Source organism: Pseudomonas putida (genome assembly GCF_003228315.1).
GTDB lineage: Bacteria > Pseudomonadota > Gammaproteobacteria > Pseudomonadales > Pseudomonadaceae > Aquipseudomonas > Aquipseudomonas putida_S.
The window spans coordinates 342,857-573,542 of sequence record NZ_CP029693.1; the positions used below are offsets into that span (position 1 = coordinate 342,857).

At 61.4% G+C, this 230,686-nt stretch carries 196 protein-coding genes (2 of these 196 cut by a window edge); 88 read left to right on the plus strand and 108 right to left on the minus strand.

The window, feature by feature from the left end:
* Positions 1-696, minus strand: partial view of a cytochrome P450 gene (locus DKY63_RS01610; RefSeq protein WP_110962487.1) — the 5' portion only. 432 nt of this gene lie to the left of the window's left edge; the window shows 696 of its 1,128 coding nt (coding positions 1-696); the start codon lies at positions 694-696; its stop codon lies off the left edge, out of view.
* Between the two features lie 78 nt (positions 697-774).
* Here DKY63_RS01610 and DKY63_RS01615 point away from each other — a divergent pair, with 78 nt between their 5' ends.
* The gene (locus DKY63_RS01615; protein ID WP_110962488.1) at positions 775-1,521 is read left to right on the plus strand and encodes an ArsR/SmtB family transcription factor; all 747 of its coding nucleotides are present in this window, start codon (positions 775-777) and stop codon (positions 1,519-1,521) included.
* 98 nt (positions 1,522-1,619) lie between these two features.
* On the opposite strand, the gene DKY63_RS01620 is transcribed toward DKY63_RS01615, so the two are convergent.
* The 6 genes from DKY63_RS01620 to DKY63_RS01650 form a co-directional block, all read right to left on the minus strand.
* On the minus strand, positions 1,620-2,363 hold the full coding sequence (locus tag DKY63_RS01620; protein WP_110962489.1) for an SDR family NAD(P)-dependent oxidoreductase: 744 nt from the start codon (positions 2,361-2,363) through the stop codon (positions 1,620-1,622).
* A 317-nt stretch (positions 2,364-2,680) separates the two neighbouring features.
* Positions 2,681-3,700, minus strand: a complete 1,020-nt coding sequence (locus DKY63_RS01625; protein ID WP_110962490.1) for a branched-chain amino acid aminotransferase — start codon at positions 3,698-3,700, stop codon at positions 2,681-2,683.
* Between the two features lie 213 nt (positions 3,701-3,913).
* Positions 3,914-5,296: a dihydrolipoyl dehydrogenase gene (gene lpdA, locus DKY63_RS01635; RefSeq protein ID WP_110962492.1), complete on the minus strand. Its 1,383-nt coding sequence runs from the start codon at positions 5,294-5,296 to the stop codon at positions 3,914-3,916.
* 3 nt (positions 5,297-5,299) lie between these two features.
* Complete coding sequence (locus DKY63_RS01640; protein WP_110962493.1) at positions 5,300-6,577, minus strand: dihydrolipoamide acetyltransferase family protein; 1,278 nt, start codon at positions 6,575-6,577, stop codon at positions 5,300-5,302.
* Positions 6,578-7,636 (minus strand): alpha-ketoacid dehydrogenase subunit beta, encoded by a 1,059-nt coding sequence (locus DKY63_RS01645; RefSeq protein WP_110962494.1) that lies wholly within the window; start codon positions 7,634-7,636, stop codon positions 6,578-6,580.
* A gap of 1 nt (position 7,637) precedes the next feature.
* A complete protein-coding gene (locus tag DKY63_RS01650) occupies positions 7,638-8,873 on the minus strand; it encodes a 3-methyl-2-oxobutanoate dehydrogenase (2-methylpropanoyl-transferring) subunit alpha (RefSeq protein ID WP_110962495.1) in 1,236 nt (411 codons plus the stop codon).
* Between the two features lie 185 nt (positions 8,874-9,058).
* Between DKY63_RS01650 and bkdR the strand changes: the two genes are divergently transcribed.
* Positions 9,059-9,547, plus strand: coding sequence for a Bkd operon transcriptional regulator BkdR (gene bkdR / locus DKY63_RS01655; RefSeq protein ID WP_110962496.1), 489 nt, complete (start codon positions 9,059-9,061; stop codon positions 9,545-9,547).
* 122 nt (positions 9,548-9,669) lie between these two features.
* Here bkdR and DKY63_RS01660 read toward each other — a convergent pair whose 3' ends face one another.
* Positions 9,670-10,533, minus strand: coding sequence for an MBL fold metallo-hydrolase (locus tag DKY63_RS01660; protein WP_110962497.1), 864 nt, complete (start codon positions 10,531-10,533; stop codon positions 9,670-9,672).
* A 163-nt stretch (positions 10,534-10,696) separates the two neighbouring features.
* Here DKY63_RS01660 and DKY63_RS01665 point away from each other — a divergent pair, with 163 nt between their 5' ends.
* The 4 genes from DKY63_RS01665 (at position 10,697) to nahK (ending at position 16,963) form a co-directional block, all read left to right on the plus strand.
* Positions 10,697-11,503: a sulfite exporter TauE/SafE family protein gene (locus tag DKY63_RS01665; protein ID WP_110962498.1), complete on the plus strand. Its 807-nt coding sequence runs from the start codon at positions 10,697-10,699 to the stop codon at positions 11,501-11,503.
* 306 nt (positions 11,504-11,809) lie between these two features.
* Complete coding sequence (locus DKY63_RS01670; protein ID WP_110962499.1) at positions 11,810-12,994, plus strand: porin; 1,185 nt, start codon at positions 11,810-11,812, stop codon at positions 12,992-12,994.
* A 248-nt stretch (positions 12,995-13,242) separates the two neighbouring features.
* On the plus strand, positions 13,243-14,406 hold the full coding sequence (gene nosP / locus DKY63_RS01680) for a nitric oxide-sensing protein NosP (RefSeq protein ID WP_110962501.1): 1,164 nt from the start codon (positions 13,243-13,245) through the stop codon (positions 14,404-14,406).
* Positions 14,375-16,963, plus strand: coding sequence for a hybrid sensor histidine kinase/response regulator NahK/ErcS' (nahK, locus tag DKY63_RS01685; protein WP_110962502.1), 2,589 nt, complete (start codon positions 14,375-14,377; stop codon positions 16,961-16,963). The genes nosP and nahK overlap by 32 nt, the downstream gene beginning before the upstream one ends.
* 141 nt (positions 16,964-17,104) lie before the next feature.
* Here the strand turns inward: nahK and DKY63_RS01690 are convergent, their stop codons facing one another.
* The 6 genes from DKY63_RS01690 to DKY63_RS01715 all read right to left on the minus strand — a co-directional run bounded on the left by DKY63_RS01690 (position 17,105) and on the right by DKY63_RS01715 (position 22,298).
* Positions 17,105-17,770 (minus strand): response regulator transcription factor, encoded by a 666-nt coding sequence (locus DKY63_RS01690; RefSeq protein WP_110962503.1) that lies wholly within the window; start codon positions 17,768-17,770, stop codon positions 17,105-17,107.
* 56 nt (positions 17,771-17,826) lie between these two features.
* The gene (locus DKY63_RS01695; RefSeq protein WP_110962504.1) at positions 17,827-18,384 is read right to left on the minus strand and encodes a PQQ-dependent catabolism-associated CXXCW motif protein; all 558 of its coding nucleotides are present in this window, start codon (positions 18,382-18,384) and stop codon (positions 17,827-17,829) included.
* A 225-nt stretch (positions 18,385-18,609) separates the two neighbouring features.
* Entirely contained in the window at positions 18,610-19,401 is a 792-nt protein-coding gene (locus DKY63_RS01700; RefSeq protein ID WP_110962505.1) for an ABC transporter permease, read from the minus strand.
* A complete protein-coding gene (locus DKY63_RS01705; RefSeq protein WP_110962506.1) occupies positions 19,398-20,129 on the minus strand; it encodes an ABC transporter ATP-binding protein in 732 nt (243 codons plus the stop codon). Before DKY63_RS01705 ends, DKY63_RS01700 begins: the two co-directional genes overlap by 4 nt.
* Complete coding sequence (locus DKY63_RS01710) at positions 20,126-21,085, minus strand: YVTN family beta-propeller repeat protein (RefSeq protein WP_110962507.1); 960 nt, start codon at positions 21,083-21,085, stop codon at positions 20,126-20,128. The genes DKY63_RS01705 and DKY63_RS01710 overlap by 4 nt, the downstream gene beginning before the upstream one ends.
* A gap of 28 nt (positions 21,086-21,113) precedes the next feature.
* Positions 21,114-22,298 (minus strand): ABC transporter substrate-binding protein, encoded by a 1,185-nt coding sequence (locus DKY63_RS01715; RefSeq protein WP_110962508.1) that lies wholly within the window; start codon positions 22,296-22,298, stop codon positions 21,114-21,116.
* 134 nt (positions 22,299-22,432) lie between these two features.
* On the opposite strand from DKY63_RS01715, the gene DKY63_RS32065 reads away from it, so the two are divergent.
* From DKY63_RS32065 to DKY63_RS01785, 14 genes are all read left to right on the plus strand, one after another.
* A complete protein-coding gene (locus DKY63_RS32065) occupies positions 22,433-22,576 on the plus strand; it encodes a hypothetical protein (protein WP_162634802.1) in 144 nt (47 codons plus the stop codon).
* A gap of 149 nt (positions 22,577-22,725) precedes the next feature.
* On the plus strand, positions 22,726-23,187 hold the full coding sequence (gene pedF / locus DKY63_RS01720; protein WP_110962509.1) for a cytochrome c-550 PedF: 462 nt from the start codon (positions 22,726-22,728) through the stop codon (positions 23,185-23,187).
* Positions 23,188-23,191: 4 nt separating this feature from the next.
* Positions 23,192-24,067: a substrate-binding periplasmic protein gene (locus DKY63_RS01725; RefSeq protein ID WP_110962510.1), complete on the plus strand. Its 876-nt coding sequence runs from the start codon at positions 23,192-23,194 to the stop codon at positions 24,065-24,067.
* A gap of 9 nt (positions 24,068-24,076) precedes the next feature.
* Positions 24,077-24,838: a quinoprotein dehydrogenase-associated SoxYZ-like carrier gene (locus tag DKY63_RS01730; RefSeq protein WP_110962511.1), complete on the plus strand. Its 762-nt coding sequence runs from the start codon at positions 24,077-24,079 to the stop codon at positions 24,836-24,838.
* A gap of 29 nt (positions 24,839-24,867) precedes the next feature.
* Positions 24,868-25,806, plus strand: coding sequence for a quinoprotein relay system zinc metallohydrolase 1 (locus DKY63_RS01735; protein ID WP_110962512.1), 939 nt, complete (start codon positions 24,868-24,870; stop codon positions 25,804-25,806).
* Between the two features lie 270 nt (positions 25,807-26,076).
* The gene (locus DKY63_RS01745) at positions 26,077-27,852 is read left to right on the plus strand and encodes a PQQ-dependent methanol/ethanol family dehydrogenase (RefSeq protein ID WP_110962514.1); all 1,776 of its coding nucleotides are present in this window, start codon (positions 26,077-26,079) and stop codon (positions 27,850-27,852) included.
* 183 nt (positions 27,853-28,035) lie between these two features.
* Entirely contained in the window at positions 28,036-29,556 is a 1,521-nt protein-coding gene (gene exaC, locus DKY63_RS01750) for an acetaldehyde dehydrogenase ExaC (RefSeq protein WP_110962515.1), read from the plus strand.
* Between the two features lie 248 nt (positions 29,557-29,804).
* A complete protein-coding gene (gene pqqA / locus DKY63_RS01755; RefSeq protein ID WP_003253598.1) occupies positions 29,805-29,876 on the plus strand; it encodes a pyrroloquinoline quinone precursor peptide PqqA in 72 nt (23 codons plus the stop codon).
* A gap of 54 nt (positions 29,877-29,930) precedes the next feature.
* Complete coding sequence (gene pqqB / locus DKY63_RS01760; protein ID WP_110962516.1) at positions 29,931-30,845, plus strand: pyrroloquinoline quinone biosynthesis protein PqqB; 915 nt, start codon at positions 29,931-29,933, stop codon at positions 30,843-30,845.
* 125 nt (positions 30,846-30,970) lie between these two features.
* Entirely contained in the window at positions 30,971-31,723 is a 753-nt protein-coding gene (gene pqqC, locus DKY63_RS01765; RefSeq protein WP_110962517.1) for a pyrroloquinoline-quinone synthase PqqC, read from the plus strand.
* The gene (gene pqqD, locus DKY63_RS01770) at positions 31,720-31,992 is read left to right on the plus strand and encodes a pyrroloquinoline quinone biosynthesis peptide chaperone PqqD (protein ID WP_110962518.1); all 273 of its coding nucleotides are present in this window, start codon (positions 31,720-31,722) and stop codon (positions 31,990-31,992) included. Before pqqC ends, pqqD begins: the two co-directional genes overlap by 4 nt.
* Entirely contained in the window at positions 31,970-33,112 is a 1,143-nt protein-coding gene (gene pqqE / locus DKY63_RS01775) for a pyrroloquinoline quinone biosynthesis protein PqqE (protein WP_110962519.1), read from the plus strand. The genes pqqD and pqqE overlap by 23 nt, the downstream gene beginning before the upstream one ends.
* A 216-nt stretch (positions 33,113-33,328) precedes the next feature.
* Complete coding sequence (gene ercA / locus DKY63_RS01780) at positions 33,329-34,492, plus strand: alcohol dehydrogenase-like regulatory protein ErcA (protein WP_110962520.1); 1,164 nt, start codon at positions 33,329-33,331, stop codon at positions 34,490-34,492.
* On the plus strand, positions 34,476-36,215 hold the full coding sequence (locus DKY63_RS01785) for a PAS domain-containing hybrid sensor histidine kinase/response regulator (RefSeq protein ID WP_110962521.1): 1,740 nt from the start codon (positions 34,476-34,478) through the stop codon (positions 36,213-36,215). The genes ercA and DKY63_RS01785 overlap by 17 nt, the downstream gene beginning before the upstream one ends.
* Here DKY63_RS01785 and DKY63_RS01790 read toward each other — a convergent pair.
* From DKY63_RS01790 to copC, 3 genes are all read right to left on the minus strand, one after another.
* Complete coding sequence (locus DKY63_RS01790; RefSeq protein WP_110962522.1) at positions 36,191-37,075, minus strand: aldose 1-epimerase; 885 nt, start codon at positions 37,073-37,075, stop codon at positions 36,191-36,193. The genes DKY63_RS01785 and DKY63_RS01790 overlap by 25 nt on opposite strands.
* 140 nt (positions 37,076-37,215) lie before the next feature.
* Complete coding sequence (gene copD / locus DKY63_RS01795; RefSeq protein WP_110962523.1) at positions 37,216-38,073, minus strand: copper homeostasis membrane protein CopD; 858 nt, start codon at positions 38,071-38,073, stop codon at positions 37,216-37,218.
* 3 nt (positions 38,074-38,076) lie between these two features.
* The gene (gene copC / locus DKY63_RS01800; protein ID WP_110962524.1) at positions 38,077-38,439 is read right to left on the minus strand and encodes a copper homeostasis periplasmic binding protein CopC; all 363 of its coding nucleotides are present in this window, start codon (positions 38,437-38,439) and stop codon (positions 38,077-38,079) included.
* Positions 38,440-38,578: 139 nt separating this feature from the next.
* Between copC and DKY63_RS01805 the strand changes: the two genes are divergently transcribed.
* Entirely contained in the window at positions 38,579-39,199 is a 621-nt protein-coding gene (locus tag DKY63_RS01805) for a TetR/AcrR family transcriptional regulator (RefSeq protein WP_110962525.1), read from the plus strand.
* Positions 39,200-39,338: 139 nt separating this feature from the next.
* Here DKY63_RS01805 and preA read toward each other — a convergent pair whose 3' ends face one another.
* From preA to hydA, 3 genes are all read right to left on the minus strand, one after another.
* Complete coding sequence (gene preA, locus DKY63_RS01810; RefSeq protein WP_110962526.1) at positions 39,339-40,613, minus strand: NAD-dependent dihydropyrimidine dehydrogenase subunit PreA; 1,275 nt, start codon at positions 40,611-40,613, stop codon at positions 39,339-39,341.
* Positions 40,614-41,981 carry an NAD(P)-dependent oxidoreductase gene (locus tag DKY63_RS01815; RefSeq protein WP_110962527.1) on the minus strand — a complete coding sequence of 456 codons (1,368 nt, stop codon included), beginning with the start codon at positions 41,979-41,981 and terminating at the stop codon, positions 40,614-40,616.
* 154 nt (positions 41,982-42,135) lie between these two features.
* Positions 42,136-43,575 (minus strand): dihydropyrimidinase, encoded by a 1,440-nt coding sequence (gene hydA, locus DKY63_RS01820; RefSeq protein ID WP_110962528.1) that lies wholly within the window; start codon positions 43,573-43,575, stop codon positions 42,136-42,138.
* A 542-nt stretch (positions 43,576-44,117) separates the two neighbouring features.
* Here hydA and DKY63_RS01825 point away from each other — a divergent pair.
* The 4 genes from DKY63_RS01825 to DKY63_RS01840 all read left to right on the plus strand — a co-directional run bounded on the left by DKY63_RS01825 (position 44,118) and on the right by DKY63_RS01840 (position 49,131).
* Positions 44,118-45,602: an NCS1 family nucleobase:cation symporter-1 gene (locus tag DKY63_RS01825; RefSeq protein ID WP_110962529.1), complete on the plus strand. Its 1,485-nt coding sequence runs from the start codon at positions 44,118-44,120 to the stop codon at positions 45,600-45,602.
* Positions 45,603-45,742: 140 nt separating this feature from the next.
* Positions 45,743-47,026, plus strand: coding sequence for a Zn-dependent hydrolase (locus tag DKY63_RS01830; protein WP_110962530.1), 1,284 nt, complete (start codon positions 45,743-45,745; stop codon positions 47,024-47,026).
* 181 nt (positions 47,027-47,207) lie between these two features.
* Positions 47,208-48,698, plus strand: coding sequence for a helix-turn-helix transcriptional regulator (locus DKY63_RS01835; RefSeq protein ID WP_110962531.1), 1,491 nt, complete (start codon positions 47,208-47,210; stop codon positions 48,696-48,698).
* A gap of 181 nt (positions 48,699-48,879) precedes the next feature.
* Positions 48,880-49,131, plus strand: coding sequence for a DUF1652 domain-containing protein (locus tag DKY63_RS01840; protein ID WP_110967817.1), 252 nt, complete (start codon positions 48,880-48,882; stop codon positions 49,129-49,131).
* Positions 49,132-49,570: 439 nt separating this feature from the next.
* Here the strand turns inward: DKY63_RS01840 and DKY63_RS01845 are convergent, their stop codons facing one another.
* The 5 genes from DKY63_RS01845 to DKY63_RS01865 form a co-directional block, all read right to left on the minus strand.
* Complete coding sequence (locus DKY63_RS01845) at positions 49,571-50,338, minus strand: SDR family oxidoreductase (RefSeq protein ID WP_110962532.1); 768 nt, start codon at positions 50,336-50,338, stop codon at positions 49,571-49,573.
* Between the two features lie 158 nt (positions 50,339-50,496).
* On the minus strand, positions 50,497-51,564 hold the full coding sequence (locus DKY63_RS01850) for a phosphotransferase family protein (RefSeq protein ID WP_110962533.1): 1,068 nt from the start codon (positions 51,562-51,564) through the stop codon (positions 50,497-50,499).
* 143 nt (positions 51,565-51,707) lie between these two features.
* Positions 51,708-52,673: a 2-hydroxyacid dehydrogenase gene (locus DKY63_RS01855; RefSeq protein WP_110962534.1), complete on the minus strand. Its 966-nt coding sequence runs from the start codon at positions 52,671-52,673 to the stop codon at positions 51,708-51,710.
* Positions 52,674-52,877: 204 nt separating this feature from the next.
* The gene (locus tag DKY63_RS01860) at positions 52,878-53,468 is read right to left on the minus strand and encodes a TetR/AcrR family transcriptional regulator (protein ID WP_110962535.1); all 591 of its coding nucleotides are present in this window, start codon (positions 53,466-53,468) and stop codon (positions 52,878-52,880) included.
* A 29-nt stretch (positions 53,469-53,497) separates the two neighbouring features.
* On the minus strand, positions 53,498-53,881 hold the full coding sequence (locus tag DKY63_RS01865; protein ID WP_110962536.1) for a tautomerase family protein: 384 nt from the start codon (positions 53,879-53,881) through the stop codon (positions 53,498-53,500).
* Between the two features lie 365 nt (positions 53,882-54,246).
* Between DKY63_RS01865 and DKY63_RS01875 the strand changes: the two genes are divergently transcribed.
* Both DKY63_RS01875 and DKY63_RS01880 read left to right on the plus strand, forming a co-directional pair.
* The gene (locus DKY63_RS01875; protein WP_110962538.1) at positions 54,247-55,527 is read left to right on the plus strand and encodes a serine/threonine transporter; all 1,281 of its coding nucleotides are present in this window, start codon (positions 54,247-54,249) and stop codon (positions 55,525-55,527) included.
* A 93-nt stretch (positions 55,528-55,620) separates the two neighbouring features.
* Positions 55,621-57,273: a SulP family inorganic anion transporter gene (locus DKY63_RS01880; RefSeq protein ID WP_110962539.1), complete on the plus strand. Its 1,653-nt coding sequence runs from the start codon at positions 55,621-55,623 to the stop codon at positions 57,271-57,273.
* Positions 57,274-57,446: 173 nt separating this feature from the next.
* On the opposite strand, the gene acnB is transcribed toward DKY63_RS01880, so the two are convergent.
* Positions 57,447-60,047: a bifunctional aconitate hydratase 2/2-methylisocitrate dehydratase gene (gene acnB, locus DKY63_RS01885; protein WP_110962540.1), complete on the minus strand. Its 2,601-nt coding sequence runs from the start codon at positions 60,045-60,047 to the stop codon at positions 57,447-57,449.
* A 455-nt stretch (positions 60,048-60,502) separates the two neighbouring features.
* Between acnB and DKY63_RS01890 the strand changes: the two genes are divergently transcribed.
* A complete protein-coding gene (locus DKY63_RS01890; RefSeq protein WP_110962541.1) occupies positions 60,503-60,973 on the plus strand; it encodes a DUF1289 domain-containing protein in 471 nt (156 codons plus the stop codon).
* Positions 60,974-61,074: 101 nt separating this feature from the next.
* Here DKY63_RS01890 and DKY63_RS01895 read toward each other — a convergent pair whose 3' ends face one another.
* The gene (locus tag DKY63_RS01895; protein WP_110962542.1) at positions 61,075-61,938 is read right to left on the minus strand and encodes a universal stress protein; all 864 of its coding nucleotides are present in this window, start codon (positions 61,936-61,938) and stop codon (positions 61,075-61,077) included.
* Positions 61,939-62,098: 160 nt separating this feature from the next.
* Between DKY63_RS01895 and DKY63_RS01900 the strand changes: the two genes are divergently transcribed.
* Positions 62,099-62,707, plus strand: a complete 609-nt coding sequence (locus tag DKY63_RS01900; protein ID WP_110962543.1) for a tRNA-(ms[2]io[6]A)-hydroxylase — start codon at positions 62,099-62,101, stop codon at positions 62,705-62,707.
* 99 nt (positions 62,708-62,806) lie between these two features.
* On the opposite strand, the gene DKY63_RS01905 is transcribed toward DKY63_RS01900, so the two are convergent.
* Positions 62,807-63,295 carry a GFA family protein gene (locus DKY63_RS01905; RefSeq protein WP_110962544.1) on the minus strand — a complete coding sequence of 163 codons (489 nt, stop codon included), beginning with the start codon at positions 63,293-63,295 and terminating at the stop codon, positions 62,807-62,809.
* A gap of 207 nt (positions 63,296-63,502) precedes the next feature.
* On the opposite strand from DKY63_RS01905, the gene DKY63_RS01910 reads away from it, so the two are divergent.
* From DKY63_RS01910 to DKY63_RS01920, 3 genes are all read left to right on the plus strand, one after another.
* Positions 63,503-64,387 (plus strand): LysR substrate-binding domain-containing protein, encoded by an 885-nt coding sequence (locus tag DKY63_RS01910; protein WP_110962545.1) that lies wholly within the window; start codon positions 63,503-63,505, stop codon positions 64,385-64,387.
* 100 nt (positions 64,388-64,487) lie between these two features.
* On the plus strand, positions 64,488-65,612 hold the full coding sequence (gene aguA, locus DKY63_RS01915; protein ID WP_110962546.1) for an agmatine deiminase: 1,125 nt from the start codon (positions 64,488-64,490) through the stop codon (positions 65,610-65,612).
* Positions 65,613-65,614: 2 nt separating this feature from the next.
* Positions 65,615-66,712: an extracellular solute-binding protein gene (locus DKY63_RS01920; protein ID WP_110962547.1), complete on the plus strand. Its 1,098-nt coding sequence runs from the start codon at positions 65,615-65,617 to the stop codon at positions 66,710-66,712.
* 133 nt (positions 66,713-66,845) lie between these two features.
* Here DKY63_RS01920 and DKY63_RS01925 read toward each other — a convergent pair whose 3' ends face one another.
* The 4 genes from DKY63_RS01925 to DKY63_RS01940 form a co-directional block, all read right to left on the minus strand.
* Entirely contained in the window at positions 66,846-67,463 is a 618-nt protein-coding gene (locus DKY63_RS01925; RefSeq protein WP_110962548.1) for a DNA-3-methyladenine glycosylase family protein, read from the minus strand.
* Between the two features lie 35 nt (positions 67,464-67,498).
* Entirely contained in the window at positions 67,499-68,581 is a 1,083-nt protein-coding gene (locus DKY63_RS01930; RefSeq protein WP_110962549.1) for a bifunctional transcriptional activator/DNA repair enzyme AdaA, read from the minus strand.
* 192 nt (positions 68,582-68,773) lie between these two features.
* Positions 68,774-69,394, minus strand: coding sequence for a LysE family translocator (locus tag DKY63_RS01935; protein ID WP_110962550.1), 621 nt, complete (start codon positions 69,392-69,394; stop codon positions 68,774-68,776).
* A 90-nt stretch (positions 69,395-69,484) separates the two neighbouring features.
* Positions 69,485-70,381, minus strand: a complete 897-nt coding sequence (locus tag DKY63_RS01940; protein ID WP_110962551.1) for a DMT family transporter — start codon at positions 70,379-70,381, stop codon at positions 69,485-69,487.
* Between the two features lie 89 nt (positions 70,382-70,470).
* Here DKY63_RS01940 and DKY63_RS01945 point away from each other — a divergent pair, with 89 nt between their 5' ends.
* Both DKY63_RS01945 and DKY63_RS01950 read left to right on the plus strand, forming a co-directional pair.
* A complete protein-coding gene (locus DKY63_RS01945; RefSeq protein WP_110962552.1) occupies positions 70,471-71,802 on the plus strand; it encodes a PLP-dependent aminotransferase family protein in 1,332 nt (443 codons plus the stop codon).
* An 89-nt stretch (positions 71,803-71,891) separates the two neighbouring features.
* Positions 71,892-72,476 (plus strand): LysE family translocator, encoded by a 585-nt coding sequence (locus DKY63_RS01950; RefSeq protein ID WP_110962553.1) that lies wholly within the window; start codon positions 71,892-71,894, stop codon positions 72,474-72,476.
* A gap of 106 nt (positions 72,477-72,582) precedes the next feature.
* On the opposite strand, the gene DKY63_RS01955 is transcribed toward DKY63_RS01950, so the two are convergent.
* On the minus strand, positions 72,583-73,416 hold the full coding sequence (locus DKY63_RS01955) for a helix-turn-helix transcriptional regulator (RefSeq protein ID WP_110962554.1): 834 nt from the start codon (positions 73,414-73,416) through the stop codon (positions 72,583-72,585).
* Positions 73,417-73,449: 33 nt separating this feature from the next.
* Complete coding sequence (locus DKY63_RS01960; protein ID WP_110962555.1) at positions 73,450-73,953, minus strand: VOC family protein; 504 nt, start codon at positions 73,951-73,953, stop codon at positions 73,450-73,452.
* Positions 73,954-74,319: 366 nt separating this feature from the next.
* On the opposite strand from DKY63_RS01960, the gene DKY63_RS01970 reads away from it, so the two are divergent.
* The 6 genes from DKY63_RS01970 to DKY63_RS01995 all read left to right on the plus strand — a co-directional run bounded on the left by DKY63_RS01970 (position 74,320) and on the right by DKY63_RS01995 (position 79,901).
* Positions 74,320-74,568, plus strand: a complete 249-nt coding sequence (locus DKY63_RS01970) for a transmembrane sensor/regulator PpyR (protein ID WP_110962557.1) — start codon at positions 74,320-74,322, stop codon at positions 74,566-74,568.
* Positions 74,568-75,722 carry an NnrS family protein gene (locus DKY63_RS01975; protein WP_110962558.1) on the plus strand — a complete coding sequence of 385 codons (1,155 nt, stop codon included), beginning with the start codon at positions 74,568-74,570 and terminating at the stop codon, positions 75,720-75,722. Before DKY63_RS01970 ends, DKY63_RS01975 begins: the two co-directional genes overlap by 1 nt.
* Before the next feature lie 320 nt (positions 75,723-76,042).
* Positions 76,043-76,498 (plus strand): (2Fe-2S)-binding protein, encoded by a 456-nt coding sequence (locus DKY63_RS01980; protein ID WP_110962559.1) that lies wholly within the window; start codon positions 76,043-76,045, stop codon positions 76,496-76,498.
* A 5-nt stretch (positions 76,499-76,503) separates the two neighbouring features.
* Positions 76,504-78,672, plus strand: coding sequence for a xanthine dehydrogenase family protein molybdopterin-binding subunit (locus DKY63_RS01985; protein ID WP_110967818.1), 2,169 nt, complete (start codon positions 76,504-76,506; stop codon positions 78,670-78,672).
* A gap of 1 nt (position 78,673) precedes the next feature.
* A complete protein-coding gene (locus DKY63_RS01990; RefSeq protein ID WP_110962560.1) occupies positions 78,674-79,255 on the plus strand; it encodes a hypothetical protein in 582 nt (193 codons plus the stop codon).
* Between the two features lie 73 nt (positions 79,256-79,328).
* Positions 79,329-79,901 carry a GGDEF domain-containing protein gene (locus tag DKY63_RS01995; RefSeq protein WP_110962561.1) on the plus strand — a complete coding sequence of 191 codons (573 nt, stop codon included), beginning with the start codon at positions 79,329-79,331 and terminating at the stop codon, positions 79,899-79,901.
* A 118-nt stretch (positions 79,902-80,019) separates the two neighbouring features.
* On the opposite strand, the gene DKY63_RS02000 is transcribed toward DKY63_RS01995, so the two are convergent.
* Entirely contained in the window at positions 80,020-80,445 is a 426-nt protein-coding gene (locus DKY63_RS02000; protein ID WP_110962562.1) for a VOC family protein, read from the minus strand.
* A 113-nt stretch (positions 80,446-80,558) separates the two neighbouring features.
* On the opposite strand from DKY63_RS02000, the gene DKY63_RS02005 reads away from it, so the two are divergent.
* A complete protein-coding gene (locus tag DKY63_RS02005; RefSeq protein WP_110962563.1) occupies positions 80,559-81,419 on the plus strand; it encodes a LysR family transcriptional regulator in 861 nt (286 codons plus the stop codon).
* A gap of 179 nt (positions 81,420-81,598) precedes the next feature.
* Here DKY63_RS02005 and fabI read toward each other — a convergent pair whose 3' ends face one another.
* The 8 genes from fabI to gloB form a co-directional block, all read right to left on the minus strand.
* Positions 81,599-82,393, minus strand: coding sequence for an enoyl-ACP reductase FabI (gene fabI, locus DKY63_RS02010; RefSeq protein ID WP_110962564.1), 795 nt, complete (start codon positions 82,391-82,393; stop codon positions 81,599-81,601).
* 19 nt (positions 82,394-82,412) lie between these two features.
* The gene (locus DKY63_RS02015; RefSeq protein ID WP_110962565.1) at positions 82,413-84,023 is read right to left on the minus strand and encodes an ABC transporter ATP-binding protein; all 1,611 of its coding nucleotides are present in this window, start codon (positions 84,021-84,023) and stop codon (positions 82,413-82,415) included.
* A gap of 1 nt (position 84,024) precedes the next feature.
* The gene (locus tag DKY63_RS02020) at positions 84,025-85,044 is read right to left on the minus strand and encodes an ABC transporter permease (protein ID WP_110962566.1); all 1,020 of its coding nucleotides are present in this window, start codon (positions 85,042-85,044) and stop codon (positions 84,025-84,027) included.
* A 1-nt stretch (position 85,045) separates the two neighbouring features.
* Entirely contained in the window at positions 85,046-86,119 is a 1,074-nt protein-coding gene (locus DKY63_RS02025) for a microcin C ABC transporter permease YejB (RefSeq protein WP_110962567.1), read from the minus strand.
* A 4-nt stretch (positions 86,120-86,123) separates the two neighbouring features.
* On the minus strand, positions 86,124-87,965 hold the full coding sequence (locus tag DKY63_RS02030; RefSeq protein ID WP_110962568.1) for an extracellular solute-binding protein: 1,842 nt from the start codon (positions 87,963-87,965) through the stop codon (positions 86,124-86,126).
* Complete coding sequence (locus tag DKY63_RS02035; protein ID WP_110962569.1) at positions 87,962-89,794, minus strand: extracellular solute-binding protein; 1,833 nt, start codon at positions 89,792-89,794, stop codon at positions 87,962-87,964. The genes DKY63_RS02030 and DKY63_RS02035 overlap by 4 nt, the downstream gene beginning before the upstream one ends.
* 277 nt (positions 89,795-90,071) lie before the next feature.
* The gene (locus DKY63_RS02040) at positions 90,072-91,523 is read right to left on the minus strand and encodes a transglycosylase SLT domain-containing protein (protein WP_110962570.1); all 1,452 of its coding nucleotides are present in this window, start codon (positions 91,521-91,523) and stop codon (positions 90,072-90,074) included.
* Positions 91,524-91,622: 99 nt separating this feature from the next.
* The gene (gene gloB / locus DKY63_RS02045) at positions 91,623-92,390 is read right to left on the minus strand and encodes a hydroxyacylglutathione hydrolase (RefSeq protein ID WP_110962571.1); all 768 of its coding nucleotides are present in this window, start codon (positions 92,388-92,390) and stop codon (positions 91,623-91,625) included.
* Positions 92,391-92,455: 65 nt separating this feature from the next.
* Here gloB and DKY63_RS02050 point away from each other — a divergent pair, with 65 nt between their 5' ends.
* The 5 genes from DKY63_RS02050 (at position 92,456) to DKY63_RS02070 (ending at position 97,584) form a co-directional block, all read left to right on the plus strand.
* Positions 92,456-93,214 (plus strand): methyltransferase domain-containing protein, encoded by a 759-nt coding sequence (locus DKY63_RS02050; protein ID WP_110962572.1) that lies wholly within the window; start codon positions 92,456-92,458, stop codon positions 93,212-93,214.
* Between the two features lie 95 nt (positions 93,215-93,309).
* Complete coding sequence (gene rnhA, locus DKY63_RS02055) at positions 93,310-93,753, plus strand: ribonuclease HI (protein WP_110962573.1); 444 nt, start codon at positions 93,310-93,312, stop codon at positions 93,751-93,753.
* 57 nt (positions 93,754-93,810) lie between these two features.
* Positions 93,811-94,569: a DNA polymerase III subunit epsilon gene (dnaQ, locus tag DKY63_RS02060; protein WP_110962574.1), complete on the plus strand. Its 759-nt coding sequence runs from the start codon at positions 93,811-93,813 to the stop codon at positions 94,567-94,569.
* A gap of 130 nt (positions 94,570-94,699) precedes the next feature.
* Entirely contained in the window at positions 94,700-96,955 is a 2,256-nt protein-coding gene (locus DKY63_RS02065; protein WP_110962575.1) for an Orn/Lys/Arg decarboxylase N-terminal domain-containing protein, read from the plus strand.
* A 14-nt stretch (positions 96,956-96,969) separates the two neighbouring features.
* Entirely contained in the window at positions 96,970-97,584 is a 615-nt protein-coding gene (locus tag DKY63_RS02070) for a GNAT family N-acetyltransferase (protein ID WP_110962576.1), read from the plus strand.
* On the opposite strand, the gene DKY63_RS02075 is transcribed toward DKY63_RS02070, so the two are convergent.
* A complete protein-coding gene (locus tag DKY63_RS02075; protein ID WP_110962577.1) occupies positions 97,550-98,443 on the minus strand; it encodes a LysR substrate-binding domain-containing protein in 894 nt (297 codons plus the stop codon). The genes DKY63_RS02070 and DKY63_RS02075 overlap by 35 nt on opposite strands.
* A gap of 98 nt (positions 98,444-98,541) precedes the next feature.
* A complete protein-coding gene (locus DKY63_RS02080; RefSeq protein WP_110967819.1) occupies positions 98,542-98,766 on the minus strand; it encodes a hypothetical protein in 225 nt (74 codons plus the stop codon).
* A 182-nt stretch (positions 98,767-98,948) separates the two neighbouring features.
* Between DKY63_RS02080 and DKY63_RS02085 the strand changes: the two genes are divergently transcribed.
* Positions 98,949-99,509, plus strand: coding sequence for an NADPH-dependent FMN reductase (locus DKY63_RS02085; protein WP_110962578.1), 561 nt, complete (start codon positions 98,949-98,951; stop codon positions 99,507-99,509).
* Between the two features lie 108 nt (positions 99,510-99,617).
* Here the strand turns inward: DKY63_RS02085 and DKY63_RS02090 are convergent, their stop codons facing one another.
* Positions 99,618-100,268 (minus strand): TetR/AcrR family transcriptional regulator, encoded by a 651-nt coding sequence (locus DKY63_RS02090; protein WP_110962579.1) that lies wholly within the window; start codon positions 100,266-100,268, stop codon positions 99,618-99,620.
* A 56-nt stretch (positions 100,269-100,324) separates the two neighbouring features.
* Here DKY63_RS02090 and DKY63_RS02095 point away from each other — a divergent pair, with 56 nt between their 5' ends.
* Complete coding sequence (locus DKY63_RS02095; protein WP_110962580.1) at positions 100,325-101,428, plus strand: DUF2855 family protein; 1,104 nt, start codon at positions 100,325-100,327, stop codon at positions 101,426-101,428.
* Between the two features lie 69 nt (positions 101,429-101,497).
* A complete protein-coding gene (locus tag DKY63_RS02100) occupies positions 101,498-102,781 on the plus strand; it encodes an arsenic transporter (RefSeq protein WP_110962581.1) in 1,284 nt (427 codons plus the stop codon).
* 104 nt (positions 102,782-102,885) lie between these two features.
* Here DKY63_RS02100 and DKY63_RS02105 read toward each other — a convergent pair whose 3' ends face one another.
* On the minus strand, positions 102,886-103,836 hold the full coding sequence (locus DKY63_RS02105) for a DUF1853 family protein (RefSeq protein WP_110962582.1): 951 nt from the start codon (positions 103,834-103,836) through the stop codon (positions 102,886-102,888).
* A gap of 135 nt (positions 103,837-103,971) precedes the next feature.
* Here DKY63_RS02105 and DKY63_RS02110 point away from each other — a divergent pair, with 135 nt between their 5' ends.
* From DKY63_RS02110 to DKY63_RS02145, 8 genes are all read left to right on the plus strand, one after another.
* A complete protein-coding gene (locus DKY63_RS02110) occupies positions 103,972-104,862 on the plus strand; it encodes an NAD(+) kinase (protein WP_011333623.1) in 891 nt (296 codons plus the stop codon).
* Positions 104,862-105,833, plus strand: coding sequence for a metallophosphoesterase (locus DKY63_RS02115; protein ID WP_110962583.1), 972 nt, complete (start codon positions 104,862-104,864; stop codon positions 105,831-105,833). Before DKY63_RS02110 ends, DKY63_RS02115 begins: the two co-directional genes overlap by 1 nt.
* Positions 105,830-106,699, plus strand: coding sequence for a rhomboid family intramembrane serine protease (locus DKY63_RS02120; protein WP_110962584.1), 870 nt, complete (start codon positions 105,830-105,832; stop codon positions 106,697-106,699). Before DKY63_RS02115 ends, DKY63_RS02120 begins: the two co-directional genes overlap by 4 nt.
* 34 nt (positions 106,700-106,733) lie before the next feature.
* Positions 106,734-106,994: a YeaC family protein gene (locus tag DKY63_RS02125; protein WP_110962585.1), complete on the plus strand. Its 261-nt coding sequence runs from the start codon at positions 106,734-106,736 to the stop codon at positions 106,992-106,994.
* Positions 106,991-107,821 carry a DUF2797 domain-containing protein gene (locus DKY63_RS02130; RefSeq protein ID WP_110962586.1) on the plus strand — a complete coding sequence of 277 codons (831 nt, stop codon included), beginning with the start codon at positions 106,991-106,993 and terminating at the stop codon, positions 107,819-107,821. Before DKY63_RS02125 ends, DKY63_RS02130 begins: the two co-directional genes overlap by 4 nt.
* A gap of 10 nt (positions 107,822-107,831) precedes the next feature.
* Positions 107,832-110,489, plus strand: coding sequence for an aminopeptidase N (pepN, locus tag DKY63_RS02135; RefSeq protein WP_110962587.1), 2,658 nt, complete (start codon positions 107,832-107,834; stop codon positions 110,487-110,489).
* Between the two features lie 299 nt (positions 110,490-110,788).
* Entirely contained in the window at positions 110,789-111,841 is a 1,053-nt protein-coding gene (locus DKY63_RS02140) for a WD40/YVTN/BNR-like repeat-containing protein (RefSeq protein WP_110962588.1), read from the plus strand.
* 28 nt (positions 111,842-111,869) lie between these two features.
* Complete coding sequence (locus DKY63_RS02145) at positions 111,870-114,254, plus strand: efflux RND transporter permease subunit (RefSeq protein WP_110962589.1); 2,385 nt, start codon at positions 111,870-111,872, stop codon at positions 114,252-114,254.
* Positions 114,255-114,431: 177 nt separating this feature from the next.
* Here the strand turns inward: DKY63_RS02145 and DKY63_RS02150 are convergent, their stop codons facing one another.
* A complete protein-coding gene (locus tag DKY63_RS02150; protein WP_110962590.1) occupies positions 114,432-115,151 on the minus strand; it encodes a FadR/GntR family transcriptional regulator in 720 nt (239 codons plus the stop codon).
* Positions 115,152-115,337: 186 nt separating this feature from the next.
* Entirely contained in the window at positions 115,338-117,074 is a 1,737-nt protein-coding gene (locus DKY63_RS02155) for an IlvD/Edd family dehydratase (protein WP_110962591.1), read from the minus strand.
* A gap of 192 nt (positions 117,075-117,266) precedes the next feature.
* Between DKY63_RS02155 and DKY63_RS02160 the strand changes: the two genes are divergently transcribed.
* From DKY63_RS02160 to DKY63_RS02190, 8 genes are all read left to right on the plus strand, one after another.
* Positions 117,267-118,589: an MFS transporter gene (locus tag DKY63_RS02160; protein ID WP_110962592.1), complete on the plus strand. Its 1,323-nt coding sequence runs from the start codon at positions 117,267-117,269 to the stop codon at positions 118,587-118,589.
* Positions 118,590-118,735: 146 nt separating this feature from the next.
* On the plus strand, positions 118,736-119,728 hold the full coding sequence (araD1, locus tag DKY63_RS02165) for an AraD1 family protein (protein ID WP_110962593.1): 993 nt from the start codon (positions 118,736-118,738) through the stop codon (positions 119,726-119,728).
* A 10-nt stretch (positions 119,729-119,738) separates the two neighbouring features.
* Positions 119,739-121,319 carry an aldehyde dehydrogenase (NADP(+)) gene (locus DKY63_RS02170; protein WP_110962594.1) on the plus strand — a complete coding sequence of 527 codons (1,581 nt, stop codon included), beginning with the start codon at positions 119,739-119,741 and terminating at the stop codon, positions 121,317-121,319.
* A 151-nt stretch (positions 121,320-121,470) separates the two neighbouring features.
* The gene (locus DKY63_RS02175) at positions 121,471-121,809 is read left to right on the plus strand and encodes a DUF5629 family protein (protein WP_110962595.1); all 339 of its coding nucleotides are present in this window, start codon (positions 121,471-121,473) and stop codon (positions 121,807-121,809) included.
* Positions 121,810-122,024: 215 nt separating this feature from the next.
* Positions 122,025-122,204: a hypothetical protein gene (locus DKY63_RS02180; RefSeq protein ID WP_110962596.1), complete on the plus strand. Its 180-nt coding sequence runs from the start codon at positions 122,025-122,027 to the stop codon at positions 122,202-122,204.
* A gap of 276 nt (positions 122,205-122,480) precedes the next feature.
* Positions 122,481-122,606, plus strand: a complete 126-nt coding sequence (locus tag DKY63_RS32850) for a hypothetical protein (RefSeq protein ID WP_275428077.1) — start codon at positions 122,481-122,483, stop codon at positions 122,604-122,606.
* Between the two features lie 115 nt (positions 122,607-122,721).
* The gene (locus DKY63_RS02185) at positions 122,722-122,934 is read left to right on the plus strand and encodes a hypothetical protein (protein ID WP_110962597.1); all 213 of its coding nucleotides are present in this window, start codon (positions 122,722-122,724) and stop codon (positions 122,932-122,934) included.
* Positions 122,931-123,188, plus strand: a complete 258-nt coding sequence (locus tag DKY63_RS02190) for a hypothetical protein (RefSeq protein WP_110962598.1) — start codon at positions 122,931-122,933, stop codon at positions 123,186-123,188. Before DKY63_RS02185 ends, DKY63_RS02190 begins: the two co-directional genes overlap by 4 nt.
* Positions 123,189-123,296: 108 nt before the next feature.
* On the opposite strand, the gene DKY63_RS02195 is transcribed toward DKY63_RS02190, so the two are convergent.
* The 10 genes from DKY63_RS02195 to DKY63_RS02240 form a co-directional block, all read right to left on the minus strand.
* Entirely contained in the window at positions 123,297-123,893 is a 597-nt protein-coding gene (locus tag DKY63_RS02195; protein ID WP_110962599.1) for a glutathione S-transferase, read from the minus strand.
* The gene (locus tag DKY63_RS02200; protein WP_110962600.1) at positions 123,890-127,531 is read right to left on the minus strand and encodes an AAA family ATPase; all 3,642 of its coding nucleotides are present in this window, start codon (positions 127,529-127,531) and stop codon (positions 123,890-123,892) included. The genes DKY63_RS02195 and DKY63_RS02200 overlap by 4 nt, the downstream gene beginning before the upstream one ends.
* Positions 127,528-128,772 carry an exonuclease SbcCD subunit D C-terminal domain-containing protein gene (locus DKY63_RS02205; protein ID WP_110962601.1) on the minus strand — a complete coding sequence of 415 codons (1,245 nt, stop codon included), beginning with the start codon at positions 128,770-128,772 and terminating at the stop codon, positions 127,528-127,530. The genes DKY63_RS02200 and DKY63_RS02205 overlap by 4 nt, the downstream gene beginning before the upstream one ends.
* A gap of 214 nt (positions 128,773-128,986) precedes the next feature.
* Entirely contained in the window at positions 128,987-130,627 is a 1,641-nt protein-coding gene (locus tag DKY63_RS02210; RefSeq protein WP_110962602.1) for a BatD family protein, read from the minus strand.
* Complete coding sequence (locus DKY63_RS02215) at positions 130,624-132,363, minus strand: tetratricopeptide repeat protein (protein WP_110962603.1); 1,740 nt, start codon at positions 132,361-132,363, stop codon at positions 130,624-130,626. Before DKY63_RS02215 ends, DKY63_RS02210 begins: the two co-directional genes overlap by 4 nt.
* On the minus strand, positions 132,360-133,439 hold the full coding sequence (locus tag DKY63_RS02220; RefSeq protein ID WP_110962604.1) for a vWA domain-containing protein: 1,080 nt from the start codon (positions 133,437-133,439) through the stop codon (positions 132,360-132,362). The genes DKY63_RS02215 and DKY63_RS02220 overlap by 4 nt, the downstream gene beginning before the upstream one ends.
* Entirely contained in the window at positions 133,432-133,926 is a 495-nt protein-coding gene (locus tag DKY63_RS02225; protein WP_110962605.1) for a DUF4381 domain-containing protein, read from the minus strand. The genes DKY63_RS02220 and DKY63_RS02225 overlap by 8 nt, the downstream gene beginning before the upstream one ends.
* Positions 133,923-134,867 (minus strand): DUF58 domain-containing protein, encoded by a 945-nt coding sequence (locus DKY63_RS02230; RefSeq protein WP_110962606.1) that lies wholly within the window; start codon positions 134,865-134,867, stop codon positions 133,923-133,925. Before DKY63_RS02230 ends, DKY63_RS02225 begins: the two co-directional genes overlap by 4 nt.
* A 5-nt stretch (positions 134,868-134,872) precedes the next feature.
* Positions 134,873-135,832, minus strand: coding sequence for an AAA family ATPase (locus tag DKY63_RS02235; RefSeq protein WP_110962607.1), 960 nt, complete (start codon positions 135,830-135,832; stop codon positions 134,873-134,875).
* Between the two features lie 268 nt (positions 135,833-136,100).
* The gene (locus tag DKY63_RS02240; RefSeq protein WP_110962608.1) at positions 136,101-136,454 is read right to left on the minus strand and encodes a hypothetical protein; all 354 of its coding nucleotides are present in this window, start codon (positions 136,452-136,454) and stop codon (positions 136,101-136,103) included.
* A 503-nt stretch (positions 136,455-136,957) separates the two neighbouring features.
* Here DKY63_RS02240 and DKY63_RS02245 point away from each other — a divergent pair.
* On the plus strand, positions 136,958-141,847 hold the full coding sequence (locus DKY63_RS02245; RefSeq protein WP_110962609.1) for an NAD-glutamate dehydrogenase: 4,890 nt from the start codon (positions 136,958-136,960) through the stop codon (positions 141,845-141,847).
* A gap of 82 nt (positions 141,848-141,929) precedes the next feature.
* Here the strand turns inward: DKY63_RS02245 and DKY63_RS02250 are convergent, their stop codons facing one another.
* The 5 genes from DKY63_RS02250 to DKY63_RS02270 form a co-directional block, all read right to left on the minus strand.
* A complete protein-coding gene (locus tag DKY63_RS02250; RefSeq protein ID WP_110962610.1) occupies positions 141,930-142,532 on the minus strand; it encodes a hypothetical protein in 603 nt (200 codons plus the stop codon).
* Positions 142,533-142,733: 201 nt separating this feature from the next.
* Positions 142,734-143,444 carry an ATPase gene (locus DKY63_RS02255; protein ID WP_110962611.1) on the minus strand — a complete coding sequence of 237 codons (711 nt, stop codon included), beginning with the start codon at positions 143,442-143,444 and terminating at the stop codon, positions 142,734-142,736.
* A gap of 227 nt (positions 143,445-143,671) precedes the next feature.
* Positions 143,672-144,082, minus strand: coding sequence for a cupin domain-containing protein (locus DKY63_RS02260; protein WP_110962612.1), 411 nt, complete (start codon positions 144,080-144,082; stop codon positions 143,672-143,674).
* A 216-nt stretch (positions 144,083-144,298) separates the two neighbouring features.
* The gene (locus tag DKY63_RS02265) at positions 144,299-144,592 is read right to left on the minus strand and encodes an antibiotic biosynthesis monooxygenase family protein (protein ID WP_110962613.1); all 294 of its coding nucleotides are present in this window, start codon (positions 144,590-144,592) and stop codon (positions 144,299-144,301) included.
* Between the two features lie 124 nt (positions 144,593-144,716).
* Positions 144,717-146,150, minus strand: coding sequence for a PLP-dependent aminotransferase family protein (locus DKY63_RS02270; RefSeq protein WP_110962614.1), 1,434 nt, complete (start codon positions 146,148-146,150; stop codon positions 144,717-144,719).
* A 167-nt stretch (positions 146,151-146,317) separates the two neighbouring features.
* Here DKY63_RS02270 and DKY63_RS02275 point away from each other — a divergent pair, with 167 nt between their 5' ends.
* From DKY63_RS02275 to DKY63_RS02305, 6 genes are all read left to right on the plus strand, one after another.
* The gene (locus tag DKY63_RS02275) at positions 146,318-146,758 is read left to right on the plus strand and encodes a carboxymuconolactone decarboxylase family protein (RefSeq protein ID WP_110962615.1); all 441 of its coding nucleotides are present in this window, start codon (positions 146,318-146,320) and stop codon (positions 146,756-146,758) included.
* A gap of 73 nt (positions 146,759-146,831) precedes the next feature.
* Positions 146,832-147,815 (plus strand): LysR family transcriptional regulator, encoded by a 984-nt coding sequence (locus tag DKY63_RS02280; RefSeq protein WP_110962616.1) that lies wholly within the window; start codon positions 146,832-146,834, stop codon positions 147,813-147,815.
* Between the two features lie 178 nt (positions 147,816-147,993).
* A complete protein-coding gene (locus tag DKY63_RS02290) occupies positions 147,994-148,515 on the plus strand; it encodes a GNAT family N-acetyltransferase (protein WP_110962617.1) in 522 nt (173 codons plus the stop codon).
* Between the two features lie 89 nt (positions 148,516-148,604).
* Positions 148,605-149,099 carry a hypothetical protein gene (locus DKY63_RS02295; protein WP_110962618.1) on the plus strand — a complete coding sequence of 165 codons (495 nt, stop codon included), beginning with the start codon at positions 148,605-148,607 and terminating at the stop codon, positions 149,097-149,099.
* A gap of 297 nt (positions 149,100-149,396) precedes the next feature.
* Entirely contained in the window at positions 149,397-151,070 is a 1,674-nt protein-coding gene (locus tag DKY63_RS02300) for a nitrite/sulfite reductase (RefSeq protein WP_110962619.1), read from the plus strand.
* Positions 151,067-151,546, plus strand: coding sequence for a DUF934 domain-containing protein (locus DKY63_RS02305; RefSeq protein ID WP_110962620.1), 480 nt, complete (start codon positions 151,067-151,069; stop codon positions 151,544-151,546). The genes DKY63_RS02300 and DKY63_RS02305 overlap by 4 nt, the downstream gene beginning before the upstream one ends.
* A gap of 144 nt (positions 151,547-151,690) precedes the next feature.
* Here the strand turns inward: DKY63_RS02305 and DKY63_RS02310 are convergent, their stop codons facing one another.
* The 13 genes from DKY63_RS02310 to DKY63_RS02375 form a co-directional block, all read right to left on the minus strand.
* Positions 151,691-154,063 (minus strand): tetratricopeptide repeat protein, encoded by a 2,373-nt coding sequence (locus DKY63_RS02310; RefSeq protein ID WP_110962621.1) that lies wholly within the window; start codon positions 154,061-154,063, stop codon positions 151,691-151,693.
* 206 nt (positions 154,064-154,269) lie between these two features.
* Positions 154,270-156,783, minus strand: coding sequence for a fused MFS/spermidine synthase (locus DKY63_RS02315; protein ID WP_110962622.1), 2,514 nt, complete (start codon positions 156,781-156,783; stop codon positions 154,270-154,272).
* A 193-nt stretch (positions 156,784-156,976) separates the two neighbouring features.
* Positions 156,977-158,551 carry an arylsulfatase gene (locus DKY63_RS02320; protein WP_110962623.1) on the minus strand — a complete coding sequence of 525 codons (1,575 nt, stop codon included), beginning with the start codon at positions 158,549-158,551 and terminating at the stop codon, positions 156,977-156,979.
* 72 nt (positions 158,552-158,623) lie between these two features.
* Positions 158,624-159,649 (minus strand): HAD family hydrolase, encoded by a 1,026-nt coding sequence (locus DKY63_RS02325; protein ID WP_110962624.1) that lies wholly within the window; start codon positions 159,647-159,649, stop codon positions 158,624-158,626.
* Positions 159,646-161,073: a BatD family protein gene (locus DKY63_RS02330; protein ID WP_110962625.1), complete on the minus strand. Its 1,428-nt coding sequence runs from the start codon at positions 161,071-161,073 to the stop codon at positions 159,646-159,648. Before DKY63_RS02330 ends, DKY63_RS02325 begins: the two co-directional genes overlap by 4 nt.
* Complete coding sequence (locus tag DKY63_RS02335) at positions 161,070-162,650, minus strand: VWA domain-containing protein (protein WP_110962626.1); 1,581 nt, start codon at positions 162,648-162,650, stop codon at positions 161,070-161,072. The genes DKY63_RS02330 and DKY63_RS02335 overlap by 4 nt, the downstream gene beginning before the upstream one ends.
* Before the next feature lies 1 nt (position 162,651).
* Positions 162,652-163,644: a vWA domain-containing protein gene (locus DKY63_RS02340; RefSeq protein WP_110962627.1), complete on the minus strand. Its 993-nt coding sequence runs from the start codon at positions 163,642-163,644 to the stop codon at positions 162,652-162,654.
* Positions 163,631-164,212 carry a DUF4381 domain-containing protein gene (locus DKY63_RS02345; protein WP_110962628.1) on the minus strand — a complete coding sequence of 194 codons (582 nt, stop codon included), beginning with the start codon at positions 164,210-164,212 and terminating at the stop codon, positions 163,631-163,633. Before DKY63_RS02345 ends, DKY63_RS02340 begins: the two co-directional genes overlap by 14 nt.
* Positions 164,209-165,144: a DUF58 domain-containing protein gene (locus tag DKY63_RS02350; protein ID WP_110962629.1), complete on the minus strand. Its 936-nt coding sequence runs from the start codon at positions 165,142-165,144 to the stop codon at positions 164,209-164,211. The genes DKY63_RS02345 and DKY63_RS02350 overlap by 4 nt, the downstream gene beginning before the upstream one ends.
* On the minus strand, positions 165,141-166,121 hold the full coding sequence (locus DKY63_RS02355) for an AAA family ATPase (RefSeq protein ID WP_110962630.1): 981 nt from the start codon (positions 166,119-166,121) through the stop codon (positions 165,141-165,143). The genes DKY63_RS02350 and DKY63_RS02355 overlap by 4 nt, the downstream gene beginning before the upstream one ends.
* 8 nt (positions 166,122-166,129) lie before the next feature.
* On the minus strand, positions 166,130-167,077 hold the full coding sequence (locus DKY63_RS02360) for a SphA family protein (protein ID WP_110962631.1): 948 nt from the start codon (positions 167,075-167,077) through the stop codon (positions 166,130-166,132).
* Positions 167,078-167,089: 12 nt separating this feature from the next.
* Positions 167,090-167,269, minus strand: a complete 180-nt coding sequence (locus DKY63_RS02365) for a hypothetical protein (RefSeq protein ID WP_110962632.1) — start codon at positions 167,267-167,269, stop codon at positions 167,090-167,092.
* Between the two features lie 676 nt (positions 167,270-167,945).
* Entirely contained in the window at positions 167,946-168,371 is a 426-nt protein-coding gene (locus tag DKY63_RS02375) for a YciI family protein (RefSeq protein WP_110962634.1), read from the minus strand.
* 314 nt (positions 168,372-168,685) lie between these two features.
* Here DKY63_RS02375 and tpx point away from each other — a divergent pair, with 314 nt between their 5' ends.
* The 7 genes from tpx (at position 168,686) to DKY63_RS02410 (ending at position 181,815) form a co-directional block, all read left to right on the plus strand.
* Complete coding sequence (gene tpx / locus DKY63_RS02380) at positions 168,686-169,186, plus strand: thiol peroxidase (protein ID WP_110962635.1); 501 nt, start codon at positions 168,686-168,688, stop codon at positions 169,184-169,186.
* A gap of 178 nt (positions 169,187-169,364) precedes the next feature.
* Positions 169,365-170,681: an MdtA/MuxA family multidrug efflux RND transporter periplasmic adaptor subunit gene (locus DKY63_RS02385; protein ID WP_110962636.1), complete on the plus strand. Its 1,317-nt coding sequence runs from the start codon at positions 169,365-169,367 to the stop codon at positions 170,679-170,681.
* Positions 170,678-173,773 carry an MdtB/MuxB family multidrug efflux RND transporter permease subunit gene (locus DKY63_RS02390; RefSeq protein ID WP_110962637.1) on the plus strand — a complete coding sequence of 1,032 codons (3,096 nt, stop codon included), beginning with the start codon at positions 170,678-170,680 and terminating at the stop codon, positions 173,771-173,773. Before DKY63_RS02385 ends, DKY63_RS02390 begins: the two co-directional genes overlap by 4 nt.
* A gap of 136 nt (positions 173,774-173,909) precedes the next feature.
* Complete coding sequence (locus DKY63_RS02395) at positions 173,910-177,017, plus strand: efflux RND transporter permease subunit (RefSeq protein WP_110962638.1); 3,108 nt, start codon at positions 173,910-173,912, stop codon at positions 177,015-177,017.
* Positions 177,014-178,501 (plus strand): efflux transporter outer membrane subunit, encoded by a 1,488-nt coding sequence (locus DKY63_RS02400; protein ID WP_110962639.1) that lies wholly within the window; start codon positions 177,014-177,016, stop codon positions 178,499-178,501. Before DKY63_RS02395 ends, DKY63_RS02400 begins: the two co-directional genes overlap by 4 nt.
* A gap of 267 nt (positions 178,502-178,768) precedes the next feature.
* The gene (locus tag DKY63_RS02405; RefSeq protein ID WP_110962640.1) at positions 178,769-180,847 is read left to right on the plus strand and encodes a putative bifunctional diguanylate cyclase/phosphodiesterase; all 2,079 of its coding nucleotides are present in this window, start codon (positions 178,769-178,771) and stop codon (positions 180,845-180,847) included.
* A gap of 221 nt (positions 180,848-181,068) precedes the next feature.
* Positions 181,069-181,815: an SDR family oxidoreductase gene (locus DKY63_RS02410; protein WP_110962641.1), complete on the plus strand. Its 747-nt coding sequence runs from the start codon at positions 181,069-181,071 to the stop codon at positions 181,813-181,815.
* 123 nt (positions 181,816-181,938) lie between these two features.
* Here the strand turns inward: DKY63_RS02410 and mapR are convergent, their stop codons facing one another.
* From mapR to DKY63_RS02425, 3 genes are all read right to left on the minus strand, one after another.
* A complete protein-coding gene (gene mapR / locus DKY63_RS02415; RefSeq protein ID WP_110962642.1) occupies positions 181,939-183,348 on the minus strand; it encodes a GntR family transcriptional regulator MpaR in 1,410 nt (469 codons plus the stop codon).
* A 137-nt stretch (positions 183,349-183,485) separates the two neighbouring features.
* Complete coding sequence (gene ccoG, locus DKY63_RS02420) at positions 183,486-184,916, minus strand: cytochrome c oxidase accessory protein CcoG (RefSeq protein WP_110962643.1); 1,431 nt, start codon at positions 184,914-184,916, stop codon at positions 183,486-183,488.
* A 195-nt stretch (positions 184,917-185,111) separates the two neighbouring features.
* Positions 185,112-185,345, minus strand: a complete 234-nt coding sequence (locus DKY63_RS02425) for a DUF3203 family protein (protein ID WP_110962644.1) — start codon at positions 185,343-185,345, stop codon at positions 185,112-185,114.
* A gap of 120 nt (positions 185,346-185,465) precedes the next feature.
* Between DKY63_RS02425 and DKY63_RS02430 the strand changes: the two genes are divergently transcribed.
* Positions 185,466-185,969 (plus strand): MgtC/SapB family protein, encoded by a 504-nt coding sequence (locus DKY63_RS02430; protein WP_110962645.1) that lies wholly within the window; start codon positions 185,466-185,468, stop codon positions 185,967-185,969.
* A gap of 124 nt (positions 185,970-186,093) precedes the next feature.
* Here DKY63_RS02430 and DKY63_RS32305 read toward each other — a convergent pair whose 3' ends face one another.
* A complete protein-coding gene (locus DKY63_RS32305) occupies positions 186,094-186,258 on the minus strand; it encodes a hypothetical protein (protein ID WP_204354288.1) in 165 nt (54 codons plus the stop codon).
* A 205-nt stretch (positions 186,259-186,463) separates the two neighbouring features.
* Here DKY63_RS32305 and DKY63_RS02435 point away from each other — a divergent pair, with 205 nt between their 5' ends.
* The 4 genes from DKY63_RS02435 (at position 186,464) to DKY63_RS02455 (ending at position 195,195) form a co-directional block, all read left to right on the plus strand.
* The gene (locus DKY63_RS02435) at positions 186,464-188,458 is read left to right on the plus strand and encodes an alpha-1,4-glucan--maltose-1-phosphate maltosyltransferase (RefSeq protein WP_110962646.1); all 1,995 of its coding nucleotides are present in this window, start codon (positions 186,464-186,466) and stop codon (positions 188,456-188,458) included.
* A gap of 140 nt (positions 188,459-188,598) precedes the next feature.
* Positions 188,599-191,940, plus strand: coding sequence for a maltose alpha-D-glucosyltransferase (treS, locus tag DKY63_RS02445; protein ID WP_110962648.1), 3,342 nt, complete (start codon positions 188,599-188,601; stop codon positions 191,938-191,940).
* Between the two features lie 2 nt (positions 191,941-191,942).
* The gene (glgB, locus tag DKY63_RS02450; protein WP_110962649.1) at positions 191,943-194,177 is read left to right on the plus strand and encodes a 1,4-alpha-glucan branching protein GlgB; all 2,235 of its coding nucleotides are present in this window, start codon (positions 191,943-191,945) and stop codon (positions 194,175-194,177) included.
* 142 nt (positions 194,178-194,319) lie between these two features.
* A complete protein-coding gene (locus tag DKY63_RS02455) occupies positions 194,320-195,195 on the plus strand; it encodes an NAD(P)-dependent oxidoreductase (RefSeq protein WP_110962650.1) in 876 nt (291 codons plus the stop codon).
* Positions 195,196-195,377: 182 nt separating this feature from the next.
* On the opposite strand, the gene DKY63_RS02460 is transcribed toward DKY63_RS02455, so the two are convergent.
* The 13 genes from DKY63_RS02460 to arnB form a co-directional block, all read right to left on the minus strand.
* Complete coding sequence (locus DKY63_RS02460) at positions 195,378-196,529, minus strand: acyl-CoA dehydrogenase family protein (RefSeq protein WP_110962651.1); 1,152 nt, start codon at positions 196,527-196,529, stop codon at positions 195,378-195,380.
* Between the two features lie 3 nt (positions 196,530-196,532).
* Positions 196,533-197,639: an enoyl-CoA hydratase/isomerase family protein gene (locus tag DKY63_RS02465; protein ID WP_110962652.1), complete on the minus strand. Its 1,107-nt coding sequence runs from the start codon at positions 197,637-197,639 to the stop codon at positions 196,533-196,535.
* Positions 197,640-197,876: 237 nt separating this feature from the next.
* The gene (locus tag DKY63_RS02470) at positions 197,877-198,587 is read right to left on the minus strand and encodes an HPP family protein (protein WP_110962653.1); all 711 of its coding nucleotides are present in this window, start codon (positions 198,585-198,587) and stop codon (positions 197,877-197,879) included.
* Between the two features lie 161 nt (positions 198,588-198,748).
* Positions 198,749-199,927 (minus strand): MFS transporter, encoded by a 1,179-nt coding sequence (locus tag DKY63_RS02475; protein WP_110962654.1) that lies wholly within the window; start codon positions 199,925-199,927, stop codon positions 198,749-198,751.
* A gap of 56 nt (positions 199,928-199,983) precedes the next feature.
* A complete protein-coding gene (locus DKY63_RS32070; RefSeq protein ID WP_162634804.1) occupies positions 199,984-200,148 on the minus strand; it encodes a hypothetical protein in 165 nt (54 codons plus the stop codon).
* A gap of 53 nt (positions 200,149-200,201) precedes the next feature.
* A complete protein-coding gene (locus tag DKY63_RS02480; protein ID WP_110962655.1) occupies positions 200,202-201,581 on the minus strand; it encodes a UDP-glucose dehydrogenase family protein in 1,380 nt (459 codons plus the stop codon).
* Positions 201,578-201,979: a 4-amino-4-deoxy-L-arabinose-phosphoundecaprenol flippase subunit ArnF gene (arnF, locus tag DKY63_RS02485; protein WP_110962656.1), complete on the minus strand. Its 402-nt coding sequence runs from the start codon at positions 201,977-201,979 to the stop codon at positions 201,578-201,580. Before arnF ends, DKY63_RS02480 begins: the two co-directional genes overlap by 4 nt.
* The gene (arnE, locus tag DKY63_RS02490) at positions 201,976-202,320 is read right to left on the minus strand and encodes a 4-amino-4-deoxy-L-arabinose-phosphoundecaprenol flippase subunit ArnE (RefSeq protein WP_110962657.1); all 345 of its coding nucleotides are present in this window, start codon (positions 202,318-202,320) and stop codon (positions 201,976-201,978) included. The genes arnF and arnE overlap by 4 nt, the downstream gene beginning before the upstream one ends.
* Positions 202,317-203,963, minus strand: coding sequence for a lipid IV(A) 4-amino-4-deoxy-L-arabinosyltransferase (arnT, locus tag DKY63_RS02495; protein WP_110962658.1), 1,647 nt, complete (start codon positions 203,961-203,963; stop codon positions 202,317-202,319). The genes arnE and arnT (DKY63_RS02495) overlap by 4 nt, the downstream gene beginning before the upstream one ends.
* On the minus strand, positions 203,960-204,844 hold the full coding sequence (gene arnD / locus DKY63_RS02500; RefSeq protein ID WP_110962659.1) for a 4-deoxy-4-formamido-L-arabinose-phosphoundecaprenol deformylase: 885 nt from the start codon (positions 204,842-204,844) through the stop codon (positions 203,960-203,962). The genes arnT (DKY63_RS02495) and arnD overlap by 4 nt, the downstream gene beginning before the upstream one ends.
* Positions 204,844-206,835 carry a bifunctional UDP-4-amino-4-deoxy-L-arabinose formyltransferase/UDP-glucuronic acid oxidase ArnA gene (arnA, locus tag DKY63_RS02505; RefSeq protein ID WP_110962660.1) on the minus strand — a complete coding sequence of 664 codons (1,992 nt, stop codon included), beginning with the start codon at positions 206,833-206,835 and terminating at the stop codon, positions 204,844-204,846. Before arnA ends, arnD begins: the two co-directional genes overlap by 1 nt.
* Positions 206,832-207,851 carry an undecaprenyl-phosphate 4-deoxy-4-formamido-L-arabinose transferase gene (gene arnC / locus DKY63_RS02510; RefSeq protein WP_110962661.1) on the minus strand — a complete coding sequence of 340 codons (1,020 nt, stop codon included), beginning with the start codon at positions 207,849-207,851 and terminating at the stop codon, positions 206,832-206,834. Before arnC ends, arnA begins: the two co-directional genes overlap by 4 nt.
* Complete coding sequence (gene arnB, locus DKY63_RS02515) at positions 207,848-208,996, minus strand: UDP-4-amino-4-deoxy-L-arabinose aminotransferase (protein WP_110962662.1); 1,149 nt, start codon at positions 208,994-208,996, stop codon at positions 207,848-207,850. Before arnB ends, arnC begins: the two co-directional genes overlap by 4 nt.
* A gap of 381 nt (positions 208,997-209,377) precedes the next feature.
* On the opposite strand from arnB, the gene DKY63_RS02520 reads away from it, so the two are divergent.
* On the plus strand, positions 209,378-210,316 hold the full coding sequence (locus DKY63_RS02520) for a site-specific integrase (RefSeq protein ID WP_110962663.1): 939 nt from the start codon (positions 209,378-209,380) through the stop codon (positions 210,314-210,316).
* 132 nt (positions 210,317-210,448) lie between these two features.
* Here the strand turns inward: DKY63_RS02520 and DKY63_RS02525 are convergent, their stop codons facing one another.
* The 12 genes from DKY63_RS02525 to DKY63_RS02580 all read right to left on the minus strand — a co-directional run bounded on the left by DKY63_RS02525 (position 210,449) and on the right by DKY63_RS02580 (position 224,660).
* Positions 210,449-211,519, minus strand: coding sequence for an ABC transporter ATP-binding protein (locus DKY63_RS02525; RefSeq protein WP_110962664.1), 1,071 nt, complete (start codon positions 211,517-211,519; stop codon positions 210,449-210,451).
* Positions 211,516-213,114 carry an ABC transporter permease gene (locus DKY63_RS02530; protein WP_110962665.1) on the minus strand — a complete coding sequence of 533 codons (1,599 nt, stop codon included), beginning with the start codon at positions 213,112-213,114 and terminating at the stop codon, positions 211,516-211,518. Before DKY63_RS02530 ends, DKY63_RS02525 begins: the two co-directional genes overlap by 4 nt.
* Positions 213,115-213,117: 3 nt before the next feature.
* On the minus strand, positions 213,118-214,131 hold the full coding sequence (locus DKY63_RS02535) for an iron ABC transporter substrate-binding protein (RefSeq protein ID WP_110962666.1): 1,014 nt from the start codon (positions 214,129-214,131) through the stop codon (positions 213,118-213,120).
* Between the two features lie 199 nt (positions 214,132-214,330).
* On the minus strand, positions 214,331-215,989 hold the full coding sequence (gene arnT / locus DKY63_RS02540; protein WP_239499366.1) for a lipid IV(A) 4-amino-4-deoxy-L-arabinosyltransferase: 1,659 nt from the start codon (positions 215,987-215,989) through the stop codon (positions 214,331-214,333).
* Between the two features lie 112 nt (positions 215,990-216,101).
* Positions 216,102-216,755, minus strand: coding sequence for a histidine phosphatase family protein (locus DKY63_RS02545; protein WP_239499367.1), 654 nt, complete (start codon positions 216,753-216,755; stop codon positions 216,102-216,104).
* A gap of 332 nt (positions 216,756-217,087) precedes the next feature.
* Positions 217,088-217,630 (minus strand): PqiC family protein, encoded by a 543-nt coding sequence (locus DKY63_RS02550; RefSeq protein ID WP_110962668.1) that lies wholly within the window; start codon positions 217,628-217,630, stop codon positions 217,088-217,090.
* 17 nt (positions 217,631-217,647) lie between these two features.
* Positions 217,648-219,324, minus strand: a complete 1,677-nt coding sequence (locus tag DKY63_RS02555) for an intermembrane transport protein PqiB (RefSeq protein WP_110962669.1) — start codon at positions 219,322-219,324, stop codon at positions 217,648-217,650.
* On the minus strand, positions 219,305-219,961 hold the full coding sequence (locus tag DKY63_RS02560; protein ID WP_110962670.1) for a paraquat-inducible protein A: 657 nt from the start codon (positions 219,959-219,961) through the stop codon (positions 219,305-219,307). The genes DKY63_RS02555 and DKY63_RS02560 overlap by 20 nt, the downstream gene beginning before the upstream one ends.
* The gene (locus tag DKY63_RS02565; RefSeq protein WP_110962671.1) at positions 219,958-220,554 is read right to left on the minus strand and encodes a paraquat-inducible protein A; all 597 of its coding nucleotides are present in this window, start codon (positions 220,552-220,554) and stop codon (positions 219,958-219,960) included. Before DKY63_RS02565 ends, DKY63_RS02560 begins: the two co-directional genes overlap by 4 nt.
* A 208-nt stretch (positions 220,555-220,762) precedes the next feature.
* Complete coding sequence (locus DKY63_RS02570; protein ID WP_110962672.1) at positions 220,763-222,064, minus strand: NAD(P)/FAD-dependent oxidoreductase; 1,302 nt, start codon at positions 222,062-222,064, stop codon at positions 220,763-220,765.
* Positions 222,061-223,149, minus strand: a complete 1,089-nt coding sequence (locus DKY63_RS02575) for a polyamine ABC transporter substrate-binding protein (RefSeq protein ID WP_110962673.1) — start codon at positions 223,147-223,149, stop codon at positions 222,061-222,063. The genes DKY63_RS02570 and DKY63_RS02575 overlap by 4 nt, the downstream gene beginning before the upstream one ends.
* A 152-nt stretch (positions 223,150-223,301) precedes the next feature.
* The gene (locus DKY63_RS02580) at positions 223,302-224,660 is read right to left on the minus strand and encodes a glutamine synthetase family protein (RefSeq protein ID WP_110962674.1); all 1,359 of its coding nucleotides are present in this window, start codon (positions 224,658-224,660) and stop codon (positions 223,302-223,304) included.
* A gap of 160 nt (positions 224,661-224,820) precedes the next feature.
* Between DKY63_RS02580 and DKY63_RS02585 the strand changes: the two genes are divergently transcribed.
* A complete protein-coding gene (locus DKY63_RS02585) occupies positions 224,821-225,762 on the plus strand; it encodes a helix-turn-helix domain-containing protein (protein ID WP_110962675.1) in 942 nt (313 codons plus the stop codon).
* Here the strand turns inward: DKY63_RS02585 and DKY63_RS02590 are convergent.
* Both DKY63_RS02590 and DKY63_RS02595 read right to left on the minus strand, forming a co-directional pair.
* Positions 225,759-226,355: a helix-turn-helix domain-containing protein gene (locus DKY63_RS02590; RefSeq protein ID WP_110962676.1), complete on the minus strand. Its 597-nt coding sequence runs from the start codon at positions 226,353-226,355 to the stop codon at positions 225,759-225,761. The genes DKY63_RS02585 and DKY63_RS02590 overlap by 4 nt on opposite strands.
* 177 nt (positions 226,356-226,532) lie before the next feature.
* A complete protein-coding gene (locus DKY63_RS02595) occupies positions 226,533-228,488 on the minus strand; it encodes an FAD-dependent oxidoreductase (RefSeq protein ID WP_110962677.1) in 1,956 nt (651 codons plus the stop codon).
* A 315-nt stretch (positions 228,489-228,803) separates the two neighbouring features.
* Between DKY63_RS02595 and DKY63_RS02605 the strand changes: the two genes are divergently transcribed.
* Both DKY63_RS02605 and DKY63_RS02610 read left to right on the plus strand, forming a co-directional pair.
* Positions 228,804-229,853 (plus strand): ABC transporter substrate-binding protein, encoded by a 1,050-nt coding sequence (locus DKY63_RS02605; protein WP_110962679.1) that lies wholly within the window; start codon positions 228,804-228,806, stop codon positions 229,851-229,853.
* 73 nt (positions 229,854-229,926) lie between these two features.
* Positions 229,927-230,686: the 5' portion of a class II aldolase/adducin family protein gene (locus DKY63_RS02610; RefSeq protein ID WP_110962680.1), read on the plus strand. The gene runs 23 nt beyond the window's last position; 760 of the gene's 783 nt are visible here — the first part of the coding sequence; it begins with the start codon at positions 229,927-229,929; the stop codon falls past the right edge of the window.

Sequence of the window (230,686 nt, forward strand, 5' to 3'; positions counted from 1 at the left end):
GTTGCCGATGAGTCCAGCCGTGGCTTCGAACGTCTGGGACAGCAGGCCGACAAGGTTGGCGGTCAGTGTTTGCGAGTCGGGGGATTGCGCGGCGAAGCGCTGGCAAATGCCCGAGAGCAGGGCCGTGCGCGGTATCTGATCATCCAGCAGCTCCAGGCAGTAGCCGTTCAACTGTTCGGCCGCAACATGAGCCGCATGCAGTTGCTGCGGGGTACTGAGGGGCGACAGGCAGGTGACGAAATCGGCGGTCAGCTCACTGATGATTCGCCCCTGCGCCGGCGAAAACCCCAGCAGCGCCGCGACCACGCAAACCGGACCACGGAACATCGCGGCGTGCAGTCCTTCGGCGCCCGGCGTGATCAGGCGCGCCGCGACCAGCGTCTCGACTTCCAGCGGGGCGAACAATTGCAACCCTGGCTCGATGGCCGAGCGCGGGCAGCGCTGGCGTTCGCCTTCGTTCATCCGCATCAACCGGCCGAACACTTCTCCGGCCATGCCGCCGGCAATCGCCTTGGGAACGGGCTCATGGGCGGGGCGGACGTGGCAATCCGGGTGCGCCAGAACCGCGGCGACCGCGCGGGCACTGCTGGCCACCCATAAATTCAGGTCCGGGTGAAAGGTCAGCCCGCCTTCAGCGCGCAATTGCGCATAGTAGGGGTACGGATCGGCGTGGGTTGCAGCGATGAGCGGGTCCATGGTCACAGCCTTTAGTTGTTGGAAAGTGTTGCTACTATCTCCAGTCCGAACAGGCGTTGATTCGTCCGGGAGCGAAATATGAACGAAGAACACTCTGACGTTGGTGTGTCGCAGGTCGCGGCGGCGATCGCGGAACCGGCGCGAACCAAGATCCTCTGTTCACTGATGGACGGCCATGCCCGGACCAGCACCGAGTTGGCCGCGATTGCCGAGGTCAGTGCCTCCACTGCCAGTGCCCATCTGGCCAAACTCAAGGAGCTGGCGCTGGTGCGCCTGCATGTTCAGGGTCGTCATCGCTATTACAGCCTGGCGGACAAACGAGTCGCCCAGGCCCTGGAAGCCTTGATGGTGATCGGCCAGAACGCCGTGCCGGCCTTTCAGTCGCGAACCCCGGGCCGATTGCAGTTTGCCCGGACCTGTTACGACCATATGGCTGGCACCCTGGCCGTGCTGCTGCATGACCGGATGATCGAGGCGGGGTGGCTGCAGGAGGTGGACGATCAGCTGTACCGGCTGAGCGACAGTGGCGAAGCCCTGATGGAGGGTTTGGGCATAGAGGTCAGGGATCTGGCCACGGCACGTCGCCGTTTTGCCTGCCCATGCCTGGACTGGAGCATGCGCCGGCCGCATCTGGGCGGAGCGTTGGGCGCCGCTTTGCTTCAAGTGGCGATCAGGCGCAAGTGGCTGACTCAGGATCTGGATAGTCGGGCGCTGGCGTTGACTGCGCAGGGGAGAAGGGAGATCAGTGCGCGGTTCGGTTTGATCGTTCCGGTACAAGAGCCTGTATCGACAGCAAAAGATCGCAACCAACGACAGTCCCAGTGAGAGCTGCCGCAGGCTGCGATCTTTTGATTTTTCAAGAGCAGGATCAAAAGATCGCAGCCTCGTTGCACTCGACAGCTCCTACGGGGTGAGGCCGCTTCTCAGCGCAGGGTGTATCCGCTATCCACCACCCAATCCTGGCCAATTACGTTGCGTGCACCATTGCCCAGCTGGAACAGGATCACATCGGCCACGGCCCCCGGCTCCAGAAACTGGCCGTCGAGCAAGCGCTGGTTGACCGTGCTGGCCACGGCGTTGAGTTCTTCGTTCTTCAGGCCGAGCGTCGACCAGATGGGTGTAGCGGTTGGCCCCGGAGACACGGTGTTGATGCGAATACCGTGGGGCGCCAGTTCCACCGCCAGCGTGCGGGCGTGGTGGATCAAGGCGGCCTTGGAGGCGATGTAGGCGGCCAGGCCCGGGAAGGTCACTTGCGCCAGGAAGGTGCCGATGAACACCACCGAAGCGGACGCCGCCAGATGCCCGCGCAGGCAGGCCAGGGTGTTCAGTGCGCCGGCACCGTTGACCGCCCATTGCCGGTCGAACGCTGCCAGGTCCAGGCCATCGGCCAGTTGCGCGATCCCGGCGTTGGGCACCAGGAAACTCACGGGGCCCATGATCGCGGCCTGTTTGGCCAGGCGCTCCAGGTCCGCAGGCTGGGTCACATCCCCCGCGACCCATGACAGTTGGGTCCTGAAGCGTTCCGCCAATTCCCCCAGGCCGCCGATCTGGCGAGACATTGCCAGCACGCGGGCACCCTGGCCCAGCAGCCGTTCGGTGACGGCCAGGCCGATGCCGGAACTGGCGCCGGTGACCACCGCCAGACGATCTTGAAAAGCGTTGCTCATACAGACGTTTCCTTTTGGTCAGTGAACTTTTTCAGGACATCTACCAAAAAGCGGGCCAATGTGACGAGCCTTGAAGTACGGGCGTTCCAGGTGGGTTGTGGTTAATTTGACTGCTTCGTAAATTGGTCATTAAGACTTCTTCGTGGTCTTTTTGACGGCCCCCTGTAGGAGCGAGCCTGCTCGCGATGGAGTGTCAGTCGACACCGATGTTGCTGATCCACCATCGCGAGCAGGCTCGCTCCTACAAAAAAAGCAAAAAAAATCGCCGCCTTCGAATGCCGAAGGCGGCGATTTTTTATTGCGGATGGGGCGTCAGGTCAAACCTTGACGATCCAGCCGGCTGGCGCTTCGATGTCGCCGGTCTGCACGCCGGTCAGCTCTTTGTAGAGCTTCTGGGTGATCGGGCCGACTTCGGTTTCGCTGTGGAACACGTGCAGGTGATCGTTGTAGCTGATCCCGCCGATCGGGGTGATCACGGCAGCGGTACCGCAGGCACCGGCTTCCTTGAAGTCCGACAGCTTGTCGATGAACACGTCACCTTCGACCACTTCCAGGCCCAGACGGGTTTTCGCCAGTTCGATCAGCGACAGGCGGGTGATGCCTGGCAGCACCGACGGCGAGTTCGGGGTCACGAACTTGTTGTCGTGGGTGATCCCGAAGAAGTTGGCCGAACCGACTTCCTCGATTTTCTTGTGAGTCATTGGGTCCAGGTAGATCGCGTCGGCGAAGTGCGCTTTCTTGGCCTGGGAACCCGGCATCAGGCTGGCAGCGTAGTTGCCACCGACCTTGGCGGCACCGGTGCCTTGTGGCGCGGCGCGGTCGAAGGTGGAGATCTGGAAGTTGTGCGGGGTCAGGCCGCCCTTGAAGTAGGCGCCGACCGGAATCGCAAACACCGAGAAGATGAATTCCGGCGCGGTACGCACGCCGATGTTGTCACCCACACCGATCACGAACGGACGCAGGTACAGCGCGCCGCCGGTACCGTATGGTGGGATGAAGCGTTCGTTGGCACGGACCACGTCCTTGCACGCTTCGATGAACTGCTCGGTGGACACGTGCGGCATCAGCAGGCGGGCGCAGCTGCGCTGCATGCGCGCGGCGTTCTGGTCCGGACGGAACAGGTTGATCGAGCCATCCTTGCAACGATAGGCCTTCAGGCCTTCGAAGCATTGCTGGCCGTAGTGAAGGGCAGTGGAGCCTTCGCTGATGTGCAGCACGTTATCTTCGGTCAGGGTGCCTTTGTCCCACTCGCCATTGCGAAAGTACGACAGATAGCGCTTGTCAGTCTTGATGTAGTCAAAACCCAGCTTGTCCCAATTGATGCTTTCGTTACCCATGACACCCTCTATCACTTAACAACCGTCGAAACGGTACAAGGCTTCTGACGTTTTTTTGGATGGGGACAACAATACTTCATTCTTGGGCTGTTTCGCAGCCTGAAATACGCTCCTTGTGGGAGCAAGGCTTGCCCGCGATGAACGATGACACGGGTTTCCTGATACACCGTGGCGCTTTCATCGCGAGCAAGCTTTGCTCCTACAGGGGTCGGGTTACAGGTGCAACGCGTGGCCCAAGGCCCGCAACGCCGCCTCCTGCACCGCCTCTCCCAGCGTCGGATGCGCATGAATAGTGCCGCCGGTGTCTTCCAGTCGCGCGCCCATTTCCAGGCTCTGCGCAAAGGCCGTCGACAGTTCGGACACCCCGACACCCACCGCCTGCCAGCCGACAATCACATGATTGTCGCGGCGGGCGACCACGCGCACGAAGCCGCTTTTCGATTCCAGGGTCATCGCCCGGCCATTGGCGGCGAACGGGAAACTGGACACGATGCAATCCCAGCCTGCGGCCTTGGCCTCATCCGGGGTCTTGCCGACCACCACCAATTCCGGATCGGTAAAGCACACGGCGGCGATGGCGGCAGGGTTGAACTCGCGGGTTTTACCGCTGATCAGCTCGGCGACCATCTCGCCCTGGGCCATGGCCCGGTGGGCGAGCATCGGTTCGCCGCTCAGGTCACCAATGGCATACACGTTGCGCATGCTGGTCTGGCAGCGATTGTCGATCTTGATCGAGGAGCCGTTCATGTCCAGGTTCAGTGCTTCGAGGTTCCAGCCCTGGGTGTTCGGCTTGCGGCCCACGGCCACCAGCACCTGATCGGTTTCCAGATTCAGGGTGCCGCCTTCAGGGTCCAGAACCTGAAGAGTATTTGCATTTGAATCAAAGCCTTGCACGCTATGCTTCAAGTAAAGCTTCACACCGAGCTTCTTCAATTCTTCGTGGACTGGCTGGGTCAGTTCGGCGTCGTAAGCCGGCAGGATGCGCTCCTGGGCTTCGACCACACTGACTTCGGCACCGAGCTTGCGGTAGGCAATCCCCAGTTCCAGGCCGATATAACCGCCGCCGACCACGACCAGGCGTTTCGGTACGGACGTCGGTGCCAGGGCTTCGGTGGAAGAAATGATCGGCCCGCCGATGGGCAGCATCGGCAGGTTCACGCTCTTGGAGCCGGTGGCCAGCACCAGGTGTTCGCAGTGGATGCGGGTGTCGCCGACGTCGACGGTCTTGCCGTCGACCACCTTGGCCCAGCCTTGAATGACCTGGACCTTGTTCTTTTTCAGCAACGCCGCGACGCCAGTGGTCAGGCGATCGACGATGCCGTCTTTCCACTCGACGCTCTTGCCGATGTCCAGGGTTGGCGCCGACACGTTGATGCCCAGCGCCGAATGCTGGCTGTGATGGCGGGTCTGGTGGAGCTGCTCGGCGACGTGAATCAGTGCCTTGGACGGGATGCAGCCGATGTTCAGGCAGGTGCCGCCCAGGGATTCGCCTTCCACCAGAAGGGTCGGGATGCCCAACTGGCCGGCGCGGATCGCTGTCACATAACCGCCAGGGCCGCCACCGATGATCAGCAGCGTGGTGTTCAAAGTCTGCATCGCTTACTCCATAAACAGCGTGGCGGGTTGTTCGAGCAGGCCGCGCACGGCCTGGATGAAGAGCGCCGCGTCCATGCCGTCGACCACGCGGTGATCGAAGGAGCTGGAGAGGTTCATCATCTTGCGGATCACCACCTGGCCTTTGATCACCATCGGCCGTTCGACGATCTTGTTCACGCCGACAATCGCCACTTCCGGCAGGTTCAGCACCGGGGTGCTGACGATGCCGCCCAACGCGCCGAGGCTGGTCAGGGTGATGGAGGAGCCGGACAGTTCATCGCGGCTGGCCTTGCCATTGCGCGCGGCAGTGGCCAAACGGGCGATTTCCGCCGCGTTGTCCCACAGGCTGCGGGCTTCGGCGTGACGCACTACTGGCACCATCAAGCCAATATCCGCCTGGGTGGCGATGCCCACATGCACCGCGCCGAGGCGGGTGATGACCTGGGCTTCGTCGTCGTAGCGGGCGTTGATCTGCGGGAAATCGCGCAGGGCGACGACCATGGCGCGCACCAGGAACGGCAGCAAGGTCAGTTTGCCGCGGGTCGCACCGTGTTTTTCATTCAAATGCGCGCGCAGCTCTTCCACCGCCGTCACGTCGATTTCCTCGACGTAGCTGAAGTGGGCGGCGCGTTGGGTGGAGTCCTGCATGCGCTGGGCGATCTTGCGACGCATGCCGATCACCGGGATCTGCTCTTCGTCGTTACGCTGGGCGTAAGCGCTGCTGACCGACGAGGCATTGGACTGACCCTGGGCCAGATAGGCATCGAGGTCTTCGTGCAGCACCCGACCGGCCGGGCCGGTGCCACGCACCAGACGCAGCTGGATGCCGAGGTCCAGTGCATGTTTACGCACCGCCGGGGAGGCCAGCGGACGCTCATCGGCTTCGCGAGCCACAATCGGGCCCTGGCAAACGGCTGCTGGACGAGGGGCGGCCACGGGTTTGCTTTCCACGACCGGTTCGGTTTTCGCTGCGGCGGCGACTGGCGCTTCTTTGACCGGAGCCGCCACGGGTGCAGCCGTTTCCTTAACGTTGCCCGCGCCTTCGACTTCAATGCTGATCAGCACACTGCCGACCGCCATCACTTCGCCGGGTTGCCCACCGAGGGCGATGACCTTGCCATGCACCGGCGAGGGAATATCCACCATCGCCTTGTCGGTCATGACATCGGCCAGCACCTGATCCTCGACGACCATGTCGCCGACCTTCACGTGCCATACCGACAATTCAACTTCTGCAATGCCTTCGCCAATGTCCGGCATCTTGATAACGTGCGTGCCCATTCAGACCTCCATGACCCGTTTCAACGCCGCGCCCACACGGGACGGCCCTGGGAAATACGCCCACTCTTGCGCGTGCGGGTAGGGGGTGTCCCAGCCGGTGACGCGTTCGATCGGCGCTTCCAGGTGGTGGAAGCAATGTTCCTGCACCAATGCCGCCAGCTCGGCGCCGAAGCCGCAGGTGCGGGTGGCTTCGTGGACGATCACGCAGCGGCCGGTTTTCTTCACCGATTTGGTAATGGTTTCCAGATCCAGCGGCCACAGGCTGCGCAGGTCGATGACCTCGGCGTCCACGCCACTTTCTTCAGCGGCGACTTGCGACACGTAGACGGTGGTGCCGTAGGTGAGGACGGTGACGTCCTTGCCCGGACGGGCGATGGCGGCCACGTCCAGCGGCACGGTGTAGTAACCGTCGGGCACCTGGGCGGCCGGGTGTTTCGACCACGGGGTCACCGGACGCTCGTGGTGGCCGTCGAACGGGCCGTTGTACAGGCGCTTGGGCTCGAGGAAGATCACCGGGTCATCGTTTTCGATGGAGGCGATCAGCAGGCCCTTGGCGTCGTAGGGGTTGGACGGCATCACGGTGCGCAGACCGCAGACCTGGGTGAACAGCGCCTCGATGCTCTGGCTATGGGTCTGGCCGCCGTAGATGCCGCCGCCGCATGGCATGCGCAGGGTCAGCGGCGCGGTGAATTCACCGGCGGAGCGATAACGCAGGCGCGCGGCTTCGGAAATGATCTGGTCGTAGGCCGGGTACACATAGTCGGCGAACTGGATTTCCACCACCGGGCGCAGGCCGTAGGCGCCCATGCCCACGGCGGTGCCGACGATGCCGCTCTCGGAGATCGGCGCGTCGAACACCCGCGAAGTGCCATATTTGGTCTGCAGGCCTTCGGTGCAGCGGAACACGCCACCGAAGTAGCCCACGTCCTGGCCGAACACCACGACGTTGTCGTCGCGCTCAAGCATCACGTCCATGGCCGAGCGCAGGGCCTGGATCATGGTCATGGTGGTCGTGGTCATGGCGGTTTCCAGCTGAATATTGTTGTTGTGATCGTTCATCTCAGATCCCCAGCTGCTGACGCTGGCGCTTCAAGTGCTCCGGCATCTCTTTGTAGACGTCTTCGAACATGGTCGCGGCGCTTGGAATCTGCCCGCCGGCGAGGGTGCCGTACTGTTCGGCCTGCTTCTGCGCGGCGATCACTTCGGCTTCCAGTTCGGCGCTGACGGCGGCGTGTTCCTCTTCGGACCAGTGGCCGGCCTTGATCAGGTGCTGCTTGAGGCGCGCGATCGGGTCACCCAGCGGGAAGTGGCTCCAGTCGTCCGCCGGACGGTATTTGGACGGATCGTCGGAGGTCGAGTGCGGGCCGGCGCGGTAGGTGACCCATTCGATCATGGTCGGGCCGAGGTTGCGCCGGGCGCGTTCGGCGGCCCAGGCGGAAGCGGCGTAGACCGCGTAGAAATCGTTGCCATCGACCCGCAGGGAGGCAATGCCGCAACCGACGCCACGACCGGCGAACGTGGTGGCTTCACCGCCGGCAATGGCCTGGAAGGTGGAGATTGCCCACTGGTTGTTGACCACGTTGAGGATCACCGGCGCGCGGTACACGTGAGCGAAGGTCAGGGCGGTGTGGAAGTCCGACTCGGCGGTGGCGCCGTCGCCGATCCAGGCCGAGGCGATCTTGGTATCGCCCTTGATCGCCGAGGCCATGCCCCAGCCGACGGCTTGGACGAATTGGGTGGCGAGGTTGCCGGAGATGGTGAAGAAGCCGGCCTCTTTCACCGAGTACATGATCGGCAACTGGCGTCCCTTGAGCGGATCGCGCTCGTTGGACAGCAGTTGGCAGATCAGGTCGACCAGCGGCACGTCGCGGGCCATCAGGATGCTCTGCTGGCGGTAGGTCGGGAAGCACATGTCGTCGATGTTCAACGCCAGGGCCTGGGCGCTGCCGATGGCTTCTTCGCCGAGGCTCTGCATGTAGAACGACATCTTTTTCTGACGCTGGGCAACCACCATGCGGTTGTCGTAGATCCGCGTCTTGAGCATGGCGCGCATGCCTTTGCGCAGAATCTCCACCGGCACGCCTTCGGCCCATGGACCCAGGGCATTGCCCTGATCGTCGAGCACGCGAATCAGGCCGCGGGCCAGGTCGGCCGTGTCGGAGGGTTCTACGTCGATGGGTGGTTTGCGCACCGTGCCGGCATCGGTCAGGTGCAGGTAGGAGAAGTCGGTTTTACAGCCCGGGCGGCCCGAGGGTTCGGGGACGTGCAGGCGCAGCGGTTCATACGCTTGGGTCATGGCTTCTACGCTCGATCTTGTGAATTTCTTGTAGTGAGCTGACAGATTTCCTTCGGTAGAAGAAATCTTGTCCTACAACAATCATAGGCCCGGCCCAGAAGAATATTTCTCTCTGTTTCGTTGCGTTGGAGACTATTTGCAGATAAAAAATCTGCATACGAATAAAAAACAGGTGGTTTTGTCTCATGCGCAAACTGGACCGTACCGACATCGGCATTCTCAACAGCCTTCAGGAGAACGCGCGCGTCACCAACGCCGACCTGGCGCGTTCGGTGAACCTTTCGCCGACGCCGTGCTTCAACCGGGTCAAGGCAATGGAAGAGCTGGGAGTCATTCGCGAGCAGGTGACGCTGCTGGATGCCGACATGCTGGGACTGCATGTGAACGTGTTCATCCACGTCAGCCTGGAAAAGCAGGTGGAGAGGGCATTGCAGCATTTCGAGGACGCCATTTCCGATCGCCCGGAGGTGATGGAGTGCTACCTCATGGCCGGCGACCCGGACTATCTGATCCGGGTGCTGGTGCCGAGCATCCAGTCATTGGAGCGGTTCATGATGGACTTCCTCACCAAAGTCCCCGGCGTTGCCAACATCCGCTCCAGCTTTGCGCTCAAGCAGGTGCGCTACAAGACGGCGCTGCCGTTGCCGGCGAACGGGTTGACCCTGGATATCTGAAATACCCCAAGCCCTGTGGGAGCAAAGCTTGCTCGCGATGGCGTTCGTCCAATCAACAACGATGGTGCCTGATGCGACGCCATCGCGAGCAAGCTTTGCTCCCACTGGGTTACGGGGCGTATTTAGAATTTATTCAGGGGAATCTTGAGGTAGGTCACGCCGTTATCTTCAGCCGGTGGTAGATTCCCCGCCCGCACATTGACCTGAATCGCCGGCAGCAGCAGCGTTGGCATGCCCAATCCGGCATCGCGCCGGGTGCGCATGGTGACAAATGCCGCTTCATCGATCCCGTCGCGAACATGAATGTTGCTTTTGCGCTGTTCGCCCACCGTGGTCACGCATTGCGGCCCACGACCCTCGGGCGGGTAGTCGTGGCAGACGTAGAGGCGCACGCCGGCGGGGAAGGTCAGCAGTTTGTGGATCGAGGCGAACATCTGGTTGGCGTTGCCGCCGGGAAAGTCGCAGCGCGCGGTGCCCACGTCCGGCATGAACAGTGTGTCGCCCACCAGAATCTGCTCGCCGTCGATCAGGTACGCCATGTCCGCCGGGGTATGGCCGGGGACGTGCAGGGCGGTCGCCTTGAGATTGCCGATCATGAATGACTCGTCGGGGGCGAACAGGTGATCGAATTGCGAGCCGTCGCTGCAGAACTGCGGTTCGAGGTTGAACAGCGCCTTGAACACGTCCTGCACCTTGCAGATCGATTGGCCGATGGCGATCTTGCCACCCAGCTCGCGGCGCAGGTACGGCGCGGCGGACAGGTGATCGGCGTGGGCGTGGGTTTCCAGCAGCCATTGCACCTGCAACCGGTGCTGGCGCACGAAGGCGATGATCCGCTCAGCCTGCACGGTGGTGGTGCGCCCGGCGGCGGGGTTGTAGTCGAGCACCGGGTCGACAATCGCGCATTGCCTGCCATCGGCTTCGTAAATCACGTAGCTGTAGGTGGAGGAGGCGTCGTCGAAAAAGGCTTCAATCAAGGCAGGCATGGGGTGGGTTCTGTCGTGGACAAGCCATGAGGTTAGTTTCATTTTCCCTGCGCTGACCAGTCCCCCGGCGCAATTCTGTTTATGAAAAACAGCGGCCGGCCACTATCCTGTCAGCTATCGATACCGGGCGTTCCCGGCCTTTGTCATGGATTACGAGCGTTTTATGTTACTGGCGAGTTTTTTTGGTGTGGTGATGGGCTTGGTGCTGGGCCTGACCGGAGCCGGCGGCGGCATTCTGGCCGTACCGGCGCTCGTGTTGGGCCTGGGTTGGAGCATGACCCAGGCGGCACCGGTCGCGCTTTTTGCGGTGGGCAGTTCGGCGGCGGTGGGGGCGATCGACGGCTTGCGTCACGGGCTGGTGCGCTATCGCGCGGCATTGCTGATTGCTGCGCTCGGCGCGGTGTTCTCGCCGGTGGGCATCTACTTTGCCCATCAGTTGCCGGAAAAGATCCTGATGATCCTGTTCAGCCTGCTGATGCTCATGGTGGCGGCGCGGATGTTGCGCCGTGAACGCAAGGAGGAGGGCCCGAGCGACCACGGCCATGCCAACTGGGGGCAGAAGAACTGCATGCTCGACCAGCACACCGGGCGGTTCTCCTGGACCGCCAAATGCACCGCGACCCTGGCGGCGCTCGGCGCGGTGACGGGTGTGGTCTCGGGGCTGCTCGGCGTGGGCGGCGGCTTTCTGATCGTGCCGGCCTTCAAGCAACTGACCGATGTGCAAATGCGCGGGATTATCGCGACTTCGTTGATGGTGATCAGCCTGATCTCGGCCATCGGCGTGGTCGGTGCCTTGCACGCCGGCGTGCGCATCGACGGCCTCGGTGCAACCTTCATCGTTTCCAGCATCGTCGGCATGATCGTCGGGCGCAAACTCTGCGCGCGGGTGCCGGCGCGGGTGTTGCAGGTGGGGTTTGCCAGTGTCTGCCTGGTGGTTGCCGTTTACATGCTGATGAACTCCGCTCTCTAAACCGAACAGTTGCCCTCCTGCAGGAGCGAGCATGCTCGCGATGGACGACAACGATAACGCTGGGCACCTGATGCCCCGCTGTGTTCTCTAGTCCATCGTGAGCAGGCTCGCTCCTGCAGGTCCATCCGCCGACAGGCGTACACCCTTGGTGGCGAGCCCTGCCGACAAGCGGTCCTACGCCGTAACTGTCGCGCGTCACCGGCCCCTCCAAAGCACCTCATAACCGCCCCCAAGGCAGCGTATGGCGCCGCCTGTCCGCTTTCGATAATCGCCTCCGACAACTCGTCCCCAGTCGCGGAGCGCGCCATGCACAACAATAAGAACTTCACGCATCGTTTTTTACCGGCCTTCATTACGAGCCTGTCCACCTTTGGCCTGGGCTCCACCGCCGAGGCCGACATCATGCTGTACGACAAGGACCAGACCACGTTCTCCACCGACGGCTACATCAACGCCTTCTATGTGAACAGCGATGTCGACCGCGCCGGCGATCAGTTCGACCGCCGCCAGTCGCGGGTGAAAATGGGGTTTCTGCCCAACTATCTGGGATTCAACATGGGCAAGCAGGTCGATGACCTCAAGCTCGGCGCCCGCGCCTCGTTCTGGGTGACGATCAACGACAGCGAGACCAATGGCACCGACACCGCCATCGATGTGCGGCAGTTCTACGGCACCGTGGCCAACCCGCAGTGGGGCGAAGTGCTGATCGGCAAGGACTTCGGCCTGTTTGCCCGCTCCAACATCCTGCTCGATGAACTGCTCGCCGGTTACGGTCAGGTCAGCGACACCCTGGGGCTGGTCGATGGTGGCGGGGTGTCATTCGGCAACATCGGCACCGGCTATCCGTATCCTTTCCCGACGTCGCAAATCACTTACCGCACACCGGTGATGGACGGTCTGCGCGTGGCGGTGGGGATCATGGACCCGGTGGACACCAACGACAGCAGTCCCACCGGCAAGGCCTATCAGGAAAACCCGCGCACCGAGAGCGAGGTCACCTATCAGTTCGACCTGGCCGGGGCGAACATCTACAGCTGGGTCAACGGCAGCTACCAGACTTCGGACAATACCGATTCCAGCGTGGCGACCGTGACGTCCAAGGGCGTCGGTTACGGCGTGCAGGCCAAAATGGGCGGCTTGTCCCTGACCGGTTCCGGCTTCCAGGCCAAGGGCATCAACCCGTTCTTCACCAACAACGCCGGCGAGCCGACCCTGCGCAATGTCGACAGCGACGGTTATCTGTTGCAGGGCTCCTACAAGCTGGGCAAAAACCGCCTGGCGTTGTCCTACGGCAAGACCAACGACGATGGCAACGGCGTGGTTGGCAGCGGCGCGGACTATGAAACCCGAGGGATTGCGCTGTTTCATGACGTCAACGACAACCTGAAGCTGGTGGCCGAGTACAACCAGTTCGAAATCAACGGCCACGACACCAATGCCCAGAACGAAGATACCGACACGTTCGCGGTGGGGGCGGTGTTGACCTGGTAAATAATCAATAGCCCTCACACCGACCACTGTAGGAGCGAGCCTGCTCGCGATGGAGTGTCAGCTACAAAAATGCCGACTGACACACCATCGCGAGCAGGCTCGCTCCTACAAGGGGAAATGTGTTGTTTGGCAGATAACGTCCAAGTCTCATCCCATCGAAGCGCCTACCCGCTACCCAAGTAGCATTCGTCCCGCCCCACAGCCTTCGTACACTCGTGCCTCATACACACGCACCTGCGGGGGTGGCGATGCAGCAGGTCCATAACGAGGGTGTCGTCAGCGCGATGTCCCTGGCCACCGATCCCCAGCAGGCCGCGCAGGAACTGGCGCGGCAGTTGCTGCATCCGAACCTGGGTTTCGTGCTGTTCTTCTGTTCCGCCGAATACGACTTGCCGGCGCTGGGCCAGGCCTTGCAGCAGGGTTTCGGCGGGATACGCCTGGCAGGCTGCACCAGCGCCGGGGAAATCACCCCGCTGGGTTATGGGCGCAATTGCGTCACGGCGCTGGGCTTCGATCATCGGCATTTTTCCATCAGCCTCGAACTGATCGACGAAATGGAGCACTTCAGCCTGATCGACGCACAGCAAATGGTCGAACGTCTGGTCAGCGGCTGTCGCAGCAACACCCTGGCACCGATCAAGGGCAACAGCTTTGCCCTGACCCTGCTCGATGGCCTGTCCAGTCGTGAAGAGATGGTGCTCGCCGCCTTGAGTGCGGCGCTGGGTGCCATTCCGCATTTCGGCGGCTCGGCCGGCGACGACAACTACCTGACCCACACCCATGTGTATTTCGACGGCGGGTTTCACAGCGGCGCGGCAGTGGTGGTGCTGGTCAATACCTGGCTGGACTTCGAGGTGTTCACTACCCACCACCTGCTGCCGCAGGCGCAAAAGCTGGTGGTCACCGGGGCCGACAGTGCCTCGCGACGGGTGTTCGAACTCAATGCCGAACCGGCCGCCGCCGAGTACGCCCGGCACATCGGGGTGCCGGTGGCCGAGCTCGACCACCGGGTCTTCGCCGCGCACCCGCTGGCGGTTCGGTTCAACGAGCAATATTACCTGCGCGCCATTCAACAGGTTCATCCGGACCTGAGCCTGAGTTTCTACTGCGCGGTGGAGAACGGCATTGTCCTGACCGCCATGACCCCGGGCCCACTGCTGCCGAACCTGCAAAGCCTGTTCGACGGCTTGCAGGAACGGCTCGGCGATTTGTTGCTGACCATCGGTTGCGACTGTTTCCTCAGGCGCCTGGAACTGGAAGACGACGGCAGCCTGGAGCAGATCGGCAACTTTTTGCGCGAGCAGCGGGTGATGGGGTTCAACACCTACGGAGAACAGTTCAATGGCATGCACATCAACCAGACCTTCACCGGCGTTGCCATTGCCCGGGGCCGGTCCCTCGCAAAACGCTGAGCTTGAGGCGCAGATCGCCGCGCTTGCGCATGACAATCAAAAGCTGCAACGCATCAACGCGGCGCTGATCGAGCGCATCGAGTCCGGCATCACCCGTGGCAACGATCCGTATGCGGCCTTCCAGCATTCGGTGGTGCTGGCCGAGCAGGTGCGAGAGCGTACCGACGCCTTGAACCAGGCCATGGCCGAACTCAAGGCCGGCAACCATTTGCTGAGCGAAGCCCGCCTGCGCGCGGAAACGGCCCACCAGCACCTGATCGATGCCATCGAAAGCATCTCCGACGCCTTTGTGCTGTTCGACGCCGAGCAGCGCATTGTCCTGTTCAACAGTCGATTCAAGGCGTTCTGGAGCAACAGCCGGGAGCGGATACACGCCGGCATGCGCCTGGTCGAGGTCAAGCGCCTGATGCAGAGCAACGGGATGTTTGCCGAAGAACCGCGCGGGCATGCCGAGGAAAACCTGCTGTACCGCCTGCAGGACGGTCGCTGGCTGCAAGTCAGCGAACGGCCGACCCAGGAAGGCGGGCGGGTGATCCTGTTCACCGACATCACCGACGTCAAACTCAGCGAAACCGTGCGTCGCGAGCAGGCGCTGGCGCAGAAGTCGCATCTGTTGCAGCGGGCCGTCGACAACCTGTCCCAAGGGGTGGCGATGGTCAACGCCGAGGGCATTCTGGAGCTGTGGAACCGACGGTTTCTCGAACTCAGTGGCCTGGCGCCGGTGGCGGCTCATCGGCCGTTTGCCGAAGTGATCGCCGACAGCGAGTTGACCCTGTTGACCCCGGCCAGCCGTGGCGTCAACGGGCGACCCGTGCAGGAATGCGAACAGCGCCTGGACGATGGCCGGGTCCTGGAAATCCGTACTCATCCGCTGCCCACCGGCGGTTTCGTCAACACCTTCACCGATATCACCGAACGCTACCAGCATGCCGAAGCCCTGAGCGAAAGCGAGCGCTGGATTCGGTTGATCACCGACCATGTGCCGGCATTGATCGCCTATCTCAATGCCGATCTGGTGTATGAGTTCACCAACAAGGTCTACGAAGAATGGTATTGCTGGCCGCGTGGCGTGATGCTCGGCCAGAGCCTGCGCGAAGTGCACAGCGAACAGCATTACCAGCGTCTGGAGCCCTACGTGGCCAGGGCGCTGGCCGGGGAGAGCGTGACCTTCGAGTTCGCCGAGACCAACGTCAACAATCAGGAGCGCTACATGTTGCGCTCCTACGTGCCCAACCGTTTGGCCAGCGGTGAGGTGGTGGGGATTTTCGTGCTGATTCGCGACATCACCGAGCGTCGCCGTACCGCCGAAGCCTTGCATCAGGCCTATCAGAACCTTGAATTGCGGGTGCGCGAGCGCACCGTCGAGCTGACAGGCCTCAACGACCAGTTATTGCGGGAAATCGATGAGCGTCGCCGGGTCGAATCACGCTTGCGCGAAGCCAAGCTGGAAGCGGAACAGGCCAACCTGTCGAAAACCAAGTTTCTCGCCGCCGTCAGCCACGACCTGCTGCAGCCCTTGAACGCCGCGAGACTGTTCACCAGTGCCTTGCTGGAGCGCCGCGAGCCGATCTGCAACGAAGTGCTGGTGCGCAATGTCAGCAATTCCCTGGATGACGTGGAGACCCTGCTGGGTACGCTGGTGGATATTTCCAAGCTCGATGCCGGGGTGATCAAGGCCGATATTGCGCCGTTCGCCTTGAGCGAACTGCTGGAAAACCTTGCCGCCGAGTACACCCAGGTGGCGCGCAGCGAAGGCCTGCAACTGCATTTCGTTGCCTGTTCGGCGCTGGTGCGCAGCGACATTCAATTGCTCGCGCGGATCCTGCGCAATCTGTTGAGCAACGCCATTCGCTACACCTGGAGCGGTCGCGTGGTGCTGGGGTGCCGACGCCATCGTCAGCGTCTGTCGATTCAGGTCTGGGACAGCGGCATGGGCATTGCCGAGGATCGTCTGGAGGAAATTTTCCAGGAGTTCAAGCGTGGCGACGTGCAACGCCCTGACCAGGATCGTGGCCTGGGCCTGGGCCTGGCGATCGTCGAGAAGATTGCCGGCATTCTCGGGCACCGCATTGATGTGCAGTCTTGGCCGGGCAGGGGCTCGATGTTCTCGGTGGAGGTGCCGTTGAGCGCCACCGCGCCCAAGCCATTGCCGAGCCCGCCGATGACCGAGCCGATGCTCGAAAGGTTGCGTGGCGCGAAGGTCTGGGTGCTGGACAATGACGCGGCCATATGCGCCGGCATGCGCACCTTGCTGGAGGGCTGGGGCTGCGTAGTGGTGACGGCGCTGTCTGAGGAAGACCTGGCGCGGCAGGTGGACAATTACCATGCCGAGGCAAATTTGCTGATTGCCGATTACCACCTGGACAACGACCGCAACGGCGTCGATGCCGTGGCACGGATCAATGCCCGTCGTTCCTGTGCAATACCGGTGATGATGATCACGGCCAATTACAGCAACGAGCTCAAACAGCAGATCCGCGAACTGGGGCATACCCTGATGCACAAGCCGGTGCGGCCGATGAAGCTGAAGACGGCGATGAGTCATTTGCTCGCCTAAGCCCTATGACCAGGCCGCGCCCTCTGTAGGAGCGAGCCTGCTCGCGATGGTGGTCAACGATGACGCTGGAGGCCTGACACTCCGCGGCGTTCTGAAGTCCATCGCGAGCAGGGATCGCTCCTACAGAGTTGGGGGGAGCGGTCACCGCCGTAGATAGGACCCGAAATCTATATCCCCGGCACTCAGGATCGCCTGCACGCGGTTATGCACGTTGAGCTTGCGCAATATCGCCGAGACGTGGGCCTTGACCGTGGTTTCGGCGATTTCCAGGGTGTAGGCAATCTGTTTGTTCGATTCGCCCTTGGTCATTCGCTCCAGCACCTGCAACTGCTTGCGGGTCAGGGCCTGCAGCAGTTCCGGCGGGATGCTCGGGGTGTCGTTCATGCGCCGGTGCGATTGGCCGTTGCCCATGCGGATGATGTCCGGAGGCAGGTAGACGTTGCCGTTGAGGATCTGCTGGATGGCATCGGTCATCTGCGTGCGGGGCGAGGACTTGGTGATGAAACCCACCGCACCGTAAGTGATGGCCTGCAGGACGACCTGCTTGTCCTGCTCGGCGGAGACGATCACCACCGGAATGGTCGGTGCTTCGTTGCGCAGGTTGATCAGGCCATTGAGCCCGTGCATGCCGGGCATGTTCAGGTCGAGGAGGATCAGGTCCAGGTCATCGTGTTCCTGGGTCAGTGCCAGGGCGCTGTCGAGGTCGGCGGTTTCCATGACCTCGCTGCCGGTAAAACCATCGCTGATAACGTTGTGTATGGCTTCGCGAAACAGCGGGTGATCGTCGGCAATCAGAATTTTGTACATGGCCTTTCACCTCATTATTTTGATTATGGTGTGGCAACAACTCGCAGGCGTAAAGCTCAGGGAAAGGGCTCGGGCCGGGCCGGGGTCAGCGGCAGGTTGGCCGCCTGCCAGGCATCCAGGCCATCGCGGTACCAGTACAGTGACTTATAGCCCAGGCGGGCCGCGCGCCTGGCGGCATTCCAGCTCAGCCAGCAATCGGCGCGGCAGTAGAAGACCAGCGGTTGCTTGAGGTTGCCACCGGTCAGCTTTTTCAGGTTGCCTTCAAAATAAGCCTGCCATTGCGGCGTCAGTTCGCCGTCGCCGGTATTGGCCAACCAGTGGCTGCCGGGCAGGTTTTCGTGGGGCTGATCTTCGATGAAGCGGCCTTGCAGCCATTGCCGGCGGTAGACGTCGATCAGCAGCGGCGGCGGGTTTTGCTCAAGCAGGGTTTGCAGGACGGGGGTATCGATGAGGGTCGCGTCCTGCATGACGTCCGGCGTCGGGCTGCGGTACAGGTCGATGCGATAGCCATCGGGGGAAAACAGCGGGGTTTGCGCGTTTGCGCAAGCCAGGCACAGGCTGAGCGACAAAGCAGCGAGAGAGGGACGCAGCAGGCGACGTCGGGCACGCGGCATGGGGATTGATCCTTATCGTTATGCGCCCATTACATGCCAGTCGTGGCCGGTTGGGAATGCGACGATAGGCCGGTAAAACCAGTACTAAAGTCGTAATTTTTCCCCGTTCAATGAAGAACTCCTGTGGGAGCGAGCCTGCTCGCGATTGCGATTTGTCAGTCACATCAGTGTTTGATGTGCCACCGCGTTCGCGAGCAGGCTCGCTCCTACAGGGGATGGGTTTTGTCAGGTGGATTTGCGCAGGGCCGCGTGTTGGGGGTTGAAGGTCAGGACGGCAAGGAGCGCGAATACCAGCGTCAGCCCCGCACAAACGCCCAGCGCCAGCGGGTTGAACCGCTCATACAGGGCAAATCGCACCAGCTCCACCGCATGGCTGAACGGATTGATCGCGCACAGCCAATACAACCATTCACTGGCCTCGCGCATTTTCCACAGCGGATACAGCGCCGATGACAGGAAAAACAGCGGGAAGATCACGAAATTCATCACCCCGGCGAAGTTCTCCAGCTGGCGGATGGCGTTGGACAGCAACAACCCCAGGGCGCTGAGCATCAACGCCACCAGCAACAGCGCCGGCAGGGCCAGCAGCAAGCCCATGGCCGGTGGCTGCACGCCGTAGACCCAGGCAATCGCCAGGAAGGCATACACCTGCACCAGCGAAATCAGCGACGTCGCCAGCAGCTTGCTGCACAGCAGAAAGATCCGGGGCAGGGGGCTGGTCAGCAGCACGCGCATGCTGCCCATTTCCCGGTCGTAGACCATCGACAGCGAACCCTGCATGCCGTTGAACAGCAGGATCATGCAGGCCAGGCCCGGGATGATGTAGACCTCGTAGGGAATGTAGGTGTCGTAGGGTTCGATGATGGCGATGCCCAGTGCCGCGCGAAAGCCGGCGGCGAACACCAGCAGCCACAGCAGCGGCCGCACCAGGGCGCTGAGAAATCGCGTGCGTTGCAGCACGAAGCGCAGCCACTCGCGCAGGACGATGCCGCGCAAACATTGCCAGTAAGCGTTCATCGGGCAGCTCCCGTGGTGGTCAGGCGAGTGAAGGCCGAGTCAAGGTCGCCGCCGTGTTCCAGGCTCAGTGCATCGGCCTGTCCGCTGGCGACCAGCCGGCCCTGATGGAGAATCAGCAAATCGTCGCAGGGCTGCACTTCATCGAGCAAATGGGTGGTCCAGAGCACGCTGATCCGTTGTTCGCGGCACAGGCTGCGAATGTGCCGGTTGAGCGCCAGGCGGCTGGCTGGATCAAGCCCCGCGCTGGCTTCATCCAGCAACAGCAGGCGCGGTTGATGGAGCAAGGCCCGGGCGATCTCCACCCGGCGGCGATGGCCGCCATTGAGGTTGCGCACCCGCTCGGCGCGACGCTCATCCAGCCCCTGGCGATCCAGTTCCGCATCGACGCGCAGGCCGGTCTCGCGTCGCGACAAACCATGCAGGGCGGCGTGATAGCGCAGGTTCTGTTCAACGCTGAGGTCCAGGTCCAGGGTGCTTTGCTGGAACACCACGCCCAACTGTTTGAGCGCTGGGCGCGGTGCCTGGCGCAATGAACAGCCACCCACCCGGATATCGCCGTGCTGCAGATCATAGAGCCGGGTCAGCAGGGCGATCAGCGTTGACTTGCCCGCGCCGTTGGGCCCCAGCAACGCGGCGAAGCGGCCCGGCGCCAGGCTGAAATTCACCTGGCGCAACGCTTCCCGGGGGCCATAGGAGAAACTCAGGTCGCTGACTTCCAGGGCGTTCATGGCGTCACCACCACACCCCAGGGATAGCGCCCGACCTTCACCGACTTGCTGACCTTGAGGCTCTCGACATCGATCACCGACACATCGCCGCTGACGCCATTGGTGGCGAGCAATTGCTTCTGGTCCGGGGTAAACGCCAGTTGCCAGACGCGCCGGCCCACCAGCAGGTAGTCGAGTACCTCGAAGGTTTTGGCATCGATGACCGCCACGTGATTGGCCGGGCCCAGGGCCACGAAGGCGTACTTGCCGTCGGCGCTGAGCTTGATGCCCACGGGCTGCACCTTGTCCGGGTGCACGCCCTTGATCTGGAAGTTCAGGGTCTTGAGGACGTGGCGGCTGGCGACGTCGAGGATCGTCACCGTGCCGCCGATTTCCGCCGAGGCCCAGAGCTGCTTGCCGTCATTGCTGAACTCGACGAAACGCGGACGCTGATCCACTAGCGTGCTGTCAGCCAGAGTCTGGGTGCTGGTGTCGATCCAGTGCAGCATGTTGGTGGTTTCGCTGGTATTCACTGCCCACTTGCCGTCGGGGCTGACCGCCATGCCTTCGGGCTCGACGCCGACGTTGATCTGGCCGAGGACCTTGGAGGTTTCGGTGTCGATCACGGTCACCAGTGCATCGTCTTCGTTGGAGACGTACAGCCAGCGGTTGTTGGGGTGCAGGGCGAATTGCTCCGGGTCCTTGCCCGAGGGCAGTTCCTTGATGATCTTGCGGGTGGCCACGTCCATCACCTGGACCCGGTCCGAGTCGCTGGCGCAGATGTAAAGGAGCTTGTTGTCATGGGACAGCAGCAGGCCACGAGGGCGCTGGCCGACGGGCAGGGTCTCGGTGACTTGCAGGGTCTGCATGTCGATCAGGCTCAGGTTGTTGTCCTTTTCATTGGAGACCCAGGCGGTGCTGGCGACGGCATGGCCGGCGACAAGCAACAGGGCGCAGCAAGGCAGGGTGTGGCGCATGGCAGTTTCCTTGTTTTAGTTGTTGTGATCAGGGAAAGCGGCAACTGACCTCGGGCTTGTCGTAACCCAGGCTGTCCATCTCGTTGAATGGGTGCAGGAAGCCGTCCTGTGGCGAAGTGCTGACCAGCGCCCGGGGCTGCACGATGGGGATCGGCTGGCGCAACTGGCCGTTCCACGGGCGGTAACTGAGCTTGCGTCCCTTGAAACCGTCCAGCGGCAACTGATCGCTGATTTCCAGGGTGCGGATCGCCATCGGTTCGCTCTGGCGCAGTTTGCTCACGGCACTGGCGACGCTGCGCACGGCCATCCACGCGGCGAAATCACGGTCGTTCATCCAGCGTCCGGCGAGGGCCTCGAAGCGCTTTTGCAATTGGGCGGCGCCATAGGTTTCCACGGTCTTGTGCCAACCTGTCGGAATCAGGCCCTGGGTGCCGGCGACCGGGCGCGGATACCAGGTCTGGTAGGGAACGTATTCGCCGAAGTCGCCACGTTCGTCCGCCACCAGCACCACGTCGTATTCGGCGGTCTGGGTGAACAGCGGCATGTCGGCCTGGGCACTGCGCCGCTGATCGTTATCGAAGCTCCAGGGTTTCTCCGCCACCAGTTGCAGGCCGAAGCGCTTGGCCGCGCGGCGCAGGGCCGCGGCGTAGGCCTGATCGTCCGGCGTCGGGCCGACGATCAGCAGCGCCCGCTGCCATTTGCGCACCACCAGAAACTGCGCCAGTGCATCGGCCAGCATCGCCCGGCTCGGCAGACTGTGCAGCACGTTTGGCAGGCAGTCGGTGGTGCGCAGGCTGTCATCGGGGCTGCCGGCGTTGAACAGCAGGCTGTCGGGCAGGGCTGCACTGAGTTGGCGCAGGCTGTCCGCCGGTGCATTCACCACGAACAGGCGCAGGCCCTGTTCATGCTGGGTCCTGGCTGCTTCGAGCAAGGCTTCGGGGCTGTCGGCGCTGGCGCTCTCCAGGCTGTAGCTGTGATTGAGAAAACGCCCGGTGCTGTTGCTGTCGATAATCGCCAGTTCAGCGCCGCGCAGTCCGGCGTCGGCGGGTTCGGGAATGACGTTGGACAGCAGCGGGCCGGGGTCGAGGCGATAGCCCAGGTAGCCGATTCGTACCTGCAAGGGGGCGTCGGCAGCCTGGCTCAGGGATGCCAGCCCGGCGGCACAGGCGATCGCCAACAGGTAGGTCAGGGCACAAGAGGCTAGCTGGCGCATGGGGCACTCCATTTCAGGTAGCGCCAGCATAGGAAGCCCTTGGCAGGGTGGAAATATGCAGAAAGTATCGACCAGCTTGTACCAAGGTAGTAACGGCCCGTGGTCGGCGCGGTTCTAGCATGGCCCTTGCAGCCATGACTCCGGAGGGACTGACCATGCGCATCGTCAAGGCACTGCTGTTGCCCTTTCTGCTGATCCTCACCCTGATCGGCGTCGACCGGCTCCACGGCCCGCGTCCCGTGCCGCCGCCATTTTTGCCCGCGCCGGCGGGGCGCTAGGGTTCCCCGTCGACGTCCCGCCGATCGCCTTACTACCAAGGGATTAGACGCCGGCCACCAAAGCAGCATGGGGCCAGTGCGCCGGGGTTTCTAAGATGGTCGCCATAGCCTCTGCCAAGAGGTTTTGCGTGCAACCTGAGGGCATAACAATGACAACGAAACGCAACGCCTTGCTCGTCACCGGACTGTTGGCCGGTCTTATCAGCGCCGGTTCCGTGTGGGCCCACGGCAATGTGGTGCCACAGGCCGTGGAGACCAAAGGACTGACCGCGATCAAGGATTCCGGCGTGCCGGTCGATGCCGACGGTTGGGCATCGGTGAATCCCTACCGTACTTCCCCTGAACACGACAAGGCCGTGGAAATCGGCTCGTCGGCCTACAACCAGAACTGCGCGGCCTGTCATGGCCTGGAAGCCAAGTCCGGCGGCATCGCCCCCGATCTGCGTATGCTCGATGCCGCTGACGCCGGCGATGAATGGTTCGTCGAGCGAGTGCGCCATGGCGCAGTGCGCGACGGTCGGGTGTACATGCCGAAAATGGCGGACTACCTGAGTCAGGAAGCACTGTGGGCGGTTCGCACTTACCTGGACACCGTGCACGTCGAGGAGTGACGCCATGCGCCTGCTTGCGATGTTGCTCGGCGCGGTGTGGCTGTGCTGCCAGTCGGTGCAGGCGCAGGTGCGCAACTACGATGAAATGATCGCCGCCGGGGAGCTGAAGGTGGCGGTGTACAAGGACTTCGCGCCCTACAGTTTCGAGCAGGCCGGCCAGCCCCGGGGCGTCGACGTGGAGCTGGCCCAGGCGTTGGCCAAGGCGTTGGGCGTGCGCCTGACGCTGATCTGGGCGCCGCCCGGCGAAAAGCTCGACGACGACCTGCGAGATTACATCTGGCGTGCCAGTGCCTTGCACAACCAGCAACTGGCCGACCTGATGATGCGTGTGCCTTACGATCGCGATTACGCGCAGAAACGCAACGAACTCGGCGAACTGGAAAACGGCCACGTGGTGATGTTCGGGCCGTACCAGAACGAGCAATGGCAGGTCGCCTATGACCGTCGCCGCCTGGACAAGGTCGCCAGTGTCGCGGTGTTCGAGCAGCACCCGATCGGCGTCGAAGTCGACAGCGTGCCGTCGTTCTACCTGACGTCGGTGTTCAACGGCATGCTCGCCGGCAAGACCCACCACTATCCGGGCGTCGCCCAGGCGTTTGCCGCCATGAAGGCCGGCGAAGTCGATGCGGTCATGGCGATGCGCGGCGAAATCGACTGGCAAGTGCATGAAGCCGCCGACCCGCAATTGGCCTTGGCGCAGAACGCCTATCCGAACATGGGCAAGCAGCTCTGGGAGATCGGCATGGCGGTGCACGAGAGCAATCGGCAACTGGCCTATGCCGTGGAGGAAGCGCTGGAGGGGTTGATCCGCGACGGTACGCTGAAAACCCTCTACGGCCATTACGGCCTGCGTTATGACGTGCCCGAGATGTATCAATAGGAGCAGGTTATGAAATGGCAAAGGAGTTGTCTGTTGGCCTGCTGTCTGAGCCTGAGCGTGCACGCCGCCGATGTCGATCCGGGCAAGGACCCGGTGCCTTCGGTGATGTGGGGCTTTTATCAGAAGCAGTTTCTTGGCGATGCGCCGTACGTGTTCGATCAGCGGGTCAAGCTGCTGGCACCGCCGTTCGCCGAGGATGCACGGCAAGTGCCGCTGGAGATCGACGCCCGGGCGTTCAAGGGCGACGTGGTGAGAATCCTCGCCTGGGCGGAACTCAACCCCTTGCCGAAAATCGTCGATTTCGAGCCGGTGGCCGGTGTGCTGCCGTGGCTGTCGATCCGTATTCGCGTGGAGCAGGCCACGCCGTTGCGCGCCGCGGTGCTGACCCGTGACGGGCTGTGGCATGTCGGCTCGACCCTGATCGATGCGGCCGGTGGCGGTTGCACCGCGCCGAGCGTGGTACGCACCGAAGCGGGCTGGGAGGAACATGTCGGCGAGGTGCTGGGTGGCCGCTACCCGCGCAAGGATTTCAGTCGCTTGCGCTTGCAGGTGGCGCATCCGATGGACAACGGCATGGTCAGCGGCATTCCCGAGTTCTACATCAATCATGCCGAGCTGCGTGATCAACAGGATCAGCTCCTGGCCCGCCTCGAACTGTTTCCCGCCGTCAGCGAAAACCCCAGCCTGGCCTTCGATCTGGAAGGGGCAGGGCAGACGCGCCTGTTGTTGCGCGATAACAGCGGCAACCAATTCGATGCGTCGATCCCCTGAGCCCCATTTTCCTGAAACAGGAGCCTGACATGCGCTGGATGCTGCTGTTGTTCCTCAGCCTGAGCCTGCCGGCCATGGCCGATCTCGAATACTCGCTCAAGCCCCGGCAGATCGCTGAAGACACCTGGCTGCTGGAAGGCAGCACGGAAAATTTCGCCAAGGACAATGGCGGCAATATCGTCAACACCGCGTTCATCGTCACCGAGCGTGGCGTGGTGGTGATCGATACCGGACCGTCCAGGCGTTATGGCGAGGCCATGCGCCGGGCCATTGCCGCTACCACCGACAAACCGGTGATCGAGGTCTTGCTGACCCATCACCACCCCGATCATGTGCTGGGCAACCAGGCGTTCAGCGATGTGCCGATTGGCGCACTGGCTGGCACCACCGAGCTGCTGCAAAAGCAGGGTGATGCGATGGCCGAAAACATGTACCGGCTGGTGGGCGACTGGATGCGCGGCACGGAAGTCGTGTTGCCGACCCGCACGCTGATCCCCGGCGTGCAAAGTTTTGGGAATCATGATCTGCGCCTGATAGATCTGGGTGGGCATACGGGTGCGGATCTGGCTATTCTCGACCAGCAAACCGGCGTGCTGTTTGCCGGGGACCTGGTGTTTTATCAACGTGCCCTGACCACGCCCAACAGTCCGGGGCTGTCGGTGTGGCTGGCCGACATCGCCACGCTGCAGGCGCTGCCCTGGACGCTGATCGTGCCCGGCCACGGGCCGGTCGCCAGCGACGCCAGGCCCTTTGCGCAAATGCGCGACTACCTGACCTGGCTCGACCAACTGATGCGCGAAGGCGCGGCCAATGGCAGCGACATGGCCGAGATGATCCGCAGCCCTATTCCTGAGCGATTCGCCGGGATCAGTTTGAGTCGCTATGAGTTGATCCGCAGTGTCAGTCATCTGTACCCGCGATATGAGCGGGCGCAGATGACGCGGGTGGATTCCAATGCGCAACAATAATCAACACCGCCCCCCCTGTAGGAGCGAGCCTGCTCGCGATGAACCCGAGAACACCGCGGGGTGTCAGGCCTCCAACGTTATCGTTGACCACCATCGCGAGCAGGCTCGCTCCTACAGGAGGGGGAGGCGCGGGATCCACACCCAACCCCATACCAAGGAACTAGAAATCTCCACATTGCGGCCAATTGTTGTCCAGGCGGCGGCGCCCAAGAATCTGCACCAGACCGGGAAAATTTTCCGGGAACAACAAAAACCGCAGAGGAAGCCGTCATGACTCAACCCGCACGTCGCCAGCCCTTCGTCTTGAGCCTGTTGCTCAGTGCCATGCTGTTGTCCGGCCAGGCATCGGCCGGGGTTTCCGACCAGGACATTCTCCAGGATCCGAAGAACCCCGAGCAGGTCGTGACCAACGGCCTGGGCGTTCAGGGTCAGCGCTACAGCCCGCTGGACATTCTCAACGTCGACAACGTCAAGGAACTGCGCCCGGCGTGGGCGTTCTCGTTCGGCGGGGAGAAGCAGCGCGGCCAGCAGGCGCAGCCGATGGTCAAGGACGGCGTGATGTACATGACCGGGTCCTACTCGCGGGTATTCGCCGTGGATGCGCGCACCGGCAAGAAACTCTGGCAATACGACGCGCGGCTACCGGATGACATTCGCCCCTGCTGCGACGTGATCAACCGTGGCGTGGCGCTGTATGGCGACCTGGTGATCTTCGGCACCCTCGACGCCAAGCTCGTGGCGCTGAACAAGGACACCGGCAAGGTGGTCTGGAGCAAGAAAGTCGCCGACCACAAGGAAGGCTACTCGATCAGCGCCGCGCCGCTGGTGATCAACGGCAAGCTGATCACCGGCGTGGCCGGTGGCGAGTTCGGCGTGGTGGGCAAGATCGAAGCCTACGACCCGAAAAACGGCGACCTGTTGTGGACCCGGCCGACGGTCGAGGGCCACATGGGTTACGTCTACAAGGACGGCAAGGCCGTGGAAAACGGTATTTCCGGTGGCGAGGCGGGCAAGACCTGGCCGGGCGACCTGTGGAAGACCGGCGGTGCGGCACCCTGGCTGGGCGGCTATTACGATCCGGAAACCAACCTGCTGCTGTTCGGCACCGGCAACCCGGCACCGTGGAACTCGCACCTGCGCCCTGGCGACAACCTCTACTCGTCGTCGCGCCTGGCGCTCAACCCGGACGACGGCACCATCAAGTGGCACTTCCAGAGCACGCCCCACGACGGCTGGGACTTTGACGGCGTGAACGAACTGGTGTCGTTCAACTACAGCGAAGGCGGCAAGGAAATCAAGGCGGCGGCCACCGCCGACCGCAACGGCTTCTTCTATGTGCTGGATCGTACCAACGGCAAATTCATCCGCGGCTTCCCGTTCGTGGACAAGATCACCTGGGCCACGGGCCTGGATAAGGACGGTCGCCCGATCTACAACGAAGCCAGCCGCCCCGGTGCGCCGGGTTCCGAAGCCAAGGGCAGCTCGGTGTTCGTGGCACCGGCGTTCCTCGGCGCGAAAAACTGGATGCCGATGGCCTACAACCGGGACACCGGCCTGTTCTACGTGCCGTCCAACGAGTGGGGCATGGACATCTGGAACGAAGGCATCGCCTACAAGAAGGGCGCGGCGTTCCTCGGGGCGGGGTTCACCATCAAGCCGTTGAATGAAGACTACATCGGCGTGCTGCGGGCCATCGATCCGAAGACCGGCAAGGAAGTCTGGCGGCACAAGAACTTCGCGCCGCTGTGGGGCGGCGTGCTGACCACCAAGGGCAATCTGGTGTTCACCGGCACGCCGGAAGGCTTCCTGCAGGCGTTCAATGCCAAGACCGGTGAAAAGGTCTGGGAATTCCAGACCGGCTCCGGCGTGCTCGGCTCGCCCGTGACCTGGGAAATGGACGGCGAGCAGTACGTCTCGGTGCTCTCCGGCTGGGGCGGCGCCGTACCGCTGTGGGGCGGCGAAGTGGCCAAGCGCGTGAAGGACTTCAACCAGGGCGGCATGCTCTGGACCTTCAAGTTGCCCAAGGACCTGGTGGCCAAACACTGATCCCGAACCCACCGCATAACCCCCTGTAGGAGCGAGCATGCTCGCGATGGACCCGAGAACACCGCGGGGTGTCAGGCTGCCAGCGTCATCGTTGGCGACCATCGCGAGCATGCTCGCTCCTACAGATAACGAATTTTATTGCCTGTCAGTTCGGCAGGCATCGACCCAGACAGAGGCCTCATCATGATCTACGCCCAACCCGGAACACCTGGCGCCGTCGTCTCCTTCAAGCCACGCTACGGCAACTTCATTGGCGGCGAATTCGTCGCGCCGGTCAATGGCGAGTACTTCACCAACACCTCGCCGGTGAACGGCGAAGTGATTGCCGAATTCCCGCGCTCCAGCGCCGTCGACATCGACAAGGCCCTCGACGCCGCCCATGCGGCCGCCGACGCATGGGGCAAGACCTCGGCCCAGGACCGCTCGCTGGTGCTGCTGAAAATCGCCGACCGCATCGAACAGAACCTGGAAATCCTCGCCGTCACCGAAACCTGGGACAACGGCAAGGCGGTGCGCGAAACCCTCAATGCCGACGTGCCACTGGCGGCCGACCATTTTCGCTACTTCGCTGGCTGCATCCGCGCCCAGGAAGGCGGCGCCGCCGAGATCAACGAGCTGACCACCGCCTACCACTTCCACGAGCCGTTGGGTGTGGTCGGGCAGATCATCCCGTGGAACTTCCCGCTGCTGATGGCCGCCTGGAAGCTCGCGCCAGCCCTGGCCGCCGGTAACTGCATCGTGCTCAAGCCGGCGGAGCAAACGCCACTGTCGATCATGGTCTTCGCCGAACTGATCGCCGATTTGCTGCCGCCGGGGGTGCTGAACATCGTCCAGGGGTTCGGTCGTGAAGCCGGCGAGGCGCTGGCCACCAGCAAGCGCATCGCCAAGATCGCCTTCACCGGCTCGACCCCGGTGGGTGCGCACATCCTGCATTGCGCCGCCGAGAACATCATCCCGAGCACCGTGGAACTGGGTGGCAAATCGCCGAACATCTTCTTCGAAGACATCATGCAGGCCGAACCCGCGTTCATCGAGAAAGCCGCCGAAGGCCTGGTGCTGGCGTTCTTCAACCAGGGTGAAGTCTGCACCTGCCCGTCCCGGGCGCTGGTGCAGGAGTCGATCTACGAATCCTTCATGGCCGAAGTCATGAAGAAGATCGTCAAGATCAAGCGCGGCAATCCGCTGGACACCGAGACCATGGTCGGCGCCCAGGCGTCGCAGCAGCAATACGACAAGATCCTCTCGTACCTGAACATCGCCCAGGAGGAGGGCGCCCAGTTGCTCACCGGCGGCGCAGCCGAGCGTCTTGAGGGCGATCTGTCCAGCGGCTATTACATCCAGCCGACCTTGCTCAAGGGCACCAACAAGATGCGGGTGTTCCAGGAAGAAATCTTCGGTCCGGTGGTGGGTGTCACCACCTTCAGGGACGAAGCCGAAGCCCTGGCGATTGCCAACGACACCGAGTTCGGCCTCGGAGCCGGCCTGTGGACCCGCGACATCAACCGCGCCTACCGCATGGGCCGGGCGATCAAGGCCGGGCGGGTGTGGACCAACTGCTATCACCTGTACCCGGCACATGCTGCGTTCGGCGGCTACAAGAAGTCCGGTGTCGGTCGGGAGAACCACAAGATGATGCTTGATCACTATCAGCAGACCAAGAACCTGCTGGTGAGCTACGACATCAATCCGTTGGGGTTCTTCTGATCTCCTGAAAACACCCCATCTCCACTGTAGGAGCGAGCCTGCTCGCGATGAGGCCTGTACATTCAACATTGATGTTGGATGTCAGACCGCGATCGCGAGCAGGCTCGCTCCTACAGTGGTTTTGTGTGTTCGCCATACCCCCTACCAACGCACCCCCAAACCTCCTTCGAAAGTAGCATTCGGGTGCCCGGCGCCGCGTGCATTAATGGTGCTACCGGAATCACCCGGCACAAGAAGAGGAATGACCCATGTGGACTAAACCCGCGTTTACCGATCTGCGCATTGGCTTCGAAGTGACGATGTATTTCGCCAACCGTTGATTGTTCACCCGGCCAGCGCTGCGTTGGCCGGGTCTGCCTTCTGGAGCATTGCTCATGCACATCCGGGTTCTGGGCTCCGCCGCCGGCGGTGGTTTTCCGCAGTGGAACTGCAACTGTCGGCAATGCGCCGGCGTGCGCGATGGCAGCCTGCGTGCACAACGGCGTACGCAGTCGTCGATTGCCCTGAGCGACGACGGTGTGGACTGGGTGCTGTGCAACGCTTCGCCGGACATCCGTGCGCAACTCGAGAGTTTCGCCCCGCTGCAACCGGCACGCCGCCTGCGTGGCAGTGCCATCGCCGGCGTGGTGTTGATGGACAGCCAGATCGATCATTGCACTGGCCTGCTGAGCCTGCGCGAAGGCTGCCCGCATAGCGTCTGGTGCACCGAACGGGTTCATCAGGACCTCAGCAGCGGCTTCCCGTTGTTCACCATGCTCAAGCACTGGAACGGCGGGTTGCAGTGGCAACCCGTGCGCCTGGATCGCAAGCCGTTCGCCATCGCGGCCTGCGGCCATCTGCAGTTTCGCGCGATTCCACTGGTCAGCAACGCGCCGCCGTATTCACCCAATCGCGGCAATCCGCAGCCCGGTGACACCATCGGCCTGTTCATCGAGGACCAGCGCAGCGGCGCCTCGCTGTTCTATGCGCCGGGGTTGGGACAGGTGGATGACGATGTGCTGGGCTGGATGCAGCGCGCCGATTGCCTGTTGCTCGACGGCACCCTGTGGCGCGACGACGAGATGCGTATCTGCGAAGTCGGACAGAGCCTGGGCAGTGAAATGGGTCACCTGGCGCAAAGCGGGCCGGGTGGCATGCTTGAGGTGCTGGAAGATTTCCCCCGCCAGCGCAAGGTGCTGATCCACATCAACAACACCAATCCCATCCTCGACGAAGACTCGGCCGAACGGGCGCTGCTGGCGCGGCGGGGGATCGAGGTGGCGTATGACGGCATGGATATTGTGCTGTAGCGGATGGCCCCATCGCGAGCAGGCTCGCTCCCACAAGGTTTTGTGTGCTGACCAGTTCCATTGTAGGAGCGAGCCTGCTCGCGATAGGGCCATACCAGACACCGAAGATTTCCCGGAGAAAGACAATGACCCAGGCTCCAATGAACCCCACCGAATTCGAAGCCGCCCTGCGCGCCAAGGGCGCCTACTACCACATCCATCACCCGTACCACGTGGCGATGTACCAGGGCCGCGCCACCCGCGAACAGATCCAGGGCTGGGTCGCCAATCGCTTCTATTACCAAGTAAACATCCCGCTCAAGGACGCCGCGATCCTCGCCAACTGCCCCGACCGTGAGATCCGTCGCGAGTGGATTCAGCGCCTGCTGGACCACGACGGCGCCCCCGGCAGCGAAGGCGGCATCGAAGCCTGGCTGCGCCTGGGCGAAGCGGTGGGGTTGGATCGCGAGCAAATCCTTTCTCAGGAACTGGTGTTGCCCGGCGTGCGCTTCGCCGTGGACGCCTACGTCAACTTCGCCCGCCGCGCCAGTTGGCAGGAAGCCGCCAGCAGTTCGCTGACCGAGTTGTTCGCGCCGCAGATCCATCAGTCGCGCCTGGACAGCTGGCCACAGCACTACCCGTGGATCGACCCGGCTGGCTACGAATATTTCCGCACGCGCCTGGGCCAGGCCCGGCGCGATGTCGAGCATGGTTTACGCATCACCCTGGCCCATTACGTCACCCATGAGGCTCAACAACGCATGCTTGAGATCCTGCAATTCAAGCTCGACGTGCTGTGGAGCATGCTCGATGCGATGAGCATGGCCTATGAGATGGAGCGCCCGCCTTATCACACCGTCACCCGCGACAACGTCTGGCATCGGGGGATTGCCCTGTGAGCCTGATCAAGCGCGAACAGTCACCGTCGTTGCGCCGGGGTTTTCGCCTGCAATGGGAACCGCGCCAGGCCTGCCATGTGCTGCTGTACCCCGAAGGCATGATCAAGCTCAACGGCAGCGCCGGGCAGATTCTGACTCTGCTCAATGGTGAGCGCAGCGTCGCCGCGATCATCGATCGGCTGACGGCGGATTTTCCGGGTGTACCGGGAATCGACGAGGATGTGCTGGCGTTTCTGGAGGTGGCCCATGCGCAGTTCTGGATCGAATGATGCACTGCCGGGGCCGCCGTTGTGGTTGCTGGCGGAGCTGACTTACCGCTGCCCACTGCAATGTCCGTATTGCTCCAACCCGCTGGACTTCGCCCGGCACGGCGAGGAGTTGAGCACCGAAGAATGGATTCGCGTCTTTCACGAAGCGCGGGAGATGGGCGCCGCGCAACTGGGGTTTTCCGGCGGCGAGCCGCTGGTGCGCCAGGACCTGGCGCTGCTGATCAAGGCCGCGCGGGACATGGGTTACTACACCAACCTGATCACCTCGGGCATCGGCCTGACCGAACAGAAAGTGCACGATTTCAAGGTGGCCGGGCTCGACCATATCCAGATCAGTTTCCAGGCTGCCGATGAGGCGGTGAACAACATGCTGGCGGGTTCGCGCAAGGCGTTCGCGCAGAAACTGGCCATGGCCCGGGCGGTGAAAGCCCAGGGCTATCCGATGGTGCTGAACTTCGTGACCCACCGGCACAACATCGACCGGATCGACCGGATCATTGACCTGTGCCTGGAGCTGGAAGCGGATTTCGTCGAGTTGGCCACCTGCCAATTCTATGGCTGGGCCGAACTCAACCGTGTTGGCCTGCTGCCGACCCGCGAGCAATTGCAGCGCGCCGAGCGCATCACCAACGAATATCGCCAGCGCCTCGAGGCCCGGGGCCATCCGTGCAAACTGATCTTCGTCACCCCGGACTACTACGAGGAACGTCCCAAGACTTGCATGAACGGCTGGGCCAACCTGTTTCTCGACATCACCCCCGACGGCACCGCGTTGCCTTGCCACAGCGCCCGGCAGCTGCCGGTGCAGTTTCCCAATGTGCGTGAGCACAGTATCGAGCACATCTGGAACGATTCGTTTGGCTTCAACCGTTTTCGTGGCGATGCGTGGATGAAGGAGCCGTGTCGCTCCTGTGATGAGAAGCACAAGGACCTGGGTGGCTGCCGCTGCCAGGCGTTCATGCTGACGGGCGATGCCGAGAATGCCGACCCGGTGTGCAGCAAGTCGCCGCACCATGGCGTGATTCTCAAGGCCCGGGAGGAAGCCGAGGCGCCGGGGCAGGGCATGGAGCACCTGACGTTGCGCAATGCGAAGGCTTCACAGTTGATCTATCGCGGATAGACCAAACACCGCGAATCCCGTGTAGGAGCGAGCCTGCTCGCGATGGTGTGTCAGTCGACACGTGTTTTGCTGATACACCATCGCGAGCAGGCTCGCTCCTACAGGGGGGCTGCGGCGAATTCGCAATCCCGGCAGATGACCTTGGTCTGATTGCATTCGCAGCCGGATGCTTTAGTGTGGACGTTACCTTTCAAAACAATAAAAAACAGGCTTCCAATGAGCCAGAGTCTCAGTCAGCTGCGTAAGTTCGTCTCGCCTGAAATCATCTTCGGTGCCGGTTGCCGGCACAACGTTGGTAACTACGCCAAGACCTTTGGCGCGCGCAAGGTGCTGGTGGTCAGTGATCCGGGGGTGATTGCCGCCGGGTGGGTCGCCGACGTCGAGGCCAGCCTGCAAGCCTTGGGCATCGAATACTGCCTGTACAGCGCCGTGTCGCCCAATCCACGTATCGAAGAGGTCATGCTCGGTGCCGAGATGTACCGGGAAAACCACTGCGATGTGATTGTCGCGGTCGGCGGCGGCAGCCCCATGGATTGCGGCAAGGGCATCGGCATTGTCGTCGCCCACGGGCGCAACATCCTCGAATTCGAAGGGGTGGACACCATTCGCGTGCCCAGTCCGCCGTTGATCCTGATCCCGACCACCGCCGGCACCTCCGCCGATGTCTCGCAGTTCGTGATCATTTCCAACCAGCAGGAACGCATGAAGTTCTCCATCGTCAGCAAGGCGGTGGTGCCGGACGTGTCGCTGATCGACCCGGAAACCACCCTGAGCATGGACCCGTTCCTCTCGGCCTGTACCGGCATCGATGCGTTGGTGCACGCCATTGAAGCCTTCGTCTCCACCGGTCACGGGCCGCTGACCGATCCCCATGCACTGGAAGCGATGCGCCTGATCAATGGCAACCTGGTGCAGATGATCGCCAACCCCACGGACATCGCCCTGCGGGAAAAAATCATGCTCGGCAGCATGCAGGCCGGGCTGGCGTTTTCCAACGCGATCCTCGGCGCGGTGCATGCCATGTCCCACAGCCTGGGCGGCTTTCTCGACCTGCCCCACGGCCTGTGCAACGCGGTGCTGGTGGAACACGTGGTGGCCTTCAACTACAGCTCGGCGCCGGAGCGTTTCAAGGTCATTGCCGAGACCTTCGGCATCGATTGCCGGGGGCTGAACCAGCGGCAGATCTGCGGGCGTCTGGTGGAGCACCTGATCGCGTTGAAACACGCCATCGGCTTCCACGAAACCCTGGGCTTGCATGGGGTCAGCACCTCGGACATTCCGTTCCTGTCGCAACATGCCATGGATGACCCGTGCATCCTGACCAACCCGCGCGAGTCCAGTCAGCGTGATGTCGAGGTCGTTTATGGCGAAGCCCTCTGACGAGCAGCAACGCGCGGCACTGACCGGGCTGCTGGGGCTGGGCAGCCACTCGGCGCGCAAGAGTCATTACCCGGAACTGGCGGCGCGCCTGGATGAGCTGGAGGCGGAGCGCAACCGCTACAAATGGTTGTTCGAAAACGCGGTGCACGGGATTTTCCAGGCCAGCCTGCAAGAGGGCATGCGCGCAGCCAACCCGGCGCTGGCGCGCATGCTCGGCTATCAGGACCCGCAGGACGTGCTGTTTTCCCTGAATGACCTGGCCAGCAAGCTGTTCTGCGGTGGCCCGCAGGAGCTGCAAGCCATCGGTGAAATCCTCCAGCAGCAACGCAGCCTGCACGGTTACGAAACCCGCCTGCGGCGCAAGGACGGCAGCCCTATCGATGTGTTGATGAACCTGTTGCTCAAGCCCGGCCAGGAAGGGCTGGTGGAAGGTTTTGTCGCCGATATCACCGAGCGCGTGCAGGCTCAGCAACGCCTGCAACAACTCAATGACGAACTGGAGCAGCGAGTGATCGCGCGCACCAACGAATTGCTGGAAGCCAACCGCAACCTGCAGCAGCAGATCACCCAGCGTAAACAGATCGCCCAGGCCCTGCGCGATGCCCGTGATGCCGCCGAGGCCGCCAACCGCAGCAAGGACAAATACCTGGCGGCGGCCAGTCATGACCTGCTGCAACCGCTGAATGCGGCCAGGCTGCTGATCTCGACCCTGCGCGAACGCCGGCTGCCGGACGTCGAGCAAGTGCTGGTCGAGCGTACGCACCAGGCCCTGGAAGGCGCGGAAGACTTGCTGACCGATCTGCTGGACATTTCCCGGCTCGATCAGTCGGCGGTCAAGCCGGACATCGCCTCCTACCGCCTGGATGAACTGCTCGGGCCGCTGGTCTCGGAGTTCCAGTCGGTTGCCCAGGCGGCAGGCTTGAACCTGCGGGTGCACATGGGCGATCACGCCATCAGCACCGACTTGCGCCTGATGACCCGCATCCTGCGCAACTTCCTCAGCAACGCCTGCCGCTACACCGACGCAGGCAGCATCCTGCTCGGCGCCCGGCGCCGGGGTGAGTCTCTGCGACTGGAAGTGTGGGACACCGGGCGCGGTATCCCGGCGGATCGGCTCGACTCGATCTTCCTCGAGTTCAACCAGCTGGATGTCGGCCGCGCCGCGGACCGCAAAGGCGTGGGCCTGGGGCTGGCGATTGTCGAACGCATCGCCAGGATCCTCGGCTATCCCGTTGGCGTGCAGTCACGGCCCGGACGCGGATCGATGTTCAGCATCGAGGTGCCGCTGGCCCATGACATCCCCTTGCCGATCGGCCAGGCCGCCCCTCAGCCGAGCACCGGAGACCCGTTGCCGGGCCGGCGTTTGCTGGTGCTGGACAATGAAGTGAGCATCCTGCAGAGCATGGGCGCGTTGCTCGGGCAGTGGGGCTGCGAGGTGGTCACGGCCACCGATGAAGGTTCGGCGCTGGCGGCCTTGGCGGGAAATCCGCCGGAGCTGATTCTGGCCGACTATCACCTTGATCACGGCGTGGTGGGTTGTGATGTGGTGCGTCACCTGCGCGAGCATTTCCACCAGCGTATTCCCGCGGTGATCATCACGGCGGACCGTACCGATCAGTGCCGGCGTTCGTTGCAGCGGCTCGATGCGCCACTGCTGAACAAGCCGGTGAAGCCCGGCAAGTTGCGTGCAGTGCTGAGTCAGCTGTTGGGCGCACCGGCCTGAAACACCCGGTATTGCAAGGCGAAGCCCAGTTCAACGGATTGACCTTGCTCCAGTAGACGCAAGCCCGGCCGACCGGGCAAGTGATGGGCGTTGACCGGGTGGCTGACCGGTTCGAGGCAGAAAAAATCCAGGCCGGGCGGGCAGTAGAGCAGGTAGTAGTCACTGCCGCTGGCCTGGCATTGCAGTTCATGGCCCAGGTCCGGTTGCTGGATCAGGCAGTGGCCGTTCCATTGGCAGAAGCCGTTGTCGACCAGTGAATCGGGCAGCGCGGCCGATTGCTGGAAATTCCATTGCGCTGGCAGGCTGTCGAGCGCTGTCGGCAGTTTCGATTCATCACACAACCAGACCTGCTCGGCCTGCGCCTTGAGCCGAGTACTCGCCGTGCGTGGAAAGTAGGGATGCAAACCCAATCCGTGCCACGCAGCGCGCTCGGCCAGGTGGGTCACCTGCAGTTCGATGCTCAGGCGGCCGGCGCTCAGGTGGAAACGCTGACGGGCGCGGTAGGCGAAGGGTGTGGTGCTGTGCAGTTGCAGGATCACTTCTTTCGAGGATTGGCTGAGCACTTGCCAGGGTTGCTGCCAGGCGCTGCCGTGAATCGGTAGCGGGTCGGTGAGGCTGTTGGGTGTCAGTGCCAGCCAGCCATCGGGGCAATCGAAGCCGCCTTCGGCAATGCGGTTCGACCAGGGTGCCAGGGGGAAGCAGGCGAGCATGCCGGGCAGGCCGGTGTTCAAGGCATGCGAATCGGTATGGCGTAACAAGGGCTGGCCGCTGTCACGAACGGTCCAGTTGACGATGCTGCCGCCGAGTTCGGGCGCGAGGGTGAGGTGGGTGAGGTCGTCTTCGAGCTCGAGCAGGGTCATGGGATTTCGTCTTGTGGTGAGGGGGGAAAAGATCGCAGCCTGCGGCAGCTCCTACAGGGGTACGCATTCCAATGTAGGAGCTGCCGCAGGCTGCGATCTTTTAATGCAATGCACACCAAAATCAAGGGCGAGCAGGCTGATCAACCGGGCATCATCGGCGGCAGGGTGCCCAGCAACGAAACCGCCGCCACCGCGCCCATCCCCAGCAACCACTCCAGCAGCACACTGCGGCGCAATGCCGGCACATGCTGCTGACAATCGTTGATCCGCAGACGATTGAACAGCGCCAGCCCGAGCATCGCGCCCACCAGCGAGACCTTGATCAACAGGATCAGGGCAAAGCCGGTCAGCAGGGGCGTCGGCCAGAAGGCACCGGTGAGGGCCCGCACATTGATCAGGCCGGTGACCAGCAGACCGGCCACCAGGCCATAACCGACACCACTGAATCGCCGCAACAGCCTCTCAATGGAATGCCCGTCCGGTCGGCGCAGGATCATGAACAGCAGCATCAAGCCGCCGAGCCACGCGCTGACGCAGGTCAGGTGCAACAGTTGATTGAAGATCAGCAATCGGCCCGCGACGCCATCGAACATGGCGCCATGACCGACCGGGGCCAGGGTTGCCAGCAGCAGGCTGCCGAGGATCAGTTGCAGGGCTCGGCTGGCTCGCAACGGTGACAGCAGTAACACAAGCAGCAGGGCGTTGATCAAGAGGTGCCAGCGCCACACCTGGCCAAAAAAGGTGCGGCCCAGCACCAGATTCAACGTTGACGGTTCGAGTGCCGCGCTCCAGGCACCGGCCATGCTGGCGGTGACCAGCAGCAGCCAGCCGACACCGCTGGCCAGTGCCATTGCCACCAGCCAGCGGCCGATGCGCGCCAACGATTGATCCAGCGTAATATCGCGTCCCAACAGCAGCGGTTTGAAGACCCACGCCCCGAACAGCATCAGCACCATGGTGAAATGCAGGAAGCGGCACAGCACCATCGCGTCGGTCATGTATTACTGGCCCACCTTGAAGGCGTAGGCACCTTCGCTTTTGTGGGTATCGACCGACACCACATGCCATTCGACCTTGTACGAGCCTGCGGTCAACGGCACCGCCGGCGTGACGATCAGGGTCTTTTTATCGCCGCCTTGAGTGGCGAGGCTTTTTACCAGGATCTCGGTACCGTCCTTGCTGATCGTCACTTTGGAAAAGTCGGCTTCGACCCCCTCGGAAAAAATCAGGCTCAGCTCCGCCGGCGGGCTGACTGTGCTGTCGGCGGCGGGTGTCTGGCTCTTCAAATGCGCGTGGGCCCACACCGAGGAAGCGGCGAGCAACGAGCCGAGCAGGGCGGCGGTGGTCAGGGTTTTCTTGAGCATGTCAGTTCCCTCTGTAGCAGGTTGGATGTGAACGCAAGTCTAGTCGTGAAGAGCCGGTTGCAGGAAGTTTGCCTTTGCCCTGTCGCCGCGCGGTAGAGCGGATGCTAGTCTTGTTTAACGCTGTTGTCAGGGAGCCCACATGGGCAATCACAAGATCGGGATTCGTCGCAGTAACGTCGAGAAAATTCTGCTGGGGGCCGAGAAGGTCTTCGCCGAAAAAGGCTTCGGCAGCACGGCCATGGCCGACATCGCCGCTGAGGTGCAACTGCCTCGTTCCAACCTGCATTACTACTTCAGCACCAAGACCGAGTTGTACAGCGCCGTGCTGTTCGACCTTTTGGAAGTGTGGAAGCAGGACGCGCTGTGCTTCGAGATGTTCGATGACCCGCGGGTGGTGCTCAGCAGCTACATCCGCGCCAAGATGAATCACTCCCGCAGTCGCCCCTATGGCTCGAAAGTCTGGGCCAATGAAATCATCCACGGCGCACCGACCCTGGGCTCGGCGCTGGACGCCAGTCTCTACGATTGGGCCAAGATGAAGGAAGCGAAAATCCGCCAGTGGGTGGACGACAAACGCATCCTGCCGGTGGAGCCATCAAGCCTGCTGTACATGATCTGGGCCTCGACCCAGCACTACGCGGACTTCGATCATCAAGTGAACATTCTCAATGATCACCAGCCGCTGTCGGATATGCAGTTCGAGCGGGCGGTGCAGACGGTGACGAGTGTGATTTTGCGGGGGATTGGGTTGGAGCCGTAGGCTTCGTCGCCGGTCAGATCGCCATCGCGGGCAAGCCATGCTCCTACAGGTCTAGCGTCGTTCACAAAATTGTGAATTGACTTCAATCCTGTAGGAGCAAGGCTTGCCCGCGATGGCGTCCGCTCAGGCGCCGGTGAACTCAAACGGCAACGTGATACGGATTCCTCGGATCATGGTTCCAGTCCAGGAATGGCTTGCCTGTCTCCACCGGCACCATCTCGATGCAATCCTGTACCGGGCAGGTGATCTGGCACAGGTTGCAGCCCACGCATTCCTCATCGATCACTTCATAGCGGTGGGTGCCGTCGGCCTGTTTCAGGCTGGCCACCGCCTGGTGCGAGGTGTCTTCACAGGCGATGTGGCAGCGGCCGCAGCCGATGCAGGCGTCCTGGTCGATTTTCGCGATCACCTGATAGTTGATGTCCAGGTACTTCCAGTCCGTGGTGTTGGCCACGGCGCGCCCGGAAAACTCTGCAATGCTGGCGTAGCCCTGACTGTCCATCCAGCGCGACAGGCCGTCTTTCATTTCCTCGACGATGCGGAAACCATGGAGCATCGCGGCCGTGCACACCTGCACCGAGCCGCTGCCCAAGGCCATGAACTCTGCTGCATCGCGCCAGTTGCCGATGCCGCCGATGCCGCTGATAGGTAACCCGGCAGTCTGCGGATCGCGGGCGATTTCGGCGACCATGTTCAAGGCAATCGGCTTGACCGCCGAGCCGCAATAACCGCCGTGGGTGCTTTTGCTGCCGACCACCGGGTTGGCCACCATGCGCTCCAGGTCGACGCTGGTGATCGAGTTGATGGTGTTGATCAGCGACACGGCATCGGCGCCACCGCGATGGGCCGCACGGGCGGCGACGCGGATGTCGGTGATGTTCGGTGTGAGCTTGACGATCACCGGCAACGAGCAATACGTCTTGCACCAGCGGGTGACCTGTTCGACGTACTCTGGCACCTGGCCGACCGCCGCGCCCATACCGCGTTCCGGCATGCCGTGGGGGCAACCGAAATTCAGTTCTATGCCATCGGCACCGGTGGCCTCCACCAGCGGCAGGATGTGTTTCCAGGATTCTTCGACGCAGGGCACCATCAGCGACACGATCAGCGCGCGGTCCGGCCAGTCCTTTTTCACCTGGGTGATTTCCCGCAGGTTGATTTCCAGCGAGCGGTCGGTGATCAGTTCGATGTTGTTGAAGCCCAGCACTTCCCGGTTGGCCCCGTAGTGCGCCGAATAGCGCGACGAGACGTTGACCGCCGCCGGATCTTCTCCCAGGGTTTTCCAGACCACGCCACCCCAACCCGCCTCGAAGGCACGGACCACGTTGTAGGCCTTGTCGGTCGGCGGCGCGGAGGCCAGCCAGAACGGATTGGGGCTTTTGATGCCAGCGAAGACAATCGACAGATCGGCCATTTACGCAGCCTCCACGTTAAGCATCAGTTGAGCATGAATGGCCTCGGCGGCCCGTTTGCCGTGCTGCACCGCCTGCACGGTGAGGTCCTGGTCGAGGCTGGTGCAGTCGCCGCCGGCATACACACCGGGGATGCTGGTGCGCAGGTGTTCGTCCACTTGAATGCGATCGCCCTGGCGCTTCAATTCCCGGGCCAGTGGATCGGTGAGGGTGCTTGAGTCGAAGGATTGGCCGATGGCCTTGAAGATCGCGTCGGCGGCCAGCTCGAAGGTTTCGCCGGTGGTTTGCAGGCGGCCTTCGACCAGATGGGTGCGGGCGAAACGCATGCCACGCACGTTGCCCTGATCGTCGAGCAGCACTTCGTCCGGTTGCGCCCAGGTCAACAGGCGCACCTGATTGGCCTTGGCGATCTCCTGTTCGTGGTGGGTGGCGCCCATGTCATCGGCACCACGGCGGTACACCAGGTTGACGTCACGGGCACCGAGGCGGGCCATTTGCACGGCCATGTCGATGGCGGTATTGCCAGCACCGAGGACGATGCAGTGGTCGGCCAGCGGCAGTTGGCTCAGGTCATCGGCCTGGCGCAGTTCGCGGATGTAGTCGGTAGCGGCGAGCAGGCCGGGGGCGTCTTCATGAGGCAGGCCGAGTTGTTTGCTGGCATTGAGTCCAAGGCCGAGGAACACCGCATCGAATTGTTGATGCAGTTCGCTCAGGCTCAGGTTGTCGCCGAGCTTTTGCCCGTGGCGGATTTCAATGCCGCCGATCTCCAGCAGGAAATCCAGTTCCTTCTGCGCGTAATCGTCCACCAGTTTGTATTTGGCGATTCCGTATTCGTTGAGGCCGCCGGCCTTTTCCCGTGCTTCGAAAATCACCACGTCATGGCCGTGCATGGCGCTGCGATGGGCGCAGGACAGCCCGGCGGGACCCGCGCCGACCACGGCAATGCGCTTGCCGGTGGCGGCGGCGCGAGGGAAGGGGTGTTGGCTGAAATGTGCGTTGTCCACGGCGTAGCGCTGCAGCAGGCCGATCAGCACCGGCGCGCATTCATGGGCGCTGTTGCGCACACAGGCCTGCTGGCAAAGGATCTCCGTGGGGCAAACCCGCGCGCAACTGCCGCCGAGGATATTGGCCGAGAGGATCTTCTGCGCGGCGCCTTGTACGTTGTCCTGATGGATGTTGCGGATGAACGAGGGAATGTCGATTTCGCTGGGGCACGCGTTGACGCAGGGGGCGTCGTAGCAATACAGGCAGCGCGAGGCTTCCAGGTGAGCCTGCCGGTCATTGAGCGGGGGTGCCAGGTCGGTGAAATGGCTGGCGAGGGCCGCTGCATTTTCGTAAGGGTGCGGAAGATGGGTCAGGGACTTGATCACGGTTTTTAGCCTCACGGTGATGGAGGTTATGCCTCTGTCGGGCACTGGATTTTTGTTGTCTGGGCGGGCCTCTTCGCGAGCAGGCTCGCTCCCACAGGGGTACGCATTCCAACTGTGGGAGCGAGCCTGCTCGCGATGGCCGAAGGCCTCGATTTCAGCGTTTCACAGCCGTTGGCTTGTGCAGCTCAGCCCGCTTGCTCAGCAAATCGAACACCGCCGGATACGCCGGCCGTTCGATGTACCGCCCGGCACCCCGTTCGGCGCGCAGGTCGCCGTCGGCCCAGACCACCCGGCCCTGGCTGATGGTGTGGCTGGGCACGCCGCGTACGGTCTTGCCTTCGAAGATGTTGAAATCGACCTGCTGGTGGTGGGTCTTGGCCGAAATCGTTCGTGTGCCTTGCGGGTCCCACAGCACCAGATCGGCATCGGCGCCCACGCGGATCGCGCCTTTGCGTGGGTAAAGGTTGAAGATCTTCGCGGTGTTGGTCGACGTCAGGGCGACAAAGTGCTGCATCGACAGACGCCCGGTATTGACCCCTTCGTCCCAGAGCACGGCCATGCGGTCCTCGATGCCGGCGGTGCCATTGGGAATCTTGCTGAAGTCGTCCTTGCCGGCGGCTTTCTGCTCGGCGCAGAAGCAGCAGTGATCGGTGGCGGTGGTGTGCAGGTTGCCCGCTTGCAGACCATGCCACAGGGCTTGCTGATGACCGAGGGGGCGGAACGGCGGGCTCATCACGTAGCCGGCGGCGGTTTGCCAGTCCGGGTGTTGATAGACGCTCTCGTCCAGCAGCAAATGCCCGGCCAGCACTTCGCCGTAGACCGGTTGGCCCTTGGCCCGGGCGTAGGTGATTTCGTCCAGGGCTTCCTTGGTCGACACGTGCACCAGGTACAGCGGCGTGCCGAGGGTTTCGGCAATGCGGATCGCCCGGCTGGCGGCTTCACCTTCCACTTGGGAAGGGCGCGACAGTGGATGCGCTTCCGGCCCGGTCATGCCCTGGGCCATCAGCTTGCGTTGCAGGTGATAGACCAGCTCGCCGTTTTCCGCATGCACCGTGGGCACCGCGCCCAGTTCCAGGCAACGTTCGAAGCTGGCCACCAGGGTGTCATCGGCGGCCATGATCGCGTTTTTGTAGGCCATGAAATGCTTGAAGCTGTTGACCCCGTGATGGTTCACCAGCTCGGCCATTTCCTCGCGAACCTGCTCGCTCCACCAGGTGATGGCGACATGGAAGCCGTAGTCGGAAGCTGATTTCTCGGCCCAACCGCGCCATTGATGGAAGGCCTCCATCAAGGATTGCTGGGGGTTGGGAATCACGAAGTCGATGATCGAGGTGGTACCACCGGCCAGGCCCGCCGCCGTGCCGCTGTAAAAGTCCTCGCTGGCCACGGTGCCCATGAAGGGCAGTTGCATATGGGTGTGGGGGTCGATGCCGCCGGGCATCAGGTATTGGCCGCTGCCGTCGAGAACTTCGGCGCCTGCGGGTATATCGAGGTTGTCGCCGATGGCCTTGATCACGCCGTCTGCGCAATACACATCGGCGCGATAACTTTCATCATGGGTAATTACGGTGGCGCCACGAATCAACAGAGACATTCCGGATTCCTCGCAGGCATGACCGACTGATGCCGGTTCTAGATGTTTTATATAAAGCCATCGTTGACCGTTTATTCCTGTCAACGCTGTCAGGAATAAACGCTAGCTGCAGTTCATCGAATCAGCAAGATTATTTTTTATATGCTTATACGTGTTTTAACTATTTGAATATTAAGGATTAAAAATACAAATAAACAAAATGGTGCAGCGTTTCACCATTTTGACGCACTTGACAGGATCGAAATATGGTCGAGATTTCCTATGTGAAATCAGCTGTTTGAGGCGGCTGATTGGTTGATGCGCAGTATTGAGAGAAAGATTCACGCACCAGATTGAGTCTCGAAATTCTGGATGACGGGCGTTGCATTCGGCCTGAGTGACAACACAGTCAAATCCGCGGCTCAACAATAAAACTGATAAACATCAGTTGCTTACAAAGTGTTTATGGAACTGCCCGATGCGCAGTCGTAAAGCGCGGCACAGTTATTGATGTCGCCAGCTTTCGATGAGCAAAAAATAATTCAAAGAACAGTGGAGCGGCCATGCAACAGAACAGATCGCAAGTGATCGAGCGTAACGGCTTGTTTGAGCTGGAAGCCGGCAGCGATGTCCTCGACAGTCCCCGTTTTAACCACGACATGGCACCGACCAAGGTGCGTGAACGAACCTGGAACAAATGGCACATCACCGCCCTGTGGGTCGGCATGTCGATCTGCGTGCCGACCTACACCCTGGGCGGCGTGCTGACAGCCTATTTCGGCCTGACCGTTGGTGAGGCGCTGCTGGCGATCCTGTTCGCCAACATCATCGTGTTGATCCCCCTGACCCTGAACGCCTTTCCCGGCACCAAGTACGGCATTCCGTTCCCGGTGCTGTTGCGCTCGTCATTCGGCATCCTCGGCTCGAACATTCCGTGCCTGATCCGCGCCCTGGTGGCGTGCGGCTGGTTCGGTATCCAGACGATGTTCGGTGGCCTGGCCATCCACCTGTTCCTGGGCTCGGTGTTCGAAGGCTGGAAATCCCTGGGCGGCACCGGTGAAGTGATTGGATTCATGATGTTCTGGGCCTTGAACCTGTGGGTGGTGATTCGCGGCGCCGAGTCGATCAAATGGCTGGAGACCCTTTCTGCGCCGTTGCTGGTGGCGGTGGGTGTGGGCCTTCTTGTTTGGGCGATGCCTAACGTTTCGATGACCGAGTTGCTGGCGATTCCGGCCAAGCGTCCGGAAGGGGCCAGCGTGGTCAGTTACTTTGCCGCCGGACTCACCGCCATGGTCGGGTTCTGGGCCACGCTGTCGCTGAACATCCCGGACTTCAGCCGCTATGCCGAAAGCCAGAAAGCGCAGATCGTCGGGCAGATCATGGGCCTGCCGCTGACCATGTTCCTGTTCGCCGCGCTGGGCGTGGTGATGACCGCCGCCTCGGTGAAACTGGTGGGGGTGACGGTGTCCGATCCGGTGACGCTGATCGGCCATATCCAGAGCCCGGTCTGGGTCGCGGTGGCCATGGCGCTGATCATTATTGCCACGCTGTCGACCAACACGGCGGCGAACATCGTATCGCCCACCAACGACTTCCAGAACATCGCGCCGAAGGTGATCAACCGCACCAAGGCGGTGATGCTCACCGGCTTCGTCGGCCTGGCGCTGATGGCTCATGAACTGCTGAAGAAACTCGGCCTGATCGTTTCCGACATCAGCCTGGAGACGGTGTATTCCAACTGGCTGCTGGGCTATTCCAGCCTGTTGGGGCCGATCGCCGGGATCATGGTGGTGGACTATTTCCTGATCAAGAAACAGCAACTGGACCTGGCCGGCCTGTATCGCGATGACGTGTACCCGGCGTGGAACTGGAACGGGTTTCTCGCGTTTGGCGTGCCGGTGGTATTGACGCTGTTGTCGCTGGGCAGCGATGCGTTCAGCTGGTTCTACAGCTATGGCTGGTTTACCGGCTCGGCGCTGGGTGGGTTGATTTATTACGGTTTGTGCGCGATGCGGGCGCAGCCGTCTGCCGTGAAATCGGCGGTGTAGCGGATGGCCTCTTCGCGAGCAGGCTCGCTCCTACAGGGGAATGCATTTCAACTGTAGGAGCGAGCCTGCTCGCGATAGCGGTCTCAAATACACCGAGAATTTGCCTGAAGAAACTATAAGAACAGCCTGAGGAGATCCCCATGAACGCAGCCGTCGACGTTCTGCAGTCCACCCATCAGCACATCAACCGCGATCGCCTGTGGCAGTCGCTCATGGAGCTGGCCAGGCTCGGTGCCACGGTCAAGGGCGGTGTCTGTCGCCTGGCCCTGACCGACCTCGATCGCCAGGCTCGCGACATCTTCGTGAAGTGGTGTGAAGAGGCCGGCTGCACCGTCAGCATCGACGCCGTGGGCAATATTTTTGCCCGTCGCCCGGGGCGCAATCCGGACCTGCCGCCGGTGATGACCGGCAGCCACATAGACACCCAGCCCACCGGCGGCAAGTTCGATGGCTGCTTCGGCGTGCTGGCCGGCGTCGAAGTGCTGCGCACCCTCAATGACTTGAACATCGAAACCGAAGCGCCGCTGGAAGTGGTGGTGTGGACCAACGAAGAAGGTTCGCGTTTCGCCCCGTGCATGATGGGCTCCGGCGTGTTCGCGGAAAAATTCACCCTCGAAGAAACCCTGGCCAAGGTCGACGCCGACGGCGTGACGGTGGGCGAGGCGTTGAACGCCATCGGCTATGCCGGGCCGCGCGCGGTCAGCGGGCACGCGGTGGGTGCCTATTTCGAGGCGCATATCGAACAGGGGCCGATTCTCGAAGACGAGCGCAAAACCATCGGCGTAGTGATGGGCGCGTTGGGGCAGAAATGGTTCGACCTGAAACTGCGTGGCGTCGAAGCCCACGCCGGTCCGACCCCGATGCACCTGCGCAAGGATGCACTGGTGGGTGCTGCGGTGATCGTCGGTGCGGTCAATCGTGCAGCCCACGGCCATCAACCCCACGCGTGCGGCACCGTCGGTTGCCTGCAAGCCTATCCAGGTTCACGCAACGTCATCCCCGGGGAAGTGCGCATGACCCTGGACTTCCGCCATCTGGAACCGGCGCGCCTGGACTCGATGATCGCCGAAGTCCGCGAAGTGATCGAAACCACCTGCAAGGAACACGGCCTGACCTTTGAACTGACCCCAACCGCCGACTTTCCGCCACTGTATTTCGACAAGGGTTGCGTCGAAGCGGTGCGTGGCGCGGCGCAAGGCCTGGGCCTGTCGCACATGGACATCGTTAGCGGCGCTGGCCACGACGCGATCTTCCTCGCCGAGCTCGGCCCGGCCGGGATGATCTTCGTCCCGTGCGAAGGCGGCATCAGCCACAACGAAATCGAAAACGCCGCGCCGGATGACCTGGCGGCCGGGTGTGCGGTGTTGCTGCGGGCGATGCTGGCGGCGTCGGCGGCCGTGGCTAAAGGCGAACTGGCCGCTTAAGTACAGTCCTGCCATTTGTAGGAGCGAGCCTGCTCGCGATGGAGGACCAGACACCCCGCGTCGTCTGGCACACCATCGCGAGCAGGCTCGCTCCTACAAAAGGGCGGCGGCGTTTTTGTCGCACGATTACAGGGCCCCGCGGTCGACATCTTCACAACACCGTCGCACCCGGGGAGAACCAATGAGCCAGGACGTCCTGAGCACCGAAACCAGTCGCCGTCAGTTGCAGCAGATCATCACCGGCCTGTCCGACGGGGTGATTCTGCTGGAACTCGACCAGACGATCGTCTGGGCCAACAACGCCGCGCTGGCCATGCATGGTGTGCAGCGGATCGGGGAGCTGGGGGGCAATGCCAGGGAATACGCACAGCGTTTCGCCCTGCGTTATCGCAACAATCACCCGGTGCCGGTGGCGAATTATCCGATCAGTCGTGTCGCGCGCGGCGAGACCTTCAGCGATGTGCTGGTCGAGCTGACCCCGGCCCATGACGAAGAGCGCACTTGGGTTCATCGTGTGCGCAGCCTGGTGGTCACCGACAGCCATGGCGAGCCGGAGTCCCTGGTACTGATCATGGACGATGTCACCGACTGGGCCAGCGCCGAGCAGCGCTTCGAGAAGACTTTCGCCGCCAACCCGGCGCCGGCGGTGATCTGTCGTCTCAGCGATTTGCGCTACATCAAGGTCAATCCGGGTTTTCTGGAGATGACCGGTTATGCCCGGGATCAAGTGATCGGCACCTCCACCTATGAGCTGGATGTACTGGAGCACGCACAAAACAAGGACCTGGCCAAGCAACGCCTGCTTGAAGGCCTGACCATTCCGCAGATGCAGGCCGAGCTGCGCTTGGCCGATGGAGACAGCAAACAGGTGATCGTCGCCGGCCAGCCCCTGGAGCTCAACGACGAAGCCTGCATGCTGTTTTCTTTCGTGGACATGGAGCCCAGGCACAAGGCGGAAATGGCCCTGCGCCAGAGTGAGGAGCGCTTTGCCAAGGCGTTTCGGTTGTCACCGGTGCCGATCCTGGTGTGTGGCGCTGGTGATCAGGTGGTGCTGGATGTCAATGAAGCCTTCCTCGATACCCTTGGCTATGGCAGTGAAGAATTGGTCGGCGAAAGCATTACGCACATCGATTTCATCGAAGACAAAAACGCCGGCGTGCGCCTGTTCGCGGCGCTGGAGAAAGCCGGGCGACTGGACCGCATCGATGTGCGGGTGCGTAAAAAAGATGCCGGGCTGATTGATTGCGCCGTGTCGGCGGACACGGTGAACATTCAGGATCTTCCCTGCTATCTGCTGGTACTGATGGACATCACCGAGCGCAAGCGCACCGAACTGGAGCTGGTGTCGGCGATTGAAGAGGTAATGAAGGACGCTTCCTGGTTCAGCCGCACGCTGATCGAGAAGCTTGCCAATGTGAAAAACGTCAATTCACCGCAACTGCCCAGCGTGTCTCTCACTGATCTGACCGCCCGCGAGCGCGATGTGCTGGGGCTGATCTGCGAAGGCCTGGCGGACAAGGAAATCGCCGCGCGCTTGAAGCTGGCGCCGAACACGGTGCGCAATCATGTGGCGACGGTGTACTCCAAGCTTGATGTTCACAGCCGCAGCGAGGCGATTGTCTGGGCGCGGGAGCGGGGGTTATTTTCCGGTGCGAGGAAGCCGAGGGGATAACGGTAAGGTGCAAATGCACTAGTTTTCGCGGTGCAATTACATGTGTTGACCTGGTGCAACGGCTCCTAGGATGAATCACTGTAAAAGGCATTTTCCACTGCCTGCGTATTTCCTGCGAACCGCCGAAGGAACACTTGATGAATCTGCAGCCTGCAAAATGGCGCCGCCTGGGTGGGTGCCAATGATGACCCTGGCTCAGCTGCGCATGCTGATCGAACACAGTTTTTCGCCACTGGCCTGTGATTGCAGCATCTCGGGCGATCATTACCTGACGGTCAAGCTTTATCACCCTGTATCCGGGCAGGTGGATCTGGTGGTCAGTGGTTTGAATATGACGACGCTGCAGTCAGCCGAAGCGGTGGCCGCGCTGATTGAAGAACTGCGCTACGAACTGGAGACCAGCAGCCTGAATCGCCCTGATCCGGTGATGTAGTTTTTGTCGGTTTTGAATATCGATTGGGCCTGAAGACCCATAAAAACAGCTTTTCTGTCGGCTACCCGTGAACTTTTTGGCAGTGTTTTGTTGTCACAAACTTGTCGATCACTTTTCGCGGGTCATCCTATGAACAGTCTCGGGAAGCGCGTTTTTGCACCTCTGGCCCTCTGCACTGCGGTTCTTGCCGGGTGCGCCAGTCCGCCACCTCCACCGCCCGCTGCGCCACCGCCACCTCCTGAGCGCACCTGCCAGGCCATGGATAAAACCGATGTCATCGGTGATGTACGAGGTGAAGATGGCCAGGTCACACGGCTGACGACCACAACCCGGTGCGTCACTCAATAACCGTGCTTTTGTGGGAGCAAGGCTTGCCCGCGATGGGGTCCTCAAGATCGCTATCGCGGGCAAGCCTTGCTCCTGCAAAAGCACCTGTAAATCAGGACAGGAAACCGCCATCCACATTCAGCGAAACGCCGGTGGTGTAGCTGGAGGCATCGCTGGCCAGGTACAGCACCGCGCCGGCCATCTCACTCGGGTCTGCCACGCGCTTGAGCGGGATTTGCGCCAGCGCGGTGTTGAGGATGGCTTCGTTCTTCACCAGGGCCGAGGCGAACTTGGTGTCGGTCAGGCCCGGGAGGAGGGCGTTGCAGCGAATGCCGAACTGCGCGCATTCCTTGGCGAAGACCTTCGTCATGTTGATCACGGCCGCCTTGGTCACCGAATAGATGCCCTGGAACACGCCCGGCGAGATGCCGTTGATCGACGCCACGTTGATGATGCTGCCGCCGCCGTTCTCGCGCATCAGCTTGCCGGCTTCCACCGACATGAAGAAATAACCGCGAATGTTGACGTCGACGGTCTTCTGGAACGCGCCCAGATCGGTGTCCAGCACATTGCAGAACTGCGGGTTGGTCGCCGCGTTGTTGACCAGGATATCCAGGCGACCGAACTGCTCCTTGATGCCGGCGAAGACCTGGCTGATCTGTTCCATTTCCCCGATATGGCACGCGATGGCCGTGGCCTTGCCACCGGCGGCGATGATCGCGTCGGCTACGTGCTGGCAACCTTCGAGCTTGCGGCTCGAGACGATCACATGGGCGCCTTGCTGGGCCAGCAGTTTGGCGATGGCCTCACCGATGCCGCGGCTGGCGCCGGAGACGAAAGCGATCTTGCCGTCGAGGTCGAACAACTGAGTCTTGGACATGGGATTTTCCTTATTGGAGATCTGGCTCAGAGGCCGATTCTGTTCACTGTAGGAGCGAGCCTGCTCGCGATGGACTCAGGAGCGCCGCAGGGTGTCAGGTGCCCAGCGTTATCGTTCACGACCATCGCGAGCGGGCTCGCTCCTACAGAGGATTGGGGTCAGAGGCTGGATTTGTGGATGACCTGCAGGCTCATTTGTTCCAGCAGTTTGTTCATGTGAATGAACTGCGCGAAGCGTTTGTCCTGGGTCTGGCCATGGTAGAAGCGGTAGTAGATCTGCTGCACGATGCCGGCCAGGCGAAACAGGCCGTAGGTGTAGTAGAAGTCGAAGTTGTCGATCTGGATGCCGGAGCGTTCGGCGTAGTAATCGACGAATTCGCGGCGGGTCAGCATGCCGGGTGCATGGCTTGGCTGGCGACGCATCAGTTGCACGGGTGCCGGGTCGCCGGCTTCGATCCAGTAGGCGAGGGTGTTGCCCAGGTCCATCAACGGATCGCCAAGGGTGGTCAGCTCCCAGTCGAGCACGCCGATGATCTGCATCGGGTTGTGCGGATCGAGGATCACGTTATCGAAGCGATAGTCGTTGTGCACGATGCTGGAGGTCGGGTGATCGGCCGGCATCTTGTCGTTAAGCCAGGCCTTGACCGCTTCCCAATGGGGCGCGTCCGGGGTCAGGGCTTTTTCGTAGCGCTCGCTCCAGCCCTTGATCTGCCGTGCCACGTACCCCTCGGGCTTGCCCAAGTCGCCCAGGCCGTAGGCGTTGTAATCGACCCGGTGCAGTTCGACGAACTTGTCGATGAAGCTTTTGCACAGCGCTTCGGTTTTCGCTGCATCGAGCCCCAGTTCCGGCGGCAGTTCCGAGCGCAGGATGATGCCCTTGACCCGTTCCATCACGTAGAACTCGGCGCCGATCACCGATTCGTCGGTGCAGTGCACGTAGGCTTTGGGGCAATACGGAAAACCGTCGCGCAATTGATTGAGGATGCGGAATTCGCGGCCCATGTCATGGGCGGACTTGGCCTTGTGGCCGAAGGGTGGTCGGCGCAGGACGAACTCCTGTTCCGGGTATTCGAGCAAATAGGTGAGGTTCGACGCGCCGCCGGGAAACTGGCTGATCTGCGGCAAGCCGGTGAGGCCGGGAATGTGCGCCTTGAGGTACGGATCGATCAGGCTGGCATCGAGTTCTTCGCCGGAGCGGATACGGGTGGACTGGTCAGTAAGCGCCATGCTTATCCCTTCTGCTTATTCTGGAGGCCTGCAACTATTGGCTAATCTAATGCGCGCTCCCGGCAGCCACAACCACGAACCGCCCTTATAGGTGAGCGTGTTGCCGGGCAATCATTGTTTTTGATACACCTGTTTGAATTGTCCTACACCGCGGCGTTACTGAGGCCGCGCGGCAGTTCGATCGGGGTAAGTACAGGCTTGCCGGAGAAGAACGCCACCAGGTTGCGGCCCACCAGCTCGACGGTGCCCTGGGTCGCCTCTGGCGACAGGCCGGCGACATGTGGGGTCAGGATGACGTTGCTCAGGGTCTTGAGCGCATCCGGCACCTGAGGCTCGGCATCGAACACGTCCAGTGCGGCGCCGGCGATACGCCGTTGCTCGAGGGCGGTGATCAGATCGGCGGTGACCACCACGCTGGCCCGGGCGATGTTGACCAGAAAACCGTTGGGGCCCAGGGCGTCGAGGACCTGGCGATTGACCAGGTGTTGGGTGCCCAGGCCACCGGGGGTGGCAATGATCAGGAAATCCGAGGCGCGTGCCAGTTCGGTGGGGGTGGAGCAGAACTCGTAGGGCACGTCATCGCGATGCTGGCGGTTGTGGTAGCACACATTCATGTCGAACCCGCCGGCGGCGCGTTTGGCAATGGCCATGCCGACTGCACCCAGACCCAGAATCCCCAGGCGTTTGCCGGCCAGGGAAGGGCGCATGATTTTCGGCCACTCGCCCCGGCGCACGGCGGCGTCGCACCGGGGCACGTCACGCACCAGCGACAGCAGCAGGGCCATGGCGTGGTCGGCGACGGACGAGGCATTGACCCCGGCGCCATTGGTGACGGTGATGCCCCGGTCGGCGGCCGCCTGCAGGTCGACCATTTCATAGCCGGCGCCGATCACGCAGATGATTTTCAGCTTGGGCAGGGCGGCGATTTCATTGGCATGCAGGCCCAGCGGGCCGCGGGTCAGGACCGCGTCGATCCCGGCGCCATGACGTTTGATGGCTTCGGCGCGCTCGGCAGGGGTAGGGGCCAGAATCAGGTGGAAACCCTGATGTTCGAGGATGGGCAGGTAATCGTTGATGGTCTCAACCAGTACCAGTACGGTTGCGGGCATGCTTGGCTCCTTTGGGCATGGGTGATGGGCTCGAACGTCGGGTGAGATTGCTGCCTCCCGAGCATTTTGGCAATCGTCATGTCCGAGCCGCATCCATCAGTGTAGGAGCTGCCGCAGGCTGCGATGGGTGTTAACGAGAACGCGGGGTTTCTGGATGCCCGCGTTGTCTGGGCGTTCTTCGCGAGCAGGCTCGCTCCTACAGGGTCAGGAAGCGTCGTTGGTCAGGAAGCGTCGCGCCGCTTCGAGGATTTCGTCCGACAGGGCCTCGCCCCGGGTGGCACGGGCCAGCGTCAGCGCGCCGACCATCAGCGAATACTGCACGAGTGCCTGTTGGCGCTGTTCCTCGGGATCGTCCGAATCCATCAACTGGCCGAATGCATCGAGCAGTCGGTTCAGCCCCGCCATGAACGGCTCGCGCAAGCCGCTGTCGGCGCTCTCGTGGCACATGTCACCGGCGAAAGCCACCACCGGGCAGCTTTCACCGGGATTGTCACGGCTATGGGCCGAAAGGTACGGCTCGATCAACGCCTGACGCGCAGAGGCTTTGTCCTGGCCGGTATCGCCCCGTAGCTTCCAGCGCTCACCCACTTGCTTGAACGCCCGCTCGCTGGCCTCTTTGGCCAAGGCTTCCTTGGACTCGAAGTGGCCATAGAAACCGCCATGGGTCAGGCCGGCCGCCGCCATCACATCGACGACGCTGATTCCGTGCAGCCCGCGTTCGCGGAACAGGCGGGTGGCGGCGTCGACAATGATTTCGCGGTTGAGATCGGCTTGCTTGCGGGAAACTCGAGGCATGGGTGGCTCACAGGTATTTGAATGGAACGTCAGAGGGCGTACTGGGCGATGCCGTTGCCGAACGACCAGTTTTCCTTCTTCACTTCCACCAGATTAATGAAAACATCCTCCAGACGCACGGCCAGTTCCTTGTTCAGGCTTTCGGCGATGGTCTTGTAGAGCAGTTTTTTCTTCTCGACAGTACGCCCCTCGCTCATCGTGATCTGGATGATGACCAGCTTGTCGGTGCGGGAAATGCCGAGGTAGGTCGGATCGAAGATGAAGTGATGCTCGTCGTGTTCGGCGAGGATCTGGAAGTTATCGTCCTTGGGCACGTCAATGGCGCTGTGCATGGCGGCGTAGACCAGTTCGCCGATGCGCTTGGCGTAGGTAGGGTCCTGTTGCTTTTTGATCTCGATGCGAACCAGTGGCATGACGTGACTCCGGATTGAGGGCAGGTGCATTAAAAATACATGATGAATAACCTTTATCAAGTGCGGACTGACGTTTACCGATGAACGACGCGAACCCCTGTAGGAGCGAGCCTGCTCGCGATGGACGCCAACGATTACGCGGGAAGCCTGACACCCCGCGGCGCTCTCGGGTTTCTCGCGAGCATGCTCGCTCATACAGAAAGGGGGGGCGGTGCAACCTGGTACAACCGTTCCTCATCTAAGTCTTTGCTTCTGTTCATTAATCTTGGACAATCGCGCCCCTGTTTCGGCCGGGCGCTGCCTGTCGGGTACTCCGACGCGTTCTGGCCGGGTGGCAAGTGACCGGAATGTGGAGATCCCACCGGATGAATGATCAGGCCAATAGCGTTAACGAACGCTTTGTATCGGCGACACCAGCAACGCTTTCGAGCTGGAATCGTCATGACACCACCTGGATGCTGGGCCTGTTTGGCACGGCGATTGGTGCGGGTACCCTGTTTTTGCCGATCAACGCGGGCCTTGGCGGTTTCTGGCCGCTGCTGATCCTGGCGTTGCTGGCGTTCCCGATGACCTTCTACGCGCACCGTGGCCTGACCCGCTTCGTGCTGTCCGGTCGTGAAGGTGCGGACATCACCGAAGTCGTGGAAGAGCATTTCGGCATCAAGGCCGGCGCGCTGATCACCTTGCTCTACTTCTTTGCGATCTTCCCGATCCTGCTGATCTACAGCGTGGCCCTGACCAACACCGTGGGCAGCTTCCTCGAGCATCAACTGCACATCATGCCGCCACCGCGCGCGGTGCTGTCGCTGGTGCTGATCCTCGGCCTGCTGGCCGTGGTGCGTTGCGGCGAGCAGATGATCGTCAAGGCCATGAGCCTGATGGTCTACCCGTTCATCGTCGCCTTGCTGTTCCTGGCGGTGTTCCTGATTCCGCACTGGAACGGCGGCATCCTGACCACCGCCAGCACGATGCCCGAGCCGTCTGCCTTGCTGCATACCCTATGGCTGGCAATCCCGGTGATGGTGTTCTCGTTCAACCATTCGCCGATCATCTCGGCGTTCGCGGTGGACCAGAAGCGTCGTTATGGTGAACACGCCGAACAGCGCAGCTCGCAGATCCTGTCCCGCGCCCACGCCTTGATGGTGGTGATGGTGCTGTTCTTCGTCTTCAGCTGTGTGCTGACCCTGTCGCCGGCGCAACTGGCCGAAGCGAAGGCGCAGAACCTGTCGATCCTGTCCTACCTGGCCAACCACTTCAGCAACCCGACCATCGCCTTCGCGGCGCCGTTGATTGCTTTCGTGGCCATCTCCAAGTCGTTCCTGGGCCATTACATCGGTGCCAGCGAAGGCCTCAAGGGCCTGATCGTCAAAAGCGGAAAGCGTCCGGCGGCCAAGACCCTGGATCGCATGACCGCCGCGTTCATGCTGGTGGTGTGCTGGATCGTTGCCACGCTGAACCCGAGCATCCTGGGCATGATCGAAACCCTGGGCGGCCCGGTGATCGCGGCGATCCTGTTCCTGATGCCGATGTACGCCATCCGCAAGGTGCCGGCCATGGCGCGCTATCGCGGCCAGGCGTCGAACGTGTTTGTGGTGGCGGTCGGTCTGGTAGCGATTTCGGCGCTGATTTATTCGTTGACGGCGTGATCGTTCGCCGGCTCGCGCAGAGCCGGTTTGACAGCTACAGTGGCCGCTGCGCGTGATGCGCGCAGCGGCTTTTTTTCGCCTGGAGACACTGGATTGTCGAGCGCCTCGCCTCAAAACCCCTCCGAGCAGCCCAACCGTTGGCAGGACCTGTTGGCCGGGTTGTCGATTGCCGGACTGCTGCTACCCGAAGCGGTCGCTTATTCAAGCATCGCAGCACTCGCTCCCCAGGCGGGCGTCATCGCCCTGTTCGCCGGCCTGTTGTGCTACGGCCTGTTCGGCACCAGCCGCTTTGCCATTGTCTCGGCGACCTCATCCTCCGCCGCCGTCCTGGCCGCCGCCACCGCGACCCTGGCCAATGGCGACCCGCAACTGCGCTCGGCCCTGGCGATCGGACTGGTGATGATGACGGGGGCATTCTTTTTGCTGGCGGGCTTGTTCAAGCTCGGCAGCGTGACGTCATTCATCGCCAAGCCCGTGTTGCGCGGTTTTGCCTTTGGCCTGGCGCTGACCATCATTTTCAAGCAGGTCGCGAGTGTGGTCGGGGTGCATCTGAGCGATGCCAATCTGGTGCGATTCCTGCCGCAATTGCTCGAACAATTGCCGCAATGGAACTGGGTGGCAGCGGGCGTCGGCTTGGTGGCTTTGCTGCTGTTACAGCTGTTTGCGCGGTTTCGACGCCTGCCTGGCGGTTTGCTGGTGGTGGTGATCGGCATCGCCGCCGGCCATTGGCTGAACCTGCCTACGTACGGCGTGAAGTTAATCGGGGTGATCGACCTCAGCCTTGAGGTGCCAACGCTGCCGGTTCTGCCGTTCGCCGACTGGTTGCGCCTTGGGGAGCTGGCGTTTGCCATGGTGATGATCCTGTACGCGGAGTCCTACGGCTCCATCAGTGCCTACGCGCTTAAACACGGCGATCGCATCACCTCCAATCGGGACCTGCTGGCGCTCGGTGCTTCCAATCTGCTGTCCGGCCTATTCCACGGTATGCCCGCGGGGGCAGGGTATTCGGCGACATCGGCGAATGAAGCCGCCGGTGCGACCTCACGGCTGGCCGGTGGGGTGGCGGCACTGGTGGTGCTGCTCATTGTCTTGACGGTGCTGCCTTATATCGCCCTGACCCCGGAGCCGATTCTCGCCGCGATCGTCATCCACGCGCTGAGCCGGGGCTTGAGCCTGCAACCATTGGGGCGTTATTTCATCTGGCGGCGTGACCGTCTGCTGGTGATTTGCGCCGTGGGGGCGGTACTGATGCTGGGTGTGCTCGACGGTTTGCTGGTGGCGGTGGCCATCAGCGTGTTGTTGATGCTCAAGCAGATGTCGGCGGCGGACATCCAGATTCTCGGTCGCATCGATGACGGCCACGATTTTGTCGACCTGCAGCGCCATCCGACGGCGAAAGCGCAGCCGGGTGTGTTGATTGTGCGTCCGGGTGAAGCGTTGTTCTTTGCCAATGTCGAGCGGATTCTCGGCGGCGCCTTGCGCCTGATCCGGCATGCGCAGGCGCCGATTCATACGGTGATTCTCAGCCTGGAAGAGTCGCCGGATCTGGATGGCACCAGCATTGAGGCGCTGCAGGAGTTCTTTGTGCGCGTGAATCTGGAGGGCAAGCGGTTGATTCTGGCTCGTCTGAAGGACAGTGCTGAAACCGCATTGGCGGCGTTGCCCGAGGTGAAGGCCTGCAAGGTGATGTTGAGTGGGTTGAGTGTGGATGGGGCGGTGCAGCAGGCCTTCAAGCTGGACTCATAGCCTTCTGTAGGAGCGAGCCTGCTCGCGATAGCAGGCTGTCGGTAACATTTTCATCGACTGACCCGCCGCTATCGCGAGCAGGCTCGCTCCTACAGGGGGAAATGGTGAAATCACAGGCATAAAAAAACGCCGCTCATCTCACGATGGGCGGCGTTCTTCATTGCTTTGTAGCGTTAGGCTTGAACGACCGGGATGTTGGCGTTCGCTGCAGCTTCACGGAACTCGGCGATCTGGTCGAAGGACAGGTAGCGGTAGACATCGGCCGCCATGCTGTCGATCTTGCCAGCGTATTCCATGTACTCCTCGACGGTCGGCAGGCGACCCAGGATGGAAGCCACGGACGCCAGCTCGGCCGAAGCCAGGTAGACGTTCGCGCCGTCACCCAGACGGTTCGGGAAGTTACGGGTCGAAGTCGACACTACAGTCGAGTTCGGCTCTACACGTGCCTGGTTACCCATGCACAGCGAGCAGCCTGGCATTTCCATGCGGGCGCCAGCCTTGCCGTAGATGCCGTAGTAGCCTTCTTCGGTCAGTTGGTGAGCGTCCATCTTGGTCGGAGGCGACAGCCACAGACGGGTTGGCAGCTGACCCTTGACCTGATCCAGCAGTTTACCGGCAGCGCGGAAGTGACCGATGTTGGTCATGCACGAACCGATGAACACTTCGTCGATCTTCTCGCCCTGTACGGAGGAGAGCAGACGGGCGTCGTCCGGGTCGTTCGGCGCGCAGAGCACAGGCTCCTTGACGTCGGCCAGGTCGATCTCGATGACTTCGGCGTATTCGGCGTCCTTGTCCGCTTCCAGCAGCTCAGGGTTGGCCAGCCAGGCTTCCATCGCTTGAGCACGACGCTCCAGGGTACGGGCATCGCCGTAGCCTTCGCCGATCATCCAGCGCAGCAGGGTGATGTTCGACTGCAGGTACTCGGCGATCGACTCTTTGGACAGCTTGATGGTGCAACCGGCAGCCGAACGTTCTGCCGAGGCGTCGGACAGTTCGAAGGCTTGCTCGACGGTCAGGGTTTCCAGACCTTCGATTTCCAGGATGCGGCCGGAGAAGGCGTTCTTCTTGCCTTTCTTCTCGACGGTCAGCAGGCCTTTCTGGATCGCGTAGTAAGGGATGGCATGAACCAGGTCACGCAGGGTGACGCCAGGCTGCAGCTTGCCCTTGAAGCGGACCAGGATCGACTCAGGCATGTCCAGCGGCATGACGCCGGTGGCAGCGGCGAACGCGACCAGGCCGGAACCGGCCGGGAACGAGATGCCGATCGGGAAACGGGTGTGGGAGTCACCACCGGTACCGACGGTGTCTGGCAGCAGCATGCGGTTCAGCCACGAGTGGATGATGCCGTCGCCCGGACGCAGGGACACGCCGCCACGGGTCATGATGAAGTCAGGCAGGGTGTGGTGGGTGGTCACGTCGATCGGCTTAGGATAAGCCGCGGTGTGGCAGAAGGACTGCATCACCAGGTCGGTCGAGAAGCCCAGGCACGCCAGGTCTTTCAGTTCGTCACGGGTCATTGGACCGGTGGTGTCCTGAGAACCCACGGTGGTCATTTTCGGTTCGCAGTAGGTGCCCGGACGGATACCGGTCACTCCGCAAGCCTTGCCGACCATTTTCTGCGCCAGGGTGAAACCCTTGGTGCTTTCAGCCGGTGCTTCTGGCTTCTTGAACAGAGTCGAAGGTGGCAGACCCAGCTCGGCGCGAGCTTTTTCGGTCAGGCCACGGCCGATGATCAGCGGAATACGGCCGCCAGCACGTACTTCGTCCAGCAGGACCGGGGTCTTCATTTCGAAGGTGGTCAGGACTTCGTCGGTGCCGTGCTTGCAGACTTTGCCAGCATGCGGGTACAGGTCGATCACGTCGCCCATGTGCATGTTGGAAACGTCGAATTCGATTGGCAGTGCGCCAGCATCTTCCATGGTGTTGTAGAAGATCGGAGCGATCTTGCTGCCGAAGCAGAAACCGCCGGCACGCTTGTTCGGCACGTAAGGAACGTCGTCGCCGAAGAACCACAGTACGGAGTTGGTTGCCGATTTACGCGAAGAACCGGTACCGACAACGTCGCCCACGTAGGCGATCGGGAAGCCGGCGTTGCGCATTTCTTCGATCTGCTTCATCGGGCCGGTCTTGCCTTGCTCATCCGGAACGATGCCGTCACGGGCCATTTTCAGCATGGCCAGGGCGTGCAGCGGGATGTCAGGACGGGACCAGGCATCGGGAGCAGGGGACAGGTCGTCGGTGTTGGTTTCGCCGGTGACCTTGAACACGCGCAGGCTGATCTTGTCGGCCAGGGTCGGACGCTTCACGAACCACTCGGCGTCAGCCCAGGACTGCAGCACGGCCTTGGCGTGAACGTTGCCGTTCTTGGCTTTTTCAGCCACGTCGTGGAAAGCATCGAACATCAGCAGGGTGTGCTTGAGTTCTTCGGCGGCTACTGGTGCCAGTTCGGCGTCGTCCAGCAGGTTTACCAGAGTCACGATGTTGTAGCCGCCCTGCATGGTGCCGAGCAGTTCAACAGCGCGCTTCTTGTCGATCAGAGGGGAGTTGGCTTCGCCTTTGGCGATGGCGGAGAGGAAGCCGGCCTTGACGTAGGCTGCTTCGTCCACTCCTGGCGGAACGCGATTGGTGATCAGGTCAACGAGGAAAGCTTCTTCGCCAGCCGGGGGATTTTTCAGCAGCTCGACCAGGCCTGCAGTTTGTTCGGCGTTAAGCGGCTGGGGAACGATACCCAGTGCTGCGCGCTCTTCGATATGTTTGCGGTAGGCTTCAAGCACAGTTATTACCCTCATCAGTGGTCCCAAATGGGTGTCCGGGACGCTCATCCCGAAATTGCCGTACTCATGCGCTGCATGGCGTTGTGAGCCACTTAGCCAGAATTACCGACAATTCCTTACAGAAGCTGCTTTCAAAGTTTTACGCCTGCAGAACGGGAGCTGATGAGGGTTGGCGTTGGGCTTTTCCCCGCTGGAAAAACCCTCCGCCAACACCGCTCTGAAGGAACGACTGTGCTCGTGACGCTTTGAAAACAGCTTCTAACGGACATTGGCGCCTAAAAAGGCTGGCTGATTCTACGGCAAAAAAAAATTAAAGGTAAGCCGGTGTGTATTGGACTTTGGTGGAGGCGTTGTTCAGGGCGCGATTGGCCATGGCCCTGAACCTGGAGGGGTGATCAATGGCGGACAAAGGGCTAACATGCCGGCCTGTTTCACTTTTTTGCGTTTGCCTACCTATGCCCAATCAGACCATCAAGACCCCCTGCGTCGGCCTTTGCTCCACTGTTTACGGTGATCTGGTCTGCCGTGGCTGCAAGCGTTTCCACCACGAAGTGATCCACTGGAACGGTTACAACGAGGAAGAAAAGCGCGCGGTGTGGCTGCGTCTGGAGCAGTTGCTGTCCCAGGTGATGGCGGCCAAGGTGGAGATTTTCGATACGGCGTTGCTGCGTACCCAGCTGGAGCAACGCAAGATCCGCTTCGTGCCCCATCAGTCGGCGTATTGCTGGGCCTACCAGTTGATCGCCCGGGGCGCCCGGGTGATCAACAACCTGGAGGCCTACGGGATGGTCTTGCTGCCGGAGTTTCGCGAGTGGAACCTGCCGGAATTGCGCGATGCCATCGACCGGGAGTTTTTTCTGCTGTCCGAGGCGCATTACCAGCGATATATCGCACCCGGTTTCCTCAAGGACGCGTTTGGCGCCTGATTTCAAAAGCTTCGCGAGCAGGCTCGCTCCCACAGTTCGATATGCAATTCCCTGTGGGAGCGAGCCTGCTCGCGAAGGCGTCCTGACAGGCGCCGTAAATTTCAATGCCTGCCAGCAATCTCCTCCAAATGATCCTCAATCTCCTGCGGCTTGAGCACCAGCACGTCGCTCTCCACCGCATCGAGCACCACTTCCGCCGTATTGCCGATCAACGTCCCTGAAATCCCGCTGCGCGCCACGGTGCCGATCACCGTCACCGCTGCCTGCAGTTTGTGGACCATGAACGGAATCAGCACATCCGCCGGACCTTCCTCGATGTGCAGGTGCGCATCGTCGATATCGAACTCCGCCTGGAACGCCTGGCATTGCTCGCGATAGCGCGCCTCGATGGTTTCCTTGAGCTGGAAGGTCGGGTCGGCGGACGACAGCATCGGCGAGGGATGGGCGCTGATCACGTGCAATTGCGCCCTGGCCAGGCTGGCGATGTCGTAACCGTGATCGATGATGGTGTTGTGCAGGTGGCGGTGCTCCGGGTCGGAATTGCCTACGTCAATGGCCGCCAGAATCACTTTGTCCTTCCAGGAACCGGCGGTTTTCACCAGCAGCACGGGCGTTGGGCAATGGCGCAGCAGTTTCCAGTCAGCCGGCGTCAGCAGGGCTCTTTTCAACGCGCTGTCGGGGAAGTGCTGCTTGATGACCAGCCCGCAACCTTCGGCCTGCTGCACATCGACGATGGTTTCATGCAGGCTCGAATTCCAGGCCTGTTCGGTGGTGACGCTGAAACCATCCTCCAGCAATGCCGCCTTGAGCACGCTCAACATCGCGCTGTGGTCATGCTTGGGGTCGCACACCAGCAGATGCAGATGCGCCTGGGTCACGCCGGCAATCAATTTGGCCCGTTTGAGCGCCAGGCTTTCCGCGTGTTCGGGTTCGATGACCACCAGAATGCTGCGAATGGCTTGCATGATCGGGATCTCCTGAAATGAAAAAGCACGGCGTTGCACAACTATAGTTGCTGGCTGCCGACCGGTGCGTTGATACATATCAACGGTTGGCGGCTGGTGGTCTGCGGGCAGGCCGGTATAATCGGCGCCCTTCGTTTTGAACCTTTATCCCGTGGGCCCCATGATCCTTCCCGAAATTCACGAATTCCTTGGCTGTCGCACCCCCGATGGCTGGGTCCAGGCCGCGCTGGCCGATCAGGAAACCCTGCTGATCGACCACAAGAATTGCGAATTCAAGGCCGCCAGTACCGCGCTGAGCCTGATTGCCAAGTATCACTCCCATGTTGATCTGATCAACATGATGTCGCGGCTGGCCCGGGAAGAGCTGGTGCATCACGAACAGGTCATGCGCCTGATGAAAAAACGCAAGATCGAGCTGCGCCAGCTGTCCGCCGGGCGTTATGCCTCGGCGCTGCGCAAGGTGGTGCGCAGTCACGAGCCGGTCAAGCTGGTGGATACCCTGGTGGTCGGCGCGTTCATCGAGGCTCGCAGTTGCGAGCGTTTCGAGGCGCTGGTGCCGCATCTGGATGAAGAGCTTGGCAAGTTTTACTTCGGCCTGCTCAAGAGTGAAGCGCGGCATTTTCAGGGGTATTTGAAACTGGCTTACCAGTATGGGGAGGCCAAAGACATCGCCAACGTGATCGACCGCGTGCGCGCCGCCGAGCAGGAACTGATCGAATCCCCGGACGTTGAGTTCCGCTTCCACAGCGGTATCCCGACCGCCGCCTGACCCTTGTAGGAGCGAGCATGCTCGCGATGGTCGTGAACGATAACGCTGGTTGTCTGACACCCCGCGTTGCCTGTGCCTCCATCGCGAGCATGCTCGCTCCTACAGGTTTAACCCCAATCGTTCATGCCAATCCGCAATGGATTCTTCGGGGTATCCATCAAACTGCTTATCCCCCGGTCGGACGTCGACCTCCACCCAGGGTGCCCTGGAGTCGAGCAGCAAATGCGTGTGCTCCGGCGGCACCGGCAGCGGCGTATCAATGGCAGAGGCAAAAGGGTGGATCAGTTCCGGCCACTCCGGGCTGAACAACCACAAACCCGAACCACACACCGAGCAGAAATGCCGTTCGGCACTGCTACGGTGGGCACGCGCCTCGCCTTCGCCCTTGAGCAGCGCATGGTAGATCGCGATGTTCTTGCGCCCGCGCACTTTCAGGCTGTCGGCGTCACCGGCGATGTTGATCGCGTAACCGCCGCCGCCCTGGGTCTTGCGGCAGATCGAGCAATAGCAGCGTTGGTAAGGGTAGGGGTGGGCGCTGGTCAGGCTGAACGACACCGCGCCGCAATGGCAGGAGCCTTCGAGATGCATGATCGCCTCCGGTGGCTGAAGTTGTTCGGTTCAGCCTAGAAGATCTCTGGCGACGGTGCCGACGCCTTCGCGAGCAGGCTCGCTCCCACAGGTGATCGCATTCCAAATGTGGGAGCGAGCCTGCTCGCGATGAACGATGACGCGGTGTCACTGGACGCCCACCGATAGCCGGTTCAGCATGTGCGGCTCAAAAATGAGATCACAACAATGCGCCGACTCCCTTCACTGGCAGCCCTCAAAACCTTCGAATGCGCCGCGCGCCACGCCCATTTCGGCCGGGCGGCCGCCGAGTTGTGCGTGACCGACAGCGCCGTCAGCCATCAGATCCGTCAGTTGGAAGAACAACTGGGCGTCTCGCTGTTCATCCGCGAAGGTCGCCAGGTCCGTCCAACAATGGCCGCCGGACGGCTGATGCAAAGCTTGCAACAGGCCTTCGAAATGATCGGCGAAGCCTGCGACGAGCTACGCGATCCGGCATCCCTCGCAGTGTTGCGTCTGGCGGTCACAGCAGAACTTGCGCAAAAGTGGCTGATGAACCGGCTCACGGATTTCTACGCGCGTTACCCGCACATCACCCTGCACCTGTACGAACAGCCCATCGATGCCACCGCGCCGGGTGAGGACATCGACCTGGCGATCACCTATGGCACCGGTCCCGTGGACAGCACGGCGTATTTCGTGCGGCCGCTGCCGGCGTTGCAGTTCTTCCCGGTCTGCAGTCCGGGTCTGTTCAACCAGGGCACCCTGAAAACCCCGAAGGATCTGGTCCGCCATTGCCTGTTGCACGACGATCAGGACGGCAAGACCTGGACCGCCTGGCTCACCAGTCACGCCGGCGACCTGCGTGCGCAACGTCAACTGTACTTTGCCCATGCCGGCTTGGCGCTTGAGGCGGCGGCGCAAGGGCAGGGCGTGGCCATGGGCGATAACCTGACCGCCCAGGAAGATCTGCTCAATGGCCGATTGGTACGGCCGTTCAACGCCAGCATGACCGCGCTGGGTCAATACGCGCTGGTGTGTGAACGGGTGCGGCTGGAGCGTCCGGCGGTGGCGCAGATGCTGGAATGGTTCAACTATCAGTTGGCCGATTGATGAGTTGAATTCAAGTATTCCGAAATAATCATCGTTGGTGGGGAGGGCGCCGGCGACCTTAGCCTGTGGTCATTCCAATCCCCGCTGATGAGGTTTGACCATGGCACGCTTGCTCGACTCCACCCCCAAACTCGATGGCTTCCGCTTGCCCGGCGAATTCGAAGCCAAGTCCGGCTGCTGGCTCGGCTGGCCGGAGCGCACCGACGTCTGGCGCAACGGCGCCAAACCGGCGCAGAAAGTCTGGGTGCAGATCGTCACCGCCATTTCCATGAGCGAGCCGGTCACTGTCTGCGCCTCCGCCGCGCAGTTCGCCACCGCTCGCCGGCAGTTGCCGCCGCAAGTGCGTGTGGTGGAAATGACCTGCAACGACACCTGGTTCCGCGACAGCGGCCCGTGCTTCGTGGTTAATGACCAAAGCGGTGAAGTGCGCGGCGTCGACTTCGAATTCAATGCCTACGGCGGCCTCGACGGTGGCCTGTACTACCCGTGGGACAAGGACGACCAGATCGCCAGCAAAATCCTTGAAATCGAACGATTCGACCGCTATCGCGCGCCGTTGATCGCCGAGCTTGGCGGCATCCAGAGCGACGGCCAGGGCAGCATCCTCACCACCGAGCAGTGCCTCCTCAACCGTAACCGCAACCAGCATCTGGGCAAGGAAGAAGTGACTCGCCGCCTGACCGACTACCTCGGCGCCGAACAGGTGATCTGGCTGCCCCGAGGCTGCAAATTCGACGAAACCGACGGCCATGTCGACGATCTCGCGTGTTTCGTGCGCCCCGGCGAAGTGGTGCTGCAGTGGACCGATAATCGTGATGACCCGCAGTGGGAAATCTATCAGGAGGCCTACGACATCCTGCGCAGCACCCGCGACAGCCGTGGTCGCGAGCTGGTCGTGCACAAGCTGCCGCAGCCGGATGTGCTGGAGTGGACCGCCGAAGAGGCCGAAGGCCTGGACCAACTGGACAGCACCCACACCCGTCAGGCCGGCACGAAGATCTGCGCGTCGTACATCAACTACTACGCCGGCAACAGCTCGATTGTGGTGCCGCTGTTTGGCGACCGTAACGACCGGGTGGCGCTGGCAACCCTCGCCGAACTGTTCCCGCGACACCAGATCGTCGGCATCGAAAACTCCCGGGAAATCCTCCTCGGCGGGGGCAACGTCGCCTGTATCACCATGCCGCAATACGCCGGCTCCACCCGCGGGAAAAAAGGAGCGTGACCATGGGCCTGCACAAACTGACCCGAGCCGTGATGCTGGTGCTTGCACCCCTGTGTGTGCAGGCCGCCGACTCCACCCAACCGGTGGTCAACCTGTACATCTGGGGCGAGTACCTGGCCCCGGACACCCTGAAGAATTTCGAGAAACAAACCGGCATCCGGGTGGTGGCCGACCATTTTGACTCCCTGGAAACCGTCGAGACCAAGTTGCTCACCGGTCGCAGTGGTTACGACCTGGTGCTGACGGCGGGGCAGCACTTGTCCCGGGCAATCGAAAGCGGCGCGGTGCAGACCATCGACAAGCGGCAACTGCCGCACTTTGCCGGTGTCGGTGAAGAATTCCGCCAGCACATGGCAGTGTTCGATCCGGGCAATCGCTATGCCGGGATCTATGCCTGGGGCACCACGGGTGTGGGCTTTCAGGAACAAGCGGTGAAACAGCGCCTGCCCGATGCGCCCACCGACAGTTGGGCGATGCTGTTCGATCCGGCGGTGGTGTCGAAATTCGCCGATTGCGGGGTCAGCCTGCTCAACGATCCCAACGAAGTCTTTGCCGCCGTCATGAAGTACATGGGCCTGGACATCAACCGTCAAAGCCTGGACGACCTGAAACTCGCCGAGCAGCAACTGGCGAAAATCCGCCCCTACATTCGCTATTTCGACAACGACCTGAACATCAGTGACCTGGCCAACGGCAACACCTGCGTGGCGATGTCGTGGAACGGCAACGTGGCCATCGCCGCCGGTCAGGCCGAGGCGGCGCACAAACCGTACACACTGACCTACCGGATTCCAAAAGAAGGGACGCTGATCTGGTTCGATGCCATGGTCATCCCCAAGGATGCGCCGCATCCCGAGGCGGGCCTGGCGTTGATGGACTACCTGATGACCCCGGAGGTGATCGCGCCGATCACCGACACCATTCACTACGCCAATGCGATTACCGCGGCAGACAGCCTGATCGATCCGGCGATTCGCAATGATCCGGGCACTTACCCGCCGCAGGCCGTACGTGCGTCGTTGTACAGCAAGAATGACAATGGCAAGGCTTTCAACCGGGCTTTGGTGCGGGCGTTCAGTCGGTTGAAGTCGGGGTTGTGAATGGCCTGAGTTGATGTGTTGTTCTTGCTGACGCCATCGCGGGCAAGCCTTGCTCCTACAGGTTGAGTGTCGACAATAGAAACGCCGAGAACCTGTGGGAGCAAGGCTTGCCCGCGATGAACGATAACGGGGATTAGCGGGCGGGCACCCGCCACAAATACCACGAAGCCACCGTCCGATACGGACTCCACGCCCGCCCGATCTCGATCATCTGCTTGCGCGTCGGCTGCACCTCAAGGCCCTTCAGGCGCCGATACCCTTCGCGTACCCCAAAATCATCGGCGGGCAGGATGTCTGGCCGCTCGAGGCTGTAGATCAACAGCATCTCCACGGTCCAGCGCCCCACACCGCGCAGGGTGATCAGGCGTTCGATCAGCGCCTCGTCATCCATGGCCCGGGCAGTGGCGTAATCCGGTACGACGCCGTCCAGTGTTGCCTGGGCAATGCCCTGAATGGTCGCGATCTTGCTCGCGGAAAAGCCGCATCCGCGCATTTGATCGAAGCCGGTGGCAACAACCTGTTCCGGCCTGGGAAACGATACCGACGGGAACAGCGCCAGCAAGCGCCCGAGGATCGCATCGCCGGCCCTGGCGTGCAGTTGCTGGTAGGCAATCGCCCGCACCAGCGACTCATACGGATCGCGCGCGGCGTGGGGTTGGTGCAGGCAGGGGCCGATGGCGTCGATGTGGCGACGCCAGTCGTCATCCAGCGAGGCCAACCATTGCGTGGCGGACCGGTAGGGATCAGGCATGAAGCTTCCTTGGGGCTGCCCAGTGCAGCCGGTGGTCAAAAGGCCAGTTGCTCGGTGAATTGCACCGCCGCGTTTTCCAGTCGCAGCAGAAATGCCTTGCGCGGTTCGCCTCCAGCGTAGCCCGTCAGCGAACCGTCGGCACCGATCACGCGGTGGCAGGGCACCACAATCGAGAGGCGGTTGTGACCGTTGGCCAGGCCCACGGCGCGGCTGGCGCCGGGTTTGCCCAGCAGGTGGGCGATGGCGCCATAGGTAGTCGTCTGGCCGTAGGGGATTTTCGCCAGCTCGGCCCAGACCTGACGGGAGAACTCGCTGCCGGGCATGTGCAGGGCAACACTGAACTCGGTGCGTTTGCCGGCAAAGTACTCGGCCAGTTGGTGCTCGATCTGCTGCAAATGCGCGTTATGCCCCGGCGCCACCGCGTAACCGAAGCGGTTTTGCAGGGCCTCGACTTCTCCGGTGAGGGACGATTGATCGAGAAACTCCAGCAGCACCAGGCCGCGCCGTTCGGCCATGGCGATCATCGGGCCCAGCGGTGTGGTCAGCCGGGTGAACAGCAGCGGTTCACTGTTGGCGGCGCGGCCCGGGGTGATGTGGAAAGACTTTTGAAAGGCATCGCGAAAACCGCTCAGGGATTCGTAACCCGAATCGAAAGCGGCGCTGTCGATGGAGTCGCCTTGCTTGATCCCACCCAAGGCCATACCCAGGCGCCGGGTGCGCAGCCAGGCATGGAAGGTCATGCCGAAATGCTGCTTGAACCAGCGCCGCAACTTCAGTGGCTCGATACCCTCGGCCAGCAGCTGCGCGTCAGTCCAGCGTCGCTCGGAGTCGGCGTCCACCTGGGTGAGCAGCCGCTGCACCCACGACGGCGCAACGGCAGCAGCGCCCATAGGCTTGCAGCGCAGACAGGCACGATAACCCGCCGCCAGGCACTGGTCGGCATGGGCGAAGAACTCGACGTTCTCCGGTTTCGGGCTGCGAGCGGTGCAACCGGGACGGCAGAAAATCCCGGTGGTCTTGACCGCGGTAAAGAACACCCCCTCGTAGGAGGTGTCTCGGTCGAGCATGGCGCGAACCATCTCGGCGCGGGGTGGGAGTAGCGTGTCTTGTAGGTTCATGGGCGCAGCATAGAACGGGGCAGGGTGCGCCTCCACCGGAAAATCGACAGGGAATTTCCTTGCTGACAACCATTCCCCTGTAGGAGCGAGCCTGCTCGCGATGGACGTCAACGATAACGCGCCCTATCTGAAAGTTCGCGGTGTCCAGACGTTTTTCGCGAGCAGGCTCGCTCCTACAGGGGATCTGGGGGCTCAGGTGCGGCGTGCCATCAGCAGCACCGACGCAGCGGCCGACAACAGACCCGCACAGCAGCGATTGAACATCCGCTTGCCAGACGGCTTGGCGAACCAGCGGCGCATGTGCAGGCCCATGTAGGCGTAGGCCGCGATCGCGATCCACTCCAGCACCAGGAACAGTGCGCCGAGCACCGCGAACTGCGGGGTGATTGCGCGGGTCGAGTCGACGAATTGCGGCAGGAACGCGGTGAAGATCAGGATGGCCTTGGGGTTGCCGGCCGCCACCAGAAACTCTTGTCGCGCCAGCGCCAGCATGCCCACCGGCGCGCCGGTCACGACGGTTTCCACGCCGGGATCGGCACGCCACAGTTGCCAGGCGAGATAGAACAGATAAGCCGCGCCGACGATCTTGATCCCGTAGAACAACAGCTCCGAGGTTTGCAGGACCACCGCCAGGCCCGCGGAGGCGAGGGCGATCATCCCCGCGAACGCCAGCAGGCGGCCGACCCCGGCCAGGCACGCGGTACGGTAGCCGTAGCGGGTCGAATTGCTGACTGACAGCAGGTTGTTCGGGCCGGGCGCCATGTTCAGGGCGAAGCAGGCCGGAAGGAAAAGTGTGAGGGTGGCGAGGTCCATGGGCGGGCTCCTGTACAAGAGCCCGGATTTTCGCACGACACCCTGCTGTGTCGACCCATACAGTCGTGCAGGCAAGCGCCATAGCAGTGCCTAGCGAGCGAACTTCTTCGCCCCGGCCACGCACAGAATCACCGCCACGGTCACCCCGAGCATGCCGATGCTCACGTGCTCGTGCAGCAGGGTGGCCGCCAGTGCCAGACCGAAAAACGGTTGCAGCAACTGCAACTGGCCGACGGCAGCGATCCCGCCCTGAGCCAGCCCGCGATACCAGAACACAAAGCCGATCAGCATGCTGAACAGCGATACGTAGCCCAGGCTGAACCAGGCGGGTGTGCTGATGCCGCTGAACGAAATTGGCATCCGCCACCAGGTCAGGGCCGCCATCACCGGCAGCGCCAGTACCAGCGCCCAGCAAATCACCTGCCAGCCACCCAGGCTGCGCGACAGCTTCGCGCCTTCGGCATAGCCCAGGCCGCAGGCGAGGATCGCCAGCAGCATCAGGATGTCGCCCTGGGGCGAGGCGGTCAGGCCCTGGGCGATGGCGAAACCGACCACCAGCAGGCTGCCCAGCACCGAGAAGAACCAGAACACCGGCCGGGGACGTTCACCACCCCTCAGCACCCCGAACGCAGCAGTCGCCAGCGGCAGCAGGCCGACAAAGACGATGGAGTGTGCGGACGTTACGTATTGCAGCGCCAGGGCAGTCAACAGCGGAAAGCCCACCACCACACCCAGGGCCACGATCATCAGCGGGACCAGCTGATTGCGCGCCGGACGTTTTTCCCGGAACAACAGCAACAGACTCAGCGCGAGCAGGGCCGCGATGGTCGCGCGCGCCACCGTGAGAAATACCGGATCGAACTCCAGCACGGCCACCCGGGTAGCAGGCAATGAGCCGCTGAAAATCACCACGCCGATCAGGCCATTGATCCAGCCGCTGGCGCCGTTTTCCAGTGTCCGGTTTTGCAGGGTCGAGGTCCGTTCCATTTCGCTCACGCTCGTTGATGGGTTGCATGAAACCCATGCTATGGCTGAGTATCGATACAATCAAAAAATTGTCATGGATACATTTCGACATGCCCAGGTCTCGCTACAAATCATTGGTGGATGCCTTCGCTGCTGACATTCGTTCAGGCCAATTGCCGCCGGGCACACGCCTGCCGACTCACCGTCAACTGGCCACGGAGCACGGTCTGGCGCTGGTGACTGCCAGCCGGGTGTATGCGGAGCTTGAGAGCATGGGCCTGATCAGCGGCGAGACCGGACGCGGGACTTTTGTTCGGGAGACCTCGCTGCCGCCCGGTCAGGGCATCTCTCAGTCGGTGGTGGCGGCAGGGATGATTGATCTGAACTTCAACTACCCGTCGCTGCCCGGCCAGGCTGACCTGTTGCGCAGTGCCCTGCGTCAGCTCGCGCTGTCCGGCGACCTGGAATCTCTTCTGCGTTATCAACCCCACGCCGGGCGTATGCATGAGCGGATGTCGGTCGCCCGGCATCTGCAGGCACGCGGTCTCAGGGTGCCGGCCGAGCAGGTGTTGATCGTCAGCGGCGCCCAGCATGGTCTGGCTGTGGTGATGATGACGCTGCTCAAGCCCGGCGATGTGATCGCCGCCGACGCCTTGACCTATCCGGGGTTCAAGACCCTGGCCGAAACCCTGCACCTTGAAATCCTGCCCATCCCGGTTACTGAGCGGGGGCCGGATCTGCCGGCCCTGGAAAAGCTCTGCCGCAGCCGCCCGGTGCGGGCCATCTACACAATGCCGACCCTGCAAAACCCCCTGGGCTGGGTGTTGGACGCCGAACAGCGCGAACGCCTGGTGGCGATTGCCCGCCAGCATGACCTGACGATCATCGAGGACGCCGCCTATGCGTTTCTCGCCGACAACCCGCCACCACCTCTGGCGGACATGGCGCCGGAGCGGACGGTGTACGTGAGCGGCTTATCGAAGAACATCGCCACCGGATTGCGCGTCGGTTTCATAGCCGCGCCCGCACATTGGGTCGCGGGGTTCGAGCGCACGATCATGGCCACCACCTGGAACACCCCCGGCGTGATGACGGCCATTGCCACCACCTGGCTGGACGACGGCACGGTGATCAGGCTGGAGGCACAGAAGCGCGATGACGCTCAAGCCCGACAAGCGTTGGCCCGCGAGGTGCTGGCGGGGCTGAGGATCATCAGCCACCCGACCTCGTACTTCATCTGGCTGCCGCTGACCGACGATGCCCGCGCCGACCAGATCGCCATGGCATTGATGCGTGAACAGGTCTCGGTGTCGCCCGCCGAACCTTTTGCGATCACCCCTCATGTGCCCCGCGCGATCCGGCTGGCGCTGGGCTCGGTGGACATGGACTCGCTGCGCCAGGCGCTGGTGAAAGTGAAGAGGGTGGTGGGTTACTACCAGTAGCGCAAAGGCCAGGGCAGTTTTCTTCAATACGCCAGTCACGGGCCTCTTTACCTTGAGGCCTGGTTCAACTGACAGGAAGAAGGTGTGCAATGAGTCTGATGATGTCCATGGCGGCGTTTGCGCTGGCCGCTTCAATCACTCCTGGGCCGGTGAATATCGTGGCGTTGAGCTCGGGGGCGCGGTTCGGCTTTCGCGCCAGTCAGCGCCATGTGGCCGGGGCGACCCTGGGCTTCGTGCTGTTGCTGGTGTTGATGGGCCTGGGGCTGCACGAGCTATTGCAGGTCTGGCCGGCGATGACTCAAGTGGTGCAGTGGGCCGGTGTCGCGTTCCTGCTGTACATGGCGTTCAAGCTGGCGGCGGACAACGGGCAGCTTGAAGCGAAAGACGCGAGCCGCGCGCCATCGATGCTCTACGGCGCGGTCATGCAATGGCTCAACCCCAAGGCCTGGCTGGCCTGCGTCGCCGGCATGGGTGCCTTCGTGGCCGATGGCGAAGCGCGACTGGTGTGGCAGTTTGCGGCGGTGTATTTGGTGATCTGCTATGTGTCGGTCGGTTGCTGGGCGTATGCCGGGACGTTTTTGCGCAGTTATCTGAACAATCCGGCGGGGATGCGTTTGTTCAATCGGGTGATGGCGATGTTGTTGGCGGTGAGTGCCATTTATCTGATCCTGTAGGAGCGAGCATGCTCGCGAAAAACCAAAGGTCACCGCTGGGTACCTGATTTCACGCGTTATCGTTCGCGACCATCGCGAGCGTGCTCGCTCCTACAGGGGGGAGCACTCAACCGCGATACTGCCCCGGCGTGGCGGCCAGATGCTGCTTGAACGCCCTTTGAAAGTGCGCCTGATCGGCAAACCCCGCTTCCAGCGCCACGTCGGCGATCAGCTTGCCGTTGCGCAATTGATCACGGGCGAACTGGATGCGCTGGTTGATCACGAAGGCGTGGGGCGTCATGCCGTAGTGCTGCTTGAAGGCGCGGATCAGGTAGGACGGCGACAATTGCGCAGCCGCGCAAATGTCCTCGAGCTTGAGCATTTGCGTACAGTGTTCGCGGATGAAATCGGCGGCGCGTTCCAGCTTGAAGTTGGGTTCGCGCAACGCCGAATCGACCGGGTTCAGGCGCCACTGCACTTCGCTGAAAAACTCCACCGCCGCGCTCTGCTTGCGCAGGATGTCCTGCTGCGGATCGACCAGTACCTGATACAAGGCGTTCAACCCCTCGAACAGATTGGCGTCCTGCGTATGGGTGACGGCAAAGCGGCGAAACGCCAGGTCGTCACTGAAACCCAGCTGATGCTGCAAGTCAGTGAGCCACGGTGTTTCGACATACAGCATCAGGTACGACCAGGGCTGGTCATCGATCGGGTTGCAGGCATGGACGTCGCCGGGATTCATCAGCACCACGGTGCCTGCACTGACCTCGAACTGCGATTGCTCGTGGACATAGGTGCTGCGCCCGGCGGTGATTGCACCGATGGAAAAGTGCGCATGGGCATGCCGTGTGTAACAAACCTCGCGACCATCGGCGATGGAGCGTGCCTCGATGAAGGGCAGGGCGTCATCGCGCCAGAAGCGCGGGGCCTTGTCGGTGTCCTTGAGCGGTGAGCGCGTCATGGTCGGTCCCTGGAAAATCAGCCCCGCAGTGTATTAGCTCTCGCCGTTAAAGGCTCGTTTCAACTCGGCGATATCGAGTTTTTTCATCTGCATCATCGCGGCCATGGCGCGCTGGGACTTGGTCGTGTCGGGATCCTTGAGCATGTCCATCATCGCCACGGGCACGATCTGCCAGGACACGCCGAACTTGTCCTTGAGCCAGCCGCACTGCTGCGCCTCCACTGGCCCGCCCGCGGACAGCCGGCCCCAGAAGTGATCGACTTCTTCCTGGGTCTGGCAGTTGACCTGGAAGGAGATCGCTTCGCTGAAGGTGAAGTTCGGGCCACCGTTGAGCCCGGTGAATGTCTGGCCGTCGAGTTCAAAACTGACCGTCAGCACCGAGCCTTCCGGATGCCCGTGGACCTCCTGGCCGGCCTTGCCGTAGTGAGTGATGGCGGTGATTTTTGAATGATCGAAGATTGCGCAATAGAACTTTGCGGCCTCTTCGGCCTGGCCGTTGAACCACAGGCAAGGCGTCAGTTTTTGAACATGTAGCATGGCGGGTCTCCCTGGCAGGTTTTTGCATGCTGGACTATCAGCGTAGTCAGCCGCCGGGGGTATGGCTGTGCCATAGATCGAGAAATGCGCAAAAAACGGCTCCTTGCCGCGAGCCTGCTCGCGATGGTCTCAAGAGCGCCAAGGGGTGTCAGGCAGCCAGCGTCATCGTTAACGACCATCGCGAGCAGGCTCGCTCCTACAGGGTTGGTGTAGTCATGATGACTCATTATGGAGTCAAATAGACTTATTCGCAAAAGAGTCGTTTTGACATGAGTTGGCGCAAGCGCTTGATTCATAGGGTCTGAATATCTGGCACGGGACTTGATACATGCCAAGTACTACTGAACTGCTACAGGAGTACGGAAAATGTTCCATTTCTTCAGCAATGCTCAGAACGTACTGCAACTGTCCAGCCGTGTACTCGGCGTCGGCCTGGCGATGCTGCTGGCGGGGATCTACGGCGCTTACCTCTACGACGGTCACTTGTCGATCCTGGCCCTGGTGTCGCTGCACGCCATGACCATCGTCGGGCCCACCCTGCTGAAAATCGGCTACGTCATGCGCCTGCTGTCCCAGCACCGCTTGAGCAAGCCACTGGCAAAGGCGCTGGTCTGATGGGCAAGCTACCTTCGGCACCTCTCTTCAGTCTTGGCTTTCGCCCGTTCTTTCTGGCGGGGGCCGCGTTTGCCGCACTGGCGGTGGCGATCTGGGCGCTGTGGCTGTATGGCCGCTTGCCCGGTGCGCAGCCGGTGGGTGGCATGCTGGCCTGGCATCGCCATGAAATGCCGTTCGGTTTTGCCGTGGCGATCATTGCCGGGTTCCTGCTGACTGCGGTACCCAACTGGACCGGTCGGCCGGGGCTCAAGGGTTGGCCGCTGATCGGGCTGGTGCTGGTCTGGCTGCTGGCGCGGCTGGCCTGGCTGATGCCGATTCCTCCCGGGTTGCTGCTGATCCTGCAACTGCCATTGCTGCCGCTGCTGGCCGTCGTCCTCGGGCGCGACCTGATCGCTGCCGGCAAGCGCGAAAACTACCCGATTCTGTTGATGGTCTCGTTGCTGGCCGGATGTCAGGTCATGACCCTGTGCGGCATCTGGACCGACGATGCCGGCCTGCAACGTCGTGGTGTGCTGGCCGCGCTGTGGCTGGTGGGCGCGATGATGACTGTGATTGGTGGCCGGGTGATTCCGTTCTTCATCCAGCGTGGCCTGAATCGCCCGGCAGCGCCTGCGGCCAGCCCATGGCCGACCCGGATCCTGTTGGTCAGCAGCTTGCTGGCAGCGCTGAGCTTTGCCTTGGGCCTGAATGAGGTTCCCCGCCTTTGGCTGACGGCGCTGTTTGTGCTGATGAGCGGCTTGCACCTGCTGCGGTTGTGGCGCTGGCACGATCGCGGAATGTGGCGCGTGCCGTTGTTGTGGTCGCTTTACCTGTCCTGCACCTGGCTGCTGGTCGCGGCGTTCGGCATGGCGTTGTGGCACGCCGGGTTGATGCCGCAGCAAAGTCTGGCCACTCATTCACTGGCGGTCGGTGGTGTGGGCGGGCTGGTGCTGGCGATGATTGCCCGAGTCAGCCTGGGCCATACCGGGCGCCCATTGTTGCCGTCGAAAGCAATCGTCGCGGGGTTTGCCCTGGTGCTGCTGGCAGGCCTGTCACGGGTGTTGCTGGTGCCGTTTTCCGGAATTGGCCTGGGCTTGTCGGCGGTGCTTTGGTGTGCGGCGTTCGGTCTGTTCCTGCTGCGCTATACCGACATGCTGCTTAAACCACGGGCATAGACACCCATCCCCCCTGTGGGAGCGAGCTTGCTCGCGATGGCGGTTCAATATTCAACATTGATGTTGATTGAGCCACCGCTATCGCGAGCAGGCTCGCTCCTACAGGTCCGTGGTGCACACACATTTTTTGACCGGTGGTCGATAGAGTTCGGCCTGCCAGGCAAATTGGACTTAGCTGAAGGAATAGCCCGGGCGTATGCACCCCGCTGTAGGAGCAAAGCTTGCTCGCGATAGCGGTGGATCAGTGTCACTGATGTTGAATGTGCGGACGCCATCGCGAGCAAGCTTTGCTCCTACAATAACGACGGCGGAACTTCGCAATGCTGACCCTCAATATCAATGGCAAGGACCAGGAACTGGATGTCCCCGCGGACATGCCGTTGCTGTGGGTCCTGCGCGATGTCGCGCACCTGACCGGGACCAAGTTCGGCTGTGGCATGGCCCAGTGCGGCGCTTGTACCGTGCATGTCGACGGTGCACCGCTGCGGTCCTGCATCACACCTGCCACGGCCGTGGCCCATGGCCAGAAAATCCTCACCATCGAAGGCCTGTCGCTGGACGGTTCGCACCCGGTGCAAAAAGCCTGGGCCGAGCTGGATGTGGTGCAGTGCGGCTACTGCCAGTCCGGGCAGATCATGTCGGCGGCGGCCTTGCTGGCGAAGATCCCGCAGCCGACTGACAGCGATATCGATCAGGCGCTGTCGGGCAATATCTGCCGCTGCGGCACCTATCCCAGAATTCGCGCCGCGGTCAAACGCGCGGCGCAACTGGTTTGATGGCCATGAACGCTCTCAATCCGCTGTCTCGTCGTGGTTTTCTGAAAGGTAGCGCCGTATTGGGCGGCGGGCTGGTGGTGGCGTTTGTCATTCCCGGCGCACATCGTTTTGCCCTTGGCGCGGAGAACGAAGGCAGTGTGTTCGCACCCAACGCCTTCCTGCGCATCGGCAATGACAACAGCGTCACGGTGCTGTTGGGGCATTCGGAAATGGGCCAGGGCATCTGGACCGGCCTTACCATGTTGATTGCCGAAGAGCTTGACGCCGACTGGTCGAAGATCCGTGTCGAACATTCCCCGGCCTCTGCCAGGGACTATGGGCTTCCCGGGTTTGGCGGCATGCAGATCACCGGCGGCTCGACCTCGACCTGGATGGAGTTCGACCGCTACCGCCAAGCCGGCGCGGCGGCCCGGATGATGTTGGTCGAGGCGGCGGCCAAGCGCTTCAACGTCGCGCCGTCGACGATTCGCACCGAGTCCGGCGTGGTGATTGCCGGCGACCAGCGCGCCAGCTACGGCGAACTGGCCGATGATGCCGGCAAGCTGCCGGTGCCGGATCCTGCTTCGATCAAGCTCAAGGAGGCCAAGGACTGGACGATCATCGGCAAACCCACCAAGCGCCTGGACACGCCGGAGAAAATCACCGGCCGCGCGAAGTTCGGCATGGACGTGCAGTTCGACGGTCTGCTGACGGCAATGGTCGCCCGTCCGCCGGGGTTCGGTGGCAGCGTCAAATCCTTCGAGGGTGCCCAGACGCTGGCCATTCCGGGCGTGCGCAAAGTGGTGCAGGTGCCGACCGGCGTGGCGGTGATCGCCGATCATTATTGGGCGGCGAAATTGGGGCGCGATGCATTGCACGTGGAATGGGACCTGGGGCCGAATGCCGGGCTCGACAGTCAGAAACTGCTGGAGAGCTTTCGCAAACTCGCGGCTACTCCGGGCCTGCCCGCCAGTCAGGCCGGTGATGCCAAGGCCGCATTGGCCAAGGCGACCAAAACCATCGACGTCGAGTACAGCGTGCCGTACCTGGCTCACGCGCCCATGGAGCCGCTCAATTGCACGGTGAAAATCACCCAGGACAAATGCGAGATCTGGACCGGTACGCAGTTCCAGACCCTGGACCAGATGATCGCCGGGAAAATCACCGGGCTCAAACCCGAGCAGGTCGAGATCCACACCGAATTCCTCGGTGGTGGTTTCGGTCGGCGGGCCAACCCGACCTCGGATTTCGTTGCTGAAGCGGTGCAGGTCGCCAAGGCTGCCGGCGCGCCGGTGAAAACCGTGTGGGCACGGGAAGATGACATCCGTGGCGGTTATTACCGCTCGGCATTTTTGCATCAGGCGCGGATCGGGCTGGGGCCGGATGGCCTGCCGATGGCGTGGAAGCATGTACTGGTCGGCCAGTCGATCATGGCCGGCACTTCGCTTGAGGCGGCGATGGTCAAGGACGGCATCGACAAGACCTCGGTGGAGGGTGTGGCGGACAGTCCCTACCTGGAAGACCTGGCGGACCATCAGGTCCAGCTGCATTCGCCGAAAACCGGGATCAGCGTGCTCTGGCTGCGTTCGGTGGGGCATACCCATACCGCGTTCGTCATGGAATCGCTGATCGACGAACTGGCCACGGCGGCGGGCAAGGATCCGGTGGAGTACCGAAGAACCCTGCTCAAGAATCATCCGCGGCATCTGGGTGTGTTGAATCTGGCGGTGGAGAAGGCCAACTGGAAGGCGCCGTTACCGGATGGCCATGCCCTGGGTGTCGCGGTGCATGAATCCTTCGGCAGTTATGTGGCGCATGTTGCCGAGGTCTCCCAGGACAATTTGGCTATTCGCGTGCATCGGGTGGTGTGTGCGGTGGACTGCGGGATCGCGGTCAACCCCAAGAGCATCGGGGCGCAGATGGAGTCGTGCATCGCCTTCGGCCTGGGCTTCACCTTGCACAGCAAGCTGACGATCAGGGACGGGCAAGTGGTGCAGTCCAACTACCACGATTACCAGGTGCTGCGGCTGCATGAGATGCCGGTGGTCGAGGTGCACATCCTGCCCAGCAGCGAGAAGCCCGGTGGCATCGGCGAGGCCGGCGTGCCGCCCACGGCGCCGGCGGTGGCCAACGCGGTGTTCGCCCTGACCGGGCAACGCCTGCGGGAACTGCCGCTGCAACTGTCGGGGGTGTGAGATGAAACGCCATCACTGGATTCTCGGAACGCTGATCCTGGTGTGCCTGTTCATCTATGCCACCGAGTTGTTCGCCGATGACAAGGAGGCGCTGAAGGCTTTCGACACCGTGCAGCAGGTCTTCCAGAGCCCCCGTTGCCAGAACTGCCATATCCCGGGTGATTCGCCGTTACAGTTCGATGCCGGAAAACCCCACGCGATGAACGTGGTGCGTGGCATGGACGGCAAGGGTGCTGCGGGTTTGCCCTGCGCCACGTGCCATGCCGAGGCCAATCCACCGGCCAGTTACGGCCCGGCGGCGCCACCGGGTGCACCCCATTGGAGCCTGCCGCCAGCCGCGCACAAGATGGCCTGGATCGGCCTGCCACCCGACAGGCTGTGCAACATGATCAAGGATCGCGCGAGCAACGGCGATCGTGATTTCGCTGCGCTGATCAAGCATGTCAGCGAAGACAAGCTGGTGCTGTGGGGCTGGAATCCGGGGGGCAATCGCGCACCGGTGCCGGTGCCGCACGATGTTTTTGTCACGCAATTCAAGCTGTGGGCTGACGCCGGAGGGCCGTGTCCGGTGGCCGGTACATGACCATCGGTCAATGAATTCGGAGTCAAACCCGCAATCGAGGACTCTAAAACTATAACCAAGAAGGGAGAATCCGATGCTGACCTCAGGCAAACCGCACAAGACACGCGTATGTGCAGGGACGCCGCAACACGAACGCGAACTGCTGCGCGATCTGGCCCGCAAGGCCGAGCAAGAGTTGATCGGCGTGCAGATGGCGAGCATGGATGAATTGACGTTGTTACCCAACCGGCATGGCTTCATCGCCCTGGCCCAACTGGGGCTCGACGCCTGTCAACGATTGGGCCGGCCAGCGACGCTGCTGTTTTTCAATCTTGAAGAGTTCAAGCGCATCAACTACCTGTTCGGTCGATCCGAGGGCGATCACGCGCTGAAAACCTTCGCCGATGTGCTGAGCATCGGCTTCAGGGAAAGCGACGTGATTGGCCGGCTGGAAGGCGCCACCTTCGTTGCCTTGCTCACTGGCTCGTGCGGCGTGGATGTCGCGGCGATCAAGGCGCGGCTGGAGGAGATGCTCGATGAGCGCAATACCATGAAGCATCGCGGGTATGGGATTCGCTTCAGCATTGGGCAGGTCGAGCATGATCCCGGGCAGCATGAGACGGTGGAGGAGTTGTTGGTGGAGGCTGAGCGGGTGTTGGGCCGTTGATACTGCGGTGTTTGGACTGCCCCCATCGCGAGCAGGCTCGCTCCCACAATGAGCTTTGTGAATACACATCCACTGTGGGAGCGAGCCTGCTCGCGATGGGGCCATTGCAGGCGACACCCTATTTGGCAAACAACTGCCCAATATCCTTGAACGCCTTGAACTCCAGCGCATTGCCGCACGGATCAAACAGAAACATCGTCGCCTGTTCCCCGACCAACCCCTGAAAGCGGATACCCGGTTCGATCACGAAGCGGGTTTCCAGCGATTTCAAGCGTTCGGCCAGCGCTTCCCATTCCGCCATCCCCAACACCACACCGAAATGCGGCACCGGTACGTCATGGCCGTCCACCGCGTTGGTGTGGGCGGCTTCCTGCGAGGCGTTTTTCGGCGCCAGGTGGATCACCAGTTGATGGCCAAAGAAGTTGAAATCGACCCAGTGATCGCTGGAGCGGCCTTCTTCGAGGCCGAACACGCTGCCGTAGAAGTGTCGGGCGGCGGCCAGGTCATATACCGGGATGGCGAGGTGGAAAGGGGACAGTTGCATCAGGTATGCCTCGGTTCTCAGGAGATTCTGGTCAGTCTAGCGCTATATTTTTCGATTGAATGACGATAGTTTTTGTGGCGAGCAAGAATAATTTCGATCAATCGAGGGTCGTCATGCTGCGAGAACTGAAGACTTTCATCGCCGTGGCCCGCTACGGCACTTTCGCTGCGGCGGGTATGCACATCGGCCTGACGCAGTCGGCGGTCAGTGCGCAGATTCGCAATCTGGAGCAGGCGTTGGGCATCCGTCTGTTCGATCGTACCGGGCGTCAGGCGCTGCTCAATGCGTCTGGACAGCGGGCGTTGCCGATGGCCAGGGAGATGCTGGAGATCTTCGGTCGCATGGCGATCAGCGATGATGTCAGTGAGTACCGGGGCGAGTTGAAGATTGGCGCGGTGGCCACGGCGCAGACTGGCCTGCTGCCTCAGGCGCTGTTGCGTTTGCGTCAGCAGGCGCCTCGGCTGGAGCCGAAACTGGTGCCCGGTGTGTCGCTGAACCTGCTGAGTCAGGTGGACACCGGGGAAGTGGACCTGGCCATCATGATCAAGCCTCCGTTCGAGTTGCCCAAGGAGCTGTCGGCCCAGGTTATTCGCCGTGAACCGTTTGTGCTGATCGTGCCCATGGACCTTGAGGGCGAGGAGCCGCTAAAGATACTCGCCGAGCATCCCCATGTGCGCTACGACCGCAACTCATTCGGCGGGCGCCTGGTGACGCGGTTTCTGCGTGAGCAGCAGATTGACGTGCAGGTGGCGCTGGAGCTGGATGAACTTGAGGCCATTGTGAAAATGGTCGAGTGCGGGTTGGGTGTTTCGCTGTTGCCGCAAGCCGGGTTGTGGCTGGAGCATGGGGCGAAGGTCAGGGTGATCCGGTTGGGGGAACTGACGTTTTACCGGGAAATGGTGCTGTTGCAGCGCTATAGCCAGCGGCAGCAGCCGATTCAGCAGTTGTTTGCCGAATGTCTGAACACCGTATAACCCTGTAGGAGCGAGCCTGCTCGCGATGGACGTTAACGATAACGAGGGAAGCCTGACACCCCGTGGCGTTCTCGGGTTCATCGCGAGCAGGCTCGCTCCTACAGTGGATGGTGTCGTGCGTTAAATCGCAGGCACAAAAAACCCGCCAATCAGGCGGGTTTTTATTGGCTAACCGAAGATCACTCTTCGATGTTGCCCATGGCGGTGGTGTTGAAGCCGCCGTCCACGTACATGATTTCGCCACTGATGCCGGATGCCAGGTCCGAGCACAGGAACGCGCCGGCGTTGCCGACTTCTTCGATGGTGACGTTGCGACGCAGCGGGGTTTGCGCTTCGTTGGCAGCCAGCATCTTGCGGAAGTTCTTGATGCCGGAAGCGGCCAGGGTGCGGATCGGGCCTGCCGATACGGCGTTGACGCGGGTGCCTTCCGGGCCCAGGGAGCCGGCCAGGTAGCGTACGCCAGCTTCCAGGGAAGCCTTGGCCATGCCCATCACGTTGTAGTTCGGCATGGTGCGCTCGGCGCCCAGGTACGACAGGGTCAGCAGGCTGCCGTTGCGGCCTTTCATCATGTCGCGACCGGCCTTGGCCAGGGCCACGAAACTGTAGGCGCTGATGTCGTGAGCGATGCGGAAACCGTCACGGGTGGTGGCTTCGGTGAAGTCGCCGTCCAGTTGGTCGCCCGGGGCGAAGCCGACGGAGTGCACGATGCAGTCCAGGCCGTCCCACTTCTTGCTCAGCTCTTCGAAAACCTTGGCGATTTCTTCATCGCTGGCCACGTCGCACGGGAAGCACAGCTCAGGGCTCGAACCCCAGCCTTGTGCGAATTCTTCGACACGACCCTTGAGTTTGTCGTTCTGATAAGTGAAGGCAAGCTCAGCGCCCTCGCGATGCATGGCGGCGGCGATGCCGGATGCGATGGACAGCTTGCTGGCGACACCGACGATCAGTACGCGCTTACCGGCGAGAAAACCCATGTGTTGCTCCTCTTTCAGGTTATTGCGCAGTTTCCGGAGCCAGGAAGGCGGCTTCCAGTAACTGCTGTGTATACGGATGTTGGGGGGCGGCAAAAATGCTTTGCGCGTCTCCCTGTTCGACCACTTGGCCATGCTTGACCACCATCAGCTGGTGGCTCAGCGCCTTGACCACAGCCAGGTCATGGCTGATAAACAGATACGTCAGGTTGTACTTGGTTTGCAGTGAACGCAAAAGCTCCACCACTTGGCGTTGTACGGTGCGGTCCAGGGCCGAAGTCGGCTCGTCCAGCAAAATCAACGCCGGTTTTAGCACTAATGCCCGGGCAATGGCGATTCTCTGCCGTTGCCCGCCGGAAAATTCGTGGGGGTAGCGGTTCCGGGTTTCCGGGTCCAGACCTACCTCCTTGAGTGCCGCAATAATCGCTTGTTCCTGTTCCGCCTCGGTGCCGATCTTGTGAATCCGCAGGCCTTCGCCAACGATCTGGCTCACGCACATCCGTGGGCTCAGGCTGCCGAACGGGTCCTGGAACACCACCTGCATCTCGCGACGCAGTGGCCTGACCTGTTGTTGCGTCAGGCAGTCTAGCTGTTTGCCTTCAAAACGGATCGCACCTTGGCTGGCGATCAACCGCAGGATCGCCAGACCCAGGGTCGACTTGCCGGACCCGCTTTCGCCCACAATCCCCAGGGTCTGGCCCTGGGGCAGGTTGAAGTTGATGCCGTCCACCGCCTTGACGTAATCCACCGTGCGCTTGAGCAGGCCCTTTTTGATCGGAAACCAGACCTTGAGGTCCTCGACCGACAGCAGCGGCGGCCCTATTTCATTGGTCGCCGGCGTCCCGCTGGGCTCCGCTGCCAGCAGGATCCGGGTGTACGGATGCTGCGGCGCGCGAAACAATTCTTCACACGATGCCTGTTCGACGATGCAACCGCGCTGCATGACACATACGCGATGCGCAATTCTTCGCACAAGGTTCAAATCGTGGCTGATCAGCAGCAAGGCCATGCCCAGGCGGGCCTGTAATTCCTTGAGCAATTCGAGGATTTTCAGCTGAACCGTCACATCCAGCGCGGTGGTTGGCTCGTCGGCAATCAGCAATTCCGGCTCGTTGGCCAGCGCCATGGCGATCATCACCCGCTGGCGCTGGCCGCCGGACAATTCATGGGGCAGGGCCTTGAGGCGTTTCTCGGGCTCGGGAATGCCGACCATTTCCAGCAGTTCGAGGGTGCGCTTGGTTGCGACCTTGCCGACCAGACCCTTGTGGATGCCCAGCACCTCGTTGATCTGCTTCTCGATCGAGTGCAGCGGATTGAGCGAGGTCATCGGCTCCTGGAAGATCATCGCGATCCGGTTGCCGCGGATGTGGCGGATGGTTTTCTCTTTCAGGTTCAGCAGATTCTGCCCGGAATACTCGATGGTGCCCGACGGATGCCGGGCGAGCGGGTAGGGCAGCAGGCGCAGGATCGAGTGCGCGGTCACTGATTTGCCCGAGCCGGACTCACCCACCAGCGCCAGGGTTTCGCCACGCTTGATGTCGAAGCTGACGTTCTCGACCACCCGCTGGCTGTGTGCGCCGACGACGAATTCGACGGCGAGGTCGCGCACTTCGATCAGATTGTCCTGATTCATTTCACTTCCTCGGGTCGAAGGCATCGCGAGCGGACTCGCCGATGAATACCAGCAGGCTCAACATCAGCGCCAGCACGGCAAACGCGCTCATGCCCAGCCACGGTGCCTGCAGGTTGGATTTGCCCTGGGCCACCAGTTCACCCAGCGACGGGCTGCCGGCCGGCAGACCGAAGCCAAGGAAGTCCAGGGCGGTCAGGGTACCGATGGCGCCGGTGAGGATGAAGGGCATGAAGGTCATGGTCGAGACCATGGCGTTGGGCAGGATGTGGCGGAACATGATCGCGCCATTTTGCATGCCCAGCGCCCGGGCCGCACGCACGTATTCAAGGTTGCGGCCGCGCAGGAACTCGGCGCGGACCACGTCCACCAGGCTCATCCAGGAAAACAGCAGCATGATGCCCAGCAACCACCAGAAATTCGGCTGCACGAAACTGGCAAGGATGATCAGCAGGTACAGCACCGGCAATCCGGACCAGATCTCCAGGAAGCGCTGCCCGGCGAGGTCGACCCAGCCGCCGTAGAAACCCTGCAAGGCCCCGGCGACCACACCGATGATCGAGCTGAGGAGGGTCAGGGTCAGGGCGAACAGCACCGACACACGAAAGCCATAGATCACCCGAGCCAGCACGTCGCGGCCCTGGTCGTCGGTGCCCAGCAGGTTATCCGCCGACGGCGGCGCGGGGGCCGGGACCCGCAGGTCGTAGTTGATGCTCTGGTAGCTGAACGGAATCGGCGCCCACAGCACCCAGGCATCCTTGGCCTTGAGCAGTTCGCGGATGTACGGGCTCCTGTAGTTGGCTTCCAGCGGGAATTCGCCGCCGAAGGTGGTTTCCGGGTAGCGCTTGAGTGCGGGGAAGTACCAGCCGTTGTCGTAGTGCACCACCAGCGGTTTGTCGTTGGCGATCAACTCGGCGCCCAGGCTGGCGCCGAACAGGATCAGGAACAGCCACAGCGACCACCAGCCACGCTTGTTGGCCTTGAACAGTTCGAAGCGGCGGCGATTGAGAGGGGACAGGTTCATCTCAATGCTCCCGGCTTTCGAAGTCGATGCGCGGATCGACAAAGGTGTAGGTGAGATCACCGATCAATTTCACCACCAGCCCAAGCAGAGTGAAGATGAACAGCGTACCGAAGACCACCGGGTAGTCGCGGTTGATCGCGGCTTCGAAACTCATCAGGCCGAGGCCGTCAAGGGAGAAAATCACTTCCACCAGCAGCGAACCGGTGAAGAAGATGCCGATGAAGGCCGACGGGAAGCCGGCGATCACCAACAGCATGGCGTTACGGAACACGTGGCCGTAGAGCACGCGGTTTCGGGTCAAACCCTTGGCCTTGGCGGTGACCACGTACTGCTTGTTGATCTCGTCGAGGAAGCTGTTTTTGGTGAGCAGGGTCATGGTGGCGAAGTTGCCGATCACCAGAGCGGTCACCGGCAGCGCCAGGTGCCAGAAGTAGTCGAGGATCTTGCCGCCCAGGCTCAGCTCATCGAAGTTGTTCGAAGTCAGCCCCCGCAACGGGAACCAGTCCAGATAGCTGCCCCCGGCAAACACCACGATCAGCAGGATGGCGAACAGGAACGCCGGGATTGCGTAGCCGACGATGATGGCCGAGCTGGTCCAGACGTCGAAGTGGCTGCCGTGTCGCGTGGCCTTGGCGATCCCCAGCGGGATCGACACCAGGTACATGATCAGGGTGCTCCACAGCCCGAGGGAGATCGATACCGGCATTTTTTCCTTGATCAGGTCGATGACCTTGGCATCACGGAAAAAGCTGTCGCCGAAATCCAGCCGCGCATAGTTCTTGACCATGATCCATAAGCGTTCCGGCGCCGACTTGTCGAAGCCGTACATATGTTCGATTTCCTTGATCAGCGCCGGATCCAGGCCCTGTGCGCCACGATAGGCGGAGCCGGCCACCGACACTTCCGCGCCGCCACCGGCAATGCGGCTGGTGGCGCCTTCGAAGCCTTCGAGCTTGGCGATCATCTGCTCCACCGGCCCGCCGGGCGCGGCCTGGATGATCACGAAGTTGATCAGTAAAATGCCGAACAGGGTCGGAATGATCAGCAGCAGTCGCCGAAAAATGTACGCCAGCATCTGATTACTCCGTGCCCGCAGGGTCGGCTTGCAGTTTGGTTTCGATCTCTATCGCCGGCTTGGCATCGGGCTTGACCCACCAGGTGGCGGTGCCGATGTCGTATTTGGGGGAGACCTTCGGATGGCCGATGTGGTTCCAGTAGGCCACGCGCCAGGTTTTGATGTGCCAGTTGGGGATCACGTAATAGCCCCATTGCAGCACGCGGTCCAGTGCCCGTGCGTGGGCCACCAGGCTTTTGCGCGAATCGGCGTTGATCAGCTGCTCGACCAACTGGTCCACCACCGGGTCCTTGAGGCCCATGGAGTTGCGGCTGCCGGGTTTGTCGGCGGCCGCGGTCATCCAGAACTCGCGCTGTTCGTTGCCCGGCGAATTGGATTGCGGAAAGCTGCCGACGATCATGTCGAAGTCCCGCGAGCGCACACGGTTGACGTATTGCGAGACGTCGACCCGGCGGATCACCAGGTCGATTCCCAGGTCGCTCAGGTTGCGCTTGAACGGCAGCAGCACCCGCTCGAATTCGGTCTGCGCCAGCAAAAATTCGATGACCACCGGCTTGCCGTTGGCGTCGACCATCTTGTCATCGACGATGCGCCAGCCGGCTTCTTGCAGCAATTGATAGGCTTTGCGCTGCTGGGTGCGGATCATGCCGCTGCCGTCGGTGGTCGGGTTTTCAAAGGCTTCGCTGAACACTTGTGGCGGCAGTTTGCTGCGAAACGGCTCGAGGATCGCCAACTGATCAGCGTCCGGCAGGCCCGTGGCGGCCATCTCCGAGTTCTCGAAATAGCTGCGGGTACGGGCGTAGGCGCTGTTGAACAGCTGCTTGTTGGTCCATTCGAAGTCGAGCAGCAGGGTCAGGGCCTCGCGCACGCGCACGTCCTGGAACACCGGGCGACGCAGGTTGAACACGAAGCCTTGCATGCCGGTGGGGTTACCGTTGGGGATCTGTTCCTTGATCAACCGGCCTTCGGTGACGGCGGGAATGTTGTAGGCGTTGGCCCAGTTTTTCGCGGTCATTTCCAGCCAGTAATCAAACTGCCCGGCTTTGAGACCTTCCAACGCCACGGTGTTGTCGCGGTAGTAATCGGTGAGCATGACATCGAAGTTATAGAACCCGCGGTTGACCGGCAGGTCCTTGCCCCAGTAGTCCTTGACCCGCTCGTAGCGGACCGAGCGGCCGGCCTTCACTTCGGCGACCTTGTAAGGTCCGCTGCCCAACGGGGCTTCGAGGTTGCCTTTGTTGAAGTCCCGGGTCGCCCACCAATGCTTGGGGAGTACCGGCAACTGGCCGAGGATCAGGGGGAGTTCGCGGTTGTTGCTGTGCTTGAACTTGAACAGCACGGTCAGCGGATCTTCGGCGACCACGTCTTCGACGTCGTTGTAGTAGCCGCGATACATCGGCGCGCCATCCTTGATCAGGGTCTGGAAGCTGAAGACCACGTCTTCGGCACGTACCGGATGGCCGTCGTTGAAACGGGCTTCGGGGCGCAGGTAAAAACGCACCCAGTCGTTGTTCGGGGCTTTTTCGATCTTGGCGGCGATCAGGCCGTATTCAGTGAAGGGTTCGTCCAGGCTGTGCTTGGTCAGCGTGTCGTAGATCAGGTCGATATCGTTGGCCGACACGCCCTTGCTGATGAACGGGTTGAGGCTGTCGAAACCGCCGAAGCCGGCTTGGCGAAAGATCCCGCCCTTGGGCGCGTCCGGGTTGACGTAGTCGAAGTGCTTGAAGTCCGCCGGGTACTTCGGCGGCTCGTTGTACAGGGTCAGGGCATGTTGCGGCGCGGCACAGGCCAGCCCGGCAAACAACAAGGCGCTGGCCTGCAACAGCAGGGCGCTGATGGGTTTCATCGATCTTTCTCCGAAGATTTCAGCCACCAAGCGCTCAGGCCCAGGGTGTAGGGCGGCGTGGTGACAAAGGCCAACCGGTTGCGGTAAGCCAGGCGGTGATAATTGAGGTACCAGTTGGGAATGATGTAGTGCTGCCACAGCAGCACCCGGTCCAGCGCCTTGCCGGCAGCGACCTGGTCATCCCGGGTCTGGGCGGCCAGCAGTTGATCGAGCAGATGGTCGACCACCGGATTGGCGATGCCGGCGTAGTTCTTGCTGCCTTTGATCGCGGCCTGGCTGGAGTGAAAGTACTGCCACTGTTCCAGGCCGGGGCTCAGGGTCTGGTTGAGGGTCATGAGGATCATGTCGAAATCGAACTGATCGAGGCGCTGTTTGTACTGGGCGCGATCCACCGTGCGGAGCCGGGCGTCGATGCCGATGCTGGCGAGGTTCTCGACGTAGGGCTGGAGGATACGTTCCAGGTTCGGATTGACCAGCAGGATCTCCAGTCGCAGCGGTTGTCCGGCAGCATTCTGCAGGCGCTGGCCATTGAGCTTCCAGCCGGCTTCGGCCAACAGTCCCAGGGCCTTGCGCAGGGTCTCCCGGGGAATGCCCTGACCCTGAGTCTGCGGGAGGCTGAACGGCTCGGTAAACAATCGGGCGGGCAACTGCTCGCGCCAGGGCTTGAGCAACAGCCATTCATGGCCGACCGGCAGGCCGGTGGCGGAGAATTCGCTGTTGGGGTAATAGCTCAGGGCGCGCTTGTAGGCGCCGCTGAACAGGGTACGGTTGGTCCACTCGAAATCGAACATCAAACCCAGCGCTTCACGCACCTTGGGCTCGGCGAACGTCGGGCGACGGCTGTTCATGAACAGACCCTGGCTCTGGGTCGGGATCTGGTGCGGGATCTGCGCCTTGATCATCTCGCCCCGGCGTATTGCCGGAAAGTTGTAGCCGGTGTCCCAGTTCTTCGCCTGATGCTCGATATAGATGTCGAACTCGCCGGCCTTGAACGCTTCGAACGCGACATCGCTGTCGCGGTAGAACTCGACCTCCATGCGATCGAAGTTGTACTTGCCGCGATTGACCGGCAAGTCCTTGCCCCAGTAGTCCTTGACCCGTTCGAACACGATCTGCCGACCCGGGGTGACCGAGGTGATGCGGTATGGCCCACTGCCCAAGGGTGGTTCGAAGGTGGTGGCCTTGAAATCACGACCTTTCCAGTAATGCTGCGGCAGCACCGGCAGCTCGCCCAAGCGCAGGATGAGCAAGGGATTGCCGGCCCGCTTGAACACGAAGCGAATGCGTTGCGGACTGAGAATGTCCACCCGCTGCACTTCCTGCAGGTTGGTGCGGTAGAGCGGGTGGCCCTCCTTGAGCAGCAGGCGGTAGGAGAACGCCACGTCGTAGGCGGTGATCGGGGTGCCATCGTGGAAGCGTGCTTCGGGGCGCAGGTTGAACACGACCCAGCTGCGGTCTTCGCTGTATTCCACTGATTGGGCGATCAGGCCATAGCTGGAGGTCGGCTCGTCTCCGGACGGTGCGTACTGGCCGGTGCCGACCATCAATGGTTCGTTGAGTTCGTTGATGCCGTACTGCAGGAAGTTCGGCGTGGTAACCGGGCTGGTGCCCTTGAAAGTGTAGGGATTGAGCGTATCGAAGGTGCCAAACGCCATCACCCGCAATGTGCCGCCCTTGGGCGCTTGCGGGTTGACCCAGTCGAAGTGGGTAAATCTGGCCGGGTACTTGAGCGTGCCGAACTGCGCATAACCATGGCTTTCGCTGATCGTCGCACTTGCGGGGGAGCTCAAGGCCAGGCTGATCAGGAGCGAGAGGAGGGCACGCTTCAAGTAAGGAATCCGATCCAGGCGGCTTGGGCTTTGTGGATCGTACAGTAACAGCTTGTATGGAATGGAAAAAGGCGGGGGTTAATGCTGGGTTAATTGCTTGAGAATCTGGTCGTTGTGGCGTCGCGCGGGGCTTTGGATATCTAGATCGATTTGCTTTCTGTAGGAGCAAGGCTTGCCCGCGATAGCGGTCTCAAGGTCACCATCGCGGGCAAGCCTTGCTCCTACAAGTATCTGCAAATCAACCTAAAAAAAGCCCCTGAAAATCAGGGGCTCATTTTTAGTGCGGGTTCGAGACCGTCAGCATCTGGCCAGGCTTGAGTGCCTGCCCGACACGGGGATTCCAGCGCTTGAGGTGTTGCATCTCAACGTTGAAGCGCTTGGCCACGATGTACAGCGAGTCACCTTGCTGGACCTTGTATTTGGCCTGTGGCTTTTTGGCTTCGCCTTTGGTTTTGGCGTTGTTGGCCGCAACCACGGTGTTGATGCGCCCGGAGCTGCGTTTGCTGGTGTCTTGCAGGACCAGTGTCTGGCCCGGCTTGAGGTTCTTGCCGCTCAGCTTGTTCCAGCGCTGCAGATCCTTGATGTCGAGGTTGTTGGCCTTGGCAATGGAGCCGAGGTTGTCACCGCGCTTGACCCGGTAATTGCGTCTGACGCTCGCCACCTGGGTATCGTCGGCACCTTCGAATACGGGTTTGAGCGCCTTCTTGCTGATCAGCTCTTCAGGACGCATGGTCTGCAGGCTGGTGGTCAGCAACTGTGCCTTGGACGTCGGCACCAGCAGATGCTGGGGGCCGTCGATGGTGGTGCGTTGCTTGAAGGCCGGGTTGAGCTGGAACAGTTCGTCTTCGTCGATGTTGGCTACGGCAGCAACCTTGGACAGGTCCATGCGCTGGTTGATTTCGACGACCTTGAAGTACGGCTCGTTGGCGATCGGATTGAGGTTCACGCCGTAGGCTTCGGGCGCCAGTACCACTTGCGACAGTGCCAGCAGCTTCGGCACGTAGGCCTGGGTTTCGGCAGGCAGCGGCAGGTTCCAGTAATCGGTTGGCAGTCCCAGCTTTTCATTGCGCTCGATGGCGCGGCTGACCGTGCCTTCACCGGCGTTGTAGGCGGCCAGGGCCAACAGCCAGTCACCGTTGAACATGTCGTGCAGACGGGTCAGGTAGTCCATCGCGGCGGTGGTCGATGCGGTGATATCGCGACGGCCATCATAGAAGCGGGTCTGACGCAGGTTGAAGTAACGCCCGGTGGAGGGAATGAATTGCCACAGGCCAACCGCATCGGCCCGGGAATAGGCCATCGGGTTATAGGCGCTTTCAATCACTGGCAGCAGTGCCAGCTCCAGCGGCATGTTGCGCTCTTCCAGGCGTTCGACGATGTAGTGAATGTAGAGGCTGCCGCGTTCGCCGGCGTTTTCGAGGAAAGAGGGATTGCTGGCGAACCACAGGCGTTGCTGCTCGATGCGCGGGTTGACGCCCAGGCCATCCTGCAACTGGAAGCCCTGGCGCATGCGCTCCCAGACGTCCTGCGGAATCTGCGGGCTCGGCTTTTCGCTGAGCCAGACGGGCTTCTGCTTGGCGCGCGCGGCAATATTCGGAGTGTGCGCCGCGTCGGTTTGCGGCGCATGGCTGGAACAGCCCGCCAATGTCGCGGACACAGCCACCGCTATGGCTTGCGCCAGGCGGGTTAACGCGTCCGAACTGATGGCATTTCGAATGGATGACGACATTGGCTGAACGTGAGTTCCGGGCAAAAATGTCGGGCGATTCTAGAAAGCGCACCCCCCGCGGTCAACCATTCGCGGTTTTCGTACCATCGTGCAGACTGTTCAGAACTTGTCTTTCCACGCTCTGAGCGTCGCAAAAACCATATCGGGCGCAGAGTTATCGGTGCCGGTCCGTTCGTCCGCTTTTTCTTTAACGGATGTTTCTGCGGTGCGCAAAAACGGATTTGTGCGCTTCTCCAGGGCGATTGTCGACGGCAGCGTGATGACACCGTCTTCCCGTTGACGGGTCACCGTCGCCAGGCGTTCGAGGGTGTCGGGATTGCCGGGTTCGACAGCGGCTGCGAAGCGCAAGTTGCTCAGGGTGTATTCATGGGTGCAGAACACCTGGGTGTCTTCGGGAAGCGCCGCGAGGCGGGACAGCGAGGCGTGCATTTGTTGCGGCGTGCCCTCGAACAGGCGCCCGCAACCGGCGGCGAACAGGGTGTCGCCACAAAACAGCAGGCCATGGTGATAATAGGCAATGTGCCCCAGGGTATGACCGGGCACGGCAATGATCTCGAAGTCATGGCCCAGCACCTGGATGTGATCGTTATCCTTGAGCGCGATATCCCGCCCCGGAATGTTTTCGCTGGCCGGTCCATAGACTTTTGCGTCTGTCGCTTTCTTGAGCTGCTCGACGCCGCCGACATGGTCATGATGATGGTGAGTGATCAGAATATCGCTGAGCACCCATCCCGGATTGGCCGAGAGCCAATTCTGTACCGGCGCGGCATCGCCCGGGTCGACCACCGCGCAACGTCGGCTGCTGTGGTCCTGGAGCAACCAGATGTAGTTGTCGGTGAAGGCGGGCAGGGCACTGATCTGTATCATCGTCGGATTCGCCAAGCGGAAAACAAAGGCGCATCTTAGAACTTCCTGACGCGTTGGAGAATGCAATGACCGATAAAGCGTTCGCTCAGGCTGATCCTGACTGGCTGGCGTTGATCAGCGCGGCGCGCGAGTGGCTGTCCGGCCCGCTCGGGCAGTTTTTGCTGGATGAAGAGCGACGCATGCTCGAGGAAGAGTTGGGCCGTTTCTTCGGCGGCTATCTGGTGCACTACGGACCGTCGGCCCAGACGCCGCCGTCGGCGCCGCAGGTGCAGCGCAATGTGCGTCTGGGGGCGCCATTGCCGGGGGTCGAGATCGTCTGCGAAGAGCAGGCCTGGCCATTGAGCGAACATGCCGCCGATGTCGTGGTGCTGCAGCACGGGCTGGATTTCTGTCTGTCACCCCACGGCCTGTTGCGCGAAGCGGCGAGCAGCGTGCGCCCCGGTGGACATCTGCTGATCATCGGTATCAATCCCTGGAGCAGCTGGGGGCTGCGGCACGTGTTCGCTCATGATGCTTTGCGCAAAGCCCGCTGCATCTCGCCGTCGCGGGTGGCTGACTGGCTGAACCTGCTGGGCTTCGCGCTGGAGAAACGTCGCTTCGGGTGCTATCGTCCGCCGCTTGCTTCGCCTGCCTGGCAGACCCGCCTGGCCGGTTGGGAGCGCATGGCCGGCAACTGGCAACTGTCCGGTGGCGGCTTCTATCTACTGGTCGCGCGCAAGATCGTGGTCGGCCTGCGGCCGGTCCGCCAGGAGCGCCGCGAGCCGATGGGCAAGCTGATTCCCTTGCCGATGGCCAAGGTCAATCGCCGCCGCATCGAACCGTAACACCTTCTTTTTTATATTTCCGGCCGGGGCTGCCCCGGTCTCGGGCGTTGTCGATCAGCGATCGGCGAGCCACCGTGTTTTCTGGATGGATTGGCATGAGCGATAGCGTAGAACTGTTCACCGATGGCGCCTGCAAGGGCAATCCCGGCCCTGGCGGCTGGGGCGCATTGCTGGTGTACAAGGGCGTTGAAAAGGAACTGTGGGGCGGTGAAGCCAACACCACCAACAACCGCATGGAGCTGATGGGCGCGATCCGTGGCCTGGAGGAGCTCAAGCGGCCCTGCGATGTGCTGCTGGTCACTGACTCGCAGTACGTGATGAAAGGCATCACCGAGTGGATGACCAACTGGAAAAAACGCGGCTGGAAGACCGCCGCGAAAGAGCCGGTGAAAAACGCCGACCTGTGGAAGATGCTCGATGAGCAGGTCAGTCGCCACAACGTCACCTGGAAGTGGGTGCGCGGGCACATTGGCCACCACGGCAACGAGCGTGCCGACCAGTTGGCCAACCGTGGCGTGGACGAAGTACGCGGACTGTAGGAGCGTGTTAGAATCGCCGCCTTTTTGCACGATTGACCGATTGAGAGCTGAGCACTGATGGCCACCAGATCCGTTGTACTCGACACCGAAACCACCGGCATGCCGGTGACCGACGGCCACCGGATTATCGAAATCGGTTGTGTCGAGCTGATCGGTCGGCGCCTGACCGGCCGGCATTTTCACGTTTACCTGCAACCGGACCGTGAAAGTGATGAAGGCGCCATCGGCGTCCACGGCATCACCAACGAATTCCTGGTGGGCAAGCCGCGTTTCGCCGAGGTGGCCGAAGAGTTCTTCGAGTTCATCAAGGGCGCGCAGCTGATCATCCATAACGCGGCGTTCGACGTTGGCTTCATCAACAACGAATTCGCCCTGATGGGCCAGCAGGATCGTGCGGACATCACACAGCATTGCTCGGTCCTCGATACCCTGCTGATGGCCCGGGAACGTCACCCGGGACAACGCAACAGCCTCGACGCCCTGTGCAAGCGTTATGGCGTCGACAACTCCGGCCGTGAACTGCACGGCGCCTTGCTCGACTCCGAGATTCTCGCCGACGTTTACCTGACCATGACGGGCGGCCAGACCAGCTTGTCCCTGGCGGGCAATGCCTCTGATGGCAACGGTTCCGGCGAAGGTGCGGACAACTCGGCCACTGAAATCCGTCGCCTGCCGGCAGACCGCAAACCGGGGCGCATCATCCACGCCAGCGAGGATGACCTGGCGCAACACGTGGCGCGGCTGGAAGTCATCAGCAAGTCAGCCGGGGCGCCGGCGTTGTGGTTGCAATTGGCCGAGGCTGAAGCTCAGGCGTAGGCAGCCATTCAAAAAAGATCGCTTTGTCTCTTGACCCTTTTCAGTGCATCGCGCTCGCCACATCCGCTTCAACCCTCTACCCTGAGGTCATTGGCAGGCTCTGGCCTGCCGCCTCAGGACACTGAGCCTCATGTATAAAGATCTGAAATTCCCGGTCCTGATCGTCCACCGCGACATCAAGGCCGATACCGTCGCCGGCGACCGTGTGCGGGGTATCGCCCGGGAGCTGGAGCAGGAAGGTTTCAGCATCGTCTCGGCGGTGGATTACACCGAAGGGCGTCTGGTCGCTTCGACTCATCACGGTTTGTCGTGCATGTTGATCGCGGCGGAAGACGCCAGCGCTCACTCCCATTTACTCCAGAACATGGCCGAACTGATCGGGTTGGCCCGCGTACGTGCGCCGGATCTTCCGATCTTCGCCCTGGGCGAGCAGGTGACCCTGGAAAACGCGCCGGCCGACGCCATGGCCGAACTCAACCAGCTGCGCGGCATTCTGTACCTGTTCGAAGACACCGTGCCGTTTCTCGCGAGGCAAGTGGCGCGCGCTGCGCGCAAATATCTGGACGGACTGCTGCCACCGTTCTTCAAGGCGCTGGTGCAACACACCGCCGATTCCAACTATTCCTGGCACACTCCCGGTCACGGCGGCGGAGTGGCCTATTACAAAAGCCCGGTGGGGCAGGCCTTTCACCAGTTCTTCGGGGAAAACACCCTGCGTTCGGACCTGTCGGTTTCAGTGCCGGAGCTGGGTTCGCTGCTCGATCACACGGGGCCCCTGGCCGAAGCCGAGGCCAGGGCGGCGCGCAACTTCGGTGCCGATCACACCTTCTTCGTGATCAATGGCACTTCCACCGCGAACAAGATCGTCTGGCATTCCATGGTGGCGCGCGATGACCTGGTGCTGGTGGACCGCAACTGCCACAAGTCGGTACTGCACTCGATCATCATGACCGGCGCGATCCCCTTGTATCTGTGCCCGGAACGCAATGAATTGGGGATCATCGGCCCGATTCCGCTGAGCGAGTTCAGCCCGCAATCGATCCAGGCCAAGATCGATGCCAGCCCGTTGACCAAGGGCCGGGCGCCGAGGGTCAAGCTGGCGGTGGTGACCAACTCCACCTATGACGGCCTGTGCTACAACGCCGAGTTGATCAAGCAGCAACTGGGCAACAGTGTCGAGGTGCTGCACTTCGACGAAGCCTGGTACGCGTACGCGGCCTTCCATGAGTTTTTTGCCGGGCGCTACGGCATGGGCACCTCCTGCAGCGAAGACAGCCCGCTGGTCTTCACCACCCACTCCACCCACAAACTGTTGGCGGCCTTCAGTCAGGCCTCGATGATCCACGTGCAGGATGGCGGTGCGCGACAGTTGGACCGGGACCGCTTCAATGAAGCGTTCATGATGCACATCTCCACGTCGCCGCAGTACGGCATCATCGCCTCGCTGGACGTTGCTTCGGCAATGATGGAAGGCGGCGCGGGGCGTTCGCTGCTACAGGAAATGTTCGACGAGGCCCTGAGTTTCCGTCGTGCGCTGGCGAATCTGCGCCAGCACATTGCGGCTGACGACTGGTGGTTTTCCATTTGGCAGCCGCCGTCAGCGGAGGGTATCGAGCGGGTGGAGACTGCGGACTGGCTGCTGCAGCCCGGGGAGGACTGGCACGGCTTCGGCGACGTGACCGACGATTATGTGTTGCTCGATCCGATCAAGGTCACCCTGGTCATGCCGGGTCTTAACGCCGGTGGTGCCCTCAGTGAGCGCGGGATTCCGGCGGCCGTGGTCAGCAAGTTCCTCTGGGAGCGCGGGCTGGTGGTGGAAAAGACCGGTCTGTATTCGTTCCTCGTGCTGTTCTCCATGGGCATCACCAAGGGCAAATGGAGCACGCTGCTGACCGAGTTGCTGGAGTTCAAGCGCAGTTACGATGCCAACGTCAGTCTGGCAACTTGCCTGCCGTGTGTGGCGCAGCAGAATGTTGCGCGTTACCAGGGCATGGGCTTGCGCGACCTGTGCGATCAACTGCATGCCTGCTATCGCAGCAACGCCACGGCAAAGCATCTCAAGCGCATGTACACGGTGTTGCCGGAAGTCGCCATGAAACCTGCGGATGCCTATGACCATCTGGTGCGAGGCGATGTCGAAGCGGTGTCGATCGATGCCCTGGACGGGCGTATCGCTGCGGTGATGCTGGTGCCTTATCCGCCGGGAATTCCGTTGATCATGCCTGGCGAGCGTTTTACCGCAGCGACTCGCTCGATCATCGATTACCTGGCGTTTGCCCGCACGTTCGACAGCAGTTTTCCGGGGTTCGTAGCCGATGTGCACGGATTGCAACATGAAGATGAGGGCAATGGGCGGCATTACACCGTCGATTGCATCAAGGAATGAGGACGTTACCCAGTATGCAAGCGGACATGAATCCGATTAACCCGGGGTTGTCGGTGCGCGTTGCCGATGAAAGCTTCGCCACCTACATCTGGGGCAGCGATTTCAGCTTTGAAGTGGCAGCCTACGGGACCCCGCAAATAGGCCAGCCAGTCGAGCGATGGCTGGTGACGCCGATCACGCCCTACCGAAAATGCTATGGAATCGACCCGGAAGAATTCAGCAGCTTCCGCGACGCTGCCGACAGCGCGATTTTCATGGCCTTCCTGGATGGCGAGCCGGTCGGCCACCTGGTGATCAGCACCAACTGGAACGGTTTTGCCCATATCGACGAGCTGGCGGTGCATGCGCCGGCCCGACGCCACGGGGTGGCGAAGGCACTGCTCGACGTGGCGCAATTCTGGAGTCGCAAGAAAAAGCTGCCGGGCATCATGCTGGAAACCCAGAACAACAATCTGGGAGCGTGCCGGCTGTATGAGCGTTGCGGTTTCGTGATTGGCGGCATTGATCACATGCGCTATCGGGGTATCGACCCCAATACTGCCGAAGTGGCGCTGTTCTGGTATCGCGTCTTCGATAATCCGCTGGAAAACCCGATCAGCTCGCCATCATCGCCGCGGCTTGTTCCGTGATGATGTCCAGCAAGGTCTGGACGGCGGGCGAAGGCTCGCCGTTTTTCAATGTCAGGGCATAGACGCTGATTGGCACCGCAGGGGCCAGCGGGCAGGCATCCAGCCCGGCGGCCTTGGCGCCGAGTGCGGTGAAAGGGTCGACGATGGCCAGGCCTTCGCCAGCCTCGACCATGCTGCGCATCATCTGATGGGTCTGCACACGGGTCTGAACCACCGGTGCCGGGCGCAGGGCATGCAGTTTGTGCTCCAGGGCCGGGCTCAGCGGATCATGCCCTTCGAGACCGACCATCGCTTGCCCCGCCAGGTCCTGGAGAGAAATGTATTTCTGCTTCGGCTGTAGCCAGCCATGGGGGGCGAGCAGTTGCAACTTGCCCTGGGCTATCACCTGACACTGAATCTCGCTGCGATCCGGGTCATGCAGGCTCAGGCCCAGGTCGCTTTCACGCAGCAACAGGCTTCTGACGATGTCACGAGTGGGTTGGCTCAGCAGGGTGCAAGGCGCATCAGGCAGGCGCCGGCGCAGGGCCGCGATGCTTTGTGGCAGCAGTTGCTGGGCAAGGGGCGGAGTGCCGATGATGCGCAAAGGGGGCGCCAGATATTGCCGCAGGCTGGCGGCCAGGCGCTGTACCGGTTCAAGCGCATCGTAGACATGGGCAATTTCAACTTGCAGCTCCCGCGCTTCGCGGGTGGCCTGTAAACGTCCGCGCACGCTGGAGAACAGCATGAAACCCAACTGATCCTCAGCCTCGCGCAAAATCCGTTCAACCTCGGTCGAGGGCAGCTGCAACCATTCGGCGGCGGTGCCCATATGACCGGTCTGCAGGAGCGCCTGGATCACTTCGATATGGCGTAAACGCATGCGTGAAGTCCATGTTCAGCAGGTGAAGGAGTCAGTGGCTGAATCCTAACCCAAGTCCGTGCATATGACTTCTGATCATAACGCCCAATCTGCGGTACTTAAGAAGCTACGATCGATTCCGGCTCGCGGGTCAGGCTAACGCCGCTCTGTACCAGCTGAAACTCGTTGTCATCGAGCTTTTTGACGCGGTCGCCATGGGCCAGTTTGTAGGTAGTGAGCGGTGCACCATCTACCGATTGTGTGGAGTCCTGGAACTCATGTACCGAATAAACGCGGCCTTCTGCGTCTCTTGCGTGGAATTGACCGACGAGTACTGCTGCCATCTGCTTAAAACCTCTGGAGATAAAACGCTGGGGTTGCGGCTTGAATAGACCGCTACCGCCCACGGGAAGTTTTCCTGGGTAAAAAAAATATTCAGGACCCGGATATACCTATGTTCACTGGTTGAATCGTCATCTGATCACTATAACTAGAGGCTTCTCCCACGGACAAACGAGAGCCCCCCATGAGCAATGTCTATACCGTCGCTGTCATCGTCGGCAGCCTGCGTGAAGCATCGATCAACCGCAAGGTAGCCTTGGCGCTGGCGGATCTGGCGCCGGCCAACCTCAACCTGAAAATTGTCGAAATCCGCGATCTGCCGCTCTATAGCGAAGATATCGATGGTGCGACCCCGCCGGCAGCCTACAGCACTTTCCGACAGGAAGTTCGCTCATCCGACGCAGTGCTGTTCGTCACCCCGGAATACAACCGCTCGATACCCGCTCCGATGAAAAATGCCATTGACGTGGGCTCGCGCCCCTATGGAAAGGCGGTCTGGAGTGGCAAGCCGGGCGCGGTGATCAGTGTTTCGCCGGGTGCTGTAGGTGGGTTCGGCGCGAACCATCACCTGCGCCAATGCATGGTTTTTCTCGATGTACCGATGATGCAGCAGCCGGAGGCCTACTTGGGTGGCGCCGGTTCGGCATTTGACGAGTCGGGGAAACTGTCGGATTCCGTCAAGCCGTTCCTGCAAAAATTCATCGATTCCTACGGAAAGTGGGTCGAACAGCACAAGAAAGTCTGACAAACCGCGGTCCCGCAGGAGGAGTTTGCTCACGAGTAGCCCGAGGCCAACGTGTTTAACCAGTAAGCCCGTGTGATCGTTGAGGTTCATCGCGAGCAAGCTCGGCTCCTACAAAAGACGGCTACAGATCATCGTTTCCATTTCCGACAACCAGGCGGCGATTTGCGCCGCCGATGGTTGCGCAGTGATGCAATAGCGTCGGCCACCCCACGCCATGATCACCCAGGCATCGATGGTGGATGGCGAAGGAGGCGTGGGCAGGTCGCCACAGGCTGCGAAGGCTTCGCGCCACTTTTGCATGAGTTCTTCGAACACCCGCTGGTGATGTTTGGGTTCGGCAATCTGGTGTTCGATGAGCGACGCGGCATGATTGAACAGGGGGTAGCGGGCGTCATCGGGGTCGCAGGTCAGGCGCACCAGACGTTTGATTCGAGTTGCCCAGTCCAGTTCGCTGGCCCGTACGACGGCTTCATCGATATTCCGTAGCAAGGCATCCATTTGATGTCGTATGTAGCCGGAGAGCAGCGCCTCCTTGCTCGGGAAGTAATCGTAAAGGGTGCCGATCGCAACGCCGGCCTCCAGTGCCACTTCACGGGTGGTCAATCCAGGCCAGCCATCTCGCTGCCAAATCCGAACAAAAGCCTGGTAAATCGCCTCGACAGTGAAAATCGCCCGGGCCTGGCTCGGCCGTTTCAACGGCTTTGCACGTGGATTGAGAGTGGGTAATGGGGCCTTGCTGTTTCCGAACCCGCGCTTCATCGGTTGCCCTTACGCTGTTGCTACCCGCCACACTGTCGCAGCAGGAGACTGAAAAGATGCAAAGTTTGAGCACGGTAACACGGCTGATTACCCGTAAAAACGCCCTGGACCAGAGTCGCGTCGAGCAGCAACAACGCAGCCTGATTGCGGGCGAAGGGGAGGTGATCGTGAAAATTGATCGTTGCGCCCTGACGACCAACAACATTACCTACGCGGCCTACGGCGATTCCATGAACTATTGGGGATTCTTTCCTACGGGACTCGCAGAATGGGGCCACGTGCCGGCTTGGGGCTTTGCCGATGTCGTGGCTTCACAAGTGCCAGGCATCGAAGTCGGTGAGCGCTTCTACGGTTATTTTCCGATTGCCAGTCACCTGTGGATGCGCCCCGAGCGGGTCACCGATAGAGGGTTCTACGACGCTGCCGAACACCGGCTCGGATTGACCTCGGCCTACAACCAGTACACCCGTTGCAGTTGGGACACGTACTACAGCCCCGACAGCGAAAACCTGCAAATCCTGCTCAAACCGCTTTTCCTGACGTCTTCGATGCTCGCCGACTTTCTCCAGGACAACCAATTCTTCGGTGCGACGCGTCTGGTGTTCTCCAGCGCCTCAAGCAAAACCGCCTATGGCACCGCCGTGTGCCTGGACAATCATCCTGCTCTGGAGAGGGTGGCGCTGACCTCGGCGGGCAACAAGGCCTTTGTCGAGCAGTTGGATTGTTACGAGCGCACGGTCTCCTATGAAGAGCTCGCGACTCTGCCAAATGATCGTCCGACGCTCTACGTGGATTTTTCCGGCGACCTGGATCTGCGTGACCGGGTACACCAGCATTTTTCCGGTCAATTGCTCTACAGTTGCTTCGCGGGATCAGCGCAGAGCACCGATGAGGCTCGGCTGACGGCGATCGAAGGCCCCCAGCCGGTATTCTTTTTTGCGCCGATCCAGATTCGCAAGCGCAATACCGACTGGGGGCCGGAAGGGGTCAGCCAGCATATCGGCGAAGGCTTGCGCGAGTTTTACAAAAAGGTGACGGCGATTGAAAAGCCATTGCTGGAGGTGGTAGAAAGCCGGGGTTTTGAGGCGGCGCAGGATGTCATTGCTCGCTTGTTTCATGGGCAGGCCGCACCATTGGAAGGGCATGTGATTCGGTTGTGACGGATCCGTGTCGGGAGTTTCAGGGGCGGTCTGTCTTCAATTTGGCTCAATTGACTCAGGCTGCCCCGGATGCTCATCGCGTCACTGATTTTCCTGCTGACCATCACGCTGGTGATCTGGCAACCCAAGGGCCTGGGCGTAGGCTGGAGCGCGGTATCTGGCGCGTTGCTGGCGCTGCTGTTCGGCGTCGTGCACCTGAGCGACATTCCGTTGGTGTGGCAGATCATCTGGAATGCCACCGGCACCTTTGTCGCGCTGATCATCATCAGCCTGTTGCTGGACGAGGCCGGGTTGTTCGCCTGGGCCGCGCTGCATGTGGCCCGCTGGGGGCGGGGCAGCGGGCGCAAGCTGTTCGCCTGCATGGTGTTGCTCGGCGCACTGGTTTCGGCGTTGTTTGCCAACGACGGTGCGGCGCTGATCCTTACGCCCATCGTCATCTCCATGCTCGTGGCATTGCGCTTTTCCCGGGCGGCGACCCTGGCGTTCGTCATGGGCGCCGGTTTCATCGCCGACACCGCGAGCCTGCCGCTGGTGGTGTCGAACCTGGTGAACATCGTTTCCGCGGACTTTTTCAAGATCGGTTTCAACCGCTACGCGGTGGTGATGATCCCGGTCAACCTGGTCAGCGTGGCGGCGACGCTTGCGGTGCTGATGTGGTTTTTCCGGCGTGACATTCCCCAAGACTATGATCCCGAGCAACTGGAGCACCCGGCGTCCGCCATCCATGACAAGGCGACGTTCTACGCCGGCTGGGCGGTCCTGGTGATTCTGCTGCTCGGGTGTTTCGCCCTGGAACCGTTGGGAATTCCGATCAGCGCGATTTCGGCGGTGTGTGCCGCCTTGTTACTGGTCATTGCGGGGCGCGGCCACAAGATTTCCACGCGCAAGGTCATGAAAGGGGCGCCCTGGCATATCGTGATTTTCTCGCTGGGCATGTACTTGGTCGTTTACGGCCTGCGCAACGCAGGGCTCACCGGGTATCTCGCGGGATGGCTGAACGGCTTCGCCGAATATGGCGTGTGGGGCGCGGCCATGGGGACCGGGGTGCTGACAGCGCTGTTGTCGTCGATCATGAACAATTTGCCGACGGTGCTGATCGGCCTGCTTTCCATTGATGCCAGTCAGGCGACGGGTGTGGTGAAGGAGGCCATGATCTACGCCAACGTCATCGGCAGCGACCTGGGGCCTAAAATCACGCCGATTGGCAGCCTGGCAACGCTGCTGTGGCTGCATGTGCTGGAGCGCAAGAACATTCGCATTGGCTGGGGGGCTTACTTCAGGGTCGGGATTGTGTTGACGGTGCCGGTGTTGCTGGTGACCTTGGCGGCCTTGGCTTTGCGGTTGTCCATTTAGACCGAGGCGACCCAATCGCGAGCAGGCTCGCTCCCACATGGGGAGTGTATTCCCCTGTAGGAGCGAGCCTGCTCGCGATAGCGGTACTCTCTCCAATACGAAGCTCAGCCTTGCCCCGGCACATCCGGCCATAGATCCGCCACCAGAAACAGCCGCTCCGCTTCTTCCCAATCACCCTCGACATTTTCCGTCAGCCGCACCAGCAATTGCGCCGGCGCCACGGGCGACAACTCACTCAACCAGGCATTCAACTGCTCGGCACTCCAGGTCTGTTCCGCAGGGTAGTGCGCCGGCGCCAGCCAGGCATGGCGGGGCAGGGGTTGCCAGCGCCCGGGCGGGCTTTGCCCGACGAATTCAGCCCAATCCTTTTGATGCAGCCAGCGCCCGCGCAAGTGCAGGGGGTGCGCGCCGCTGGGAGAGGCCGCTTGCCCCGGCCATGGATAGAGCAGATAACCTCCCAGCCACAAGTGCGCGTCGAATTGCTGGATATCCAGCGCCGCCAGCATTTCCCGGCTTTCCTCACGAGCGGAAATCGGCAGTTGATGCTGGCTCAAATGCTTGAGTTTGCGGTCCAGGCGGTCATGGCAGCCGGGGCCGAACCATTGCGCGGTGTCGCGGCCGTTACCGTTCTGCGGCCCCAGATAAAGCTTTATGGCCAGTTCCAGGTGATGCACGCCATCGCGATCGCGCAACAGCATATCCAGTTCGCCCAGGGTGTGGCCCTCGCGGCGGATCGGCATGTTAGCGGCAATCAATTCGACGCCGGGCGCCTGTTCGACGGCAAATTGCCAGAGGCGCTCGTAATACAGCCCCAGGCGTCGCGTCCGGGCTTGAGACAGCCAGTGCAGCAGGCCGTAGCTGTCCTGATCCAGCTTGCGCAACCAGTGTTCCAGGCGATCCGGCGCCTGGACCCAGTCACTGCCGGACAGGGGATGGCGTTGCGGCCACGGCGCGTCGGCCAGCATCGGCGGCGCGAGGATGACCCACGCCAGGTCGCGCACTTCGGGGTGGCGCAACTGGTGGGGTAACTGCGACAACTCTGGAAATAGGATCATCTTGCGAGCATAGCCTCAAACAGGAGTACGTCCTTGTCGCTGAAAGGATTTTGTCTATCCGGCGCTTTCGCCCATAATCGTGCTTTTCGCCGTCGCAGGCCGCCGCGCTCTGCCCCCGAGTCCTGTAGGAGCCCCATGGAGCAATTTCGTAATATCGGCATCATCGGCCGCCTGGGCAGCTCCCAGGTGCTGGATACCGTCCGCCGACTCAAGCGTTTTCTGCTCGACCGTCACCTGCATGTGATCCTCGAAGACACCATCGCTGAAGTCCTGCCGGGCCACGGCTTGCAAACCTCGTCGCGCAAGATGCTCGGCGAAGTGTGTGACATGGTGATTGTGGTCGGCGGTGATGGCAGCCTGCTTGGCGCCGCAAGGGCGCTGGCCAAGCACAATATCCCGGTGCTCGGCATCAACCGTGGCAGCCTGGGCTTTCTCACCGACATCCGTCCCGATGAGCTGGAAATCAAGGTCGCCGAAGTGCTCGACGGCCACTATCTGGTGGAAAACCGCTTCCTGCTGCAGGCCGAAGTCCGTCGTCACGCTGAGGCCATCGGGCAGGGCGATGCACTGAACGACGTGGTGCTGCACCCCGGCAAGTCCACGCGGATGATCGAGTTCGAGCTGTATATCGACGGCCAGTTCGTCTGCAGCCAGAAGGCCGACGGCCTGATCGTCGCCACGCCCACCGGATCCACTGCCTACGCGCTTTCCGCCGGCGGCCCGATCATGCATCCCAAGCTCGACGCCATTGTAATTGTGCCGATGTACCCCCATACCTTGTCGGGCCGGCCAATTGTGGTAGATGGCAACAGTGAGCTGAAAATCGTCGTGTCGAAGGATATGCAGATTTACCCGCAAGTCTCGTGTGACGGGCAGAACCACTTTACCTGTGCGCCCGGCGACACCATCACCGTCAGTAAAAAGGCCCAGAAGTTGCGGCTGATCCACCCACTCGACCACAACTACTATGAAGTCTGCCGGACCAAGCTCGGCTGGGGCAGCAAGTTGGGTGGTGGAGGCGACTGATGCTCGATCCCGCGCGTAGCTACGACCTGATCGGTGACGTGCACGGTTGCGCTCTGACCCTTGAGCATTTGCTCGACCGGCTCGGTTATCACAAACAAGGTGGCGTCTGGCGCCATGCCTCACGCATGGCAGTGTTCGTCGGCGACATCATCGACCGTGGCCCACGGATTCGCGAGGCGTTGCATATCGTCCACGACATGGTCGAGGCCGGTCAGGCGCTGTGCATCATGGGCAATCACGAATTCAACGCCCTGGGCTGGGCGACGCCGGCACTGCCCGGCAGCGGCAAGCAATTCGTGCGCGAACATACCCCGCGCCACGCCCGTTTGCTGCATGAAACCCTGACCCAGTTCGAACACCATCCAGGCGACTGGCATGATTTCCAGCAATGGTTCTATGAGCTGCCACTGTTCGTCGATGCCGGGCGCTTCCGGGTAGTCCATGCCTGCTGGGACGCCGGCCTTATCGAGCCGCTGCGGGCCCTGTTCCCCAATGGCTGCGTGGATGAACACTTCCTACAGGCTTCTGCCGAGTCGGGCAGTTTTGCCTGCACCGTGTTCGACCGCCTGCTGCGCGGCACCGACATGCGCCTGCCTGACGGCCTGACCATGACCAGTGGCGATGGCCTGGTGCGTTCATTCTTCCGCACCAAATTCTGGGAAGACGACCCGCAAACCTACGGCGACATCGTGTTCCAGCCCGATGCGCTGCCAGATCCGGTGGCACGCAAGCCATTGTCCTCCAGCGAAAAGAACAACCTGCTGCGCTACGGCGTCGACGAACCGTTGCTGTTTGTCGGTCATTACTGGCGCAGTGGCAAACCGGCGCCGATTCGTCCGAACCTGGCCTGCCTGGATTACAGCGCCGTGCTCTATGGCAAGCTGGTCGCCTATCGGCTGGATCAGGAAACGCGGCTCGATCCGCACAAATTTGTCTGGGTCGATGTCGAGCGGCCAGAGGTGTTGAAATGAGTAAGGTCGCGGTATTGCGCCTGCCCTTGGCGGTGGACCTGAGCGGCTTCGTCAAGTTGCTGCAGCGCATGCAGGTGCCGCACCGGGTCAGCGAAGAGGCGGGCGAGCAGGTGCTCTGGGTGCCGGACAATATCAGCGAAGACGTGCGTGCCTTGTACGAGCGTTTTCCAGCGGGCGATCCCGAGCAACAGCTGGATATTCCGGTGGCACAGACCGTTCGCCGGCCGGGCTTCCTCGAGCAGGTTCGCTACGCCAAGGCCACCGCAGTCGTGTTGCTGCTGAGCATTCTGGTCGGCACGCTGACGCAGTTGGGCGAAAACTTCAGCACCCTGCACTGGTTCACCTTCCTCGATTTCCGTGTGGCCGGCGAGTACATCCACTTCACGCCACTGGCCACCAGTCTGGCGGAGGGCCAATGGTGGCGGCTGGTCAGCCCGATGCTGATCCACTTCGGCATCCTGCACCTGGCGATGAACGGCATGTGGTACTGGGAGCTGGGACGACGCATCGAATCGCGCCAGGGCACCATCAATCTGATTGGCCTGACCTTGCTCTTCAGCCTGGCGTCCAACTACGCACAGTACCTGTATACCGGCCCGAGCCTGTTCGGAGGCCTGTCCGGCGTGCTGTACGGGTTGCTGGGCCATTGCTGGATTTTCCAGCTACTGGCACCGAACGCCGCCTATCGTCTGCCACGTGGCGTGCTGGTAATGATGCTGGTCTGGTTGCTGCTCTGCATGTCCGGGCTGGTCTCGATGATCGGCTTCGGTGAAATCGCCAACGCGGCCCATGTCAGCGGGCTGCTCGTCGGATGCTTGACCGGCTTGTTGGGTGGTTTGTACAACCGCCGTAAACTGGCCGCCTGAAACAGTTTATGTAAATAGAGAACGCGGAGACCCAATGTCCTCTTTTAACGAAATGATCAAGAACATCACCCCGGACATATACCAGAGCCTGAAACTGGCGGTGGAAATCGGTAAATGGTCCGACGGTGGCAAGCTCACCGCCGAGCAACGCGAACTGTCGCTGCAAGCGATGATCGCCTGGGAAATCCAGAACCTGCCCGAGGAAGAGCGTACTGGCTACATGGGCCCGCAGGAGTGTGCGTCGAAGTCGATTCAAGTGCCGAATATCCTGTTCAAGTCGGATGCCATCCATTGATCGAGATTGGCCGCGGTGCAATCAGCAAAATGTCGGCGCGCCTGGACGGGCCGAACGTGCAATACGCCTTTCGCCTGGGCGACGTCGAGGTACCGGTCAATCCGTTGATCGGCAGCACGGTACGCCTGGAATATTTGGGTGCGATCCATTGCATCCATTGCGGGCGCAAGACTAAAACCAGTTTCAGCCAGGGTTACTGCTACCCGTGCATGACCAAGCTGGCCCAGTGCGACGTGTGCATCATGAGCCCGGAACGTTGCCATTTCGACGCCGGCACCTGCCGTGAGCCGGAGTGGGGCGAGAAGTTCTGCATGACCGATCACATCGTCTACCTGTCGAATTCTTCCGGGGTGAAAGTCGGGATTACCCGCGCCACCCAGTTGCCGACTCGGTGGATCGACCAGGGTGCCCGTCAGGCGCTGCCGATCATGCGCGTCGCCACTCGCCAGCAGTCCGGCTTCGTCGAGGATCTGTTCCGCAGTCAGGTGGCCGACAAGACCAACTGGCGTGCCTTGCTCAAGGGTGAAGCGGCGTCGGTGGATCTGGCCGGGGTTCGCGACGAGCTGTTCGCCAGTTGCGCGGACGGCCTTCGCGCTTTGCAGGATCGATTCGGCCTGCAGGCGATCCAGCCGGTGACCGATGTCGAAACGCTCGAAATCAAATACCCGGTCGAGCAGTACCCGGCCAAGATTGTCAGTTTCAACCTGGACAAGCAGCCGATTGCCGAAGGCACGCTGTTGGGGGTCAAGGGCCAGTACCTGATCTTCGATACCGGCGTGATCAACATTCGTAAATACACGGCCTACCAGCTCGCCGTGCATCAGTAAGGACTCCAGCATGCGCACCGAACAACCGAAGATGATCTACCTCAAGGACTATCAGGCGCCCGAGTACCTGATTGACGAAACTCACCTGACCTTCGAGTTGTTCGAGGACCACAGCCTGGTCCATGCGCAACTGGTGATGCGCCGCAACCCCGAGCGTGGCCCGGGCCTGCCGCCGCTGGTGCTGGACGGCCAGCAGCTCGATTTGCTATCGGTCACCCTGGCTGACCGTGAACTGACGGCGGCTGACTATCAGTTGACCGAGAACCACCTGACGCTGCACCCGACCAGCACCACTTTCACGGTCGATACCAGCGTGCGCATCCACCCGGAAACCAACACCGCGCTGGAAGGCCTGTACAAGTCCGGCACGATGTTCTGCACCCAGTGCGAGGCTGAGGGCTTTCGCAAGATTACCTATTACCTCGACCGTCCGGACGTGATGAGCACGTTCACCACCACCGTGGTCGCCGAGCAGCACAGCTACCCGGTGCTGCTGTCCAACGGCAACCCGATCGCCTCGGGCCCTGGCGAAGATGGCCGGCACTGGGCGACCTGGGAAGATCCGTTCAAGAAGCCGGCTTACCTGTTTGCACTGGTGGCCGGTGATTTGTGGTGTGTCGAAGACACCTTCACCACCATGACTGATCGTGTCGTGGCACTGCGTATCTACGTCGAACCGGAAAACATCGACAAGTGCCAGCACGCCATGGACAGCCTGAAGAAGTCCATGCGCTGGGACGAGGAGGTGTACGGTCGCGAGTACGATCTGGACATCTTCATGATCGTCGCCGTGAACGACTTCAACATGGGCGCGATGGAGAACAAGGGCCTCAACATCTTCAACTCCAGTGCCGTGCTGGCCAAGGCCGAAACCGCCACCGACGCCGCGCATCAGCGAGTCGAAGCCATCGTCGCCCACGAGTACTTCCACAACTGGTCGGGCAACCGCGTGACCTGCCGCGACTGGTTCCAGTTGTCGCTCAAGGAAGGCTTCACCGTTTTCCGCGACTCGCATTTCTCCGCCGACATGAACTCGGCCACGGTCAAGCGCATCCAGGACGTCGCTTATCTGCGCACTCACCAGTTCGCCGAAGACGCCGGCCCCATGGCCCACGCCGTGCGCCCGGACAGCTTCATCGAGATTTCCAACTTCTACACCCTGACCGTGTATGAAAAGGGTTCGGAAGTGGTCGGCATGATCCATACCTTGCTCGGCGCCGAAGGCTTCCGCAAAGGCAGCGACCTGTACTTCGAACGCCACGACGGCCAGGCCGTGACCTGCGATGACTTCATCAAGGCCATGGAAGACGCCAACGGTGTCGACCTGACCCAGTTCAAGCGCTGGTACAGCCAGGCGGGCACTCCGCGTCTGGTGGTCAGTGAGTCTTACGATGCCGCAGCGAAAACCTACAGCCTGACCTTCCGCCAGAGCTGCCCGCAAACCCCGGACAAGGTGGAAAAGCTGCCGTTCGTGATTCCGGTCGCCCTCGGTCTGCTGGATGGCAAGGGCGCCGAAATGCCGCTGCGTCTTGCTGGCGAAGCTTCCGCGCAAGGCACTTCGCGAGTCATCTCCGTGACCGAAGCCGAGCAGACCTTCACCTTCGTCGATGTCGCCGAACAGCCGCTGCCATCCTTGCTGCGTGGCTTCTCCGCGCCGGTAAAACTCAGCTTCCCGTACAACCGCGACCAACTGATGTTCCTGATGCAGCACGACAGCGACGGTTTCAATCGCTGGGACGCCGGCCAGCAATTGTCGGTGCAGGTGCTGCAGGAACTGATTGCCCAGCAGCAGAAGGGTGAAACGCTGGTACTGGATCAGCGTCTGGTGTCGGCCTTGCGCACCGTGCTGTCCGATGAGTCGCTTGATCAGGCGATGGTCGCCGAAATGCTTTCGTTGCCGAGCGAAGCCTATCTGACCGAAATCAGCGAAGTGGCGGATGTCGAGGCCATTCACCTCGCCCGTGAATTCGCTCGCAAGCAACTGGCCGAGGCGTTGCTCGAAGGCCTGTGGCTGCGCTATCAGGCCAACCGCGAACTGTCGAAACAAACGCCATACGTGGCCGAAGCCGAGCATTTCGCCCGTCGTGCGTTGCAGAATATTGCGCTGTCGTACCTGATGCTCAGCGGCAAACCTGAAGTGCTGGCGGCGACGCTGGAGCAGTTCGATGCCTGCGACAACATGACCGAGCGCCTGACCGCGCTGGCGGTGCTGGTCAATTCACCGTTCGAGGAGCAGAAAGCCAAGGCCCTGGCCAGTTTCGCCGCGCACTTCAGCGACAACCCGCTGGTCATGGATCAGTGGTTCAGCGTTCAGGCCGGCAGCGTATTGCCGGGTGGTCTGGAGCGGGTCAAGGCACTGATGGAGCATCCGGCGTTCAACATCAAGAACCCGAACAAGGTGCGCGCGCTGATCGGTGCGTTTGCCGGGCAGAACCTGATCAACTTCCACGCGGCGGATGGTTCGGGGTATCGCTTCCTCGCGGACCTGGTGATCGAGCTCAATGGCTTCAACCCGCAAATCGCCTCCCGTCAATTGGCGCCGCTGACACGCTGGCGCAAGTATGACACTGCGCGTCAGGCGTTGATGAAAGGCGAGCTGGAGCGCATTCGCGCTTCGGGACAATTGTCCAGCGACGTGTTTGAAGTGGTCAGCAAGAGCCTGGCTTGATCAGGTAGCTGCACCTGCAGGGTCCACCCGGACCCTGCAGGACCTTCCATCCTCCCCAAACCGCGATCACCCCGCCCAATACCCCATCATTCAGAAAAACCACATCCCCCAACTGTTAACAAAACATAACGTGCCGTCGATTGTCAGGCGTTTAAAAACCTCTATAGGATAAGCCAGCTTCCGAAGGGGCTCTGGATTGCGGGTTTCAGGACATTGTTCTGAAGCGGCGAGTCCAGGCGTGCACCCTTGCGGCGCCCTGAAAGGTTGAATGACCTAACAATAATAATGGGGGAAGGTCTATGAGTGAGCCTGTCATGGGTGTGGGTACCTGCCGCCCGCCGGCACTGCGTAAATTCGCCTTGTTGGCTACAGCGCTCTCGCTGTTGGGCTGTTCCGTGTGGTCGGCGTCAGCCTTGTCGGCCGATGCTCCGGCAACTGACGCTGTTTATTCCGTTGAATCGGCCAAGGCCAGCAAAAGCCTGGTGCTCGATGTCGTTCACGCAGGCAAGCGCCTGGTGGCGGTCGGGGATCGCGGGCACATTCTTTATTCCGATGACCAGGGCGCGACCTGGACCCAGGCGAAGGTGCCAACCCGGCAACTGCTGACCTCGGTGTTCTTTGTCGATGACAAGCACGGCTGGGCCGTTGGTCATGACGCACAGATCCTCTCCAGCGAGGACGGCGGCGTTACCTGGACCAAGCAATTCGAAGATCTCAAACGCGAATCGCCGCTGCTCGACGTCTGGTTTCAGGACGTCAGCAACGGCTTTGCCGTGGGCGCCTATGGTGCCTTGATGGCGACCACCGATGGCGGGAAAAACTGGGAAGACGTCAGCGATCGCCTGGACAACGAAGACCAGTACCACCTCAACGCCATCACCGCGGTCAAGGATGCCGGGCTGTTCATCGTGGGCGAGCAGGGCAGCATGTTCCGTTCCGCCGACTGGGGGCAGACCTGGGAGAAGCTCGAAGGTCCGTACGAAGGTTCGCTGTTCGGCGTGATCGGCACCGCTCAACCCAACACCCTGTTGGCCTACGGCCTGCGCGGCAATCTTTATCGCTCCACGGACTTCGGCAGCACTTGGGAGCAGGTCGAACTCAAGGCTGAGCGTGGCGCGCTGGAGTTCGGCCTGTCCGGCGGCACGTTGCTCGAGGATGGTTCCATCGTGATCGTCGGCAACGGCGGTTCGGTGATCAGCAGCAGCGACAACGGCGAAACCTTCAGCGTCTTCAACCGTCGGGATCGTATTTCCATCTCGTCGGTGGTCGGTGCAGGGAACGGCAATCTGATCCTGGGTGGGCAGGGCGGCGTTCGCGCAACGATGCCAAACGGTGCCGAGTTGGGCAAATGAGCTACGTTAATAATAAGAAGGCGGGGCTATGACTTCCTTGAGCACTCATCATCAGGACAAGGCGACGTTTCTTGAGCGCCTGATTTTCAACAACCGCCCGGCAGTGATCACCATCTGCCTGCTGGTCAGCATTTTCCTGTTCTGGCAGGCCACGCTGATCCGGCCATCCACCAGTTTCGAAAAAATGATCCCGCTGGAGCATCCCTTCATTCAAAAGATGATGGAGCACCGCAACGATCTGGCGAACCTGGGCAACACCGTGCGGATTTCCGTGGAAGCCACCGACGGTGACATCTTTTCCAAGGAGTACATGGAGACCCTGCGTCAGATCCACGACGAGGTGTTCTACATTTCCGGCGTCGACCGCTCCGGCCTCAAGTCCCTGTGGAGCCCGAGCGTTCGCTGGACCGAAGTGACGGAGGAGGGCTTCGCCGGTGGTGAAGTGATCCCGCAGAGTTACAACGGCTCCCAGCAGAGCCTCGACATGCTGCGCAACAACGTACTCAAGTCCGGGCAGATCGGGCGGCTGGTGGCCAACGACTTCAAGTCGAGCATCGTCGACATCCCGTTGCTGGAGTCCTATCCGGACCCGCAGGACCAGGGCAAGCTGCTGGCGCTCGACTACCGCAAGTTCTCCCACGATCTTGAAGAAAAGATCCGGGACAAGTTCGAAAAACAGAACCCCAACGTAAAGATCCATATCGTCGGTTTCGCCAAGAAGGTCGGTGACCTGATCGATGGCCTGGTGATGGTGGTGATGTTCTTCGGCGTCGCCTTCGTCATCACTCTGATCCTGCTCTATTGGTTCACCAACTGCATGCGCAGTACCGTGGCGGTGTTGAGCACGACACTGGTGGCGGTGATCTGGCAACTGGGGTTGATGCATTTCTTCGGCTTCGGTCTCGACCCGTACTCGATGCTGGTGCCGTTCCTGATCTTCGCCATCGGCATTTCCCACGGTGTGCAGAAAATCAACGGTATCGCCCTGCAATCCAGTGAGGCGGACAACGCCCTGACCGCTGCGCGCCGTACCTTCCGTCAACTGTTCCTGCCGGGGATGATCGCGATCCTCGCCGACGCCGTGGGCTTCATCACCCTGCTGATCATCGACATCGGCGTGATCCGCGAGCTGGCCATTGGCGCGTCCATCGGCGTGGCGGTGATCGTGTTCACCAACCTGATCCTGCTGCCGGTGGCGATTTCCTACGTCGGCATCAGCAAGCGCGCCGTGGACCGCAGCAAGAAGGACGCGCACCGCGAACATCCGTTCTGGCGCCTGCTGGCCAACTTTGCCAGCGCCAAGGTGGCCCCGGTCTCGATTCTGCTGGCGTTGATCGCCTTTGGCGGCGGCCTCTGGTACAGCCAGAACCTGAAGATTGGTGACCTCGACCAGGGTGCGCCGGAGCTGCGTCCGGATTCGCGCTACAACAAGGACAACAACTTCATCATCAACAACTACTCCACCAGCTCCGATGTATTGGTGGTGATGGTCAAGACCAAGGCCGAAGGTTGCTCGCGCTATGAAGCCATGGCGCCGATCGACGAGCTGATGTGGAAGATGCAGAACACCGAGGGCGTGCAGTCGGCGATTTCCCTGGTGACCGTGTCCAAGCAGATGATCAAGGGCATGAACGAGGGCAACCTGAAATGGGAAACCCTGTCGCGTAACCCGGACGTGCTGAACAACTCCATCGCCCGTGCCGATGGCCTGTACAACAACAATTGCTCCCTGGCGCCGGTGCTGGTGTTCCTCAATGATCACAAGGCCGAGACCCTGGATCGTGCGGTGCATGCGGTGCAGGAGTTCGCCAAGGAAAACAACAAGGAAGGCCTGGAGTTCATCCTCGCCGCCGGTAACGCCGGTATCGAGGCGGCCACCAACGAGGTGATCAAGAAGTCCGAGCTGACCATCCTGATCCTGGTGTACATCTGTGTGGCGGTCATGTGCATGATCACCTTCCGCTCCTGGGCGGCGACCTTGTGTATCGTGCTGCCGCTGGTACTGACCTCGGTACTGGGCAACGCCCTGATGGCCTTCATGGGCATCGGCGTGAAGGTCGCGACCTTGCCGGTGGTGGCCTTGGGCGTGGGCATCGGCGTGGACTACGGCATCTACATCTACAGCCGTCTGGAAAGCTTCCTGCGCGCCGGTTTGCCGCTGCAAGAGGCGTACTATCAGACGCTGAAGTCCACCGGTAAAGCCGTGCTATTCACCGGTCTGTGCCTGGCCATCGGCGTGTGCACCTGGATCTTCTCGGCGATCAAGTTCCAGGCCGACATGGGCCTGATGCTGACCTTCATGCTGCTGTGGAACATGTTCGGCGCGCTGTGGCTGCTGCCAGCGCTGGCACGCTTCCTGATCAAGCCGGAGAAACTGGCGGGGCAGAAGGGCAATTCGCTGTTTGCGCACTGATCGGCGAGCAGAAACACCAAAACCGCAACCTCAGGGTTGCGGTTTTTTTATATCTCGAATTCACACAAGCCTTGTAGGAGCTGAGCTTGCTCGCGATGGCGGCGGGTCAGGCAGCCAATTGTTGTCTGACCCGCCGCCATCGCGAGCAAGCTCAGCTCCTACAGGGGTATGGGGTGATCAGGCGGGATCCGTACCCAACACCACATTCAACGCATTACGCGCATCGTCCAGCTGCACCAGCGTCGCATGCCGCGCACCCAGCGCATCACGGTTCTCGATGGCGGTGAGGATCGCCTTGTGCCGTGGCAACGCCAGTTCATGCAGGTTCGGCCGCTGGTTCGAGTGTTTCAACGCTTCGGCAATCGCCACCGAGAGCATGTTGCACAAGTTGGCCAGCAAGTCGTTATGGGTGGCGTCGGCGATGCGGCTGTGGAAATCCAGGTCCGGTTGCAACAACGCTTCGGGCGTCGGTGCGGCTTCCATGCGTTGATAGGCTTCGCCGATGGAGGCGATGTCGGCATCGGTGGCGAACTGGGCGGCCAGGGCGGCAGCGGCCGGTTCGATGATGCTGCGCACGCTGGTCAACAGGTCGAAGAACTCGTTTTGCGGGCTGCTTTGCATCAGCCAGTGCAGCACGTCCGGATCGAGCATGTGCCAGTCCTTGCGCGGCTTGACCACGGTGCCGACTCGCGGACGAGAGTAAACCAGGCCCTTGGCGACCAATACACGGGTCGCTTCACGCAATACCGGCCGGCTGACCGCATATTCCTCGCATAGCAGGGCTTCGGCCGGCAGTTTGTCGTCCGGCAGGAAGCGTCCGGAGACGATGTGCATGCCCAGTTCCTGAACGATGCGCGAATGCATGCTTTTGCGATCGGAGGGTTTGCGGTAATCCATGGGAAGCGACGCGGTCCTGTGCGGAGGGATGCCGGGCATGATAACAGGCACGGCGCAATCTTGAGGCAGCTGCAAAATCAAATGTAGGAGCGAGCCTGCTCGCGATTGCGGAGTGTCAGTCAACGTAGTAGTTGAATGAAAAACCGCTATCGCGAGCAGGCTCGCTCCTACAAGGGTTTCTGGTGATCAGTGGGAGTGACGCGGCACCTCGGCCCCACGGCAACCCACGAGGAAGTCAAAGTCACAGCCCTGATCCGCCTGCAGCACATGGTCGATGTACAGCTGACGGTAGCCGCCCACCAGCAATTGCTGCGGCGGTTGCAGGTCGGCCATGCGCGCCGCCAGTTCGGCATCCGGAATGTCCAGGTGCAGGCGGCCGCTGGCGCAGTCGAGCTCGATCCAGTCGCCTTCCTTCACCGCTGCCAGAGGTCCGCCAGCCGCCGCTTCCGGCGCCACATGCAGGACCACGGTGCCGTACGCGGTGCCGCTCATGCGCGCATCGGAAATACGCACCATGTCGGTTACGCCCTGGGCCAGCAGCTTGGCCGGCAGGCCCATGTTGCCGACTTCGGCCATACCCGGATAACCCTTCGGCCCGCAGTTTTTCATCACCAGGATCGAGCTGGCATCGACTTCCAGTTCCGGGTCGTTGATCCGCGCCTTGTACATGTCGAAGTTCTCGAACACTACCGCGCGTCCGCGATGCTGCATCAGCTCCGGGGTGGCCGCAGACGGTTTGAGTACCGCACCCAACGGCGCCAGGTTGCCGCGCAGCACGCAGATCCCGCCATCGGCGCGGATCGGGTTGTCGAGGGTACGGATGACCTGGTCTTCGCCGTAGATCGGCGCGTCCTTGGTGTTTTCGCCGATGGACTTGCCATTGACGGTCAGGGCGTTCGGGTTCGGGATCAGATTCGCTTCACCGAGACGGCGCAACACGGCAGGCAAACCACCGGCGTAGTAGAACTCTTCCATCAGGAAACGCCCGGACGGTTGCAGGTCGACAATGGTCGGCATGCCGCGACCCATGCGGGTCCAGTCGTCCAGATCCAGCTCCACGCCGATACGCCCGGCAATGGCTTTGAGGTGGATTACCGCATTGGTCGAACCGCCAATCGCCGCGTTGACGCGGATGGCGTTTTCGAAGGCTTCCTTGGTCAGGATCTTCGACAGTTTCAAGTCTTCGCGCACCATTTCCACCGCGCGCATGCCGGACATGTGCGCCAGCACATAACGGCGCGCATCCACCGCCGGAATCGCCGCGTTGTGGGGCAGGGAAGTGCCGAGGGCTTCAGCCATGCAGGCCATGGTCGAGGCCGTGCCCATGGTGTTGCAGGTACCGGCCGAGCGGGACATGCCGCCCTCGGCCGCGAGGAAATCATCGATGGTGATGGTGCCGGCCTTGACCTGCTCGCTGAGCTGCCAGACCACGGTGCCGGAGCCGATGTCCTTGCCTTTGTGCTTGCCATTTAGCATAGGGCCGCCGGTGACGACGATGGCTGGCACGTCGCAGCTGGCAGCACCCATCAATAGCGCCGGGGTGGTTTTGTCGCAACCGGTCAACAGCACCACGCCGTCAATCGGGTTGCCACGAATCGCTTCTTCCACATCCATGCTCGCCAGGTTGCGGGTGAGCATCGCGGTCGGGCGCAGGTTGGATTCTCCGTTGGAGAACACCGGGAATTCCACCGGGAAGCCCCCAGCCTCGATCACCCCGCGTTTGACGTGCTCGGCGATCTGGCGGAAATGCGCGTTGCACGGGGTCAGTTCCGACCAGGTGTTGCAGATGCCGATGATCGGCTTGCCGTGGAACTGGTGGTCGGCGATGCCCTGATTCTTCATCCAGCTGCGGTACATGAAGCCGTTCTTGTCGGCCGTGCCAAACCATTGGGCGGAGCGCAGGGTGGGTTTCTTATCAGACATGATCGATTCTCTTATTGTATGACTATATTGTTCGAGCTGAGGCGTAACATAAGCGCAATTTGCGCTGTTTGGAAGTGTTGTTGGTTAAATAGTAATACTATATAGTCGTTTTCAGCGGAGGGATGGCCCTGGCGGTTTACCGTGAGAGGCGTCTCCCGAAGTTCTATAAAAACAACAATCGGAGACCGAACCATGAGCCAGGAACTGCGGCTTATTCGTCGCATCACGCTGAAACTGATTCCCTTCCTGATCCTGCTGTACCTGATCGCCTACGTGGACCGCTCCGCCGTAGGGTTCGCCAAACTGCACATGGGCGCCGACATCGGCCTGGGTGACGCGGCGTACGGCCTGGGCGCCGGGTTGTTTTTCATCGGTTACTTCCTGCTGGAAATCCCCAGCAACCTGATGCTCGATCGCTTCGGCGCGCGGCGCTGGTTTGCGCGGATCATGATTACCTGGGGTGCCATTACCATCGGCATGGCCTTCGTCCAGGGGCCCAACAGCTTCTATCTGATGCGCTTTCTGCTCGGCGCGGCGGAGGCCGGCTTCTTCCCGGGCGTGCTGTACTACATCACCCAATGGTTCCCGGTTCGCCATCGCGGCAAGATCCTCGGCCTGTTCATCCTCTCGCAGCCGATCGCGATGATGATTACCGGTCCCGTGTCCGGCGGCCTGCTAGGCATGGACGGCGTGCTGGGTCTGCACGGCTGGCAATGGCTGTTCATCGTCATCGGCACCCCGGCGATTCTGCTGACCTGGCCGGTGCTGCGTTGGCTGCCGGATGGCCCGCAACAGGTGAAGTGGATGGACCAGGCCGAGAAGGACTGGCTGACCGGCGAGCTGCAAAAAGACCTGCAGGAATACGGCCAGACCCGTCACGGCAATCCGCTGCATGCCCTCAAGGACAAACGCGTTCTGCTGCTCGCGCTGTTCTACCTGCCGGTCACTTTGAGCATTTACGGCCTGGGCCTGTGGCTGCCGACCCTGATCAAGCAGTTCGGCGGCAGTGATCTGGTGACCGGATTCGTGTCCGCCGTGCCTTACATCTTCGGGATCATCGGCCTGCTGATCATCCCGCGCAGTTCCGACCGACTGAATGACCGCTATGGCCATCTGGCTGTGCTCTATGTGCTGGGCGCCATCGGCCTGTTCCTCAGTGCCTGGCTGATCTTTCCAGTGCTGCAGTTGATGGCGCTGTGTCTGGTGGCGTTTTCGCTGTTTTCCTGCACGGCGGTGTTCTGGACCTTGCCCGGCCGCTTCTTTGCCGGCGCCAGCGCGGCGGCGGGCATCGCGCTGATCAACTCGGTGGGCAACCTGGGCGGTTACATCGGCCCGTTCGTGATCGGCGCGCTCAAGGAATACACCGGCAACCTGGCTTCGGGGTTGTACTTCCTGTCCGGGGTGATGGTCTGCGGCCTGATTTTGACCGGCGTGGTGTATCGCCAGCTGGAGCGCAAGCATGTGCTGCCGGCGGATGAGTTTGCCGCCAGTGCGCGTGGGGCTACCCGTACCTGATTACATCTACCGGCTCACTGTAGGAGCGAGCCTGCTCGCGATGGGGCCGCCACATTCAATATTTAGGGTGACTGATACACCGCTATCGCGAGCAGGCTCGCTCCTACAGGGGTGAGCGGTGTTTTGAATTCGACAGGAGAAATTTCATGCGTTTGGTTCAATTCGAATTGAGTAATGGCGAGCGCCGTGTCGGCGTGGTCGAAGGGGCGCAAGTCCTGGAAGTTCGCGGAGCACGGACGGTTCGCGACCTGGCCCTGGCGGCGATCGAGGCTGGGATCAATCTAGAGCAACAGGTGCAAGCCCTGGGGCTGGGCAACAGCCACGACTACGCCGAGCTGCTGGCACAATTGCGCATCCTGCCGCCGCTGGATCACCCGGACCCTGCACATATGCTGGTCAGCGGCACCGGCCTGACTCACCTGGGCAGCGCCTCGGCACGAGACAAGATGCACCAGCAGTCCGGCGAAGAAGCGACAATGACCGACACCATGCGCATCTTCAAGTGGGGCGTAGAGGGCGGTAAACCCGTAGCAGGGCAGGCCGGTGTGCAACCGGAATGGTTCTACAAGGGTGATGGCAGCATTGTCGTGCGCCCGGGCCAGCCGTTTCCGCTACCGCCGTTTGCCGAAGATGCCGGCGAAGAGCCCGAGCTGAGTGGCCTCTACGTCATTGGCCACGACGGCAAGCCATATCGCCTGGGCTTTGCCGTGGGCAACGAGTTCTCCGATCACGTCATGGAGCGCAAGAACTACCTTTACCTGGCGCATTCGAAGCTGCGCAGTTGCAGCTACGGCCCGGAGTTGCGCGTCGGCGAGTTGCCCGAGCATCTGGCCGGCACCAGTCGCATCCTGCGCAATGGCGAAGTGCTGTGGCAGAACGAGTTCCTCAGCGGCGAGGCCAACATGTGCCACAGCCTGGCGAACCTCGAGTATCACCATTTCAAATACAGCCAGTTCCTGCGCCCGGGGGACGTGCACATTCATTTCTTCGGCACCGCGACCCTTTCCTTCGCCGATGGCGTTCGCACGCAACCGGGAGACGTGTTCGAGATCAGCCAGGCCGAGTTCGGCGCGCCGCTGGTCAATGGCATCGCGCCGGTCGAAGCCGCGTTTGAACCCGGTACCGTCACCGCACTTTGAGGAGTCATTCATGACCCGGATTCTTGGTCACAACTACATCGGCGGCCAGCGCAGCGCCACCGGCACCGTCAAGCTGCAGAGCTTCGATGCCGAAACCGGCGAGGCGTTGCCTCATGATTTCATTCAGGCCACGCCCGAGGAAGTCGACGCCGCCGCCAAGGCTGCGGCCGCTGCGTATCCGAGCTATCGCGGCTTGAGCGGCGAGCGCCGTGCTCAGTTCCTGGACGCGATTGCCGATGAACTGGACGCGCTGGGCGATGATTTCGTCAGCGTGGTTTGCCGTGAAACCGCCTTGCCGGCTGCGCGGATCATCGGCGAGCGCGGACGCACCAGCGGCCAGATGCGCCTGTTCGCCAGCGTTCTGCGACGTGGCGATTTTTATGGCGCACGGATCGACAGGGCATTGCCTGAGCGCCAGCCGCTGCCACGTCCCGATCTGCGTCAATACCGCATCGGTGTCGGCCCGGTGGCAGTGTTCGGTGCGAGCAACTTCCCGCTGGCATTTTCCACCGCCGGTGGCGACACCGCCGCGGCCCTGGCCGCCGGTTGCCCAGTGGTGTTCAAGGCCCACAGCGGCCACATGGCCACGGCCGAGCAGGTGGCCAATGCGATCCTGCGCGCGGCGGAAAAAACCGCCATGCCGGCCGGTGTGTTCAACATGATCTACGGTGGCGGAGTCGGTGAAGTACTGGTCAAGCATCCGGCGATCCAGGCGGTGGGCTTTACCGGCTCGCTCAAGGGCGGTCGCGCGTTGTGCGACATGGCGGCGGCGCGTGCGCAGCCGATCCCGGTGTTCGCCGAGATGTCGAGCATCAACCCGGTGATTGTGCTGCCCCAGGCGATACAGGAACGCTCGGACACCATCGCCCGTGGCCTGTCGGCTTCAGTGGTTCAGGGCTGCGGTCAGTTCTGCACCAACCCCGGGCTGGTGATTGGCATTCGTTCGCCGCAATTCACTGGGTTCCTCGAACAACTGACCGACCTGATGGCCGATCAGCCGGCGCAGACCATGCTCAACGCCGGGACCCTGAGCAGTTATGGCAAGGGCTTGCAGAAGTTGCTCGAACATCCGCGCATCGAACATCTGGCGGGCCAGCCACAGCAAGGTCTCCAGGCACAACCGCAACTGTTCAAGTCTGACGTCAGCTTGCTGATCGAAGGCGACGAGGTATTGCAGGAGGAAGTGTTCGGCCCCGCCACGGTGGTGGTGGAAGTGGCGGATCAGGCGCAATTGAATGCCGCGTTGAATGGATTGCACGGTCAGCTGACCGCGACAATCATCGGTGAAGCGGCAGATTTCGAGCAGTTCGGCGAACTGACGGCGTTGCTGGAACAGAAGGTCGGCCGGATCCTGCTCAACGGCTATCCTACCGGAGTCGAAGTTTGCGATTCGATGGTCCATGGCGGTCCGTACCCGGCGACTTCCGATGCCCGTGGTACCTCGGTCGGTACCCTGGCCATCGACCGCTTCCTGCGCCCGGTGTGCTTCCAGAACTACCCGGACAACTTGCTGCCGGATGCGTTGAAAAACGCCAATCCGTTGCAAATTCAGCGACTGGTGGATGGCAAGCCATCGCGTGAGGCCCTGTAACCTGCCGTCACGCTGATCGTTCCCACGCTCTGCGTGGGAATGCCTCACCGGACGCTCCGCGTTCGGCCTTTGAATCTGGGACGCAGAGCGTCCCGGGCTGCGTTCCCACGCAGAGCGTGGGAACGATCATCATGGAGAGGGTAGGGACGCAATGAGCTATCATTGCGTTTTTCCCACCCAAAGATTGACTGCCATGACTGCTGTATCCGATACCCTTCTCAGCGCCCTTGAACACTGCGGTATGGTGGAAATCGACGGGCTGCATGCCTTCGAGTTCGCCCTTGATGTCGACGACAATCTGCACATCGAATGCATTGATGGTCGCGAGGCAAAGCACTGGGAGTTCACCCCGGCGCAAATCCAGGCCGCCAGCTTCGATCAAACCCTGCAAAGCTGGTTGATCACGGGCAGCGACGGTGAGCATCGTCTGGTGTGCATCGGCGATGTTTTCAGCGGTGACAACGAAGACGACGAGCCCGAAGCTAAGTAATTCCTGCAAAAACCACCGATGGGCGCCTTCGGTGATCTGAAGTTCCAGCTGCGACAATCGACCGCAGGCCCCGGTTTATGGGGCCTGCGGCTTTCTATCAATGAGGCTGATATTTGGTAATGCTACAAAGCATTTCAAGGCCTCGTTCCTCGAAGAGTAAGTTTGCTTCACGGCCCAACCGGGCAAGCAAGCCAACTGACTTCGAGGAGTACCCCATGAACTTCAATCTCTTCTCCGTAATCGCCGCTTCCGCCATCTCCGCTTCCGTTGCCCTGCCAGCCAGCGCCAACGTTGAAATCAGCGACAAAAAAGCCCACACCCAAAGCTACACCCAGAAATACCTGCAACAGAGCGCCAACTTCTACGCCGCACTGGATCACAAAGCCCAGCACTGAGCGTTTCTATGCGCAAGTGTAGGAGCGAGCCCTGCTCGCGATGAATGTCCAGGCGCCGCGGGCAATCAGACTGCCCACGTCATCGTTGACGACCATCGCGAGCAGGGCTCGCTCCTTCACGAACGCAGGCTTCGACAACGGCTACACATGTCGCTTCTGCATAACTCATTTCCGACAGCATTAAATGGCCACTAAGGTATCGCTTGATATCACCTTGCCACGCGTTTAAATTTGACGCGGGTTTATTGACTCCTTCAGAAGAAAAGGATCGACAATATGGCAATGCGTCTGGCTGTGGTGCTGCTCTTCCTCTATTCCACTCCGATTCTTTCCGCTGCCACGCCCATTTCCGGGGAGCCCGAGGCTGCTCGCGAACGCCTGATGAGTTTTATCGAAGACTGAAATAGTCTCCTTTAATGATCAACGCCGATGATATTCGCTATAGACAGGCGTTGTTGGTCACTGATGCTTTTTTAACCGATTCTGTGGACTCTGAAACATGTCCACGGAGTTCATCATGGCCAGCGCAATCATCACTTCTGCCAAACACGGCGCCTATGTGGCTATCGGTCTTTACCTGGTCATGGTGCTGGTTATCAGTCTTTCGCCACAGTCGCAGCAAACCATCGACCCGCCGATCCAGGTCGCCCATCCCGGCATCCAGTTTGAACACCGCGCCCAGCAGGCGATGGCTGATCAGGCTGACCTTGCGGGAGTCGGCGGAGCATGAACCGTTGCAAACTCTTGATCATTGCCTTCCTGGCGTTCATCACCAACGGATTTTCCCTGCTGGGGATTGGGAACGGTTCGATAGGCGGGGTGGCACGGGCCATGGAAGCCAATCACACCATCACGCGCAGCATTGAAATTGCCAAGGCCATGGGCATGCTGGCCGGCAACCCGCCGCACGAGCCGGAAAGCGGGTTTTTCGGACCGTTCCAGGTCGATTGCTCGGTGATCGGCATGTGTGAAGTGCTGGCGTAAATGGTTAACACTGTGGGAGCAAGGCTTGCCCGCGATGGGGCCCTCAAGGCCACCAAAAGCATCGCGGGCAAGCCTTGCTCCCACAGGTTTCGATGCCCCAAATAGCGGCTATTTCTTCATGATTGACGTGAACAATTCCGACGTCAGAAAACGCTCAAGCCAGTCCTGCAATCGTCGGTAAGGCGTCTGCGCAAACCACTCGCGATCGACATGGGCGAATTGCCGAATGAACGGCATAAGCGCCACATCGGCCAGGCTCGTGTGGTCAGCCAGCAGGTACTCGCGATCCACCAACAGCTCATCCAGCTTGCGCAAAAACACCTCACCCTCGGCGCGATAGGCCTCCATAGGCTGCTCGGGATAGCGCTCGGCGTATTTGTAGCGATTCAAATGCACTTTGAACACCTGATCGTTCTCTTCGATCAGCGCCACAATGCGTTGCGCTCCCTGCGGATGTTCCTTGAGCAACCAGTCCTGCGGGTCGTTCTGTGCCAGGGCCCAGCGCATGATGTCCAGGCTTTCATCGATCACCCGGCCATCGACGCTGAGCACCGGCACCGTGCCCTTGCCCGACAGGGCGAGCATTTCGGCGGGCTTGGCCTTGAGGCTGACTTCGACGATGTCCACGGCGACGCCCGCGTAACGCAAGGCCATTCGCGCCCGCATGGCGTACGGGCAGCGGCGGAATGAAAAGAGCGTGATCATTTCACCTCCAGGGTGCTCAGGCCGTTGCCCTGGCGTTGAACCTGAATCTGCACCGGAATCCGTTCATGCATTTCCTGAACGTGGGAAATCACCGCGACCTTGCGCCCCTGTGCCTGCAAGCCATCGAGGGCGTCCATGGCCAATTGCAGGGAATCGGGGTCGAGGCTGCCGAAGCCCTCGTCGATGAACAGCGATTCGATCTTCAGCGTGCTCGAGGCCATCGAAGCCAGGCCCAGCGCAAGCGCCAGCGACACCAGGAAAGTCTCGCCGCCGGAAAGCGAATGCACCGAACGCAGTTCGTCGCCCATCTCGGTGTCCATCACCAGCAGCCCGAGCATGCTGCCGCCGCGCTTGAGGCGATAGCGTCGCACCAGCTGGCGCAACTGCACGTTGGCGTGATGCACCAGCAGATCGAGGTTGTAGGCCTGGGCGATTTTGCGGAAGGTGTCGCCGGTGGCCGAGCCGATCAACGCATTGAGGCGCGCCCAGCGTTGATACTCGGCGTAAGCCTCGGCAATTTGCTGTGCCAGCGCCTGATTGGCGTTTTGTCGGCGCTGGTCCTCGGCCTGCTCGGCCCGCAGTTCGGCGCACGCCTGTTCGCTGACGACACACTGTTGCTGCATGTCGGTGAGGGCGGTCGCCAGTTGCTCGGCGTCCGGGTTGCCATTGTGTTGTGCCTGATGATCGAGCAGGCGCTTGTCGCGCTCCTGCAGCAGCACGCTGGCTTGTTCGATGGCTTTTTCGCTGTTCTGCAATCGCTGGCGTAGCTCGCTGACCTGGGTGTCATCGACTTGCAGCAAATCTTCGAGACCGACGTCATCCAGCTCCGGATGGCCGGCGCGCCACTCGGCAATTTTGCCGGCGAGTTCATGCACTTCGCCTTCCAGCGCTTGCAGGCGTTCTTGTCGGGCCTTGAGTTCGGCGGCGATTTGCACCCGTTGCGTGAGCACGTCCTGCAGTGCCTGGGCCGTCGTGGTCTCGGCGCTGCGAGCGGTCTCCACATCACGCTCCAGTTGCTGTTGCCATTGCTCGGCACTGGCGTGTTTCCCGAGCAACTGCGCAAGCGTGTTCTGGCTCGCTTGTTGTTGCTCGGCCTGGGCATTGAACTGCAGCTGCGCGGCCTGCAATTGCTGCTCGCGGACCTGTTGGCGATCCTGTTCTTTTTCCAGGGTCTGCTGACGCTGCTGCTGTTCGGCCAACTCTTCTTTCTGTTGCTCAAGTTGTGCCAGGCGCTCGGTGATCTGCCGGTCGAGATGGATGAAGGTAGCGGCCGGCTCGCTGCGCAGTGCCTCCAGGGTTTGCGCCGGCAGCAGGCTGGCGAAGGCGCCGAGTTCTTCGTCCAGGCGCTTGCGGTCGTTGCTCAGTTCGCGTTGTTGATTGTCCAGGTGTTGCGCCGCTTGTTGATGTGCGGTTTCCGCCTGGCGCAATTGTTGGGTCAGCCGCGCCGCATCCTGTTGCAGGGTGAGCAGGGCGCTTTGCCGCTGCTCATCCTGCATGATGCTTTGAGTCAACTGGCTGGTTTGCCGGGCAAGCCAGGTATCGCGCTGGGCAGCGTCCTGATCCAGCAGCGCGGCGCTCGACGGATGCGCTTCAAGGCTCGGGGCCAGGGCCTGGCGCTGGGTCGCCAGGTGTTCCTGCTGTTGCAGCAGCTCCTTTTGCTGGGCGATCACGCCACTGACTTCGGCGCGCAGCTCGAGGAGTTTTTCCTTGAGTTGATCGACGGCTTTCTGCGCGTTGGCCTGTTCGCTTTCGTCAAAGCGGCCGAGGCTTTGCAACAACGCTTCGGGTTGATGGTACGGATGTTCGTTGCTGCCGCAGACCGGGCACGGCTGATCGTCCTGCAACTGCGCACGCAGTTCCTCGACACTGGCACTGCGCGCCAGGCGCTGGCGTTCCAGCAGTTCGCGGGTGACGTTGAGGGTCTGTTCGGCGACGCTCAATTCGGCCTTGGTCTTGACCCCGTCCTGAGTCAGGTGTTCGCGCTCCTGCTGGGCGGTGAGCAGGCGCTGTTGCAGCTCGGCATCGCGCTTGTCCAGTTCCTGCTGGCTGGCCCGCAGGCGGGTCAGGTCTTCGATGGCCCGCAGTTGTTTGCGGTTGTCCTGCAACAGCGTGCCGAGAATGCCGATCTGCTCGGCAACGGCGTCCGGTTCGGCATCCGCTTCCTTGTACAGCACTTCCAGCTGCTGCTTCTGCGCGGTGAGGGCCTGCGCGGCAGCCGTGGCGTTTTGTTCGAGGCTGCCCAATTCCGCTTGGCCCTGATCCAGGCGATTGCCGATCAACATCAACTGTTGCAGGCGATCGCGGTAGGCACTCCAGGCATCGCTCAACGGGGCCAGATGGGTACTTCGTTCCAGCTCGGCGGCGATGCGTTGCAGGTGCTCGGCGACCTGGGTTTGCCGCTCCTGCAGGAGTTGAATGGCGCTTTGGCCCTGGGTGCAGGCCTGCTCGGCGTTGTGCCGGGTTTCAGCGCTCAGGGCAGTGTCTTTGGCCAGGCGGGCGAGGGTGCTTTGTTGTTCAAAGGCCTGACGCAGCAAGGGGGCGCTGTCGGTTTGTCGCAGCTGCGCTTCGCTCAGCGCGGTTCGGCTGGCGCTGAGTTGTTGCTCGAGTTGCGTCTGGCGTTCGCCGAGTTCCCCGTGCTGTGCGGTATGTTGGGCAATCTGTGCCGCCAGGGGTGTCAGTAGCGCATCGATCTGCGCCTTGCGGGCGAACTGGTGGCGTTGCGGTGCCAATTGCTCCAGACGTGTCAGTTTCAGGCGTTCGCCATCCAGGCTTTGCCAGTGTGTCCGGGCCGATTGCAGTTGCTCACTGGCGCTGTGTTGCGCGTCCTGCAGTTCACGCAACGCCTTGAGCCAGGTGTGCTGCAACTCCAGCTGTTTGAGCTGTGCCTGCTGCACTTTCAGTTGCTGTTGGGCGTTATTGAAGCGCTCGTCCAGTTCCGCGCGGGCTTCGGGCGCCAGTGGCGTGACACCACTGGCTTGATCCTGCAGCAACTTGTGGGCTTCGCGGGCTTCCTTGGTCTTGTCGAAGGCCCGACGTCCCAAGCGGGTGTACAACGCCGTATCGGTGAGCTTTTCCAACAGCTCGCTGCGGTCGTTGTCGTCGGCCTTTAGAAAAGCGCTGAACTCGCTTTGCGCCAGCAGCACGGCGCGGGTGAACTGTTCGAAATTCAGGCCCAGTACCGCTTCGATCCGGTTTTTGAATTCAGTCTTCTGACTGGCCAGCAGCTGATCCTGCTCGATGTCGCGCAGGCTCTGGCGACTGGCCTGCAATCTGCCGGCGGCCTTGTCACGGGCACGGTTGGCTTCCCAACGCGCGCGATAGCGGCGCCCGTCGATGCCGACAAAATCCACTTCCGCATAACCGTCCCCGGTGCCACGGCGCAGCAGCGTACGCGGGTCGCCGGTGTTGATCTCGCCATCGACATCCGGCGCCTTGGCCGAGGCCTGAACGTTGTTGAGGCGCGGCACGGTGCCGAACAGCGCGAGGCACAAGGCATCGAGCAAGGTGCTTTTACCCGCGCCGGTGGGACCGGTGATGGCGAACAGACCGGCGCTGGCCAGCGGTTCGGCTGTGAAGTCGATCTCGAAGGGGCCGGCCAGCGACGCGAGGTTCTTCAGGCGAATGGCGAGGATCTTCATGGCTGTTCGCTCTCCATCTGCACATCCTGCAGCAGTTCGGCAAAGTCCCTGAGGGTTTGCTCGTCGACCTCGCTGCCGTAGTTGTCCTGCCAGGCGCGGCTGAACAGTTCCTGGGGCGTGAGCTGGTCAAGTTCGATCAGCGTGGCGCCGTCCTCGGCGCCGTCACGGCTGCCGTTGCCGGCGTATTCGGCGGCGATGCGCACTAGGCGCACGGCCTTGCCTTGCAGGGCGGTTTCGACTTGATTGCGCAGGTCCGGTTGCGGTTCATCGAGGCGTACACGTACCTCCAGCCAGGGTTGGCGCTGGTAGTCGGCCAGCAGGTCGATGATCGGAAGGTCGGCCAGTTGCAGCAGGATTTCCGCCAACGGCGCCGGGCCGATGCGATGCAGATTCACGGCGCGGGGAATCAGTTTGGGTTCGACGCTGACCAGTTTTTCGCCGGCGAGGGTGATGTCGAGAATCTGGTGCTTGTAGCCGATTTCCGAGAATGACAGTGGAATTGGCGAGCCGCTATAGCGAATCCGCTCTTCACCGTTGACCTTCTGCGGCTTGTGCAAATGACCCAGGGCGACATAACTGATGTTCGGTCCGAACAGGCTGGCGGGCAGGGCTTCGGCATTGCCGATGATTAGGCTGCGCTCCGAATCTTCCGAGACCGAGCCGCCGGCCATGTGGGCGTGGCTGATGGCGATCAATGCCTGGCCTTTCTTGCGCTTGGCATTGGCCGCCTCGATCAACCAATCGTGAACCTGGCCAATGCCGCGCAGATAGTTGTCGCCCAAGTGCGCGCCGGTGACTTCGGCGGGACGCAGGAATGGCAGCGCCAGGCACCAGGCGGCGACTTTGCCTTTGGCATCCGGTAGCGGAAGCAGCAGGCGCTCGGCATCCAGTTGCCCGTCATCCAGCCACAGCACACGGCCCAATGCATGGGTACGCAATCGGCGCATCAGTGGCGCGGGCAACTCGATGCGTGATCCGGAATCGTGGTTGCCGGCGATCATCACGATGGTCAGCTTCGGCTGCTGTTCGTGGGCACTGACGATGAAGTCGTAGAGGCGTTCCTGGGCTTTGACCGGGGGATTGACCGTGTCAAAGATATCGCCGGCGATCAGCAGTACATCCGGCTGATCCAGCTTGAGCTGACGCAGCAGCCACTCAAGAAAACAGCCGTGCTCGAAATCGCGATCCTGGCCGTGCAGGTTCTGCCCGAGGTGCCAGTCGGAGGTGTGGAACAGACGCAAGGCGAACTCCGTGGGAAAAAGGTGATGGCCACGTGGGAAAAGAGGGTGGCTAAAGGAGGGGGAGTTTACTGGCAAAAAAACCGATTGTGCGATGGATATGACCGCGGTGCTTGTGTGGGCAATGCCGAGCTTCTGTAGGAGCAAGGCTTGCCCGCGATGGCGTCCGTGAGATCGCTATCGCGGGCAAGCCTTGCTCCTACAGAAAGCGGTTCAATTATTTGGGATAAAGCGGCGGCAGTCCGCTTTCACCCGCCGCATCCTGCACCCGCTCGGCCACCGGAATGGTGCGAATCACTCGCCACAGCTCTTCGCCTTGCCAGTGCTGGCCGGCTTCGCTGTACAGCGCGCCATTCAAGCCGTCCAGCGCGTCGGACAGCGGCACGAAGCGGGCGGCCATGTCGGCCAGGGTTTCTGGCTGCTGTCGGGCCCAGGCGTCGAGGGCCTGGCGGGTGGCGTGGGGGTCGTTGGCCTGGCAGGCACGCTTGAGTTCATCGAGTACGGTGCGCGGGCTCGGGCCGGCTTGCGCGGCCCGCAAGACCGCCGGTTGCGAGCGGGCGCGCCACCACAGGCCGAAGCCGAGCAGGGTGGTGCAGGCCAGGAACAGGCTGCTGAGTTTCCAGCGCCACAGGCTTTCGTTTTCGGCTGCCGCGTTGATCGGGGAGGTGCTGGCCGGGGTATCGATCATCAGGCTCGGATTGGCAGCCACTTGCAGGCTTCTGGCGGGCAGGCTGCTGTGCTCCAGATGGTCCTCGAAGGTGTTCCACCAGACCACATCCACGGAGGGCAACTCGATGGATCCGCTGCGTGACGGCACCAGGGCTTCACGGTCTTCGCGGCTGCCGATCAGGCCCCTGTCACTGTTCTGGTTGCCCAGTACCGGTTGATCGGGATAACGGCGCAAGCCGTTGACGTCGGTGCCGGGCAGCGGTGGCAGTTGCGAACTGGCCAGGCCTTCGGCCTTCACCGTCAGGCTGCGGGTCAGCGAGTCGCCCACCTGAACGTGCTCGGGTTCCGGGTTCCAGCTCTCGCTGAGCGTGAGGCTGCGCGCCGGCAACCAGGGCAGGTCGGCAGGGTAGGTGATGGGCTTGGCCTTGACCGTCAGCAGCAGCTCGCCGGAACTCACGCGCATCAGCTTGCCGGACTTCGGCGACTGCGCTGTGGAGTCCGCGGTGGGTTGCGCATCCACCAGCGCCGCGTTGAACACCTGTCCCGGAATGATCAATTCACCGCTGTGCTGCGGATAGATCGCGTAGCGCATTTCAATCACGCCGTGGCGAACGCCGTTGATGTCTTTTTCGTAGGTGCGCGACTCGCCCAACTGTTCGATGCGCGCGTCGGGAATCTGCAACGGTGGCAGGCTGCTGTCATCGTACAGCGACACCGAATGGTAAATGCGCAAGGTCAGGATGGCCTGGGCCTGCACGTACACGCTGGTTTGATCGAGGCTGGCGTCGATGAACACCGGGGCCAGTTTGTTGGTATTTTCCTGGGCTTCGCTCTCGACCACCTGCACGGTGATCGGCTGGCTCTGGATCTCGCCCAGTTTCAGTGCCGGGATGACCACCGTGCCGTTCTGCCGAGGCAACAGGGTCACGATCCAGCGCGTGGTGGCGCGGTTGTCGCCGTTGAGGGTGTTCAACTGGTTGACCTGGCGGGTGCCCCGCACTTCGAACAAGGGTTCCAGCGGCGTCAGGTCCGGTTTGCCGAACTGCGTGACATCGTTGGACTCCAGGGTCAGTTCCACCGTTTCACCGGAGCTCAAGCGCGTGCGATCGACACTGGCGACAAGCTCGGCGGCCTGGGCCTGAGTGGCGCAATACAGCGAGGCGAACATGAAAGCGGTGAAGCGGGTCATCGAATTTTTCCCTGATCCTGATGTTGTTGCTGTTCGTACCAGAATTTGCGTCTGAGCAATTCTCCCGGATCATCCGGGATCTGCCGCAACCATTGCTCCAGCGCCTGCTGCTGTTCGCCTTCGATGCTGTCGCTGGCCGGACGCATGGGCGGCGTGGTGTGTTGCTCGTCACCCAATTCGCTGCCGGGTACTTCATTGGCTCCGGGTTTTGGCGGGGTTTCGGAGGACTGTTCGGCTTCGCTGCTCGCCTGCTGCTCGGTGCTGCCGGGTTCCCCCGGACCTTGCTGCTGTGTGGCGGCTCCGGGCGGCGGTTCCTGTTCGGAAGCCTGGGATTGTTCGCTGTCGGACTTGTCCGCTTCATCGGCGGGTGGATTGGCTTTCTGCTTGAGCAGATTCTCCACCAGTGCCTTGTTGGTCTGCGCCGGGCGCAGGTCCGGTTGACGTTCCAGTGCCTGTTCGTAGGCGTCCAGTGCGGCTTCCAATTCGCCACTTTTGGCCAAGGCGTTGCCTCGATTGTAGTGGGCGTTGGCATCGTTGCCTTCGGCGAACCGCTGGGCGGCGGCGCTGTAGTCACCGGCCTCGTACAGGGCCACCCCTTGCCATTGATGATTTTCGAAGTGCTGCGCCGCTTCGGCCGGGCGCTTCTGCTTGAGCAGGTGCAGGCCGCGCTGGTCGGGGCGCAGCCACAGGTCCTGAAAATCGAAAGCATGGCTGGGCTGCGGCATAGCCAGCAGCAACGGCAGACAGAGCAGCCAGCCACGGCGCCCGGCGCAGGCCGCCAGGAACAACAGCGGCAGCAGCAGCCAGTAACCCTGATCGGCCCAACTGTCCAGACGCAGGGTCTGGCCGTCGTTGCGCAGGTTGCGCGGACCATCGAGCAGGCCAAGGCCGCGCAGGTCGGCATCACTCAGGCGCGCGTGGCGATAGCGTCCGTCCAGGTCATTGACGAAGGTTTTCAGGCCTGGCTCGTCCAGATGCGGCACCAGAATCGCTCCCTGTTCGTCCTTGAGGAAGCTACCGTCTTCCTGGGTGATCGGCGTGCCCTCGGCAGTGCCGATGCCGATCATCAGCAACTGGGTGGATTTGCCGCTCAAGGCCTGGCGGATGCCCTGGCGCTCAAGTTCCGACAGCGACGAGCCGATCAGCAGGATCCGACCATCGCCCAGGCCGGCTTGCTCCAGCAGGTTCAGGGCTTTGATCACCGCCAGATCGGCGCGGTGGCCGGCTTCGGGCATCAATGATGGCTTGAGCGCGTCCAGCAGGTTGCGGCTGGTAGACAGGTCGTCCGACAGCGGCACCAGGGTGTGGGCACTGCCGGCGTAGACGACGATGGCGGTCTGCGCGTCGCTGCGAACCTGCAGCAGGTCCAGAAGCTTGCGCCGGGCCTGTTCCAGGCGATTGGGCGGTACGTCGGTGGCGAGCATTTCCGGGGTCAGTTCAACGATGGCCACCAGCGGGTCGGCGGGTTTCTGGCTCTGTTGCTCGACGCGCTCCCAACTCGGCCCCAACAGCGCAAGGACAGTCAGCAGCCACGCCACGCCCAGCGCAATCCACGGCAGTTTGCTGCCACGGCCGCTTCCACCGCTGAGCAGCACGCCGTGAAAGGCCGGTGGCAGGATCATCTGCCAGCGCCCGGCGCGTTTCTGCCGATGCCAGAGTTGCCACAGCAACCAGCCGAGCAGTGGCAACAACAGCAGCCACCAGGGGCGGAACCAGTAGGGCCAGATCGCGCTCATCGGCGTCTCCGCAGGCGCAGGCGCTTGAGCCGCTGGCGCCAGTCAGGCAGTTGCGTTTGCAAAAACAGATCCTTGGTAAACAGGCGTTGCAGCGGGTTATCCGGCCACAGCTCGCGGGCCACCAGCAACATGCTCAATATCAGCGCCATCGCCAGTGGCCACTGATACAGCGCCTGGGCCGGGCGAGCCTGGGTCGGTTGCTGCGTCACCGGTTCGAGCTGGTCGAGGGTGTCTTTGATCGCTTGCAGTTCCTGGCCGTCGCGGGCACGGAAGTACTGGCCACCCGTGGCCTCGGCGATGGCCTTGAGGGATGGCTCGTCAAGATCCAGGCTCGGATTGACGCCGAGGAATCCCAGCGTACCGCTTTGCTCCGGGTCGGCACCGATACCGATCGGGTAGATTTTCACCCCCTCCCTGGCTGCCAGGCGCGCGGCGGTGAGCGGGTCGATTTCCCCGCCATTGTTGGCGCCGTCGGTGACCAGGATCAGCACGCGGCTCTGGGCCGGACGCAGTCTCAGGCGTTTGAGGGCCAGGCCGATGGCATCACCGATGGCGGTGTTCTTGCCGGCGATGCCGATGCGTGCCTCGTCGAGCCAGACCCGCACGGTGTGGCGGTCGAAGGTCAGCGGTGCCTGCAGGTAGGCCTGGCTGCCGAACAGGATCAGGCCGACCCGGTCGCCATCGCGGTGTTCGAGGAAATCGCCGAGCAGATGCTGGACCAGTGCCAGACGGCTGACGTCCTCGTCCTGCCACTGCATGTCGGGGTAATCCATGGAGCCGGATACGTCCACCGCCACCAGCAGGTCCCGCCCACTGGCGGCAATCGGCAAAGGCTCGCCGAGCCATTGCGGACGCGCGGCGGCGGTCAGCAGCATCAACCACAACAGCATGAACGGTGCCTGTTGCCGCCAGGCCGGCAGGTTGGCCCGGGCGCGACGCCGGGCCAGGCCTTCGAGATCACTGAGGAAGCTGACTTTGAGCGCCGGTTCGCCGCTGTCGGCCACCGGCAGCGCGATGCGCATCAGCCACGGCAAGGGCAGCAGGACGAAGATCCACGGCCAGGCGAACTCAAACATGTTTGCGAATCCAGGTGTCGACGGCCTGGGTCAGGCCGGCGATGGCCTTGTCGTCGAGTTTGCATTCGGGTTTGTAGGCACCTTCGACCAGCACCATCCAGCGGGTCAGGCCGGCAGCCGGGCAGCGGTTGTCGAGGAAAGCCAGCCATTTGCGCCCGTTGAGGGTATGGCTCTGGCTGTGGGGGTAATGGTTGCGGCACAGACGCTTGAGCAGGCCGTTGAGTTGTTGTAGCCAGGCCCCGGCGGGGGCACCGTCGTAGGGCTTGGGCATCAGTGCCAGCTCTGCCAGGGCCGCGATGCGTGCCGGGTCCAGCGGCTGTTCGGCGCGCACCACAGGCTTTTTCTGCGGGATGAAACGCCGCAACTTCCACACGGCAAAGCCGATGGCGGGCAGCAGTAATAGCAACAACCACCAGCCCGGTGCCGGCGGCCAGAAGCCAATCGGTGGCGGGGAGATCAGGGGTTGCAATTGTTCCAGCCCGTTCATCGACCTGCTCCCGGTTTCTGCGGGTTCAGGTATTCACGCAATTGCTCGACCATTTCGCTCTGGGTGCTCAACGGCATCATCAATACCCGCAGCTTTTGCGCCAGCAATTCCCAGCGGGCGATGCGGGCTTCGGCCTGGGCACGGTAGGTCTGGCGTAGCTCGTAATTCAAAGTGTCGAGTTCCAGTTGCGCGCCGCGCTCGGCAAAACGCAGCAGGCCCGCGGCGGGCAGGGCGTGATCCAGTGGGTCCGATAGCGGCAGCAGCAACAGGTCGCAATGACGGGACAACAGGCTCAGCTGTTGCTCGGCGCTTTCGCTCAAGGCGCGTTCATCGCAGATCACGATGATCAGGCTGCCGGGGCGCGAGACTTCCCGGGCGCGGCGCAGGGCAATGCCAAAGGCGTCGCGGTCCGGCTCGCCTTCGGTGTGCAGCGATTGGTTGACCCGCACCAGCCGGTTGAGCAGTTGCAGCAGACTCTGCTTGCTGCGTCGCGGCTTGATTTCATAGTGTTCGTTGTCACCGAACACCAGGCCGCCGACCCGATCGTTGTGCCCCAGCGCGGCCCAGCCGATCAGGCTCGCGGCCTGGGCGGCGAGTACCGATTTGAACATCAGCCCCGAGCCGAAGAACAACCGGCGGCTCTGTTCGACCATGATGAAAATCGGCCGTTCGCGCTCTTCGTGGAAAAGCTTGGTGTGCGGCTCCTGGGTCCTGGCGGTGACGCGCCAGTCAATGGTGCGCACGTCGTCACCGGCCTGATAGACCCGCACCTGGTCGAAATCCACGCCGCGCCCGCGCAGCTTGGAGTGGTGCAGGCCGATCAGCGGACTGCGCTGGCTCGGTGTGGAGAACAGCTGTACTTCGCGCACGCGATGACGCATCTCGATCATTTCGGCGAGGGTGATGCGAATACCGGGCTCGGGTGGCTGGGGCGCGTTCATCGGGGTCAAGCGACGGCTACGACGTCGAGAATCCGCTGGACCACGCGGTCCTGATCGATGCCAGCGGCTTCGGCTTCAAAGGAAAGAATGATGCGGTGGCGCAGCACGTCGAACAGCACCGCCTGAATGTCCTCGGGGCTGACGAAGTCGCGGCCGGCCAGCCAGGCGTGGGCCCGGGCGCAACGGTCGAGGGCGATGGAGCCGCGAGGGCTGGCGCCATAGGCGATCCACTCGGCCATCTCGGGGTCGAACTTGGCCGGGGTCCGGGTGGCCATGATCAACTGCACCAGGTACTCCTCCACGGCGTCGGCCATGTACAAACCGAGGATTTCCTTGCGGGCGGCAAAAATGGCCTGTTGGCTGACCCGACGTTCCGGCTTGGTTTCGCCGTTCAGGGCTTCGCCACGGGCCTGCTGCAGGATCCGGCGTTCGACGGCGGCGTCCGGGAAGCCGATTTTCACGTGCAGCAGGAATCGGTCGAGCTGGGCCTCGGGCAGGGGATAGGTGCCTTCCTGCTCGATGGGGTTCTGCGTGGCCATCACCAGGAACAGCGGTGAGAGCTCGTAAGTGCTGCGTCCGACACTGACCTGACGCTCGGCCATGGCTTCGAGCAGCGCCGACTGCACCTTGGCCGGGGCGCGGTTGATTTCGTCCGCCAGCACCAGGTTATGGAAGATCGGGCCTTGCTGGAAGACGAAGCTGCCGGTTTCCGGGCGATAGATTTCCGTGCCGGTGATGTCGGCGGGCAGCAGGTCGGGGGTGAACTGGATGCGATGGAACTGGGCTTCGATGCCTTCGGCGAGTTCTTTGATGGCCTTGGTCTTGGCAAGACCCGGAGCGCCCTCGACCAGCATGTGGCCGTCGGCGAGCAGGGCGATGAGCAAGCGCTCGATGAGCTTTTCCTGGCCGAGAATCTGCGTTGAAAGAAAGGTTCGCAGCGCCAGCAGCGCTTCACGATGTTCCATCGATGACTGTTCCTGCAAAAAGGTGGCCGAGGTCGTTGGTAAACGCCGGGGCTGGGGGCGTTACTTTAATCCATCGCGGGGGGCGGCGACTAACGGCATTTTGCGCAAAGTGGGGGAAATGATTGGGGCAGTTGCCGGATTTTGCCAGCAGGGGAGTGATTGGGTGGCTGTGCCGGCGCCATCGCGAGCAGGCTCGCTCCTACATTGACGGTGTACGACGTTCGATTGTAGGAGCGAGCCTGCTCGCGATGAGGGCAGGTCAAACAACTCAAATCTGGCTGATATAGGTGCCAGTACCATCGAGAATGTTCTTCAGGGTTTCCTCAACTTCCGCCATATCCACCATGTCCGGGTTGAAGGTGATCTCCAGCACATCATCCCCATTCAACGCATCGGCATCCGCCGCAGCGATCTCGATCTTCAGCGATGTAGCGCCGAGAGTGGCTTTCACGCCCTCCAGTGTCGAAGGCTCGCCATCCAGCGTGATCTCCAGCTCGTCCTCATCCGGGTAACGGGTCATCAGGAACATCTCGCCCTGGTTGCTGTGGCAGCAGAGCATGGCCATGTTGTCTTCTTCGTCATCGCACGGGTTGACGATCAAGAGGGCGGTGGTCATTTGCATGGGGTAATCCTGGCTCGATGAGCGTCATGAGGACGAAAGAAAGGCGATTTTGCCAGCCCCGGTCAATTTCTGCTCGTGCGAATGCCTTGGGCGTTACGTGAACGAGCAAAGTCCTGCTGGTCATTCCTGGTACGAACGTCCCGCAAAGCCGGACGGAAATCCGTCATTTTTCTGTGCGACTGCTAGTGTTGTTCGATGCGCCGCGAAGAAGCAGCGTGCTGATGTCCGAATATGTCGCAGCACCGCAAGAATGGGCCTTGCCGCACTCGTTAAGCTGCGCAACGGATGTGCACCTGTAAAGGCATTGCGTGCCAAAAGGCCAGTCGCTTTTGCAGATGCCCATCCACGGAAGGTGAATGTGACCCGAGTGTCTCGTCCAGCTTCACCCACCTGTCACCCTGTTTCCTCTGCCCGAGAATCAGGAACAGGGTGACGGGTAGCCCCAATGAGGGGTTTTGCACGCGACGCTTCCATCAATAACAAGCCCTAGCGGAGTACCACAGATGGCGTTCTTCACCGCAGCCAGCAAAGCCGACTTCCAGCACCAACTGCAAGCGGCACTGGCGCAGCACATCAGTGAACAGGCACTGCCACAAGTGGCGCTGTTCGCTGAACAATTCTTCGGCATTATCTCCCTGGACGAACTGACCCAGCGTCGTTTGTCCGACCTCGCTGGCTGTACTCTTTCTGCATGGCGCCTGCTTGAGCGCTTTGATCACGCGCATCCGCAAGTGCGTGTCTACAACCCCGATTACGAACGCCACGGCTGGCAGTCGACCCACACCGCGGTCGAAGTGCTGCACCACGATCTGCCGTTCCTGGTGGACTCGGTGCGTACCGAGCTGAACCGTCGCGGCTACAGCATTCATACCCTGCAAACCACCGTGCTGAGCGTGCGTCGCGGCGCGAAGGGCGAACTGCTGGAAATCCTGCCTAAAGGCACCCAGGGCGACGACGTGCTGCACGAGTCGTTGATGTACCTGGAAATCGACCGCTGCGCCAACACCGCCGAATTGAACGTGCTGACCAAAGAGCTGGAGCAAGTGCTCAGCGAAGTGCGCGCGGCGGTGACCGATTTCGAACCGATGAAGGCCAAGGTCCAGGAAATCCTCACCAACCTGGACAACAGCCGTTTCGCCGTCGATGCCGAAGAAAAGAACGAAATCAAAGGCTTCCTGGAATGGCTGGTGGGCAACCACTTCACCTTCCTCGGCTACGAAGAGTTCGTGGTCACCGATCAGGCCGATGGCGGGCACATCGAGTATGACCAGAGCTCGTTCCTTGGCCTGACCAAGACCCTGCGCACCGGCATGACCTACGATGACACGCGCATCGAAAATTATGCCGTGAACTACCTGCGCGAACCGAAACTGCTGACCTTCGCCAAGGCTGCGCACCCAAGCCGCGTGCACCGTCCCGCTTACCCTGACTACGTGTCGATCCGTGAAATCGACGCTGATGGCAAAGTCATCAAGGAATGCCGTTTCATGGGCCTGTACACCTCGTCGGTGTACGGCGAAAGCGTGCGGACCATCCCGTACATTCGTCACAAGGTCGAGGAAATCGAGCGCCGCTCCGGCTTCCAGTCCAAGGCGCACCTGGGCAAGGAACTGGCGCAGGTCCTGGAAGTACTGCCACGGGACGACCTGTTCCAGACCCCGGTGGACGAACTGTTCAGCACCGTGATGTCGATCGTGCAGATCCAGGAACGCAACAAGATTCGCGTGTTCCTGCGCAAGGATCCGTACGGCCGTTTCTGCTACTGCCTGGCCTACGTGCCGCGCGACATCTACTCCACCGAAGTGCGCCAGAAGATCCAGCAAGTGCTGATGGATCGCCTGAAAGCCTCGGACTGCGAGTTCTGGACCTTCTTCTCCGAGTCCGTGCTGGCCCGCGTGCAGTTGATCCTGCGCGTTGACCCGAAAAACCGCATCGACATCGATCCGCAGCAGCTGGAAAACGAAGTCATCCAGGCCTGCCGCAGCTGGCAGGACGATTACGCTGCGCTGACCGTTGAAACCTTCGGCGAAGCCCAGGGCACCAACGTACTGGCGGATTTCCCTAAAGGCTTCCCCGCCGGTTATCGCGAGCGTTTCGCAGCGCACTCCGCTGTGGTCGACATGCAGCACGTGCTGAACCTCAGCGAGAAAAAGCCGCTGGCCATGAGCTTCTACCAGCCGCTGGCTTCCGGCCCGCGCGAGCTGCATTGCAAGCTGTATCACGCCGATACTCCGCTGGCGCTGTCCGACGTACTGCCGATCCTGGAAAACCTCGGCCTGCGCGTGCTGGGTGAGTTCCCGTACCGGCTGCGTCACACCAATGGCCGCGAGTTCTGGATTCACGACTTCGCCTTCACCGCTGCCGAAGGCATGGACCTGGACATTCAGCAACTCAACGACACCTTGCAGGACGCCTTCGTCCACATCGTGCGTGGCGATGCCGAAAACGATGCGTTCAACCGTCTTGTATTGACCGCCGGCCTGCCTTGGCGTGACGTGGCGCTGCTGCGTGCCTACGCCCGTTACCTGAAGCAGATCCGTCTGGGCTTCGACCTGGGCTACATCGCCAGCACCCTGAACAACCACACCGATATCGCTCGTGAGCTGACCCGGTTGTTCAAGACCCGGTTCTACCTGGCGCGCAAGCTCAGCGCAGACGACCTGGACGACATGCAGCAACGTCTGGAACACGCGATCCTCAGCGCCCTGGACGAGGTTCAGGTGCTCAACGAAGACCGCATCCTGCGTCGCTACCTGGACCTGATCAAGGCGACCCTGCGTACCAACTTCTACCAGACCGACGCCAACGGCCATAACAAGTCGTACTTCAGCTTCAAGTTCAACCCGCACCTGATCCCGGAACTGCCAAAACCTGTTCCGAAGTTCGAGATCTTCGTTTATTCGCCACGGGTTGAAGGCGTGCACCTGCGCTTCGGCAACGTCGCTCGCGGCGGTCTGCGCTGGTCCGACCGTGAAGAAGACTTCCGTACCGAAGTCCTGGGCCTGGTAAAAGCCCAGCAAGTGAAGAACTCGGTGATCGTGCCTGTGGGCGCCAAAGGTGGCTTCCTGCCACGTCGCCTGCCTCTGGGCGGCAGCCGGGACGAGATCGCGGCCGAGGGCATCGCCTGCTACCGCATCTTCATTTCGGGTCTGCTGGACATTACCGACAACCTGAAGGACGGTGCGCTGGTTCCGCCGGCCAACGTCGTGCGTCATGACCAGGATGACCCGTATCTGGTAGTTGCAGCGGACAAGGGCACTGCGACCTTCTCCGACATCGCCAACGGTATCGCCATCGACTACGGCTTCTGGCTGGGCGACGCGTTCGCATCCGGCGGTTCGGCCGGTTACGACCACAAGAAAATGGGTATCACCGCCAAGGGCGCGTGGGTGGGCGTACAGCGCCACTTCCGTGAACGCGGCATCAATGTCCAGGAAGACAGCATCACCGTGGTGGGCGTCGGCGACATGGCCGGTGACGTGTTCGGTAACGGCTTGCTGATGTCGGACAAATTGCAACTGGTTGCAGCGTTCAACCACATGCACATCTTCATCGACCCGAATCCGGATCCGGCCACCAGCTTCGCCGAGCGTCAACGCATGTTCGACCTGCCGCGTTCGGCGTGGTCGGACTACGACACCAGCATCATGTCCGAAGGCGGCGGGATCTTCTCCCGCAGCGCGAAGAGCATCGCGATTTCCCCGCAGATGCAGGAACGCTTCGACATCAAGGCCGACAAGCTGACCCCGACCGAACTGCTGAACGCCTTGCTCAAGGCGCCGGTGGATCTGCTGTGGAACGGTGGTATCGGTACCTACGTCAAGGCCAGCACTGAAAGCCACGCCGACGTCGGCGACAAGGCCAACGATGCACTGCGCGTGAACGGCAACGAGCTGCGCTGCAAAGTGGTGGGCGAGGGCGGTAACCTCGGCATGACCCAGCTGGGTCGTGTGGAATTCGGCCTCAATGGCGGCGGTTCCAACACCGACTTCATTGATAACGCCGGTGGCGTGGACTGCTCCGACCACGAAGTAAACATCAAGATCCTGCTGAACGAAGTGGTTCAGGCCGGCGACATGACCGACAAGCAACGTAACGAGTTGCTGGCGAGCATGACCGACGAAGTCGGTGGCCTGGTGCTGGGCAACAACTACAAGCAGACCCAGGCGCTGTCCCTGGCCGCTCGTCGTGCCTTGCCGCGTATCGCTGAATACAAGCGTCTGATGAACGATCTGGAAGGTCGTGGCAAGCTGGACCGCGCCATCGAGTTCCTGCCGTCGGAAGAGGCGATCAACGAGCGCGTCGCCGAAGGTCATGGCCTGACCCGTCCGGAACTGTCGGTTCTGATCTCCTACAGCAAGATCGACCTCAAGGAGCAGTTGCTGGGCTCCCTGGTGCCGGACGATGACTACCTGACCCGCGACATGGAAACCGCGTTCCCGCCGACCCTGGTGAACAAGTTCTCCGTGGCCATGCGTCGCCACCGTCTGAAGCGTGAAATCGTCAGCACCCAGATCGCCAACGATCTGGTGAACCACATGGGCATCACCTTCGTTCAACGACTCAAAGAGTCGACCGGCATGACCCCGGCGAACGTGGCCGGCGCCTACGTGATCGTGCGTGACATTTTCCATCTCCCGCACTGGTTCCGTCAGATTGAAGCCCTGGACTACAAGGTTTCCGCTCACGTGCAACTGGAGATGATGGACGAGCTGATGCGTCTGGGTCGTCGCGCCACGCGCTGGTTCCTGCGTGCCCGCCGTAACGAGCAGAATGCCGCCCGTGACGTCGCCCACTTCGGTCCGCACCTCAAGGAGTTGGGACTGAAGCTCAACGAGCTGCTGGAAGGCCCGACCCGCGAAGTCTGGGAGACGCGTTATCAGGCTTACGTCGAAGCCGGTGTACCGGAGTTGCTGGCGCGCATGGTGGCGGGTACCTCCCATCTGTACACCTTGCTGCCTGTCATCGAGGCGTCGGATGTGACCGGCCAGGATCCTGCCGAAGTGGCCAAGGCTTACTTCGCCGTAGGCGAAAAACTGGACATCACCTGGTACCTGCAACAGATCAGCGCCTTGCCGGTGGAAAACAACTGGCAGGCCCTGGCCCGTGAAGCGTTCCGCGATGACGTCGACTGGCAGCAACGTGCGATCACCATCTCGGTGCTGCAACGCGGTGAAGGCTCCGTGGAAGCTCGCCTGGATTCGTGGATGGCACAGCACGACAGCATGATCGAACGCTGGCGCGCCATGCTGGTGGAAATCCGTGCCGCCAGCGGCACGGACTACGCCATGTATGCAGTGGCCAACCGCGAACTGCTGGATCTGGCCTTGAGTGGTCAGGCACCGGCGACTGCCGCAGCCCCTGCCAAGGCAGAGCTGGAACCGGCGGTCTGATCAGCCGTTGAATGAAAAAGCCCCGCATCTTTCGATGCGGGGCTTTTTTTTGTTTCAGTGACAGAGCCGGGATCGCGCGCGCTCAGTAATCGTCGTCTTGTTCCCTGGGTTCAATGAACAGCAGGTAAGGGGTCGAACCGGTCGGGTAGGGCACATCGCGTTCCAGAATTTTCAGATTGAAGGTCACCGGTGCTCCGAGTTGATCCGTGTAGGCATAAACCTTTGGATCCTCCATCAAGTGGCGTTTTATCGTGCCTGCATTCCTGGCCTTGAGATAAACCATGGCTTCGTCCTTCTTGAGGTCATCGAGGGTGATGATGCCCTGATTCAGGTTCAGCAAGTTGAAAGACGTGGTGCTGCCACCGGCACCCGCAAAGGCGCCGAGGAGCCCGTGGGGATTTTTACTGAAGTACTTTCCCAAATAGCCTTCGCTGCGAATCTGAATGTTGTAGTAATCGTCATAACAGCGGAAATAGACAATCATCTCGTCCGAGCGGATCGGGACGGTGGCGTTGTGGGACTTGTGAACCCGCACCATCTTTTTGACGAGATCGGAATAACGATGGGTGGTGGTCAGTAGATTGCCCTGGCGTGCGCTGCTGCCAAGCATCTGCTGGAAGAATACCATCGGCGTGTTGTCGCAGCGGATGCGTGCGATAAATGATCTTTTCTGGTCCGTGCTCATAATAATCTCCATGATTGAGAGCGTTCGCGTCATTGCGAATGGCCAGAGTAATGGAGTTGGACGGGCTGGATAACGCGGAACAATTGCCTGATATTGCGACAAAGGTTGAATCTTCTCGTGAACAGGCTCGCTCCCACATTAGTTGATATCAAACACCAAACTAATGTGGGAGCGAGCCTGCTCGCGATGGCGTCACTGCTATCAATACAATTTCTTGCCGGAGTTGTTATCGATCATCGACACTTTTTGTGTCGGGCTGGCCAACAGGTTATTGAGCGACTGGTCGAACTTCTGCAACGCCCTGACCTGCACGTTTTGCTGTTCATTAATATCCGCAACGATCTCTTCACTGCGCTTGAAGTCTGCCCAGACCGGGCTCAATGCCTTGGCGTCGCGACCCTGTGCAGTGCCGATGTAATTGAGCTGGCTGTCGTAGAAGTGCGCACTCACAGCGGCTTCAATGTCGGAGCTGCGCGAGGTAATGAGCTGGCTACGGGTGTCCACCACGGCTATCACGTCCGGTTTTGCCGCCTTCAGGCTTTGCATGTCCGGGTACACGGTGACTGAGCCGAATTGCCGCTGCAGGGAAGCCTTGACCCAGTCCACGGCCATATCGGGTTTTGAGGTGGCCACGTAGGCGTCATGAATCGGCTGTACCAGCAGGCTCTGGCCGAACCCTGTGCCAGCGTTGGCCTGGTAGTCCTGCAGATAGGCGCGGTTGGTCTGGGTGTTGCGGCTGTACACCACGCCCAATGAGACCTGTTTGCCATTCGGAATGCTGGTTGCGTGACTGCGGCCCACCGGTTCGCTGAAAATGCCGTCCAGTGAAGAGGTCGCGGAAGGTGCCGTGGGAATCGAGCAGCCGGTTATCAGGGCCGATATTGCCAACGTACTGACTAGGGCAAGTTTCATGGTGTACCTCCAGTGGAAAAGTACCAGTCGCAAATGAGGGATGCCGAGTTCGTCGGCGGTCACTCAAGACTAAACCCGTCGTTATTTAATGAAATAACCCCTGCGTATAGTTGTCAGGGTGGCGGTAGTTTTGTTTGATTTAAAGAAGGCGGGGTAATTGCCACGAGATATAAAAACGCCCGAATCAGCGATTCGGGCGTTTTTATTTATGGCTGTTCGTTCAGCGATCAGTTTTTCAATGGGACAAGTACTTGTTCGTCCGGTGACAAAACCATGAATACCAACAACTTCGCAGGCTTGGTCTTGCTGGCGTTTTTCGAGACCAAATGTTCGGATCCTGCTGCTTCGTACCAGAACTCCCCGGCCTTGTAAGTCACTTCTTTCTCGCCTTTGACTTGAGAAGTGATTTCGCCTTCGAGGACATAGGCCATGGCCGTACCGTCGTGCTTGTGGGCAATGGACGATTGACCGGGCTTGTAGTCGACTTCAATCATCAGGGCTTTTTTACCCGGTACGTTTTTCAGCATTTGGTCTTGCAGGATCGTGACCTTTTCCGAAGGGTCATGGGCAAAGGCCGAGGCGGAAACAGTCAGGGTCAGGGCAACCAGGGAAGTGGCACAGAAGCGCAATACGTTCATGTTTGTTACCTGCGTGGGATGAGATGTCAGGAACAAATCTAGTCCGCTGCGGGCGCCAGAAAAACAGCCAATATTGAGGAAGGTCAGGGGACCAATTAATTCTTGAAACCTGTAGGAGCGAGCCTGCTCGCGATGGAAGTCGACGCACCGCGGGCATTTGGCAAGTCCGCGTTATCGTTGACGACCATCGCGAGCAGGCTCGCTACTACAGGGGGCTTAGCGGATGGGAAAGCTGTTGAAATCCACGGCATTGGCCAGCTGGCAATCGATCAGGTCGATGAAACCCTGCACCTCGGGACTGTTGAAGTGCGATTGCATGGCCGCTTCCGATTGCCAGTGGGCGCTGACGGTCCAGCGGTTACTGTCCTCGGGGCAGCGGTCGACCATATAGGAGTCACAGCCCGGTGTTTCGCGCAGGGTGTCGACAATCTTTTGCAGTTGCTTACCCAGTTCTTCCGAGCGGCCGGCGACGGCCTGCACCTTTACGGTATTGATCACTTTATAGGACATCGGCTCACACTCCTGGATCAGGCCGGACGAATCCTGCTCATTGAAGGATGACACCCTTGCAGGATAGGCCTGCACCCCCGGACTACCAATAGCCAATCGCCGGATAAAGCGGCAGTCCAATCTATCAGGCGATCTGTTGCAGTATGTCGCGAAGCCGATCCAGCGCGATGTCGATGTCCAGGGTCTCGATGGCGCCAAAACCCAGGAAAAGCCCGTTCTGCGGCGCTTGCTGGTAGTAGAAGCTGTCGATGGCATAGAGCCCGACTTCCACTTTCTTCGCCAGTTCGATCACCAGCGGCACGTCGATCGGCACCTTGCACAGCACCACCATATGGAAACCGGCCCTGGTTGGCACCGCTTCCAGCCATGGCGAGAGATCACCGGCCATGCGCGCCAGGATTCGCTCGCGCCGGCCCGCATAAATGGTGTGGCAACGCCGGATGTGCTTGAGCAGGCAGCCTTCGGCGATGAACTTGGCCAGCGCCCACTGGGGCAGGGTCGAGGTGTGCAGGTCGGTGAGCTGCTTGGCGCGCACCACCGCTTCGAGGATCGCCGGCGGCAGGATCGCGTAACCCAGGCGCAGCTCCGGCAGCAGGGTTTTCGAGAAGGTCCCGACGTAGGCGACGATCCCGCGCTCATCCATGCTCTGCAGCGAGTCCGTGGGCCGGCCTTCGTAGCGAAATTCGCTGTCGTAATCATCCTCGATGATGATCGCCCCCAGCTCATGGGCCTTGGCCAGCAGCGCCACCCTCCGTTCCTGGCTCATAGGCATGCCGAGGGGGAACTGGTGCGATGGAGTGACATATATCAGGCGGGTGCCCAGGGGAATCTTGTCCACCTGGATGCCCTCGGCGTCCACCGGTACGCCAATCACCGTGGCACCGTGGGTGCCGAACAGCAGGCGTGCCGGCGGATAACCGGGGTCCTCCATGGCCACGATGCTTCCGGGGCGGATCAGGACGCGGGAAATCAGGTCCAGGGCCTGCTGGGCGCCGTTGCACACCACCACGTCTTCATCCTGGCAATTGACCCCTCGGGAAAACGAGATGTGCCGGGCGATGGCGTTGCGCAGTGCCGGCAGGCCTTCCGCCAGGCTGTAGAAGCCCTTGGACGAGGCGATCTGACGCAGGGCATGGGCCGTGCAGCGCCGCCAGTCGTCCTGGGGGAATTGGCCCTTGCCGGTGGCGCCGCCGATGAAGTCATAACGCAACGAGCCTTCCAGTGTCGGGTGGCGCAGGAACACAGGCAGGCTACGCCAGGATTCGATCACCTCGAAACCGGCCAGCTCGGAAGGGTTCTGCTTGCGTTCGACTTTCGAGGCCCGGGCGTTGACATAGGTACCCTTGCCAATGACCCCGGTGAGAAAGTTTTCGTAGGTCAGCTGGGCGTAGGTATCGGAAATGGTCTTGCGCGAAATACCCAGTTGCTCGGCCAGCAAGCGGCTGGGTGGAAGCTGCGTCCCTGCTGCCAGACGGCCCGACTCGATGGCGCTGCGCAGCTGGTTGTACAACTGACCCGCCAGATCCTTGCGGCCGTTAATGACAACATGTAGTTCCATTCCGACAGGCTCCTGCGGTGATCTTGTTCGCGGTGTGCGTGGCGCAAGATTAGCCGGATTGGCCGCCGGGAATGAAGTTGCGCAGGGAAAAAACGCCAGATTGGATCTGGTGCCTCCCCTGACTTGTGCCAATCTTCAGATATCTCACCCGATTGCACAGGCCCGCCATGAACCCTCGACTGGACTATTACAGCGCTTCCCCCAAGGCGATGAAGGCGATGATTGCCATGGAGGCCCTGACCAGCAGCTTGAGCATCGAAGCGCCGCTGCTGCATCTGATCAAGATCCGCGCCTCGCAGCTCAACGGTTGTGCGTTCTGCACCGACATGCATTCGGTGGATGCCCGGCGCCTGGGTGAAACCGACCGGCGCCTGTACTCCATCGTGGTCTGGCGCGACAGTAACTTCTTCAACCCGCGCGAGCGTGCAGCGCTGGCCTGGACCGAAGCGGTGACGCTGCTGTCGGAAAACCATGTGCCGGATGACGTCTATGAACAGGCGCGAGAGCAGTTCAGCGAAGGCGAACTGGTGGATTTGACGATCGCCGTCACCACCATCAACAGCTGGAACCGCCTGGCGGTGAGCTTCCGACAAAGCCCAAGCACCTGAGTGGCTGTCATATCCGTTTCATGAATGATGCGCAGGATGGAGCTCCCGGTGATCGATCGACAGGGAGTCATCAATGTCATTCATGGAACCTGCTGGCCAGCGATACATCGCGCCATACCGCGCGTCTCTCGATAACACCTCTACCGACTGGCGAGCCCGTGCTTCAACGCTCGATCCGCTGTCGGCGCAGTGCTTCAGCGTCACTGCCCGTTGCGGCTGCTACATGCAGGCGGCGCGGCGTCTCAACATCAAGGCGACCCTGCTGCGCAAGCAATTGGCCCAGCTTGAGTCGCAACTGCATTGCGCATTGTTCAGCCCTTCGGAAAACGGCGTCGCCCTCAGCCGCGATGGCCTGCAATTGCAGGCCCAGTTGATCGCGCTGGCCCACGAACGCGATTTGCCTGTCATTGAACAGCCGCAGATACGCCTGGCGGTTGCCGAATCGATCCTGCACGACATTCTCGGTCGCGACCTGGTGGCGCTGCTGCGGCGCAACGCAAGCATTCGCCTGGACATCATCAGCCTGGACAGCGAGCTGGCCTTGCGGGCGGTGAGCGCTGATGTGGTTGTGTGGATGGCGGACACTAACGCGCCACTGTCGGGACCGAGTTTTGCCACCGCCGAACCCGAATGCCTGGCGCGGTTGGACTATCTGCCGCACATCGCCAAGCGCTATTCCCGGGCAGCCTCGCGCCCCGAGAGCCTGGATGACCTGGCCGACTTTCTGCTGGTGCAGTGGCAGCAGGAGCGCGAAATCGACAGCTTTCGACCGTGGAATTCGCTGGTCGATCAGCGCCTGGCGGGCGTCGTGCAGTTGCATGCCTATGGATTGATGCTGGAGATGATTCGATGCAGCGCCTGCATCGGCCTGCTGCCCGGGTACATGAGTCGCTTTGATCGCGGGTTGATCGGGCTGCCGGAGTTGTTCAACCAACCGATGCAGAGGCAGGTATGGATGGCGGTGAATGCCGAGTCCAAGGGCGAGGCTCAGGTTCAGATGCTGGTGGAGTTGATCCACGGCACCTTCCGTGAGCGGCGGGAGTGGTTCGAAAACTGACCCAGTCCAACTGTAGGAGCGAGCCTGCTCGCGATGTACGGCAGAACACCGCGGGGCGTCAGGCCGCCAGCGTTATCGTTGACGACCATCGCGAGCAGGCTCGCTCCTACAGGGTACTGCGGGGATTTCGCCAGCGTTGTAGAGTAACCGGCCATGTCTGCCTCAAGGATGAACACCCATGCCCGCCACCGAGCCCGTCATCACTCTCGAACGCCTCAACGAATCCCACATCGAAGGCATCACCGCGCTTTACCACGAGCCGGCCGTCATGCGTCAAACGCTGCAAATGCCGTTTTTGTCCAGCGAGATCTGGCGCAAGCGCCTGGCGGCGTATGACGAGCGGGTCGTACAACTGGTGGCGCTGCATCAAGGCACTGTCATCGGCAATCTGACTCTGGAACAGTTTTCCCGTATCCGCCGCAGCCACGCCGGCAGCTTCGGCATGGGCGTTGCGCGGTCCTGGCAGGGCAAGGGCGTGGGTTCAAAACTGCTGGCGGCGGCGCTCGATATTGCCGACAACTGGATGAATCTGCGTCGTGTCGAGCTGACTGTGTACGCCGACAATGAACCCGCCATTGGCCTGTACCGAAAATTCGGTTTTGAAACCGAAGGACTGTTGCGCGACTACGGCCTGCGTGAAGGCCGTTGGGTCGATGTCCTGAGCATGGCGCGCCTGCGGCAAAGGCCCGATCACAGCTGAACGACCTCCCGGCGATTGGTCGTACGCGAGCGGTGCGTATCTGCCATGCTGAACGTCCGCAGTTCGGCTTCAACCAAAGGAACATCGCAATGGACGACGTACAGCAACTGGGCGAGATGCTTCGCCATTACGCAGAGAGCGAAGCGCACAAGAAACAAGTGTTCGAGTCGCAATCGGCCATGTGGGCAACACGCATCGGGGAGTTGTTCGATCAGATCCAGCAGTGGCTGGAGCCGGTACTGATGCCGAACCTGTTGGAGGTCAGCCGCGAGCCGTTCGTTGCGTCCGGGCCGAGCGTGCCGGTCGAAACGTCGACGTTCAGGACCGAGAAGCTGTCCATTGTGATTGCTGGCAAACCGGTGGAATTCGTGCCGGATGTGATGGGTGCCGGTGGGCAGATTTCCATCGCAGTGATGGGCTTTACCGCCGCCCGGTATGGCAGCGTTTCCCTGGTTTGCGCGCCACCGTCCAGTGACTGGCAGTGGCGCAAGACCAATGGTTTGAAGGACCCGGACACTTTTGCATTCGATGCGAATTTCCTCGCTCAACAGCTACAGAGCCTGATTCCTCGCGAGCGCAGCTGAATTCTCCGAACAACACACCCATCCCCTGTAGGAGCGAGCCTGCTCGCGATAACGGTCAGTCAGTGACCACTGCTGTGTCCACTCATCGCCCCCTGATACGGTTTTTTTGCGCTTAAGTGAATCTGTAACGCACTGCCCCCCAAGTTCATAGTCACGCCAATCCCTGTAGGAGCGAGCCTGCTCGCGATGGACGTCAACGAAAACGCGATCTTCCTAAATGAACGCGTCGACCTTGATTCCATCGCGAGCAGGCTCGCTCCTGCAAAAGGGTGTGCCTAATCCTGATGAGGTAGCCAGATGTATCAGTACGACGACTATGACCGGGCGCTGGTGTTCGAGCGGGTTGCGCAGTTTCGCGATCAGGTCGGGCGCTACATGGCCGGCGAGCTGAGCGAAGAAGAGTTTCTGCCATTGCGCCTGCAAAACGGCCTGTACCTGCAAAAACACGCCTACATGCTGCGGGTGGCGATTCCCTACGGCACGTTGAGCGCCCGGCAGATGCGTACGCTGGCGAGCATCGCCCGGGATTATGATCGCGGTTACGGCCATTTCACCACCCGGCAGAACATTCAGTTCAACTGGGTTGAACTGGCTGAAGTACCGGAGATCCTCGAACGCCTGGCCGCAGTGGAAATGCACGCCATCCAGACCTCCGGCAACTGCGTGCGCAACATCACCACCGAAGCCTTCGCCGGGGTCGCGGCGGACGAAATGATCGACCCGCGTCCACTGGCCGAGATCCTGCGGCAATGGTCGACCATCAATCCGGAATTCCTGTTCCTGCCACGCAAGTTCAAGATCGCCATCTGCTCGGCCGAACAGGACCGGGCGGCGATCATGATGCACGACATCGGCCTCTACCTTTACCCGGGCAGTGACGGGCAAATGCTGCTGCGGGTGATCGTCGGTGGCGGACTGGGGCGCACGCCGATCCTCGGTTTGCAGATCCGCGAGGACTTGCCGTGGCAGCACTTGCTGTCTTACGTCGAAGCCGTACTGCGGGTGTACAACCGTCATGGCCGGCGCGACAACAAGTACAAGGCGCGGATCAAGATCCTGGTCAAGGCGTTGGGCATCGAAGCCTTCGCCCGGGAAGTGGAGGAGGAGTGGCAGCACCTCAAGGACGGCCCGGCACAACTGACACTCGAGGAGTACGAGCGTGTCGCCAGTGCCTTCGTCACGCCGCACTACCGTGAACTGGCCGGCACCGATCTGCAGTTCGGTACCCATTTGGCGCAAAACCCGGCGTTCGCGCGCTGGGTGCTGCGCAACGTGCAGGCGCACAAGGTTGCGGGTTACGTCAGCGTGGTGCTGTCGACCAAGCCCGGCATCAGCGCGCCACCGGGTGATGTCACCACGGCGCAGATGGAGGTGATTGCGAACTGGTCCGAGCGTTTCGGCTTCGGTGAAATTCGCATCGCCCATGAACAGAACGTGGTCCTGCCGGACGTGCCCAAGGCGGACCTGTTCGCGCTGTGGCGCCTGGCTTGCGAGCACGATCTGGGCAGCGCCAACGTCGGCCTGCTCACCGACATGATTGCCTGTCCCGGTGGCGATTTCTGCGCGTTGGCAAACGCCAAGTCGATCCCCATCGCCCAGGGCATTGCCGCACGCTTCGAGGACCTCGATTACCTGCACGACCTGGGCGATATCAGCCTGAACATCTCCGGCTGCATGAACGCCTGCGGTCACCACCACATCGGCAACATCGGCATTCTCGGCGTCGACAAGAACGGTAGCGAGTGGTACCAGATCACCCTCGGTGGTGCCCAGGGCAAGAACAGTGCATTGGGCAAGGTCATCGGCCCTTCCTTCAGTGCCAGTGAAGTGCCCGGCGTCATCGAACGCATCGTCGAAACCTTTGTACGTTATCGCGAAAGCGAAGAACTGTTTGTCGACACCGTGCAGCGCATCGGCCTTGAACCGTTCAAGGAATCGGTCTATCCGAAAGCGCTGGAGGTGTCGGCATGAACAATCTGTTGCGGCTGGAGGAGGGCGTGGCAAGCGTCGACACCGGGGATGCGTGGATGCTGGTCAGGGATCTGGAGGCGCCATTGCCGGTGGGGGCATTGATCTTGCCGCTGACCAGGTGGCAGGAAAATCCGCAGCAGCATGCCGTGTGGTTGGGACCCGACGATGAAGTGGAAAGCCTCCAACCGTGGTTCGCTCAATTGCCTTTGATCGCGCTGGATTTTCCCAGCTTTCGCGATGGCCGAGCCTACAGTCAGGCCTACCTGCTGCGCACCCGATTGGGCTGGACTGGCGAGTTGCGGGCCATCGGTGACGTGCTGCGCGATCAGCTCAGCCATATGCGTCAGTGCGGGTTCGACAGTTTCGCCGTGCGCGAAGACAAATCCGCCGAGGATGCGCTGAAAGGGCTGGCGGGGATGAGCGTGTTGTATGGGCGTTCGGTGATTGAACCGCGACCGTTGTTTAGACGGCGTTAAGCGCGGAAATTTCAATAACTGTACTGACGCCATCGCGGGCAAGCCTTGCTCCCACAGGGTTTGAGTCGGTCACAAGTTTTGTGTTCACCAATAACCTGTGGGAGCAAGGCTTGCCCGCGATGGGGCCATTGGATCAGCCCCCGATCATTTCAACGCCGGATCTCCCATGTTCATCTTCTTCCAGCCCTGCAACAGCACCTGCGCCTTGGGCTCCTGGCCGTTGTTGAGGTAGTACTGGATCAACGCCAGGCGTGCATTGCGGTTGGTGGGATCGACTTTCAACAGCCGTTCAAGCTCGTCGCAGGCTTCAGACACCTTGCCGCTGTCGTGCAGCGCCACTGCTAGCACATAACCGTATTGCGCAGTCTGTGGTTCCAGTTGCGCGGCCTTGTTCAGAAACGGCATAGCCTGCGAGGATTTACCGGCGCGTACCAATGACAGGCCCTGGGTGTGTTGCAGCAAGGCAGCGTCGGGGTGTTCTTTCAGGCCTTGCGCCAACAGCGCCTGCGCCTCCTCGTTGCGACCATTGGCCTCCAGCCATTGCACCAAAGTAACCAATGCCGGGTAGAAGTCCGGATCACGCTTGAGTGCGGTTCGCAGCAGCGCTTCAACTTCGTCATTGCGACCACTGGCCTGATACAGCAGGGCCAGGTTGAGGTTGGCTTCGGCGCGTTCGAGCAGGCTTTTCTGCACTGTCTCGTACTCGGCGATGGCACTGTTCCAACGGTCCTGCGCAGTGCCCAGGCCGTTGCGAGCCACGCTGAGCAGGTCCCGTGCCGCCGCGATACGCACGGCTTTCACCGGATCGCTCAGCAACGGCGTGAGCAGCGATGCGCGTTCCGGTGGCGGCAGGAACGCGCTGACTGCATGCACAGCGCTTTCACGCACCTGTGGCGCCGGATTGTTCAGGTCCTTGGTCGCCAGTTTCAGCGCCTGCTCACTGGGGTAGGCGGGCAACTCGTTGAGCAGGGTCGCCCGCTGGATCGCCGGCAGGTTGCTGCGTTGCAGTTGCTCGTACAGCGCTTGCGCCGCACCCGCCTGGCCGTTGCGGATCAACCACAGGCTCTCGTCGTAGCGTGGCGCTTGCGCCATGCCTGCATTGGCGGTGTTCCAAAGCTTGAACTGCTCGGTGACCTTGTCGCCGGCCTTGCCCTGGTGGCAGGTCAGGCAGGCGTCCGGCGTGCCCAGTTTTGCAGCGCGCTCCGGGTTGGGGATGCTGAAACTGTGGTCGTGACGGAAGTCGTTACCCATGTAGAACTTGCCGGGCATGTGGCAATCCACGCACTGCGAGCCCGGTTGACCCATGGTGTGGCGGGTGTGCTCGATGGAGTCGTAGTTCTTCGCTTGCAGGCCATTGCCGTCGACACCTTCCACTGTCGTCTTGCCTGCCGTGTTATGGCATTGCAGGCAGACACCATTGCCCGGCGCCTTGAGCTGGGTGCTGTGAGGGTTGTGGCAATTGCTGCAGCGCACGCCCTTGTCGAACATTTTGCTTTGAGCGAAGGAGCCGTGTTCGAATACCTCATCCTTGATCTTGCCGTCCAGCGCATACAACTCACGGGTCAGTGGGCTGGGCAGGTAGTCGTCCATCAGGCGCTTGCCGACGGTAAAACCATCGCCCAACGGCGCGCGGCGGGAGTGGCAGCGGGCACAGGTTTCGATTTCGACGGTGGCGTTCTTGTCCTTGAGGTCGACGGCAAAGCCGGCGTGGATCAGATCGGTCTTTTTCGCCGTCCATTCCAAGTGATTGGAGGCCGGACCGTGACAGGCCTGGCAACCGACCCCGAGACTGTTCCACTGACTGTCGAAGGTGTTTTTTGCCGCATCGAAATTGCGCTTGTAACCGGTGGTGTGGCATTCGACGCACATGAAGTTGGCGTTCTGGCTCGGTTTGCTCCAGTGCAGCGGATCCTTGAAGGTCACGCCCTGGCCCGGATACAGGTGAAACCAGCGCTGTTTCTCGGTATCCCAGGCCACGCCCAGGGCTTGCAAGCGGCCATCGCCGACTTCGATCAGGTATTGCTGCAACGGTGCGATGCCAAAGGTGTAGGCGACCTTGAAGTCGGCGTTCTTGCCATCGATGCCGGGGGTGTTGACCCAGAAGCCGTCGTCTTTGCGCGAAAAACGGGTGGTTTCGTTTTCCGCCTTGAACGTCACGTTGTTGAAGTCACCGAGCATGGTGTCGGCGCTGGCCGCCTGCATCGCCAATTGGTGGTGGGAGCCTTGCCAGTCCTTGACCTGGGCGCTGTGGCAGCCCTGGCATTGTTGCTCGTCGACCATTTTCGCCGGTGCTGCTTCGGGCACGGCGGCCACCGGTTGCGGCTTGGCCGGTTGCACGGCGGGTTTGCTCACGGGTGCCAGAGGTACCGGAGTCGGCTGGCTGGCGAACAGGAACCAGCCGATGCCCGCGACGGCCAACAGCAGGATGCCGATGGTGACGGGAAACAGGTAACGGTTGATGAGGGTCGGTTGCGAATCAGGGTTTGCGGTTGGCGCTTTGTTTTTATGTGTCGGCATTACGACTTCCGTAGTCAAGGTACGCGTTCATGCTCAATGCAGCTTTGTCGGATGTTATACACCTGTCAAATGCCGACATCCCACTGTAGGAGCGAGCAAGCTCGCGATGGACGTCAACGATGATGGGGGAAACCTGACACCCCACGTTGTTCTTGAGTCCATCGCGAGCATGCTCGCTCCTACAAGTAACGGTGTGGTTTGCCGTTTCATTCCCCGACAAACCACCGGTAATACGGATTCCCCCCATCACCGGCCATCACCTCGCGAATATCCCGTCCCCAGGCATCGCGATCGCCGTCATAGGCATGCAGGCTCGCCCGATAAAACTGCATCAGGCGCTGGCGGTGTGCATTCATGCGCTCATTGAACGCCGCATCGGCATTCACCAGCGGCGGAGCAATGTGCAAGTCAAGCAACGCCGGCAATACCCGGGTGATCTCCTTGGCCCGCACCCAGGGCGCGTATTCGATCCGTGGTTGGTCATCGGTCACGGGCGGCGCATCGGCGGCAAAGCGTTGCAGGCCGTCGCGGTCTGTCACCCAGGTGGCGAGCAACGCAGCGGCCGAGCCGATACCGACATCCTGCAAGGTGCTGCGTACGCTGTCCTGCTGGAAGCGCTGGCTGATCTTGGCCGCATCCAGCTCGATGGGCTCGAGCGAACCGACCAGCAGCATCTCGTGGAACTCGCTGGTCCACACGTTGGCGTAGGGGAACACGTCGAGGAAGCTGCGCACCAGCGAGCGGGAATCGTCGATGTTCTGGGTCGGCAGCGGCAGCCACTGGGCGACCAGGCCTTGTTTCTGCAAACGGCTGGCGGCCAGTTGGTAGAAGTCCCGGGAATACAGATTGACCACGCCGGCGGCGGAAGGCGGAGGCGGTTCGAGGGTGATCAGGTCATAACGTTGCGGGTTGCGCAGCAGTTCCTGGCGACCGTCATGCAGGCGTACATCGACGCCAGGGTCGGCGGCGGCATTGAAGTTGCCCTTGAACAACGGTGCGGCCTTGACCACCGACGGCAGCAGTTCGGCGACAACGCGATGTTCCAGACCGGGGTAGCGGGTCAGGGCGCCAGCGGTGATACCGGTGCCGAAGCCGATCACCAGCGCCGAACGTGGCTCGCCGTTATGAATCAACAGTGGCAGCAGTGCCTGAATCCGCATGTAGCGCAGGGACGGCATGGCATCGCCGGTGTTGGAAACCCCCTGGATATACAAACGCTGGAACGTCTTCTGGCCGCGGCCCTGGCTCACCACGGCGACAGTGCCGCCGCGTCCTTCTTCATAAAAAGTGAGGGTGCCGTTACGGGCGCCGGGCAACAGGCTGGCGAGCTTGCCTGTCGGGGTAAAAACGGCGACGGCCAAGGCCAGCAGGCCGATGGCAACCACCGCCTGACGTCGACCTTTCCTGACCCCGTGGCCCTTGCGTACGGCAAAGTAGCCAATGCCGGCAGCGATGATCGCCAGCAAACCCAGCGTACGCACCAACCCCAGCAGCGGAATCAGTACAAACCCGCACAGCATCACGCCGATGATCCCGCCGAGGGTGTTGAACGCCACCACTTCACCGACATTGCGCCCCACGTGCTCGCGCCCGACGCTCAGGCGCAGGGCCACGGGAAACGCCGCACCGAGCAGCAGGGTCGGCACGAACACGATGCTCAGGGCGGCCACCGCAAAGCGTGCGCTCATGCCCAGCAACTCGCTGCCACCCAAGGCCAGCACCCAGGCTTCGAAGGCGCTCTGCGCCAGCACCAGCCAACGGCCGAGCAGGGCGATTTCCAACAGTGCAATCAAGCCGGCGCCGGCAATCAGCAAACCGAACACGCCCCAGGGATCGCGCAGGCGATCGACCCGGCGGGCGAGCAGGGCGCTGCCGAGGAACAGCCCGGTCAGGTAGGTCGCCAGCACCACCGCAAAGGCATAGGTGCGGGTGCTCATGAACTGCACGATCGATTGCGACCAGACCACTTCGTAACCCAGCGCCACGCCGCCGGCAATCGAATACAACCACAGTGCGAGGCGATCCGGTGCCTTGTCCGCGTGGTGTTTGACTGGCGCCTCGCTCGACAGTGGACGCTGGCGCTGGAACCACAAGGCCCCGGCGGCGGCCAGCAGGTTGAGCATCGCCGCGAACAGCGCGCTGCCGCGCACGCCGAGGGTGGCAATCAAGACGAACGCGGCGAGCAGGGTCCCTGCAATGGCCCCGGCGGTGTTCGCCGCATACAACTGGCCACCGGCCTTGCCCAGTTGCTGCGGGTCGCTGGCCAATGAACGAACCAGCACCGGCAGGGTGCCGCCCATCAACAAGGCGGGGATGCCTACCAGTGCAAATGGCAGGATCCAGGCCAGCAGGCTCACGTGTTCTTCCAGCCAGGCAAACGGGCTGGCCGCCAGGCTCATGGCGAAGGTCGCGCCGACACCGAGCACCGCCACCAGCACCTCCAGCACGGCATACAACAGCACCGGCTGTTGCAAACGGTCGGCCCAACGGCCGAACCACAGGCCGCCCAGGGCCAGGCCGGCAAAGAACGCGCTGATCCCGGTGGTGATGGCGTACACCTCGACGCCAACCACGAGTGACAGTTGCTTGATCCACAGCACCTGGTACACCAGCGCGGCGGCGCCGGAGACGAACAGTAAAAGGCTGGGGATCAACAGCGCCGGGGAGGCGGCGTGGGTGGCGGGTATGGCCGACGACTTGCTGGCGACACGTGAGGACATTGCCGATTGCCTTGTTCCGGTTCAAAACATTGGCGACTGCACCGGCCTCATCGCGAGCAGGCTCGCTCCCACAATAGATCTTCGGTGCGACAAAAATCCCTGTGGGAGCGAGCTTGCTCGCGATAGGGCCGATACGGTCTCCAGTGAAAAATAGGGCCGCTCGCCGATCACGGCGAGCGGCGGTCAAGCGGTCTTACTTGGCGGCTTTCATTTTTTCCTCGATTTTCTTGTCAACGTCAGCCTGGATCTGGTCGATGCTGAAGCTCGCCGGGCGTTGGCTAGGCGGGTAGTCGACGAAGGTTTGCAGGAAGGCTGCGGCCTTTTGAGTGGCTTGCATCAGCAAGTAGTCGTTCTTGGTCAGCCAATCATAGTATTGGTCAGACACAACGTCGGCTCGCTCATACGGGTCCATGCGCAGGTTGAAGAGCTTCGGTACCCGCAGGCAGGTAAAGGGTTCGCTCCACACCTTCAGGCCACCAGGTGCACGCTGCTCGCAATAAACGATCTTCCAATCGCCCATGCGCATATTCACCAGCTGACCATCATCGCTGAAGTAGAAGAACTCGTTACGCGCACTCTTGTCGGTCTTGCCAGTCAGGTAGTCCAGCTGGTTGTAACCGTCCAGATGCACCTTGAAGTTCTTCCCGCCGACATCAGCACCCTTGAGCAGGCGGTCCTTGATGTCGGTATCGCCCACCGCCGCCAGCAAGGTCGGGAACCAGTCGAGCCCTGAAAACATCTGGGTCGACACTTCGCCCGGCTTGACGTGACCGGGCCAGCGGATCATCGCCGGTACCCGGAAAGCGCCTTCCCAGTTGGAGTTCTTCTCGTTGCGGAACGGCGTGGTCGCCGCATCCGGCCAGGACCATTGGTTCGGGCCGTTGTCGGTGGTGTAGACCACGATGGTGTTGTCGGTGAGCTTCAGGTCATCCAGTGTCTTGAGCAACTTGCCGACGTCGCCGTCATGCTCAAGCATGCCGTCGGCATAATCGTTGCCTGGCATGCCACTTTGGCCCTGCATGGATTCACGTATATGAGTGAAGGCGTGCATGCGAGTGGTGTTCATCCAGACGAAGAACGGTTTGTCCGCCTTGGCCTGTTTCTCGATGAACGCCTGGGCCGCCGCCGTGGTTTCGTCGTCGATGGTTTCCATGCGCTTTTTGTTCAGCGGGCCGGTGTCTTCGATCTTGCCATCGGCGAAGCTGTGGATCACGCCGCGAGGCGAGGCCGCCTTGACGAACGCAGCATCATCTTTTGGCCAGTAAGGACGCTCCGGTTCCTCTTCGGCATTGAGGTGGTAGAGGTTGCCGAAAAACTCGTCAAAGCCGTGGTTGGTCGGCAGGTATTCGTCCTTGTCACCCAAGTGGTTCTTGCCGAACTGACCCGTTGCATAGCCCTTGGCCTTGAGTGCCTGGGCAATGGTCACGTCCCTGGCCTGCAAGCCCACCGGCACGCCCGGCATGCCCACCTTGGACAGGCCGGTGCGCAGTGCGGACTGGCCGGTGATGAAGGTCGAACGTCCCGCCGTGCAGCTGTTCTCCGCGTAGTAGTCGGTGAACATCATGCCTTCTTTGGCGATGCGGTCGATGTTGGGGGTCTTGTAGCCGACCACGCCGAAAGAGTAGGCGCTGATGTTGGTCTGGCCGATGTCGTCGCCGAAAATTACCAGGATGTTGGGCTTATCGGCGGCCCCGGCTGTCGCCGAGAACGCCATGACCGAAGCCGCCAGCAAGGCCGCCTTCGGTAACCACTTGCGTATGCCAGTCATAGGACTTGCTCCTTTTGCTCGCTTGCGTCGCGTGTTGCGACAACCGTTTGTTGCGGTCCTGCTTACGCTTGCTTACTGCACTTGCCCGGTCGTGGCTTCGAAGGGGTAGATCCGGCGCCATTCGGCAGCCATGTCCACCACGGTCCAGCCACGGTTGTTTGCTTCGTCCAGGGCCTTGTCCAGACGACCGATATTCGATTCGCGGTCGTAAGCCCATTCACGTTTGGCGTCGGTGTGATGCACCAGCCCCATGAAACGTTTGCCTGTGCCGGCTGCGGTCCACTGGAGCATTTGCAGGTCGCCGTCGGAGTTGCCGAACGCAAGAATCGGTCGCCGCCCGATCACGCTGTCGATGCTCACCGGTTTACCCGGGCCGTCGTCGTTGTGGGCCAGCTTTGGCGTACGCAGGATCGAGGCCTTGCCATCCTTGTAATCGAACGTCGTGACAAAAGTAGTGCCGATCACCTGCTCGGGCGGGATGCCGTAGACCCTTTCGGCAAAGGCGCGCATGAAGCCGGTGTCGCCACCGGAGACGATGTAGGTCTTGAAGTCCTGGCTGCGCAGGTAGTCGAGCATTTCCAGCATCGGCTGGAAGATCATCTCGGTGTAGGGCTTGCCGGTTTTCGGGTGGCGGGCCTGGCTCAGCCAGGTCTTGGCGTAATCGTCGAAAGCCTCGGTGGTCATGCCGCTGTGGGTGGCGGCGATGATTTTCATCAGGCCCTCCATACCGGTTGCCGCCAGCGCCTTGTGGTCGTTTTCCAGAACGGCCTGGAACGGTTGAGTGGTTTTCCATTCCGGGTGCTGCGCCGCGGTGCGCTTGACTTCATCGAGGGCGAACAGCACCTCGAAGTACATCGGCTGTTCGCTCCACAAGGTCCCGTCGTTGTCGAACACGGCGATGCGATCCTCGGGTTTGACGAAGTCCTTGCTGCTCTGGTCGGTCACGGCCTGGACGAACTCGATGATGTGCTTTTTCGATGGGCCGTCATTCCACGAGGGCAACGGCTCGGCCGCCTGCACCAGCAATGGCAGGCTCAGTGCCAGAGTCAGCAGAAATTTCAATCCTGAGTGCTGGCGGATCGATATCGGGTTCGTCATGGAACATCCTTCTCATGGACGGGGTTGAGCGGTCGCAGTGCGGGAGCGACTGATTCTCTGTTGTGGTCTGCCCGACTATGCAGCGTAGTCAAGGATTCCTTGAGTTGTAGCAGTGCTTGATCTTTGGTCGGATCGCGGCCGTAACAGGCACGCAGCAGGGCTTGCAGGCGCGGGCCGAGCCCTGTCAGTTTCAAGCCCTTGCGGGTACGGCGGGTCCAGAGGTAGAGGGCACTCAGTTGTGGCGGTTTGCTATCGAGTTCTGGCGGGATCTGCCGCCAGGCGTATTCAGCCGATTGCAGCCAGGCCAGGTGTCGGGCGCGACGCCGGGCCTGCCAACGAAGATAAGCGCGATGAACCAGTGGCCGTGCAAACCAGATAAGCAACCCGGCGCCCAACACCAGTGCCAGCAAGTTCAGGGCAAATCCCGACAGGTGCAGTCGATTTTGCCGGCCGAGTTTTTTCAGGTCTTCGCTGATCGAGAACACCGGGCGATCGGCATTGTTGGCCACGGCGTCGAAGTCCACGGCGGGGACTTGCGCGGTGCGGGTCTGTTGGCTGCCGGTGTCCCACCATTTCACTTCGATGGCGGGCAAGGTGTAGTGGGCTTCGCGGTCGATCCGGTAAGTGATGCTGTCGATGCGCTGGCCACCGGTGAAGTGGCCGCGGCCGTCGTCGAGGGTGCCGACCTGGGGATTTTTCGGATAACCACTGAGGCCGCTGATATCGCCCATTTTCGGCGTCGGCAGCGACATGGCCAGCGCGCCATCGGCCTGCAGGGTCAATTGCCGGGTAAGGCTGTCGCCGACTTTCAAGGGAGTATCGGGCTTGACGATGTTTTGGGTAAAACGCAGCGCCTGTGCCACCAGTACCGGCTCTCCTGGCTTGAAGCCCGGTGGTTGTGTTGCGGTGAAATGCAACGGCTGGCTTTGTGCACTCAGCTCGGTAGTGGCCTGACCGGGTGTGGTGTGGACGGTCAGTGCGGGGATGTCGAAACCCTGCGCCACGTTTGGCGTGATCAGGTAGCTGAAACGCATGCCGCTGAACGATTTGCCATCGAGGGTCTGGTTCAGGTGTTCGGCATGGCCGTCAGGTGGCATGACCAGCGCCCCCGGCAGTTTCAGGTCGGGCAGGGCGGGGGCGTCGGTGAACCAGGTGTCGGTGAGGATGTCCAGCTGCAGTTGGACCACGCTGCCGACCATGGGAGAAGTGGCGGGTTGCAGGGTGGCCTGGACGCGCAGTTCGGGTTCGGCGGCGAGGGTGCAGGTGCTGATCAAAGCAATGAGCAAAGCGCCGAGTTTTGGGGTGATTGATCTGGCGCCATCGCGAGCAGGCTCGCTCCCACAGTGGTTCTGTGTGCGCCACAAGCTTCCTGTAGGAGCGAGCCTGCTCGCGATGGCCGCGACTCGGTCTAACTGTCGGATCATGGCCTGGCCCCCAACTGATCCTGCAAACTGAACTTCTGTTTGAGGAATTTCGCCGGCGATGTACTCAAATTCTGCAACCACTGCTCATCCGACGCCGCTTGCTCAGTCTTCACGGCTCTGCTCTGGCCCTTGCCTGGCGCCTTGTCCATTTTGATTTCGTCGGGTTTGGTTTCGGGGGCGTTCTTCTCCGCGCTTTCGGTGTCTTTCTGCAAGGCGATGGCCAGCGCAAGGTTGGCCGTGGCTTCAGGGAATTGCGGCTGCAACTTCAACGCCTGGGTGTAAGCGGCAATGGCTTGGTCGAACTTGAAGCGCCGTACATAAATGTTGCCCAGATAGAAATACGCCTGGGGCGATTGCAGGCGCGCGAAGCTGGCCAAGGCCAGGTCGAAATCGGCGGCGTTGTAGGCGGCGATGGCTTTCCAGTACGGGTCGGTGAAGTGCGCGGCGGCTTGAGGGTAGTGCTCGTGCTCGAAGGCCCAGCGCCCTTGCTGGTCCGGGGTGAAAAACGCGTCGGTGAGCGCATTGGCCTGCGCCGGTGCAGGCTGCATACCCAGTCCGACCGCCAGTAACAAGGCCGGCATCCAGTTCAGGCTCCAGCCCTTGCGCACACTGAAAAAGGCGATCAGCAGCAGCGGCCAGCACAGCCAATAACCGGCGTCCTTCCAGTGCAATTCACGCTGTTCGTCGCTGGCGCTCTGGAAGTGCTGCTGGGCGTGCAGGTCGACCCAATCCAGATCGTCATCGTTGAGTGTCAGGCTGCCCAGCGGTGCATCCAGTGCCGATGCAAGCTGCTTGAGTGCGGCCTGATCGAAACTGCCCAGCTCCGGACGCCCGTTACTGTCGGTACGCGGCTGGCCGCTGGCGTCGCGGATAATCCCGCCGTCTTCGTTGCCGACGGCCAGAATCAGTACCTGCAGGTCGCTGTCGTCCAGTTGTTTATCGAGACCGGCCAGTGCCGAGGTGTCGGCGCCGTCGGTGACCAGCAGCAGGGTGCCGAGGGATTTTTCGGCGGCCAGCAGGCGCTTGGCCTGTTCGATCACCGCGCCGACATCTTTCCCCGGTTTGTCGATCAGGTTGGTGCCCAGAGCCTGGATAAAGGTATCGAGCAGCGCCGGGTCGTCAGTCGGTGGCAACACCAGATGCGCGCTGCCGGCGTAGGCGATCAGGGCATTGCGCGCGCCGGTGCGGCGCTGGATCAGGTCATGGACTTTGTGCTTGGCCGCTTCCAGGCGTGATGGCTGCATGTCGGTGGCGTCCATCGACGGCGACAGATCCATGGCGATGATCAACGGCGCACGATTTTCCAGAAAGTCCGGTCGGTCCTGTTCCCAGGTCGGCCCGGCGGCGGCCAGTGCACCGAGCGCCAGCAACGCGCTGGCCAGATGCACCGGGCGCAGCCATTGGCGGTCCTGAGGCGTGATCAGCAGGTGGGGCAGCAGATGTTCGGCGATGTTGCCGCGCAGGCGCCGCTGCAGGTCGCGGCTGCGGCGCCAGAGCACTGGCAGCACGGCGGCGAAAGGCAGCAATAACAGCCACAGCGGGCGCAGGAAGTGGAAATCACTGAGGTTGATCTCCATCTCAGGCCTCCTGCCGCTGACGCGCAAGTGACAGGTGTGGACGCAGCAGGGCGCCCAGGTGATAGAGCGCCAGCAGGGCAATCGCCGCCCCCAGCGGCCACCAGAACAGATCCCTTTTCGGTTGATGGCTGAGGGTTTTCACCTGATGCGGTGTGAGCGTGTCGAGGGTGCTGTAGACCTCGTTCAGGGCATTGCGGTCTTCGGCGCGGAAGAACTTGCCGCCGGTAGCTTCGGCGATCTGCTGCAAGCTGCCGAGGTTGACCTTGGCTTCGCCGGACGCCTGCGGGTCGCCAATGCCGATGGTGTGAATCACCACGCCTTTGGCGGCCGCCATCTGTGCCGCATGATCCGGGGTGATGGCGCTGCTGGTGTCATTGCCATCGGTGAGCAGGATCACGACTTTTTCCTGCTCCTTGGCCTGCTCCAAGAGTTTGAGGCTCAAGCCGATGGCATCGCCGATGGCGGTGTTGGGGCCGGCCATGCTGATGCCGGTGTCGTCCAGCAACAGCGACAGGCTGGCGTGATCGAGGGTCAGCGGCGCCTGCGGGTAAGCGCCGCTGCCGAACACGATCAGGCCGAGTCGGTCTTCTTTTCGTTTATCGATGAAGCCATGCACCACTTCTTTCACGGCGGCCAGGCGGTTGATTTTCTGACCGTTGGCGTCGGTGAAATCGGTGGTTTCCATCGATTGCGACAGGTCGATGGCCAGCATCAGATCACGCACCGGTTGCTGGCGTTCGATGGGTTTTTCGACGTACACCGGGCGGGCCGCCGCCACCAGCAACAGTGCCCACACCAGCAGGTTCAACAGCAACTGCCAGCGGTTGGTGCGGGTCCCGGCCTGGCTCGGCGTTTGGCCGACCGCGCGGCTCATTGCCGCAAAAAACGGTACCCGTACCGCGCTGCGCGCCTCGCGGTAGTCGGGCAGGTAGCGATAACCCAACCACGGCAAGGGCAGCAGCAATAACAGCCAGGGGTAATCAAGCTGCCACATGATGATGCTCCACCCAGAGTTTGCAGGTGGCGAACAACTGTTGGCGCTGTTCGACGGGAAGGGCGCGCAGGGTGGTGTCGGGGGCGTAGGCGAGTTGGGCCAGTTGTTGGCTGAAATTGGCGGGGAGGGGTTGCTTGATGTGCGCTTGCAGGAAGGATTGCCAGTCCTCTTTCCCGAGCGCGTCCGGACCCTGTAGGAGCAAGGCTTGCCCGCGATGAACGATAACGGGGTTTGTCTGAAAGATCGCAGCGCCTGCATCGCGGGCAAGCCTTGCTCCTACAGACGGCGTGCTGGGCATGGAGATGGCGGTGCGCTTGAGCAACTCCGGCAATTCGCGTAGCGCACTCAAATCATCACTGCGCTTTTGCAACTGCGCCAACCGCACCAGCGCCTCGCGCCGATAACGATCGCGCCGCCATTGCCAATAGCGCCGGGCGGCGATGATCAGCGCGGCCAGCACAAGCAATGCGAGCAACACCCACCAACCCCAGGTCTGCGGCGCATAACTGACTGGCGCGGGTAGCGCTATTTCCTTCAGTTGATCAATGCTCGGAATGTTCGGATTCATCGCCGTCCCCCGGTCAGCTTGCCCAGTTCGGCGCGCAGTTGTTCCTGAGCGTCGAGGGCGGTGCTGAACATCATCAACGGCACCCGGCTGCGGCGCAGCAGGTTGGCCACGTCCTTGAGCCGGCCGCCGAGAAAGTCGCCAAGTGGCTGGTGCACCTGTCGACGCTCCACCGCCAGCTCCACCTGCAACTGCCCTTGGGTGACCAGCAGGCGGCCATTTTTCGGCAGGTTCAGCGCCAGGGGATCGTAGACCTGCATGGCGATCACATCGTTGTGTGCCGCCAACTGTCGCATCAGCTGCAAAGTGCGCTCACCGGCGCCGGCAAAGTCACTGACGATGCAGATCAAGTGGTCGTGCCCCGCCAGCGCCAGGCATTGTTGCAGGACCTTGTCGAGCTGGTCTTCGCCCTCGGCGTCCGGATTGGCGGCGCTCAGTTCCTGATTCTGCTGGACGATGCGGCTGCACAGCGCTTCGATCCGCTTGCGGCTGCGCAACGGCGCAACGCTGTCGATGCGCTGGTCATTGAACACCAGTCCGCCGACCCGATCGCCGGCGTTGAACACCATCCATGCCGCGAGCGCGCCGAGTTCGGCGGCCACGGCGGATTTGAAGCTGCGTTGCGAGCCGAAAAACATCGACATGCGCTGGTCGACCAGAATCAGCGCCGGGCGATCGCGTTCTTCAGTGAAGGTACGCACCACCGGTTTGCCGGTTCGCAGGGAGGCGCGCCAGTCGAGGTGGCGCAAATCATCGCCCGGTTGATAGCGGCGCAACTCATCGAAGTTCAAGCCACGGCCACGCAGGCGCGAGGCATGGTTGCCCGCGAGGATGCTGCCCTGGGGTTGGCGAGCGAGAAAACTCAGGTCACGGGCCTTGAACTCCAGCGCCATCAACTGCGCCAGAGAGACGTAGACCAGACCATCGGCATTCATGCAGGAATCGCCACTTTATCGAGCAAACGGTCGAGCACCTGATCGGCGGTCACACCATCGGCCACTGCGTCGTAGCTCAGTTGCAGGCGATGGCGCAGCACCGGGTGCACGATGGCGCGTACGTTGTCCGGCGAGACGAAGTCCTGCCCCTGCAACCACGCATCGGCACGGGCGCAACGGTCCAGGCCGATACCACCGCGCGGGCTGGCGCCGATGGCGATCCAGCGGCCGAGGTCGGCGTCGTAGTCGGCGGGGTGGCGGGTGGCGTTGATCAGATCGATCAGGTAGCGGTCGATGGCGGTCGACACGTGTACGGCGCTGACCTCGCGGCGCGCAGCGAAGATCACGTCCTGGGCCAGGGCAAAGCCCTGTACCGCAGCGGTCTTGGCGCCCAGGGCCTGCTCTTCTTCGCGCAACAGGCGCAGGACTTGGCTTTCGTTCTCGGCGCTCGGGTAATCGAGCAGCACTTTCATCAGGAAGCGGTCCATCTGTGCTTCCGGTAATGGGTACGTGCCTTCCTGTTCGATCGGGTTCTGCGTGGCGATCACGATGAACAGATCCGGTAGCGCGTGGCTGTTACCAGCCACGGTGATTTGCCGTTCTTCCATGGCTTCGAGCAACGCCGCCTGGACCTTGGCCGGGGCACGGTTGATCTCGTCAGCCAGGATCAGGTTGCCGAACAGGGGGCCCGGCTGGAAACGGATCTCGTTTTTGCCTTCGACCTGGTGCAGCACCTCGGCACCGGTGATGTCCGACGGCAGCAGGTCCGGGGTGAACTGGATGCGGCTCATCTTCGCATCCAGGTGTCTGGACAGCGCCTTGACGGTGCGGGTCTTGGCCAGTCCGGGCAGGCTTTCCAGCAACAAATGACCGTTGGCCAGCAAGCCGAGGAGGATCTGCCGAACCACCTGATCCTGGCCGAGCACGGCCTCGCAAATGCTGGCTTGCAGGGCGTTCAGATCATTGAGTGCAGTCATGCAGCCTCCTAGAAAAATGCCAGGGTCAGGTTGACGCTGAAACCGTTGCCTTCAGGGCGGTTCTTGGTGTCGAACTCCGGTACCCAACGGGCACTCAGATTGGCCTGGGCGTCGGCGAACTTGCCTTGCCAGCCCACTGCGGGACCTGCGCCGACGGAACGGCCGCGAAAACCACTGTTTGCACCGCTTCCCGAGTCGTCGGTGACCTGCTGGATATAACCGGCGGCCATGCCGGCGCTCCAGCCATTGCCGAAACCATGGGTCCACAGTGCATCGAGGGTGAAGATGTTGCCGTTGCGATAATCCGTGGCGTTGTTTTCCGTGTAGAACTCCAGGCTGCTCATGAGCGTGAATTCGCCGCCCTTGCCATCCAGATGGGTGAACGCCGCAGTTGGCATGAAGGTGTAATTGTTCTGCCCGGGGTTGGCCAGGCGATCCTCGTTGTAGGCGCCGGTCGGCACGTAGATGGGCAAGGACAGCGAAAGATGGTTGACCTCGTCGAAGTGGTAGCCGGCGGCAATCGGTGTGATCAGCGCGTCGGCAAACTGGGTGCCGGTGTCTTCGGTGCCCAGCGTCCTGCCACGGGGGCCGGTGACGCTGGCGCTCACGTCGGTGTACTGCACCGGTACGCCGATGGACGAGGCGTAGTTCCACGGCCCCTTGCCCGTATCCCAGACATGAGTGAAGTTGGCGATGGTGTAGGACACCTTCATGTCCACGCCGGTGCTCAAGGCACCTGCGATCGGGACCTGCACGTTGCCCTTGAGATCGCCGTCATACCAGAAACTGGTCAATGACATCACCCAGCCGGGCTCTGGCGGCACCACCCCGGCATTGGAAAACACCTGCAGGCCGGTGATCGGCCGACCGACACCGCCCTCGGCCGCCAGTACCAACGGACTGGTGCCCACCACGCACAAGGCCAACAAAGGACGTACTACACAAGCCCTGACCATGAACGACTCCACTTATTGTTTTGGTTGATTGACCGGTGTCAGCACGGGCATTTGCCATTGCCCGTTGCTGACGTCGAGAGTCGGCTGCCGAGGCTCGCCAGTGGGGCGGGTATCCAGCCCCTGAGCTCCAACCCCACAGCTGGCGAACATGGTCATCAGGCTGAACACGGCTGCGCGAATAGCAATTTGCATGGTGATGTCCTCACTTTCCAAACGAGACGTTGATTGGCGTACAGGGTCAACATGGGCAGGTCATCGTCCTTGGGTGCGACAGTCCGTTGCTGCTCGAAATACGTGTTGAGGAGATTGGACCCGGACTTCCAGACTTTGCCGCCACCCAAACCGAGTGGGGTGTGGTGGAAGCGTTTTTCAGGTCACTGGTCCGGATGCCGATGGAGCCGGGCGCGAGGTACCGCAGGCTGTTGACGGTTTCGGGGTGGGTGCACAGCAAAGGTGCGAACGACATCCCCGGAAGACAGGCGTGCATCCCCATTTTGTTGAACATGATTGCCCGATTCCCTGGTGGCTTCTTTGGACGCCTAGGCACTTCACGGCCGTTACGACGTGGTCTCTTGGCTATCAAGCCTGTAGGACACGTCTTTTGAAGCTAGCAGCTAAATGGGGGTTAGCCAGTCGGAGGGTGTTAATTCTTTGGTTTTGTGTACAAGTTTTTGGGTTTTTGTGTGTACTAAAAAGTTAATTGGAATCAGGTGGTTGGAGGGGAATTCGAAAAAGTGGGGATATTTGACTACGCAATCGCGGGCAAGCCTTGCTCCTACAGACGGCGGTGTATGTAGGAGCAAGGCTTGCCCGCGAAGAATGATGACGCGTTATTAAGGAGAAGGTCTCTATATCGTTTAATAAACGCTTAACACTTCCTCGACTGCCCAAATGCCCGCTCTTCCTGCTCCCGCAGTTCCGGAGTGAGTTCTGCGCCGAAATCCTCCATCTCGAACACCTGCCGAATCTCGATCTCGGGTTCTGTCCCCGGCATCGGGTTGGGGCAGCGCTTGAGCCACTCGATGGCTTCTTCCTTCGATTTCACCTGCCACAGCCAGAAACCGGCGATCAGTTCCTTGGTTTCGGCGAACGGGCCGTCGATCACCGTGCGCTTGTCGCCGGAAAAGCGCACGCGGGCGCCTTTGCTGCTGGGGTGCAGGCCTTCGCCGGCGAGGAGGATGCCGGCCTTGGCCAGTTCTTCGTTGTAATTGCCCATGGCGGTCAGCAATTCGGTGCTGGGCATGATGCCGGCTTCGGAGTCCTGGCTGGCTTTGATGATGATCATGAAGCGCATGGTGTTGTCTCCTGTGGGTTCGGGTTGCTCAGTTATAGTCGAATGAGCTACGGCTGAATCGACAACCAGGCGCAACTTTCGTCATATATCGGACCCTGTGGGAGCGAGCTTGCTCGCGATGGCAGATTGCCGGACACCTGATAGGTTGAATGTGAGACCGCTATCGCGAGCAAGCTCGCTCCCACAGGTCTGGCTCCCACAGGGATTTGAGGGTGTTCGCAAGTTTTGTATCCGGGGTAGGTCGCCGATCGATTTCGTGGTTAACTTCGGCCTCTTCAAGATTCTCTCCAACAACGTTCAGAAGGACTCCGTTCATGGCTCAAGTGACTCTTAAAGGCAATCCGGTTCAAGTCAACGGCCAGTTGCCACAAGCCGGTTCCAAGGCGCCAGCCTTTTCCCTGGTTGCCGGCAATCTGTCCGACGTCACCCTTAAAGACTTTGCCGGCAAGCGCAAAGTGCTGAACATCTTCCCAAGCATCGACACCCCGACCTGCGCCACTTCGGTACGCAAGTTCAATGCCCAGGCCAACGACATCGCCAACACCGTGGTGCTGTGCATCTCCGCTGACCTGCCATTCGCCCAGGCCCGTTTCTGCGGCGCCGAAGGCCTGGAAAACGTGCAGAACCTGTCGACCCTGCGCGGTGCCGAGTTCATCCAGAACTACGGTGTGGCCATCGCTGACGGCCCGCTCAAAGGCCTGACCGCCCGTGCCGTCGTTGTTCTGGACGAGAACGACAACGTGCTGCACAGCGAACTGGTCAAGGAAATCGCTGAAGAGCCGAACTACGAAGCGGCACTCGCCGTTCTGAAGTAATCGCGCCATTACAATTGTTAACGGCCTGGCCCTGTCCAGGCCGTTTTCATTTGTGTTTCAGTGTCTTGCATAAATCTCTTGTTACGTAAGCCGAAGGTAAATTGCCGGTAAAGGCGCTTTGCTTACGAGCCGCCAGTGCTTATCGTTCAGCCTTATGTAATAAAAGCCCACGCGCCCAATGGTTGATCTCTCAATGCAATCCTCCGCTTCCCGTAGTCCCCGTCGCTGGCTGTTCGGCCTGCTCGTCCTGTTGGTCATCGCCGCCCTGTGCTGGAAATTCTGGCCCGGCGGCGCTGCGCCGAAAGAGGGGGCACAGCCCAAGGCCGTAGCGGGGCACACCGGCAGGTCAGGCGGGATGCGTCCGGGGTTTGGCGGCGCTACCGGTCCGGTTCCGGTGCGAGTGGCACCGGCGGTCAAGGGTGACTTCCCGCTGTATTACAAGGCGCTGGGCACGGTGACTGCGCTGAACACCATCAACGTGCGCAGCCGCGTCGGCGGCGAACTGGTCAAGGTCTATTTCGAGGAAGGGCAGATGGTCAAGGCTGGCGATCTGCTGGCTGAAATCGACCCGCGTCCGTACCAGAACGCCTTGCTCCAGGCGGAAGGCACCTTGCTGCAGAATCAGGCACAGCTGAAAAACGCCCAGATGGATGTCGAGCGTTACACCGGCCTGTACAAGGAAGACAGCATCGCCAAGCAGACCCTGGACACCGCGGTAGCGCTGGTCGGCCAGTTCCAGGGCACGGTCAAGACCAATCAGGCGGCGGTCAACGACGCCAAACTCAATCTCGAGTTCACCAGGATTCGCGCCCCCATCACCGGACGCGTCGGCCTGCGTCAGCTGGACGTCGGCAACCTGGTGGCGGCCAACGACACCACGGCGCTGGCGATCATCACCCAGACCCAACCGATCAGCGTCGCGTTCACCCTCCCGGAAAACAGCCTCGACACCGTGCTCGCCCGCTATCGCAGCGGCGCCAAATTGCCCGCCGAAGCCTGGGATCGCGGTGACACCAAGCTGCAGGCCACCGGTGTATTGCAAAGCCTGGACAACCAGATCGACGTCACCACCGGCACCTTGAAGTTCAAGGCCCGCTACGACAACCGCGATCAAACGCTGTTTCCCAACCAGTTCGTCAATGTGCGCCTGTTGGCCGACACCCTGAAAGATGTGGTGCTTGCACCGTCCGCCGCGATCCAGTTCGGCACCAACGGTACGTTCGTCTATGCCCTGGACGGCGACAAGAAGGTCAAGATTCGCCAGCTGAAAATCGGCGCCAGTGACGGCACCAACACCGTGGTCACCGAGGGCCTGGCCGCCGGTGACCGCGTGGTACTGGAAGGCACCGATCGCCTGAAAGACGGCAGCGACGTGGAAGTGGTCAACGATCCGCAACAAGTGCCGACCAACCCGGCCGGTCACCTGCAAGGCAAGTCGGCGGCCAATTCCACTGAGCCTGTGCCTGCCGACAAGGCGAAAAAGGGCGGCGCATGAACCTCTCGCGGCTGTTCATCCTTCGTCCGGTAGCGACCACCCTGAGCATGCTGGCCATTGTTCTGGCCGGCGTGATCGCCTATCGCCTGTTGCCGGTGTCGGCGTTGCCCCAGGTTGATTACCCGACCATTCGCGTGATGACCCTCTATCCCGGCGCCAGCCCGGACGTTATGACCAGCGCCGTGACCGCACCGCTCGAACGCCAGTTCGGGCAGATGCCCGGCCTGACCCAGATGGCCTCCACCAGCTCCGGTGGCGCCTCGGTGCTGACCCTGCGCTTCAGCCTCGACATCAACATGGATGTCGCCGAACAACAGGTGCAGGCCGCGATCAACGCCGCCACCAACCTGTTGCCCAAGGACCTGCCGGCGCCGCCGGTGTACAACAAGGTCAACCCGGCCGATACGCCGGTGCTGACCCTGGCCATCACTTCCAAGACCATGCTGTTGCCCAAGCTCAACGATCTGGTCGACACCCGCATGGCGCAGAAAATCGCCCAGATCAGCGGCGTCGGCATGGTCAGCATTGCCGGCGGCCAGCGTCAGGCGGTGCGGATCAAGGTCAATCCCGAGGCCCTGGCGGCCAACGGCCTGAACCTGTCGGACGTACGCACCCTGATCGGCGCTTCCAACGTCAACCAGCCCAAGGGCAACTTCGACGGCCCGACCCGGGTGTCGATGCTCGATGCAAACGATCAACTGACCTCGCCGGAGGACTACGCCAACCTGATCCTCGCCTATGCCAACGGTGCACCGTTGCGGCTCAAGGACGTGGCACAGATCGTCGACGGCGCGGAAAACGAACGTCTGGCAGCCTGGGCCAATGAAAACCAGGCGGTGCTGCTGAACATCCAGCGCCAACCGGGGGCCAACGTCATCGAGGTGGTGGACCGGATCAAGGCCCTGCTGCCGAGCATTACCGACAACCTGCCGGCCGGCCTCGACGTGACCGTGCTCACCGACCGCACCCAGACCATCCGCGCCTCGGTCAAGGATGTGCAGCACGAACTGCTGATCGCCATCGCCCTGGTGGTAATGGTCACCTTCCTGTTCCTGCGTCGGGCCAGTGCAACCATCATTCCGTCGGTGGCCGTGCCGCTGTCGCTGATCGGGACCTTCGGTGTGATGTACCTCGCCGGGTTCTCGGTCAACAATCTGACATTGATGGCCCTGACCATCGCCACCGGTTTCGTGGTGGACGATGCGATCGTAATGCTGGAGAACATTTCCCGCTTCATCGAAGAGGGCGACAGCCCGCTGAACGCGGCGCTCAAGGGTGCCAAGCAAATCGGCTTCACCCTGATTTCCCTGACCCTGTCGCTGATCGCGGTACTGATTCCGCTGTTGTTCATGGCCGACGTGGTGGGGCGCTTGTTCCGCGAGTTCGCCATCACCCTGGCGGTGGCGATCCTGATTTCCCTGGTGGTGTCCCTGACCCTGACGCCGATGATGTGCGCGCGCTTGCTCAAGCGTGAACCCAAGGAAGACGAGCAGGGCCGCTTTTACCGTGCCAGCGGTGCCTTCATCGACTGGATGATCGCCGCCTACGGACGCAAATTGCAGTGGGTGCTCAAGCACCAGCCGCTGACGCTGCTGGTCGCCATCGGCACCCTGGCCTTGACCGTGTTCCTCTATATGGTGGTGCCCAAGGGCTTCTTCCCGGTGCAGGACACCGGGGTCATCCAGGGCATTTCCGAAGCGCCGCAGTCGATTTCATTTGCCGCCATGAGCGAGCGACAGCAGGAGTTGGCCAAGGTGATCCTCGCCGATCCAGCGGTGGAGAGTCTGTCGTCCTACATCGGTGTCGACGGTGACAACTCCACCCTCAACAGCGGCCGACTGCTGATCAACCTCAAGTCCCACAGCGACCGTGACCTCAGTGCCACCGGCGTGATTGCCCGCTTACAGCCGGAACTGGACAAGCTGGTCGGTATCCGCCTGTTCATGCAGCCGGTGCAGGACCTGACCATCGAGGACCGGGTCAGCCGCACGCAATACCAGTTCAGCATGTCGTCACCGGATGCCGAGTTGCTCAGCCTGTGGAGCGGGCGTCTGGTCGAGGCCCTGGCCGATCGCCCGGAACTGACCGACGTTGCCAGCGACTTGCAGGACAAAGGCCTGCAGGTCTACCTGGTGATTGACCGCGACGCCGCGTCGCGGGTCGGGGTGTCGGTGTCGAACATTACCGACGCGTTGTACGACGCTTTCGGTCAGCGGCAGATTTCAACGATCTACACCCAGGCCAGCCAGTACCGCGTGGTCTTGCAATCGCAGTCCGGCGAGAAAATCGGCCCGCAGGCGCTGGACCAGATCCACGTCAAGACCACCGATGGCGGTCAGGTTCGCCTGTCCAGCCTGGCGCACATCGAAGAGCGTCAGGCGCAACTGGCTATCACCCACATCGGTCAGTTCCCGGCGGTGATGATGTCCTTCAACCTGGCGCCCGGCGTGGCGCTGGGGCACGCGGTGCAGATCATTGAGCAGGTGCAGAAGGACATCGGCATGCCGATTGGCGTGCAGACCCAGTTCCAGGGCGCCGCCGAGGCCTTCCAGGCGTCGCTGTCGAGCACCTTGCTGCTGATCCTGGCGGCGGTGGTGACCATGTACATCGTGCTGGGCGTGCTGTACGAGAGCTACATCCACCCGATCACCATCCTGTCCACCTTGCCCTCGGCGGCGGTCGGCGCCTTGCTGGCGTTGATCCTCAGCGGCAATGACCTGGGGATGATCGCGATCATCGGCATCATCCTGCTGATCGGTATCGTGAAGAAGAACGCGATCATGATGATCGACTTCGCCCTCGACGCCGAGCGCAACCAGGGCATGGACCCGCAGACTGCGATCTACCAGGCGGCGTTGCTACGGTTCCGGCCGATCCTGATGACCACCCTGGCGGCCCTGTTCGGCGCGGTGCCGCTGATGCTGGCCACCGGGTCTGGTGCGGAGTTGCGTCAGCCGTTGGGTCTGGTGATGGTGGGCGGTCTGTTGCTCAGTCAGATTCTGACGCTGTTCACCACGCCGGTGATCTACCTGTACTTCGACCGGTTGGGTCGGCGTTTCGGCAAATCCAAAGCCGAAGAGGTGTCGGTGTGATCCTGCGCACTCACAGCCCTTGTGGGAGCGAGCTTGCTCGCGATGAGGCCATTACATTCAATATTGATGTCGGCAGATTGACCGCTATCGCGAGCAGGCTCGCTCCTACAGGGGTGGTTGCAGGGAGGGGCGGTCGATGAACCTTTCCGGTCCTTTCATCAAACGCCCCGTGGCAACGATGCTGCTTTCATTGGCGATCATGCTGCTGGGCGGCGTGAGCTTCGGTCTTTTGCCCGTGTCGCCGCTGCCACAAATGGACTTCCCGGTGATCGTGGTCCAGGCCAGTCTGCCCGGCGCCAGTCCGGAGGTCATGGCGTCCACCGTGGCCACGCCACTGGAGCGTTCCTTCGGCACCATTGCCGGGGTCAACACCATGAGCAGCCGATCCAGCCAGGGCTCGACCCGGGTGATCCTGCAATTTGACCTCGACCGCGACATCAACGGTGCCGCACGGGAAGTGCAGGCGGCGATCAACGCCTCGCGCAACCTGCTGCCCAGCGGGATGCGCAGCATGCCGACCTACAAGAAGGTCAACCCGTCCCAGGCGCCGATCATGGTCTTGTCGCTGACCTCGGACGTGCTGGAAAAAGGCCAACTGTACGACCTGGCCTCGACCATCCTGTCCCAGAGCCTGTCGCAAGTGCAGGGCGTGGGTGAAGTGCAGATCGGCGGCAGCTCCCTGCCGGCGGTACGTATCGAACTCGAACCCCAGGCGCTGAACCAGTACGGCGTGGCGCTGGATGACGTGCGCAACACCATTGCCAACGCCAACGTGCGCCGGCCCAAGGGCTCGGTGGAGGACGATCAGCGACTGTGGCAGGTTCAGGCCAACGACCAGCTGGAAAAAGCCAAGGATTACGAATCGCTGATCATTCACTACGCCGGCGGTGCAGCCCTGCGCCTGAAGGACGTGGCCAAAGTCAGCGATGGCGTCGAAGACCGTTACAACAGCGGTTTCTTCAACGATGACTCGGCGGTGCTTCTGGTGATCAACCGCCAGGCCGGCGCCAACATCATCGAGACGGTCAACGAGATCAAGGCCCAGTTGCCAGCGTTGCAGGCCGTGCTGCCGGCCAGCGTCAAGCTGAACCTGGCCATGGACCGCTCGCCGGTGATCAAGGCGACCCTGCACGAAGCGGAGATGACCCTGCTGATCGCCGTGGCGCTGGTGATCCTCGTGGTGTTCCTGTTCCTCGGTAACTTCCGCGCCTCGCTGATCCCGACCCTGGCGGTGCCGGTGTCGCTGGTGGGCACCTTTGCCGTGATGTATCTGTACGGCTTTTCCCTGAACAACCTGTCGCTGATGGCGCTGATCCTCGCCACCGGCCTGGTGGTGGACGACGCCATCGTCGTGCTGGAGAACATTTCCCGGCACATCGACGAAGGTGTGAAACCGATGAAGGCTGCCTATCTGGGCGCCCAGGAAGTCGGCTTTACCTTGCTGTCGATGAACGTCTCGCTGGTGGCAGTGTTCCTGTCGATCCTGTTCATGGGCGGAATCATCGAAAGCCTGTTCCGCGAGTTCTCCATCACCTTGGCGGCGGCCATCGTCGTCTCGCTGGTGGTTTCGCTGACCCTGACCCCCATGCTGTGCGCGCGTTGGCTCAAGCCCCACACGCCGGGCCAGGAGAACCGTCTGCAACGCTGGAGCCAGCGCGCCAACGAGTGGATGGTCGGTAAATACGCCACCAGCCTCGACTGGGTTCTGCGTCATCGCCGCCTGACGTTGCTCAGTCTGTTCGTGACGGTTGGCGTTAACATTGCGCTGTATGTTGTTGTTCCTAAAACGTTTTTACCTCAGCAGGATACCGGCCAACTGATCGGATTCGTGCGCGGCGACGACGGCCTGTCGTTCAGTGTCATGCAACCGAAAATGGAGACGTTCCGCCGTGCGGTCCTCAAGGATGACGCCGTGGAAAGCGTCGCCGGCTTCATCGGTGGCACCAACGGCACCAACAACGCGTTCATGCTGGTGCGCCTCAAGCCGATCAAGGAACGCAGTATTTCCGCGCAAAAGGTTATCGAACGCCTGCGCAAGGAAATGCCCAAGGTTCCCGGTGCCCAGTTGATGCTGATGGCCGACCAGGATCTGCAATTCGGCGGCGGTCGCGAGCAGACCACTTCGCAGTATTCCTACATCCTGCAAAGCGGTGACCTGGGAGCGTTGCGCGAGTGGTATCCGAAGGTGGTCACCGCGCTCAGGGCCTTGCCGGAGCTGACGGCGATTGACGCCCGGGAAGGCCGCGGCGCCCAGCAAGTGAAGCTGATCGTCGATCGCGATCAGGCCAAGCGCCTGGGCATCGACATGGACATGGTCACGGCGGTGCTGAACAACGCCTACAGCCAGCGGCAGATTTCCACCATCTACGACAGCCTCAACCAGTATCAGGTGGTGATGGAGGTCAATCAGAAATACGCCCAGGACCCGATCACCCTGAATCAGGTGCAGGTGATCACCGCCGACGGCGCGCGGGTGCCGCTGTCGACCATTGCCCATTACGAAAACAGCCTGGAAGACGATCGGGTCAGCCACGAAGGCCAGTTCGCCTCGGAAAGCATTTCCTTCGACATGGCCGAAGGCGTGACGGTCGAGCAGGGCAGTGCCGCCATCGAACGGGCGATTGCCGCCGTGGGCCTGCCGGAAGATGTGATCGCGAAAATGGCCGGCACCGCCGACGCCTTCGCCGCGACCCAGAAGAGCCAGCCGTTCATGATCCTCGGTGCGCTGGTGGCGGTGTATCTGGTGCTCGGCGTGCTCTATGAAAGCTACATCCATCCGTTGACCATTCTTTCGACCCTGCCGTCGGCGGGTGTTGGCGCGTTGCTGTCGATCTATGCGCTGGGCGGGGAGTTCAGCCTGATCTCGTTGCTGGGGCTGTTCCTGCTGATCGGCGTGGTGAAGAAAAACGCCATTCTGATGATCGATCTGGCGCTGCAACTGGAACGCCATCAGGGCATGGCGCCACTGGAGTCGATCCGCAATGCCTGCCTGCAACGTCTGCGGCCCATCCTTATGACCACCCTGGCAGCGATTCTCGGTGCCTTGCCGCTGCTGCTCAGCCGCGCCGAAGGTGCGGAAATGCGCCAGCCGCTGGGCCTGACCATCATCGGCGGGCTGATCTTCAGCCAGGTGCTGACCCTTTACACCACCCCGGTGGTTTACCTCTATCTCGACAAACTGCGCCATCGCTTCAACAAATGGCGCGGGGTGCGTACTGATGCTGCTCTGGAAACTCCGCTATGACTGACCGTTCGCTGTTCAACCTGGCTTCACCGCTGGCCGCATCGTTGATCAAGGCCCGAGGCTCGCGGTTGTTGAGCCTGTCGCTGTGCGTGGCGATGCTCAGTGCCTGCGCCGTGGGCCCGGATTATCAGCGCCCGCAAACCGCAGAACCTGCCCAGTACAAGGAAGCGAACGGCTGGCGCCAGGCCAATCCGAGCGACTCCCTGGCTCGCGGTGCGTGGTGGGAGCTTTACGGGGACCGCCAGCTCAATGAGTTGATCGACAAACTCAACAGTTCCAACCAGACCGTTGCGCAATCCGAAGCCCAGTACCGTCAGGCCCAGGCCTTGGTCAAGAGCGCCCGTGGCGCGTTCTTCCCGACGGTGGACCTGACCGCCGGGAAAACCCGCTCCAGCCAGGGCACCGGCAGCAGCAGTTCCAGCCTGAGCAGTTCTTCCAGCGGTATCCGCAACACCTACACCGCGCAGGCCGGTGTCAGTTGGGAGGCTGATATCTGGGGCAAGTTGCGCCGTGGCCTGGAAGCCGACACCGCCAACGCCCAGGCGAGCTTCGCCGATCTGGCGGCGATGCGCTTGAGCCAGCAGTCGGAACTGGTGCAGAACTACCTGCAACTGCGGGTCATCGATGAGCAGAAGCGTCTGCTGGAGGCAACCGTCGAAGCCTACAAGCGCTCATTGAAAATGACCGAAAACCAGTACCGCGCCGGTGTTTCCGGCAAGGACTCGGTGGCACAGGCGCAGACTCAGCTCAAGAGTACCGAAGCGGACATGGTCGATCTGATCTGGCAACGCGCCCAGTTCGAAAACGCCATCGCGGTGTTGATCGGCTTGCCGCCGGCGGAATTCAAGCTGGCGGAAACCGATGACATTCCGGTGTTGCCTGACGTACCGCTGAGCCTGCCGTCGCAGTTGCTGGAGCGGCGGCCGGACATTGCTTCCGCCGAGCGTTCGGTGATCGCCGCCAATGCCAACATCGGCGTGGCCAAGGCCGCGTATTACCCGGACCTGACCCTGAGCATGAACGGTGGCTACAGCAGCAGTACCTCCAAGGACCTGTTCAGCCTGCCGAACCGTTTCTGGTCGGTAGGGCCGCAATTGGCGATGACCCTGTTCGACGGCGGCCAACGCTCGGCGGAAGTCGACCGCAGCGAAGCGGCCTACGATGAAACCGTGGCCAAATACCGCCAGACCGTGCTCGACGGTTTCCGTGAAGTGGAGGACTTCATGGTGCAACTCAAGGTCCTGGAAGACGAAGCGGTGGTTCGCCAGCAAGCCCTGGACGCCGCCCGCGAATCCCTGCGCCTGACCCAGAACCAGTACAAGGCCGGCCTGATTGCCTACCTGGATGTCGTCGTAGTCCAGGCCACCGCACTGAACAACGAGCGCACCGCCCTGAACCTGCTGCAGAGCCGGCTGATCGCCAGCGTGCAATTGATCGCTGCGCTGGGCGGTGGTTGGGATGGGCAGCTCGAACAATCCAATTGACACCGCCTCTGTAGGAGCGAGCCTGCTCGCGATGGTCGTTAACGATAACGCGGGTTGTCTGAATGCCCGTGGTGCCTGGGCATCCATCGCGAGCAGGCTCGCTCCTACAGGTGCCTGCGATGGGCTTTAGCGGGTCAAACAAGCGTTTCATCGGACTGATGGCGAAATGATTACTTTTTCAGTGCGTTCAATCGCGGAATCAGTACAATCGCTGAATTTGCGCCCCTGAGAACGGAAGCAATACGGGGGTGAATTCGAGACTTGTCCATGCTCATCGGTAGTTATTCCCCCACGCTGGTCGTCATTTCGCTTTGTGTAGCGATTCTCGCCTCATACACCGCTTTGGACCTGACAGGGCGCATCGCCACTGCCAAGGGCCGGGCCGTGCATTTGTGGACAGCGGGCGGTGCTTGCGCCATGGGCATCGGCGTCTGGTCGATGCACTTCATCGGCATGCTCGCGTTCAAGCTGCCGATCGACCTGGGCTACGACCTGGGCATCACCGTGCTGTCGCTGTTGATCAGCATCCTGTCCTGCGGTTTCGCCCTGTGGCTGGTCAGTCAGCCGCAATTGCCGGCCTGGCAACTGGGGTTCGGCGCGCTGGCGATGGGCGCGGGGATCAGCGCCATGCATTACACCGGCATGGCGGCCATGCGCATGCAGCCGGGTATCGATTACGACCCGACCCTGTTCGGCGCATCACTGTTGATTGCGGTCGGAGCTTCGGGTGCGGCGTTGTGGATCGCCTTCCGCCTGCGCGGTAAAGGCCCTTATGTGCGCCTGATTCGCTGTGGGGCGGCGGTGATCATGGGCATCGCGATTGTCGGCATGCACTTCACAGGCATGGCCGCCGCACAGTTTGCCGACGGCAGTTTATGCGGCGCGGCGGCTTCCGGTTTGAATGGCGGTCTGGATAATCTGGTGCTGATCACCACACTGGCGGTGCTGAGCATCGCCTTGCTGACCTCGATCCTCGATGCTCGTCTGGAGGAACGTACCGCCAGCCTTGCCCATTCGCTGACCGAGGCCAACCGCGAACTGACCCAACTGGCCCTGCACGACACCCTCACCGGTCTGCCGAACCGGGTGCTGCTGGCCGACCGCATCGACCAGGCGATGTCCCGGGTGGACGGCGAGGGCGGCTGTTTTGCGCTGATGTTCATCGATCTGGACGGTTTCAAGCCGGTCAACGATGCATTCGGCCATCACATGGGTGACCTGTTGTTGCGTGAAGTCAGCCTGCGCTTGCGCGAGGACTTGCGCAGCCAGGACACCCTGGCACGTATTGGCGGCGATGAATTCGTGCTGCTGGTGCAACTGGGCGAGCAGAACGATGCGATGAACCTCGCCGGCCGACAGGTCGCCCTGATCTCGCGATCGTTCCGGGTCGCCGAACATGACTTGCAGATTTCCGCCAGCGTCGGCATCGCGCTTTATCCTGGCAACGGCCAGAGCGCCCATGAATTGCTGATGAACGCCGACGCGGCGATGTATCACGCCAAGAATGCCGGCAAGAACGGCTACCGCTTCTTCGATGCCTCGATGAACGGCAACGCACGCAAGCAATTGCAACTGCTGCAGGACCTGCGTGCCGCCGTCGAAGAGGAGCAGTTCAGCCTGCATTACCAGCCCAAGTTCGATGCCGGCAACGGCCGCCCGGTCGGCGCCGAGGCGTTGCTGCGCTGGGAGCATCCGACCCAAGGCATGATGTTGCCGGACAAGTTCATCGAACTGGCGGAAAAGACCGGGCTGATCATTCCGATTGGCGACTGGGTGCTCAACGAAGCCTGCCGGCAGATGCGTGAATGGTACGTGTTGGGCTACACCGACTGGCGCATTGCGGTGAACCTGTCGGCCTTGCAGTTCTGCCACACGGGCCTGGTGCAGAGTGTCGCCAAGGCGTTGGCCACGCACCACTTGCCAGCCAATAACCTGACCCTGGAAATCACCGAAACCACCGCCATGAGCGACGCCGATGCGAGCATGACGGTGTTGCAGGAACTGTCGGAAATGGGCGTGGACCTGTCCATCGATGACTTCGGCACCGGCTATTCCAGCCTGATGTACCTCAAGCGCCTGCCGGCCAACGAGCTGAAAATCGACCGTGGCTTCGTGCGTGATCTGGAGCGTGACAGCGATGACGCGGCCATCGTCTCGGCGATTGTCGCCCTGGGTCAGGCATTGGGCCTGCGAATCGTCGCCGAGGGTGTGGAAACCGGGGTGCAGCAGGACTTCCTGACACAGCTCGGTTGTGATTCCTTGCAGGGCTACTTGCTCGGGCATCCGTTGCCGGCGGAGCGGTTCATGGTGGAAATCCATCGTTCGGAACAGTTGGCGCTGGCCTGACCGCCTCCACATTCCGCACTGTAGGAGCGAGCACGCTCGCGATGGTCGATAACGATAAAGCGGGCTGTCTGGATGCCCGCGGTGTCTGAGCCTGCATCGCGAGCAGGCTCGCTCCTACAGGGATGGCGTCGGCATAAACACCACCCGGTTCATGCAAAAACCAAAAACCCCGGTTATTCTTGGCCCCGACCGCTTACGCTTTGAAACGGGGAAAAGCTTGCATGGATAAAGTCATCGTGATCACTGGCGGCAGTCGCGGCATTGGCGCCGCCACAGCCCTGTTGGCGGCCGAACAAGGCTACCGGATCTGCATCAATTACCAGGCCGACGAAGAAGCCGCGCAAAAAGTACTTGAGCAAGTCCGTGCCCTGGGTGCGCAAGCCATCGCGGTGCGCGCCGATGTCAGCATCGAAGACGAAGTGATTGCCCTATTCAACCGGGTGGACGCCGAGCTGGGTCGAGTCACCGCACTGGTCAATAACGCCGGCACCGTGGGCCACAAGTCCCGGGTCGATGAAATGTCTGAGTTCCGCATCCTCAGAATCCTCAAGACCAATGTGCTGGCGCCGGTACTGTGCGCCAAGCATGCAATCCTGCGCATGTCGCCCAAGCACGGCGGGCAAGGTGGCAGCATCGTCAACGTGTCTTCGGTCGCCGCGCGCCTGGGTTCGCCCAATGAGTACGTCGACTACGCGGCGTCAAAAGGCGCGCTCGACACCTTCACCATCGGCCTGTCCAAGGAAGTGGCGGGCGAGGGGATTCGCGTCAATGCGGTGCGACCGGGCTACATCTACACCGATTTCCATGCCTTGAGCGGTGATCCGGATCGGGTCAGCAAGCTGGAGTCGGCAATCCCCATGGCCCGTGGCGGGCGCCCGGATGAAGTGGCGGAAGCGATTGTGTGGTTGTTGTCGGACAAGGCCTCGTATGCGACGGGGACTTTTGTCGATCTCGGGGGTGGACGTTAGTTCCTGAGATTTGCATCGCCAGTAATGGCCTCTTCGCGAGCAGGCTCGCTCCCACAGTTGACTGGGTACCTCTGTGGGAGCGAGCCTGCTCGCGAATGCGGTAGTCCAATCAACATCAAATCATCAGAACGACCGCACAATTCGCCCCAACGTCTCCATGGCCTTTTCCGCCGCGTCATTCCATGGGCTGCCATAGTTCAAACGGATGCAATTCCTGAAGCGCTGGGCCGGCGAAAAAATCGGCCCCGGCGCAATGCTGATGCCCTGGGCCAGCGCCATCTGGAACAACTTCAACGAATCCATCTGCGCCGGTAGTTCCAGCCACAGGAAGTAGCCGCCAGCCGGTTGGCTGACTCGGGTCTCTGCCGGGAAATAACGGGCAATGGCGGCCAGCATCGCGCTCTGCTGCTCCTCCAGGGCGTAACGCAATTTGCGCAGATGCCGGTCGTAGCCGCCATGTTGCAGGTAGTCGGCGATGGCGGCCTGGGCCGGCATGGATGCGCAGAGCGAAGTCATCAGTTTCAGGCGCTCGATTTTCTGCGCATAGCGCCCGGCGGCCACCCAGCCGACGCGATAGCCAGGGGCGAGGCTCTTGGCGAAGGAACCGCAATGCATCACCAGCCCTTCGGTATCGAACGCCTTGGCCGGCTTGGGTGCCTGTTGTCCGTAATACAGCTCGGCGTAGACGTCATCCTCGATCAGCGGCACCTGATGCTCACGCAACAGTTCGACAAGCTCCTGCTTCTTGGCCTCGGGCATGGTCGAGCCCATGGGGTTCTGGAAGCTGGTCATGCACCAGCAGGCCTTGATCGGGTGGCGCTCCAGGGTTTGCGCCAGCACCCCGAGGTCGATGCCGTCGCGCGGGTGAACCGGGATTTCCACGGCCTTGAGTTTCAGCCGCTCGAGAATTTGCAGGCAGGCGTAGAACGCCGGGGCTTCGATGGCCACCAGGTCGCCGGGTTGGGTCACGGCTTGCAGGCACAGGTTCAGCGCTTCCAGGGCGCCGTTGGTGATCAGCAGTTCCTCCATCGGCAGCATCAGCCCACCGACCATGTAGCGCAGGGCAATTTGCCGCCGCAGTTGCGGGTTGCCCGGAGACATGTCGGTCACCACCATGCGTGGGTCCATCTCGCGACTGGCGCTGGCCAGCGAGCGCGACAGGCGTTGCAGGGGAAACAGCGTCGGGCTGGGGAAGGCCGAGCCGAAAGGCACGGTGTTCGGGTCCTTGATCGAGTCGAGTACCGAGAACACCAGTTCGCTGACGTCGACTTCGGTGGATTCGTTGACCTGACTGCTGATCACCGGCTCGGAAAACGGCCTTGGCGCGTGGGCGTTGACGAAATAGCCGGAGCGCGGCCGGGCGCGGATCAGGCCGCGGCGTTCGAGCAGGTAATAGGCCTGGAACACCGTGGACGGGCTGACCCCGTATGTCTGGCTGGCATAGCGCACCGACGGTACCCGCTGGCCGGGGCCGAGGACGCCGGAGCGGATCAGTTCAGCGATGTCGTCGGCGAATTTTTCGTAGCGTTTCATCGAGTGCCCAAGTTGTATTTATTCAGGAGGAACCAGGTGGCTTCATCGCGGGCAAGCCTTGCTCCTACAGACACCTCCGTACTGTAGGAGCAAGGCTTGCCCGCGATTGAGCGCGAAGCGCTCGCCATCTTAATGGCTCAACGATTCATCGGCGCAACAAACCGGCTCTTGGCCACGCTGTTGACCCCCGGATCATCGCTGTCGACGACCTTGAACGCGATGCCCTGGGAACTGCTGCGCGCCCGTTCCGTGGTCATCGCCACCGACACCGGCACATCGACGATCTCCCCGGGCGCCAGGCTCAGGTCGGTCTTGCCCTGCAACTGGAAACCGTCGCCGTCCACCAGGCTCAGGCGGTAATCCTGGCGCTGCTGGGTCTTGTTGATGACCTTGAGGCTGTAGATGTTCTCGATCTGCCCCAGGCTGTTCTCGCGGAACAGGCCCCGGTCCTTGCTGACGTCCAGTGACACCATCGGCCGCTCGATCAACGCCACCACCAGCGCTGCGATCATCACCAGCAATACGGCGGTGTAGCCGACCAGCCGGGGCCGCAACAGACGCGTCTTGCCGCCCAGCAACTGACGTTCCGAGGTATAGCTGATCAAGCCGCGTTCGTAGCCCATCTTGTCCATGATCGAATCACAGGCGTCGATGCACGCCGCGCAGCCGATGCATTCCATCTGCAAGCCGTCGCGGATATCGATGCCGGTGGGGCAGACCTGCACGCAGACCTGGCAATCGATGCAATCGCCCAGTCCGATCTCGGCCGGCTTGACCTCGCGCTTGCGCGGTCCACGGTTTTCGCCGCGCGCCGCGTCGTAGGAAATGGTCAGAGTGTCCTTGTCGAACATCACGCTCTGGAAGCGTGCATAGGGGCACATGTGCATGCACACCGCTTCGCGCAGCCAGCCGGCATTGATGTAGGTGGCACCGGTGAAAAACAGCACCCAGAACAGGCTGATGCCGCTCATTTGCAGGGTCAGCAGTTCTTCGGCCAGGGGCCGGATCGGGGTGAAGTAGCCGACGAAGGTCAGGCCGGTCAGCAGGCTGATCGCCAGCCACAGAGTGTGCTTGGCCGAGCGGCGCATCAACTTGTTCAGGCCCCAGGGCGCGGCTTGCAGCTTGATCCGTTGGTTGCGCTCGCCCTCGGTGATCTTCTCGCACCACATGAAGATCCAGGTCCAGGAACTCTGCGGGCAGGTGTAGCCGCACCAGACCCGGCCTGCGAACACGGTGATCGCGAACAGACCGAACGCGGCAATGATCAGCAGCGCCGAAAGCAGAATGAAATCCTGCGGCCAGAACGTTGCGCCAAAGATGTGGAATTTGCTCTCGGACAGGTCCCAGAGCACCGCCTGGCGACCGCCCCAGTTCAACCAGACCGTGCCGAAAAACAGCAGGAACAGAGCCCCCGCGCCACTGATGCGCAGGGAGCGGAACAGGCCGGTGAAGCTGCGGGTGTGGATCAGGTTGTCGCTGGTCTTGACCTTCATCTTCGGGCGTGAAGGTTCGTGAATCTTGACGGGTGTTTTGCTTTCTACGGTTCGGACGGGGATTAGCTCGCTCATGGTCTATCGCTCATCAGCCTCCATCAGGCATGAGCACTATGCGCGGCGATCTGTTTGCATAACAGACTCAGGTATCTGTTTAAAAACCGTATCAGATGGCTGTTTCAGTACGACCTGCGACAAGTTGAAGCACCTGATGGAGCGGGGCGCCGGCGCCTTATTCAGGCGCTGGCGAGCGAGATTGATACAGATCAGTCAAATCACCGAATCACCGCTGGTGGCCTTCAGATGCCGTCGGCCATCGACGGCGCCTGCGACGGTCAAGGCGTCGGCCTCAGCCTCCGTGATGTAGATGCGCTGGCCATTGATGTCCACCGCCGACATGGCCTTGGCGCCGTCCGTCACGATGGTCACGTCGGGGGCCAGGCGAATTTCCTCGCCAGTTTCGGTGGTAAAGAAGCAAGTCTGGTTCTCGATTCGCACGGTCATGAGGTGATCCTTTTTTCTGACGGGTTACTCGTTAGGGCCCGGCTGCCGGCCATCGTTCTGTGCAACCGATTAATGGTCGGCGCGGTCCATCCACCATGACCCCTCCAAAAGGACAGCCCCATGGACGCCTGGTGGCATGAAGTCTGGGTGACCCTGCAAGCGGAATTCGCCGACATCGGCGACGCCTCGCAGTTGACGCGGATCACCGTGCGCCTGCTGATCGCCGCGGTGCTGGGCGGGATTCTCGGGTTCGAACGCGAGCACAAGGGCAAGGCCGCCGGTGTGCGTACCCACATGCTGGTGGCCCTCGGTGCGGCGCTGTTCGTGCTGGTGCCGCAGATGTCCGGCTCACAGGCCGATGCCATGAGCCGCGTGGTGCAAGGGGTGATTGCCGGGATCGGCTTCCTCGGCGCCGGGACCATCCTGAAGAACCAGGACGGCGACGAAGGCCACGTCAAGGGCCTGACCACCGCCGCCGGGTTATGGATGACCGCCGCCATTGGCGTATCCGCCGGATTGGGCCGGGAGGCGACGGCAGTGTTCAGTACCTTCCTCGCGCTGGCGATCTTCAGCGTGATGCCCCGAATCGTAAAACTGCTCGAAAAGGACCACGATCCCCTGTAGGAGCGAGCCTGCTCGCGATGGACGCCCAGGCAACGCGGTCATTCAGAAAGGGCGCGTTATCGTTGACGTCCATCGCGAGCAGGCTCGCTCCTACATTGATTCTTCACACAGTTGCGGCACGGTGTCAGGGCGAGACAATCACTGGCGGCATGGTCGCCGGCGGTTCTTCCCTCGGCGGCGGGTTGGTGCCAGGCGGGTCTTCTTCAGGCACTGGTTGCGGATCGCTGGGCGGGATCACCGGATTGTCGATGTTCGGATCCGGGGTTTCGGCTGGAAAAGGATTATTCATTGTTCAAGCCTCCAGTGGCACATGGCGTGAGTCGTGCTTAAGTGGATTGACCACTGCGCGCTGGATTTGATTCCGGCCAATTGCCGATGAACTTTTGCCGGCAGCCGTCGCTCGGAACCTAAGTGAGTTCATTCGGCGAGGGACGACCGATGTGGATTAAACCCAGACACAAGAGCGTCCATGGGGCGTGAAGGAGTGATGCTCGATGACTGCTGAGAAACCGACGGAACTGAGCTACAACCCGCATATCCCCCTGTCTCAGGCCTTGTTGTTGCCACGTATCGTGATCGAAAGCACCATGCCGACCCTGGAGGGCGGGCAGTTTGCGGTCAAGGCGGTGGTGGGCGAGGAGGTGGTGGTCTCGGCCAAGGTGTTTGCCGACGGCCACGACAAGCTGGCGGTGCGGATCCGCTGGCGGGCCGAAGGCGAGGAGGTGTGGCACAGCGAGGTCATGGCGGATCAGGGCAACAATGGCTGGCTCGGCCGATTTCGCGTGCGCGAACAGGGCCGCCATGTGTTCTGCATCGAAGCCTGGATCGATCAGTTCGCCAGCTTTTGCTACGAACTGCAGAAAAAGCACAGTGCCGCCGTTCCCGTCAGCCTGGAGTTGCAGGAAGGCCGTCTGCAGGTGCAACAGGCCGCCGAACGGGCCGAAGGGCCACTGAGCGAGCAATTGGCGGCGTTGCACCATGAGTTGGTCGGGTTATTGGAAGCCGAGCAGGTCGCGCTTTTTTTGCACCAACGTAGCGCCCAGTTGATGGCCCAGGCCGATCACCGCGCCTTTTTGAGTCTCAGCCCCGAATACCCGGTGGATGTCGAACGCGAACTCGCGCAATTCGCCAGCTGGTATGAGTTGTTCCCCCGTTCGATCACCGACGATCCGGCGCGGCACGGCACTTTCAACGATGTGCATTCGCGGCTGGCGATGATTCAGGACATGGGATTCGATGTGCTGTACTTCCCGCCGATCCATCCGATCGGCCGCAGCTTCCGCAAGGGCCCGAACAACTCCCTGACCGCCGGGCCCGATGATCCGGGCAGCCCTTATGCCATCGGCAGCGCGGAAGGCGGGCACGAAGCGATTCACCCGCAACTGGGCAGCCGCGACGATTTTCGCCGGCTGGTGGCTGCGGCCCGCGATCACGGCCTGGAAATCGCCCTCGACTTCGCCATCCAGTGCTCCCAGGACCATCCGTGGCTCAAGCAGCATCCGGGCTGGTTCAACTGGCGGCCGGACGGCACGATCAAATACGCGGAAAACCCGCCGAAAAAATACCAGGACATCGTCAACGTCGACTTCTATGCGGTCGAGGCGATACCCAGCCTATGGGTCGAATTGCGCGATATCGTCGTCGGCTGGGTGCTGGAGGGCGTGAAGCTGTTTCGCGTCGACAACCCGCACACCAAACCATTGCCGTTCTGGCAATGGCTGATCGCCGATGTCCGGGCGCTGTATCCCGATGTGATCTTTCTCGCCGAGGCCTTCACCACGCCGGCGATGATGGCGCGCCTGGGCAAGGTCGGTTATTCCCAGAGCTACACCTATTTCACCTGGCGCAACACCAAGCAGGAACTGGCGAGCTATTTCACCGAGTTGAATGAATCGCCGCTACGTGAGTGCTACCGGCCGAATTTCTTCGTCAACACGCCGGACATCAATCCGGGGTTCCTGCATGACTCCGGTCGTCCGGGTTTTCTCATTCGCGCGGCGCTGGCGACCATGGGCTCGGGCCTGTGGGGCATGTATTCGGGCTTCGAGCTCTGCGAGTCGGCACCGGTGCCGGGCAAGGAGGAATACCTCGATTCCGAGAAATACGAGATCCGCCCACGGGATTTCACGGCGCCGGGCAACATCATTGCCGAGATCGCCCAGCTCAACCGCATTCGTCGGCAAAACCCGGCGCTGCACACGCACCTGGGTTTGAAAATCTACAACTGCTGGAACGACAACATCCTGTACTTCGGCAAGCGCACAGCCGACGGCAGCAATTTCATTCTGGTGGCGGTGAGCCTCGACCCGCATCACCCGCAGGAGGCGAATTTCGAACTGCCGCTGTGGGAAATGGGCCTGCCCGATGATGCCAGCACCCAAGGCGAAGACCTGATGAACGGCCATCGCTGGACCTGGCACGGCAAGTACCAGTTCATGCGCATTGACCCTGCGTATCAGCCGTTCGGGATCTGGCGGATTACCGCCTGACCGCAGTTCCCCTGTGGGAGCGAGCCTGCTCGCGATGGCGGCAGGACAGTCAGCATCACCGGTGACTGACACTCCCTTTTCGCGAGCAGGCTCGCTCCCACAGGGAGCAGTGGCATCATCGAATTCAACAGGAGTTTCACATGGCGAAGAAACCCAAGGCAGCCACGTTCATCAAGGACCCGCTCTGGTACAAGGACGCGGTGATCTATCAAGTTCACGTCAAATCCTATTTCGACTCCAATAACGACGGTATTGGCGACTTTCCAGGCCTGATCGCCAAACTCGACTACATCGCCGACCTCGGCGTCAACACCATCTGGCTCCTGCCGTTCTACCCCTCGCCACGTCGCGACGATGGTTACGACATCGCCGAATATCGCGGCGTGCACAGCGACTACGGGACCATGGCCGATGCCCGGCGCTTCATTGCCGAGGCACACAAGCGCGGCTTGCGGGTGATCACCGAGCTAGTCATCAATCACACCTCCGATCAGCACCCGTGGTTTCAGCGCGCACGCAAGGCGAAGAAGGGCTCGGCGGCGCGGGATTTCTACGTGTGGTCCGATGACGATCAAAAATACGACGGCACCCGGATCATCTTTCTCGATACCGAGAAGTCCAACTGGACCTGGGACCCGGTGGCCGGCCAGTACTTCTGGCACCGCTTCTATTCCCATCAGCCGGACCTGAATTTCGACAACCCGCAGGTCATGAAAGCCGTGCTGTCGGTGATGCGCTACTGGCTCGACATGGGCATCGACGGCCTGCGCCTGGACGCGATCCCGTACCTGATCGAGCGCGACGGCACCAACAACGAAAACCTGCCGGAGACCCACGACGTCCTCAAGCAGATCCGCGCCGAGATCGACGCCAACTACCCGGACCGCATGCTGCTGGCCGAGGCCAATCAATGGCCGGAAGACACGCAGCTGTATTTCGGTGACACGGACAAAAACGGCCTCAACGGCGACGAGTGCCACATGGCCTTCCACTTCCCGCTGATGCCGCGCATGTACATGGCACTGGCCCAGGAAGATCGCTTTCCGATCACCGACATCTTGCGCCAGACCCCTGAGATCCCGGCCAACTGCCAGTGGGCGATCTTCCTGCGCAACCACGATGAATTGACCCTGGAGATGGTCACCGACCGCGAGCGCGACTACCTGTGGAATTACTACGCCGCCGACCGTCGAGCACGGATCAACCTGGGCATTCGCCGGCGTCTGGCGCCGTTGATGGAGCGTGACCGGCGCCGAGTGGAGTTGCTCAACAGCCTGTTGCTGTCGATGCCCGGCACGCCGACCCTGTACTACGGCGATGAAATCGGCATGGGCGACAACATCTATCTGGGCGACCGCGACGGCGTGCGCACCCCCATGCAATGGTCGATCGACCGCAACGGCGGCTTCTCCCGCGCCGACCCGGCCAGCCTGGTGCTGCCGCCGATCATGGACCCGCAATACGGCTACCTGTCGGTCAACGTCGAGACCCAGGCCGGCGACCCGCATTCGCTGCTCAACTGGACGCGGCGCATGCTCGCGGTGCGCAAGCAATCCAAGGCGTTCGGCCGTGGCACCCTGAAAATGCTCTCGCCGAGCAACCGCCGGGTGCTGGCCTATACCCGAGAATTCACCGGTGCCGATGGCAAACACGAAATCATTCTCTGCGTGGCCAACGTTTCACGCAGTGCGCAGGCAGTGGAGCTGGACCTGTCGGCCTACGTCGGCATGGTGCCGGTGGAGATGCTCGGCGGTAATGCGTTCCCGCCGATCGGCCAACTGAGTTTTCTCCTGACCCTGGCGCCTTACGGCTTCTATTGGTTCGGCCTGGCGGCGGAGAACCAGATGCCGAGCTGGCACGTGGAACCGGCGCAGAGCCTGCCGGACTTCACCACGCTGGTGCTGAAAAAACGCATGGAAGAATTGCTGGAAGCGCCGGCACGCACCACATTGGAGCGGGACATCCTGCCCAGCTGGCTGCAGAACCGCCGCTGGTTCGCCGGCAAGGATGCGGCCATCGAGCAGGTCAACCTGGCCTATGGCGTGCGCTTTGGCGATGCCCAGCATCCGGTGCTGCTGAGCGAAATCGAAGTCACCAGTGCCGGCCAGACCAGCCGCTATCAACTGCCATTCGGCTTCATTGCCGAAGATCAGGTCGGCGCCGCCTTGCCGCAACAACTGGCGCTGTCGCGGGTGCGCCGGGGGCCGCAAGTGGGTTTGATCACCGACGCGTTCAGCCTCGAAAGCTACATCCGCGCCGTACTGCAGAGCATTCAGGACAACACCGTGCTGGCTACTGACGGCGGCGAGATCCGTTTCGAACCGACCGTTGAACTGGCCAAACTTGGCCTGAGCGCCGAGTCTGAAGTGCGCTACCTGTCCGCCGAGCAATCCAACAGCTCGGTGGTGGTCGGCAACAGCCTGGTGCTCAAGCTGATCCGCAAGGTGGCGTCGGGTGTCCACCCGGAACTGGAAATGAGCGCGTACCTCACCAGCGCCGGCTTCCACCACATTTCGCCTTTGCTCGGTTCCGTGGTGCGCCGCGATGCCAAGGGCGAAGACAATCTGCTGATGATCGCCCAGGGCTACCTGAGCAATCAGGGCGATGCCTGGGAGTGGACGCAGAACAACCTCGAACGGGCGCTGCGCGATGAGCTGGCGGATGCCATGTCCGAGCAGGAACAGCATTACAACGCGCTCGGCGAATTGAAAGATTTTGCCGGCATGCTGGGGCAGCGCCTGGGGGAAATGCATCAGGTGCTGGCGGCGCCGAGCAACAACGCGGATTTCGACCCCGAGGTCACCACGCAGAAGGATGCGCTGGCTTCGGCCAGGGATGTCGCCGCGCAAGTCGAGCATGCGTTGAGCCTGCTCAAGCAGCATCAAGACGAACTGAACCCGACGGACAAAGCCCTGGTCAGCCATTTACTGGACAACAAAAAAGTCATCCTCAACCACGTACAGGCGCTGGGCAAACAGACGGCGGGCGGCTTGCGCATTCGCGTGCACGGCGATCTGCACCTGGGCCAGGTGCTGGTGATCAAGGGCGATGCCTACCTGATCGACTTCGAAGGTGAACCGGCACGACCGCTGCATGAACGTCGGGGCAAGCACAGCCCGTACAAGGATGTCAGCGGCGTGCTGCGTTCCTTCGATTATGCGGCGGCGATGACCATCAACGTACACAACGTCGACAACACCGATGAAGCACAGGCGGCCCGGCAACGGGTGGCCGAGCGTTACCTGAGGGAAGCAAAAGAGGCTTTTGTCGACGCTTATCGGCTGGCGGCAGCTACGCTTGGCCATGCGTGGCAAGATCCGGAAGGCGAGGACGCCGCGCTGGCGTTGTTCGGTCTGGAGAAGGCGGCATACGAAGTGGCCTACGAGGCGGAAAATCGCCCCACCTGGCTGCCTGTGCCGTTGCACGGTTTATATGGATTATTGAGTGGGCTGAAACCCTTTTCCGATCTTGGTGGAGAGTAGTCATGAGTTTCTCGAACAAGGAACAGGGTCAACATCACAGTGAAGCCCTGCTGCCCAGGGCGCCGGATATCGATGCACTGGTGCGCGCGGAACACCACGACCCTTTTTCAATTCTCGGTCCACACGGCGACGGGGCCGGCGGGCAATACATCCGGGCGTATCTGCCGGACGCGTTAAGCGTGCGGGTGCTGGCCAGGGACTCCCAGGAGGTACTGGGCGATTTGCAAAGCACGCAGACCCCGGGATTGTTCGTCGGGCATTTCGAGCGTGCGCAACCCTATCTTCTGCGGACTCGCTGGGCCGGTGGCGAGCAGGTCACGGAAGATCCCTACAGCTTTGGCCCGCTGCTCGGCGAAATGGACCTGTACCTGTTCGCCGAAGGCAATCACCGGGACTTGAGCAGTGCCCTGGGGGCGCAGCTGAAAACCGTCGACGGCGTCGATGGCGTGCGCTTCGCCGTGTGGGCGCCGAATGCCCGTCGGGTGTCAGTGGTCGGTGATTTCAACAATTGGGACGGGCGTCGCCATCCCATGCGCGTGCGTTACCCGACCGGTGTCTGGGAAGTGTTCATCCCGCGCCTGCAAGCGGGTGAAGCGTATAAATACGAAATCCTCGGCAAGGAAGGCATTTTGCCGCTGAAGGCCGACCCCATGGCGCTGGCCACCAGCCTGCCGCCGGACACGGCGTCGAAAGTGGCGTCACCGTTGAAGGTCGATTGGCAGGATCAGGACTGGATGCAGTCCCGAGGCGAGCGCCAGCATCACACTGCGCCGCTGTCGATTTACGAGTTGCACGCCGGCTCCTGGCAATGCGAGCTGGATGATCTGGGTGAGGTGTCGCGCCAATACACATGGCCGGAACTGGCCGAGCGCTTGATTCCCTACGTCAAGGAACTGGGCTTCACCCATATCGAATTGATGCCGATCATGGAGCACCCGTTTGGTGGTTCGTGGGGTTATCAGTTGCTATCGCAGTTCGCCACCAGCGCCCGCTACGGCAGCGGCGATGAATTCGCCGCCTTCGTCAACGCCTGCCACCAGGCTGAAATCGGCGTGATCCTTGATTGGGTGCCGGCGCATTTCCCCACCGATACCCACGGCCTGGCCAATTTCGACGGCACCGCGCTGTACGAATATGGCAATCCGCTGGAAGGCTTCCATCAGGACTGGGACACGCTGATCTACAACCTGGGGCGCACCGAGGTCCACGGCTACATGCTGGCGTCGGCGCTGCACTGGTTGAAGCATTTCCACGTCGACGGCTTGCGGGTCGATGCGGTGGCGTCGATGTTGTACCGCGACTACTCGCGCAAGGCCGGCGAATGGGTGCCCAACCGCCACGGCGGCCGGGAGAACCTGGAGGCCATCGATTTCCTGCGGCATCTGAACGACGTGGTGGCGCTGGAAGCACCGGGCGCCCTGGTGATCGCCGAGGAATCCACCGCCTGGCCGGGGGTCAGCCAGAGTACGCAACAGGGCGGCCTGGGTTTCGCCTACAAATGGAACATGGGCTGGATGCACGATTCGCTGCATTACATCCAGCAGGATCCGGTGTACCGCGCCCATCACCACAACGAGCTGAGTTTCGGACTCGTGTATGCGTGGTCCGAGCGCTTCATCCTGCCGATCTCCCATGACGAAGTGGTCCACGGCAAGCATTCGCTGATCGACAAGATGCCGGGCGATCGCTGGCAGAAATTCGCCAACCTGCGGGCCTACCTGAGTTTCATGTGGACCCATCCGGGCAAGAAGCTGCTGTTCATGGGCTGCGAGTTCGGCCAGTGGCGCGAGTGGAATCACGACCAGCAACTGGACTGGTACTTGTTGCAGTACTCGGAACACAAGGGCGTGCAGAAACTGGTGAGTGACCTTAACCGTCTGTATCGCGATGAACCGGCGCTGCATGAGCAGGACGATGTGCCACAAGGCTTCCAGTGGCTGATCGGTGACGATGCGATCAACAGCGTCTATGCCTGGCTGCGCTGGAGCAAGGAGGGCAAGCCGGTGCTGGTGGTGGCCAACTTCACCCCGGTGCCGCGTGAGGCCTATCGCGTCGGCGTGCCGTTCGCCGGGCGTTGGAAAGAGCTGTTCAACAGCGATTCGGCGACCTATGCCGGCTCCAACTATGGCAACAGCGGCGGGGCGGATGCCGAAGCGTCGCCGAGTCATGGCCAGGCCTTGTCGCTGGTGCTGAACCTGCCGCCGCTGGCGGTGTTGATGTTGAGCCCGGAGGGCTGATCCGGCACCGTGTGATTTTCATCGCGAGCAGGCTCGCTCCCACAATGAATCTCATGAGCACCGGAGATCCACTGTGGGAGCGAGCCTGCTCGCGATTACGGTGGATCAACCGAAGGAGTATTGAGATTTGCGGAGGATCGTCATGCGCATAGGGTTTATCGGGCTGGGTTCCATGGGCAAGGGCATGGCCGCCAATCTCCTCAAGGCCGGGCATCAGGTGCGGGTGTGGAACCGCAGTCCGGCCGCGGTCGAGGCGCTGGTGAAGCAGGGCGCCGTTGCCGCGAGCCATCCTCGCGAGGCGTTCGATGCCGACGTGGTGATCAGCATGCTCGCCGACGACGCCGTGAGCCGCAGCATTCTCATCGACAGCGGCGCCCTGGCGTCGAGCCAGCCGGGATTGATTCACCTGAGCATGGCGACGCTGTCGGTGGCCTTTGTTCGTGAAATGGCGCAACTGCACGCCAGCGCCGGGGTGGAGTTGATTGCCGCGCCGGTGTTCGGGCGCAATGACCTGGCTGAATCCGGCATGCTCAACATCGCTGTCGCCGGACCGCAAGCGGCCATTGCCAGGGTGCAACCGTTGCTTGACGTGCTGGGACAGAAAACCTGGCCGATGGGCGAAGATCCGGTCAATGCGAGCATCCTGAAAATCGCCACCAACATGATGCTGATCAGCGCCATCGAAGCCACGGGCGAAGCGATGGCGTTGACCCAAAGTTATGGCGTGGCCAACAGCGATTTTGTCGATTTCATCACCAGCACCCTGTTCGCGGCGCCGGCCTACAAGGTCTATGGGCCGAAGATCGCCCGGCGAGAAACCGAAGGGGCGGGGTTCACTTTGCGACTGGGGCTGAAGGATGTGGGATTGGCATTGAGGGCGGGCGAACCGAATCATGTGCCGCTGCCGTTTGCCAGCGTGCTGCGCGATAACCTGCTGGATGCGGTGGCGTTGGGGGAAGGAGAGAGTGATCTGGCGGCGTTGGGGGTGAGGGCGGTGAAGCGTAGCGGGCAGGATTGATTCAATCGGCGTCTGTACCGACGCCATCGCGGGCAAGCCCGCTCCCACAGTGGATCTCTGCAGCTCATGAGATTCATTGTAGGAGCGAGCCTGCTCGCGAAAAACGTCCGGGCAACGCGTTCATTCAGACGGGGCGCGTTATCGTTGACGTCCATCGCGAGCAGGCTCGCTCCTACAGGTGGTCACACCAAGTAGTTTTTCAGTTCTCGGGCGATCACCATCCGCTGTATCTCGCTCGACCCTTCATAGATCTGGGTGATCCGCGCATCCCGGTAGTACTTCTCGACCGGATAATCTTCCAGATATCCGTAGCCGCCATGAATCTGAATTGCTGACGAGCAGACCTTTTCCGCCATTTCCGAGGCAAACAGCTTGGCCTGGGACGCTTCCGAGAGGCAGGGTTTGCCGGCGCTGCGCAGGCGCGCGGCGTGGAGGATCATCAGCCGTGCGGCGTTGATCTGCATGTGCATGTCCGCCAGCAGGTTGGCGATGCTCTGGTGTTCGATGATCGGCTTGGCGAACTGCACGCGGTCGCGGGAGTAGGCCAGTGCCGCTTCGAACGCCGCGCGGGCAATGCCCAGTGCCTGGGCGGCAATGCCGATACGACCGCCTTCGAGGTTGGACAAAGCGATGGCCAGGCCCTTGCCGCGCTCACCCAGCAGATTGGCTTCAGGGATGGTGCAGTTGTTCAGGGTGACGGCGCAGGTGTCCGAGGCGCGGATGCCCATTTTGTGCTCGGTGCGGTCGACGATGAAGCCTTGGGTGTCGGTGGGCACCAGGAACGCCGAGATGCCGCGCTTGCCCAGGTCCGGGTCGGTCACTGCAAACACGATGGCCAGTTTCGCCCGTTTGCCGTTGCTGACGAATTGCTTGGCGCCGTTGATCACCCATTGGCCGTCACGCAGTTCGGCGCGGGTGCGCAGGTTGTGCGCTTCGGAACCGGCCTGGGGTTCGGTCAGGCAGAAGCAGCCAATGGTCTGGCCACTGGCCAGGTCCGCCAGCCAGGTCTGTTTCTGTTCTTCGCTGCCGTAGTTGAGCACCGGGCCGCAGCCCACGGAGTTGTGGATGCTCATGAACGCGCCGGTGGCTCCGTCGCCGGCGGAAATCTCTTCCACCGCCAGGGCATAGGCGACGTAGTCGACATAGGTGCCGCCCCATTCCTCGGGGACCACCATGCCCAACAGACCCAGCTCACCCATCTTTGCCACCAGGGCGTCGTCGATCCAGCCGGCTTTTTCCCAGGCCTGGGCGTGGGGCGCTATCTCGCCACGGGCGAAATCCCGGGCCATGTCGCGGATCATGATTTGTTCTTCGCTCAGTTCGATGTCGTGCATGGCTCAGTTCCCGCTCTGGTCAAACCCGCTGAAGAAACTCGCCACTTGTGCGGCGTCCAGCGCCTGCAGGGTCGGCGGGTTCCAGCGCGGGTTCTTGTCTTTGTCGATCAGCAAGGCGCGCACGCCTTCGATCAGGTCGCCGCGCTCGAACCACTGGCGGTCCAGGTGCAGCTCAAGGGCGAAGCATTGCTCCAGGCTCAGTTGGCGGCCGCGACGGAGCATTTCCAGGGTGACTGCCATGGCCACGGGGGAGCGGGTGGCCAGCAGGTCGGCGGTGTTCAAGGCCCATTCATGGCTGTCGGCAACCGTCACTTCGCGCAGTTGTTCAACAATACTCGGCACATCGGGCAAGGCGAAGAAGTGGTCGATGGCCGGGCGCAGTGTCTCTAGCGGCGCATCGGGCAGTTGCTGCACGGCGAGTTTCGCCAGCACGCCCTGAAGGTCCTTGAGCGGTGTGTCGCGCCATTGCAGACGGTCGAGTTTTTCGTCGAGCGTCGCCAGCTTGCTGCTGTCCAGGTACCAGTCGGCCAGGCCGCAATACAGGGCATCAGCCGCACGGATCTGCACGCCACTGACCCCAAGATAGATCCCCAGCTCGCCCGGCACCCGCGGCAGGAAGTAACTGCCGCCGACATCCGGGAAATAACCGATACCGACTTCCGGCATCGCCAGCCGGCTACGTTCGGTGACTACCCGCAAGTCGGCACCTTGCACCAGGCCCATGCCACCGCCGAGGACGAAGCCGTCCATCAGGGCCAGTACGGGTTTGCGGTAGTGGTGAATGGCGATGTCGAGGGCGTATTCCTCGACGAAGAAATCGACGTGCAGGGTGTCGCCGCTTTTGAAGCTGTCGTGCAGCGAACGAATGTCGCCGCCGGCACAAAAGGCTTTTTCGCCGGCGCCGCGCAAGACCACGGCATGGACCTGTGGATCCTGCGCCCAGGCGTCGAGCTGGCGGTGCAGCTGGCGAACCATGTCCAATGTAAGGGCATTGAGGCCGCTGGGGCGGTTGAGGGTCAGGTGACCGATATGGTTGCGGACTTCGGCCAGCACGTCATCTTGCGGGGCATCCATGGGCCGGCCTGGCTTCGATGTAACCTGAGCAGTCATCACTAACTCCCTGCTTTTATTGTTCTTTATTCAGAAGCTCGCGCGCGAGCGTTGCAGGATCGTAACAGTGCAAATTTGTGATGTACAACGGGGATATGTGCAGGTGCTGTCTGCATTTTTGCAAATGCATTCGCTTTTGCTCTTGCTTTGTGGGAGCAAGGCTTGCCCGCGATGGCGTACTTTAAATCGCCATCGCGGGCAAGCCTTGCTCCCACAAAAGCAAAGCAGTTCGTGATGTCAGGCGCTGGTACGGCTCAGGACTTCACCAATGCTGCGCCGCTTGGCATGCAGCTCACTGGTGTGAATCAACTGCTCCAGATCTTCCGGGGTGACATCTATAAAGGCTTCCATATCGGCCAGGGCCCGCTTCAAGTCTTCGGCGGTGATCGCCTGGCTGTCGATGGGCGGGTGATCGGCAGGCACCATGGGCACCGGCTCGCTGGGGCGCTTGGGGTAGCGGATGCGCGTCAGGTTGTTATAGGCCAGGGCGCAGGCCAGCATGGCAAAGGCGCTGAGCATCACCGGTCCCAGCGCCATCCAGTCCAGGGCAATCGTTGCGGGGTCAGCCAGCACCATGGTCGCCGCGACCGCGCCGGCCGGGGGATGCAGGCAACGCAGCCAGCACATCAGAATCACCGCCATGCCCGCCGCCAGGCACGCGCTGCCCAGCGTGCGGCCCAGCACATGGGCCACCAGCAGCGCCATCACCCCGGCGCACAGGTAGCCACCGACAATCGACCAGGGTTGCGCCAGCGCTCCGGAGGACACGGCAAACAGCAGTACCGCGGAGGCGCCCAGCGGACCGATCAAATGCTGGGCCACTTCGATGCCAAACACCAGGCTGCACAGCCAGACACTGAACAGTGTGCCGAAGGCCATGCCGATGGCGGCACGGCTCCATTCCGTGGGGCGAGTATTGATAGCGGCGGGCAACCAGCGAGCGAGCATGATGAAAACCGTTCCGAAGACAAAAACCTGAGGTAAAAAAAAGGCTTGCCGGGAATACCCAGAAAGCCCTTGAAGGTGTTCCAACTATTGGGGGAGGAACGACGATAGTTTGCCCAGATCAAGCGTTACTGACAAATTCATATTAATGAAGCTTCAGTTCATTAATTCTGATGTAAGGCCACGCGTCGTCCACTCATGTAGCACAAGGCGCCACCCAGCGCCGCGAGTACGCTCAAGGCGTAGAACATCGTCGGCGCCGGTGTGTGCATCAACAGGAAGCCGCAAATGATCGGACTCAGGGCACCCCCGACGGCGGCCAGGTTCTGTGCGCCGTAGTAACTGCCGCGCAGCTCTTCCGGGGCCAGGGTGTCGATGAAGAGGAATTCGGCCGGGTAAATGATGATCTCCCCGAGGGTGAAGATGAACATGGCCACGCACCAGCTCAATACGCTATCGGCCAGGCTGAAGCCGATCATTCCAAGGATGAACAGGCCGGTGCCCACGGCGATCCAATAGCGCAAATGCTCACGTTTGAGGAAGCGCCCGACCTGATACTGCAGCAGGATCACGCTGATCGCGTTGCAGGCGAGCAGGGCGGCCATGACTTTCAGGGTGTTCTGGTCGTCGCTGGTGACCAGCAGGTACTGCGACAGGTAAAAGGTGAAGCGGCCGTGCACCACGGTAATGAGCAGGCAACCGAGGGTGAAAATGATCAGGGTGCGGTCGTTTTTCAGCGTCATCAGTGTTTTCAGGAAGCTTTGGGCCTGACCCGTTGCTGGCGTCAGTGCGGGCTCCCGGGCAATGCCGGTCATCAAAAAGATGCTGAAAAACGCGATGGCAGCGGCGATCAGGAACGGTGCGACCGGATAGATACCGGCAATCACCACGCCGAGCATCGGCCCGACGGCATAACCGATATTGGTCAGGGTGTAGGTCAGGGAAAATGCTTTGGCCCGTTGGCCCACCGGCAGGTTCTCGCTGAGGATCGCCTTGGAGCCGATAAGGAACAGCGCCGAGGCGGTTTCGGTCACCACCAGGATGGTGGTGGTCAGGTAGAGGTTTTTGGCGAATGTCAGCAGCACCAGGCCGATGGCACTGGACAGCATGGTCAGAATCAGCAGGCGGCGCTTTTCGAAGCGGTCGATGATATAGCCGCCATAGAGCGCGAGCAGGGTAGCGATGAACAGCGCGATGCCCAGCAGCAGGCCAACGTCCTGTTGGTTGAGGCCAAGCTTGTTGCTGAGAAACAACGTGAGCATCGGGCTGGTGATGGCGCGGCTGATGACGATCGTCAGCGAGCAGATTAGCAGTCTTCGGATAACGAGTGAGTAAGTGGCCACGGCGGGGAAATGTCCTTTTTCAGATAGCGATCAGCGACCTGCTTGAGGACAGTAGCTTACGGTTTAAGGTGCAACAGCACGAACTCGTTTTTATCGAACCGGCCACTCAATACAGGCGGCAACGCGCTCAGGGGCGTTCCTTGCAGGGTCTTGGATTTGTGCATGTCCATCACGAAGTTGATGGGGGCCTGTTGATAGACCCCGGCGATAAACAGCAGCATCGCCAACAGTCCGGCTACAAGGGACTATCGGCGAATACTCGGGGACATGAAGGTTAAGCGACCACCGACTCTGCAGGCCATTGTTGATGAGGAATCGGCAAATTGCGCGATTCGCCGCGACCCATCGGGAAGTAAGTGAAGCCGCTGCGCGCCAGGCGGTCGGCGTCGTACAGGTTGCGGCCGTCGAAGATCACCGGGGCCTTGAGGCGTTGGCGAATCAGGTCGAAATCCGGCGCCTTGAACTGCTGCCATTCAGTGCAGACGATCAGCGCATCGGCACCGTGCAGCACCGATTCCGGGGTGCCCATGAGCATCAGCTTCTCTTCATCGGGATACAGCTTCTGGGTTTCCTGCATCGCTTCCGGGTCGAACGCGCGAACGCTGGCACCAGCGGCCCACAGGGCCTCGAGCAGTACGCGGCTCGGTGCATCGCGCATGTCGTCGGTGTTGGGCTTGAACGCCAGGCCCCACAGGGCGAAGGTCTTGCCGCGCAAATCGCCTTTGTAGAAGGCCTTGATGCGTTCGAACAGCTTGTGTTTCTGCCGTTGGTTGATGGCTTCCACCGCTTGCAGCAGGTCGCTGGAGCAATGGGCCTCTTCGGCACTGTGGATCAGGGCGCGCATGTCCTTGGGGAAGCACGAGCCACCATAGCCGCAGCCGGGGTAGATGAAGTGGTAACCAATCCGCGAGTCGGCGCCGATCCCCAGGCGTACCGATTCGATGTCGGCTCCCAGGTGCTCGGCCAGTTCGGCGATCTGGTTGATGAAGCTGATCTTGGTCGCCAGCATGCAGTTGGCGGCGTACTTGGTCAGTTCGGCACTGCGCAGGTCCATGAACATGACGCGGTCATGGTTGCGGTTGAACGGTGCGTACAAGTCGCGCATCACGTCGCGTACCTCATCGCGCTCGCAGCCGATGATGATGCGGTCCGGACGGCGGCAATCGGCCACGGCCGAGCCTTCCTTGAGAAATTCGGGGTTGGAGACGATATCGAACTGCAACACGCGTCCGGCCTTGAGCAGGTACTGGTCGATGTGTTCGCGCAGCGTATCCCCCGTGCCCACCGGTACCGTGGATTTCTCCACCAGAATCACCGGTTGCTCACGGTGGCGCGCCACCGCTTCACCCACCGACAACACGTAACGCAAGTCCGCCGAACCGTCCTCGCGGGACGGCGTGCCGACGGCGATGAACAATACCTGCCCGTGTTGCACGGCAAATTTTTCATCGCTGGTGAACTGCAGGCGTTTGGCGTCCAGGCTTTCGCGCACAAGGCTGGCCAGCCCCGGTTCGAAAATGCTCACATGACCCTGCTTCAACAGTTCGACTTTTTTCTCGTCGATATCCATGCACACGACGTCATGGCCGACTTCAGCCAGGACGGCAGCCTGGACCAGACCAACATAACCGCTACCAAATACACTGATTTTCATGGGGCATTCCTGGGTTCAGGCGCTTGAACAGGTCGAGAGTTGATGGTGATGACGCCAAGGATGACCAGTGCCACTCCAAGGCTTTTAGAAAGACTGAAATCTTCGTGAAAAAGCGGCAGGCTCGCTGCGGCCAGGTACACGAGTGCATAGCTGATGCTCAGCAGCGAGTAGGCGCGACCGAGGGGCAGGTCACGCAGGGCCATGAGCCAGCAGAGCATCGACAGGGCGTAGGCGAGGATCGCACCGAACACCACGGCCAGCGGGCCGAGCGGGATGTCGGCGCCCAGCCAGTGCTCGGGGGAGGGCAGGCGGCTCATGCTCCAGCGCATGCCCAGTTGGGCACCGCTGACCAGCAGCACGCTGCCCAGGGCGAAGGTGATACCGCGACGGGCGTTCATGCATGTTGCCCCAACAAGGCCACGCCGCCGATCACCAGGGCAACGCCCAGCCAGTGGCGCTGGTCGATGTGTTCGCGGAAAACGAAGCGGGCGATCAGGGTAATCAGCACAAAATTGAGGCTGAGCATCGGGTAGGCGATGCTGACTTCCAGGCGTTGCAGCACCAGCAGCCACACCAGCAGGCCCGAGCCCAAAGCCGCCAGCGCCAGCCACAGCCAGGGCGAAAGCAATTTTTCGCCCCAGCCCGTGACGCGTCCGCGCCAGCTTTCCACGGCGTACTTCTGGGCAATCTGCCCCAAACAGGTCAGCAGGCAGGCAGTCAACAGCAAGGCGAGGCTCATGGCGTCGCCTGTGGAATGATCAGAATCACTAAGTTGCCTTGTTCATAACGCTTGCCTTCCTTGGGCAATTGTTCAAGTTCGCGCAGCTCGTCATCTCCCTTGACCCGCATCACGACGCCCACCGGACCTTGCTGGCGCGCGTTTTCCATCCACTGCTGCACCTGGTCCGGGTCGACGCGCTGCTTCAGCGCATCAGGGTATGCCAGACCATATTTCAATTCGCCTATCGTGTTGAACAAAGCCACATTCGGGCGCTTCAGGCGCCAGGACAGGGCTGACGCGGCGCCCAGGTCATTGCTCAGCAACTGGTGCGCCTGGCCAAGCTCAGCGGCGTGATCGAGGATGAACTGGTCGGGCATCTTGTTGGCGACCACTGAATTGGGCAGCGCCGCTGGCAGCAAGCCCACCAGCAACAGGCTGCCGAATGCAGGTGCGGCCCAGCATTGCAGCGGGCGGAAGGCTTGCAGCAGGTTGCTCATGATCCAGCCGACCAGACCGATGAACACCAGCATCAGGTTATGCAGCTCGTGGTCGTAGATCGGTTTCTTCAGTTGCAGGTAAACCACGGCCAACAGGGCCAGCACGCCGACGCTCAGGTTCAGCAGGCCGTTGATCCGGAGGGTGCGTTCCTGCTCGAGATTCAGGCGATCGGCCAGCGCATTGCCCAACAACAGGGCCAGTGGCAACAGGCACGGCAGAATGTAGGCCGGCAACTTGCCCTTGCTCAGGCTGAAAAAGAACAGTGGCATCAACAACCACAACAGAAGGAAGGCGATATTGGACTGACGCCGGTTGTCCCAGGCCTGCTTCAGCGCTGGAGGCAGCAACGCCAGCCATGGCACGCTGAACCCCAGTAGCAGCGGCAGGTAGTACCAAAATGGAGCGTTGTGCTGGGCATCGTCCCCGGCAAAACGGCGGATGTGTTCGTGCCAGAAGAAGAAACGCCAGTAGTCCGGTTCCCGGGCATGCACCGCCAAGGCCCAAGGCAGGCTCACGACGACGGCCACGCCAATCGCCAGCGGGCCGTAAGTCAAAAGCTCGCGCCAGCGCTTCTGCCAGATCACCCAGGGCAGGGCAATCAGTACCGGCAGCAGCCAGGCGAGAAAGCCCTTGGTCATGAAACCCATGCCGCAGGCCAGTCCCAGCGTTGCCCAGCCGAGCAGGCGGCCTCGTCCGGTGCTGTCCAGGGCAAACCACAAGGCCACCAGGCTCAGGTTGACCCAGAAGGTGAATTGCGGGTCGAGGTTGGCGTAGCCGGCGGCGCCGGCGATCACGGTGAAACTCATGTACAGCAGCGCGCAGGCGAAGCTCTTGCGCGGCTGGTTCCACAATCGGCCGGCGATCAGGTAGCACAGCACGACGCTCAGGGCCGTGCTCAACGCCGACGCGAAACGCACCCCGAACAGGTTCTGTCCGAAAATTGCCTGTCCGAGAGCGATCATCCAGTAACCGGCGACCGGTTTTTCGAAATACCGTACGGTCATGAAATGCGGCGAGACCCAGTTGCCGCTCAGCAACATGTCCTGGCTGATCTGGGCGTAGCGGGTTTCATCAGGAATCCACAAACCATGGCTGGCCAGTGGCAACAGGTACGCCAGCGCCATGATCGCCAGCAATAGAGGCAACGCCCAGCGTCTGGTCATGCGCCTTGCACTCCCAGCCAGCCTTCGCGCCCATCAAGTGCACCGCGCACTACGCGGCCGCTGGGCAGGTTGCCGGGGACTTCGGGCAGCAGATCGCCCAAGGGTTGGAAACGAATACCGCGCTGGCGTGCATCGGCCAGCAGCTGGCGAAAATCATTGGCCATCAGAATCCCTTCTACTTCCGCGTGAATCGTGTAGACGTTGAGTTGTTCCGGGGTGAACCGGTCGAGAATGAAACGGTTGAAGTCACTGGCGGCGACGTTCGGGCCGACTACCTCGTCAAAGGTCGGCAGGTCCACCGGGATCTGTGGCGTGCCCAGCGAGCCATCCGCCAGCCGGGGCTGGAACAGGTTATGGCCGCGACAGTCGCTGTTGTAGCGAAAGCCGAAACGCTGTTTGGCTTCGATCACACGTTCGTCCGCGCGCCAGCCGGCGGCGGCCGAGCAAGTGATTTTTTCCCCGAGAATGTCGCTGAGGGTGTCCACGCCCTGGCGGATCTGTTCGATCAGTCGGGCGTCATCCCAGCGGCCGGCATTGGCTTGCCAGCCGTGGTGGTCCCAGGCGTGCAGACCGACTTCATGCCCGGCGTCGCGAGCCTGACGCATCAGATGCCCCAGGTCGCGGCCGATCGGTTTGCCCGGCCAGGCGGTGCCAGCGAGCAAAATGTCCCAGCCGTAGAGGCCGGCGGCATTGGAGCGCAGCATCTTCCAGAGGAACTGCGGGCGGATCAGGCGCCACAAGTGGCGCCCCATGTTGTCCGGCCCGACACTGAAAAAAAACGTCGCCTTGACCTGTGCTTCTTCCAGGATTTCCAGGAGCCGGGGCACCCCCTCACGGGTGCCTCGGTAGGTATCCACATCGATGCGTAGACCTGCTTGCATTAACGCTTGTCCGCGATTTCGAGCATGGCTTCACGCAGGAAGAAGTCCAGGGTGTTGCCGATGGTCTCGCTCATCTCCACGGTTGGCGTCCAGTCCAGCAGGCGCTTGGCGTTGGCGATGCTCGGTTTGCGGTGCGACACGTCCTGGTAACCGGTGCCGTAGAACGCCTTGCTCTCGATATCGCGGAAGCCGGCGAACGGAGGGAAGTTGGCGCGCAGCGGGTGAGCTTCGAACTGACGCAGCAACTCTTCGCCCAACTGACGAATGCTGGCTTCGTTTTCCGGGTTGCCGATGTTGATGATCTGGCCGTTGCAGACGTCGTTGTCGTTGTCGATGATCCGCGCGAGGGCTTCGACGCCGTCGGCGATGTCGGTGAAGCAGCGCTTCTGCTCGCCACCGTCGAACAGGCGGATCGGCGTGCCTTCCACCAGGTTCAGGATCAACTGGGTAATGGCGCGGGAGCTGCCGATACGTGCCGAGTCCAGACGGTCCAGACGTGGGCCCATCCAGTTGAATGGACGGAACAGGGTGAAGTTCAGGCCTTTCTGGCCGTAGGCCCAGATCACGCGGTCGAGCAGTTGCTTGGAAACGGAATAGATCCAGCGTTGCTTGTTGATCGGACCGACGATGAGGTTGGAGTTGTCTTCGTCGAAGTTGTTGTCCTGGCACATGCCATAGACTTCCGAGGTCGACGGGAAGATCACCCGCTTGTTGTACTTGACGCAGTAGCGAACCAGTTTCAGGTTCTCTTCGAAGTCCAGTTCGAATACGCGCAGCGGGTTGCGGGTGTATTCGATCGGCGTGGCGATCGCCACCAGTGGCAGGACCACGTCGCACTTCTTGATGTGGTACTCGATCCACTCGGAGTGAATGCTGATGTCGCCTTCGACGAAGTGGAAGTTGGGATGGCTGCGCAAGCGGTCGATCGCGTCCGAGCCGATGTCCAGGCCATAGACTTCGTAGCGGTCATCACGCAGCAGGCGTTCGGACAGGTGATTGCCGATGAAGCCGTTGACGCCGAGGATCAGTACACGCGTGCGGCGTGGCGCGCGGCCGGATTCGGCACCACGCAGCACCGAACCGTCCACCAGGCCCAGTTCATTGGCCAGTTGCGGGCCGCTCAGGTACAGGCCGTTGTCGTTGCGCTGACCGGCGTTGATCACCAGCGAGTCTTCACCACAGGCGATGCGCAGCGGATCGACGCTGATCACGCGGCCCGGCGCCAGGCCTTCGTTGCCCTTGACGACTTCGGCGCTCCAGACGATCAGCTTGTGCTCGCCCACCGCGCAGAAAGCGCCCGGATATGGCTGGGTCACGGCGCGGACCAGATTGAACAGTTTTTCCGCCGGCTGGCTCCAGACCAGCTTGCCGTCGGCAGCTGTGCGTCGGCCAAACACCGTGGCTTTGGATTCGTCCTGTGGGGTTTCGCTGATTTTGCCTTGCGCCAGCGCAGGCAGGGTGTCGCGCAGCAGGTCAGCGGCGGCGACGCGCAGTTTGCCGTGCAGGGTCAGCGCGGTGTCGCTGCGCTCGATCGCCACGCGTTGCTGGGCGACGATGGCGCCGGCATCGGCGCGCTTGACCATGCGGTGCAGGGTGACGCCGGTCTCGGTTTCGCCGTTGACCAGCACCCAGTTCGCCGGCGCGCGACCGCGGTAGCGCGGCAGCAGGGAACCGTGCAGGTTGAACGCACCCTTGCTGGCGGTCGCCAGCAGCGACTCGCTCAGCAGGTTGCGGTAGTAGAAGGAGAAGATGAAGTCCGGTTGCAGCTTGGCAATGCGCTCGACCCACAGCGGGTGGTTGGCATCTTCCGGTGCATGCACGGCAATGCCATGGCGGGCGCACAGTTGTGCCACGGACCCGTAGAACGCGTTCTCTTTCGGATCATCGGCATGGGTAAAGACGGCTGCGATTTCGTAGCCGGCCTTGAGCAGGGATTCAATACCGGCACAGCCGATATCGTGATAGGCGAAGACAACTGCTTTTGAACTCATGAGTGAACCTGATCTGAAGAAGTGGAAACAAGGCCATCGACGGTGACCGGGGAAACGGTTGCGGCAGGCTGGCTGCGCAGGACTTTCTCGATAAAGAATCGGGGGCGTGCGCGCACATCGCTGTACATGCGGCCCAGGTATTCACCCAGCAGGCCCATGCCGATGAATTGGCCGCCAGTGAAGACGAACAGTATGGCAAACAGCACGAACATGCCGTCGCCCGCCCAACTGGCGCCGAAGGCCAGGCGCAGGACGATCAGCATCAGGGCAAACAACGCACCCAGGCCCGCCATGGTGAAACCGACAATGCTCAGCAAGCGCAGGGGCGTGGTGGTCATGCAGGTGATCAAATCGAACATCAGGTTGATCAGGCGCATCGGGCTGTACTTGGATTCGCCGTGTTCACGCTCGGCGTGGGTCACGAGGATCTCCGTGGTGTGCCGGGCAAAGCTGTTGGCCAGGATCGGGATGAACGTGCTGCGTTCGCGGCAGGCGAGCATGGCGTCGACGATGGTGCGGCGATAGGCGCGCAACATGCAGCCGTAGTCACTCATGGCGACGCCGGTGGAGCGTTGCACCGCGAGGTTGATCAGCTTCGACGGCCAGCGGCGCAGGGCCGAGTCCTGGCGGTTGCTGCGCACGGTGGCGACCACGTCATAGCCGAGCTCGGCCTGGGCGACCAGGCGCGGAATTTCCTCGGGCGGGTTTTGCAGGTCGGCGTCGAGGGTGATGACCACGTCGCCCTTGCACTGTTCGAAACCGGCCATGATCGCCGCGTGCTGGCCGTAGTTGCGGTTCAGAATGACCGCGACCACCGGGCTGCCGGGGCGGGACGCGGCCTCTTCCAGCAAGTGCGCGGAGTCATCGCGGCTGCCGTCGTCGACCAGGACGATTTCGTAGTTGTGGTTCAGTTGCTCGCAGGCCGCTTCAGTGCGTCGCAGCAACTCCGGCAGGCTGTCTTCTTCGTTGTAGACCGGGATGACGATCGATACGAAGTTAATCGGATAAGGTCTCACAGGCGTGTGTCCAGGCAGTTTTCAATGGCGCCGACAACGCGATCGACGTCATCGGTGGTCATGTCGGGGAACAGCGGGATAGAACACAGACGCGCCGAGTTCCATTCGGTGTTGGGCAGGTGAACGTCGGGGAAACGTTGACGGTAGTAAGTGTGCATGTGGGTGGCGATGAAGTGAATGCCGGTGCCGATGTTCTGCTCCTGCAGGGCTTTCATGAAGGCTTCTCGGTCCAGGCCACAGCGCTCGGGGTCGATGCGCAGGATGAACAGGTGCCAGGCATGCTGCTGGGCATAGGTCGGAACGGCCAGCGGCTGAACCGGCAAGCCTTCCAGGCGTTGCAGGTAGGTGCTCGCCAGTTGCGTGCGTTTGGCGTTGATTTCCTCCAGTCGCTCCAGTTGCACCAGGGCGATGGCGGCGTTGATGTCGGCCAGGTTGTACTTGAAGCCCGGTTCCATCACCTGGGCCTGGGGCTTGCGCCCGTGGGTCATGCGGTCGTAGGCGTCGACGCCCAGACCGTGGAACTTGAGCATGCGCACCCGCGAGGCCAGGGCTTCGTCGTCGGTGACGAACATCGCGCCCTCGGCGCAGGTCATGTTCTTGATCGCGTGGAACGAGAAAATCGCCGTGCCCTGGCTGCCCACATGGCGACCCTTGTAGCGGGTGCCGGCTGCATGGGCCGCGTCTTCGATCACCGCGATGCCATGTTTGTCGGCCAGCGCGTAAAGCGGATCGAGATCAAACGCCGCGCCGGCGTAGTGCACTGGAATAATGGCCTTGGTACGCGGAGTGATCGCCGCTTCGATGCTGGCCACATCGGTCATCAGGGTGTCGCGATCGACATCGACGAACACCGGTGTAGCGCCCAGCAGGCAAATCATGTTGGCGGTGGACACCCAGGTCTGCGAAGGCGTGATGACTTCATCGCCTGGACCGATCCCGAGTGCCAGCAGGGTAATGTGCATACCGCCCGTCGCGGAGGACAGTGCGACGGCATGGCGGCATCCGATATAGTTCGCGAAGTGCTCTTCCAGCGCCTGGTTTTTCGGGCCGGTGGTAATCCAGCCAGAGCGCAGTACTTGTTCGACCGCGGCAATCTCTTCATCGCCGATACTGGGGCGGGAGAAGGGGAGAAACGCCTGACTCATGCACACCTCAAAGCTCAAAGGTAGGTAGCCCTGGAGGCTAGACTAATGGATCCACGATCAGCGTAGACCATAAACTGGAGTTGCTTCAACGAGTTAGTTGAAACAGGTGAGAAACTGCATGGATTGAGCTTTCCGCACTGAGCAACAGATTCAGAGCCTATGATGGCTCGCCGCATCGCTATGAGATTAGGCTCGTTTTTGTGAAAGAAACATCAAAAAACGGTCGGCAGAACGTTTATCTCAAGGCTATTAAGCCGCTGTTCAGGCTTCTTCCGTTCATCGCCGTCATTTCGGAAAAGTCCCATGGAAGTATGGATAGTTATACCGCGTTTCATTTCTTAGTTGTTTTACCGGATTGTTTTTTACTTAAGGCTGTTTCGTTTGATTGACTTACCCGTTACTGATTCTCATGCACCGAAAACCAACCCGCTGACGGTTTACCTGGCGCGACTGGCGCCCTCCAGCCAATTGACCATGCGTTACGTGCTGCAGGACGCCGCCGACCGCCTGGGCTTCGAAGACGTGAACATCGAGGAGATCCCCTGGCACGGGCTGCAGCCCGAGGACGTGATTGCGCTGGTCGCGACCCTGCGCGCCGACGGCTACGCGCCCAACACCTCGTCGCTGTACGTCAACGCGGTACGCGGCGTGATGAACGAGGCGTGGCGAATGAGCCTGATCAGCCAGGAACATTTGCTGAAGATGCGCTCGGTCAAGGGTATTACCGGTACGCGCCTGTCCCAGGGACGCAACCTGCGACGTTCCCTGATCCGTGAGTTGATGGACGTCTGCGCGGCCGATCCGCGGCCTCAGGGGCTGCGGGACGCAGCGGTCATCGCGATTCTGTATGGCTCGGGCATGCGCAAGTCGGAATCGGTGAACCTGGAACTGAACCAGCTCGATTTCACCGAGCGCAGCCTGCGGGTTACGGCCAAGGGCAACAAACAACTGATCAAATACGCCCCGGCCTGGGCCTTCGCCAAGCTCGAGGCCTGGCTGGAATTTCGCCGTTCTCAGCTCAAGGAAGGCGAAGAAGACGATACCTTCCTGTTCAACCGCATTCGCCGTGGCAGCCACATCACCCGCGAGCGCATCACCAAACATGCGATCTACTACATCGCCCGTCAGCGCGGGACGCAGGTGGGGGTGAAGATCATGCCCCACGATTTCCGCCGTTCGTTCATTACCCGGGTGATCGAGGAACACGACCTGTCGATCGCGCAGAAGCTGGCACATCACAGCAATATCCAGACGACGGCCAATTACGACGTTCGTGACGACAACGAACGGCGTCGGGCGGTGGATCGTTTCGATCTTTGATGCATGGAGATCCCCTGTAGGAGCGAGCCTGCTCGCGATGGTGCTCAACGATAACGCGGGCAGTCTGAATGCCCTCGTTGCCTGAACTTCAATCGCGAGCAGGCTCGCTCCTACAGGGGTTATGCGTTGGGCTTACGCCTCGCTGAGGACATGTGCATGCCCAATGGTCGAGACATGCACCGCGCTGCCGGCCGGCGGCGCGTACATCCCCGAGCTGCGCACCAGCAGCGAACGCCCTGACTGCTCCCCGGAAGCCGAAGACTGCAACTCCACGGTCAGGGTGCAGGTGTTGCCGCTGAAGTCCCGGTCGGTCACCACGGCGCGGCAGCCAGTGACTTCCGCGGTGTGGGGCATGATGTTGGCCAGTTGCAATTGCTCGGGGCGCAGCATGATCTGCGCGGCACTGTTGTTACGGTGGTTGTTGACCGGGATCCGGCCCAGGTCGCAATGGGCCCAGCCGGCTTCGATGCGCGCCGGCATGACCACGGCATCGCCGAGGAACAGCGCGGTCTGGACATCGCCAGGATAGCGGTAGAGGTCCAATGGATGGCCGGACTGCACCAGGCGACCGTGGCGCATCACCGCCAATTGATCGGCGAAGGACAGCGCTTCGCTCTGGTCGTGGGTGACCAGGATGGTGGTCACCCCGGCGTCTGCCAACAGGCGCGCGACCAGCTTGCGCATGTTGGCGCGCAAACCCGTATCGAGGGCCGAGAACGGTTCGTCCAGCAGCATCAGACGCGGTTGCTGGGCCAGGGCGCGGGCCAGGGCCACGCGCTGCTGCTGGCCGCCGGACAGCTCATGGGGCCAACGCTGGGCCATGGTCGAGTCGAGTGCAACGCTGTCCATCAGCTCAGCGATGCGCTCCTGTCTTTCGTTGCCCTTGGTCGCCAGACCGAAGCCGATGTTGGCCGCCACCGTCATGTGCGGAAACAGCGCGCCATCCTGCGGCACATAACCGATCAGGCGCTGATGCGCCGGAACTTCGTGTGTGCTGTCGACCAGTGTCTGGCCGTTGAGCGACAGACGCCCGGAGTCGGGGAACTCGAAGCCGGCGATCATCCGCAACAAGGTGGTCTTGCCCGACCCGGACGGGCCGACAATCACCGTGCGGCTGCCGGTGGGGACCGACAGGCTGACGTTATCCAGGGCCTTTTGCGTGCCGTAGTGTTTGGAGAGTGAATGCAGTTCCAGAGTGTTCATCGGCCAGCCGTTTTTTTGGATTGGTGATAAAGGATTCCGGTCAACGGAAGCGACAGCACAATCATCATCAGGGCATAGGGCGCCGCAGCGGCGTAATCGATTTCGCTGGTCATGGCCCAGAAACCGGTCGCCAACGTGCGCGTGCCATTGGGAGCGAGCAGCAGGGTGGCGGTCAGTTCGTTGGTGATCGCCAGGAACACCAGCGCAGCACCTGCCGCAGCGCCCGGTGCCGCCAAGCGCAAGGTAATCAGCCACAGTGCATGAGTTGGCGAGCGGCCGAGGCTGCGGGCCATGTTCTCCAGTTCAACCGGGGCCTGGGCGATACCGGCCCGCAGACTGACCAACGCACGGGGCAGGAACATCAGCAGGTAGGCCAGCAGCACTGTGATAGTGGTCTGGTAGATCGGCCGGGCGAAGTGGATGGTCACGGTCACCAGCGCCAGCGCGACGACGATGCCCGGCAAGGCGCTGGTGATGTAGTTGCAGCCTTCCAGCAATCGTTGCAGCCGGCCCGGCGAGCGAATCGACAACCAGGCGATTGGAATCGCGGCGCAGGTGGTCAGGGCCGCGCCGGCTACGCCGAACAGCAGGGTCTGTTCCAGCGCCGGCAACAGCTCGGGCAAATTCCAGACCTCAAGCCCACCGGCAATCAGCCAGTTGCCCAGGGTGATCAAGGGCACGCCCAGGGCCAGGGCACAGGTGGCCAGTTGCAAGAGCAGGGCGAGCAGGGTGATTGGTCGGTTCAGGCTGACCACACGCTGCTCCCGGGCACTGCCGGAGCCGACGCGAGCGTAGCGCGCGTGGCCACGGGCGGCGGATTCGGCGGTCAGCATCGCCAGGCAGAACAGCGCCAGCACGCCGGCCAGCAGGTTGGCGGCAGGTCCGTTGAAGGTGGATTTGAACTGATCGAAGATCGCCGTGGTGAAGGTGTCGAAGCGGATCATCGCGTACAGGCCGTACTCGGCCAGCAAATGCAGGCCCACCAGCAAGGCGCCGCCGCAGATCGCCAGGCGCAATTGCGGCAGTACCACCCGGAAAAACACCGCCCAGGGCTTGAGCCCCATGGACTCGGCGACATCTTCGATGGCCGGGTCGAGTCGACGCAAAGTCGCGGCAACCGGCAGGTACAGGAACGGGAAGTAGGCGATGACCGAAACGAGAACCCCGGCAAACAGCCCGTGAATCGGTGGCACCAGGCTGACCCAGGCATAGCTGTGCACGAATGCTGGCACCGCCAGTGGTGCGGTCGCCAGCAACGACCAGGCACGACGGCCCGGCAGATTGGTGCGCTCAGTGAGCCACGCCAGGGTGACCCCCAGAGCAATGCACAAAGGTACGGTGAAGATCACCAGCAACAGCGTGTTGACCATCAGTTCGCCGACCCGAGGCCGGAACACCAATGGCACGACCTTGCTCCAGCCTGTATCCAGGTAGACACCGATGACGAAGGCAATGGGCAACAGCGCCAGCAACGAAACCAGCACCGACAGGCTGACCACCCACGCGCCGCCACGGCTCGCGAACAGGCCGCGTGACCGTCGACGCAGGTTGGCAGGTGTCGCTTCCACGACACCTGCCGGCAGGGATTCAGGCATCAATTAGAGCAGTCCCGCCTGAGTCATCAGCTCCACGGCTTTTTTGCTGTCGAGTTTCGACGCATCGACGCTTGGCGCATCAAGCTGCTGCAAAGGCACCAGTTTCGGGTTGGATTGCGCGTCCTTGCCTACGGCGTACTCGAACGATTTGCCGTCCTTGAGTACGGCCTGGCCGTCCTTGCCGGTGATGTACTTGAGGAACGCCTGGGCTTGTTCCTGGTGTTTGCTGGAGGCCAGGACGCCGCCGCCGGAAATGCTGACAAACGCACCCGGATCCTTGTGTTTGAAGTAGTACAGCTTGGTGTTCTTGCTGTTCTCGCCGGTCTTGGACTGATCGACGAGGCTGTAATAGTGATAAATCACGCCGCCCTCGATCTGACCGGCATTCACTGCCTTGAGCACAGAACTGTTGCCGCGGTAGGCGGTGAAGTTGGTTTTCATCGCCTTGAGCCAGTCCAGGGTTGCGGCTTCGCCTTTCTGTTCGAGCATGGCGGCGACAATCGCCTGGAAGTCAGCACCACCCGGGGACGCGGCCCAGCGGCCTTTCCAGGAAGGATCAGCGAGGTCCATGATCGACTTGGGCAGTTGCGCTTCAGTCAACTTGCTCGGGTTGTAGACGAATACCGTCGAACGTGCGGCGATTCCCACCCATTTGCCGTGAGCCGGGCGGTAGGCCGAATCGACTTGTTCCAGGGTGGTCTTGTCGACCGGTGCAAACAGGCCAGCGTTATCGACCAGCACCATGGAAGGCGAGTTTTCAGTGAGGAACACGTCCGCCGGTGAGGCGGCGCCTTCCTGCACCAGCTGGTTGCCCATCTCGGTGTCATCGCCATTGCGCAAGGTGACCGGAATACCGGTTTCCTGAGTGAAGCCTTCAACCCAGGCCTTGGTCAGACCTTCATGCTGCGCGTTGTACACCACAATGCCGACGCCATCGGCTGCATATACGTGACCGGCGCTCACTAGTGCGGTGGTCAGCAGGGCTTTTTTCAGGAAAGTCGGGATTCGGACAGTCATGCTGTAGCAGCTCCGGTTTTTTTAATTGAGCAGGCAGATACGACGCAGATGAGTGTAGAACAATAGGAATCATTTGCATGTTTAAGGCGGGCGAATGTAGAGCGCGGAATATGAAAAAAACGTCAAATAAACAGTGATTTCCCGTCATTGAAAAGAAACCGGGCGGCTTGCTGGGCCGCCCGGTTTTTGGGGAGGGGTGTCAGGGTTGGGTTTGCGGGAAGATCAACACTTGCAGATTGCCGCGCTGATAGCGTTTGCCGTCGATGGGCAATGCCTCGACTTCCTGGATTTCATCAACACTGTTGACCCGCATGACAACGCCGACCGGGCCTTTCTTACGCGCTTCGGTCATCCAGCTTCCGACGTTTTCCAGGGTGACCTTGCGCGGGGCCATGGCCGGGTCTTCCAGTCCGTATTTCAGTTCGCCGATGACGTTGTAGAGATCCACTTGCGGCCGTTTTGTCAGCCACGACAACGCCGAGGCCGCGCCCAGGTCATTGCTGAGCAGCGATGCAGTCTGGTTCAACTCGTTCAGGTGCTCGGCGATGAAGCGGTCGGGCATTTTGCTGTCGACGATCTGGCTCGGCATGGCGGCGGGCAACAGGGCCACCAGCAACCAGATGCCGAGGGCGGGCATGGCCCACAGCTGCAGTGGACGCAGAATTTGCAGCGCGTTGGCGATGATCCAGCCGACCAGCACGATGAAGGCCAGCGACAGGCTGAACATCTCGGTGTTTTCGTAAATCTCCTTGCTGATTTGCAAATACAGCAAGGCGACCAGCGCGAGGGTGGCGACCACGACATTGAGCACGCCGTTGACACGAAGCGTTTTGCTGCGCGCCTCGTTCAACAGCTCCATCACGGCGTGCCCCATCATCAACGCCAGGGGTAACAGGCAGGGCATGATATAGGTTGGCAACTTGCCACTGCTCAGGCTGAAAACGATGAAGGGCAGCACGAACCAGAGCAACAGGAAGCCGAAGACAGGCAATCGCTTGTTTCGCCAGGACTGGATAAACGTCTTTGGCAGCAAGACCGCCCAAGGCAGGCTCGAAGCGACCAGCAGCGGCAGGTAGAACCACCATGGGCGAGCATGCTGCGCATTGTCGGCGGCAAACCGGCGTACGTGTTCGTTCCAGAAGAAGAAGTTCCAGAAATCCGGCTCCTGCCGATGGATCGCCAGCGCCCAGGGCAGGCAGACCAGGATAGCGACCGCCACCGCCAGCCAGCCATGACGCAACAACTCCTTGACGCGCCGCTGCCAAACCATGAAGGGCACGGCGATCAGTGCCGGCAACAGCCAGGCGAGAAACCCCTTGGTCATGAACCCCATGCCGCAGGCCACGCCCAGCAGCGTCCAGGCGAGCAGACGACCTCGAGCGGTGCGGCTGTCGAGGGCAAACCACAGAGCGACCAGGCTCAGGTTGACCCAGAAGGTGAATTGCGGATCGAGGTTGGCATACCCGGCCTGGCCGGCGATCAGCCCGAAGCTCATGTAAAGCAGCGCGCAGGCGAAGCTCTTGCGCGGATCATTCCAGAATCGGCGGGCAATCAGATAAGCCAGCCCGACACTCAGGCCGGTACTCAGTGCCGAGGCGATGCGCACGCCGAACAGGTTGTCCCCGAACACGGCCTGACCCAGGGCAATCATCCAGTAACCGGCAATGGGTTTTTCGAAGTAACGAATGCCCATGAAGTGTGGCGAGATCCAGTTGCCGCTCAGGAGCATTTCCTGGCTGATCTGCGCATAGCGGGTTTCGTCGGGGATCCACAATCCATGGCTCAGGAGCGGCAACAGATAGAACGCCACGAAGGCCGCCATCAGGGCGAGCAAGCTCCAGCGCTCGACCACTGACATCCTGTGTACGGGGCCAGGTTTCAACGGAACTTTAATATCGGGCAGGGGGGTGTTAGACGTCATGAGTCAGCCTTGGCTCAGAAGTAGTGACTTGATGGGTATAGCCGCGTTGTTATTTGTTGGACAAAGTGCGCCAGTCTTCGGTATTCACAACACCCAGCACTTGAAGTTGTCCATTGTTATCAACGTGAACAAACAATGAACTACCATACTGGCTTTTCTTTGCATGCCTGAAACCGCTCATGGCTTCGAATTCGCCGATGCAACCGCTATGGGTAACCAGCACCAGATTCCGATAGGCGCGCTTGTGCGCCACGATGTCGTTGCGCCAGGTGCTGCCACAGTCCACCAGCCACTGTTGCGTCTGGGCATCTTTGCCAAACATGTAATGCGCGGTTTGTGTGGTGCGGGTGAGCGGGCTGCTCAGTACATCGGCCTGCGCCATTCCCAGTCGCTCCAGGCCTTGGCCGACGAGCTTCGCTTCGTCAGTGCCCACTTTGGTAATGCCGTCTTCCGGCCCCAGGCATGGATTGGTGGATTGGTCGCAACGCTCGGCATGGCGAACCAGGACCACCATCTCGCCGGCTTCCCATCCCTTGAACATTTGCGCCTTGAGCGAGGATTGAGCGTTGACCAGGTTCACGGGGGAGCGGGGCCACATGACAAAGCCGGTCACCAGCGCCGCTAACAGCAGGGCGCCGAAAAGGGCGATCAGCAACTTGAACAGTCGTGGCGTCTTGCCGAGGCCCGTTGATGAGTTAAACAAGATTTCCACCTGCCGGAGCAAAGTTGTACTGGAAGTTTCAGTGCAACTAAGTTGATTACTGTAGTGGCAGGCACACTAGAGTTGCGCGGATGTTGGCGGGGTGAAATGAATGTGAAAAAAGCGTAAGGGGCTTTTCGCAAGTTATTTAGTTGGTTATTGGTAATTCTTATCTTTTACTGTAACTCATCCCCTGTAGGAGCGAGCATGCTCGCGAAAAACGTAAGGACAACGCGATCCTCCAGACAGGTCGCGTTATCGTTGACGACCATCGCGAGCAGGCTCGCTCCTACAGGAGAACGCCTTCCCAATTGTAGGAGCGAGCATGCTCGCTCCTACAGGGAAGGGCAGCTCGATTGTGTGCTTGAGGCCGCCTTGCTGATCAGTGCGGCCAATTGTTTGACGTTGGTCTGCTGCGCCGCCACCAGTTCATCGATGGACGGCCCGGAACGCGTCTGCAGTGTGCTGTGGCAAGACATCTTGACGTTGTCGTCGCTGCGCAGCCGCCATTTCACATCAATCAAGCCGTACTGCCCGGGAATCGAATCGAAGCGCTGCACCTCAAGACGTACCGAGACCTTGCGTTGCGGGTTGTTGTTGACAATCTGATCGAGCAGGGCGCTGCGCAATTCATCCACCAGGCTGGCCCCCCACCATTGGGTTTCGAGGATGGCCATGCCGGTATTGCCCTGGCGCACGACAATCTGCGGGCGATCGACCTGGGGCGGAACGGTCAGCAGTTCTATCTGGATATCCGCCGTGCTCCTTGTACTGCCACTCAACTGGGCCGGTGTCAGGGTATGGAATTGAATCGGGTCGCTGCGGCAGGCGGCGAGCAATGACAACGCAGCGATCAACGTAACTTTAAGCAGATCCATGAATGATGCTCCTGTGGTCATTTGCTCGGTGGTCCTTGCAGGTCCATCGGTGCGGCATTGTCCGGGCGACCGCGAATCAGCGACTCGGGATGCCGGCCCAGGTAGTCGGCGAGGTCACGCAGGGCGCGGGATGTGCGTCCCAGCTCTTCCAGGGTCTGGCTCAGTTTTTCCCGTTGCGGCGAATCGTCTGCCAGGGTCGAACTGGCCGATTGCAGGGTGGTATTGGCCGACTGCAGGGTTTTGCTGACGTCCGTCAGCGTGTTTTGCACTCCGGGCAGGGTCTTGGCATTGAATTGTCCCAGGGTCTTGCGCATTTCCACGAGGTTGCCGTCCAGATTGCCGGCAATCCGTTCGATCGGCAGTTGATTGAACTTGTTGACCATCGCTTCGAGTTTTTCCTGCAACTGCTCGAGGCTGCCGGGAACGGTTGGAACCATGACCGGGCGGGCGCTCGGATCGAAGGCCACTTTCTCCGCTTTCGGGAAGAAGTCCAGGGCGATGTACAGCTGCCCCGTCAACAGGTTGCCGGTACGGGCCTGGGCGCGCAGGCCGTTTTCGATGAAGGAGCCGATGATCCGCACGGCGGCGGCTTCATCGTTAGGGTCATGCTTGAGCGCTTCAAGCATCTTGACGTGGGCCTGACCCAGGCGCTGCGGATAAATCACGATGCCGACGTTGACCGGAAAGCTGCGTTTTTTGGCATCGAAGTCCAGATTGACCGACACCACCTTGCCGATTTCCACACCCAGGAACTCCACCGGCGCATCGACCTTCAACCCACGCATCGCCTGCTCGAAACGCAAAGCCAGGAACTGCGGCTTGCCGTTGGGTGGGGCGAGGGCGGTTTGCTGATCGTCGAACAACTCGTAGGCATATTCCTCCGCCGCCGGTTTGTCGCCAGGGCTGTATTCGGGCGCGCGGAAGGCGATACCGCCGACCAGGATCGAGGACAGGGATTCGGTCTTGACCGAGAAGCCGTTGGCGCCGACGTTCACGTCGACACCGCTGGCATTCCAGAAGCGCGTGTTCTCGGTGACATAGACGTCATTGGGCGCATGGATGAACAGATCGATGTTCACGCCCTTGCCGTCAGGATCCAGGGCGTAGGCCACCACCTGGCCCACGGGGATCTTGCGGTAGTAGACCGGGGAGCCGATATCCAGCGAGCCCAGATCCTGAGTGTGCAAGGTGAAACGCTTGCCCGGTTCGCCGTAAGTGATCGCCGGCGGGTTTTCCAGGCCCTTGAAGTTCTTCGCGCGGCCATTGGCCTGGCCGGCATCGGCACCGATATAGTCGCCGGAGAGCAGGGTGTCGATGCCTGACACGCCACCGGCCCCGATGCGTGGCCTCACCACCCAGAACTTGGAATCTTCACGGGTAAAGCTTTCGGCCTGTTTGGCCAGCTTGACGGTGGCGTTGACACTTTTCTGGTCACCGCTCAGCTCCACGTCCGTGACGTGGCCGATGACCACGCTGCGGTATTTGACCTCGGTCTTGTTGGCGACCAGACCGTCGCCGGTCTTGAAATTGAGGGTAATGGTCGGCCCTTCCTGCAGGATGCTGTGGACCACCAGGGAGATCCCTACCAGTACCGCGACGATCGGTACGATCCAGACCAGAGAAACCCCAAATCGACGGGTCTTGACCGGGGCCTGCCCGGGAGCCTGCGGCCCGTTAGTGGTTGGTGACTGCATCCGTGACCTCCTCATTGTGTGGGGCTTTGCGTTCTCTATCCCAGATCATGCGCGGGTCGAAACTCATCGCCGACAGCATGGTGAACACCACCACCAGCCCAAAAAACAGAATGCCCGGCCGCGGCTCGATGTCGGCCAGGGCCTGGAACTTCACCAGCGAGGCCACCAGGGCGACCACGATCACATCGAGCATCGACCAGTAGCCAATCACCTCGACGAAGCGATACAGCTTCGAACGCTCCTTTTGCGCCCACAAACTGTCGCGCTGCACGGTGACCAATAACAATGTGATCGCGACAAACTTGATGCCGGGCACGGCGATACTGGCAATGAAAATGATCAGGGCGATGTCCCAGGCACCGGCTTCCCAGAATTCCAGCACGCCACTCATGATCGTGCTGTCGGCGCCATTGCCGAGCATTTTGGTGTTCATCACCGGCAGCAGATTGGCCGGGATGTAAAACACCAGTGCCGTGATCATGTAAGCCCAGGTGCGTATCAACGAGTTGGTCTTGCGTCGGTGCAGCGGCGCACCGCAACGCTCGCATTCGTGGGGTTCATGGGTCATGTCGCAGGCCAGCCCGCAGCTGTGGCACAGGCACAGGTTGAGGTCGTCGGCTACCGGAGGCGTTGTCATAGGATGTCCCATAGCTCACGGATATCGCGGCCGGCGACACGGATCATCATGAGGCTGAGCACGGCCAGGGCGAACAGGCCGATACCGGGCAGCACATCCAGCAGCCCGGCGAGCTTGATCACCGCCACCATCGCGCCCAGCAGGCAGACTTCGAGCATGCTCCAGGGCCTGAGGGCTTCGAGCCAGCGCATGCAGAATTTGAACCCTGGCGAGCGCCGATGGCCCAGGGCGAAGCCCAGGACCCAGATCAGCAGTGCCAGTTGAAATATTGGCGCAATAATCATGGCAATCGCCGCAACCAGCGCAATGAAGGTGATCGGCCCCAGGCTCAGGGCCAATACCGAATCCCAGAGCGTCGCACTGTTTTTCAGGCCTTTGAGGCTGATGCTCATCACCGGGTAGAAATTGGCGAAAATCCACAGCATCAACGCCGTGAAGGTGAGCGCCAGTCGTTGCTCGACGGTCAGGCCGTTATAGCGCTGCAGCACCCCGCCGCAGCGTGTGCAGAGGGTTTTCTGATGTTTGGCGAGCGTGGTTTTCTCGTACACGCAGTCGCAGTGCTCGCAGATGATCAATTGGTCTGTCGTTGCCATGGGCCAGGCTCGATGAATGCAGAATTGATGAGCACCCCCTCAATATAGAAGTGACTCGCGATTGAGCAAATCGAAACACTGAACGAACATACGTAAACACTGTAGGAGCGAGCCTGCTCGCGATGGCGATGTATCAGTCACTATTGATGCGACTGACACACCCTCATCGCGAGCAGGCTCGCTCCTACAATTTTCATCTTGAGTGGCTTCAGCCCAGCACTTCACGCATGCGATACCAGAGCATACCCAGCGCCAGCAGTGGCGAGCGCAGGGCGCGCCCGCCGGGGAAGGTCATGTGCGGCACGGCGCTGAACACGTCGAAACCCTGGCTGTGACCGGCATGGATGGCTTCGCCGAGCAGCTTGGCGCACCAGTGCGTCACGTTCAGGCCATGGCCGGAGTAGCCCTGGGCGTAGAACACGTTGGGATGCTGGCTCAGGCGTCCAACTTGAGGGAAGCGATTGGCAGTGATGCCGATCTTGCCGCCCCACTGATAGTCGATGCGCACATTCGCCAGTTGCGGGAAGACCTTGAGCATCTGCGGGCGCATGTATGCGGCGATGTCCCGTGGGTCGCGCCCGGAATAGTGGCAGGCGCCGCCGAACAGCAGGCGCCGGTCCGCCGAGAGCCGGTAATAATCCAGGCCGACTTTCTGGTCGCACAGCGCCAGGTTGCGCGGGATCAATTGCGCCGCCTGTTCCGCAGACAAGGGCTCGGTGGCGATGATGTAGCTGCCCGCCGGCAGGACCTTGCCGCTGAGTTTCGGCTCCAGTTCCTCCAAATGCGCGTTGCAACCCAGGACCAGGCTACCGGCACGCACCGTGCCAGCGGCGCAGCGCACCTGCACCGTGCTGCCATGGACAATTTCCAGTACCGGGCTTTGCTCGAAGATCTTCACGCCCAGGGACTGCGCGAGCCGTGCTTCGCCAAGCACCAGATTCAGCGGATGCAGGTGGCCGGAGCCCATGTCGATCAAGCCACCGGCATACACGCTGGCGTTGACCACCTGCTCGCGAATCTGCCCGGCTTCGACCAGGCGGGTTTCATGGGCATAGCCTGACTCGAGCAGTTCCGCGTGTTCGGCTTTCAGTCCGGCGAACTGCGCCGGGGTGTTGGCCAGTTCGCAAAAGCCCCAGCGCAAGTCGCAATCGATGCCGTGCTCGCGAATACGGTTGCCCACCAACTCCACCGACTCGATACCGGCGCGTTCCATGTAAGCCACGCCTTCGGCGCCGACATGCCGGGCAAACCCGCTGACGTCATGACCGATGCCGCGAATCAGTTGCCCGCCATTGCGCCCGCTGGCGCCCCAGCCTATGCGTCGTGCCTCGAGCAAAATCACCGAGAGCCCGCGCTGGGCCAATTCGATGGCGGTGTTGACGCCGGTAAACCCGCCGCCAATCACACAGACATCCGCCACCAGGTCTTCGTCCAGAGTGGGGAAAGGCTTCAGACCATGGGCCGAGGCAGCGTAATAAGAGTGCGTATGTTCCTGGGTGTACTGGTTCATTGGTTGGACTTCACTTTGCTCCAGGACCGGGTCATCAGACGCATGATCGACTGCGGCGGCGTGGTCGAGATGTACAGCTTGTCGAGGACCTCCTGGGGCGGGTACACCTCGGGGTTGTTGACCAGTTCGGCGTCCATGTATTGCTTGGCCGGCGGATTCGGGTTGGCATAGCCCACCGAGGCGCTGACCTTGGCGATTACTTGCGGGTCGAGCATGTTATTGATGAAGGCGTGGGCTTCTTTCGGGTTGCCGGCATCGGCCGGAATCGCCAGCAGGTCGAACCACAGGTTGCCGCCTTCCTTGGGGATGGCGTAGGCGATGTTCACATTGTTCTTGGCTTCCTTGGCGCGGTTGGCCGCCTGGAACACGTCGCCGGAGTAACCGAAGGCCACGCAGATATCGCCGTTGGCCAGGTCCGACACGTACTTGGAGGAGTGGAAGTAGGTGACATAAGGACGGATGCTCAGCAGCTTGGCTTCGGCTTTCTTGAAGTCCTCGGGATTCTCGCTGCGTGGGTCCATGCCCATGTAGTTGAGCACCGCCGGGAACACTTCATCCGCCGAGTCCATCATCGACACGCCGCACTGGCTGAGTTTCTTGATGTTCTCCGGCTCGAACAGCACGGCCCAGGAATCGATGTGGTCGACGCCCAGCACCTGCTTGACCTTGTCGACGTTGTAGCCGATGCCGTTGGTGCCCCACAGGTACGGCACCGAATGCTCGTTGCCCGGGTCGTTTTTCTCCAGCAGGGCGAGCAGTTTCGGATCGAGGTTCTTGAAGTTCGGCAGCTCGCTGCGGTCCAGCTTGAGGAAGGCGCCGGCCTTCACCTGCCGCGCCAGGAAGTGGTTGGACGGCACCACCACGTCATAACCGGTGCGCCCGGCGAGCAGTTTGCCTTCGAGGGTTTCGTTGGAATCGAAGACGTCGTAGATCACCTTGATCCCGGTTTTCGCCTGAAAGTCGGCGAGGGTGGTTTCGCCGATGTAATCGGTCCAGTTATAGACGCTGACCTGTGGCTGGGCCTGGGCAACGGCGCTGCACAAAGCGGTAAGCGCGAGCGGGACCATGGATTTCAATAGACGCATGTCGACACCTCTTGGAATTATTGGTTTTTTCAGGTGATTCTTTGGTGTTCAGGCGACCGCTTTCGCGAGCAGGCTCGCTCCCACAGGGGAATGCATTTCAAAATGTGGGAGCGAGCCTGCTCGCGAAGGGGGCCTAACAGGAAGCCGAGTTCTCAGACGCTCAGCAACAGGAACTCCCGCTCCCACGAACTGATCACCCGCTTGAAGTTCTCGTGCTCGGCGCGTTTCACCGCGACGTAGCCGCGCACGAACTTGTTGCCCAGATAGCGGCTGACGGTGTCGCACTCTTCCATCTGGCTCAAGGCGTCTTCGATGGTGATCGGCAGGCGCAGGTTGCGGCGTTCATAGGCTCGGCCTTCCACGGCGGCGCTCGGTTCGATGCCTTCGACCATGCCGATGTAGCCGCACAACAGGCTGGCGGCGATGGCCAGGTACGGGTTGGCGTCGGCACCCGGCAGACGGTTCTCCACGCGCATCGCTTCGGGGCCGGACGTCGGCACGCGCAGGCCAACGGTGCGGTTTTCTTCGCCCCATTCAACGTTCACCGGCGCGGACGTGTCCGGCAGGAAGCGGCGGAACGAGTTGACGTTCGGGGCGAACATCGGCAGCACTTTGGGGATGTACTTCTGCAGGCCGCCGATGTGCTGGCGGAACAGGTCGCTCATCTTCCCGTCGGCATCGGCAAAGATCGGCTTGCCGGTGGCGATCTCCACCACGCTCTGGTGAATGTGCATGGCGCTGCCGGGCTCGTCACCGATCGGCTTGGCCATGAAGGTCGCCGTGACGTTGTGCTTGAGCGCCGCTTCACGCAGGGTGCGCTTGAACACGGTGATCTGGTCGGCCAGATCGAGGGCGTCGCCGTGACGGAAGTTGATCTCCATCTGCGCCGGGCCGTCTTCGTGGATCAGCGTATCGAGGTCCAGACCTTGCAGTTCGCACCAGTCGTAGACGTCTTCGAACAGCGGGTCGAATTCGTTGGCCGCGTCGATGGAGAACGACTGGCGACCACTTTCCGCGCGGCCCGAACGGCCCAGCGGCGCCTTGAGTGGCAAGTCCGGGTCTTCGCAACGCTGGGTCAGGTAGAACTCCATTTCCGGCGCAACGATCGGCTTCCAGCCCTTGTCGGTGTACAGCTGCAGGACTTTCTTCAACACGTTGCGTGGTGACAGCTCGATCGGGTTGCCGAACTTGTCGAAGGTGTCGTGGATCACGATGGCGGTCGGCTCGATGGCCCACGGCACCACGTATACCGCGTCGGAGACCGGCTTGCAGACCATGTCGATGTCGGCCGGGTCCAGCAGGTCATAGTAGATGTCGTCGTCGACAAAATCCCCGGTTACCGTTTGCAACAACACACTTTCCGGCAGGCGCATGCCTCGCTCATGCAGGAACTTGTTGGTGGGTGCGATTTTGCCGCGTGCAATGCCGGTCAGGTCGCTGACGACGCACTCGACTTCGGTAATCTTGTGATCTTTCAGCCAAGTGAACAGCTGATCGAAAGGGGCATTCATAAAGACCTCGTTATTGGTTTTATTAACGCGGGGGAAGGACGATTGATCTGTCAGACGCTTCCCCTGTGGCGCGTTGACGACTATCTTGGGCGAGGCTTTTGGTTACATCTATCCACTTTAAGCAGCACAAAGCGCACCAAAAGAGTGCGTAAGGTCACCCATGACAATCCCCACGAACGCGTGCCATTCACTACAGGTCCAGGCCTTCAACACCGCCGATGTCGCCGAGCAAATCCGCGCCACGCCGGGTTGGGTGCAGCATTACCAGCAGATGTCCCCCGGGCATTTCGCGGGTCTGGTGCGCTATCTGGATTTGCAGGGCGTGGAGATCTACGAAGAGTCGATGAACACCCGGGTCGAGCAGAATTTCAGCGCGCCGCCGGGTTCGCTGGCGTTCTGTTTCGATCGCAGTGACAACGCGCTGTACGTGCTCAATGGCGAGAGCCGCAACATCTGGATCACCCCGGAGAACTACCAGGAAATCGCCGTGGTGTTCGGTCCGGAATTCGTCCAGCGTCACGCGCTGGATGTCACGCGCCTCGAGGGTTTGTTCCTCGCGCCGCTCAATTCCCAGCAGAACGGTTTGTTCAGTCACTGGCTCAGCAGCACGCTGACGCGGCTGTCGCAAACCATCGACCCGCCGAGTCGAGAGGCACTGACTGAGCAGCTACTGGACGACTGCCTGTTCATCCTCGACAACGCCTGTGTCTGTCTCGATCAGGGCGCATTGCAGCGCCGGGCAGGGGAGCGGGCGATCATGAAACGGGTGGGGGAGTGGGCGGCGGATACGCCCGAAGAACACCTCAACCTGCTGGAGTTGTCCCAGGTCGCCGGGGTGTCATTGCGTCAGCTGCAACACGCGTTCAAGGCCTATACCGGCATGGCGCCGACCCAGTGGCTGCGCCTGCGCCGACTCAACAGCGCGCGTCGTGAACTGCTCAGCCGCACGCCCGCGCAAACGACCGTCGCCGAAGTGGCGATGCATTGGTCGTTCTGGCATCTGGGGCGGTTTTCCAGCAGCTACCGCGCGCTGTTCAAGGAATTGCCGAGCGACACCCTCAAGCGCGCGAGTGTCACTGCGCCTGGGCGCGCCCGGCGTTAGAAGGTCGGTGGGGTGATCACCCAGATCACCACCGCATCCACCTCGCCAGGGTTGCCGTAACGGTGCGGTTCCTGGCTGGAGAAGCTGAAGCTGTCACCTTCATTGAGCTGGAAATAGCGTTCGCCCACCCACAATTCGAATTGGCCGGACAGCAGGTAACCGGCTTCTTCACCTTCGTGGCTGTAGCTCTGCTGGCTGTAGGTGCCGGGCGGAAAGCGCGAGTGGAGCATTTCCAGTTGTTGGCTGGGCTGCGGGGTCAGCAACTGGTCGACGATGCCATCCTCGTAATGCACGCTCAGGCGACTGTTCTTGCGCACCACCACGCCATCGTCCTCGGGATTGGTGTTGGCTTCGCTGGCGAAGAACCACTGGATCGTCACCCCCAGGCTGCGGGCAATGTTGAACAGCGCCGGGATCGAGGGGTAAGCGAGGTTGCGTTCCAGCTGGCTGATGTAGCCGGCGGTGAGTTCGCTCTGTTGTGCCAGTTCGGCCAGGGTCATGCCCCGGCGCTTGCGCAGGCCGCGAATGCGGGTGCCGAGGAAGTGTTGTTCGGCGGTGCCGGTGGCCGGTTGTGTGGTGCTGCTGTTGCTCATGGTCATTTCCGAACCGGGGGAGTGGCGCAAATCCCTTGTAGGAGCGAGCATGCTCGCGATGGTCGCCAACGATGACGCGGGAAGCCTGACACCCAGCGGTGTTCTCGGGTTCATCGCGAGCATGCTCGCTCCTACAGGGGTGGTGTTAGCCGTCAAGGCCCCGGAGTATAAACAGCCTCAAAGCTCCCACGCGACTTTCAGCCCTTCATAAATCGCTTCTTCGGCCGTGCGCGGCGCCAGGCAGTCGCCGATGCGCCGAAATTCCACCAGGCCTTTCAATTCATCACCCAGGGTATCCACCGGCTGATGACCCTGGCACAGCACCAGCGTGTCGATGTTTTCCATCAGCATCGCTTCGCCGCTGGCGGTGTGTTGCAGGTAGACGGTGTTGTCATCGCAACCGTACAGCCGCGCGTAAGGGGTGATCGGGATAGCCAGTTTGTGCAGCTCGCCGGCCAGTTGATCGCGCACATACAGCGGCAGGTTTTCCCCGCAATGGGTGCCATTGACCGCCAACTGCACCTGATGCCCGGCGCGGGTCAGGCGTTCGGCGATGCCGGGGCCGATCCAGTCGCAGCGCCAGTCCACCACCACCACCGACCGGCCGATCTTCACCTCGTCACGCAGCACCTGCCAGGCATCCACCACCTGCAATTCACCGCCGCGTTCGAAGTGCGGCCAGTAGGGCTCGGCGCCGGTCGCGACGATCACCACGTCGGGTTTTTCCTGCTCCACCAGGGCGCGGTCGACCCGGGTGTTGCGCACCACGCGCACCCCGGCCAGTTCCATTTCCCGTTGCAGGTTGGTGCTGGCGCCGCCGAACTCGCTGCGCCGTGGCAGCAATTGCGCGAGCAAGACCTGGCCGCCGAGTTGCGAGCTGGCTTCGTACAGCGTCACCTCGTGCCCGTGTTGCGCCGCCACCGCAGCGGCTTTCATGCCGGCGGGGCCACCGCCGGCGATCATGACGCGCTTGCGCGTCTTTGCCGCCTGACGCTGGCCGAAGATCAGTTCGCGCCCGGTTTCCGGGGCCTGGATACAGGAAATCGGCAGTCCCTTGTGGAAGTGCCCGATGCACGCCTGGTTGCAGGCGATGCAGGCGCGCACGTCTTCGACATGGCCGGTGTCGGTCTTGTTGGGCATTTGCGGGTCGCAGATCAGCGCACGGGTCATGCCGCAGACATCGGCCTGGCCACGGGCGATCATCAGCTCGGCCTCCTGGGGCTGGTTGATGCGCCCGGTGACGAACAACGGAATGTCCAGACTGGCCTTGAACGTGCCGCCTTCCCTGGCCAGATATGCCGCTTCGATGGCCATCGGCGGCACGATGTGCACCGCGCCACCGAGGGACGCCGAGGTGCCGGCGACGATGTGCACGTAATCCAGTTGTGCCTGCAGCGATTGCACGGCGGCCAGGGATTCGTCTTCGGTCAGGCCTTCAGGGTCGCGCTCGTCGGCGGAAATGCGCAGGCCGACGATGAAGTCTTCGTCGGTGCTGGCACGAATCGCGGCGATGACTTCGCGCAGGAAACGCAGGCGCTGTTCCAGATCACCGTTGTAGCCATCGGTGCGGCGGTTGACCCGTGGGTTGATGAACTGCGCCGGCAGATAGCCGTGGCTGGCCACCACTTCCACACCGTCAATCCCGGCCTCGTGCAGGCGCCGAGCGGCTGCGGCGTAGCCTTCGACGATCTCGTCGATCATTCCTTGATCCAGCGCCCGTGGCATCACCCGAAAGCGCTCGTTCGGCACTGCCGAGGCGGAGTAGGCGACCGCCAGCAAGCCGTCGCTGGACTCCATGATTTCCCGCCCCGGATGGAACACCTGGGACAGCACCACGGTGCCGTGGGCATGGCAGGTGTCGGCGATTTTCCGGTAGCCGTCGATGCAGGCGTCGTCGGTGGCCATCAGCACGTGGGAGGTGTAGCGGGCACTGTCATGCACACCCGCCACTTGCAGCACGATCAACCCGGCACCGCCTTCGGCGCGTGCGCGGTGATAGGCGATCAACTGTTCGTTGACCAGGTTGTCGGTGGGCATCGAGGTGTCGTGGCCGCTGGACATGATGCGGTTTTTCAGGCGCTTGCCACGGATCTGCAAGGGTTCGAACAGGTGCGCGAAGGCGGGTGTCGACATGGTGCGGCTACTCCAGACAGGCTGGCCCCTGTAGGAGCGAGCATGCTCGCGATGGTGGTCCGGGCACCGATGGGAATCAGACAGCCCGTGTTTTCGTTAACGTCCATCGCGAGCAGGCTCGCTCCTACAGGGGTCACAGGTTTCGGCGTTGTTATTATTGTTCTATAGAAATTTACCAGCAGTAAAAAATCAACTTGTTTTTTTACTATGGCTTGCAGTAGTTTCATTCCGAGCCCGCTCCCGGGCCGCACCTCACAACAATAAAAAGGACCATTCCGATGTCAGTCGGGGCGGTACCTGCAAGAGGAACCTTCGATGAAATCGCGAATGCTCAAGCACGGTTTTTATCCCTTGATGCTGTCCATGGCCTTAGGGCTTGGCAACGCTCAGGCAGGATCGGACATGGTGGTGGTCGGATACGGCGGGGCCGGGCAGAAAGCCCTCGACGCGGCGTTCTTCCAGCCGTTCGCCACGCTGGATCAAAGCAAGGTCATGCAGGCCGAATACAACGGTGAGATGGCCAGGATCAAAGTGATGGTCGACACCGGCAACGTCGACTGGGACGTGGTGCAGATCGAAGGCCCGGACCTGATGCGCGGGTGCGAAGAAGGCATGTACGAGCGCCTTGACTGGAAGCGGCTGGGGCGTGCCGAGCAGTTGATTCCCGAAGCGGCACAGGAATGTGGATCGGCGGCCATGGTCTGGAGCGTGGCGATTGCCTACGACACCGACAAACTGGCGCAAGCCCCGACCTCCTGGGCCGATTTCTGGGACGTGAAGAAAACCCCCGGCAAGCGTGGGCTGCGCAAGCGCGCGGTGTACAACCTGGAATTCGCCTTGCTGGCCGACGGAGTGAAAACCGAAGACGTCTACAAGGTACTCGCCACCCCGCAAGGCGTGGACCGCGCGTTCGCCAAACTGACCGAACTCAAGCCCAACATCCAGTGGTGGGAGGCGGGCGCGCAACCTCCTCAATGGCTGATGTCGGGCGACGTGGTGATGACCTCGACCTACAGCGGACGCATTGCCGACGCCGCGCAAAAAGGCAGCCACCTTGGGCTGGTGTGGCCCGGCAGTCTGTACGGCATGGATTACTGGGCGATCATCAAGGGCTCCAAACATGTGGATCAGGCCAAGCGCTTCATCGCGTTTACCAATCAGCCGGATAACCAGGTCAACTACGTGAACCTGATTCCTTACGGGCCGACCAACACCCTGGCCGCCGCGCAACTGGACGACAAACTGGCCAAGTGGGTGCCCACCGCACCGCAGAACCTCAAGGGTGCGCTGTCGATGAACGTCGGCTTCTGGGTTGACCATGGCGAAGAACTGGAAGAACGCTTCAACGCCTGGGCCAGCAAGTAAACGACGGCGGCTGGACGTCGGAGCACGTCCAGCCGTACTGTCTGCCAGCCGAATTGCCTGGAGAACCACAACAATGAATGACCTGACTGCCGTGCCTGCGCGCAGCACCACTGAACAGCGCCTGCGCGAAGAACTGGCCGCCTGTTACCGCCTGATTGCGCATTTCCGCATGACCGACCTGATCTTCACTCACATTTCCGTGCGTCTGCCGGGGCCGGAGCATCATTTTCTGATCAACCCTTATGGGCTGATGTTCGATGAGATCACCGCGTCGAACCTGGTGAAGATCGACTTGAACGGGCAGGCGGTTGAGCCGTCGCCGTATCCGGTCAATCCGGCCGGCTTCGTGATCCACAGTGCGATCCACGGCGCCCGTGAAGACGCGCAATGTGTGCTGCATACCCACACCAAATCCGGTTGCGCAGTCGCTGCCTTGAAGTGCGGGTTGTTGCCGGTGAACCAGATTTCCATGGAGTTCTACGGCAAGGTTGCCTACCACGACTACGAGGGCGTGGCGCTGGACATGAGCGAGCAGCAGCGGCTGGTGGCGGACATGGGTGACAAGCCGGTGTTGATGTTGCGCAACCATGGGTTGCTGACCGTGGGCGAGACAGTGAGCCAGGCGTTCCTGCGCATGTATTACCTGGAAAAGGCCTGTGAAATTCAGCTGGCGGCGCAAGCTGCGGGGGAGCTGGTATTGCCGCCGGCTGAGGTGTGCGAGCACACCGAACGGCAGTTCAATGATCCGGGACGGCCGCTGGAGGAGGGTGAGTTGGCTGATCCGGATGCCATGCAACTGGCCTGGGCGGCGTTGTTGCGGATGCTGGAGCGGG

Bases quoted from the DNA above. Each gene is read 5' to 3' on its own strand.
- hydA (WP_110962528.1), bottom strand. From the start codon at position 43,575: ATGTCTCTGTTGATTCGTGGCGCCACCGTAATTACCCATGATGAAAGT.
- DKY63_RS01920 (WP_110962547.1), top strand. From the start codon at position 65,615: ATGGGCCTGCACAAACTGACCCGAGCCGTGATGCTGGTGCTTGCACCC.
- DKY63_RS02175 (WP_110962595.1), top strand. From the start codon at position 121,471: ATGAGCTATCATTGCGTTTTTCCCACCCAAAGATTGACTGCCATGACT.
- DKY63_RS02090 (WP_110962579.1), bottom strand. From the start codon at position 100,268: ATGAAGCGCGGGTTCGGAAACAGCAAGGCCCCATTACCCACTCTCAAT.
- DKY63_RS02115 (WP_110962583.1), top strand. From the start codon at position 104,862: ATGCTCGATCCCGCGCGTAGCTACGACCTGATCGGTGACGTGCACGGT.
- nosP (WP_110962501.1), top strand. From the start codon at position 13,243: ATGCAGCAGGTCCATAACGAGGGTGTCGTCAGCGCGATGTCCCTGGCC.
- DKY63_RS02570 (WP_110962672.1), bottom strand. From the start codon at position 222,064: ATGAACCAGTACACCCAGGAACATACGCACTCTTATTACGCTGCCTCG.
- exaC (WP_110962515.1), top strand. From the start codon at position 28,036: ATGATCTACGCCCAACCCGGAACACCTGGCGCCGTCGTCTCCTTCAAG.
- DKY63_RS02300 (WP_110962619.1), top strand. From the start codon at position 149,397: ATGTATCAGTACGACGACTATGACCGGGCGCTGGTGTTCGAGCGGGTT.
- DKY63_RS02590 (WP_110962676.1), bottom strand. From the start codon at position 226,355: ATGAGCAACAGCAGCACCACACAACCGGCCACCGGCACCGCCGAACAA.
- DKY63_RS02315 (WP_110962622.1), bottom strand. From the start codon at position 156,783: ATGTCCTCACGTGTCGCCAGCAAGTCGTCGGCCATACCCGCCACCCAC.
- DKY63_RS01900 (WP_110962543.1), top strand. From the start codon at position 62,099: ATGATCCTTCCCGAAATTCACGAATTCCTTGGCTGTCGCACCCCCGAT.
- fabI (WP_110962564.1), bottom strand. From the start codon at position 82,393: ATGGGTTTTCTCGCCGGTAAGCGCGTACTGATCGTCGGTGTCGCCAGC.
- DKY63_RS02210 (WP_110962602.1), bottom strand. From the start codon at position 130,627: ATGACCCGCTTCACCGCTTTCATGTTCGCCTCGCTGTATTGCGCCACT.
- DKY63_RS01710 (WP_110962507.1), bottom strand. From the start codon at position 21,085: ATGCGCCACACCCTGCCTTGCTGCGCCCTGTTGCTTGTCGCCGGCCAT.
- DKY63_RS02030 (WP_110962568.1), bottom strand. From the start codon at position 87,965: ATGAAACCCATCAGCGCCCTGCTGTTGCAGGCCAGCGCCTTGTTGTTT.
- DKY63_RS02245 (WP_110962609.1), top strand. From the start codon at position 136,958: ATGGCGTTCTTCACCGCAGCCAGCAAAGCCGACTTCCAGCACCAACTG.
- DKY63_RS01825 (WP_110962529.1), top strand. From the start codon at position 44,118: ATGCAACAGAACAGATCGCAAGTGATCGAGCGTAACGGCTTGTTTGAG.
- DKY63_RS02550 (WP_110962668.1), bottom strand. From the start codon at position 217,630: ATGGATCTGCTTAAAGTTACGTTGATCGCTGCGTTGTCATTGCTCGCC.
- DKY63_RS02605 (WP_110962679.1), top strand. From the start codon at position 228,804: ATGAAATCGCGAATGCTCAAGCACGGTTTTTATCCCTTGATGCTGTCC.
- DKY63_RS01940 (WP_110962551.1), bottom strand. From the start codon at position 70,381: ATGGAACGGACCTCGACCCTGCAAAACCGGACACTGGAAAACGGCGCC.
- DKY63_RS02005 (WP_110962563.1), top strand. From the start codon at position 80,559: ATGCTGCGAGAACTGAAGACTTTCATCGCCGTGGCCCGCTACGGCACT.
- DKY63_RS02585 (WP_110962675.1), top strand. From the start codon at position 224,821: ATGACAATCCCCACGAACGCGTGCCATTCACTACAGGTCCAGGCCTTC.
- DKY63_RS02075 (WP_110962577.1), bottom strand. From the start codon at position 98,443: ATGCGTTTACGCCATATCGAAGTGATCCAGGCGCTCCTGCAGACCGGT.
- DKY63_RS02255 (WP_110962611.1), bottom strand. From the start codon at position 143,444: ATGAAACTTGCCCTAGTCAGTACGTTGGCAATATCGGCCCTGATAACC.
- DKY63_RS02095 (WP_110962580.1), top strand. From the start codon at position 100,325: ATGCAAAGTTTGAGCACGGTAACACGGCTGATTACCCGTAAAAACGCC.
- DKY63_RS02065 (WP_110962575.1), top strand. From the start codon at position 94,700: ATGTATAAAGATCTGAAATTCCCGGTCCTGATCGTCCACCGCGACATC.
- DKY63_RS01835 (WP_110962531.1), top strand. From the start codon at position 47,208: ATGAGCCAGGACGTCCTGAGCACCGAAACCAGTCGCCGTCAGTTGCAG.
- DKY63_RS01840 (WP_110967817.1), top strand. From the start codon at position 48,880: ATGATGACCCTGGCTCAGCTGCGCATGCTGATCGAACACAGTTTTTCG.
- DKY63_RS01615 (WP_110962488.1), top strand. From the start codon at position 775: ATGAACGAAGAACACTCTGACGTTGGTGTGTCGCAGGTCGCGGCGGCG.
- DKY63_RS01735 (WP_110962512.1), top strand. From the start codon at position 24,868: ATGCGCTGGATGCTGCTGTTGTTCCTCAGCCTGAGCCTGCCGGCCATG.
- DKY63_RS01695 (WP_110962504.1), bottom strand. From the start codon at position 18,384: ATGCCGCGTGCCCGACGTCGCCTGCTGCGTCCCTCTCTCGCTGCTTTG.
- DKY63_RS01895 (WP_110962542.1), bottom strand. From the start codon at position 61,938: ATGCAAGCCATTCGCAGCATTCTGGTGGTCATCGAACCCGAACACGCG.
- preA (WP_110962526.1), bottom strand. From the start codon at position 40,613: ATGGCCGATCTGTCGATTGTCTTCGCTGGCATCAAAAGCCCCAATCCG.
- DKY63_RS01935 (WP_110962550.1), bottom strand. From the start codon at position 69,394: ATGGACCTCGCCACCCTCACACTTTTCCTTCCGGCCTGCTTCGCCCTG.
- DKY63_RS02230 (WP_110962606.1), bottom strand. From the start codon at position 134,867: ATGAACGCGCCCCAGCCACCCGAGCCCGGTATTCGCATCACCCTCGCC.
- DKY63_RS01930 (WP_110962549.1), bottom strand. From the start codon at position 68,581: ATGAACCTACAAGACACGCTACTCCCACCCCGCGCCGAGATGGTTCGC.
- DKY63_RS01640 (WP_110962493.1), bottom strand. From the start codon at position 6,577: ATGGGCACGCACGTTATCAAGATGCCGGACATTGGCGAAGGCATTGCA.
- araD1 (WP_110962593.1), top strand. From the start codon at position 118,736: ATGCGTTTGGTTCAATTCGAATTGAGTAATGGCGAGCGCCGTGTCGGC.
- DKY63_RS32070 (WP_162634804.1), bottom strand. From the start codon at position 200,148: ATGCTGCTGTTTATCGCCGGGGTCTATCAACAGGCCCCCATCAACTTC.
- DKY63_RS02360 (WP_110962631.1), bottom strand. From the start codon at position 167,077: ATGGTCAGGGCTTGTGTAGTACGTCCTTTGTTGGCCTTGTGCGTGGTG.
- DKY63_RS02190 (WP_110962598.1), top strand. From the start codon at position 122,931: ATGAACCGTTGCAAACTCTTGATCATTGCCTTCCTGGCGTTCATCACC.
- DKY63_RS02275 (WP_110962615.1), top strand. From the start codon at position 146,318: ATGAACCCTCGACTGGACTATTACAGCGCTTCCCCCAAGGCGATGAAG.
- DKY63_RS02180 (WP_110962596.1), top strand. From the start codon at position 122,025: ATGAACTTCAATCTCTTCTCCGTAATCGCCGCTTCCGCCATCTCCGCT.
- arnT (WP_239499366.1), bottom strand. From the start codon at position 215,989: ATGTCAGTGGTCGAGCGCTGGAGCTTGCTCGCCCTGATGGCGGCCTTC.
- DKY63_RS01785 (WP_110962521.1), top strand. From the start codon at position 34,476: ATGGCGAAGCCCTCTGACGAGCAGCAACGCGCGGCACTGACCGGGCTG.
- DKY63_RS01975 (WP_110962558.1), top strand. From the start codon at position 74,568: ATGGGCAAGCTACCTTCGGCACCTCTCTTCAGTCTTGGCTTTCGCCCG.
- ccoG (WP_110962643.1), bottom strand. From the start codon at position 184,916: ATGAGCGAGCTAATCCCCGTCCGAACCGTAGAAAGCAAAACACCCGTC.
- DKY63_RS01670 (WP_110962499.1), top strand. From the start codon at position 11,810: ATGCACAACAATAAGAACTTCACGCATCGTTTTTTACCGGCCTTCATT.
- DKY63_RS02215 (WP_110962603.1), bottom strand. From the start codon at position 132,363: ATGAGCGCGATCTGGCCCTACTGGTTCCGCCCCTGGTGGCTGCTGTTG.
- DKY63_RS01945 (WP_110962552.1), top strand. From the start codon at position 70,471: ATGCCCAGGTCTCGCTACAAATCATTGGTGGATGCCTTCGCTGCTGAC.
- DKY63_RS02265 (WP_110962613.1), bottom strand. From the start codon at position 144,592: ATGTCCTATAAAGTGATCAATACCGTAAAGGTGCAGGCCGTCGCCGGC.
- DKY63_RS32305 (WP_204354288.1), bottom strand. From the start codon at position 186,258: ATGAATAATCCTTTTCCAGCCGAAACCCCGGATCCGAACATCGACAAT.
- DKY63_RS02435 (WP_110962646.1), top strand. From the start codon at position 186,464: ATGACTGCTGAGAAACCGACGGAACTGAGCTACAACCCGCATATCCCC.
- DKY63_RS01705 (WP_110962506.1), bottom strand. From the start codon at position 20,129: ATGAACGCCCTGGAAGTCAGCGACCTGAGTTTCTCCTATGGCCCCCGG.
- DKY63_RS02110 (WP_011333623.1), top strand. From the start codon at position 103,972: ATGGAGCAATTTCGTAATATCGGCATCATCGGCCGCCTGGGCAGCTCC.
- DKY63_RS02535 (WP_110962666.1), bottom strand. From the start codon at position 214,131: ATGACTGTCCGAATCCCGACTTTCCTGAAAAAAGCCCTGCTGACCACC.
- DKY63_RS02070 (WP_110962576.1), top strand. From the start codon at position 96,970: ATGCAAGCGGACATGAATCCGATTAACCCGGGGTTGTCGGTGCGCGTT.
- DKY63_RS02305 (WP_110962620.1), top strand. From the start codon at position 151,067: ATGAACAATCTGTTGCGGCTGGAGGAGGGCGTGGCAAGCGTCGACACC.
- DKY63_RS02310 (WP_110962621.1), bottom strand. From the start codon at position 154,063: ATGCCGACACATAAAAACAAAGCGCCAACCGCAAACCCTGATTCGCAA.
- DKY63_RS02125 (WP_110962585.1), top strand. From the start codon at position 106,734: ATGTCCTCTTTTAACGAAATGATCAAGAACATCACCCCGGACATATAC.
- ercA (WP_110962520.1), top strand. From the start codon at position 33,329: ATGAGCCAGAGTCTCAGTCAGCTGCGTAAGTTCGTCTCGCCTGAAATC.
- DKY63_RS01980 (WP_110962559.1), top strand. From the start codon at position 76,043: ATGCTGACCCTCAATATCAATGGCAAGGACCAGGAACTGGATGTCCCC.
- DKY63_RS02345 (WP_110962628.1), bottom strand. From the start codon at position 164,212: ATGAATCCGAACATTCCGAGCATTGATCAACTGAAGGAAATAGCGCTA.
- DKY63_RS01865 (WP_110962536.1), bottom strand. From the start codon at position 53,881: ATGCCACTGGTTCGCATCGAGATCAAAAAGCAACAGGACCCTACCTAC.
- DKY63_RS01985 (WP_110967818.1), top strand. From the start codon at position 76,504: ATGAACGCTCTCAATCCGCTGTCTCGTCGTGGTTTTCTGAAAGGTAGC.
- DKY63_RS02280 (WP_110962616.1), top strand. From the start codon at position 146,832: ATGTCATTCATGGAACCTGCTGGCCAGCGATACATCGCGCCATACCGC.
- DKY63_RS01925 (WP_110962548.1), bottom strand. From the start codon at position 67,463: ATGCCTGATCCCTACCGGTCCGCCACGCAATGGTTGGCCTCGCTGGAT.
- DKY63_RS02430 (WP_110962645.1), top strand. From the start codon at position 185,466: ATGGACGCCTGGTGGCATGAAGTCTGGGTGACCCTGCAAGCGGAATTC.
- tpx (WP_110962635.1), top strand. From the start codon at position 168,686: ATGGCTCAAGTGACTCTTAAAGGCAATCCGGTTCAAGTCAACGGCCAG.
- DKY63_RS02465 (WP_110962652.1), bottom strand. From the start codon at position 197,639: ATGACTGCTCAGGTTACATCGAAGCCAGGCCGGCCCATGGATGCCCCG.
- DKY63_RS32850 (WP_275428077.1), top strand. From the start codon at position 122,481: ATGGCAATGCGTCTGGCTGTGGTGCTGCTCTTCCTCTATTCCACTCCG.
- DKY63_RS02015 (WP_110962565.1), bottom strand. From the start codon at position 84,023: ATGAATCAGGACAATCTGATCGAAGTGCGCGACCTCGCCGTCGAATTC.
- aguA (WP_110962546.1), top strand. From the start codon at position 64,488: ATGGCACGCTTGCTCGACTCCACCCCCAAACTCGATGGCTTCCGCTTG.
- DKY63_RS02100 (WP_110962581.1), top strand. From the start codon at position 101,498: ATGCTCATCGCGTCACTGATTTTCCTGCTGACCATCACGCTGGTGATC.
- DKY63_RS02025 (WP_110962567.1), bottom strand. From the start codon at position 86,119: ATGCTGGCGTACATTTTTCGGCGACTGCTGCTGATCATTCCGACCCTG.
- DKY63_RS01715 (WP_110962508.1), bottom strand. From the start codon at position 22,298: ATGCGCCAGCTAGCCTCTTGTGCCCTGACCTACCTGTTGGCGATCGCC.
- treS (WP_110962648.1), top strand. From the start codon at position 188,599: ATGGCGAAGAAACCCAAGGCAGCCACGTTCATCAAGGACCCGCTCTGG.
- DKY63_RS02080 (WP_110967819.1), bottom strand. From the start codon at position 98,766: ATGGCAGCAGTACTCGTCGGTCAATTCCACGCAAGAGACGCAGAAGGC.
- DKY63_RS02250 (WP_110962610.1), bottom strand. From the start codon at position 142,532: ATGAGCACGGACCAGAAAAGATCATTTATCGCACGCATCCGCTGCGAC.
- DKY63_RS02575 (WP_110962673.1), bottom strand. From the start codon at position 223,149: ATGCGTCTATTGAAATCCATGGTCCCGCTCGCGCTTACCGCTTTGTGC.
- DKY63_RS01725 (WP_110962510.1), top strand. From the start codon at position 23,192: ATGCGCCTGCTTGCGATGTTGCTCGGCGCGGTGTGGCTGTGCTGCCAG.
- pqqE (WP_110962519.1), top strand. From the start codon at position 31,970: ATGCGCAGTTCTGGATCGAATGATGCACTGCCGGGGCCGCCGTTGTGG.
- DKY63_RS02555 (WP_110962669.1), bottom strand. From the start codon at position 219,324: ATGCAGTCACCAACCACTAACGGGCCGCAGGCTCCCGGGCAGGCCCCG.
- glgB (WP_110962649.1), top strand. From the start codon at position 191,943: ATGAGTTTCTCGAACAAGGAACAGGGTCAACATCACAGTGAAGCCCTG.
- DKY63_RS02050 (WP_110962572.1), top strand. From the start codon at position 92,456: ATGACCGATAAAGCGTTCGCTCAGGCTGATCCTGACTGGCTGGCGTTG.
- DKY63_RS02565 (WP_110962671.1), bottom strand. From the start codon at position 220,554: ATGGCAACGACAGACCAATTGATCATCTGCGAGCACTGCGACTGCGTG.
- DKY63_RS02525 (WP_110962664.1), bottom strand. From the start codon at position 211,519: ATGAACACTCTGGAACTGCATTCACTCTCCAAACACTACGGCACGCAA.
- DKY63_RS02425 (WP_110962644.1), bottom strand. From the start codon at position 185,345: ATGACCGTGCGAATCGAGAACCAGACTTGCTTCTTTACCACCGAAACT.
- DKY63_RS01990 (WP_110962560.1), top strand. From the start codon at position 78,674: ATGAAACGCCATCACTGGATTCTCGGAACGCTGATCCTGGTGTGCCTG.
- DKY63_RS02240 (WP_110962608.1), bottom strand. From the start codon at position 136,454: ATGCAAATGACCACCGCCCTCTTGATCGTCAACCCGTGCGATGACGAA.
- DKY63_RS01875 (WP_110962538.1), top strand. From the start codon at position 54,247: ATGAATGATCAGGCCAATAGCGTTAACGAACGCTTTGTATCGGCGACA.
- arnD (WP_110962659.1), bottom strand. From the start codon at position 204,844: ATGCAAGCAGGTCTACGCATCGATGTGGATACCTACCGAGGCACCCGT.
- DKY63_RS02470 (WP_110962653.1), bottom strand. From the start codon at position 198,587: ATGCTCGCTCGCTGGTTGCCCGCCGCTATCAATACTCGCCCCACGGAA.
- DKY63_RS02375 (WP_110962634.1), bottom strand. From the start codon at position 168,371: ATGCGCTTCATGATCATCATCAAAGCCAGCCAGGACTCCGAAGCCGGC.
- pedF (WP_110962509.1), top strand. From the start codon at position 22,726: ATGACAACGAAACGCAACGCCTTGCTCGTCACCGGACTGTTGGCCGGT.
- DKY63_RS02270 (WP_110962614.1), bottom strand. From the start codon at position 146,150: ATGGAACTACATGTTGTCATTAACGGCCGCAAGGATCTGGCGGGTCAG.
- arnB (WP_110962662.1), bottom strand. From the start codon at position 208,996: ATGAGTCAGGCGTTTCTCCCCTTCTCCCGCCCCAGTATCGGCGATGAA.
- DKY63_RS01890 (WP_110962541.1), top strand. From the start codon at position 60,503: ATGCCCAATCAGACCATCAAGACCCCCTGCGTCGGCCTTTGCTCCACT.
- DKY63_RS02355 (WP_110962630.1), bottom strand. From the start codon at position 166,121: ATGACTGCACTCAATGATCTGAACGCCCTGCAAGCCAGCATTTGCGAG.
- DKY63_RS01665 (WP_110962498.1), top strand. From the start codon at position 10,697: ATGTTACTGGCGAGTTTTTTTGGTGTGGTGATGGGCTTGGTGCTGGGC.
- DKY63_RS02325 (WP_110962624.1), bottom strand. From the start codon at position 159,649: ATGACGAACCCGATATCGATCCGCCAGCACTCAGGATTGAAATTTCTG.
- DKY63_RS01850 (WP_110962533.1), bottom strand. From the start codon at position 51,564: ATGGCGCTTACTGACCAGTCCACCCGTATCCGCTCCGGCGAAGAACTC.
- DKY63_RS01730 (WP_110962511.1), top strand. From the start codon at position 24,077: ATGAAATGGCAAAGGAGTTGTCTGTTGGCCTGCTGTCTGAGCCTGAGC.
- pepN (WP_110962587.1), top strand. From the start codon at position 107,832: ATGCGCACCGAACAACCGAAGATGATCTACCTCAAGGACTATCAGGCG.
- copD (WP_110962523.1), bottom strand. From the start codon at position 38,073: ATGACCGACGCGATGGTGCTGTGCCGCTTCCTGCATTTCACCATGGTG.
- DKY63_RS01805 (WP_110962525.1), top strand. From the start codon at position 38,579: ATGGGCAATCACAAGATCGGGATTCGTCGCAGTAACGTCGAGAAAATT.
- pqqC (WP_110962517.1), top strand. From the start codon at position 30,971: ATGACCCAGGCTCCAATGAACCCCACCGAATTCGAAGCCGCCCTGCGC.
- DKY63_RS02410 (WP_110962641.1), top strand. From the start codon at position 181,069: ATGGATAAAGTCATCGTGATCACTGGCGGCAGTCGCGGCATTGGCGCC.
- DKY63_RS02460 (WP_110962651.1), bottom strand. From the start codon at position 196,529: ATGCACGACATCGAACTGAGCGAAGAACAAATCATGATCCGCGACATG.
- DKY63_RS02295 (WP_110962618.1), top strand. From the start codon at position 148,605: ATGGACGACGTACAGCAACTGGGCGAGATGCTTCGCCATTACGCAGAG.
- DKY63_RS02480 (WP_110962655.1), bottom strand. From the start codon at position 201,581: ATGAAAATCAGTGTATTTGGTAGCGGTTATGTTGGTCTGGTCCAGGCT.
- DKY63_RS32065 (WP_162634802.1), top strand. From the start codon at position 22,433: ATGACTCCGGAGGGACTGACCATGCGCATCGTCAAGGCACTGCTGTTG.
- DKY63_RS02405 (WP_110962640.1), top strand. From the start codon at position 178,769: ATGCTCATCGGTAGTTATTCCCCCACGCTGGTCGTCATTTCGCTTTGT.
- DKY63_RS02145 (WP_110962589.1), top strand. From the start codon at position 111,870: ATGACTTCCTTGAGCACTCATCATCAGGACAAGGCGACGTTTCTTGAG.
- DKY63_RS01910 (WP_110962545.1), top strand. From the start codon at position 63,503: ATGCGCCGACTCCCTTCACTGGCAGCCCTCAAAACCTTCGAATGCGCC.
- DKY63_RS02195 (WP_110962599.1), bottom strand. From the start codon at position 123,893: ATGATCACGCTCTTTTCATTCCGCCGCTGCCCGTACGCCATGCGGGCG.
- DKY63_RS02365 (WP_110962632.1), bottom strand. From the start codon at position 167,269: ATGCAAATTGCTATTCGCGCAGCCGTGTTCAGCCTGATGACCATGTTC.
- DKY63_RS02350 (WP_110962629.1), bottom strand. From the start codon at position 165,144: ATGAATGCCGATGGTCTGGTCTACGTCTCTCTGGCGCAGTTGATGGCG.
- arnE (WP_110962657.1), bottom strand. From the start codon at position 202,320: ATGAGCCTCGCCTTGCTGTTGACTGCCTGCCTGCTGACCTGTTTGGGG.
- DKY63_RS01700 (WP_110962505.1), bottom strand. From the start codon at position 19,401: ATGAACGCTTACTGGCAATGTTTGCGCGGCATCGTCCTGCGCGAGTGG.
- DKY63_RS02560 (WP_110962670.1), bottom strand. From the start codon at position 219,961: ATGACAACGCCTCCGGTAGCCGACGACCTCAACCTGTGCCTGTGCCAC.
- gloB (WP_110962571.1), bottom strand. From the start codon at position 92,390: ATGATACAGATCAGTGCCCTGCCCGCCTTCACCGACAACTACATCTGG.
- DKY63_RS01855 (WP_110962534.1), bottom strand. From the start codon at position 52,673: ATGCCCGCAACCGTACTGGTACTGGTTGAGACCATCAACGATTACCTG.
- DKY63_RS01660 (WP_110962497.1), bottom strand. From the start codon at position 10,533: ATGCCTGCCTTGATTGAAGCCTTTTTCGACGACGCCTCCTCCACCTAC.
- dnaQ (WP_110962574.1), top strand. From the start codon at position 93,811: ATGGCCACCAGATCCGTTGTACTCGACACCGAAACCACCGGCATGCCG.
- DKY63_RS02155 (WP_110962591.1), bottom strand. From the start codon at position 117,074: ATGTCTGATAAGAAACCCACCCTGCGCTCCGCCCAATGGTTTGGCACG.
- DKY63_RS02085 (WP_110962578.1), top strand. From the start codon at position 98,949: ATGAGCAATGTCTATACCGTCGCTGTCATCGTCGGCAGCCTGCGTGAA.
- DKY63_RS01845 (WP_110962532.1), bottom strand. From the start codon at position 50,338: ATGTCCAAGACTCAGTTGTTCGACCTCGACGGCAAGATCGCTTTCGTC.
- DKY63_RS02000 (WP_110962562.1), bottom strand. From the start codon at position 80,445: ATGCAACTGTCCCCTTTCCACCTCGCCATCCCGGTATATGACCTGGCC.
- DKY63_RS01995 (WP_110962561.1), top strand. From the start codon at position 79,329: ATGCTGACCTCAGGCAAACCGCACAAGACACGCGTATGTGCAGGGACG.
- DKY63_RS02330 (WP_110962625.1), bottom strand. From the start codon at position 161,073: ATGATCCGACAGTTAGACCGAGTCGCGGCCATCGCGAGCAGGCTCGCT.
- DKY63_RS02455 (WP_110962650.1), top strand. From the start codon at position 194,320: ATGCGCATAGGGTTTATCGGGCTGGGTTCCATGGGCAAGGGCATGGCC.
- DKY63_RS02220 (WP_110962604.1), bottom strand. From the start codon at position 133,439: ATGTTTGAGTTCGCCTGGCCGTGGATCTTCGTCCTGCTGCCCTTGCCG.
- DKY63_RS02340 (WP_110962627.1), bottom strand. From the start codon at position 163,644: ATGTGGCAGCTTGATTACCCCTGGCTGTTATTGCTGCTGCCCTTGCCG.
- DKY63_RS02290 (WP_110962617.1), top strand. From the start codon at position 147,994: ATGCCCGCCACCGAGCCCGTCATCACTCTCGAACGCCTCAACGAATCC.
- DKY63_RS02595 (WP_110962677.1), bottom strand. From the start codon at position 228,488: ATGTCGACACCCGCCTTCGCGCACCTGTTCGAACCCTTGCAGATCCGT.
- DKY63_RS02160 (WP_110962592.1), top strand. From the start codon at position 117,267: ATGAGCCAGGAACTGCGGCTTATTCGTCGCATCACGCTGAAACTGATT.
- DKY63_RS01650 (WP_110962495.1), bottom strand. From the start codon at position 8,873: ATGACCCAAGCGTATGAACCGCTGCGCCTGCACGTCCCCGAACCCTCG.
- mapR (WP_110962642.1), bottom strand. From the start codon at position 183,348: ATGAAACGCTACGAAAAATTCGCCGACGACATCGCTGAACTGATCCGC.
- copC (WP_110962524.1), bottom strand. From the start codon at position 38,439: ATGCTCAAGAAAACCCTGACCACCGCCGCCCTGCTCGGCTCGTTGCTC.
- DKY63_RS02390 (WP_110962637.1), top strand. From the start codon at position 170,678: ATGAACCTCTCGCGGCTGTTCATCCTTCGTCCGGTAGCGACCACCCTG.
- DKY63_RS02120 (WP_110962584.1), top strand. From the start codon at position 105,830: ATGAGTAAGGTCGCGGTATTGCGCCTGCCCTTGGCGGTGGACCTGAGC.
- DKY63_RS01830 (WP_110962530.1), top strand. From the start codon at position 45,743: ATGAACGCAGCCGTCGACGTTCTGCAGTCCACCCATCAGCACATCAAC.
- DKY63_RS01905 (WP_110962544.1), bottom strand. From the start codon at position 63,295: ATGCATCTCGAAGGCTCCTGCCATTGCGGCGCGGTGTCGTTCAGCCTG.
- DKY63_RS01645 (WP_110962494.1), bottom strand. From the start codon at position 7,636: ATGAACGATCACAACAACAATATTCAGCTGGAAACCGCCATGACCACG.
- DKY63_RS01960 (WP_110962555.1), bottom strand. From the start codon at position 73,953: ATGCTACATGTTCAAAAACTGACGCCTTGCCTGTGGTTCAACGGCCAG.
- rnhA (WP_110962573.1), top strand. From the start codon at position 93,310: ATGAGCGATAGCGTAGAACTGTTCACCGATGGCGCCTGCAAGGGCAAT.
- DKY63_RS02400 (WP_110962639.1), top strand. From the start codon at position 177,014: ATGACTGACCGTTCGCTGTTCAACCTGGCTTCACCGCTGGCCGCATCG.
- DKY63_RS02395 (WP_110962638.1), top strand. From the start codon at position 173,910: ATGAACCTTTCCGGTCCTTTCATCAAACGCCCCGTGGCAACGATGCTG.
- DKY63_RS02105 (WP_110962582.1), bottom strand. From the start codon at position 103,836: ATGATCCTATTTCCAGAGTTGTCGCAGTTACCCCACCAGTTGCGCCAC.
- DKY63_RS02320 (WP_110962623.1), bottom strand. From the start codon at position 158,551: ATGACTGGCATACGCAAGTGGTTACCGAAGGCGGCCTTGCTGGCGGCT.
- DKY63_RS02140 (WP_110962588.1), top strand. From the start codon at position 110,789: ATGAGTGAGCCTGTCATGGGTGTGGGTACCTGCCGCCCGCCGGCACTG.
- arnF (WP_110962656.1), bottom strand. From the start codon at position 201,979: ATGAACGCCCGTCGCGGTATCACCTTCGCCCTGGGCAGCGTGCTGCTG.
- DKY63_RS01860 (WP_110962535.1), bottom strand. From the start codon at position 53,468: ATGCCTCGAGTTTCCCGCAAGCAAGCCGATCTCAACCGCGAAATCATT.
- arnA (WP_110962660.1), bottom strand. From the start codon at position 206,835: ATGAGTTCAAAAGCAGTTGTCTTCGCCTATCACGATATCGGCTGTGCC.
- DKY63_RS02225 (WP_110962605.1), bottom strand. From the start codon at position 133,926: ATGAACGGGCTGGAACAATTGCAACCCCTGATCTCCCCGCCACCGATT.
- DKY63_RS01690 (WP_110962503.1), bottom strand. From the start codon at position 17,770: ATGTACAAAATTCTGATTGCCGACGATCACCCGCTGTTTCGCGAAGCC.
- DKY63_RS02580 (WP_110962674.1), bottom strand. From the start codon at position 224,660: ATGAATGCCCCTTTCGATCAGCTGTTCACTTGGCTGAAAGATCACAAG.
- bkdR (WP_110962496.1), top strand. From the start codon at position 9,059: ATGCGCAAACTGGACCGTACCGACATCGGCATTCTCAACAGCCTTCAG.
- DKY63_RS02040 (WP_110962570.1), bottom strand. From the start codon at position 91,523: ATGTCGTCATCCATTCGAAATGCCATCAGTTCGGACGCGTTAACCCGC.
- DKY63_RS01955 (WP_110962554.1), bottom strand. From the start codon at position 73,416: ATGACGCGCTCACCGCTCAAGGACACCGACAAGGCCCCGCGCTTCTGG.
- DKY63_RS01950 (WP_110962553.1), top strand. From the start codon at position 71,892: ATGAGTCTGATGATGTCCATGGCGGCGTTTGCGCTGGCCGCTTCAATC.
- lpdA (WP_110962492.1), bottom strand. From the start codon at position 5,296: ATGCAGACTTTGAACACCACGCTGCTGATCATCGGTGGCGGCCCTGGC.
- DKY63_RS01790 (WP_110962522.1), bottom strand. From the start codon at position 37,075: ATGACCCTGCTCGAGCTCGAAGACGACCTCACCCACCTCACCCTCGCG.
- arnT (WP_110962658.1), bottom strand. From the start codon at position 203,963: ATGACCAGACGCTGGGCGTTGCCTCTATTGCTGGCGATCATGGCGCTG.
- DKY63_RS02260 (WP_110962612.1), bottom strand. From the start codon at position 144,082: ATGAACGTATTGCGCTTCTGTGCCACTTCCCTGGTTGCCCTGACCCTG.
- DKY63_RS01970 (WP_110962557.1), top strand. From the start codon at position 74,320: ATGTTCCATTTCTTCAGCAATGCTCAGAACGTACTGCAACTGTCCAGC.
- DKY63_RS02185 (WP_110962597.1), top strand. From the start codon at position 122,722: ATGGCCAGCGCAATCATCACTTCTGCCAAACACGGCGCCTATGTGGCT.
- DKY63_RS02385 (WP_110962636.1), top strand. From the start codon at position 169,365: ATGGTTGATCTCTCAATGCAATCCTCCGCTTCCCGTAGTCCCCGTCGC.
- DKY63_RS02335 (WP_110962626.1), bottom strand. From the start codon at position 162,650: ATGGAGATCAACCTCAGTGATTTCCACTTCCTGCGCCCGCTGTGGCTG.
- DKY63_RS02170 (WP_110962594.1), top strand. From the start codon at position 119,739: ATGACCCGGATTCTTGGTCACAACTACATCGGCGGCCAGCGCAGCGCC.
- DKY63_RS01625 (WP_110962490.1), bottom strand. From the start codon at position 3,700: ATGGGTAACGAAAGCATCAATTGGGACAAGCTGGGTTTTGACTACATC.
- DKY63_RS02200 (WP_110962600.1), bottom strand. From the start codon at position 127,531: ATGAAGATCCTCGCCATTCGCCTGAAGAACCTCGCGTCGCTGGCCGGC.
- DKY63_RS02530 (WP_110962665.1), bottom strand. From the start codon at position 213,114: ATGCCTGAATCCCTGCCGGCAGGTGTCGTGGAAGCGACACCTGCCAAC.
- DKY63_RS01620 (WP_110962489.1), bottom strand. From the start codon at position 2,363: ATGAGCAACGCTTTTCAAGATCGTCTGGCGGTGGTCACCGGCGCCAGT.
- pqqB (WP_110962516.1), top strand. From the start codon at position 29,931: ATGCACATCCGGGTTCTGGGCTCCGCCGCCGGCGGTGGTTTTCCGCAG.
- DKY63_RS01745 (WP_110962514.1), top strand. From the start codon at position 26,077: ATGACTCAACCCGCACGTCGCCAGCCCTTCGTCTTGAGCCTGTTGCTC.
- DKY63_RS02235 (WP_110962607.1), bottom strand. From the start codon at position 135,832: ATGGAACATCGTGAAGCGCTGCTGGCGCTGCGAACCTTTCTTTCAACG.
- DKY63_RS02020 (WP_110962566.1), bottom strand. From the start codon at position 85,044: ATGAACCTGTCCCCTCTCAATCGCCGCCGCTTCGAACTGTTCAAGGCC.
- DKY63_RS02150 (WP_110962590.1), bottom strand. From the start codon at position 115,151: ATGGATTACCGCAAACCCTCCGATCGCAAAAGCATGCATTCGCGCATC.